The organism is Candidatus Pedobacter colombiensis (assembly GCA_029202485.1).
Classification (GTDB): domain Bacteria; phylum Bacteroidota; class Bacteroidia; order Sphingobacteriales; family Sphingobacteriaceae; genus Pedobacter; species Pedobacter colombiensis.
The window spans coordinates 3517960-3748645 of the sequence record CP119313.1 but is presented as its reverse complement, the minus strand read 5'-3'; the positions used below and the strand labels follow the sequence as shown (position 1 = coordinate 3748645).

177 protein-coding genes and 7 tRNA genes (2 of these 184 running past the window's edge) are annotated in these 230686 nt (G+C 39.6%); 138 read left to right on the top strand and 46 right to left on the bottom strand.

Annotated features, from left to right (window positions below):
- The 4 genes from P0Y49_15705 to P0Y49_15690 form a co-directional block, all read left to right on the top strand.
- Positions 1-21096, top strand: partial view of an Ig-like domain-containing protein gene (locus tag P0Y49_15705; protein WEK18236.1) — the 3' portion only. The gene continues 2475 nt to the left of window position 1, outside the view; 21096 of the gene's 23571 nt are visible here — the last part of the coding sequence; its start codon lies beyond the left edge, outside the window; the stop codon is at positions 21094-21096.
- 5 nt (positions 21097-21101) lie between these two features.
- Positions 21102-22517, top strand: coding sequence for a hypothetical protein (locus P0Y49_15700; protein WEK18235.1), 1416 nt, complete (start codon positions 21102-21104; stop codon positions 22515-22517).
- Between the two features lie 61 nt (positions 22518-22578).
- Complete coding sequence (locus P0Y49_15695) at positions 22579-23490, top strand: tail fiber domain-containing protein (GenBank protein ID WEK18234.1); 912 nt, start codon at positions 22579-22581, stop codon at positions 23488-23490.
- Positions 23491-23602: 112 nt separating this feature from the next.
- Positions 23603-24763, top strand: coding sequence for a helix-turn-helix domain-containing protein (locus tag P0Y49_15690; protein ID WEK18233.1), 1161 nt, complete (start codon positions 23603-23605; stop codon positions 24761-24763).
- A 20-nt stretch (positions 24764-24783) separates the two neighbouring features.
- Here P0Y49_15690 and P0Y49_15685 read toward each other — a convergent pair whose 3' ends face one another.
- From P0Y49_15685 to P0Y49_15665, 5 genes are all read right to left on the bottom strand, one after another.
- Positions 24784-25209, bottom strand: a complete 426-nt coding sequence (locus P0Y49_15685; GenBank protein WEK18232.1) for a GtrA family protein — start codon at positions 25207-25209, stop codon at positions 24784-24786.
- The gene (locus tag P0Y49_15680) at positions 25209-25934 is read right to left on the bottom strand and encodes a CDP-alcohol phosphatidyltransferase (protein ID WEK18231.1); all 726 of its coding nucleotides are present in this window, start codon (positions 25932-25934) and stop codon (positions 25209-25211) included. Before P0Y49_15680 ends, P0Y49_15685 begins: the two co-directional genes overlap by 1 nt.
- Positions 25935-26032: 98 nt before the next feature.
- Complete coding sequence (locus tag P0Y49_15675) at positions 26033-27223, bottom strand: metallophosphoesterase (GenBank protein WEK18230.1); 1191 nt, start codon at positions 27221-27223, stop codon at positions 26033-26035.
- Between the two features lie 85 nt (positions 27224-27308).
- Positions 27309-28145 carry a DNA damage-inducible protein D gene (gene dinD, locus P0Y49_15670; GenBank protein ID WEK18229.1) on the bottom strand — a complete coding sequence of 279 codons (837 nt, stop codon included), beginning with the start codon at positions 28143-28145 and terminating at the stop codon, positions 27309-27311.
- Positions 28146-28387: 242 nt separating this feature from the next.
- On the bottom strand, positions 28388-29086 hold the full coding sequence (locus P0Y49_15665) for an SMUG2 DNA glycosylase family protein (GenBank protein WEK18228.1): 699 nt from the start codon (positions 29084-29086) through the stop codon (positions 28388-28390).
- A 278-nt stretch (positions 29087-29364) separates the two neighbouring features.
- Between P0Y49_15665 and P0Y49_15660 the strand changes: the two genes are divergently transcribed.
- From P0Y49_15660 to P0Y49_15625, 8 genes are all read left to right on the top strand, one after another.
- Complete coding sequence (locus P0Y49_15660; protein ID WEK18227.1) at positions 29365-31458, top strand: HEPN domain-containing protein; 2094 nt, start codon at positions 29365-29367, stop codon at positions 31456-31458.
- Positions 31455-32240 carry a uroporphyrinogen-III C-methyltransferase gene (gene cobA, locus P0Y49_15655; protein WEK18226.1) on the top strand — a complete coding sequence of 262 codons (786 nt, stop codon included), beginning with the start codon at positions 31455-31457 and terminating at the stop codon, positions 32238-32240. Before P0Y49_15660 ends, cobA begins: the two co-directional genes overlap by 4 nt.
- 5 nt (positions 32241-32245) lie before the next feature.
- Positions 32246-33715 carry a TSUP family transporter gene (locus P0Y49_15650; GenBank protein ID WEK18225.1) on the top strand — a complete coding sequence of 490 codons (1470 nt, stop codon included), beginning with the start codon at positions 32246-32248 and terminating at the stop codon, positions 33713-33715.
- A gap of 2 nt (positions 33716-33717) precedes the next feature.
- A complete protein-coding gene (locus tag P0Y49_15645; protein ID WEK18224.1) occupies positions 33718-34422 on the top strand; it encodes a phosphoadenylyl-sulfate reductase in 705 nt (234 codons plus the stop codon).
- A gap of 12 nt (positions 34423-34434) precedes the next feature.
- Positions 34435-35340 (top strand): sulfate adenylyltransferase subunit CysD, encoded by a 906-nt coding sequence (gene cysD, locus P0Y49_15640; protein ID WEK18223.1) that lies wholly within the window; start codon positions 34435-34437, stop codon positions 35338-35340.
- The gene (locus tag P0Y49_15635) at positions 35340-36590 is read left to right on the top strand and encodes a GTP-binding protein (protein WEK18222.1); all 1251 of its coding nucleotides are present in this window, start codon (positions 35340-35342) and stop codon (positions 36588-36590) included. Before cysD ends, P0Y49_15635 begins: the two co-directional genes overlap by 1 nt.
- 85 nt (positions 36591-36675) lie before the next feature.
- A complete protein-coding gene (locus P0Y49_15630) occupies positions 36676-38082 on the top strand; it encodes a glycogen synthase (GenBank protein ID WEK18221.1) in 1407 nt (468 codons plus the stop codon).
- Positions 38083-38093: 11 nt separating this feature from the next.
- A complete protein-coding gene (locus P0Y49_15625) occupies positions 38094-39365 on the top strand; it encodes a glucose-1-phosphate adenylyltransferase (GenBank protein WEK18220.1) in 1272 nt (423 codons plus the stop codon).
- Positions 39366-39417: 52 nt separating this feature from the next.
- Here the strand turns inward: P0Y49_15625 and P0Y49_15620 are convergent, their stop codons facing one another.
- Entirely contained in the window at positions 39418-40776 is a 1359-nt protein-coding gene (locus P0Y49_15620; protein WEK18219.1) for an ATP-binding protein, read from the bottom strand.
- Positions 40773-42143, bottom strand: coding sequence for a sigma-54 dependent transcriptional regulator (locus P0Y49_15615; GenBank protein WEK18218.1), 1371 nt, complete (start codon positions 42141-42143; stop codon positions 40773-40775). Before P0Y49_15615 ends, P0Y49_15620 begins: the two co-directional genes overlap by 4 nt.
- Positions 42144-42312: 169 nt before the next feature.
- Between P0Y49_15615 and P0Y49_15610 the strand changes: the two genes are divergently transcribed.
- The 14 genes from P0Y49_15610 to P0Y49_15545 all read left to right on the top strand — a co-directional run bounded on the left by P0Y49_15610 (position 42313) and on the right by P0Y49_15545 (position 59630).
- Positions 42313-43557: an HlyD family efflux transporter periplasmic adaptor subunit gene (locus P0Y49_15610; protein ID WEK18217.1), complete on the top strand. Its 1245-nt coding sequence runs from the start codon at positions 42313-42315 to the stop codon at positions 43555-43557.
- Between the two features lie 16 nt (positions 43558-43573).
- Entirely contained in the window at positions 43574-44272 is a 699-nt protein-coding gene (locus P0Y49_15605; GenBank protein ID WEK18216.1) for an ABC transporter ATP-binding protein, read from the top strand.
- A 13-nt stretch (positions 44273-44285) separates the two neighbouring features.
- Positions 44286-46649 (top strand): ABC transporter permease, encoded by a 2364-nt coding sequence (locus P0Y49_15600; GenBank protein ID WEK18215.1) that lies wholly within the window; start codon positions 44286-44288, stop codon positions 46647-46649.
- A 3-nt stretch (positions 46650-46652) separates the two neighbouring features.
- Positions 46653-49043, top strand: a complete 2391-nt coding sequence (locus P0Y49_15595; protein ID WEK18214.1) for an ABC transporter permease — start codon at positions 46653-46655, stop codon at positions 49041-49043.
- 12 nt (positions 49044-49055) lie between these two features.
- On the top strand, positions 49056-51449 hold the full coding sequence (locus tag P0Y49_15590; protein WEK18213.1) for an ABC transporter permease: 2394 nt from the start codon (positions 49056-49058) through the stop codon (positions 51447-51449).
- A gap of 27 nt (positions 51450-51476) precedes the next feature.
- Positions 51477-52169 carry an ABC transporter ATP-binding protein gene (locus P0Y49_15585; protein WEK18212.1) on the top strand — a complete coding sequence of 231 codons (693 nt, stop codon included), beginning with the start codon at positions 51477-51479 and terminating at the stop codon, positions 52167-52169.
- A gap of 42 nt (positions 52170-52211) precedes the next feature.
- Positions 52212-53009: a helical backbone metal receptor gene (locus tag P0Y49_15580; GenBank protein ID WEK18211.1), complete on the top strand. Its 798-nt coding sequence runs from the start codon at positions 52212-52214 to the stop codon at positions 53007-53009.
- Positions 53010-53160: 151 nt separating this feature from the next.
- Positions 53161-53242 (top strand) — tRNA-Leu (locus P0Y49_15575).
- A gap of 181 nt (positions 53243-53423) precedes the next feature.
- Positions 53424-53786 (top strand): hypothetical protein, encoded by a 363-nt coding sequence (locus P0Y49_15570; GenBank protein WEK18210.1) that lies wholly within the window; start codon positions 53424-53426, stop codon positions 53784-53786.
- Positions 53749-54744: a transposase gene (locus P0Y49_15565; protein ID WEK18209.1), complete on the top strand. Its 996-nt coding sequence runs from the start codon at positions 53749-53751 to the stop codon at positions 54742-54744. The genes P0Y49_15570 and P0Y49_15565 overlap by 38 nt, the downstream gene beginning before the upstream one ends.
- 496 nt (positions 54745-55240) lie before the next feature.
- Positions 55241-56587, top strand: coding sequence for a trigger factor (tig, locus tag P0Y49_15560; protein ID WEK18208.1), 1347 nt, complete (start codon positions 55241-55243; stop codon positions 56585-56587).
- A gap of 179 nt (positions 56588-56766) precedes the next feature.
- Positions 56767-57459 carry an ATP-dependent Clp endopeptidase proteolytic subunit ClpP gene (clpP, locus tag P0Y49_15555; protein WEK18207.1) on the top strand — a complete coding sequence of 231 codons (693 nt, stop codon included), beginning with the start codon at positions 56767-56769 and terminating at the stop codon, positions 57457-57459.
- Positions 57460-57462: 3 nt separating this feature from the next.
- On the top strand, positions 57463-58704 hold the full coding sequence (gene clpX / locus P0Y49_15550; GenBank protein WEK18206.1) for an ATP-dependent Clp protease ATP-binding subunit ClpX: 1242 nt from the start codon (positions 57463-57465) through the stop codon (positions 58702-58704).
- Positions 58705-58766: 62 nt separating this feature from the next.
- Positions 58767-59630: an AMP nucleosidase gene (locus P0Y49_15545; protein ID WEK18205.1), complete on the top strand. Its 864-nt coding sequence runs from the start codon at positions 58767-58769 to the stop codon at positions 59628-59630.
- Here P0Y49_15545 and P0Y49_15540 read toward each other — a convergent pair.
- From P0Y49_15540 to sppA, 5 genes are read right to left on the bottom strand one after another with little or no spacing between them, the layout of a single operon-like run.
- Positions 59627-60130, bottom strand: a complete 504-nt coding sequence (locus tag P0Y49_15540) for a histidine phosphatase family protein (protein ID WEK18204.1) — start codon at positions 60128-60130, stop codon at positions 59627-59629. The genes P0Y49_15545 and P0Y49_15540 overlap by 4 nt on opposite strands.
- A complete protein-coding gene (locus P0Y49_15535; protein ID WEK18203.1) occupies positions 60123-61163 on the bottom strand; it encodes a glycosyltransferase family 9 protein in 1041 nt (346 codons plus the stop codon). The genes P0Y49_15540 and P0Y49_15535 overlap by 8 nt, the downstream gene beginning before the upstream one ends.
- The gene (locus P0Y49_15530) at positions 61160-61768 is read right to left on the bottom strand and encodes a DUF4254 domain-containing protein (GenBank protein WEK18202.1); all 609 of its coding nucleotides are present in this window, start codon (positions 61766-61768) and stop codon (positions 61160-61162) included. The genes P0Y49_15535 and P0Y49_15530 overlap by 4 nt, the downstream gene beginning before the upstream one ends.
- 19 nt (positions 61769-61787) lie before the next feature.
- On the bottom strand, positions 61788-63464 hold the full coding sequence (locus P0Y49_15525) for a helix-hairpin-helix domain-containing protein (protein WEK18201.1): 1677 nt from the start codon (positions 63462-63464) through the stop codon (positions 61788-61790).
- A 15-nt stretch (positions 63465-63479) separates the two neighbouring features.
- A complete protein-coding gene (sppA, locus tag P0Y49_15520) occupies positions 63480-65252 on the bottom strand; it encodes a signal peptide peptidase SppA (protein ID WEK18200.1) in 1773 nt (590 codons plus the stop codon).
- A 72-nt stretch (positions 65253-65324) separates the two neighbouring features.
- Between sppA and folK the strand changes: the two genes are divergently transcribed.
- Together folK and P0Y49_15510 are read left to right on the top strand one after the other, a co-directional pair.
- Entirely contained in the window at positions 65325-65819 is a 495-nt protein-coding gene (gene folK / locus P0Y49_15515) for a 2-amino-4-hydroxy-6-hydroxymethyldihydropteridine diphosphokinase (GenBank protein ID WEK18199.1), read from the top strand.
- A gap of 17 nt (positions 65820-65836) precedes the next feature.
- Entirely contained in the window at positions 65837-66217 is a 381-nt protein-coding gene (locus tag P0Y49_15510; protein WEK18198.1) for an Hpt domain-containing protein, read from the top strand.
- Between the two features lie 18 nt (positions 66218-66235).
- Here P0Y49_15510 and pssA read toward each other — a convergent pair whose 3' ends face one another.
- Entirely contained in the window at positions 66236-66916 is a 681-nt protein-coding gene (pssA, locus tag P0Y49_15505; GenBank protein WEK18197.1) for a CDP-diacylglycerol--serine O-phosphatidyltransferase, read from the bottom strand.
- Positions 66917-67069: 153 nt separating this feature from the next.
- Positions 67070-68905 (bottom strand): transcription termination factor Rho, encoded by a 1836-nt coding sequence (gene rho / locus P0Y49_15500; protein ID WEK18196.1) that lies wholly within the window; start codon positions 68903-68905, stop codon positions 67070-67072.
- Positions 68906-69256: 351 nt separating this feature from the next.
- On the opposite strand from rho, the gene pyrF reads away from it, so the two are divergent.
- Together pyrF and P0Y49_15490 are read left to right on the top strand one after the other, a co-directional pair.
- The gene (gene pyrF, locus P0Y49_15495; protein WEK18195.1) at positions 69257-70087 is read left to right on the top strand and encodes an orotidine-5'-phosphate decarboxylase; all 831 of its coding nucleotides are present in this window, start codon (positions 69257-69259) and stop codon (positions 70085-70087) included.
- Entirely contained in the window at positions 70084-70986 is a 903-nt protein-coding gene (locus P0Y49_15490) for an EamA family transporter (protein WEK18194.1), read from the top strand. The genes pyrF and P0Y49_15490 overlap by 4 nt, the downstream gene beginning before the upstream one ends.
- A gap of 551 nt (positions 70987-71537) precedes the next feature.
- On the opposite strand, the gene P0Y49_15485 is transcribed toward P0Y49_15490, so the two are convergent.
- Positions 71538-72230, bottom strand: a complete 693-nt coding sequence (locus P0Y49_15485) for a S24 family peptidase (protein ID WEK18193.1) — start codon at positions 72228-72230, stop codon at positions 71538-71540.
- Positions 72231-72333: 103 nt separating this feature from the next.
- On the opposite strand from P0Y49_15485, the gene P0Y49_15480 reads away from it, so the two are divergent.
- The 7 genes from P0Y49_15480 to P0Y49_15450 all read left to right on the top strand — a co-directional run bounded on the left by P0Y49_15480 (position 72334) and on the right by P0Y49_15450 (position 77045).
- A complete protein-coding gene (locus tag P0Y49_15480) occupies positions 72334-72543 on the top strand; it encodes a hypothetical protein (GenBank protein WEK18192.1) in 210 nt (69 codons plus the stop codon).
- A 3-nt stretch (positions 72544-72546) separates the two neighbouring features.
- Complete coding sequence (locus P0Y49_15475) at positions 72547-74625, top strand: hypothetical protein (protein WEK18191.1); 2079 nt, start codon at positions 72547-72549, stop codon at positions 74623-74625.
- Between the two features lie 16 nt (positions 74626-74641).
- Positions 74642-75385 (top strand): ATP-binding protein, encoded by a 744-nt coding sequence (locus tag P0Y49_15470; protein WEK18190.1) that lies wholly within the window; start codon positions 74642-74644, stop codon positions 75383-75385.
- Positions 75382-76026 (top strand): ATP-binding protein, encoded by a 645-nt coding sequence (locus P0Y49_15465; GenBank protein ID WEK18189.1) that lies wholly within the window; start codon positions 75382-75384, stop codon positions 76024-76026. The genes P0Y49_15470 and P0Y49_15465 overlap by 4 nt, the downstream gene beginning before the upstream one ends.
- Positions 76010-76456, top strand: a complete 447-nt coding sequence (locus P0Y49_15460) for a hypothetical protein (protein ID WEK18188.1) — start codon at positions 76010-76012, stop codon at positions 76454-76456. The genes P0Y49_15465 and P0Y49_15460 overlap by 17 nt, the downstream gene beginning before the upstream one ends.
- Positions 76449-76751 carry a helix-turn-helix domain-containing protein gene (locus P0Y49_15455; protein ID WEK18187.1) on the top strand — a complete coding sequence of 101 codons (303 nt, stop codon included), beginning with the start codon at positions 76449-76451 and terminating at the stop codon, positions 76749-76751. The genes P0Y49_15460 and P0Y49_15455 overlap by 8 nt, the downstream gene beginning before the upstream one ends.
- A gap of 90 nt (positions 76752-76841) precedes the next feature.
- Entirely contained in the window at positions 76842-77045 is a 204-nt protein-coding gene (locus P0Y49_15450; protein WEK18186.1) for a hypothetical protein, read from the top strand.
- Here the strand turns inward: P0Y49_15450 and P0Y49_15445 are convergent.
- The 3 genes from P0Y49_15445 to P0Y49_15435 are packed head-to-tail and all read right to left on the bottom strand — an operon-like array spanning position 77042 to position 79576.
- On the bottom strand, positions 77042-77578 hold the full coding sequence (locus P0Y49_15445; GenBank protein WEK18185.1) for a hypothetical protein: 537 nt from the start codon (positions 77576-77578) through the stop codon (positions 77042-77044). The genes P0Y49_15450 and P0Y49_15445 overlap by 4 nt on opposite strands.
- 31 nt (positions 77579-77609) lie before the next feature.
- Entirely contained in the window at positions 77610-79247 is a 1638-nt protein-coding gene (locus tag P0Y49_15440; GenBank protein ID WEK18184.1) for a hypothetical protein, read from the bottom strand.
- A 20-nt stretch (positions 79248-79267) separates the two neighbouring features.
- Positions 79268-79576 (bottom strand): hypothetical protein, encoded by a 309-nt coding sequence (locus P0Y49_15435; protein ID WEK18183.1) that lies wholly within the window; start codon positions 79574-79576, stop codon positions 79268-79270.
- A gap of 382 nt (positions 79577-79958) precedes the next feature.
- Here P0Y49_15435 and P0Y49_15430 point away from each other — a divergent pair, with 382 nt between their 5' ends.
- The 20 genes from P0Y49_15430 to P0Y49_15335 all read left to right on the top strand — a co-directional run bounded on the left by P0Y49_15430 (position 79959) and on the right by P0Y49_15335 (position 93163).
- Entirely contained in the window at positions 79959-80474 is a 516-nt protein-coding gene (locus tag P0Y49_15430; protein WEK18182.1) for a CHAP domain-containing protein, read from the top strand.
- 1 nt (position 80475) lies between these two features.
- Positions 80476-81009 carry a hypothetical protein gene (locus tag P0Y49_15425; GenBank protein ID WEK18181.1) on the top strand — a complete coding sequence of 178 codons (534 nt, stop codon included), beginning with the start codon at positions 80476-80478 and terminating at the stop codon, positions 81007-81009.
- A gap of 2 nt (positions 81010-81011) precedes the next feature.
- Positions 81012-82241 (top strand): DUF2586 family protein, encoded by a 1230-nt coding sequence (locus tag P0Y49_15420; protein ID WEK18180.1) that lies wholly within the window; start codon positions 81012-81014, stop codon positions 82239-82241.
- 1 nt (position 82242) lies between these two features.
- Complete coding sequence (locus P0Y49_15415) at positions 82243-82674, top strand: hypothetical protein (GenBank protein ID WEK18179.1); 432 nt, start codon at positions 82243-82245, stop codon at positions 82672-82674.
- Entirely contained in the window at positions 82674-83018 is a 345-nt protein-coding gene (locus tag P0Y49_15410) for a hypothetical protein (protein WEK18178.1), read from the top strand. The genes P0Y49_15415 and P0Y49_15410 overlap by 1 nt, the downstream gene beginning before the upstream one ends.
- A 23-nt stretch (positions 83019-83041) precedes the next feature.
- The gene (locus P0Y49_15405) at positions 83042-83218 is read left to right on the top strand and encodes a hypothetical protein (GenBank protein ID WEK18177.1); all 177 of its coding nucleotides are present in this window, start codon (positions 83042-83044) and stop codon (positions 83216-83218) included.
- A 3-nt stretch (positions 83219-83221) separates the two neighbouring features.
- Positions 83222-83830, top strand: coding sequence for a DUF6046 domain-containing protein (locus tag P0Y49_15400; protein ID WEK18176.1), 609 nt, complete (start codon positions 83222-83224; stop codon positions 83828-83830).
- Complete coding sequence (locus tag P0Y49_15395) at positions 83827-84126, top strand: hypothetical protein (protein WEK18175.1); 300 nt, start codon at positions 83827-83829, stop codon at positions 84124-84126. The genes P0Y49_15400 and P0Y49_15395 overlap by 4 nt, the downstream gene beginning before the upstream one ends.
- A complete protein-coding gene (locus P0Y49_15390) occupies positions 84127-86367 on the top strand; it encodes a hypothetical protein (protein ID WEK18174.1) in 2241 nt (746 codons plus the stop codon). It abuts the gene before it with no gap.
- A 32-nt stretch (positions 86368-86399) separates the two neighbouring features.
- On the top strand, positions 86400-87026 hold the full coding sequence (locus tag P0Y49_15385; GenBank protein WEK18173.1) for a hypothetical protein: 627 nt from the start codon (positions 86400-86402) through the stop codon (positions 87024-87026).
- Positions 87027-87035: 9 nt separating this feature from the next.
- Positions 87036-87404 carry a hypothetical protein gene (locus P0Y49_15380; protein ID WEK18172.1) on the top strand — a complete coding sequence of 123 codons (369 nt, stop codon included), beginning with the start codon at positions 87036-87038 and terminating at the stop codon, positions 87402-87404.
- Between the two features lie 4 nt (positions 87405-87408).
- On the top strand, positions 87409-88392 hold the full coding sequence (locus tag P0Y49_15375; protein ID WEK18171.1) for a hypothetical protein: 984 nt from the start codon (positions 87409-87411) through the stop codon (positions 88390-88392).
- Positions 88392-88844: a hypothetical protein gene (locus P0Y49_15370; GenBank protein WEK18170.1), complete on the top strand. Its 453-nt coding sequence runs from the start codon at positions 88392-88394 to the stop codon at positions 88842-88844. The genes P0Y49_15375 and P0Y49_15370 overlap by 1 nt, the downstream gene beginning before the upstream one ends.
- Entirely contained in the window at positions 88841-89059 is a 219-nt protein-coding gene (locus P0Y49_15365) for a hypothetical protein (protein ID WEK18169.1), read from the top strand. The genes P0Y49_15370 and P0Y49_15365 overlap by 4 nt, the downstream gene beginning before the upstream one ends.
- On the top strand, positions 89056-89364 hold the full coding sequence (locus tag P0Y49_15360; GenBank protein WEK18168.1) for a hypothetical protein: 309 nt from the start codon (positions 89056-89058) through the stop codon (positions 89362-89364). Before P0Y49_15365 ends, P0Y49_15360 begins: the two co-directional genes overlap by 4 nt.
- A complete protein-coding gene (locus P0Y49_15355) occupies positions 89364-90170 on the top strand; it encodes a hypothetical protein (protein WEK18167.1) in 807 nt (268 codons plus the stop codon). Before P0Y49_15360 ends, P0Y49_15355 begins: the two co-directional genes overlap by 1 nt.
- Entirely contained in the window at positions 90167-90649 is a 483-nt protein-coding gene (locus P0Y49_15350; GenBank protein WEK18166.1) for a hypothetical protein, read from the top strand. Before P0Y49_15355 ends, P0Y49_15350 begins: the two co-directional genes overlap by 4 nt.
- A 1-nt stretch (position 90650) precedes the next feature.
- Entirely contained in the window at positions 90651-91517 is an 867-nt protein-coding gene (locus P0Y49_15345; protein WEK18165.1) for a hypothetical protein, read from the top strand.
- Between the two features lie 142 nt (positions 91518-91659).
- Positions 91660-92940 (top strand): DUF2851 family protein, encoded by a 1281-nt coding sequence (locus P0Y49_15340; protein WEK18164.1) that lies wholly within the window; start codon positions 91660-91662, stop codon positions 92938-92940.
- Position 92941: 1 nt separating this feature from the next.
- Positions 92942-93163, top strand: coding sequence for a PspC domain-containing protein (locus P0Y49_15335; GenBank protein ID WEK18163.1), 222 nt, complete (start codon positions 92942-92944; stop codon positions 93161-93163).
- On the opposite strand, the gene P0Y49_15330 is transcribed toward P0Y49_15335, so the two are convergent.
- On the bottom strand, positions 93164-93808 hold the full coding sequence (locus tag P0Y49_15330) for an ankyrin repeat domain-containing protein (GenBank protein WEK18162.1): 645 nt from the start codon (positions 93806-93808) through the stop codon (positions 93164-93166).
- Positions 93809-93967: 159 nt separating this feature from the next.
- On the opposite strand from P0Y49_15330, the gene P0Y49_15325 reads away from it, so the two are divergent.
- From P0Y49_15325 to P0Y49_15300, 6 genes are all read left to right on the top strand, one after another.
- Complete coding sequence (locus P0Y49_15325) at positions 93968-96520, top strand: DNA translocase FtsK 4TM domain-containing protein (protein WEK18161.1); 2553 nt, start codon at positions 93968-93970, stop codon at positions 96518-96520.
- A gap of 17 nt (positions 96521-96537) precedes the next feature.
- Complete coding sequence (locus tag P0Y49_15320) at positions 96538-97188, top strand: outer membrane lipoprotein carrier protein LolA (protein WEK18160.1); 651 nt, start codon at positions 96538-96540, stop codon at positions 97186-97188.
- A 39-nt stretch (positions 97189-97227) separates the two neighbouring features.
- The gene (locus tag P0Y49_15315) at positions 97228-97992 is read left to right on the top strand and encodes an MBL fold metallo-hydrolase (protein WEK18159.1); all 765 of its coding nucleotides are present in this window, start codon (positions 97228-97230) and stop codon (positions 97990-97992) included.
- A 25-nt stretch (positions 97993-98017) separates the two neighbouring features.
- A tRNA-Leu gene (locus P0Y49_15310) sits at positions 98018-98101 on the top strand.
- Positions 98102-98317: 216 nt separating this feature from the next.
- Positions 98318-99487, top strand: a complete 1170-nt coding sequence (locus tag P0Y49_15305) for an ATP-binding protein (protein ID WEK18158.1) — start codon at positions 98318-98320, stop codon at positions 99485-99487.
- A 168-nt stretch (positions 99488-99655) separates the two neighbouring features.
- Positions 99656-99823 (top strand): hypothetical protein, encoded by a 168-nt coding sequence (locus P0Y49_15300; protein WEK18157.1) that lies wholly within the window; start codon positions 99656-99658, stop codon positions 99821-99823.
- 87 nt (positions 99824-99910) lie between these two features.
- Here P0Y49_15300 and P0Y49_15295 read toward each other — a convergent pair whose 3' ends face one another.
- Complete coding sequence (locus tag P0Y49_15295; protein ID WEK18156.1) at positions 99911-100330, bottom strand: hypothetical protein; 420 nt, start codon at positions 100328-100330, stop codon at positions 99911-99913.
- Between the two features lie 213 nt (positions 100331-100543).
- On the opposite strand from P0Y49_15295, the gene P0Y49_15290 reads away from it, so the two are divergent.
- Both P0Y49_15290 and P0Y49_15285 read left to right on the top strand, forming a co-directional pair.
- Entirely contained in the window at positions 100544-101401 is an 858-nt protein-coding gene (locus tag P0Y49_15290) for a DUF5694 domain-containing protein (GenBank protein WEK18155.1), read from the top strand.
- A 107-nt stretch (positions 101402-101508) separates the two neighbouring features.
- Positions 101509-102648, top strand: coding sequence for a hypothetical protein (locus P0Y49_15285; GenBank protein ID WEK18154.1), 1140 nt, complete (start codon positions 101509-101511; stop codon positions 102646-102648).
- A 63-nt stretch (positions 102649-102711) separates the two neighbouring features.
- Here P0Y49_15285 and P0Y49_15280 read toward each other — a convergent pair whose 3' ends face one another.
- A complete protein-coding gene (locus P0Y49_15280; GenBank protein WEK18153.1) occupies positions 102712-103794 on the bottom strand; it encodes a serine hydrolase in 1083 nt (360 codons plus the stop codon).
- A gap of 136 nt (positions 103795-103930) precedes the next feature.
- Between P0Y49_15280 and P0Y49_15275 the strand changes: the two genes are divergently transcribed.
- The 10 genes from P0Y49_15275 (at position 103931) to P0Y49_15230 (ending at position 135130) form a co-directional block, all read left to right on the top strand.
- Positions 103931-105232, top strand: a complete 1302-nt coding sequence (locus P0Y49_15275) for a TolC family protein (protein WEK18152.1) — start codon at positions 103931-103933, stop codon at positions 105230-105232.
- A gap of 28 nt (positions 105233-105260) precedes the next feature.
- On the top strand, positions 105261-106361 hold the full coding sequence (locus P0Y49_15270; GenBank protein ID WEK18151.1) for an efflux RND transporter periplasmic adaptor subunit: 1101 nt from the start codon (positions 105261-105263) through the stop codon (positions 106359-106361).
- Between the two features lie 25 nt (positions 106362-106386).
- Complete coding sequence (locus P0Y49_15265; GenBank protein WEK18150.1) at positions 106387-109533, top strand: CusA/CzcA family heavy metal efflux RND transporter; 3147 nt, start codon at positions 106387-106389, stop codon at positions 109531-109533.
- 516 nt (positions 109534-110049) lie between these two features.
- Positions 110050-114597 (top strand): hypothetical protein, encoded by a 4548-nt coding sequence (locus P0Y49_15260; GenBank protein ID WEK18149.1) that lies wholly within the window; start codon positions 110050-110052, stop codon positions 114595-114597.
- Between the two features lie 28 nt (positions 114598-114625).
- Entirely contained in the window at positions 114626-118033 is a 3408-nt protein-coding gene (locus P0Y49_15255) for a tail fiber domain-containing protein (protein WEK18148.1), read from the top strand.
- Between the two features lie 27 nt (positions 118034-118060).
- Positions 118061-131053 carry a hypothetical protein gene (locus P0Y49_15250; protein ID WEK18147.1) on the top strand — a complete coding sequence of 4331 codons (12993 nt, stop codon included), beginning with the start codon at positions 118061-118063 and terminating at the stop codon, positions 131051-131053.
- 46 nt (positions 131054-131099) lie between these two features.
- The gene (locus tag P0Y49_15245; protein WEK18146.1) at positions 131100-132539 is read left to right on the top strand and encodes a thioredoxin family protein; all 1440 of its coding nucleotides are present in this window, start codon (positions 131100-131102) and stop codon (positions 132537-132539) included.
- Between the two features lie 39 nt (positions 132540-132578).
- Complete coding sequence (locus tag P0Y49_15240) at positions 132579-133337, top strand: gliding motility-associated C-terminal domain-containing protein (GenBank protein WEK18145.1); 759 nt, start codon at positions 132579-132581, stop codon at positions 133335-133337.
- 22 nt (positions 133338-133359) lie between these two features.
- Positions 133360-134262, top strand: coding sequence for a PorP/SprF family type IX secretion system membrane protein (locus P0Y49_15235; GenBank protein WEK18144.1), 903 nt, complete (start codon positions 133360-133362; stop codon positions 134260-134262).
- A 25-nt stretch (positions 134263-134287) separates the two neighbouring features.
- Positions 134288-135130 carry an alpha/beta hydrolase-fold protein gene (locus P0Y49_15230; GenBank protein ID WEK18143.1) on the top strand — a complete coding sequence of 281 codons (843 nt, stop codon included), beginning with the start codon at positions 134288-134290 and terminating at the stop codon, positions 135128-135130.
- Between the two features lie 30 nt (positions 135131-135160).
- Here P0Y49_15230 and P0Y49_15225 read toward each other — a convergent pair whose 3' ends face one another.
- Entirely contained in the window at positions 135161-135664 is a 504-nt protein-coding gene (locus P0Y49_15225; GenBank protein WEK18142.1) for a hypothetical protein, read from the bottom strand.
- Between the two features lie 175 nt (positions 135665-135839).
- Between P0Y49_15225 and P0Y49_15220 the strand changes: the two genes are divergently transcribed.
- The 12 genes from P0Y49_15220 to P0Y49_15165 all read left to right on the top strand — a co-directional run bounded on the left by P0Y49_15220 (position 135840) and on the right by P0Y49_15165 (position 148343).
- Positions 135840-138068 (top strand): heavy metal translocating P-type ATPase, encoded by a 2229-nt coding sequence (locus P0Y49_15220; protein WEK18141.1) that lies wholly within the window; start codon positions 135840-135842, stop codon positions 138066-138068.
- Between the two features lie 18 nt (positions 138069-138086).
- Positions 138087-138299 (top strand): heavy-metal-associated domain-containing protein, encoded by a 213-nt coding sequence (locus tag P0Y49_15215; protein WEK18140.1) that lies wholly within the window; start codon positions 138087-138089, stop codon positions 138297-138299.
- 76 nt (positions 138300-138375) lie between these two features.
- Complete coding sequence (locus P0Y49_15210) at positions 138376-138774, top strand: hypothetical protein (GenBank protein WEK18139.1); 399 nt, start codon at positions 138376-138378, stop codon at positions 138772-138774.
- A 126-nt stretch (positions 138775-138900) separates the two neighbouring features.
- On the top strand, positions 138901-139266 hold the full coding sequence (locus tag P0Y49_15205; protein WEK18138.1) for a heavy-metal-associated domain-containing protein: 366 nt from the start codon (positions 138901-138903) through the stop codon (positions 139264-139266).
- A 40-nt stretch (positions 139267-139306) separates the two neighbouring features.
- The gene (locus P0Y49_15200) at positions 139307-140605 is read left to right on the top strand and encodes an efflux RND transporter permease subunit (protein WEK18137.1); all 1299 of its coding nucleotides are present in this window, start codon (positions 139307-139309) and stop codon (positions 140603-140605) included.
- Complete coding sequence (locus P0Y49_15195; GenBank protein WEK18136.1) at positions 140602-142539, top strand: efflux RND transporter permease subunit; 1938 nt, start codon at positions 140602-140604, stop codon at positions 142537-142539. The genes P0Y49_15200 and P0Y49_15195 overlap by 4 nt, the downstream gene beginning before the upstream one ends.
- Positions 142526-143779, top strand: a complete 1254-nt coding sequence (locus tag P0Y49_15190) for a TolC family protein (GenBank protein WEK18135.1) — start codon at positions 142526-142528, stop codon at positions 143777-143779. Before P0Y49_15195 ends, P0Y49_15190 begins: the two co-directional genes overlap by 14 nt.
- Positions 143757-145010, top strand: coding sequence for an efflux RND transporter periplasmic adaptor subunit (locus P0Y49_15185; protein WEK18134.1), 1254 nt, complete (start codon positions 143757-143759; stop codon positions 145008-145010). The genes P0Y49_15190 and P0Y49_15185 overlap by 23 nt, the downstream gene beginning before the upstream one ends.
- 24 nt (positions 145011-145034) lie before the next feature.
- The gene (locus P0Y49_15180; protein ID WEK18133.1) at positions 145035-146261 is read left to right on the top strand and encodes an efflux RND transporter periplasmic adaptor subunit; all 1227 of its coding nucleotides are present in this window, start codon (positions 145035-145037) and stop codon (positions 146259-146261) included.
- A gap of 24 nt (positions 146262-146285) precedes the next feature.
- The gene (locus P0Y49_15175) at positions 146286-146837 is read left to right on the top strand and encodes a DUF3347 domain-containing protein (protein WEK18132.1); all 552 of its coding nucleotides are present in this window, start codon (positions 146286-146288) and stop codon (positions 146835-146837) included.
- A gap of 57 nt (positions 146838-146894) precedes the next feature.
- Positions 146895-147326: a DUF2147 domain-containing protein gene (locus P0Y49_15170; protein ID WEK18131.1), complete on the top strand. Its 432-nt coding sequence runs from the start codon at positions 146895-146897 to the stop codon at positions 147324-147326.
- Complete coding sequence (locus P0Y49_15165) at positions 147327-148343, top strand: YCF48-related protein (GenBank protein WEK18130.1); 1017 nt, start codon at positions 147327-147329, stop codon at positions 148341-148343.
- Positions 148344-148603: 260 nt separating this feature from the next.
- On the opposite strand, the gene P0Y49_15160 is transcribed toward P0Y49_15165, so the two are convergent.
- A complete protein-coding gene (locus tag P0Y49_15160) occupies positions 148604-149611 on the bottom strand; it encodes a hypothetical protein (GenBank protein WEK18129.1) in 1008 nt (335 codons plus the stop codon).
- Positions 149612-149798: 187 nt separating this feature from the next.
- On the opposite strand from P0Y49_15160, the gene P0Y49_15155 reads away from it, so the two are divergent.
- On the top strand, positions 149799-150326 hold the full coding sequence (locus P0Y49_15155) for an O-acetyl-ADP-ribose deacetylase (GenBank protein WEK18128.1): 528 nt from the start codon (positions 149799-149801) through the stop codon (positions 150324-150326).
- Between the two features lie 27 nt (positions 150327-150353).
- Here P0Y49_15155 and P0Y49_15150 read toward each other — a convergent pair whose 3' ends face one another.
- Positions 150354-150740, bottom strand: a complete 387-nt coding sequence (locus tag P0Y49_15150; GenBank protein ID WEK18127.1) for a DUF1801 domain-containing protein — start codon at positions 150738-150740, stop codon at positions 150354-150356.
- Positions 150741-150813: 73 nt separating this feature from the next.
- Between P0Y49_15150 and P0Y49_15145 the strand changes: the two genes are divergently transcribed.
- The 6 genes from P0Y49_15145 to P0Y49_15120 are packed head-to-tail and all read left to right on the top strand — an operon-like array spanning position 150814 to position 156897.
- Positions 150814-152085 (top strand): TolC family protein, encoded by a 1272-nt coding sequence (locus P0Y49_15145; protein WEK18126.1) that lies wholly within the window; start codon positions 150814-150816, stop codon positions 152083-152085.
- Between the two features lie 18 nt (positions 152086-152103).
- The gene (locus tag P0Y49_15140; protein WEK18125.1) at positions 152104-153006 is read left to right on the top strand and encodes an HlyD family efflux transporter periplasmic adaptor subunit; all 903 of its coding nucleotides are present in this window, start codon (positions 152104-152106) and stop codon (positions 153004-153006) included.
- The gene (locus P0Y49_15135) at positions 153003-153923 is read left to right on the top strand and encodes an ABC transporter ATP-binding protein (GenBank protein WEK18124.1); all 921 of its coding nucleotides are present in this window, start codon (positions 153003-153005) and stop codon (positions 153921-153923) included. The genes P0Y49_15140 and P0Y49_15135 overlap by 4 nt, the downstream gene beginning before the upstream one ends.
- Before the next feature lies 1 nt (position 153924).
- Entirely contained in the window at positions 153925-154665 is a 741-nt protein-coding gene (locus P0Y49_15130) for an ABC transporter ATP-binding protein (protein ID WEK18123.1), read from the top strand.
- A 10-nt stretch (positions 154666-154675) separates the two neighbouring features.
- Entirely contained in the window at positions 154676-155782 is a 1107-nt protein-coding gene (locus P0Y49_15125) for an ABC transporter permease (protein ID WEK18122.1), read from the top strand.
- Entirely contained in the window at positions 155779-156897 is a 1119-nt protein-coding gene (locus tag P0Y49_15120) for an ABC transporter permease (protein WEK18121.1), read from the top strand. The genes P0Y49_15125 and P0Y49_15120 overlap by 4 nt, the downstream gene beginning before the upstream one ends.
- A 230-nt stretch (positions 156898-157127) precedes the next feature.
- Here the strand turns inward: P0Y49_15120 and P0Y49_15115 are convergent.
- Positions 157128-157201, bottom strand: a tRNA-Cys gene (locus P0Y49_15115).
- 254 nt (positions 157202-157455) lie between these two features.
- Between P0Y49_15115 and P0Y49_15110 the strand changes: the two genes are divergently transcribed.
- From P0Y49_15110 to P0Y49_15080, 7 genes are all read left to right on the top strand, one after another.
- Positions 157456-157968, top strand: coding sequence for a DinB family protein (locus tag P0Y49_15110; GenBank protein WEK18120.1), 513 nt, complete (start codon positions 157456-157458; stop codon positions 157966-157968).
- Between the two features lie 133 nt (positions 157969-158101).
- Positions 158102-161179, top strand: a complete 3078-nt coding sequence (locus P0Y49_15105; protein ID WEK18119.1) for an AsmA-like C-terminal region-containing protein — start codon at positions 158102-158104, stop codon at positions 161177-161179.
- Positions 161180-161205: 26 nt separating this feature from the next.
- Positions 161206-161697: a regulatory protein RecX gene (locus tag P0Y49_15100; protein ID WEK18118.1), complete on the top strand. Its 492-nt coding sequence runs from the start codon at positions 161206-161208 to the stop codon at positions 161695-161697.
- Positions 161698-161826: 129 nt separating this feature from the next.
- A tRNA-Gly gene (locus P0Y49_15095) sits at positions 161827-161899 on the top strand.
- 68 nt (positions 161900-161967) lie between these two features.
- Positions 161968-162052 (top strand) — tRNA-Leu (locus P0Y49_15090).
- Between the two features lie 35 nt (positions 162053-162087).
- Positions 162088-162160, top strand: a tRNA-Gly gene (locus tag P0Y49_15085).
- Positions 162161-162221: 61 nt separating this feature from the next.
- Positions 162222-162306 (top strand) — tRNA-Leu (locus P0Y49_15080).
- Positions 162307-162436: 130 nt separating this feature from the next.
- On the opposite strand, the gene P0Y49_15075 is transcribed toward P0Y49_15080, so the two are convergent.
- On the bottom strand, positions 162437-163432 hold the full coding sequence (locus tag P0Y49_15075; protein ID WEK18117.1) for a transposase: 996 nt from the start codon (positions 163430-163432) through the stop codon (positions 162437-162439).
- Complete coding sequence (locus P0Y49_15070; GenBank protein ID WEK18116.1) at positions 163395-163757, bottom strand: hypothetical protein; 363 nt, start codon at positions 163755-163757, stop codon at positions 163395-163397. The genes P0Y49_15075 and P0Y49_15070 overlap by 38 nt, the downstream gene beginning before the upstream one ends.
- 296 nt (positions 163758-164053) lie before the next feature.
- Between P0Y49_15070 and P0Y49_15065 the strand changes: the two genes are divergently transcribed.
- From P0Y49_15065 to arsC, 11 genes are all read left to right on the top strand, one after another.
- On the top strand, positions 164054-165181 hold the full coding sequence (locus tag P0Y49_15065) for a TlpA disulfide reductase family protein (protein WEK18115.1): 1128 nt from the start codon (positions 164054-164056) through the stop codon (positions 165179-165181).
- A 114-nt stretch (positions 165182-165295) separates the two neighbouring features.
- Positions 165296-166741 carry a Fe-S cluster assembly protein SufB gene (sufB, locus tag P0Y49_15060; GenBank protein WEK18114.1) on the top strand — a complete coding sequence of 482 codons (1446 nt, stop codon included), beginning with the start codon at positions 165296-165298 and terminating at the stop codon, positions 166739-166741.
- Positions 166742-166758: 17 nt separating this feature from the next.
- Positions 166759-167517: a Fe-S cluster assembly ATPase SufC gene (gene sufC, locus P0Y49_15055; GenBank protein WEK18113.1), complete on the top strand. Its 759-nt coding sequence runs from the start codon at positions 166759-166761 to the stop codon at positions 167515-167517.
- 23 nt (positions 167518-167540) lie between these two features.
- The gene (sufD, locus tag P0Y49_15050; GenBank protein ID WEK18112.1) at positions 167541-168839 is read left to right on the top strand and encodes a Fe-S cluster assembly protein SufD; all 1299 of its coding nucleotides are present in this window, start codon (positions 167541-167543) and stop codon (positions 168837-168839) included.
- A 1-nt stretch (position 168840) separates the two neighbouring features.
- The gene (locus P0Y49_15045; protein WEK18111.1) at positions 168841-170055 is read left to right on the top strand and encodes a cysteine desulfurase; all 1215 of its coding nucleotides are present in this window, start codon (positions 168841-168843) and stop codon (positions 170053-170055) included.
- Positions 170055-170495 carry a SufE family protein gene (locus P0Y49_15040; GenBank protein ID WEK18110.1) on the top strand — a complete coding sequence of 147 codons (441 nt, stop codon included), beginning with the start codon at positions 170055-170057 and terminating at the stop codon, positions 170493-170495. Before P0Y49_15045 ends, P0Y49_15040 begins: the two co-directional genes overlap by 1 nt.
- Before the next feature lie 6 nt (positions 170496-170501).
- Positions 170502-170816, top strand: a complete 315-nt coding sequence (locus tag P0Y49_15035) for an iron-sulfur cluster assembly protein (GenBank protein WEK18109.1) — start codon at positions 170502-170504, stop codon at positions 170814-170816.
- Between the two features lie 17 nt (positions 170817-170833).
- A complete protein-coding gene (locus tag P0Y49_15030; GenBank protein ID WEK18108.1) occupies positions 170834-171298 on the top strand; it encodes an Rrf2 family transcriptional regulator in 465 nt (154 codons plus the stop codon).
- Between the two features lie 304 nt (positions 171299-171602).
- Positions 171603-174056 (top strand): bifunctional UDP-N-acetylmuramoyl-tripeptide:D-alanyl-D-alanine ligase/alanine racemase, encoded by a 2454-nt coding sequence (locus P0Y49_15025; GenBank protein ID WEK18107.1) that lies wholly within the window; start codon positions 171603-171605, stop codon positions 174054-174056.
- 43 nt (positions 174057-174099) lie between these two features.
- Positions 174100-174693, top strand: coding sequence for a DUF502 domain-containing protein (locus tag P0Y49_15020; GenBank protein WEK18106.1), 594 nt, complete (start codon positions 174100-174102; stop codon positions 174691-174693).
- Between the two features lie 12 nt (positions 174694-174705).
- Positions 174706-175050, top strand: a complete 345-nt coding sequence (gene arsC, locus P0Y49_15015) for an arsenate reductase (glutaredoxin) (protein WEK18105.1) — start codon at positions 174706-174708, stop codon at positions 175048-175050.
- Between the two features lie 63 nt (positions 175051-175113).
- On the opposite strand, the gene P0Y49_15010 is transcribed toward arsC, so the two are convergent.
- Together P0Y49_15010 and P0Y49_15005 are read right to left on the bottom strand one after the other, a co-directional pair.
- Positions 175114-175821, bottom strand: coding sequence for a TIGR00730 family Rossman fold protein (locus P0Y49_15010; GenBank protein WEK18104.1), 708 nt, complete (start codon positions 175819-175821; stop codon positions 175114-175116).
- A gap of 9 nt (positions 175822-175830) precedes the next feature.
- Entirely contained in the window at positions 175831-177339 is a 1509-nt protein-coding gene (locus tag P0Y49_15005; protein WEK18103.1) for a sodium:solute symporter, read from the bottom strand.
- A gap of 69 nt (positions 177340-177408) precedes the next feature.
- Between P0Y49_15005 and recR the strand changes: the two genes are divergently transcribed.
- Both recR and P0Y49_14995 read left to right on the top strand, forming a co-directional pair.
- Positions 177409-178026: a recombination mediator RecR gene (gene recR / locus P0Y49_15000; protein ID WEK18102.1), complete on the top strand. Its 618-nt coding sequence runs from the start codon at positions 177409-177411 to the stop codon at positions 178024-178026.
- 4 nt (positions 178027-178030) lie between these two features.
- A complete protein-coding gene (locus tag P0Y49_14995) occupies positions 178031-178846 on the top strand; it encodes an SDR family oxidoreductase (protein ID WEK18101.1) in 816 nt (271 codons plus the stop codon).
- Positions 178847-178923: 77 nt separating this feature from the next.
- Here P0Y49_14995 and P0Y49_14990 read toward each other — a convergent pair whose 3' ends face one another.
- From P0Y49_14990 to P0Y49_14980, 3 genes are read right to left on the bottom strand one after another with little or no spacing between them, the layout of a single operon-like run.
- Complete coding sequence (locus tag P0Y49_14990; GenBank protein WEK18100.1) at positions 178924-180546, bottom strand: hypothetical protein; 1623 nt, start codon at positions 180544-180546, stop codon at positions 178924-178926.
- Positions 180547-180565: 19 nt separating this feature from the next.
- Positions 180566-181288, bottom strand: a complete 723-nt coding sequence (locus P0Y49_14985) for a hypothetical protein (protein WEK18099.1) — start codon at positions 181286-181288, stop codon at positions 180566-180568.
- A 33-nt stretch (positions 181289-181321) separates the two neighbouring features.
- On the bottom strand, positions 181322-181882 hold the full coding sequence (locus tag P0Y49_14980) for an outer membrane beta-barrel protein (GenBank protein ID WEK18098.1): 561 nt from the start codon (positions 181880-181882) through the stop codon (positions 181322-181324).
- Between the two features lie 363 nt (positions 181883-182245).
- On the opposite strand from P0Y49_14980, the gene trpD reads away from it, so the two are divergent.
- From trpD to trpA, 4 genes are read left to right on the top strand one after another with little or no spacing between them, the layout of a single operon-like run.
- On the top strand, positions 182246-183235 hold the full coding sequence (trpD, locus tag P0Y49_14975) for an anthranilate phosphoribosyltransferase (GenBank protein ID WEK18097.1): 990 nt from the start codon (positions 182246-182248) through the stop codon (positions 183233-183235).
- A gap of 35 nt (positions 183236-183270) precedes the next feature.
- The gene (locus P0Y49_14970) at positions 183271-183909 is read left to right on the top strand and encodes a phosphoribosylanthranilate isomerase (protein ID WEK18096.1); all 639 of its coding nucleotides are present in this window, start codon (positions 183271-183273) and stop codon (positions 183907-183909) included.
- The gene (trpB, locus tag P0Y49_14965) at positions 183906-185087 is read left to right on the top strand and encodes a tryptophan synthase subunit beta (GenBank protein WEK18095.1); all 1182 of its coding nucleotides are present in this window, start codon (positions 183906-183908) and stop codon (positions 185085-185087) included. Before P0Y49_14970 ends, trpB begins: the two co-directional genes overlap by 4 nt.
- A gap of 18 nt (positions 185088-185105) precedes the next feature.
- On the top strand, positions 185106-185873 hold the full coding sequence (trpA, locus tag P0Y49_14960) for a tryptophan synthase subunit alpha (GenBank protein WEK18094.1): 768 nt from the start codon (positions 185106-185108) through the stop codon (positions 185871-185873).
- Here the strand turns inward: trpA and nhaA are convergent.
- Both nhaA and P0Y49_14950 read right to left on the bottom strand, forming a co-directional pair.
- Complete coding sequence (gene nhaA / locus P0Y49_14955; protein WEK18093.1) at positions 185863-187047, bottom strand: Na+/H+ antiporter NhaA; 1185 nt, start codon at positions 187045-187047, stop codon at positions 185863-185865. The genes trpA and nhaA overlap by 11 nt on opposite strands.
- A 28-nt stretch (positions 187048-187075) precedes the next feature.
- Complete coding sequence (locus P0Y49_14950) at positions 187076-187696, bottom strand: L-threonylcarbamoyladenylate synthase (protein ID WEK18092.1); 621 nt, start codon at positions 187694-187696, stop codon at positions 187076-187078.
- A gap of 79 nt (positions 187697-187775) precedes the next feature.
- On the opposite strand from P0Y49_14950, the gene P0Y49_14945 reads away from it, so the two are divergent.
- Complete coding sequence (locus P0Y49_14945; protein WEK18091.1) at positions 187776-189443, top strand: FMN-binding glutamate synthase family protein; 1668 nt, start codon at positions 187776-187778, stop codon at positions 189441-189443.
- 72 nt (positions 189444-189515) lie between these two features.
- Here P0Y49_14945 and asnS read toward each other — a convergent pair whose 3' ends face one another.
- Entirely contained in the window at positions 189516-190964 is a 1449-nt protein-coding gene (asnS, locus tag P0Y49_14940; protein ID WEK18090.1) for an asparagine--tRNA ligase, read from the bottom strand.
- A gap of 1020 nt (positions 190965-191984) precedes the next feature.
- On the opposite strand from asnS, the gene ltrA reads away from it, so the two are divergent.
- A complete protein-coding gene (ltrA, locus tag P0Y49_14935) occupies positions 191985-193259 on the top strand; it encodes a group II intron reverse transcriptase/maturase (GenBank protein WEK18089.1) in 1275 nt (424 codons plus the stop codon).
- An 80-nt stretch (positions 193260-193339) separates the two neighbouring features.
- Here the strand turns inward: ltrA and P0Y49_14930 are convergent, their stop codons facing one another.
- A complete protein-coding gene (locus P0Y49_14930) occupies positions 193340-195799 on the bottom strand; it encodes a TonB-dependent receptor (GenBank protein WEK18088.1) in 2460 nt (819 codons plus the stop codon).
- A gap of 223 nt (positions 195800-196022) precedes the next feature.
- Positions 196023-197213, bottom strand: a complete 1191-nt coding sequence (gene sucC / locus P0Y49_14925) for an ADP-forming succinate--CoA ligase subunit beta (GenBank protein WEK18087.1) — start codon at positions 197211-197213, stop codon at positions 196023-196025.
- Positions 197214-197340: 127 nt separating this feature from the next.
- On the opposite strand from sucC, the gene P0Y49_14920 reads away from it, so the two are divergent.
- The 5 genes from P0Y49_14920 (at position 197341) to P0Y49_14900 (ending at position 201022) form a co-directional block, all read left to right on the top strand.
- A complete protein-coding gene (locus tag P0Y49_14920) occupies positions 197341-197991 on the top strand; it encodes an ABC transporter ATP-binding protein (GenBank protein ID WEK18086.1) in 651 nt (216 codons plus the stop codon).
- Positions 197988-198311 (top strand): hypothetical protein, encoded by a 324-nt coding sequence (locus tag P0Y49_14915; protein ID WEK18085.1) that lies wholly within the window; start codon positions 197988-197990, stop codon positions 198309-198311. The genes P0Y49_14920 and P0Y49_14915 overlap by 4 nt, the downstream gene beginning before the upstream one ends.
- Complete coding sequence (locus P0Y49_14910; protein WEK18084.1) at positions 198311-198919, top strand: HAD hydrolase-like protein; 609 nt, start codon at positions 198311-198313, stop codon at positions 198917-198919. The genes P0Y49_14915 and P0Y49_14910 overlap by 1 nt, the downstream gene beginning before the upstream one ends.
- 42 nt (positions 198920-198961) lie before the next feature.
- Positions 198962-200599, top strand: a complete 1638-nt coding sequence (locus tag P0Y49_14905; protein WEK18083.1) for a S41 family peptidase — start codon at positions 198962-198964, stop codon at positions 200597-200599.
- Positions 200600-200755: 156 nt separating this feature from the next.
- Positions 200756-201022, top strand: a complete 267-nt coding sequence (locus tag P0Y49_14900; protein WEK18082.1) for a hypothetical protein — start codon at positions 200756-200758, stop codon at positions 201020-201022.
- 3 nt (positions 201023-201025) lie between these two features.
- On the opposite strand, the gene P0Y49_14895 is transcribed toward P0Y49_14900, so the two are convergent.
- The gene (locus P0Y49_14895) at positions 201026-201994 is read right to left on the bottom strand and encodes a M28 family peptidase (protein ID WEK18081.1); all 969 of its coding nucleotides are present in this window, start codon (positions 201992-201994) and stop codon (positions 201026-201028) included.
- A gap of 125 nt (positions 201995-202119) precedes the next feature.
- Here P0Y49_14895 and P0Y49_14890 point away from each other — a divergent pair, with 125 nt between their 5' ends.
- Entirely contained in the window at positions 202120-203103 is a 984-nt protein-coding gene (locus P0Y49_14890; GenBank protein WEK18080.1) for an aldo/keto reductase, read from the top strand.
- A gap of 17 nt (positions 203104-203120) precedes the next feature.
- The gene (locus P0Y49_14885; protein WEK18079.1) at positions 203121-203741 is read left to right on the top strand and encodes a porin family protein; all 621 of its coding nucleotides are present in this window, start codon (positions 203121-203123) and stop codon (positions 203739-203741) included.
- 69 nt (positions 203742-203810) lie between these two features.
- Here the strand turns inward: P0Y49_14885 and P0Y49_14880 are convergent, their stop codons facing one another.
- The 5 genes from P0Y49_14880 to lpdA form a co-directional block, all read right to left on the bottom strand.
- Positions 203811-205259 (bottom strand): glyceraldehyde-3-phosphate dehydrogenase, encoded by a 1449-nt coding sequence (locus tag P0Y49_14880; protein WEK18078.1) that lies wholly within the window; start codon positions 205257-205259, stop codon positions 203811-203813.
- 135 nt (positions 205260-205394) lie between these two features.
- Positions 205395-206255 carry an RNA polymerase sigma factor RpoD/SigA gene (locus P0Y49_14875; protein ID WEK18077.1) on the bottom strand — a complete coding sequence of 287 codons (861 nt, stop codon included), beginning with the start codon at positions 206253-206255 and terminating at the stop codon, positions 205395-205397.
- A 308-nt stretch (positions 206256-206563) separates the two neighbouring features.
- Complete coding sequence (locus tag P0Y49_14870; protein WEK18076.1) at positions 206564-206893, bottom strand: YegP family protein; 330 nt, start codon at positions 206891-206893, stop codon at positions 206564-206566.
- 81 nt (positions 206894-206974) lie between these two features.
- Positions 206975-207814: an MBL fold metallo-hydrolase gene (locus P0Y49_14865; protein ID WEK18075.1), complete on the bottom strand. Its 840-nt coding sequence runs from the start codon at positions 207812-207814 to the stop codon at positions 206975-206977.
- A 191-nt stretch (positions 207815-208005) separates the two neighbouring features.
- Positions 208006-209394 (bottom strand): dihydrolipoyl dehydrogenase, encoded by a 1389-nt coding sequence (gene lpdA, locus P0Y49_14860; protein ID WEK18074.1) that lies wholly within the window; start codon positions 209392-209394, stop codon positions 208006-208008.
- A 327-nt stretch (positions 209395-209721) separates the two neighbouring features.
- On the opposite strand from lpdA, the gene P0Y49_14855 reads away from it, so the two are divergent.
- Entirely contained in the window at positions 209722-212298 is a 2577-nt protein-coding gene (locus P0Y49_14855) for a TonB-dependent receptor (protein WEK18073.1), read from the top strand.
- Between the two features lie 7 nt (positions 212299-212305).
- Entirely contained in the window at positions 212306-213430 is a 1125-nt protein-coding gene (locus P0Y49_14850; GenBank protein WEK18072.1) for a hypothetical protein, read from the top strand.
- A gap of 248 nt (positions 213431-213678) precedes the next feature.
- Here P0Y49_14850 and P0Y49_14845 read toward each other — a convergent pair whose 3' ends face one another.
- The gene (locus tag P0Y49_14845) at positions 213679-214239 is read right to left on the bottom strand and encodes an RNA polymerase sigma-70 factor (GenBank protein ID WEK18071.1); all 561 of its coding nucleotides are present in this window, start codon (positions 214237-214239) and stop codon (positions 213679-213681) included.
- A gap of 295 nt (positions 214240-214534) precedes the next feature.
- Here P0Y49_14845 and P0Y49_14840 point away from each other — a divergent pair, with 295 nt between their 5' ends.
- Complete coding sequence (locus P0Y49_14840; GenBank protein WEK18070.1) at positions 214535-214846, top strand: RNA-binding protein; 312 nt, start codon at positions 214535-214537, stop codon at positions 214844-214846.
- A 60-nt stretch (positions 214847-214906) separates the two neighbouring features.
- Here the strand turns inward: P0Y49_14840 and P0Y49_14835 are convergent, their stop codons facing one another.
- Positions 214907-216133: an ROK family protein gene (locus P0Y49_14835; protein ID WEK18069.1), complete on the bottom strand. Its 1227-nt coding sequence runs from the start codon at positions 216131-216133 to the stop codon at positions 214907-214909.
- 427 nt (positions 216134-216560) lie between these two features.
- Between P0Y49_14835 and P0Y49_14830 the strand changes: the two genes are divergently transcribed.
- Together P0Y49_14830 and P0Y49_14825 are read left to right on the top strand one after the other, a co-directional pair.
- A complete protein-coding gene (locus P0Y49_14830; protein WEK18068.1) occupies positions 216561-217367 on the top strand; it encodes an alpha/beta hydrolase family protein in 807 nt (268 codons plus the stop codon).
- Positions 217368-217406: 39 nt separating this feature from the next.
- A complete protein-coding gene (locus P0Y49_14825) occupies positions 217407-218600 on the top strand; it encodes a copper amine oxidase (protein ID WEK18067.1) in 1194 nt (397 codons plus the stop codon).
- Here P0Y49_14825 and P0Y49_14820 read toward each other — a convergent pair whose 3' ends face one another.
- Positions 218601-219821 (bottom strand): ROK family transcriptional regulator, encoded by a 1221-nt coding sequence (locus P0Y49_14820; GenBank protein ID WEK18066.1) that lies wholly within the window; start codon positions 219819-219821, stop codon positions 218601-218603.
- Positions 219822-219965: 144 nt separating this feature from the next.
- Here P0Y49_14820 and P0Y49_14815 point away from each other — a divergent pair, with 144 nt between their 5' ends.
- From P0Y49_14815 to P0Y49_14790, 6 genes are all read left to right on the top strand, one after another.
- Positions 219966-221855 (top strand): family 20 glycosylhydrolase, encoded by a 1890-nt coding sequence (locus P0Y49_14815; GenBank protein WEK18065.1) that lies wholly within the window; start codon positions 219966-219968, stop codon positions 221853-221855.
- 143 nt (positions 221856-221998) lie between these two features.
- Positions 221999-223015 carry a phosphodiester glycosidase family protein gene (locus tag P0Y49_14810; GenBank protein ID WEK18064.1) on the top strand — a complete coding sequence of 339 codons (1017 nt, stop codon included), beginning with the start codon at positions 221999-222001 and terminating at the stop codon, positions 223013-223015.
- A 38-nt stretch (positions 223016-223053) separates the two neighbouring features.
- Positions 223054-224931 carry an FAD-dependent oxidoreductase gene (locus P0Y49_14805; GenBank protein WEK18063.1) on the top strand — a complete coding sequence of 626 codons (1878 nt, stop codon included), beginning with the start codon at positions 223054-223056 and terminating at the stop codon, positions 224929-224931.
- Between the two features lie 34 nt (positions 224932-224965).
- Entirely contained in the window at positions 224966-228154 is a 3189-nt protein-coding gene (locus tag P0Y49_14800; GenBank protein ID WEK18062.1) for a TonB-dependent receptor, read from the top strand.
- Positions 228155-228165: 11 nt separating this feature from the next.
- On the top strand, positions 228166-229974 hold the full coding sequence (locus P0Y49_14795) for a RagB/SusD family nutrient uptake outer membrane protein (protein ID WEK18061.1): 1809 nt from the start codon (positions 228166-228168) through the stop codon (positions 229972-229974).
- 23 nt (positions 229975-229997) lie between these two features.
- Positions 229998-230686, top strand: partial view of a DUF5017 domain-containing protein gene (locus P0Y49_14790; GenBank protein WEK18060.1) — the 5' portion only. Its footprint extends 229 nt past the window's final position; only the first 689 of its 918 coding nucleotides appear in the window; the start codon lies at positions 229998-230000; its stop codon lies beyond the right edge, outside the window.

Sequence of the window (230686 nt, the reverse complement as noted above, 5' to 3'; positions counted from 1 at the left end):
GGCGGCGGGCTTTATGGGATTGGTACCATTACAGTCACCAACTCTATATTCAGTACAAACAGCATAACAGCAGCCCTGGTAACAACAGCTACATATGGTGGGGGGATGTACTTTAGTGGTACCGGAACTATTACCAACTGTACTTTCAGCAACAATACAACCAACTATACTGTTGCTGGTGCAACTACTTATGGAACCGGTTTATATGCCGCTCCTGCAGCATTCGGTATTTATAACAGTATTTTCTGGGGTAATAAACGTGGCAATGATGTGGCCGATCAGATTGGTGGAACGGTTACTAATCTGGCCTACAATTTGATTCAGGATGATTATAATTATGGGTCGAATACCATTATCGGTAGTCCGGAATTTGAAAATGCATTGGCGCATGATCTGCGTTTGAAAAACGGTTCTGTAGCCATCAATGCAGGAAGCAATGCCTATGTAGGAACAGCGAACGACTTGGCTGGAAATGCAAGGATCATCAATAATATCGTCGACCTAGGTGCCTATGAAAATACAAATGCAAGTGCCGGATCTCTGGCGATCCTGCCAGCTACTTTGCCGGTAGCCCGTAGGGGAGCAGCATACAGTCAGCAGCTTAGTACTTCTGAAACTTCAGGGGTGATTACCTGGGAACTTACCTATGGTACACCTCCATTGGGTATACTTTTCAACAAGCAAACCGGAGTACTAAGTGGCGTGCCTATGTATTCAGGTACTTATACGTTTGTGATTAAGGCCATACAGAATGGAGTAATGGCAACAAGGCAATACAATTTACAGGTAAACGATGGGGCGACCCGCTGGCATGTTAAAGCGAATGCCACTGGTGCCAATAATGGTGCCGACTGGACAAATGGATTAACAAGATTACAGTCTGCGTTGGGAATGGCGAAGGACGGCGACGAAATCTGGGTAGCCAAAGGAGTTTATTCGCCTGCCGCTCACGTTGATTCTACCTTCAACCTGGTCTCGGGTGTGAAATTATATGGTGGTTTTGCTGGAACGGAAACACTTCTTTCGCAACGTATTGCAGATGCCAATGGGAAATTTACCCTCAATAATACAGAGCTCAGTGGTGCCTCAATAAACAAGCACGTGGTCTCTAGTACTACACTAATGTCGGTGGAGACACTCTTGGATGGTTTTACAGTTTCGGGAGGAAACGCCACTGTTAATGCGATTTATGGTACCGGGATTTATAGTCTTGTGGCTGCGGTAAATGGAACCTATAAAAACCTGATCGTTAAAAATAATATAGGCGCTACGCTAGGAGCAGGAATGTACAATACAGCTATAGCGATCAAACTGGAAAATATTCTTTTTGAAGGGAACATGGCTACGCTTTCTACCAGGTATGGGGGAGGGCTTTATAATAATGGAGCAAATGCAATCATAAACAATGTGACCTTCCGTGGCAACCAGGCTATTCAGGGAGGAGGGATGTACAATAATAGTAACAATGTAACGACCAATAATGCCGTTTTTGAAAACAACAGTGTAACTACTATAGGAGGTGGTCTGGTAAATGCAGGTAGCAATTTTATCCTGAATAATGCCGTGTTTGAAAATAACACAGCGACGACAGCCGGTGGTGGATTTAATACTGCAGGTTCGGCTACGCTGACCGATGTCACCTTCCGTGGAAACAAAGCAACAACAACCGGTGCTGGGATTTCAGGTACAGGAACATTGACCATCGACCGTGGCTTGTTCATTAACAATATTGCAGTACAGAATGGAGGTGGTATCTTTATGAGTGGTACCGGTACAACTACCTTAACGAATGTGGCATTTAGCCGAAATGCTGTAACTTCTACAAGTACTTATTATGGCGGTGGTGTATATGCAGGGAGTACGACAACCAATATCGTTAATGGTACTTTTAGTAAAAATACGGTAGCCCGGACGGCCGTGAATAGTGGTGGTGGTTTATACCGTGCTGGGGGGACAGTAAATGTGACCAATAGCATTCTATGGGGGAATACCCAGGGAACCGGTTTGTCAGATCAGCTCAACACAGGAGTAACCTCTGTGGCCAATAGTACTGTTGAAGATGGTTATGCTACCGGATCGGCCATTCTTGTCGGTGATCCGCTGTTTACTGATCCTGCAAATGATAACCTGACCTTAAAAACGGGATCACTCGCTATAGATAAAGGGAATAATGCTGCTACCGCTACAAGTAAAGATCTTGATGGCAATCCAAGGATTTATAATTCGATTGTCGATCATGGTGCTTATGAAAATCAAGGTGGGGCTTCCCTGAAAATTACACCACTAACGCTTGGAACAATTACCAGGGGGACACTGGTAGATATTCAGTTGGTTGCTACCGGCGGAACAGCGCCTTATACCTGGAGCATCTTATCCGGAGATCTGCCACTTGGTTTATCGATCACTGCGAGTGGCCGGATTCAGGGACGGGTGATGAAAAGTACTCCAGGTGGTGATACTTTTGTGATTGCTGTAGCCGATGGTACACTCATTGGTAGTAAACAGTATACCATTGAAGCTGTTCCAGCACCAGCACGTTTCTATGTGAAAAAGGGTGCAACAGGAAAAGCAAATGGGATTAGCTGGACGGATGCCTTTACAGATCTGCTACCGACATTAAATTATGTAGTTGCAGGAGATGAAATCTGGGTGGCCAAGGGGACTTACCTGCCAGGAACTGGGACAGATGTCAACGGTACCTTTACCATGAAGTCGGGCGTAAAATGGTACGGTGGTTTTGCCGGAACAGAAAATGAATTAACGGAGCGGGTGGCAGATGCTAACAAATTATATGCGGTTAATGAAACCATTCTTTCAGGAAATAATAAAAGCTATCACGTAGTGACTAATCTGGAGCAATCTACAAAAGAAACTATCATAGATGGATTTAGTATTACGGGTGGTAGAACTGCAACAGGGTCGACTTCTATTGCTTATAGTGCTGCGGGTATTTATAATAATGCCGGTGAGGCAGTATTCAGGAACTTGTGGGTAAAGAACAATAATGCGGATAGATTTGGTGCTGGTATTTACAATAACGGCCCGTCTACCTTTGAAAACATCCGTATCGAGAAAAATATTGTTGCTGTTGGAGCAGGTTATGGGGGTGGTTTATACAACCTTAATGCCTTTGCGATTCTGCGTAACCTGACTTTCGTAGAAAATGAAGCGATATATGGCGGGGGTATGTTTAATACCGTTGCCAATCTGACTGCCGAAAACCTGACTTTTTTAAGAAATAAGGCTAGTACTGCCGGTGCCGGAATATACCATAACACTGGTATCCTCAACCTTAAAAAGAGCACATTTGAAGGGAATGCTGTAGTGGGAAATGGTGGTGGATTAATGACCACGACCGGCCTTAACGCAGAAGACCTGGTATTTAAGAATAATACAGCTACCACAACAGGTGCCGGTATAATGAGTGCAGGAACGTTAACCTTAAACAGGGTTTCTTTTATCGGCAATATATCTGGGCAACATGGTGCCGGGCTTTATAATTATGGAGCTTCAAGACTCGACAATGTCGTGTTCAGCCAGAACAAGATCACCACAAATTCTACGTCAGGCTATGGTGCAGGGATGTACAATTATGGCGGTGCATCAGTGCTCAGCAATACCTCCTTCAGTAACAACACTACGGCCTATATACATGCCACGACCAGTACCGGTGCCGGGTTTTATTTCCGTGCGGGTTCTACCGCTATTTACAACAGTATTTTCTGGGGTAACAAGAGAGGTAATAATATATCTGATCAGATTGGTGGCGCAGTAACTATTGCCAATAGTATTGTCGAAAATGGTTATGTCGGTGGAACAAATATTTCCATTGGAAATCCATTGTTTACAGATGCTGCAACAGATAACCTTAAAGTTAAAGGTGGGTCGCCAGCGATAGATGTGGGTGACAACGCAGCGAGCGGAACGTCACTTGATCTGGCCAATTTGCCAAGGATAGTCAATGGAATTGTCGACCTTGGTGCTTATGAAAATCAAGGTGGGGAAAGCCTTAGTATCCTGCCGACAACCTTACCTGGTTCGGTACGCGGTACCAATATAAATGTACAGTTTACAGCTACCGGTGGTGGTACATCGTTAACCTGGAGCGTTTCTTCAGGAACTTTACCTACAGGACTTAGCCTTAGTGCAGGTGGGCTTCTTTCTGGAAGAACAATGTACATTGGGAACTATACCTTTGTGGTTTCTGTTACCGATGGAGAGTTTGCCGGCGCAAAACAATATAACGTTGTGGTTACCGCAGGTGCAACCAATATTTATGTAAGCGAAGGCGCTACTACTGGACGTAAGGATGGCAGCAGCTGGCCAAATGCATTTACCGATTTGCAATTGGCATTGGGACAGGCAACAGCCGGAGATCAGATCTGGGTAGCCAAAGGGAATTATAGCCCCGGATTACTAGCTACCTCTACTTTTACCTTGAAGGAAAATGTAAAAATCTACGGTGGTTTTGCAGGTACAGAAGAAACCTTTGCAGCAAGAGATACCAGCCTAATACATACGATTCATAAAAGTATCCTCGACGGAAGTCAGGGGGTGGCCAGTTACCACGTAGTATCGAGTACTACGGCTGTTACTTCAGAAACCATCCTCGACGGATTTACCATTTCCGGAGGACGTACATTGACTACTACAAGTACCAGCTATCCAAGTGTACCCGACCTAGGTGCAAACTATTATGGCGCTGGTATTTATACCAGTCTTGGGCGACCAATATTTAATAATCTAATCATTACCAATAATACAGCTCTTTATGGTGGAGGGGCATTTGTCCTTTCGGGAGTAGCTACCTTTACCAATTCCAAAATTATCGCTAACAGCACCATTGGTAACCTCGGCCGCGGTGCGGGTATTTATAACCATACCGGTGGAATTACTGTTGATAAAGTGCTTTTTGAAGGGAATTTCATTACCGCAGGGTCTAATACTTATGGCGGGGCTATTTTCAATAGTGGTACCGCTTTGGTCAGCAATACTATTTTTAAAGATAACATTACCGGCGGTACAGGTTACGCTTATGGCGGGGCCATTTATAGTGGAACGACTTTGCCTGTTAAAATTTTCAATACCACTTTTATAGGAAATCAGGCACTCAATGGTGGTGCCGTATACATCAATTCAGGATCACCGGAATTTACCGATGTTACCTTTAAATCTAATCGTTCAAGGGCGCTTGGTGGTGCTGTTATCGCGGCAGGTTCTCCGGTCTTTGAACGTGTATATTTTATTGACAATGAATCTACGCAGCATGGTGGTGCATTACAAACCACCGGGACAGCCAAATTAAATAACGTAGTTTTTAGTCGCAACCGCATCGTTTCTTCAACTACTGCCGTTGCTTACGGTGGAGCAATGTATGCCGGTTCAACTGCTACATTGACCAATGTAACTTTTAGTAACAACAGCATCTCCCGTACCGCTGCAGGTGGGGGGGCTTTGTATCGTGCAGGTGGTACAGTTACCATCAGCAATAGCATCTTCTGGGGCAATAATCGTGCAGATGGTGTAGCCGATCAGATCCTGGGTGTAGTTACTATTGATAAAAGTATCGTTCAGGATGGTATTACCGGAGGTACCAATATTGCCATTGGCAATCCACTCTTTACCGATGCTGCAGCAGACAATCTTCGTTTAAAAGGGGGATCACCGGCTATTGATATGGGCGACAATACTAAGGTGATTGGGACCACTGATGTGGAAGGAAACCCGAGGATTTTCAATGATATAGTAGATATGGGTGCCTTTGAGAATCAAGGTACCGCCAGTCTGATCATCAGTCCGGCTACCCTTCAGGCTTATAACCGTGGAGATTTGCTGGAAGTACCACTTACTGTGTCTTCAGGAACAGGCAATCTGGTATGGAACATCACTTCCGGGGTGTTACCATCTGGACTTGGTCTGGATGCCAATGGTGTACTAAAAGGCAGGCCAATGGAAGCGGGAACATTTACCTTTGTGGTAGGTGTTACCGATGGGTCGCTTGTCGGTAGAAAACAATATACCATATTGGTGAATCCATCAGCAACACAGCTATTTGTGAATGTTGTTGCGGTATCTGGCAGAAATGATGGCAGTAGTTGGGAACATGGATTTACAGATTTGAAGGTCGCCATTGCGAAAGCACTTGCGGGTGATCAGATCTGGGTAGCCAAAGGAAGTTATAGTCCCGGAACACTGGCAACCAGCTGGTTCACCATGAAAGAGGGAGTGCAAGTATATGGAGGCTTCGCGGGGACAGAAACGAAACTTAGCGATAGAACGCTGTCGTTGATCCATACGGGTAACCAGACGATACTGGACGGTAGTGAGGGCCTGGCAAGCAGGCATGTTATATTTAACAATATTGCGCTAAGCAATACCACTGTGCTGGATGGGTTTACCATCAGCGGGGGGCAGGGGCTTGCCGGTACTGACTCTGATAACAACCGTGGCGCAGGGATTTACAACTACGGTTCTGTAAAAGCTATTTTCAGGAATCTGCGTGTCATCAATAACAAAGCAGAAAGAGGTGCCGGTATTTACAATATGGGAGCGGCCGTTTATGATAAGATCTTATTTGAAGGAAATGAAGCCAACTCTATAGGTGGTGGTTTCTTTAACCTGAGTGGCACAATAATGATGACAGATGTGACCTTCCGGGGAAACAGTGCGAAAGTCAACTCAGGAGGTCTTTCGCAAAGTGGTGGAATTGTGAATATCGATCGCGGATCATTTATTGCAAACACCGCAGGTCAACAGGGCGGCGGGATGTTCAACAGCTCCGGAACGGCAAATCTGACCAATGTCATCTTCAGCAGAAACGCAGTCACGACAGCAGGAGGTTATTATGGTGGTGGTATATATTCCGCCGCTACGACCAATCTGAACAATGTCACTTTCAGCGATAATAAGATTGCCTTTACAAATGCCACTACGATTGGTGGTGCCGGATTGTACCGCTCGGCAGGTACGGTAACCATAAACAATAGTATCTTCTGGGGAAATACCCGTGGAGGTAATGTTCCTGATCAGCTGACAGCTGCATTGAAAGTCAGCAACTCGATTGTTCAGGGCGGTTATCCAACAGGAATAAATATTCTGATCGGTGACCCACTATTTATCAATTCTGCGCTAGATGATTTGCAGTTGAAAGGTGGATCACCGGCAATTGATGCTGGTGATAATTCCAGTAATACATCAACCATAGACCTTGCGGGAAACCCAAGGATTATCAATGATATCATCGACATTGGTGCCTATGAAAGTTTGGGTGGCAATGGACTGAAAATTCAACCTTCAGTATTCCCTTCATCTGCACGTGGACTTGATCCTAACTTCCAGATGAGTGTTACTGGTGGTACTGGAGATTATACCTGGACGCTGCAGTCGGGCACATTGCCAACAGGTTTGATATTAACAGAGAATGGATTAATTACAGGAAGACCAACTGTATCTGGTACGTACATCTTTGTGGTCTCAGTTACCGATGGCACGCTGGTAGGTAGTAAGCAGTTTAATGCGGTGATTACCGATGGGCCATCGCGATTATATGTGAGACAAGCGGCGACAGGGAATAACAATGGTAGCAATTGGGTAAATGCTTTTACAGATTTACAGACGGCATTGACGCAAAGTAAGGCTGGAGATGAAATCTGGGTAGCTAAAGGCACCTATTATACCGGGTCTCTAGCCAGTTCTTATTTTACTTTAAAGGAAGGTGTCAAAATGTATGGTGGTTTTGCCGGAACAGAAGAACTCCTTACAACAAGAAATATAGATAACATACGTACCAGTAATGAAACCATTCTTGATGGTAGTCAGGGTACGGTTAGTCATCACGTAGTATATAACACTGCCGCACTAACTGCTGCAACTGTATTGGATGGCTTTAGTATCCAGGGAGGGAAGGCAGCCATCAATAGTAGCGGAGTCAGTTACTATGGAGGCGGTATTTACAATTCCGGTGGTGCTGCTGTTTTCCGTAATTTATGGATTAAAAATAATAGTGCAGCTTATGGTGGTGGTTTATACCATTCCGGAGATGCAGAATATACAGACATCATTTTTAGCAATAACCAGTCAAGGGGAACAAATGCCAGGGGGGCGGCGGTCTACAATGTAAGCGGCTTTAAGCTAACCAAAGGTGTTTTTCAAAATAATCAATTGGTAGATGGCGGTACCACTTATGGAGCAGCAATATTCAATTCCGGACCGTTGACGCTTAATGAGGTGAAGTTTGAGAATAACCTGCTCAGCAGTGGATATGGAGGTGCTATTTATTCCAACTCAAGCGCAATCATTAACATTAATAAGGCTGAATTTACAGGAAACAGGGCGACTACAGGTGGGGCGGTATACCAGGCAAATGGTACAGGGACCTTTACTGATGTACAGTTTAAGGACAATACGGCTACAGCTTCTGCCGGAGCATTATATGCTGCGGGAGTACTTAATATCAACAGGGTTTCCTTCATCAATAACTCTTCAGGACAACATGGTGGAGCATTATGGTCGGCAAGTACACTGAAAATTGACAATACTATTTTTAGCAGGAACAGTATAACTTCTACGTCAGGGTATTATGGGGGTGCTGTTTTTCTGAGTTCGGGAAATGCACTGATCAACAACACCAGTTTTAGTAACAACAGCATTGGCTATAAGGCCGCTTCCACTTTAAGTTATGGTGGCGCTTTATATCGGTCAGGTGGTACCACAACCATCAACAACAGTATTTTCTGGGGCAATAAACGTGGGAATGATATTCCTGACCAAGTGAATGCAGGCATTATTATTGCCACCTCCATCGTTCAGAATGACTATGTCGGGGGAACTGATATTAAAATCGGAGATCCGATGTTCGAAAATGCAGCTGGCGATAACCTGCACCTTAAAGGAGGTTCATTGGCAATTGATGCCGGTGAGAACAACTGGCAGATTTTTGATAAGGATTTGGCAGGTAATCCAAGGATCGTAAATGGAACGATCGATCTGGGTGCTTATGAGCAGGACGGCAATGGCAGGCTAATGATCAGCCCTGCAGTCATCAATTCTATTCCAAGAGGAACGGCTTTGAATCTGCAATTGGTTGCTACCGGAACTACATTACCAGTTAGTTGGAGTTTGCAAACAGGTAAATTACCTACTGGTGTTACTTTCTCAGCTGATGGGAAATTTAAAGGAGTACCTACAGTTGTGGGCACTTACACCTTTGTTATTGGTGCTACTGACGGGCAGATTCTGGGCAGCAAACAATACAGTATTACCGTGCAAAATGGTATTAGCCGTTTGTTTGTGAGCAGTGCTGCTAAGGGCGATAACAATGGAAGTAACTGGGCAAATGCATTTACAGATGTACAAGCGGCGTTGGAACTTGCCGGGGCGGGCGACGAAATCTGGGTAGCAAAAGGGACCTATTATTCTGGGCCACTGGCTACCTCAACCTTTAAATTAAAGGAAGGGGTAAAGTTGTATGGTGGTTTTGCAGGAACGGAAGCAGCGTTGGCAGATCGGAATATGGCCGACCTGCGTAGCCTGAATGAAACCATCCTGGATGGTAGTCAGGGGGTAGCCAGCTACCATGTCATAACTAATACACTGGCACTAACCTCGGCTACGATCCTCGATGGATTTAGTATCCAGGGTGGTAATGCAACCTTGGTGAGTGGTATCAATTATCAGGGGGGTGGTATTTATAACAACCTGGGTGCGGTTCAGTTCAGTAACCTGTGGATAAAGAACAATAACGGAACTTATGGTGGGGGTATTTACAATAATGGAGATGCAGTATATACAAACATCCTGTTTAGCAATAACCAGGCAAAAGGAACAAGTGCACGTGGTGCGGCAGTTTATAATGCAAAAGGCTTTAAGCTGAGCAAAGGGATATTTGAAAACAATAAAATTTTGGAGTCCAGCAGTTATCCGGGGTATGGAGCAGGTATCTTTACTACCGGGGTGTTGGATCTTTCTGAAGTAGAATTTAAAAACAACAGCATTCTTAATGGGCAGGGAGGAGCGATTTACAGTAACTCCAGTGCAGTGGTCAAAATCAATAAAGGAACTTTTACCGGAAACAAAGCGACAACCGGCGGAGCCTTGTTTATTGCCAGCGGAACTCAGGTGCTCGAAGAGGTTACTTTCACTGATAATACTGCAAGTTCATCTGGTGGGGCTATTTATGCCAGTGGTGTTTTGGTACTCAACCGTGCTTCTTTTATACATAACTCGGCAGTGCAACACGGTGGAGCCATCTGGTCCAACAGCAATCTGAAGATCGACAATAGTATTTTCAGTCGCAATGAGGTGACTTCAACGGCAGCTTATTACGGTGGTGCCATCTACATCAACTCTAATGATGTACTGATCAACAACTGTAGTTTTAGCAAAAATAATATCGGCTATGCCAAAGGTACCGTAACTTTGAGTTATGGTGGCGCACTGTACCGCAATTCTGGAACCGTAACCATACACAATAGTATTTTGTGGGGCAATACACGTACAGGTACTATTGCTGATCAGCTCAATACTGGGGTCATTGTGGGGAGTACCGTTGTGCAGGGGGATTATGCTACCGGTACAGATGTTAAAATTGGCGATCCTTTATTCATGGATGTAGCAGTAGACAACCTCCAGCTGCAGGGCGGCTCGTTGGCTATTGATGGTGGGGATAACAGCTGGCAGGCCTATGATAAGGACCTTGCCGGAAAAGCCAGGGTGGTTAATAATATTATCGACCTGGGCGCTTATGAAAATGAAAGTACAGAGAGACTTATGATCAATCCGGAAAGGATTGAAGCCATCACCAGGGGAACTTTCCTAAATCTTCCATTCAACTACACCGGAACCAGCCTACCGGTAACCTGGAGCCTTCAGGCAGGAAAACTTCCTCCGGGTGTATTACTGACAACTGATGGAAAGCTAACAGGTGTGCCAAATCTTATTGGTATCTATACTTTTGTGGTTGGTGCTACGGATGGAAACCTAAGTGGTAACCGGCAGTATAAATTAACGGTGCAGAATGGTACTGGCAGATTATATGTACGTCAGGCTGCTACGGGTGCTAACAATGGTAGTGATTGGACAAATGCCTTGAACGACCTGCAACCGGCATTGGAACTGGCCATGGCAGGAGATGAGATCTGGGTAGCCAAAGGAACTTATTACAGTGGTCCGCTGGCTGCATCAACCTTTAAGCTAAAAGAAGGTGTAAAGATGTACGGTGGATTTGCCGGAACAGAGACGACAATCGAAGCGCGGGATACTTTGAAAATCAGAACGGATAACGAAACTATTTTAGACGGTAGTCAGGGTGTTGCGAGTTATCACGTTGTGTATAATGCTATAGCTCTTACGAATGCAACTGTATTGGATGGTTTCAGTATACAAGGTGGTGGATCGGCGGTCAATACCTCAAACAACAGTATCAATTTTTATGGTGGAGGTATTTACAATTCACTGGGTACAGTAGTTTTTCGTAACCTATGGATCAAGAATAATTTAGGTGTGTATGGGGCTGGATTGTATCACAGTGGTGATGCTACCTATACTGATGTGATTTTTAGCAACAACAGATCTACCGGCTATTATGCACGTGGTTCTGCAGTATATAATGTGAGAGGATTCAAGCTGAACAAAGGGGTATTCGAAAACAACAGAATTATTGAGGGTTCGAGCTATCCCGGATATGGAGCGGCGATGTTTAGCACCGGACAGGCCGATCTGAATAACATCAGGTTTGAAAACAATACGTTAACCAATGGACAGGGTGGAGCCATTTATGTCAATTCGGGCGCAGTCACCAACCTGAGCAATGCCAGCTTCAGCGGAAGCAGGGCGACTACCGGAGGTGCTATATATTTTGCAAATGGTACAGCAAACCTGAAAAATATCATTTTTAAAGATAACGTCGCTACAGCTGCCGGTGGAGTGATTTATGCTTCGGGCGTTTTGAACATTGACCGGGCCTCATTCCAAAACAATACGTCGGGACAACATGGTGGTGCAATCTGGAGCAATGCTACATTGAATATCAGCAATACCACCTTTAGTCACAATAAAATCAGCAATACCTCTGCTTATTTAGGGGGTGCGGTATATATCTATACAGGAACAGCTACGCTGACCAATACTACCTTTAGTAAAAACAGTATCGGATATTATAAAACAGGAACAGTAAATTATGGTGGTGCATTGTATCGCAATTCGGGAACAGTGACATTAAACAACAGTATTCTTTGGGGAAATACCCGTGGAGAAGGAATGCCTGATCAGCTGAACCTGAACATTAAGGTAAACAATGTATTGATAAGCGGTGGTTACGCTACGGGGCTGAACATCATAGATGCGAACCCTGCTTTTGTGAATGCCGATGGTGATGACCTGGCACTTACTGGCTGCTCACCGGCAATCAATACAGGCGACAATAACCTGGCTCCTGCGGGAACTGTAGATAGGTTAGGTAATCCGAGAACCAAGGGAGAAGTGATTGATCTTGGGGCCATAGAATACCAGTCGGATGTGATCACTTTAAATCCCGCAACTATGCCGCAAATCCCACGTGGAGCTGTATTCAACCTGCAGTTGCAGGGAGTTGGCGGAACAGGTAGTTATACCTATAAGTTGGTTTCGGGCAAGCTTCCTGATGGATTGTCAATGGATGCTTCCGGACTCATTACTGGTAATCCTATTGTGATTGGTAAATATACTTTTGTGATCAATGTGACCGATGGAACCTTATGTGGCAACCGTGTTTACAATATGGATGTAGTAGCCGGTACAGGAGTGGTGCGTATCCTGGTTAATCAGGAGGCAACAGCTGGTCAGAACAATGGTAGCACCTGGGAGAATGCCTACCTTGATCTGCAGAATGCACTTAAGGTATCTCTTCCGGGAGATCAGATTTGGGTAGCCAAAGGAACTTATAGCTCAGGAACACTGGTAACTTCTTACTTCACCTTAAAAGAAGGTGTTAAAATTTACGGTGGTTTCGCGGCTACCGAGTCGACACTTGCCGAAAGGGATTCGCTGAAAATCAGAACGGATAACGAAACCATTCTGACGGGTAATAATATCAGCAGACACGTGGTGTATAATTATGCTGCCCTGACTGCGGCGACGGTGCTTGATGGATTTAGTATCAGCGGCGGACGGTCAGTGCCAACGGGTACAAGTACCGGGGAGGCCTATATCGGTGCCGGTATTTATAACAGGGTTGGAGCGGCAATATTCAACCACCTTTGGATCAAAAATAACTATTCCAATACTTATGGTGGCGGGATGTACAATGGCGGAATCGGAGTATTGAGCAACATCATTTTTGAGAACAATGGAACGGTGAATACTTCGGGTTCCTATCGTTACGGAGGTGGTTTATACAATGTAGGAGCGGCAACAATTCGCCAGCTCAAGTTCATCAACAATACAGCTGCTTATGGTGGAGGAATGTATCAGGCCTCAGCAACAGTAACCATCAATGACCTATTATTTAAAGACAATAAAGCTACACAGGGTGGTGGTTTTTACAGTTACTCGGGTAAGGTGACGTTGAATGATGCCACCTTTATCGGAAACACGGCAACGCAACATGGTGGTGGTTTATACCAATGGTCATCAACATTGACCGTCAATAATGCCACGTTCAGCCGTAATAAGGTAATTGGTACGGCTGCTTACTTCGGCGGTGCTTTTTACCAGTATACGGGAACCTCAACACTGGTTAACGTGACGATGAGTAACAACAGCATTGCCTTTGTGACTAGTGCAGTGACCAAATATGGTGGTGCTATCTATAGAAATGCAGGAACGTTAAATCTTTACAATAGTATCGTTTGGGGTAATCAGCGAGGCAATGGTGTGGTTGATGAACTTAACCTGAATGTCAAACCAGTGAACGCGCTGATTCGTGGTGGCTATGCGGCAGGAAAAGTGATCGTCGACAAAGATCCCTTGTTTAACTTAAGTAATGAAGATGATCTTTCGCTATCGGCTTGTTCTCCCGCCATCAATATGGGCGACAATTCTCTTTCTGCGGGTATCCTGAAAGATCTTGCCGGACAGCCGAGGATTAAAACGGAAATCGTGGATCTGGGGGCTTTTGAAAGTCAGCAGGATAGGATTAATGTGGGACCTGCAGTATTGCCTGAAGGTTTAAGAGGGGTAATCTATGAACACCAGATGGTTTCTTCAGGAGGGTCGGGAAGTTATACTTATGCAGTGAGTTATGGCGCATTGCCTGATGGCTTATTACTGAGCCCGTCTGGAAGGTTGACCGGAAGACCGATCAATGCGGGCTTGTATACCTTCAACATCACTGCTAGCGATGGTAACCTATGTGGAAACAGGCTATACACCTTTGAAGTGAAAATGGGTACTGGAAAGGTGCGGATCTATGTAAACCAAGCTGCTACCTCAGGGATGAACAATAGTGCGAGCTGGGAACATGCATTCCTGGACTTGCAAAAGGGGCTCAGCTCTGCAATGGCAGGAGACACGATCTTTGTGGCCAAAGGAACCTATGTACCCGGTTTGAAAGTGAATGACTACTTTACACTGAAAGAGGGCGTTAAAATATACGGTGGTTTCGCAGCTACAGAAAAGGGGCTTGCGGATAGGGATTCAACGGCTATTATGACTACGAATGAAACCATCCTTGATGGGGCAAACCGAAGTTATCACGTTGTGTTTAACAGGGCAGCCCTGACCGATGCCACGGTACTGGACGGGTTTACGATCAGCGGAGGTAAAACCGCCAATGCTACCAGTACTGCGGATGTCTACAATGGCGGAGGTATTTACAATGGGCTGGGAAAAGTTATCTTTAAAAACCTATGGGTTAAAAATAACTATGCCTATTATAGTGGAGGAGGAATCTTCAATAGTGGGGCCGCCACTTTTAGTAACATTACGCTTGAAAATAACACCGTAGTTCAGCTTGGTGGTGGACTTTACAACAATGCTGCAGCTACTTTTAAAGACATCAAATTCATCAATAATAAAGGTAGTCAGGGTGGAGGAATGTACCACATCAGCGCTGTGGTGGAGATGAAGGATGTGGTCTTTAAAAACAATACCGCAACCGCAACCGGAGGTGCATTCTATAATGCAACCAATGGAAAACCTAATGTCACAAGTGGATTGTTTGTGGGTAATACGGCCGCACAGCATGGCGGTGCCATTTATAATTACTCAGGTACTTTTAACTTGATTAATGGAGCCTTCAGCAGGAACAGAACTACGGTGAACGGTTACTATGGCGGTGCATATTACCATTATACAGGAACGACCAATATCATAAACTCGACCTTTAGCAACAATACTTCTGCCTATATCAATGCCTCTACGACCACCAAATATGGTGGCGCCTTATATCGTAATACCGGAACAGTGAATGTCGCCAATAGTATCTTCTGGGGTAATACACGTGCAAATGCAATTCCGGATCAGATGAATACTGGAATCATTGTATCCACCAGTACGGTACAAAACGGATATGTAACCGGAACAACCATATCGACGAAGGATCCTCAACTGGCAAATGCGGCTGCAGATGATCTTTCACTTGCACCTTGTTCTCCAGCAATCAATATGGGGGATAACATAAAGATTGCCGGAACGAATAAAGATCTTGCGGGCGAAGACAGGATCAAACATACAGTGGTTGATCTTGGTGCGTATGAGTTCCAGGGGGTATATCTTGAAAATGCAGAACAGGAGCTTCCGGCGGCCGACCAATGGACAACCTATACCCATCAGCTTCAGCTGGCGGAAAGTGGATCTTATACCTATTTCGTGAGTCAGGGTTTATTACCTGACGGCTTAAGTTTGAGTAGCTCCGGTTTGATTTCCGGTGAGCCGGCAGTGGCTGGAAATTACGAGTTTACCTTGGCTGTTCAGGGATCAGATGTTTGCGGCTCACTGAAAGTGAAGTTAAAAGTAAATCCGCGCGCTGCCTATATCATTGAAGTATTGAAACCTTACCCGGTTCCTGTTAAGAAAGATACAGGAACGCCTTTTGAACAGTTGAACCTGGTGACACAGGTAGAAGTCGTGATGAGTGATAATAGTCATGCTACGTTCCCTGTTACCTGGCAACCTGGTAACTATGATGGCAATTTAGAAGGTATTTATGAGCTAACTGGAACCTTAACTATTCCAAACCCAGATGTCAACAGAAACAACCTGACAGCAACGGCGAAGGTTGCAGTCATTACGCCAATATATTCATATATTATTGCTGTGGCGCCACTGCCTCCGGTAAAGGTATTATCGGGCACGCCATACAGCAATGTGCTGCCATTATTGCCTAAACAGGCACAGGTGACTTATGATGATGGCGTTACTAAAGAAATGTTGAACCTGACCTGGAAGCAGGGCAATTATAATTCTAAGGTGGGGGTATACCGCTTATATGCTACATTGGGTATTAAGGAGGAACATGCTAACCCTGCCGACTTTGAAGCGAATGTAGATGTATATGTACAACATAACATTATAGAAGTTGAGGATCTGGCAGATATCACAGTGGATCTAAATACACCTGCTGCTAGTCTGCCATTACCTGGTACCGTAAGGGTAACTTATCATGATCAGACTACTGGATTACTTAACGTGATCTGGGATAGGACGCCTTATGTGGCTAATAAAGGTGCAGAGTATGACCTGAAGGGAACAATCCAGTTGAATGACCTGGTTACCAATACGGGCTTGTTATTTGCCAACAATACAGTAATCATCCGTAAAAATATTGTCTCTATAGAGGGGCAGTATACGGCTAGTACGCCTTACGATACCCCATTTGATGAGGTGAAACTACCAGAAACAGTAAAGGTTAATTTTGATGATGGTACTCGGGATACCGTAGGGGTTGAATGGACACCGGGTACTTATAATCAGTTGCAAAGCGGTGATTATACGCTTACCGGCACCCTGCTCCACAATGAAAGTATCGACAATAAGAGCAACATCAAAGCGCAGATGATACTTACAGTGTTGCCAAAACCTAAGAACATTGTAAGTATTGCAGTGTTGGATACGGTGAAGGTGAGCTATGGCACATTGCTGAAAGCGATTCCAGAGCTGACTGCAGCGGTAAAGGTAACTTATGACGATGGGAGTAGTGGCACGCTGAACATGACCTGGGATACCGAAGGTTATGACCCACTGGTTCCTGAGGTTTACTCCTTTATTGGAGATCCGGTACTGATTCCGGGAGTGGTTAATAAAGACGTCAAAACAGCAGAATTAAACATACAGGTAGGCAACAAAAAAGTAATCGCCGTACAGAATCCGGTTGCAATCATCGTTAAATATGGAACACCGGTGGAAGATATTCCTTTCCCGGAAACTGTAAATGTGACCTATAATGACCAATCTGTAGGTACGGAAGGGGTGATCTGGAGTTCCGAAACTTATAATGAGCTGCTTCCTGGGGTGTATGTGTTTAAGGGAACCCTGGTTACAGGTGATGATATTGATAACCCGGACAACCTAATGGCAACTGTTAGCGTCACTGTTGGACCAAAACCACTTGAAGTGGTAAGTGTTGCAGCAAGTACTGTGCTTGTGCCTTTTGGTACCAGCTTTGCCAATGCACAACCGTTATTCCCTGCGCAGGTGAAGGTGACCTACGACAATGGAAGTACAGGTATGCTGAACGTTGTATGGGAGGAAGGCGATTACATTGCTGATATGCCTGATGTATATGAACTGAAAGGCACCTTGCAGCTCCCTGAGGATATTCTTAATCCGAATGATGTGGAGGCAATGTTAACTGTAACTGTAGGTAAGCACCTTATTGATACTTATACCCGTCCGGATTCTATAACGGTAGTTTTCGGTACAGCACCGGAAGCCTTGACTCTACCAGGACAGTTGAATGCACAGTTTGTAGACGGAGGTAATGATGACCTGAGTGTAGATTGGGATTTTGCTCCTTATAATGGAAATCTTGCGGGATCTTATGTGTTAAATGGAAGCTTTACAATGACTGATGAGGTGGAGAACCCTAAACAGGTAAACCCACAGATCGTGGTTACGGTATTGCCAAGGGAGAAAGAAATCGTTGCGCTAAAAGCAGATACCATCAATGTAGCATTTGGTACTCCATTGGAAAGCTTAAAGTTCCCTTTGATTAGCAAGGCCACATTGGATGATGGTACAGTGATCGATGTTGCTGTACAGGACACTTCATTCAAGTCACAGCTCTATAATGGTGATGCTACAGGTGAGTATCTTTTTGAAGGTGCCATTGTGGTGCCTCAGGGAATTTTAAATACCAATAACCTGATGCCAAAAGTTGTGGTGATCGTCGACAGAAAACAAATTGACAGTATAGAAACCCTGGGGGGAATCAGCGTAGATTACGATACTGAATTTGATGCGCTGACATTACCAGAAGCGATAAAGGTAACTTATAATGATGCCTCGGAGGAGTTGCTTTCTGTTTCCTGGGCTAAGGGTACTTATGATGGCAAAACAGCGGGGGTATATACCTTGCATGGGACGATGGTTATTCCTGACGATGCTGACAATCCGAAAGGACTACAACCTGTAATTACGGTGACAGTAGCAGAACGCATTAAAAAACTGCTTTCTATTACAAGAGATTCGGTTGAGGTGAGCTATGGGACGTTGCACACTGATATCTCTTTCCCAACTATGGTAAAAAGCTTGTTTGATGATGGTAGTACCATGAGTCTTACTGTTATCAAATGGGAGAATACAGACTATGATGCTACGAGCCCGGATTCGTATGAATTTGTGGCTGATGTCATCATGCCACCGCTGATTGAGAATCCGGATTCAATCAAGGCGGTAATTACCGTAAATGTGGCCCCGCGTTATATTATTAGTGTAACAGATCCAGTGGCTTTAACCGTTCCTTACGGTACAGCTTTTGGGACGTTGATGCTGCCGGAGACAGTTACGGTGACTTATAACAATAATGAACAGGATGACTTGTCGGTGAACTGGGATAGCAGTACTTATAATGGCATGGTTGCCGGTGATTACATACTTCCGGGTACAATAATTCTTGACTCGCCGGAAGAGAACAAAGACAATAAAACGACCACTATTAAAATAACGGTATTGCCAAAATTGTTGGCGCTCGATTCTGTACTGGTAAATACACCGCTACATTTACCGTTCGGCACTACACAAGAACAAGTCCTTGCAAAGTTAGGAACACAGCTTGATGCCATCTTTACGGATGGGACAACAGGTAAAGTTGCCGTTAGGTGGGAGTCGTCATTATTCAATGGAAATGATCCGGGGTCTTACAGCTTCACTGGTTTGCTCGATATGGAAGGGAAAGCTGAAAATCCTAAAGACATTACACCGAAGGTAGAAGTGATTATTGACAATAAAAATGTGATTGCTGTGGAGACGCTGGCTGATCTGATTGATGTATATGGCAAGCCTTTTTCTGCACTTGATTTGCCGGCAACCGTAATGGTGACTTATGACGATCAGACTACAGCCAACTTACCGGTACTGTGGAATGAAAGCGAGTATAATCCTGAATTGTTAACACCGCAAACCATTCATGGTGAGATAGAGCTGACTGATGATGTGAGTAATCATACAAACCTGCAGCCGCAGATTAAGGTGACGCTTTGGAAAGACGTATTTTCGGTAGCAAAGCTGGCACCGATCACTGTAAAGTATGGAACGCCATTTGCAAATCTAGGCTTACCTTCATCAATTGAAGTAACCTATAACGACGGGTCGAAAGCGCTGTTGAGTATCACCTGGGATCAGGCAGCTTATGCTGCAGCTACAATAGGGGAACTAAACCTTACAGGCGGATTAACCTTGTCGTCGAATACCTTTAATACCACTGATCAAGTTGCAAGTGTAAAGATCATTATTGAGAAGGCTACACAAACCATCACTTTTGCACCTGTGGGTAATAAGAATTATGGTGATGCACCATTCAAGCTAATCGCTACAGCTTCTTCAGGATTGCCAGTAACTTTTGAACTGTTGGATGGTAAGCTTGATCTTAACGGGGGTATGGCGACAATCGAAGGTGCCGGGGATGTTGTGTTGAAGGTTTTACAAGCAGGGGATGCCTTTTTTGCTCCTGCAGAAGCACAACAATCTTTTAAAATCAACAAGGCGATGCTAACGGTTTCGGGAGATACCTTAACAAGATATTTTGGCAAGGAGAATCCACCTTTCACCTATCATATGAAAGGATTTAAATATGAGGAAACGGATACGCTGGTTCGTGCTGATGCTACGTTGGAAGGGGAACCTGCTTTTAGTACAGCAGCAACGCTGAGCAGCCCTGCGGGAGATTATCCGGTAATGCTGAGTCTGGGTACACTGCAAGCGGATAACTATGAATTTACCTTCGAGCCTGGCTTATTGACTGTTAAGAATTTATACCATACGATCACTTTTGAGACGAGGGGTGGAACAACTATCGATCCAATAAAGATAGCAGATGAAGCTAAGCTCCCTATAGTAACGACCACAAAAGCAGGAATGATTTTTTATACCTGGTTTTGTGACGAGCATATGGAAACAGTTTTTAATTTTGACGGTGCAATCACGGAATCCATGACGCTTTATGCAGATTGGACGATCACATCATTGCCAGACTCCGGGGCACTTAGTATGCGTACTGTGGCAGACTATATGCTTGGATTAAATGAGCTGACTACGGTAGAACGTACGGCACCATTTTCACTGTCTCTGTTGAATGGTAAGAGTCACCTTCAGGGGAAGACTGCACCTTTCAAGCTGAGCGACTGGTATGGATATGGACCGCTGAAAAAGGCATTGTTGAATACAGGTATGGTAACTGCAAAAGATGAAACGGCAGTCAACATAGCGATAGCATTGCTTAATAATGGTGGAACGGCCTTAACAGGTAGCGGTATTTGCTGGAGTACAGTTGAACATCCAACCATTGCAGATACTAGGGTAAATGCCACCAATATCGACGACAGTCAGGTGTTAGTGGATGGCCTGATGGTAGGCGTAGATTATTACGTGAAGGCTTTTGCCATTAATCAGGCTGGAGTAAGCTATGGCAATGAACTGGTGTTCAGAATTAAAGAAGGTGGTTTAATAGAAATGATTAAGAAATAAAAGATATGCAAATCAAACAAAAATGGAGCAGCCATTTAATCAGGTTTATGGTGCTCGCTTTAAGTGCCTGGTGCTTTCATTCTACAGATGTTAAAGCCCAGTTTATCGGAAACCCACTGATTCCTAAGGAGGGGAAAGTGATTATTTATACAAATGATGCCAAAGGTGGGCATCATCAGGTAGCAACGGTTGCCGAGAGAAATAATATCAGTGCAGATAGGCGCCAGCCTGGAATGCTGTGTACCGTAATGGACGATGGTACCGGAAAGGCTAAAACTTTCCAGTTGATCTGTAAGGATTTGCCTGCAGAGCTGAACGATAACAATAACTGGATTGCCTTTTCACCGGGTACACCTGCGGCGGGTAATAACCTGATTTATGGTGCAGCGGTACCGGATGCCAGCACAGGAAAGGCCGGTGATTTCTTTATTCATACTGCAACACAAACTTTATATGGTCCTAAGCAGGCCGACAATAGTTGGCCGGTATTGTTGCTTCAGGGTATACCCTCAGGCTCGGCAGGGGGTGATTTGACCGGTACTTATCCAAATCCTTCAATTACAGAGAAAGCAGTGACCGTAGAAAAGATCAATCCGGGTACTGCTGATCAGGTATTGATGACAGATGCTGATGGCAAAGTGACTTGGGTAGATAAAGCTAACCTGGGAACAGGCGGTGGTGGTACTATTGGGAATTTTAATGGTAACCGCCCCATCACAGGAGATTATTATAAAAATGTAAATCCGGGTACTGATGACCTGGCCAAATGGATTGAGGCAGTATTTTATCCTTCGGTGGGGCCTTCGGCATCGCTTACTGCTACACCAAATGGTGTGAAGGAAATGGGACCGGCAGGTAGTACAACGGTTTCCCTGGCCTGGACCGCAACAAGGGCTGCTGCAACTGAAGAAATTACGGAGATTATCGTTAATGGGACCAATGTTTTTACAGGCTCACCTGCTGCCGGTGCTTCTGTTAATGGAACACAAAGTGCTTCAGCAACAAATAATGTGAAAACTACTTTTACGATGTCCGTAAAAACATCAGATAATAAAACGGCATCGTCCAGTGCATCCCTCGAGTTTCAGTGGAAACGCTATTGGGGTTTTGCTTCAGGTGGTGAAGATGGGGTCCCCTTTGCGCCAACAGATGCACAGATTCTTGCATTGTCCGGCAGTGAATTGGCTACCTCTGCTGTGGTGTCAAACAAATCTGCTGCGCCAAGTGGCAGACAGAAGCTTGTGATTGCCTATCCGGCTTCCTGGGGAGGGAGTAAGATCATTGTTGGTGTAAATGATTCTACAGGTGCCTTTGAGAAGACCACCCGGTCGTTTACCAATGCAGCTGGAGGAACAACATCCTATGTGATTTATGTGCAGAAGGACAATACAGCTGCAGGACTAACTTTTAGTGTCCAGTAGGCCAAGTTCCGTAATTTTTATTTTAAAAAAGAGACAGATGTTAAAAATAAAAGCATTTAAAATGAAAAATATCTATTCATTTTTAATAGTGATGGCGCTGGGTAGTCTGGCTGCATCGGCGCAAGTGAAAGTGATTGGTTCAGTAGAGCCCAATGACCTCACAGATAAATATCCCACACACAATGAGATTTATGGTAAGGGCGGTTTTCGCTCTGTAGCTGACCTCTCCGAACGTAATGGCATTACTCCGGCAAGAAGGAGTGTTGGGATGTTGGTGTACGTTATCTCAGAAGAAAAACTTTACCAGCTCAAGGGAGGTCTGGTAGATGCGAATTGGGCGGAGATTGCCTTTGGAGCAGGTAGTGGCAGTGGGGGTACTGGAGGCGTTGTGGCCATTGAAAAAGGCGGAACGGGTGCTGTTACTGCAGAGGATGCAAGGACAAACCTTGGGCTTGGAACTATGGCGATTCAGAACAAAGATGCAGTAGAGATTACCAAAGGTGCCATTGATGGAACATTGATTGGTGCTTTGACACCTGCAGAGGGTAAGTTCACCATTCTGGATGTAAATTCGGAACTGCGCGTGACTGGAAAGGTGATGGTTTCGGGAGATATTACTGCGACAGGAGATGTGACCGCCAATTCGGATGTGCGCCTAAAAAAGAATATCATGACTATTCCCCCGGTATCAGAGAGTTTAAGGAGACTGCATGCGGTATCTTATGACCGTAAAGATATGGACTTGCACCAGATTGGATTTATCGCGCAGAATGTTCAGGAATATTTTCCTTCCCTCATTCGCATTGATAACGATGCGAACAAAACACTATCGCTGAATTATCAGACGATGACAGTTCCTTTGCTGAAGGGTTGGCAGGAGCATGACGAAGAGATTAGCAATTTGAAAACGGAGGTAGAGTTGTTAAAGAAAGAACTGGCAGAATTGAAAGCGTTAATTAAGGGCGAGAAATAACCGTTCTAATTAAATAAGGTCAGATTGTTTTTATGCAAATCGCATGGCAACCCCTTTAAGAAAAAGTTTTGCTTTATTAGGTGAAACCTAATTTTTATATATAGTATTGTGTATGGCAAATCAAAACCTTGACTTTTCTTACTATCTGTCAATCTTTTGCTGTCTGCACCTGTGGTTACTTTGTTTATTTCTTGCATTCAAGAAAAATCGAAGCCAGGCAGATCAGATCCTGGCCATATTTCTGGTAGGCTTCTCTACACTTCATGTTCAGCACCTTGTTTTGCAGAAGGGATATTTGCAATACATCCCCTTTCTTGATCCGATTATGGGAATTGTACTGTCGGCGTTAGGCCCCTTATTTTATTTTTATGTCAGGGCGATGAGCGGTGAGCAGGATTTACTAAAAAAATCAAAACCGCACTGGTTGCTTTTAATCCCCTCCGTTTTAAATTTAGGTTTTCTGCTGGTTACCAAAAGGGCAGACCAACTCCATAATTTTTATTATCAAGATGAGAAGGGTGGAACACATTATACCTTGATTAACTTATTGCTGTTATTGGGCCTTACAGTCTATCTTTTGTTTTATTTGATTAGATCTATACAGGTATTGAATCATCATACTGAAAGCATTAAGGCAGCTTATTCCAATACCAGACGGTTGCAGCTTGGGTGGCTAAAGGACCTGATTATCTTATTGATGGTGTTTAGCTGCATTATTGCACCAATAACTATATTGATTGCAGACACAAAGATCAGCCAGCTGGCAGTAGCCTATTTTAGTACCTTTATTTATTTCATTATAGTTTATAAGTCGCTAAATTATTCTATCGTATTTTCTCGTATAGATTTGTCGGAGCCTTTAACCGTTCTGGTCACAAATGCGACAGCCTCTGTCGCAGAGCGATACCAAAAATCGACATTATCGAACGCTCAGGTAGAAGAATATGGTCATTCTGTTGAGATTTTCCTGATTTCGAGTAAATTACTCTATGATGAAGACCTGTCACTAAAACAAATGGCAGCGGCGCTTCAAATTTCTGCTCATGTGTTGTCAGAAGTGATTAATAGATATTACAATAAGAGCTTTTTCGATCTGGTCAACTCCTACAGAATTGAAGAAGCAAAAAAGCAGTTAAAGGATATAGAAAGGTTAAATATTACCATTGAAGGTATTGGTTATAATTGTGGGTTTGGATCAAAGACTACATTTTATAGAGCTTTTAAAAAACATACGGGGCATACGCCAACAACCTACACCGCACAAATGCAATAATATGGGACTATGGTAAGATCCTAATCTAATTGCTCCAATTGTTGGAGTACCGGAGCTTTTCTAAACACCCAATATTTTTGCAATACATAGTTGAAACCCAGGGAGACAATAATGTCGACCATAATTCTGGTTATTTTATAATCAAGATTTAACCAGTTGGTGAAAAGGTAAGTTCCCGATGATTTTAGGGTAATACTTCCCGCTACTACGAAAATAAATTTAGCAAGCTGATTACCAACCGGCGATTGGTTAGCCCCAAACGTCCAATATCGGTTTACAGAAAAGTTAGCCACTGCACCGATAATTCCGCCAATGGCGATGGATATGGTGTAATGGATATGCAGCAGTTCTGTGCAGAATACCATAACCGAGTAATCCAGTAATCCACCTGTGAATGCCGAAATCTGTGCTTTAGCAAATTCAAAAATGGACTTTTTTTTATTCATTAGGCAGCTTTCTTTTTAGCATTTTTCTCAATATTGTCCCTTATATCTCCAAGCTTTAACAGCTTGCGGGTATCCGCAATATTGATGATGAAAAGTGTAATACAAATCGCACTGGCAAAATATGCGATTAAGTTGCCAAATATAACCTCTAAGACAAATATTAAAGCCAATATAATACGAATCTCAGTAGGCCCAACTAGTCCGGAATCTATGCTATAAACATCTGTGATTTTGTATCTCAATTGAGAAATGATCATCGCCCAGCCATAAAGTACCACAAATACAAAAGCAATCAGTTCATAACTACTTTTTGCATATACCATATAGCCTAAGCCTATCAGCACAGTACTTACCCAGTCCATAATGATGTCAAGTGAAAAACCATACCATTTGCGTGGAATGTTGCGATAGTAGGCTATGCGACCATCCAATGAATCGCCAAACCAATTAATGATTAAGCCTAAAATACCAAGTAAAAGATAAGTCCTATCTATATAATTAGCGAGTATAAATCCGGTTAGCACCAATACCGAGCCAAATGTTCCGGTAAAAGTGAGCATATTTGAAGAAATATAATTGGGAACTCTGGTGACCAGAAAAGAAATGGTTTGCTGCTCCAGGCTATTTAAAATGTTCGTTCTCTTTCTATCCTGAAATACCCTTTTTAAATCATCGGTATCAGCAGACGCGATCAAAGTTTCTTCTCTCAATTTGTTTTCTTCCATTAAGGCCCTGTAGTATAATTATATTCTACAATACAAAAGTATAGAATTTAAACAATTCAACCCTTTTTTTATTAGAAAACAACCTTTCTATGATAAAATTATTTTCTGGATTTTTTAAGTTCTATCACTGTAATCTCTGGCCAGATACCAATACGTCCCGAAAAACCAAGAAAACCAAAGCCCCTGTTGATGTTCAGAAATCTACCATTTTCATTTGCAATACCGGCCCAATGTGCATATCTATACTTAACAGGACTCCATTTTATTCCAAATGCTTCAATTCCGAACTGCATCCCATGGGTATGCCCCGATAGGGTAAGGTCTATTTTTGAAGGTAGTTTTTTTACCTCTTCATCCCAATGGGTAGGATCATGTGAGAGGAGTATTTTAAAATCACCTTGGCTTACATTAGTTAATGCTTTATTAAGATCACCTCGTTGTCCAAAGCCAATACCCCAATTCTCTACACCGGCAAGGATAATTTGTTGACCATTTTTATTTAAAACAGCATGCTCATCCAGTAATAGTCTAAAACCCAATTCTTCATGGTATTTTTTTAGTTGCTGTAAATTGGCGCTTTTTTCACTTTCACTTTCCCACTTAATGTAGTCGCCATAGTCGTGGTTGCCAAGTATAGAAAATTGTCCAAATGGTGCTTTAATCTGCGAGAAATAACTGATCCAGGGCTTAATTTCTTCAGCCTTGTTGTTCACAAGATCACCAGTAAAGACGAATAGATCTGATCCCTGTGCTTTAATTAAATCGATTCCCCTTTGTACAGCTTTTGGGTTTTGGAAGCTCCCTGCATGTACATCAGAGATTTGGGTGATCGTAAACCCATCAAAATTCTCGGGAAGATCATCGAAAAACAAAGTATGTTTTATTACCCTGTAAGCGTATTTTCCTTTGATGATACCGTAAACAAAGATCAGGATAGTGAGTATAAAAAGAAATGCTGCAAATTCCACCCAGTACCCATTCCGCGGTTTACCTGCAAATAAACGATAAACATCTGCCGGTAATAGTATCAGAATAAAAATAAGTTCGGCAACAAATAGAACAAGAAAGGAGTGGGTAGCTATTTTAAAAAATATGTCCATACCATTGTCATGCATTCTTTGCATGGCATAAGCAAGGGACGCAGTTATCAGGATGATAAAAGTCCAGAAAATGGGTGTGATGTCTGGATTGGTACTGAGGGTATGAATGCCCGAAAGTACATAACTGTTCATCAAAAAGAATAGTATGGCGATTACCACAAAGGGCAATAAGTTCGTTTTTCGTCTCATTTAATTTAAAATTACAGCTTGGACAGCAAAGTGTTTGGCATGTTACATGAAATTACATTAGTATGAAAATACGAATAATTATGCCCTATTTTAATTTTTTAGCGTTCTTTAAAACTTGCTCATTGTCATTATTCAATTTACGTTGTACTTTCTTTACATCTTCAGCGGGAGGTAGTGTTTCAGGGTGTATTCCTCTTTCCACAAGCATTGCCCTTACTGCAGAGTTGTTATCAATATGTTCGTTTTCAATGGGAACGTGACCGATTAAATCTTTGTTCAAAACATTTAAACCGGTCATTTCTGCAGCAAGATCTTTTGCTTTAATACTTACTGTTGGTAAGAAATCTGCTAGAGGCCTTTTCTCCGGGATACCTAATTTTATTTTAAGTTGTTGAGTTGTAAGCAGAAATAAGGCCTCATCTCCTTTAGAACGTATAACTGCAAAACCGATGTGATCTATGCCGCGTTCAAATAATATTCCCGAAAGTTGTTTTTCAGTTTGACTTAACTTCTCTCTGGCCTTCATTCTTTCGTATTCCAGTAATCTTTGTTCAATTATTTCCTGTTTACGGGTTTGTACCGCAAAATAGGTCTGGGCGAAAGCAATCTGTGATTTTGAAGGATCTCCATTTTGGGCAATGAGATAGCAAGCATATCTGGTTAATGCAATATCTTCAACCTCTCGAACTGATCCGTTACCTAGACTGACCATTTTCCTGACATCAGGAAAATGGTCAGTTATCTCTTCCCCGGCATTTTTACAGGCTCCTTTTGCTTTTTGAATTACCTTATCAAAGTTTTCCCATTTACTATAACCTAGTATAGTTTGTAAGGATCTTGCACTCCAGCATTCAATTCCTTCGATCTCATATGCTGTAGATTCAAACTGTGTAAATAAATTACCTATTTCTTCTGTTTTCATATTTAATATTTTGGCGAACGTCGATAGGAAATTTTAAATAACAAAATTTATAATTAATTAATTTTGAATTTATTAAGAAATACTGTGTTGTTATTAGATTTTTTTGTGGATAAGGGCGGGTTTACCTTTTATGAAGAGATATTAGACCCCTTTGGTTGGATCTGCTGAAAAGGGCTAATAAATAGGCTGGAAAGTGCATAGATAAGCAATAGGATCATTTTCCTGACGTCAGGAAAATGATCCTATTGCTTAATAGATTCAAATGCAGATATGTATTTATCAATATAAAATTGCTTTTCGGAGTTTTTATACTGCATAATGAACCTGGGATGTTCGAGGGCGATGATCTTTTTGAAGAAATGATGCTCTTCGTTTAGCTTGCTTAGAAATTTTTCATTCTTACCTGTACCAAAGCAAAAACAAATGTCGGTATGAATACCTAGATCAATTAGTTGATGAATGCTATCAATCATAAAGTCTTTTACTGAGTTGATGAGCTCTTTACTGTCATAATAATTGTAATTCTTTTCTCTCCCATTGATGTCAATGGAAGTAAAGCCAAGAGGGCAAGGGGAGTTAATATAAAAGTCTCCGTAAAAGGCCTCAATACCACCATAAGCTTTGATCATCTCGTAGATAAAAACTGAGGAAGGTTCATGTGTTATTTTTCCTTCGTATGCAATGTGACACTTACTCATTAGCCTTTTGGGGTCTGTAAATGGAATGCCTGTTAAGCCGGCTCCAAGCCTGCTTGGATTAATACCTAAAATGAGATGCCTTGGCTTATTGTCATTATAGTATTTGCGGTAAAAGCTTTCAGTAATTCCCATCGTTTGCTCAAACTCTGTAAAAGGATTCATAATCCGAATGCCAGGTGGTAATGCTGAACCTGTATAATTTAAAAGTTTATTGAACCGGATAGCTTTATCTGCAAATGTCATCAGGTTAAAAATAGTAAATTTTACATTGATTCCTGTTTCTTTATCTAAGAATTATAAATTAATATGCTGGTAATTAGGTTTTTATATGTTATTTTAAGAAATATATACTACAATTCCTGTATACTTTATATATTTGCTTTATGAACAAGACTAACAACAGTACTATTTACCCGAACATGCACTGCATGTATAAGTAAAGTTATAGACTGTTGAGATATGATATTGAAGCTTCTCCGGTCCAACAGACAGAGGAGCTTTTTTTAAATAAGACCAAAAGTATGCAAAGTTTTAGGACAGAGTTAGAGAACCCTATCGTCGAAAAGGACATCATTGATCTTGAAAAAAAGATCAGGGAATTTCGTGAAGGTAAAATCCATGATGAGAAATTTAGAAGTCTGCGTTTAGCACGTGGGGTTTACGGACAAAGACAGCCTGGCGTACAAATGGTGCGTATTAAACTTCCATTTGGAAAGGTAACCTTTCAGCAATTGCTACGTATTTCTGATGTATCAGATGAGTATGCGAGTAGGAACTTGCACCTTACTACCCGTCAGGATATTCAGATTCACTATGTGAGCCTGGATAGAACGCCACAACTGTGGGAAGAATTACAACGTGACGATGTAACCATTCGAGAAGCATGTGGAAATACGGTCCGTAACGTAACTTCATCTCCCGATGCCGGCATCAACCCGAACGAGCCTTTTGACGTTTCTCCATATGCTCATGCCTTCTTTACTTACTTTTTACGTAACCCAATTTGTCAGGAAATGGGAAGGAAGATTAAATTTTCTTTTTCTTCTGATGAAAAGGATACTGCATTTAGTTACATCCATGATCTTGGTTTTATTCCTAAAATTAATGAACAGGGGGAACGTGGTTTTAAAGTCGTACTTGGTGGCGGTTTAGGTGCTCAACCTTTCTTAGCCGAATTGGTTCATGAGTTTCTGCATGAAGATCAGATCATTCCTTATGCTGAATCGGTATTAAGGGTGTTTGATCGTTATGGTGAAAGAACAAATAGAAATAAAGCCCGCTTAAAATATCTGGTACAGAAACTTGGATTAGAAGAGGTTTTGAGATTAATTGAAGAAGAACGTATTGCCAATAAATCAAAATCTTTTAAAATAGATCGTGATACTGTTCCGCAGCCACAAATACCTGCATTAGTTGAGTATCCGGTTTTGGATGAAGTAGTTAATACAATAGATTATAAACACTGGCGTGCAACAAATGTAAACGCACAAAAACAGGATGGTTTCTATGCCGTTTACATTAAAGTAACCAAAGGAGATATCCCAACAGAACAAGCACGTAAACTGGTTGAGGCCATCGCTCCATATGCAGCAGATGAGATTCGTATTACTCAAAACCAGGGGCTAATGCTCAAGTTTATAAGAGCAGGAGCATTGCCGGCTTTATATGTTGCACTTAAAGAATTGGGCTTTGCAAAACCAGGCTTTGATAGTGTTGGGGATGTGACAACCTGTCCGGGTACAGATACCTGTAACCTTGGTATTTCTAACAGTATGTCACTTTCAGTTGCTTTAGAGGATGTAATTTACAAAGAATATCCCGAGCTGATTTATGACAAAGATATCAAAATTAAAATCAGTGGCTGTATGAACTCATGTGGACAACACGGACTAGCTCATATTGGTTTTCATGGCAGTTCCGTAAAAGCCAGTGGTAAGGTTGTACCTGCAGTACAAGTGATGCTGGGTGGCGGTACAATTGGTGATGGTGCAGGAAGAGTAGCGGAGCGTGTAATTAAAGCGCCATCTAAACGTGCAACTGATGTACTGAGGACCTTATTGAACGACTTTGCAGCGAATGCAGAAAAAGAAGAAAGTTTCCATCAATATTATGATAGAAATGGTAAAGATTATTTTTACCAGATGTTGAAACCTTTGGCTGATTTGACCAATCTGAAAGATGAAGAGTTTGTAGATTGGGGTCATGAGGGAATATTTATACCAGCCATCGGTGTGGGTGAATGTGCCGGAGTGGTGATCGATTTAGTGGCTACTTTATTACTTGAGGCAGAGGAAAAACTAGGCTGGGCAAAGGCTTCTTTCGAAGCTGAAGCCTGGGCTGATGCTATATACCATACCTATGCTGTATTTGTAAGTGCCGCCAAAGCATTGTTACTGGATAAAGGTGTAAACAGCAGCACACAAATCGGTATCATCCGTGAGTTTGATAACCATTATGTAGCTACAGGGGAGGTGAAACTGGAAGGTTCATTTAATGATCTGGTGCTGCAAATTAACAAAAATGAACCAACTAAAGAATTTGCAACAGCTTACTTAAATACTGTTGATAAGTTCTATCAAGAAATGAAAGCTAAAAGAGAGGAGCAATTTCAATGATCACTCAAATTAACAATAGAGAGCCAAAAATAACACTTGTTGGTGCTGGTCCGGGTGATCCCGAATTAATTACCATGAGAGGTGCCAATGCGCTTAAAACAGCTAATGTTGTTTTATATGATGCTTTGGTAAACGAAGGCGTTTTAGATTATGCTAACCCTGAAGCCATTAAGGTATATGTGGGCAAAAGATCAGGAGAACATTCTTATGGTCAGGATGCCATCAACAAATTAATGGTTGATTATGCGCTTAACTATGGTCATGTGGTTCGCTTAAAAGGTGGAGATCCTTTTGTTTTTGGCCGAGGATATGAGGAGCTGGATTATGCAGCGGGATATAGCATCCCGGTTTCGGTAATCCCTGGATTATCAAGCTCTATCTCAGTACCCGGTTTGCAACAAATTCCGGTAACACACCGGGGTTTAAGTGAAAGTTTTTGGGTCGTTACAGGGACCACGGCTTCCGGACAGATTTCTAACGATTTGTATGAAGCCGCGCGCGCTAAAGCCACAGTAGTTGTATTAATGGGCTTGAGTAAGCTGAAAGAGATTGTCAAATTGTTCCAAAATGAAGGCAAGCATCAGTTACCGGTGGCGGCGATACAAAGTGGTTCAACCGAAAATGAGAAACTAGCCATTGGCATAGTGGATACAATTGTTGAACTGGTGGAAGAAAAAGGAATTAAGGCTCCGGCTTTACTTATTTTTGGTGAGGTAGTTTCCTTGCATCCCTCGTTTCAGCCCATCAAGGATTTTTATCAGGCACTTAAAGAAGAATTGTAATTTTTATGGAAGGCAACCAGTTATTTCCTGTCTTCATTAAATTGAACTCCATACATACACTATTGGTTGGTGCAGGACCTGTGGGCCTGGAGAAGTTAACAGCAATACTTGGCAATAGTCCAGATGCAAATGTAACTGTTATTGCGCTGGAGATTTTACCAGAGGTAAAGCAGCTTGCCGAAAAGCATGAGAGGGTTAGTATTTTAGAGCGAGAATTTAATGCTTCTGACCTTGAAGGTGTTGATTTGGTTATTGCAGCTACAAATAATGATGAACTCAATCATCAGATCAGGCTGGAAGGAGACAAGAAGAGTTTACTGGTCAACTTTGCCGATAAGCCCGACTTGTGTAATTTTTATCTGGGTTCTATTGTAAAAAAAGGTGATCTTAAAATAGCAATATCCACGAATGGAAAATCTCCTACCATTGCGAAAAGATTAAAGGAAGTGCTAAATGATAGTTTACCTGAAGAAATAAATGATACCCTGCAAAACATGCAGGCACTTAGAAATACCCTTAATGGAGATTTTGCTTCGAAAGTTAAAAAACTAAATGCCGTAACGTCTTCATTGGTTGATGGTAAAGCCGAAAGGACTACCAGGGCTAATTTGAAGTGGTTAGTCTGGTTGGCTATTGTATTTTCATTTGCTATAGTGGTGACTGTTTTTTGGCATAAGGAGCCCGAGTTTCAGACTTATATTAGCAACCTTAATCCGATGTTTTATTGGTTTTTAATTGGTGGATTTATTTTTGCAATGATTGATGGGGCCATAGGCATGTCGTACGGAGTAACCAGTACTTCATTTTCTTTGGCGATGGGAGTTCCCCCGGCTTCAGCCAGTATGGGTGTACATTTATCTGAGATTTTAAGTAATGGTATTGCCGGTTGGATGCATTATCGCTTCGGGAATGTGAACTGGAAATTGTTTAAACTACTATTGATACCCGGTATTATTGGTGCTGTAACTGGTGCCTATTTATTATCCTCATTAGAGCATTACAGCAATTACACCAAGCCAGTTGTTTCATTATACACATTAATACTGGGCTGCGTAATATTATCCAAAGCTTATCAGGCCAATCGTAAAAAAACTGCTCAAAATGGGAAGATAAAAAAGATCTCGTTGTTAGGCTTGTTTGGTGGTTTTATTGATGCTGTTGGTGGTGGTGGATGGGGTTCAATTGTATTGTCGAGCTTAATTGCAGGGGGAAGAAATGCCCGGTTCTCTTTAGGAACGGTAAAAATTACCCGCTTTTTTATTGCATTGATGAGCTCACTCACTTTTATTACCATGCTAAATGGGGCACATTGGGAAGCGGTAGCAGGTTTGGTTATTGGAAGTGCGTTGGCATCACCAATCGCTGCAAAAGTTTCTAATAAGATATCCGCTAAGACAATTATGGTTTCAGTGGGTATTCTTGTGGTTTTAGTAAGCCTGCGCAGTATCATCAATTTTATCCTAAAATTAGTTTAGTCATGAAGGAAAAATCAGCAGAAATAGCCGAAAAAATTAAGGATCTTGATCCGGTAGCTGCATTGCAATTTTTTGCAGCTCAATATCCGGGAAAAATTGTTTTTTCTACAAGTTTTGGATGGGAAGATCAGGTAATCACGCACATGATTTTCGCCAATGATATACCTATAGAGGTTTTTACACTGGAAACAGGTAGGTTATTTCCCGAAACATACTATGTGTGGAACCGTACTTTAGAAATTTATAATAAGCCCATTTTAGCTTATTTCCCAGACACTGAAGCCGTACAGGCGATGGTGAATAAAAAGGGGCCAAGCAGCTTTTATGAGTCTGTAGAAAACAGAAAGGAATGCTGCGGAATCCGCAAGTTAGAGCCTTTAAGGAGAGCATTAAAAGGCAATGATCTCTGGGTTACCGGGATCAGGGCGGAGCAATCCGTAAACCGACACGATATGTCGAATCTGGAATGGGATGAGCAAAATCAAATGATTAAATTTCATCCGATTTTCTTCTGGTCTCTGGATGAAGTAAAGGCATACATAAAAAAAAATAATATTGTTTACAACACATTACATGATAAGGGATTCCCAAGCATAGGCTGTGCGCCATGTACAAGGGCGGTTAGTGAGGGTGAGGATTTTAGAGCTGGCCGCTGGTGGTGGGAAGATCAATCAAAAAAAGAATGTGGTTTGCATGCCACAACGTAATTGCAACAGGATATGAGTAAGTATAATTTAGATTATTTAGACGAATTAGAGGCCGAGGCTATTCACATATTACGTGAGGTTGCAGGGCAATTTGAAAAACCGGCCTTACTGTTTTCAGGAGGTAAGGATTCCATTACATTGGTACGCTTGGCCGAAAAAGCTTTCAGACCGGGCAAGTTTCCTTTTCCACTAGTACACATAGATACCGGACATAACTTCGAAGAAACCATCATTTACCGTGATGAGATGGTGCAGAGGTTGGGCGAAAAATTAATTGTAGGTAGGGTTCAGGAATCCATTGATCAGGGAAAGGTAGTGGAGCAAACAGGAAAAAATGCTAGTAGAAATGCCCTGCAAACAGTTACCCTTTTAGATACCATCGCCCTACATGGTTTTGATGCATGTATTGGTGGTGCCAGAAGAGATGAAGAAAAAGCCCGTGCCAAAGAACGTATTTTTTCGGTAAGAGATGAATTTGGTCAGTGGGACCCTAAGCGTCAGCGTCCAGAGCTGTGGAACATTTATAATGGTAAGATTCATAAAGGCGAGAATGTAAGGGTATTTCCAATCAGTAACTGGACAGAACTTGATGTTTGGAACTATATCAAAAGAGAAAATATAGGTTTGCCTTCTATCTATTTTGCTCATTACAGAGATGTAATCACACGTAATGGACAACTAATGGCCGCTTCTCCGTTTTTAAACATGGATGAAGATGATGTTGTTGAACACAAAAAAGTGAGGTTCCGTACAGTTGGTGATATGAGTTGTACTGCTGCTGTTGAATCAAATGCTGATGAAATTGATGTGATCATTGAAGAAATCAGTGCATCAAAAATTAGTGAACGAGGGGCCCGCATGGACGATAAAGTTTCGGAAGCTGCTATGGAAGACCGCAAAAAGGGAGGATACTTTTAATGAATATACTTAAATTTTTTACAGCCGGTAGTGTTGATGATGGTAAAAGCACACTTATAGGAAGGTTGTTATACGATACAGATTCCATCCTGGCCGATCAGTTAGAAGCTTTACAGCAGTCTAACCGCAAAAATGATGATGGAACAATTGACCTGGCCATTTTAACCGATGGTTTAAGGGCTGAGCGTGAGCAGGGAATTACGATTGATGTGGCTTATAAATATTTTCAGACAGATAAACGCAAATTTATCATTGCTGATACCCCTGGCCACATACAATATACCCGTAACATGGTTACTGGTGCATCTACAGCTAGATTGGCGATCATTTTAATTGATGCTAGAAATGGAGTGGTCGAGCAGACTATCCGCCATTCGTACCTGGTGTCTTTATTGGGTATTGAGCATGTAGTGGTATGCTTAAATAAGATGGATATGGTTAGCTATAGTGAAACCGTATTTACAGCCATTACCGATAAATACAAAGCGTTAGCTGCTCAATTGAATTTAAAGGATGTAAACTTTATTCCCGTAAGTGCTTTAAAAGGTGACAATGTGGTAAATGAGTCTGAAAATATGGCTTGGTATCATGGTCGTAGTTTATTACATTTTTTGGAAACAGTTGATGTAGAGACAGGCGCTGAGTCTGATCTTGCTCGTATGCCGGTACAGTGGGTAGTGAGGCCACAGACAGATGAATTGCACGATTACAGAGGTTATGCGGGTCGAATTTTAAGTGGCGAATTTAATGTAAATGATAAGGTTACAGTTTTGCCATCGGGAAGCAGTTCTGTTATTGAAAGAATAGAAATATTTGATCAACAACCTGAGACAGCTTATGCAGGGCAGTCGGTAACACTTCATTTAAAAGATAATATTGATATCAGCAGGGGTGATGTATTGGTTAATGCCGATCATTTGCCGCAAAATGCTAAGCTCATAGAAGCTGATGTGTGTTGGATGGACGCAAGGCCACTTGATGAAAGTATTACTTATCTGTTGCAACACAATAGCAAGGTAACAAAGTGTAAAATCTCTGAAATTGTTTATAAAGTGGATATCAATACACTGGAAAAACAAGATGCTCATGATTTTAAATTGAACGATATAGGTAGGGTCGTGCTAAAAACTGCTGATGAGCTTGCGTTTGATTTGTATACCGATAACAAAGCCAATGGTGCGGCTATTTTGATCGATAGTAGGACCAATTTAACAGTAGCAGCTTTGATGTTCAGGGCTGTAGCAGATTAAAAAAATATAAATAATTTATTTACACTAAATATTTGCATTCCTTATTGTAATCGCTATTTTGAGGTGATTTTTAAAGCCTCAAAATATGGAGATTATACACCTTAGTGCCGAATGTTATCCTATAGCTAAAGTTGGTGGTTTAGGTGATGTTGTGGGTGCTTTGCCCAAGTATCAAAATAAGCTTGGGCATGTGGCTAAAGTCGTAATGCCTGCATATCACAATAAATTTATACAGGAGAATGAGTTTGAGGTAGTTTATGATGGCTGGGGTAAACTTGGCTTTCATAATTTTACCGTAAGGATTTTTAGAGAAAAGACCAATAAGCTCGGGTTTGATCTATATCTTGTTCACATTGAGGGCTTGTTAGATCGGGAAATGGTGTATGGTTATGATGATGATACAGAACGTTTCCTAGCTTATCAGATTGCCGTGCTCGACTGGATGGCGCAATGGGAACATCGCCCTGATGTGATCCATTGCCATGACCACCATACTGGATTGGTACCTTTTATGGTTGCTTATTGTCATCAGTTTAAAAACTTAAGTCATATTCCTACAGTACTGACCATCCACAATGCCCAATACCAGGGGCAGTTTGGCTGGGATAAGCTCCATTATATTCCAACTTTCGATTTATGGAAATCTGGAATGCTAGACTGGCGTGGAGCTATTAATCCATTGGCTTCGGCTATTAAATGCGCATGGCGGATAACAACAGTTTCACCAAGTTATTTGGATGAGATTAGCTTTAAAGCAAATGGACTGGAAGATTTGCTTGCTCAGGAACGTAGTAAATCGTTTGGTATCCTTAATGGAATTGACAATGAGGTATGGAATCCGAATACTGATCCTATGCTGGAGAAAAAATATACTCTTCGTACAGTAGATGCCGGGAAAAAGGCAAATAAGGAAGCCCTTTGTGCTGTTTTTAATCTTGATCCGGAAAAGCCCTTATTTACTTTTATTGGCCGATTGGTAGGTGAAAAAGGAGCTGATTTGCTTCCTGACATATTTTACAATGCTTTAATCACTTATAACGGAGAAATAAATGTGCTGGTTCTTGGATCTGGTGACCCCCAGGTAGAAGGCCGGTTATCACAGTTGAAAGCAGCATTTCCGGGAAATTACAATGCTTATATAGGGTATAATGAACAGCTGTCGCATCAGATTTATGCTGCCGCTGATTTTTTGCTTATGCCCAGTAGGGTAGAGCCTTGTGGTTTAAACCAAATGTATGCTTTAAGATATGGAACGATTCCCATTGTTAGAAGAATTGGGGGGTTAAAGGATACGGTTATTGATATAGGGGATGGTGGTTTTGGTATTTGTCATGATCAGAGTAGCGTTTGGGATGTTGGACATGCCATAGGTCGGGCTTATGACCTATATACCAGTACAAAAGATGTAAAAGAAATACGTAAGTTTATCATGCAGCTGGATCATTCATGGGATAAGGCAGCGCAACAATATATAGATCTGTACCAAATATAAAATGAAATACTATGACTGACAATGTATTGGGGGTAATCCTTGGCGGTGGTCAAGGTTCAAGACTGGCGCCATTAACGCAAACTCGTTCTAAACCAGCGGTGCCAATAGGAGGAAAATATCGTTTAGTAGATATCCCAATCTCTAATTGCCTGAACTCGGGCATACATAGGATGTTTGTTTTAACGCAATTCAATTCTGCATCCTTAAACAAACACATTAAAAATACATATCATTTTAGTTATTTTAGCTCTGCATTTGTTGATATCCTGGCTGCTGAGCAAACGCCTGATAATCCAACATGGTTTCAGGGAACGGCAGATGCAGTTAGGCAAACCATGCATCATTTGCTGAACCATGAGTTTGAATACGCACTGATTTTATCCGGTGATCAATTGTATCAGATGGATTTCAATAAGATGGTACAGGAACATGCCAGCAAGGGGGCTGAAGTTAGTATTGCTACAATTCCGGTAACGGCAAAAGATGCAACTGATTTTGGTATTTTAAAGGTAGATGAAAATAGCTTTATTACCTCTTTTATAGAAAAACCTGCTTTCGAACTACTGCCCGACTGGTCGTCCGATACAGGAGCAGAAATGCATGCAGAGGGCCGCGATTATCTTGCCTCAATGGGTATTTATATCTTCAACAGGGATTTACTGGTTAAAATTTTGTTAGATAATCCTGAGGAGAAGGATTTTGGTAAAGAGATCATCCCAAGGGCGATGGCACATAATAAAGTATTGAGTTTTCAGTACGAAGGCTATTGGACAGACATAGGAAATATATCTTCATTTTTTGAAGCCAATTTGGGTCTTACGGATGATATTCCTAAGTTCAACTTATTCGACAGTCACCATGGCATATTTACCCGCGCAAGGATGCTGCCTCCATCAAAAATATTGGGTACTACGTTGAACAAAACGATAATTGCTGAAGGCTGTATTTTACAAGCTGCAGAAATTAAGCATGCAGTGATTGGTATCCGGTCAAGAATAGGAATAGATACCGTTATAGAGAGTGTTTATGTGATGGGGAGTGATAGATATCAAACCCTACAAGAAATTGAAGAGGAGACTGCTAAAGAAAAGCCGTTGATTGGAATTGGTGATCGGTGTAAAATTGTGAATGCACTGATTGACAAGAATTGCAGGATCGGGAATGATGTGCAAATCATTGGTGGTGATCATTTGGCTGATGGCGATCATCCTTTGTATACGGTTAAAGATGGTATAGTTGTAGTCAAAAAAGGAGCGGTTATTCCAAATGGAACAGTGATTTAGATGACAAATAAGTTTATCGCCTGGTCAGGATGCATTCTCTGACCTGGCTTTTTTATTGGTAACGAAACACTAACGAAAATACGGTCTTTTCAAAAGGAATAGAATTGACCTCCAGGTTTCCTTGATGCATTTTCATAATGTTTCTGGTAATGGTAAGTCCGATACCAGACCCATTTTTTCTGGTGGTAAAGAAAGGTACAAAGATCTTTTCAATCAGCTCCGGATCAATTCCTTTACCATTGTCGCTCACTTCCAGGTAGAGTTTATTCTGATTCATTCGGTAGTTGATTTCGATAATCGGGTGTTCCACTCCTTCCAAAGCGTAAATACTATTTGTAACCAGATTGATCAATGCCTGTTCTACCAACTTCAAATCTATTTGAATGGTGATCTTGGACGAAGTTTGTTCTACTTTAAGGGTGATGTTTCTGCCGTTGGCAAAAGGCTGCATTAGCACTTTGATGTGTTGCAGTATTTCCCCTATAGTATGGTATTGCAGGTTTGGTGTTGGCAACTCTGCAATCAGACGGTAGTCTTTTACAAAATCCAGCAGTCCCTCAGACCGTCTTTTGATTGTCTTTATGGCCGGTTTTAAATCTTCAAGATCTTCATAGTTTAATGATTCTTTATCGGCGATCATACTGTTTACGGTGTCAGATAAAGAACTGATCGGCGTAATGGAATTTAGGATCTCATGAGAGATCACACCAATTAAGCGGTTCCAGGCTTCGGATTCCTTTTGCTCAATCTCGTCTTTGATGTTCTGGAAGGAAATGATGATGTAATCTGTCAAGTAGAGGTTTAAAGGAATTACTTCTGTAGACAGCTGGATCAGTTTTTCCTGAATCTTTAGCTCCATAAAGCGCTTCCCACCTTTACCTATACTTTCTATTTCTTTAGCAAACTGTGGACTATGCCGTGCCAGCCGATGCCAATATTTATACGCGGGTATGCCCAATAAACTGGTAGCTGCCTGGTTGAAAAATACAATTTCTGCCTGCCTGACATCCTCATTATCTTTCACTACAATCACACCTACCGGTACTTGTTCCAATATAGTTTTGATGAGTTGAAACATCGAGTCTTTTTCCAGCTGCATGTCCTTTTGGGCCTGAATGATGTCGTTGAAGGACTCATAAAGTTCCGGGAAACTACCTTTCGTTGCCTTATTCCTGAAGTTTAATGTGCTGTCCCGGGTTTTTACTGCCAGAATAAAGCGCTTGATGTCTTCCCTGATCTGATTGATGTAGAAATACAGGTTCATCAATGCGGCGATCAAAAGAATACTCAATCCCGAAATGGTAAACCAAAGTTCCGTGTTTTTGATCAAATGGTACAATAAAATGGCTAGGATGTTGATTAAAACCAATCGGCTAAGCAGGCGGAAGGTGAATCGGTTATAAAAGGTCATAGGTCAAACTTTTCTATGCGACGGTAAAGTGCCGCACGGGTGAGGCCCAGCTCCAGCGCTGCTCTGGAGATATTTCCTTTGTGTTTATCGATCGCTTTTTGAACCATGAGTTTTTCCATTTCCTCCAGACCCATTTCTGGTTGGATCACTGTACTTCCGCTAAATTTCTGTGGGCTCAACTGTAAATCCTGTGCAGAGATCTCCATTCCATCAGCCATAATTACCGCACGCTCGACAACGTGTTGCAGTTCACGCACATTTCCTGGCCAGTGATAGCCAAGTAAGAAGCTTTCTGCTTTTGGTTCAAACCTGGAAAGGTTTTTATGGTATTTGGTGCTGAAGCTATGTAAGAAATGGTTGGCCAATAGGGTAATATCTTCGCCGCGTTGCGCCAGGGCAGGTAATAAAAGTTCTACCGTATTGATGCGGAATAGTAAATCTTGTCGGAAGGTACCCTTGGCTACCATTTCATTTAAGGGCATATTGGTAGCTGTAATCAATCTTACATTTACTTTTCGTTCTTTACTTTCTCCAAGCCGGGTGACCGTTCTGTTTTGCAGCACACTCAATAGCTTTGCCTGTAGTGGCTGAGATAAATTACCAATCTCGTCTAGAAATATCGTTCCTCCATCGGCAAGCTCAAACCTGCCGGGTTTATCATCTTTTGCATCCGTAAAAGCTCCTTTTGCATAACCAAATAGTTCACTTTCAAAAAGATGCTCGTTGAGAGAGCCTAAGTCCACATGCATGAAGATTGCATTTTTCCTCAAAGAATGTTTGTGAATTTCGTAGGCGAATACTTGCTTTCCAGTTCCGTTTTCCCCCAGGATCAACACATTGGCATCTGTAGGAGCTACCTTTAATAAGGTGTTTTGCAGGTGTTTTATTGGAGCTGAATTTCCTATAATATGTTCAAATTGTCTGGCCTGATCCTTTTGAAGAGATGAATGGATCTTTTCCAGTTTTTTCACCTTTTTGTTGGATTGCCTTAATCGGGAGGCAGCAGATAGGGTGGCAAAAAGTTTTTCATTTTCCCAGGGTTTAAGGATAAAGTCAGTGGCTCCTTTTTTGATCGCCTGTACGGCGAGCTCCACATTTCCATAAGCAGTCATGAGGATGACCACATAATCCTTATCAATGGATAAGATGTGATCCAGCCAATACAATCCTTCACGGCCATCGCTGGTCCCTTTTTGATAGTTCATGTCTAGCAAAATGAGGTCTACTTCATTGCGGCTTAGCAATACATTGATTTCTTTAGGTGATTTGCAGGTGATCACCTTGCTGAAGTGTTGTTTTAGGAATAAACGGGCACTTAATAAGATATCGTCATCATCATCAATTACCAAAATATTTGCATCTATCATATATGGTATGAATTTAAGTTTTTTTGTCCGATGTTGTACAGCTACTGTCCGATTATGAACGGTTTTTAATCTGAATTTAACTTAAGTTGTTGATAGATAGCTGTGTATGGTTTTGTTTTTGGGTTGGCACAGCCTTAGCTTATGGCTAAGCAATAAGTGCAATACAAAAATGGATAAGATTATACAGAAAAAGCGGTTCAGTAAGAAAACAATATCAACTATTGTAGGTGCAGTTATTTTAGTTGGCCTGGTAGGCTACGGATATAGCTTGTCTCTAAATAAAATTTACAAAGCCGATGCAGAAAAGCTGACCGTCAACCAGGTAACTTTTGGAGATTTTGAAGACGTGGTATTGTTAAATGCCAGTGTGGTTCCTTTAACTTCGGTAATTTTGAGTTCGCCGGAAGGTGGTACTGTAGCAGAGATCTTTACAGAAAATGGAGCTTCGGTAGTAAAGGGGACGCCTTTATTGAGAATCGCCAATCCAAATGCTTTATCGAGTTATACTTCCAGCGAGACCAGTATTACCGAACAGATCAATCAATTGAGAAAGTTAAGATTGGATCTGGAGCAAAACCAACGGGTAATGGGGCAGGATATGATGGATATTGAAAACAGTTTGAGAACCGCAACTCGTAAGTATAAAATTGATAGTACTTTATTCAAGAAAAATGTAATCACCAGGGAGGAATTCAATACTTCTAATCAAGATTATGAATATTTTCAAGGAAGAAGAGAGATTTTGAGACAAGCAATTAAACAGGAAAATCAAGGTAGGGTGATGCAGTTGAAGCAAATTGATATCTCCATTGGAAGAATGAACGAAAGCCTGGAAACGATCAGACAAAATATAGAAAACATGACCATTAAGGCACCTGTGGCAGGTCGTCTCTCCTCTTACGATCCGGTCATAGGTAAGTCTTACGCTCCTAATGAAATGCTGGGTAAGATTGATGTGTTGCAAGGATATAAATTGCAAGCCAGTGTAGACGAATATTATGTGAACAGGGTAAAAGAAGGGCAAACGGCGACTGTAGAATTTAATGGAAATACCTATAAACTGCTGGTTAGGAAAGTGATTCCTGAAGTTACTGCCGGACAGTTTCAGGTGGAATTGGTGTTTGACGGTAAAGCCCCGGAAGACCTGAGAAGAGGTTTATCTATGCAGGTGAAATTGATCCTTTCGGATAACAGTAAATCATTGCTTATTGCACAGGGACAATTCTTCCAAAGTACCGGTGGTACCTGGGTGTTCGTTTTGAAAGACGGAAAAGCTACCAAAAGAAATGTTAAAATCGGACGTAAAAACCACAAGTATTATGAAGTACTGGAAGGATTGCAAAAAGGAGAAGAAGTGATTACCTCTTCCTACGACCAGTTTAATCAATACGATATTGTAGAAGTAAGCAAATAATCTGAAAAATATAGCCATGATAAAAATCGAAAACCTGGAAAAAGTTTATAAAACGGAAGAAATTGAAACCACAGCTCTAAATGGGATTAACCTGCAGGTCAGAGAAGGAGAGTTTGTTTCCATTATGGGACCATCTGGATGTGGCAAGTCTACCCTGCTAAATGTAATGGGCCTACTGGATAAACCGGAAAGTGGGAGTTACAAATTTATTGATACGGAATTGCTGAAACTAAATGATAAAGAGCGTTCCAACTTCAGGAAACGCAATATGGGGTTTGTGTTTCAGAACTTTAACCTGATCGATGAATTGACGGTTTTTGAAAACATTGAGTTACCATTGATTTATAACAAAGTGGTAGCACCAGAACGCAAGCGATTGGTAAATGAGATCATCGAAAGGATGAATATTGTAAACAGGAGTGGGCATTTTCCACAGCAGCTTTCCGGTGGTCAACAGCAGCGTGTGGCGGTGGCTAGAGCTTTAGTGACCAAGCCGAAACTGGTACTTGCCGATGAGCCTACTGGTAACCTGGACAGTTCTCATGGTAATGAAGTTATGGAATTGCTTTGCGAATTGAATGAAACAGGAACTACCATCGTGATGGTAACACACTCTTCTCATGACGCCAGTTTTTCTAATCGCATCATCAATCTAAAAGATGGTCATGTGATCTCAGAAAAAATAAATAAAACCCGTACTGAAGAACTAATTTAAAAAACAACCACTGATGTTTAGACTCAACCTTAAAATCGCAATGCGCAACCTTTGGAAGAACAAAGGTTATACGCTCATTAATGTGGGTGGCCTGGCTATTGGCTTGGCTAGCTGTATGCTTTTGTTATTGTATGTTGCGTACGAATGGAGTTATGATAAACATACCACAGGTTACGACCGCACTTATGTGGTGTATAGCAACCAGAAAAATGCAAATAGTGTGGTGAGTTTTGCCTGGACACCCGGTATCATGGCGGACAACCTAAGAGAGACTATACCAGAACTCAGCTATGTCACCCATTCTACCTACCCTTCTGAATTTTTGATTACAAACGAGGATAAGTCCTACAAGAAGAGAGGAATGTTTACGGATCCTTCTTTTCTTAAAATCTTTGATTATAAATTTATTAAAGGAAATAAGAATCAGGCCTTGAAATCTCCAAACGGCGTGATTCTCACCGAAAAAACAGCTAAACTTTTGTTTGGTAATGAAGAACCTTTGAATAAAACACTAAAACTTGCTGACACGGAGCTGTTAACCGTGGAAGGGGTAATAGAAGATGTACCAACAACGAGCAGCATTAAGTTTGACTACCTGATGTCCTGGGAACTTTACGAAAAGCTAAATACATGGACTAAAAATGCCGGTTGGGGAAGTAATTACTGCTTTACCGTACTACAATTAAAGGATAATAGTGCCTTTGAAAAGGTAAGCAAGGAGATTCATGGTATCTATGGAAGAAACCAAAAAGATAATGGTAACATCGCTATTATTCACCCACTTGCCAAATGGCATTTATATGATGAGTTTGAAAATGGGAAATCTGTTGGAGGTAAGATAGATATGCTCAGGATTTTCTTTATCCTCGCTTTTTGTATTTTACTGATTGCCTGTATTAATTTTATGAACCTTTCTACTGCCAGGTCTGAAAAAAGAGCAAAAGAGGTGGGCGTGAGAAAGGCGATTGGTGCCTCTAGAAAAACGCTGATTAGTCAGTTTATCATGGAATCAGTGCTGCTTGCTTTCTTAGGCATGGTTGTCGCTTTCATCCTTATAGAATTTAGTCTTCCTTATTTCAATAACTTACTCAATGTGACATTGACTATTAATTACACTGACTGGAAATTCTGGATGTTATTATTTGGGTTGACTCTTTTTACGGGTTTTATTGCTGGTAGTTATCCAGCCTTTTACTTGTCATCCTTTGATCCGGTTAAGGTTTTAAAAGGGTTTGGCAGAGCTGGCGGGGCTTCTTTGTCGATCAGGAAGGTGTTGGTAGTGTTTCAATTTGTATTTGCCTCCTGTTTAATTATTTGTACTGCTGTGATTTATCAACAACTAATTTTTATAAAGAATAAACCGATTGGTTATGATAAAAATGGATTGATAGAAATTCCAATTGAAGGAGTTTTGAAAGACAAGTCGAAAGCAGAGTTGTTTCGTGATAGGTTGTTGAAAAGCGGTGTAGCAAGTAAGGTCAGCACTTTTAGTCTGAGTTTGACGCAAGGTGGAAATAATACGACTTCTGTAAGCTGGCCGGGTAAAAATCCAAATGAAAATATCATGTTTAATTTTAGGTTTGCCTACGATGATTTTGTAGGAACCCTTGGAGGGAGTATGCTGGAGGGGAGGGATTTTTCCCGTTCATTCCATGATTCAACTGGTGTAGTGATCAATGAAGCTGGGGCGAAAGTAATGGGGCTTTTGAAACCTGTGGGTTCAGTGGTCAGCTGGAATGATGGTCAATACACGATAATTGGTGTGATGAAAGATTTCGTGATGGAATCTCCTTATAAAAGTACTTCGCCTATGATCATTGGAAAAGGAATTGACAAGGAAGGAGTAATAGCGATGCGCTTAAATCCGAACCAAAACCTTAGCAGAGCAATATCAGAAGTAGAAACCATGATGAAGGAGGTCAATCCGGATTATCCAGCCACCGTTACTTTTGTGAGCGATAGCTTTGAATCGAAGTTCAAAAATGAAAAATTAATGGGGATACTGGCCAATTGGTTTGGGGGCTTCGCTGTATTTATTTCCTGCCTGGGACTGCTGGGACTTAGTTTGTACATGGCCGAGCAACGTAAAAAAGAAATCAGTATCCGGAAAGTATTGGGAGCCGGAAGTCTGCATATCCTGACTTTACTAAATAAAGATTTTGTGAAACTGGTGCTCATTGCCAATCTAATCGCTTTCCCGGTAGCTTATATCGTTATTAATAAATGGCTTTCTAAATATGAGTTTCGTATAGGGATTTCCTTGATTCCTTTTGTACTTGCAATCGTCTTATCCTTATTGATTGCCTTGTTTACAGTAAGTATCCAGTCGATTAAAGTGGTCAAAGCAAATCCTGTTGATGCTCTTAAATACGAATAAACTATGTTCAGACTTAACCTTAAAATCGCCTTGCGGAACTTATGGAAATATAGGGGTTATACCGCTATAAATATTGGCGGACTAGCTATTGCTTTAGGGGCCTTTATTTTAGGGGCCATTTATGTACGCTTTGAAACCAGTTTCGATCATAATGTTCCTAATTATAAACAGATCTATCAGGTAGGGAGAATATTACCTGATCGTAAAACAACTTATACTTCCTTATCCCTGGCAAAGGCGATGAAAGACGCGATACCTGAGATTGAAAATGTAGGCAGAAGTAGGAGAACTGATTTTGAGTTTGCGGCCCATACGAACGATGCCCGTATATACTTAAAAGATGTGATGACTGTAGATTATAGTTTGGCTAAAATGTTTAATTTGGAGATAGAGGGAGGACTCGCTAAACCGAAAGAGGGTGCCCTGAATCTGTATATGTCGAAGGAACAGGTTAAGGCTATATTTCCAAAGAAAACTCCTGATTTTCCCGTTAGAGTGGGTATAGGACCAAAAAATGCAATGCAATATGGTGATGTTACAGGAATCGTGAGCCATAATTCTGCACATTCAAATTTAGCTTTCGATGCTTTAGTCATTACTGAAGATGCAGGTAAAGATCAGGAACCGAGCGCTCATAATTATTATACTTATATTTCAGTTAAAGGAGGAACTGATATGGAATTGCTAAAGCAAAAAGTGGATGCTATTTTCAAGGAAGAGCTGAAAAAGGAGGGGTTGAATACCAATAATCAGAAAGATGCTACTGAACTAAAAAAAGCAAATCAATCGGAAATCTTCTTGGATCCTTTAGATAACCTGCACTTACGACCTGTTGCAGGTAACAATACCAATTATAAAATTGTGATGTCATTGTCTGTACTCACCGTTTTTGTGATGGTAATTGCCTGTGTTAATTTCACTAACCTAACAATTGCCCAAACCAATAAGAGAGCAAAGGAAGTTGGTGTGAAAAAGGTATTGGGTGCATCCCGTCTTAGTTTGGTTTTTCAGTTTCTCATAGAAATATTGATGCAATGTATGGTTGCACTGGTGATCGCAGTAATTCTTGCAGAAATTTTTCTACCCATTTTCAATGATGTTTTTAGTGTCTCATTTTCATTATGGAAGGGTAACTATGAGTTGATCTGGCAACTTCCACTGGTGTTGTTGATCATTACTTTAATTTCCGGTGTTTACCCTGCATTAGTCTTGTCAGGCTTTAAACCGGTATCAGTATTAAAAGGAAATCTTCAAACCAGTTTTAAAACACTCTGGTTGAGGAATGCCTTATTGGTAATCCAATTTACGGTGGCTATTGTTTTCATGGCTGGATTACTGATTGTGAGTAGTCAGCTGAAATATATGCGGACAGAAGATACAGGTTTTAAAGCCGGACAGGTGGTTTACATAAAAAACATGGTCTGGTTTGACCGTGGTTATTTTGAAAACATGAAATCAAGAATCCTGAAAATTCCAGGTGTCAATTCTTTTACCGTGGCATCGGATGTTCCAGATGGTACTCGCCCTGGAAGAGTAGATTATGCGATGGACGGAAAGATGCTGGGAATGGACATCGTTCATGTGGATTTCGACTATTTTGAGACCCTGCAAATGAAGCTCAAAGAAGGCCGTTTTTTTTCAAAGAACTTTCCTGCAGATGCTGAAAATGGGATCGTGCTCAATGAAGCTGCGGCGGCTGCTTATGGCATCACACAGCCTGTAGGAAAAACGATTCGCGGGTGTGACCAGGATTATCGAATTGTAGGGGTGGTTAAAGATGCGAAAATGCAAGGTTTCGAAGCTGCCGTAGAACCTACGGTTTACACAGTTAAAAGTACTTGTGCAAACGGTAAAATGAAATTGATGATGAATATCGATCCTGATCATATGGCAGGAGCGTTGGCAACTTTAAAATCGGAATGGAAGGACCTGAATAAAATGGATGGAGACGATTTTAGGTACGAATTTATGGATGAATTGTATGGCCGCTTATTTGAAAAACAGGAACAGTTACAGTCGGTATTTTATGTCGCCGCAATGCTGACCATTTTCATCGCTATCATTGGTCTTTTTGCCTTCTCCGCCTTTACCATTAGCAGCAGAATTAAGGAAATTTCCATTAGAAAGGTATTAGGAGCAACAGATTTTAATATCCTCAGTTTGCTAAATTCTTTCTTTGTTAGAATGGTATTAATTGCCAATCTGATCGGCTGGCCAATTGCTTATATCGTTGCACAAAGGTGGCTGGAAAGCTTTGCGTATAGAATTGAACTCCCTGTTTTTCCATTTGTCCTTGCGGGATTGATTAGTATTTTTCTGACGGTATTAACTGTAAGTTTCCAGGCAAGAAATGCTATGAAGTTAAATCCAGTGGACGCTTTAAAATATGAATAATAATTACATTCTATGTTCAAACTCAACCTTAAAATCGCCTTGCGTAACCTTTGGAAATATAGAGGGTATACTGCTATAAATATAGCTGGACTTGCAATCGGACTCGCTAGCTGTTTGCTGATCTTTCTTTTTTTAAGATTTCAGACAAGTTTTGATAACAGTTATGAGAAACAGGATAGGATTTATCGGGTAGTTTCTTCCTGGACTTACCCTGATGGGGATTTTTTCTCCAATGGCGTACCTGTTCCGTTAGCACCAGCGTTAAGAAACGACTTTTCACAATTGGAGCAGGTTGCTGCGGTGCGTAGCAGCAGAGGGGTAGTTATAGTAAAGAATACCCCAGAGAACCCAGATGTTAAAAGAAAAAAAACGGTGTTTTATGTGGAACCACAATTCTTTGATATTTTTAATATAGAATGGTTGTCTGGAAAACCGGCGGTTGCCTTAGTTGGCCCTGGTATGATGGTGCTTTCTGAAAAGTTAGCCACACAATATTTTGGTTCCTGGAAAAATGCCCTTGGAAAAAGTATAAATTATAACCAGTCCAGTGACTTTAAAATTACTGGTGTTTATAAGGATTTTCCTCAAAACAGTGATTTTCCATTTCAAATGATTGCCTCTTATGCTTCTTTCCCTGAAAAGGATTCCAAGGCCTGGGGGCACGTAACCAACAGATCGGAATGTTATGTATTGCTAAAACCGGGAATTACACCACCTGATCTAGATCAGTCTTTACAAAAGTTCATTCAAAAAAATTATACCAATAATGGCCCCGGAAAAGAACAGCATATTTTTCAGCAAATGAATCAGGTGCACCATGATGAACGTTTTGGGAATTTCAGGGATACCACCATCTCCTATAAAGAGCTGCTCGGCTTAGGAGTGATTGGTGTTTTTCTATTGATTACAGCTTGTATCAATTTTATCAATCTGGCAACTGCACAGGCAATCAGCAGGTCTAAAGAAGTTGGGGTGCGCAAAGTGATGGGTAGCAGACGTAGTCAGCTGATCTGGCAGTTTCTTACTGAAACTGCACTGATTACCACAATTGCTTTGTTGTTGGCTTGCGTCATTACCGAGTTGGCGATTCCTGGCATGGAGGGATTGATGGATGATAAGTTTTCCTTCAGACTTTTTTCGGAGCCTGCCATTTTTATATTTATGTTACTGTTGCTCATATTGGTTAGTTTCTTAGCGGGACTTTATCCTGCCTTCATTATCTCCGGATTTAGTCCGGCATTGGCTATTAAGAATAAGATCAGTGCCGCAAACGTGGGAGGTTTAGGATTAAGGAAAATACTGGTCGTTTTGCAGTTTGCAATAACCGCCGTATTGATTATTGCGACATTGGTAGTAGTCAGACAAATGGAATTTGTGAGGGAAAGATCACTGGGGTTTGACCATCAATCAGTTGCAGTAATTGATATTCCTTTAGACAAATCAAACATTCCTAAGTTAAATGGATTTAGAGAGAAGGTAATGCAATTGCACGGGGTCAAAGAAAGCAGTTATTTCAGTGCTGCACCATTGTCTAATGGTAATAATGAAATCAATTTTTCTTATGATCATCGGGGAAAGGATGAAGAGTTTCAATTGAATGTTAAGGATGCAGATGAGCACTATCTGAAAACTTTTGACCTGCAACTTGTCGCCGGACGGGGATTGTCAAAAAGCGATACCCTAAAAGAATTTATGGTGAATGAAACGCTGTTGAAGCTGTTAAATGTATCGCGCCCGGAAGATGCAATTGGAAAAATGTTGAAAGTTTATGATATTGAAAAACCAATTGTTGGCGTACTCAAAGATTTCAATAACAAATCACTCAAAGAGGCAATTACTCCCGTAGCGATCTTTAGTAACATGAAAAATTACGGATCATTTGCCATGAAAGTTGAACCGAAAGAACTTAGTAAAACCATGAGTAGTGTGGAGCAATTGTGGAATGCGACTTTTCCTAATGATGTATATGATATTGAATTTATGGACCAAACCATTGAAAGTTTCTATAAAACAGAGCGGGTGATGGGCGTACTGTTTAAAGTGTTCGCAGGAGTGATCATTTTTATCTCATTTATTGGTTTATTTGGACTGGTATCTTTTATTGCTACCCAAAAAACCAGGGAAATAGCCATTAGAAAAGTTTTGGGCGCCTCTACAATGGAGCTGGTGAAAATGCTGAATCGTTCTTTCCTTTATATGGTACTCATTGCAAATCTGGTGGCCTGGCCACTTGCTTATATTTTTGCTTCTAAATGGCTGAATGGCTTTGCCTACAGGACCAATTTAAGCATCTGGCCTTTTATCCTGGCAATGACTTTGTCTGTATTGATTACGTTAATTACCGTGACTTTAAGGTCTTTGAAAGCTGCCAAAACGAATCCCATAGATGCCCTTAAATATGAATAATATATCAATTTTTATAATACGAATACGATGATCACACTTGAAAACATAGAGAAATACTACGCAAATAAAGGCGTTAAAAGTTATATACTTCGTCATGTGAGTACCCAAATTAAACAGGGAGAATTTGTTTCCATTATGGGACCTTCGGGCGCAGGAAAATCCACTTTATTGAATATTCTTGGAATGTTGGAAGAGCCAACTTATGGCAAATATGAATTTATGGGTGAAGATGTACTTTCTCTCAATGAACGCAAGCGCATAGAGCTTTACAGGAATCATATCGGCTTTGTATTCCAAGCGTATCATTTGATTGATGAGATGACCGTAGCAGAAAACATTGAAACCCCTTTGTTGTATAAAAAGTTAGGTGTAGCAGAGCGTAAAATTAGGGTAGCCGATGTTTTGGATCGTTTCAACATGGTCGCTAAAAAAGACTTATTTCCGAATCAGCTTTCTGGTGGGCAGCAACAATTGGTGGGCATTGCCAGAGCTTTAGTGGCGCAGCCTTCAATCATTTTAGCAGATGAACCCACCGGAAATTTACAATCCACACAGGCGCTTCAAATTATGGAGTTGTTTAAGAAATTAAATGAAGAAGAAAATATTACAATTGTTCAGGTGACACATTCGGAAGTAAATGCCGCTTATGGGAAACGTATTCTGCATTTATTGGATGGCGTGATCAAAGAAGATCTTGCGCTTGACCTCACAGCGCGTTGAAATACGAATAGGTTTTTAGGGAATGGGCCGTATCTTTGTATTATGCAACGTAGTTTTACAGATCAGTTGGGTAACACCATTCAATTTAATTATCCGCCAAAACGAATTATTTCCTTAGTTCCTTCTCAAACGGAGCTATTGTTTGATCTGGGCCTGGATAAGGAGGTGGTTGGTCTGACCAAATTCTGCATTCATCCTGTTGATAAATTTGCCGAACGTACAAAAGTAGGGGGTACTAAGAAGCTAAATATGGAACTGATACGTAGTTTAGCACCTGATCTGATTATTGGCAATAAAGAAGAGAATACACAGGCCCAGATAGAAGAGTTAATGGCCGAATTTCCAGTATGGATGAGTGATATTTATACATTGGAGGACGCTAAAAATACAATCCATCAAATAGGAGTCTTGGTGGATAGACAACCTGAGGCGGCTTATCTAAATTACCTGATCAATGCTGGATTTACTGATTTGCAGACGTTAGCTTTGCAGCATGGAATTAACAAAAAGGTAGCTTACCTGATCTGGAGGGAACCTTATATGCTAGCTGGTAAGGATACTTTTATTGATGATGTTTTAACTTTGAATGGACTACAAAATGTGGTTAAGCAGCGTCGGTATCCTGAATTTGAGCTAAAAGACCTTGTGGAATTAAAGCCAGATCTGATTTTTCTGTCTTCAGAACCTTATCCCTTTAAGGAAAAACATCTGGAAGAAATAAAGAGCTTGATTCCGGAAGCTAAAGTTATGCTTGTTGATGGAGAGATGTTTTCCTGGTATGGCAGTAGGTTGGTTAAAGCGGTTCAATACCTGTTTGAATTGCAAAAGGAAATACTGTGAAAGCTGGTTCTGGAGGCTGGATGAAAGAAGATGAAAATATTTTTGCTGTAAACCAGTTGGTTAACTGTTTTTTTTGAAAATAATTCAAAAACCTTTTTGACTTGTTAGAACAATATCTATCTTTGCAATCCCGAAAGGGGACATCCTAACTGCGGAAGTGGCGTAATTGGTAGCCGCACCAGACTTAGGATCTGGCGCTTCACGGCGTGGGGGTTCGAGTCCCTTCTTCCGCACAACGGTCAAAAACAGCCTGAAAAGGCTGTTTTTTTGTTTAAAAGGCTTTTTAAATTCAATTTTTTTGACTGTTTATTGTTGTAAATTTCTGGTATACAGTGTTTAATGTAATTTTGGGATCAAGCAAAAAAGTTGGGGAGGGATTAATTTTGTTTAGATTTGCATTAAACAGCAATTATATTGGATTCTACCCTGCTTTCATTAATACTACCAGAAGGTCTTAGCGACTATTTTGAATTCGACCGAGCTGCTACAATTGACGGTTCAACCTATATTTATTTGATAGAAAAGAACATTCATCCACAAGAGTTTTCTGGAGATCATCTTTTATCTAAAGGATTCTACGATGAGGCTTCCGTTCGAGACTTTCCTTTGCGTGGCAAACCTTGTTTTTTAAACCTTAAGCGTCGGAAATGGCTCAACACCCGAACAAGTAAGATCGTTTCCCGGGATTGGCAATTAGTTGCCGAAGGCACAAAGATGACTCAAGAGTTTGCCTTTTTTTTTGAAAGACTATTTGGATTCCACCCCAATAAGCTGTAAAAGTCTTGGCCATTTCTTTGGTGTTGACGGAAAGCGTCTGGAAGAGCAATATGCCCGCCATTTAAGTGATTTTAGCAGCTGGGATCAGGCGGAACACTCTGAGAATTGGCTGCTTTTTGCTAATAATATGGGGGAATATTTATCAATTGATGAAACTAGCCTTTCACAAGGAGAGCTCTATACAATACTGACTAATAAAGGGGCAAAAGGGAAGAAAGGTGCTTTGGTAGCAATTGTAAAGGGTACTGAAAGCGAGTCGATCATAAAGGTTCTTCACAGAATGAAGGAGCAGGTAAGGAAACAAGTAAAAGAAGTAACCCTTGATCTGGCTCCGACAATGACCAGAATAGTAAAAAGGAGTTTTCCAAAAGCAAAGCTTGTTTCAGATAGGTTCCATGTACAGCAATTGGCTAATGAAGGTGTCCAGGAAATCAGGATTAAACATAGATGGGATGCTATAGAACAGGAAAACAAAGAAATGGATCTAGCCAGAGAAGTAAAGAAGCCTTGGATTCCCGAACTTCTGGAAAATGGAGATACGATAAAACAGTTACTGGCTAGAAGTAGGTATTTGTTATTTAAAAAAGAAGTAAACTGGACTCCTTCACAAAATCACAGGGCAGAACTGTTATTTAAGCTATACCCAGATTTGCAGCAAGCGTATAAAGTCTCCCAGGAACTGTCTTCAATACTCAGCCATTCAAAAACTAAAATGATTGCCTTTAAAAAGTTAGCCTTATGGTATAACAAGATAGAAAAAATGGGTTATAAATCCTTCAATACCATATCAAGAACCGTTCAGAACAATTATGAAACAATATTAAACTACTTTGATAACAGATCCACTAATGCCTCCGCAGAATCTTTTAATGCGAAGATTAAAGCTTTTAGAACGCAATTTAGAGGGGTAAGAAATGTCAAATTTTTCCTATTCAGGTTATCAAAAATATATGCCTAATCCCTCCCCAACTTTTTTGCTTGATCCTAATTTTGGTTCATGAGGAATATGGGGCTTGTATGAATTTCCTATGAGTGTGGTCTGGCTCTGCATGACACCAAATTAAGAGTTGAACTTTTATTAGACGGTGCATTATTTCGTCTGCTTTTCTACTGCTATTCGACTGGTATTGGACTGGTATGGTACTGCTTTTACCAGTTTAAATACAATTTTAGAGTAATCTTATTTTAGCTTTTATAATTCATGAGTAATTAAGACTGATGTTAATTATTGCAGAAAGTATTCAATTGTTGAGTCTTTGGAGTGCTGAAGATCAGGTAGTGTATAGGTATAATATTTTAAATTATAAGCTTTGAAATCAACAAAAAAGCTTATATTTGCGCCCTCGAAAGGAAAATTTGAGCGGTAGATTGGAAGTTGATCTTCCACAGTAAACTTCCTCCGCAACACGGGGGATTTTTTGTATATAGACATTAATAATTATTGATTCAGAAAAATGAACATTACACAGGAAAAAATTAACGACTTAAACGCGGTTGTAAAAATTAAGATTGCGCCTGAAGATTATACTGAAAAGGTTGATAAATCTATAAAAGAGCAAGCTAAAAAAGCGACGCTTCCAGGTTTCCGTAAAGGAATGGTTCCTGCAGCCCACATTAAAAAGATGTACGGTAGAAGCATTCTTGTAGAAGAAATCAATAATTTGTTAAGTGAGACATTAAACAAACACCTTACTGATAATAAAGTAGAAATTCTTGGTCAGCCTTTACCTGTAATGGATGATTCTAAAGAATTTAAATGGGATTATACAGATGAGTTCGAATTTGATTATGAATTAGGACTTGCTCCTGCAATTGATGTAGCAATCACTTCTAAAGATAAGTTTACTCAATATGTTGTTAAAGCTGATGAAGAAACCCTTGCTGCGCGTATCAAAAATATCCGCAGAAGCTATGGCAAAATGACAAACCCTGAAGTTTCGGCAGAAGAGGATGTACTTTATGCCGAATTAGCACAACTTTCTGCAGATGGTTCAGTTTTTGAAGGTGGTATTACGCAAACAGGATCTATTCGTTTAGATCAGGTTACAGATAAAAAGATTTTAAAATCTTTAATCGGTTTAAAAAAGGATGATGTTGTAGAACTTGATGTTCAGAAAGCTTTTGATAAAAATGAGGTAATCATTGCCAAATTATTAAACATTAGCGAAGAAGATGCTAAGGATTTACAATCTAAATTCCAGGTAACGGTTAAAAACGTAAACCGTTTAGAGGAGGCTGATTTAAACCAGGAGTTCTTTGATAAAATATTTGGTGAAGGTGTAGTAACTGATGAGGCTGGTTTTACGGCCAAAATCACTGAAGAAATTGAAAGTATGTTTAAACAGGATGCTGATCGCAAACTGCAAAATGACATCTACACTAAACTGATCGAAAGCGTAAATATTGAATTGCCAGATGAGTTTTTACGCAAGTGGTTAAAAGCTACTAACGAAAAATTAACTGACGAGGAATTGGCTGAAGGTTATGATGATTTTGCTAAAAATCTGAAATGGACTTTAATCGAAAATAAATTGATTAAAGACAATAACATCGAAATTAAATATGAAGATGTTTTTCAGACTGCGAAACAACGTTTAGATGCGCAATTCAGAATGTATAGCCCAAGTCCAATGCCTGAAGATCAATTAGCGCAATACACAGCTACTTTCCTGAAAGAGAAAGATAACGCTAACCGTATTTTTGACGAAGTGAAAGCACTTAAGGTTTTTGAATACATTCAATCAGTTGCTACTTTAGACCAAAAAGAAATAGCTTATAATAAATTTATAGAGTTGAAATAAGTACTGTTTTTAAACGGTAAAGTTTTAATTTTTAATAGAATATAGATAAGGCGGCTTTATTTAAGGCCGCCTTGTTTATATAAAAGGAAACTCAAATTTTACAATACCACAATAAATTACCAAATTAGTTTTATTACTATTGGTGAATATAAAATTACAGGAGATAACAATTACAAATCATGAAGATAGATAAAGACGAATTTAGAAAATACGCAGTTAAACATCACCGCATTAATGGTTTAAATGTTGATCGTTTTATTGGTGCTACCAACAATTCACCTAAGAGCATGACTCCTTACATTATTGAGGAACGCCAGCTGAATGTTGCTCAAATGGATGTGTTTTCACGACTAATGATGGATCGTATCATCTTTTTAGGAGATGCGATTTATGATGGAAATGCAAATATTATTCAGGCGCAATTGTTGTTCTTACAATCTACAGATAACAACAGAGATATCCAGATTTATATCAACTCACCTGGTGGTTCGGTATATGCAGGTTTAGGTATCTATGATACTATGCAATATATCACGCCTGATGTAGCCACCATCTGTACAGGTATGGCAGCATCTATGGGAGCAGTATTGCTGGTTGCCGGTGCTAAAGGTAAACGTGCAGCATTACCACACTCACGTGTGATGATTCATCAACCGTCTGGTGGTGCACAAGGTGTAGCTTCAGATATGGAGATCAACCTGAGAGAGATGCTTAAATTGAAAAAAGAGTTATACGATATTATAGCAAACCACTCCGGACAATCGTACGAGTGGGTAGAGAAAGCTTCAGACCGTGATTACTGGATGAAAGCTGATGAAGCAAAAGGCTTCGGAATGATTGATGAAGTGCTAGGTGCTAGCAACAAAGACTAAAAGATGGCAAAACAAAGTAAAGAATCCCGTTGTTCTTTTTGTGGCTCAGGTAAGCAGGATACTTTAATGCTTATTGAGGGACTGGATGCATTTATCTGTGATAAATGCGTAGCCCAGGCCAATCAGCTACTGGTACAAGAACTAGGGAGTAAAAAATCGAAACCTTTAGACACTTCGATTACACTATTGAAACCACAGGAAATTAAGGCACATATTGATCAGTATGTTATTGGTCAGGATGATGCTAAGAAAGTACTTTCGGTAGCGGTGTATAATCACTATAAAAGATTAAGTCAGAAGGTTGATAAAGCAGATGAGGTGGAGATCGAAAAGTCTAACATCATGCTTGTAGGCGAAACCGGTACAGGTAAAACCTTATTGGCCAAGACTATTGCTAAGATATTGCATGTGCCTTTTTGCATTTGCGATGCAACAGTACTTACTGAGGCCGGCTATGTTGGTGAAGATGTTGAGAGTATTCTTACCCGTCTATTGCAGGCTGCCGATTATGATGTAGCTTCTGCAGAACGAGGAATTGTATACATTGATGAGGTGGATAAGGTTGCACGTAAGAGTGATAATCCTTCTATCACCCGTGATGTATCGGGAGAAGGCGTACAACAGGCGCTATTGAAGATTTTAGAGGGTACTGTAGTGAATGTGCCACCTCAAGGTGGTCGTAAACACCCGGATCAGAAAATGATCCCCGTGAATACCAACAACATCTTATTTATTTGCGGTGGTGCATTTGATGGTATTGAACGTAAGATTGCCAATAGGTTGCGTACGCAAGCTGTGGGGTATAAGGTCAAAAAAGAAGATGCTGAGCTTGATCTTAAAAATCTGTACAAATACATTACACCACAGGATTTAAAATCATTTGGTTTAATACCGGAATTGATTGGTCGTGTTCCTGTTTTAACACACCTGAATCCATTGGATAAACAAGCATTGCGTAATATTCTTACGGAACCTAAAAACTCTTTGTTCCGTCAGTATGTTAAACTGTTTGAACTGGAAAATGTGAAACTTTCATTTGATGATGAGGTATTAGATTTTATAGTTGATAAGGCTATGGAATATAAATTGGGCGCAAGGGGACTACGTTCTATTTGTGAAGCCATTATGTTGGATGCCATGTTTGAGATCCCCTCGGACACAAGTGTTAAGGAATTAAACATTACACTCGATTATGCGGTGGAAAAATTTGAAAAGGCCGACTTTAAGAAGTTAAAAGCTGCCTAGAAATTTAATCCCCGGTTTACCGGGGATTTTTTTTTATATTGTTATTTAGAAAGGAAGAATATATGAACGAAGAAAAAGATGTAAAGAAAGACGAACTACTATCAGAAAAGAAAAAAAGAGTAAAAGAAGTAGAATCACCTGTAAGAAAAGGTTTGAAATCTAAAGAAGAGATCGTAAGAAACTGGTTGCCGCGATATACCGGAAGACCACTGGAAGAATTTGGACAGTATATATTGCTGACGAACTTTAGCAAGTATGTGCAGATGTTCTCTGAATGGAATGACAATGCGCCAATAATGGGTATTGATAAACCTATGCAAAGTGTAACTGCCAATGGCATTACCATCATTAATTTTGGTATGGGAAGTCCGTTGGCTGCAACCATGATGGATCTGTTGACCGCTATCACTCCTAAGGCTGTATTGTTTTTGGGTAAGTGTGGTGGATTAAAGAAGAAGAATCAATTGGGAGATTTGATTTTGCCTATAGCTGCTATAAGAGGCGAGGGGACGTCGAATGACTATTTACCAGCAGAAGTACCAGCTCTACCTGCTTTTGCGCTCCAGAAGGCTATATCGACCACTATACGCGATCATTCCAGAGATTATTGGACAGGTACTTGTTATACCACCAACCGAAGGGTATGGGAGCACGATAAAAGCTTTAAAAAATACCTTAAAAGTTTAAGGGCGATGGCTGTGGATATGGAAACTGCAACTATTTTTACAACTGGTTTTGCAAATAAAATTCCAACTGGTGCCTTGTTATTGGTTTCAGACCAGCCGATGATTCCTGAAGGCGTTAAAACAGCAGAAAGCGATAGTAATGTTACTTCAACTTACGTGGAAACACACCTTAAAATAGGTATTGATTCGTTGAAACAGTTAATTAATAATGGACTTACGGTTAAGCATCTGCACTTCTAATCGTCGGTCAGGCTTTTAGGGTAATCAAACTGGAGGAGCTTACCGGTATGGTAGCTTACCAGTGCCCAATCGTCGACCTCAAATTCTATCAATACTGTCCCACAAGTTGGGATGTTATCGATATCCCCATCACTAAGGTAATTGGCCAAATCCGTGAATCCTGGATTGTGTCCGAAGACAGCGATATAGTCAAACTTATTGTTAAAGTTGTTGATCACTTTCAATAAAGTTTTGACATTCGCTTCGTAAATTGAGGGCTCCTCTTTTATTTGTTCTGTAGATTTTTTCCAGGCCTGAACAAAATGTTTGGCTGTAGTAATGGCTCTTAATGCCGGGCTACTTACTATTTGTTGTGGGACAAGGTCTTTTTGAAGTAGCCTTGCAGCCATTTCTGGTGCATTTCTGTGACCTCTTGGGTTCAAGGGTCTGTCAAAATCTGCAAGATGGGCATTTCCCCATTCCGATTTACCATGTCTAACTAATAGAAGTTTTTTAGCCATTACTGAGTTTGTTTAGTACACTGTTTATAACAACTGATTCCGATAAATTGTTCATGCAGGCAAAATCTCCTCTATAACAAGGGATGTTGCCATATATTGAGCAAGGCCTGCAGTAAAGGTCGATTTGCACAGCGTCATTCATAGATTGGCCATAGCCTAAGAAACCTGCATAAGGATGAGTAGCTCCCCACACAGAAACTACAGGGATGTTTTTTAATGAAGCCAGATGCATACCAGACGAATCCATGCTCAACATGATATCCAGGTTTGAAATGAGTTTCAGCTCATCCTCAAGTTTAATTTTTTTTACAACAGATGTAATATTTTCGTATTTTGCTTCCCATTGGGTAGCAATGCGTGCTTCTTCATCAGTACCTCCAAAGATAAAAAGCTGATGTCCGGCATCAGCGAGTGCCAGTAGTACTGTTTCCATTTTAAGTAATGGATAAACCTTTTGTTGATGCCGGGCAAAAGGACTTACGCCTATCCATTTTTTTGTTTTGGGAAGCCGGGCAAAAGGAAATGTTTCTCCTGGTAGCGCATCAGGAATGCTTTTTTCTAAAGAATTTTTAAGGACAAACGGAAAACCGAGCTCCTTGAATACATCGGCATAGCGGATTAAAGTAGGTTTAAGCTGTCTGAATAGCTTATTCTCTTTACGTGTTAGCTCCGCTTTTTCTTTTCGACCTTTGTCAAGCACTGCAACCTTCACTCCTGTAAGGGTAAAGAAGGTACATAATATTTTACTTCTTAAGTTATTATGCAGATCGGCAACGGCGGTTATCCGTTCCTTTCTAAGGGCAATAAATAGCTTAATCAGTCCCAGGAACCCTTTATGTTTTACTTTCGGATCAAAAGAGTAAAAACTTAGATTCGGAATGTCTTTAAAGAAAGGCTTAAATAAAGTACGGCTAACCATTAGTAATTCTGTATCAGGATAGTCCCGTATAAATTCTTTTAATACGGGAGCTGTCATGGCTACATCTCCCATTGCAGAGAAACGAATTACCAATATTTTATTTGCGCCTGTCATTCATTATTTGGGTTGTAAAGGACAGGGTTAAGGCTTGGGTCATTATACATTTTCATTTGCTTATAAACTTTCATGTATTTGGCGCCACTCTCAATGTCCTGTATCAATTCGTCTAAGCTATTAGAAAGATCAGTTTGTTGGTTTAACAGGATGTTAAGTTTTTGTGTACAAAGATTTTTGTGCTCTTCACCAGCGTCAGTACGTAAGGTTTCCTCTTTCATGTGGTAAACCTTTAAGGCCAGAATAGACAAGCGGTCTATCACCCAGGCAGGGCTTTCAGAGTTGATTTTTGCAGCCGTATCTGGTTTAATATTTTTGTATTCTTCCAAAAAATAACTGTCAATATACTCTACTACATCAGTACGTTCCTGATTTGATGCATCTATTCGTCTTTTCCATTGTAATCCTTCAACGGGGTTGATTTCGGGATTACGCACTACATCTTCCATGTGCCATTGAACAGTGTCTATCCAACATTTCAAATACAGTAAATGCTCAATAGAACTGATGCGATATGGATTTTTAATAGGTTGATCTATATTGTTATGGATGTGATAATCATTAATCGCCTCTCCGAATATTTTATTACAAAGCTTACTAATCATGGTTCAAAGGTAAGTATAACTATTTTTTATTACCGAAGTATTGAGAGATATCTTGCAATGAAAAAGCATTTAAACACTGTTTTGCAGTTAAGCCACCTTTTCTTCCAACCAATACACCATAATGCATATCATGAAATCCTTCTTTTCTATGCGCATCTGGATTTATGGAAAGTAACACACCTTTTTCAAGCGCGTAACGATGCCAGCGCCAGTCTAGATCTAACCTAAGCGGATTTGCATTGATTTCTATGACTACATTGTTTGCCGCACAGGCATCGATTATTTTGGCGTAATCAATTGGGTAGCCTTTTCGGCTCAGCAATAACCTGCCTGTTGGGTGCCCGAGGATAGTTGTATAGGGATTTTCAATCGCTGTAATTAGCCTTGAAGTTGCCTTTTCTTCATCCATTCTTAAAATACTATGTACAGAAGCAACTACAAAGTCGAAGGTTTTAAGGATGTCATCACTATAATCAAGTGAGCCATCATACAAGATGTCACTCTCTATGCCTTTAAATATGCGGAAAGGGGCGAGCTTTGCATTTAAAGCATCAATTTCCTGATGCTGTGCATAAATCCGCTGCTCGTTTAGTCCATTGGCATAAAAGGCAGATTTGGAGTGATCGCACATGCCCAGGTATGCTAATTTAAGCGTTTCCTTACAGTATATGGCCATTTCTTCAAGGGTATGCACACCATCACTCCAGGTAGAGTGGTTGTGTAAGGTTCCTTTCAAATCCGCATCAGTAATTAACAGTGGTAACCTATCCTCTTTAGCCAGTAAAATTTCGTCAAGACCTTCTCTTAGCTCCGGTGCTACAAAAGCCAATCCGGCTTTTTTGTAGATAGCCTGTTCATCCTCAAAAGGGCCGTCACCAGCAAGCGTTAATACGCTATGTACATGTTGTTCATTACCGGTAAGTTTAAACCAATTGAGGTAGAAATCATTTTTTTGAACAACGGTAAGCTTAATTTTTAAGCCCAATTCGTTGCTAGCCAGGTATGTTCCATCGGCTTGCATTTCAAACGCAATTGACTTAAATGCCGTTATCTTTTCCTGTATTTCTTCCGGGGTGTTGACACCTATAACCAGTTCAATTCCTTCGATAATTTCCAGACAGCGTCGATAATCGCCGGCTATGCCAAGTAAAGGATTGCCGGTAACTGTATTTAACCAGGCAGCAAGGTCGGCATATAGTTTATTGACCAGTCCTTCAACATGAGCATACAGGAATTTACCTTGCGCTGCCATTTTAAATTCAATGATCTTTTTAATCTCTTCCTGAGTTTTCAGTCCAAAACCTTTGGCTTCGATTAACCTGTTCTCATTACAGGCATAGTAAAGCTCTCCGATATTTTCAATACCAAGATCTTTCCAGATCACTACAATTTTTTTTGGTCCGATGCCCTTAATACCCAGCATTTCGACAATCCCTTCAGGTGTTTCGGTAAGGATAGCTTCTAGCTCGGCCATTGTTCCGGTTTCCAACAATTCCCACACCTTGGCAGATATACTTTTACCGAGCCCATCAATCTGGCCTATTTCTTCAAGGGTTTTACCTTGAATGGCATAAGGTAATTTATCTACCTTAAAAGCAGCATTGGCCACTGATTTAATTTTAAAAGGGTTCTCATTGTGAAGTTCCATCAATTGAGAAAGCAGGCGTAAGGTGCGGGCAATGGTTTTATTTTCCATTAAGAAAATGATTTTTTATTGTATTTTAAATTCAAACGGCATTCTGGCTTGTATTCCTGATTTGGATATTGCCGCTTTTATTTGTTGATAGATGACATAGTTGTCGCCAAGTTCTTGTTTGGTATAATAGGTTTTAACCTTGTCAGTAGTGTTTTCCATTAATGATCTGAAAGGATCCAGCTTTTCAGGATATTCAACCACACTATAGTCTTTTATTTTAGCCTTTTTAGCAGCAGAAACTATGGCATCATTGAAGCTACCCGTTCTATCAGCCAAACCAATCCTGACTGCATCAGTACCTATCCAAACTCTTCCACCTGCAATGCTATCGATATATGTTTTTGATCTTTTACGTCCATTTGCTACACGGGTAGTGAAGCTATCGTATACGCGGTTTACATCGTTTTGAACAATAAGTCTTTCACCGGCGGTCATTGGACGGTCCATACTCATGATGTCGGCGTATTTACCAGTTTTAACACCATCAAAAGTTATCCCTAGTTTTTCATTAAACAATTTCTGAAGATTTGGGATTACCCCAAATACGCCAATAGATCCGGTAATTGTATTTGGTTGTACAAAAATAGAGTCGGCCGCACAGCCAATATAATAGCCACCGGAAGCCGCAACGTCACCAAAAGAAGCGACTACCGGTTTAACCTTTTTGGTTAATACAATTTCTCTCCAAATCACATCTGAAGCTAAAGCACTGCCTCCAGGGGAGTTTACCCTTAAAACGACAGCTTTAATGCTGCTGTCTAAACGAGCCTTCCTGATGGTTCTTGAGATACGTTCAGAGCCGATTTTTGTATCGGATCCCTCACCACCAGTAATATCGCCATTAGCATAAATAACAGCAACTTTATTTTTAGCAGAATTGTCTGGCTCTTCAGCCACACTTCTTGCGTATTCATTAATGGTAACGGTAGTAAGGTTGCTTTTTTTATCTTTTTCACTAAGTGATTTCAGTTCATCAATGATTTCGTCTTTATATTTGAGGCCGTCAACCATTTTATAGGCAACTGCATCAGTAGGTCGCTGAATCTTGTAATCATCGGCAATTTGATGTAGTGTAGTCGTGCCAATGTTTCTGCTTTTGGAAATGCCCTCCAGAAAAGTTTCATACATGCCATTTAAATAAGCGGTTACCTGTTCACGGTTTTTATCACTCATTTTAGTCGTAAAGAAAGGCTCAACAGCGCTTTTATAATTCCCAACCCTTACAATTTGGGCTTCAATACCTAATTTATCAAGTGCGCCTTTAAAAAACATGGTTTCAGATTTAAGGCCTTTAAATTCCAATGCTCCTTCCGGATTTAAATAAACCTTATCTGCAACCGAAGCCAGGTAATAAGCACCCTGAGTATATACTTCGCTATAAGCGATGATTTTCTTTTTACTTGTTTTAAAATCAATCAAAGCATTTCTGATTTCAAGCATAGTAGCAAAGCCAGCTTTGGGCGAACTTACATTAATGTAAATGCACTTGATATTGTTGTCTGTCTTAGCCTCTTTCAGGGCATGTATGACATCATTAAAACCAATACTTTTATCTTTTTCCGTACCTACAACAGGCAGCCTGGAAAGCGGATCTTCGGCTGTGCGTTCTGTGATAGCCTGATCTAGGTTGAGGAATAGTACAGAATTACTGGCCACATTGACCTTCTCTTCCTTGAGCGAAGATTTTACAATACCAATAATTAGTACAATAAAAAAGATTAAAAACAGTGCCATTGAAATAATAACCCCAATGACTGTTGCGAAAACATATTTGAAAAATTCTCTCATGTGATAGGTAGATATTTAATTTGTAAAGATAAGTAAACGTTAATAAGTTTGTCGTTTTAATTAGGTCTTTATATGGAATTGGATAGTGAAGTTGTTTATTTGTTACTGGGAAGTAATCTGGGAGATCGGAATACACTGATAAATGATGCATTAGGAGAAATCGAACGTTATATTGGACCTGTTTCTCAAAAATCATCGATTTATGAAACTGCAGCCTGGGGTATTGAAGATCAGCCGGTTTTCTTAAATATTGCTGTAGGGGTTAAAACTAAGTTAAGTCCATTAGAGGTGCTTGAAAAGGCTTTGGAGATTGAGTCAGACCTTGGAAGGGTAAGACATCAAAAATGGGGTTCAAGATTGATTGATATTGATGTTATTTTTTATGGAAATCGAATTGTGGATATGGGGGAGAAGTTACAAATTCCACATCCTCAAATGCAGCACAGAAAATTTGTACTGGAGCCATTGGCTGAAATCGCTCCTGAATACATTCATCCGGTACTAAAGTTAAGTGTATTGGAAATATTAGAAAGATTAAGTGATAATTTGTCCGTATCAAAAGTATAATTTCGTTAGTTTTGTCTATGATGATAAACTTACAAAAAAATAAAGAGCCACTGGATCTTTCCTATTTGAGGGATATGTCTGGGGACAGCGCTGAATTTATCATAGAGATGATAGATATGTTTAAAATGCAAACTCCGCTATATATCGCTGACTTGGGGAAGGCGATTGAGGATAAGGATTGGCCTAGAGCATCTAATTGTGCACATAAAATAAAGCCAACATTTGCCTATGTAGGTCGCGAAGACGCTAAAGATCATATGCAAATGATGGAAAATAATGCGAGAGAGCTTAAAAATATAGAGGAATTGCCAGTTGCATTTCAGGAGATCAGCTCTTTTGTAGAGGTATTGTACGCTCAGCTTGAAGAGGCTAAGGCAGACCTTGAAAAGCAACTTTAAGTCGTTTTTAAGGCTTGTTTATGCAGTTGTACGCCTAAAATGAATAACCGAAAGACCGATATACAAAACAAGTATAAGTGGGACAGCTGCAAACTTTAACAAAGCAACAAGTAGCACGGATAAAATAAGGAATATGTATTTTATTTTATTTTGTTCCCAGCTTGTTGAACTAAATTTGAGTGAAAAAATCTTTATTTCACTTACCAATAACCAGCTTAGCAATACAATAAGTCCAACCAACAATGGCGCTGAGCCAATAAGTGAAGGATAATCCTTTTGTATAAATGGCAGAGATACAATAAAGAGGGTATTCATGGGGGTGTTTAAACCAATGAAGTCTTCCGTTTGTCGGGTATCAATGTTAAATTTAGCTAGCCTTAGCGCAGAAAATACGGTAATGATAAATCCAAAGTAAGGTAAATACGCTGAAGTGTAGTTGCTCTGACTTAACAATTGAAACATCACTACACCAGGTAAAAAACCAAAGCTTACCACGTCTGCTAAAGAATCCAGCTCTTTACCAATAGCTGATTTTACATGCAGCAAACGCGCTGCAAAGCCATCAAAAAAATCGAATATACCTGAAAGGATTACAAAGTAAGCGGCGATTTCAAGAGATCCGTGAAAGGCATAAACGATACCTATGCAACCCGAAAATAGGTTTGCGCAGGTAATTGCATTGGGAATGTGTTTTTTCATGTCAGGAGCAAGGATTAGAGAGCAAGGATAAAAGAACAAGGAATCAGGATAAAGGAACAAGGATGAAGGAACAAAGATCAAGGAATAAGGACTTTTAATTTCTGCTCCTAAATCTTTAATCTTTGCTCCTTCATCCTTGCTCCTTAATCCAGACTAGCTATTCATTGAAATTAGAAACTCTTCGTTAGACTTTGTGCCTTTTATCTGAGCCTGAACAAACTCCATTGCTTCCTGAGCATTCATGTCTGCCAAATGGTTACGTAAAATCCATACGCGTTGCAATGTATCTCTATCATGTAACAGATCGTCTCTACGTGTACTTGATGCCGTAATGTCGATAGCAGGGAAGATACGTTTGTTAGATAATTTACGGTCTAACTGAAGCTCCATGTTACCGGTACCTTTAAATTCTTCAAAGATCACCTCATCCATTTTAGAACCCGTATCCGTTAATGCTGTAGCAAGTATGGTTAATGAACCTCCTCTTTCAATGTTACGTGCAGCTCCGAAGAAACGTTTAGGTTTGTGTAATGCATTGGCATCAACACCTCCTGATAAGATTTTTCCGGAAGCAGGAGCAGTTGTGTTGTAAGCTCTTGCTAATCTGGTGATAGAGTCTAAAAGGATAACTACATCATGCCCGCATTCAACTAAACGTTTTGCTTTTTCAAGCACGATGTTGGCTATTTTAACATGACGTTCTGCTGGCTCATCAAAAGTAGATGCTATTACCTCAGCTCTTACACTTCTAGCCATATCCGTAACCTCTTCCGGACGCTCATCTATCAATAAAATGATAAGGTAAACTTCCGGGTGGTTTTTAGCAATCGCATTGGCAACCTCTTTTAGTAAATTGGTTTTACCGGTTTTAGGCTGTGCTACAATTAAACCACGCTGACCTTTACCAATCGGGGTAAACAGGTCGATGATGCGGGTAGAATAGTTATTGGTTTCCGTAAACAGGTTTAATCTTTCTGTTGGAAATAAAGGAGTTAAATAATCAAAAGGAACACGGTCCCTTACATCGGCAGGTAAGCGCCCATTAATGGTTTCAACTCTAACCAATGGGAAGTATTTTTCGCCTTCTTTTGGTGGACGGATGCTTCCTTTTACAGTATCACCTGTTTTTAATCCAAATAATTTTATCTGGGATTGTGATACGTAAATATCATCCGGTGAAGAAAGATAATTGTAATCTGCAGATCTTAAAAAGCCATAGCCATCTGGCATAATTTCCAATACACCTTCATTGGTAATGGTGTTATCGAAATCTAAATTAGAATAGCTGTTTTCGCTTTGTTTCTGCTGACCGATATTTCCTTGATTTTTAGGTCTGTTTTCTTGTGGCCTGTGTTTTTTATTGTGATCAGGATTTCCATGTGTAATGGTTTTTCCTTCAGTTGAAACTGCTGTTGATGGAGCTTCTTCTGTCTGAACGCTTGACCCTTCAACTACAGCCTGAAAAGGTTTGTCTTGTTTGTAACCTTCATTGGTAGTAGGTTGTGGATCAAATAAAGACGCTCTGTTAAAAGGTCTTTGCGTTTTTTCTTCTACTTCCTTAGACGAGATACGGATCCTTTTTCTTGCAGGTTTTTCTTCCTGAGCCTCTTTTTCATTTTGCTCAGTACTTTCAACATTTTCTACAGTCTCAATATTTTCATTAGGACTAACTTTTGCTGGTTGTTCTTTTACCGGACGTTCCTTCTTTGCGGCTGTTGCTGCTGGTGCATTTTCAATAGGCTCTGTAGTCGCATTTTCTTTAGCCGGATTGTTTTTTTGCGCGGTATCTTTAGCCGCCTTAGTTTTTGTTGCCTTTACAGGTGCTGCTTTAGGAGCAGCTTCGGCTTCTGCTTGTTGTTCTGTTATCTGGGCAATAATTTCAACAAGTTCAGCCTTACGCAATTCGTCAGCATTTAAAATGCCTTGATTTTTTGCTATCTCACGCAATTCTGCAGTGAGTTTTTCATTTAATTCTGTTTTATTAAACATTATATGGATGTAGAGAAATTTTTTAAATAGTAATTTTCATAAGTATTTAAGTTCATCATTTATGAAGCTATCAGGTGTTGTTTTTTATTGTTTTTGATGGGTGAACACATGAAGGAATCAGTCGAACAGCGCAGAAAATGCAATCATAAAAGGCTTTATAGAACAAATTTTTACAGAATTTTCCGGGATGGTCAGATAAACTTTAGAGAATTATGGTGCAATTGTATGTATTTGAAATCTAATCTCCAAGAAAAAGTTGAAAATGTTTGTAATAATTTCAATTAAAAGTTTTAGAAAGGGGCCTTAATCATCCTGAAAATTGACATCTTTGTATCCAAAATTTACCCCCTGATGAATAAGAAGCAACTATTTGAGCAAATTAAAACCAAGAAATCTTTTTTATGTGTTGGCCTTGATCCAGTAATGGAGAACCTTCCAAAACACTTGTTCAAATACGATAACCCGGTATTGGAGTTCAATAAACAAATTATTGATGCAACCAAAGATCTGTGTGTTGCCTATAAACCCAATACGGCTTTTTTTGAGTCTATGGGATTAAAGGGCTGGGAAACCTTAATCAAAACCTGGGAATATATTTCTAAAGACATCTTTACCATTGCGGATGCTAAAAGAGGTGACATCGGAAATACGTCAGCAATGTATGCAGATGCTTTTTTTAACCAGGAAAAATCAGGGATGAGCTTTGATGCCATCACTGTTGCTCCATATATGGGTAAAGATTCGGTTGGACCATTTTTAAACCATGCTGATAAATGGGTTATACTTTTAGCTTTAACGTCAAATGCAGGACATAGTGATTTTCAGTTGCATCAAACACCTGAAGGTAAGTTGTATGAAGAAGTGATCAGGATCTCTTCTCAATGGGCGAATAGCGAGCAGTTGATGTATGTGGTTGGTGCTACGAGAGGGGCTGAGTTTGAAAACATCAGAAGATTGGCACCTGACAACTTTTTACTGGTACCCGGTGTTGGGGCACAGGGCGGAAGTTTGGCTGAGGTTTGTAAGTATGGGTTAAATAGAGAATGCGGATTACTTGTAAACTCGGCAAGGTCCATTATCTATGCCAGTAATGGTGAGGATTTTGCAGAAAGAGCAAGAGAAGAAGCTTTAAAGTTACAACAGGAAATGGCAGAGATTCTTGAGTCTGCCGGTTTAGTATGACCAGAAAAATAGATTTAAAGCTGATTCTTGCTTTAACAGGGGTGGCTTTAATATGGGGCACAACTTATTTGGGTATCCGTGTAGCTGTTCGGACTATTCCACCGTGGTTTGTGGCTGCATTTAGACAAACTATTGCCTCCTCGATATTATTTATTATTCTGCTTCGTAAAAAAGAGCTTGCCTGGAAAGGTTGGTCTTATATGAGGCGGCAAATGTTATTGTCGGGGTTGATGATTGTAGTAGCCAACGGTATGACAACCGTGGCCGAACAAACAATCCCAAGTGGTCTTACTTCATTGTTAAATGCATTAACAACATTATTCGTATTCATTACCAGTGTAGCCGTAGGTTTGCAAAAACCTTCTTTAAAAGGGTTTTTAGGCGTGATAATAGGTTTCTTAGGCGTAGCATTTATATTTAGAGACGGATTGAATGAGCTGTTTGATCCGAACTATGAAACAGGCATTATGTTTTTGGGTTTTGCCATTACCGGATGGACCATAGGCACCATTTATATTAAAAAGAACAATCAAAAATCAGACAATATATTTCTTGATCTGTTTTACCAGTTTGCCTTTTCAGCGGTGGTTCAATTTATGTTGGCCTTTATTTTTTCTGACCAGATAGATGTGTCTAGCTGGAGCCCCAGTAGTATGCTTGCCGTAGTCTACCTTGCTGTATTTGGCTCGGTTATGGCTTTTTTCTGCTACCATTATGCTTTGAAAAAGGTTTCTGCTCCAGAGGTTTCTATCCTTACTTATTTCAATACCGTTATTGCCTTATTTCTTGGATGGTTAATTTTAGATGAAATCATAACAGTTGACATCTTAATTGCCACTGTACTTATTATCATCGGTGTATTTATTACAAACTATAAAGGCAAAAAACAAGCAGAGTAATTTGTGGTTGAATTAATTCTTTTATGCTGTATAACAGTCAAAACGAAAACGTCATCCTAAACTGACGTTTTTTTTGTTCTAACTTTTTCTATTTAAGTGTATTGAAGTGTTTAATATTCTTCAGTACCCCTAAATTTTACTGAAAACCAAATTTCATAAGACATTATAAGGTGATTCTTCTGTGTTGATCTTCCGTTGTGACTTTGTCGGCTTAGTTTCTATTGGTTTTGTTTAATTTGCTCTGATTAAACTGAATAGGCACACTTGTCAATCTCCCTGGGTTCTTAGTGTCGAATCTGTCAAACAGCTATAGGATTCGAATGAACTATTGGATAGTGAATTGGATAGTGCCTTGCTTAGTAAAAAGAATGTATTCGTGTTCCCGAAAATGGTTCTTTTTGTGCTGAAAAGTGCCTGTAGCCCCCCACAAAACTGTTAGATTGAAGAGAGTTGATGTTTTGTTTCTCTTTGATTTACAGTGTTTTGTGTTTGTTTCTGCTAAAAATAAATGTGCATGATTTATTTAGAGGAAGATCTCCGCTAAACTGAGTCTACATCATGGTATTGATGCGTATGCTCGCTTTGATTAATGCCATTGCTTTGACATGTTTCAAATGAAGATCTTTAGGCGCATGGTGTGCATTGTAACTGACCAGTCTGATGTATTGATCGCCTTTCTCAGATTTTTGAACGTATTTGACGACTGTAGCGTCGTCTCCATCAATATCAATGCTGAGTAAATACATTTCCCCATAATATATCCCATCTTCCAGTGAACTAACACGCTTGTAGATGGCTATATCGCCACTTTTTAATAGTGGATACATGCTATCTCCTTTGATATATAACGCACCGTCACTTTTTGGAAGATTGGGAATGGTAATGTAATCAATCACATTCTCCCTGGAGTCAAAAAGCTTGATTAAACTAGCAGCCGCGTTGGCGTCATATAGGGGGACTTGTTGTGTCTCCTGTCTTCTGTCTGTTCGTAAAACAAATTCATTTGTAGTTGATACCCCAGGAGAGCTTTCCGATCTTTTCATTGCACCTTCATTGTTAAACATCCAATCGAAATTAATTTCGAGCATGTTGCATAATTTAATAATGAACTCAACTTTTGGTATTATCTTATTTCTATAATTTCTTATGTTAGTTTCACTTGTATTCATTTCTGCAGCGAATTTAGAATTGTTGTTATCAAAAAACTCAATAGCTATTTCGTTGATCTTCTTTGTTATTTCCATTTTAATGAATTTAATTTCAAAACTTTATTCGAATTCGCTGTGATTTTCGAATAAAGTTTCGTTTTTTTGTAAAACTATTCACGAATATATGAACATTATGACGATGAAAAAGAAAATAATTAAATACCCAGAGAATTTACATCTGAAAGATTTTATATCACAATCTGGTATATCCATTAAACATTTGGCTAATGAAATTGGAATCAGCAGAGAAGTGCTGAGCAATACAGTTAATGGCCATTACAAAGGAGGAAATATTGTGCCTCAATTATTAATGAAACTTGGAATAACTGAGGATAGTGCCAAATCATAAGCTATGCAATTCTATAATAATACACTGTGTATATCTTATGGGGAGTTGGTTGGGAGGAGTGCTAAGCCCAACCTGGTTGGTGCAAACGCTTTTATAAGCAAATACGATTACATCAATCTGAGTAAAAGTGGAAAGCTGATTGCTGTCAGAAGGGGAGGTCGGGGAACTGAAGCGCTCTATGATTTTGAATCATTACCAATGCCTGTTAAGAATGCTGTTGCGCTAAAATACAAGGATATCCTTAAATCTGCTCAGCAAGAGCCTATTAAGCAACTGTTAGTGTCCGACTACAAGGCATTAGGTTTTTTTACGAATTATGTTTTACCCAATGGTACTCATTTGAAGGAGGATACAATCAGGGAATATGTAGCTACTGCTGTAGCACTAAATGCTATAGCATTTATCATCAGCGACACCAAGGCATGGCGCAAAGCTCTGGGGGGATCTTCGCATCAGTCTGGGGCTTTGAAAAACCTGATGCTTGTTTTCCAGAGCTTGCAGCCCAAATGGGGATGGAAATTGCCTGCTGGTGAACGTGCGCTACGGGATAAAATAAATAAGTATAAGCTGTCAGGCTATGAAAGTCTCATCAGCGCTAAGTTTTGCAACGTAAATGCAGCTAAAGTTTTTAAGGATGAACAGGAGGGAACCTTACGTAGACTGATGGCTTTAGCTCATAATTTCGATGATGTTCAGGTAATGAAGGTGTATAACATGACGGCTGAGGCTGCCGGTTGGAAAAAGATAAGCAGGACGACTGTTGCCAATAAACGTAATGAATGGAAGGTATACGTGGATGCCGGTTCAAGAGGTAAGGTTAACCACGATAATGTTCATGCGATGCAGGTGAAGAGAAGAGCTCCTAAAGCACCTCTACTGTACTGGACGATTGACGGTTGGGATGTTGAATTATTGTATCAGCAAACGTTGTTGAATAAGGATGGCCATGCGATAACTACATATCATAACCGCCTGACTGTTGTTGTTGTTCTTGATCCTTGTCAGAAGTATCCCATTGGATACGCAATAGGTACCCACGAAACACCTGCACTGATCCGCAAAGCGATCCGCAATGCAGTCAAACATACAGCAGAGCTATTTGGTGAACTGCATATGGTATACCAGCTACAGACCGACCGATATGGTAAAGGCGGATTGACACCCTTCTATGAGGCTGTATCGACTATTTATACTCCTGCACGTGCCAAAAATGCAAAAGCGAAGGTAATTGAGCCCTATTTCAAATATCTGAATAAAAACCATTGTCAATTGCAGAAGAACTGGTCAGGATTTGGTATGACCGCAAAGAAAGAACATCAGCCTAATATAGAGCTCCTTAACAAAACAAGACATAGCTTTCCTGATAGGGATGGGTGTACTGCACAAATCGAAGCAATGATCCGTGCTGAAAGAGCATTAAGAGCATCAGCGTATATCGATTCCTACAAAGTGCTGGGTGAAGATCAGCGATTGATATTGTCGAAAGCGGAATTCTTATATCGCCTTGGAGAAAGCTCGGGCTATACCAACAGGCTAAATGGAAATGGGATTACTTTTCAACTGGATAAGAGAAAGTATACGTACGATAGCTTCGATCCTGAATTCAGAAAAAAGAGGACCCAAGATTGGCAAATCCGATACGACCCCGATCAATTGGATATTGTGTTGGCAACGAGTGGGGATGGGTCATTGAGGTTTATGCTGACCGAAAAGTATGAACAGCCAATGGCACTTGCCGAACGGATCACAGGAGATCAGTCTGAACTGGATAAAATTAATAGGTATAACCGCGGATGGATAACGGATATCCTGGATACCCAAAGTGCGGACTATGCATCTATTGCTGAATTAATGGATCGGGTACCTGCTGCACAGGAGACGCTAGGGAAATTGCTTATTACAGACAGCAATGGTCAGCACAAAGATCATAAAAGTCAGGTTAGAATAGGGCAGAAGGCTGAGCGCTTATTAATCAGGCAGGAGCAAAAGGCTAAAAAAGATATTGCTGAAGTCCAGCTTAGAAAAAGAGAAGCTTATCTCAACTCGCGTGTAGATCTCAATGATTTTTTAACAAATAACTAAACAATTAAATAACGCTATGAAAGAAGTATTAAAACCACAAATTACTGAAACTATGGGAGCGTGGGAAATCAAACCAACCATCCAGCTTAAAGGGGTTCTGGCCAGCTTGTCTATGGCTAAGGATCACAGTCAAACTACTGTGATTATTGGTGAAACAGGCTCTGGTAAGACTTATAGCCTCAATGTTTTCAAAAATCGGTTTCCCTTAGAAGTATTCGCTGTTAAGGTCGGGTCTTCAGATAACTTGAGGGATCTTATCGCTAAAGTGCTGAAATCGTTAAAGATAAATTGCCCTAAAAGTACCAGCTCGGCAAGATTAGCCCAAATCGCCGGAAAATTAAAGGTTCTTAAAGGACAAGGGCTCCAACCCATACTTGTGTTTGATGAAGCTGAATACATGAAATACTCAGCATTATGTGCTTTCAAAGAGCTTTATGATGTGCTCCATCAGGATTGCGCACTCGTATTGATTGGTACCAATGAGCTCCTTACCAATCTGGATAAACTGTTGAAAAGTCATAAAGCAGGGATTGCCCAATTGTTCAGGCGGATACGGTTCAAAATTCAGGAACTACCCCTTATTGATAAGCGTTTCGAACAGTTTCTCGTGGAAACTGAGCCCTCTCTGAAAAAATGGCTTCAGCAAAACTGTAACAATTATGGAGAATTGCATGATGTGATGATTCCTGCGCTGGCCGAAGCAGAAAGATCAAATACACCGCTTAGTGTTGACCTTGTTAAAACAGTGCTTGGATTATGAAAAGAGGATTAACACCAACCGAACTTGATGCTATTAAATTTGAAGTGTATGATTTTGCCGGAGAGTGGATGGAAGCTTTTGATCAGCCGGAAATTACAGGCGTGTGGTTTATCTGGGGACATAGTGGGAATGGTAAAACAAGTTTTGTACTGAAGTTGATTAAATATCTGACTACCTTCAGAAAGAAAGTGATCTACAACAGCCTGGAGGAAGGTCGCAGAAAGACGATGCAGAATGCATTCCGGCGAGCGATGATGAAGGAAGTGACAGGAAGAGTGTTGTTGGTTCAGGAATCAATTGAGCAGTCGACAGTAAGATTGAAGAAAAGGGGGAGTGCCGATGTCCTTGTTATTGATAGTTTTCAATATGCGAATCTTTCTTTCAAACAGTACCTGGCATTTAAGCGTTTGCATCCAAATAAACTGATTATCATCATCAGTCAGGCCGAAGGTAAGATGCCTAAAGGACGCGCTGCAAAGGACGTGATGTTTGATGCAGATTTGAAGGTATGGGTTGAAGGACACAGGGCAATTTCTAAAGGACGTTATATTGGAATGAAAGGATATTATACCAATTGGATAAAGGGAGCTGCAAGGTATTGGGGACAGGGGGCTCTGGAGGAATATGAATACATTAATTAAAGCTGCACGATCTAAAGAAGACTTTTTTAAAGTCGGACAGGCGGAGTATATCTGCCAGTTGTTGAGCTGGAGCTCCGATCAGTATTGTAAACATCAATATGCAGAATATGAGTTTTTTATCGATCGGGCATGTAAAGGTCTGCCTAAGGCTGCAAATGCTCTCAGATATTCGAAGCAGTTTCGAACCTTTTACAACTACGAGTGGGAAGGTCGAAATGAGCGGGTATTTATCCCTTTTGCTGATAGCATTACGGAAGATCTTTTTGAGATTCAAGAAGATGGTATCGCTATCTATGAAGGGGTTGCCTATGGAGATTTCCTATTGTTGGATGAATATTCTGCCACGCATGCTGCACAACAGTTGTTTTACAATGAGGAATTTAACTCAAAGTATTGTCAAATCATCGATAAAATTCTACATCATGTATAATGCACTACATCCTGAAGAGATTATTCGTATAGTATGCCAGACCCTTGAAGTACCGGATATCACTAGTCCGTTAAGGGGTATAGAATTTACATATGCCCGTTTTATCGCTGTGCGGTTACTACTAAAGCATACGAGGTTGTCTTATGAGGAGATAGGCAGATTTCTGGACAGAGACAAAACAACCATTTACTGGGCAGAGGCACGAAGTAAAGAGCTGGTGAGAAATAAGGATAGCTACTTCATTTCAAAGTGGACATGGGTAAATGAAAAAATAGATAACTATAAACCGCTTTAAAGGAAGCCATGGATTCCATGGCTTCCTTTATTTGGTAACTCTTCTAAAAATAAAAATGATCACCCTTATTTTTGTGTAAAAGAATAACTTATGAGAGATCCAGAACTTAAAAAACAACGCGATACCCTTATTTATCAACGTTACTGCCAGTTGTGGGGAGAGCAGCAGCTTCGCGAAGAAGTCATTTGGCCGATCCTGACCAATGAATTTCATCTGACCGCCAGAACGATTTATCGGATCATCCTTGATCAAACGAAACAACCGGGATCATCGGCAAACAAGCTTCTTCCCTAAAGAAGAAAACTGTTTGTCCTTACGATCAGCTCCGGATCTGCCATCTCGTGTTGTTGGGTTTCGTCACTACTTACATCCAGTAACTCTGTCTGATAGTCCGTTATGGTTACAATCAGGCGATCATGATCCATATCCTCCTTCTCTGTAGTTCTGTTTAATGGGCTGAAGCCTACACCGGACAGCCCTTCCAAAGCCTTAAAGACGGCCTCATTAAACTCCATAAATTGAAGTCCCTCTTCCTGTGTCGTTGAACCCAGATGACTTTCTCCATTGTTTTCAAAAACCGTGTAAATTCGGATAACTCCTCTTCCTTTCTGGACCTTATAGGCTGCGGAAGTCCACCTGAATGTATGAAACCCAATGAAGATAGCCGGATATTTTATGTTGGATTCCTGAAGCGCCCTCAGTTGCTGACTATTGTATTTGTCGATCCATTTTACTGAAGGTAAAGCACCTGGAGTGCTATCGTCAAATGTCAATTGATCTTTTAGGTGATTGCTAATAAATCTGAATACCTTTCCTTTTATACTCATAATGTTAATGTTTTAAATGTGAATAATGTGTTTACTCGCCGCTAACTGCGATTTCTGAATCCCTGATCGATTTAATTAAGGCTTCTCTTATGAGGTTGCCGGCATCGCTAAATCCTTCTTTAATATTGGTGGTATTCATGTTCTCTATGCCTACCATTTTTTGGATGGTCACAGAAATGTTCCGAACGGATCTGGAGCCACCTACACTTTCATTTCGGGCTGCTGGTGCATTTGTTGCTTGAGATCGCCCTAATGGATTTGCTCTCCCCCCCGCAAAGGAATGGGCTGGGGCATTTAATTGGCTGCCATTGCCTTTTTGTGACGGCCTTTTTAACTCATTTTCTTTCTTTTTGGTCTGCTCATCTCTTTCCTTTTTCGCGCTATCTTCAAGACTCTTGTTAAATGCTTTTTTAAATATTCCTGAGATGCCACCTCCTTCAGTGATTTTCTTAATCCCATCCACTGACTGCTTAAAGCCTTGGGCGATAAGCGAGGGGTTAAAAGTCATTGCTCCTAATATGACCTTACCTAAGCCAATAAAAATTGGAACCAGTGAGCTTGCTATTTCACCGATGCCTGCTAAAACAGCTCTGAATGTTGCCGATTTCTGGTAAGCCATATAAATCCCTGCAGAAAGCAGGGCAATCGCAACGATGATTGCTCCGATAGGGTTGGCTGCCATGACCATATTTAAAGCGAGCCATGCCGCTGAAAGTCCTTCTGTGACTAGTGTGTTGATGATGAACGCTGCGGATGAAGCGCCCATCAGCCAGGTATTGAATGCGACCAGTCCGTTTAGCGTAAAAAATCCCGCTGCGCCTATGGCCAACCCAATGGCTAGTCCCTGAACGATAGTCTTGTTTTTTCCCATCCAATCAACTACATTTTTTAGCGGAGCGATTAATTTCGATACCAGACCAGCAACGATACTGAAGCCAGGGGCAAGACCCTCTCGTAATTTATCCGCTACACCGCCAATAGCCAGATATAAGCCACTCATGGTTTCCTGATAATCGCCGAATTCTCCTTTGGCTTCTCGTGCTGCAACTGCTGATCCGCCAAAGTTTTCGGACAGAACACCCAGGATTATTCCTTGCGCATCTGCAGTTTTTCCTGTTGCGACTAAGTTTGCGATGGTGTCTTCCTGAGTCTGGTTAAAGTTGACTCCTGCGGCTTTTAAAGCTTGTATTCCTTTGATCGGATTATGGAGTGCTTCTCCCACCAGCTTTGTTGCTCCATTTAGGTCGCCTTCTCCTCCTCCGGAAATGGCGGTAGCAAGATCCTGAATTGCAGGCATCGCTTCCATCATAACCTTTTCCTTAATGTTGCTAAAACCCAGAAGCAGGGCCTGCGCCTCTTGTGTTTGTGCAGAAGAGAATAGTGTGGTGTGCTGCAGTTTTTGGGCTTGTCCGACCAATGCGTCAATACTCAGGCCTGCAGAATTGTGGGTCGCTTTAAGAGAATTTTGTAATTGGGTGTTGGCAACTTTGTATGTATCGAATGCTTTGATTCCGGTAGCCACCATGTTGTCAAGTTCCGGGAGTTCAAACCCGATCGACTTTAGCAAGCTAAAACTCTCCTTAATGTTTTTTAATTCGATTTGTGCCGACTTAATTCCTGCTTTAAATTTTTCGTCGTTGAGACTTAGTGTAATATCTAATCCAGCCATATGTTTTAATTGTTTTTTTGTTAGGGGTTGTTCGCTGCCATTTTTGCCGTGAACTTTGCTAATTGGGTTTGCAGTGATTTAATTTCAAGTGACAGGCTGTGCTTTTCTTCAAAAGCCGCATAATACTTTTCTCTCCATTCTTTCACTTCTGCCTGAAGGTCCTTTACCCGATCGTTGTTTTCATTCACATTTGCCTGTAGCTGTTGTACAAGCATCATCAGTGATTTCAACTCGTCTTTTTTAGAGAGGAAAAAGTGCTCCCAGATTTTTATGATTGATCCTCCACCCAATGCTGCTGCAATGAGTCCTGCGTAATTTGATAGTTCCATCTTATTGTTTTTTCTCCATACTGTTTGTCTGTTTTTTTCTTTAACACTCCTCTGAATAAAGTGTGTTTTCTGAATTTCCTGAGACAAAAGTGCCCTCAAAACCTGCCTTTTTATAATGCAAATTCTTTGCATGGTACAGATCCTGACCATGAAGGTTATGATGCTTTCCAACATGGGAAAACACGTTTGTTTTAGGGCTTTTTTGAGCGGACTTTTGGATTATGATTTAAGCGAACGGAGATCTGAGGCGGTAAAATCGGGAGCAGATAGCTGGTGAAAAAGAGCTGCAAAAACGCAAGCCAGGTTGGGTCAACTTTGAGATCAGACCAGCATTTGTATTCCTCGATAAACACGCTGATGTAACAGTTTAAAAAAAGATAAGATGACAAAAACAGAGAAGATAATTCAAGTTGCAAGCCGCTATGTTGGCTATCTGGAGATCAGAAGTAATGCCGGATTTTACGATGCTGCTTTTGAAGCAAAAATGAAGTCGGCCGGTTGGTATCGTGGGGCGCCATGGTGTGCTTTTTTTGCGAAAAGTGTATTTGCCGAAGTGTATGCTGAGGATAAGAGAACAGCCCCGATAATCAGGAATACTTTTACCGGAGGAGTGATCGACACACTAAAGCGGGTAAAGGCAGAAGGAACTTTTGCAACGGGACCGGAACCTAAGGTGGGCGCACTGGTGATGTGGCGTATGGGGAAAACCTCAAGTGGGCACGCAGGAATCGTGATCAGTGTTGATAAAGCAAACAATACCATGCAGACCATCGAGGGAAATACCAATGCCAGCGGAAGCAGGGAAGGTGATTGTGTGGCTAAAAAGCTGAGGACCATTCACAGAGACTTTAGAAGCGATGGACTAAATGTTGAAGGTTACATCTATCCACTTGACTAGCATGAGGGTGCTTACAAGAAAGAAGCTGATGGTGCTCGGCTTGGGTGTAACAACGCTGGGTATCCTGTCCTGCAGATCTGTACAACCTGTTGTCAGCAGTGTATTGAAAACCGATAGCCTTATAACCACCTATAAACAGGAGTCACTACTGATCAAAGGGGCAAAGGTCGAAGAGCGATTGGACCTGGACAGCCTGATATTGGTTGCCAGGTCGGTACGTGCAGCGTATCTCAAAGATTCTGTGCTGGCCGTTCGTGAAGGAAGGGAGGTTGTAAGAACAATGTCAACCGCCATTCGTGAATTCACTGATCCATCGACGAAGGCGGCACTGAGTTATTGGATTGATGAGTATGGCCGACTCAATATTGGCTGTGAGAGTAAGGATCAAACCATTCAATTGCTGATCGCGCAGGTGAAACAACTGCAAAAAGAAATTACCACAGCCCAGAAAATAGAGTACAAAACTCCATGGTATAACTACTTAATAATCTTAACGCTGCTTGCAGCACTACTTTTAACAATTATAAAAAAATAATTATGGCACGTGATGGAATATCTATCAAATTATTAAACGGTGGCCTCGGTCGCCGTCAACCAACGGAAGATGCAGTATTCGGCTTTGTCAGTACGGGTATGAGTACGGAAACGCTTGAATGGGGAAAGGTTTATCAACTAAAAGGAACGAGGGATGCAAAGCTTTTGGGCTTGGATGAGGAATACGATAAGGATAATAACTCCTTGCTTTATCATCACATCCAACGCTTCTTCATGCGAAATCCAAATGCGGAACTGCATATTTTGTTGGCTCCTTCAGGAGCGAGTATGCAAGAGATGGTGGATAAGGACATGCCTTATGGACAGAAGCTTCTTAAAGAAGCTGGAGGTAGAATTAAAGTGCTATTTGTAGCGGACAGTATGGGGAATCTGGGTTCAAGTCCTCTATCGACTACGATTGCAACGGCTCAGGATCTCCACGATTTTGAATTCAGTAAATTCAGGTATGTGGATATCGTATTGGAGGGACGCAGAGTGGGACCAGATCGAGGGCCAATGGGGGAGCCAATGGGAGGGCTGATGATTGAGGATTTAAGAGCTCTTACTGCACCCAATGTCTCTGTCGTGATCGCTCAAGATCCTTCAGCAACAGCTATTGATCCAAATTATGCCGCTGTAGGCGATTTTTGTGGTCACCTTTCTGCTATTGCCGTTTCTCAAAATGTGGGTGAGCAGATTGCAGAATTTAACATGGTTGATGTGGCAAATGATGCCTTTGTCTCTGCAAATGTCAGCTCGGGTATACCGGTAAGTTCATTGACGGATGATGATCTGGATAGCCTTGATGACTATGGTTACATCTTCCTTGCACCGGTATCGGGTTTACCAGGTCTCTACTGGAATGATAGTCATACCTGCACGTTGATTTCTGATGATTACGCGTTCATTGAGCGTAACAGGGTGATCAATAAAGCAATCCGTTTGGTAAGAACAGCTTTGTTGCCGAAAGTAAAAGGTCGCGTAAAGGTGGATGCTGTTACAGGCAAGATTCTTCCTGAAGAACGCAAGGCTCTAGAGAATACCATTTCTTCTTCTTTAGATGTACTGGTAGAAAATGGAGATCTCAGTGGAGGCGTAGATGCATACATTGATCCGGATCAGAACATTCTTCAGACCGACGAAATTACCACAGAAATCACCTTTGTACCGGTAGCAATCGGTAGAAAATTAACCCTTTCAATTGGCTTTAAAAATCCACTAAAATCTAATTAATATGAATGTAAAGATTAACGGGAAACAATATTCCTGGGCAGATGTACGAGTGAACGTACTTGGACGAACATTACAAGGTATCTCAGAGATCGACTATGACGATCAGGAGGATGTAACCTCGGTAAAAGGCGCCGGCAAATATCCGCTGGGCTACACACAGGGAAATTACAAAGCTTCAGCAAAAATGACGCTTTGGATGACTGAGGTGGAAGCTTTATCTCAATCGCTGCCGGAAGGAAAAAGACTTCAGGACATCCCTCCATTCGATGTGACAGTGGTTTATCTGGATGATGAAACAGGCAATCTGGTTACTCATGTGTTGAAAAGCTGCAAGATTACCAAAAGATCTCAAAAAGCCGGAAATGGCAATGCTGAAGCAATTGCAGTTCCTTTGGAATTGTATGTGACCACCATTAACTGGAATAAAAAATAATGGCGACTGAAACAAAAACACTGAAGTTATTACCGGGTGGTATTACTCAGGCACAATTTGATGCCTGGAAAAGCAGCGGCTTAGTGGTCAATGAAATTCAGGTAGTGGTGGCAGGGGATGATGTAGCTACCTGCTACATTACCAAACCACGCCGCGATCATGTGGCGGTAGCAATGAGCTTGTATGCAAAGGACAAAATCCTGGAATGTGGCGAGTTCATTCTGAATAATGCCTGGTTGGGTGGCGATTTGCGCTGCAAGACTGATGAGGATATCGCTATGGCTGCGGCTTTACAGGCTTCAGGAACCATTAAGTTCTTAGAGGCGAGCATAAAAAAGCACTAAGCGACGCTCCGGCAATCTCCGATGTGCCAGGTGAGGATCTGATTTTAAAGATCAATTCACTCATCTGGTATCATCTCAAAATCAATCCTGGTCAGTTGAACGACCAGGATTATTTTGAAGCCTGGAGATGGCTGCAATGGGCAATGAGCTTTGAAAGTAAACGGTATTCACTAAAAGACGGAGAAACTTTAGAATTATAAGATATGGCATCAGTTAGTTTTTATTTGCCAAAGTTATTTCAAACGCAGTTTGGAATACAAAGTACATCCTTTGCTGTGGAGGGAATGGGAGAGGGGGCGCCTACACAGTCGCAGGTGATGTCTCCCATCGGTACACCTGTGTATGAAATTATTCAGATACAGGCAGAGCAATTTAGTTATTACGATATGCAGCAGAAGCGCAAACGTGATGATGGGGTAGTTCCGCAATACACGTTTCCCTATGAGCTGTTGCTGGATGTGTCGCAGGCAAAAAAAATTGTAAGCACGGAGGTGGTAGGACGTAACGGATCGGTACTGGAGTATATCGGTCTGGGGGATTATCAGATTAACATACAGGGATTCATCATCAATTACAATGCAGACGAATATCCGGATCGTCAGGTTGCCGAAATGAAAAGGATCCTCGACATCCCCAGATCATTGAAGGTATCCAGCTTATACCTAAACAGGTTGGGGATCGACCGGATGGCCATTAAGGAATATAGTTTTCCTGTGCTGGAAGGGCATATTCAGGTTCAGCCTTTTAAAATAGCTGCAGTGAGTGATCTTCCTTATGAATTGGATCTGATAGAAAGAAAGCTTTTAAAATGAGAAAGGTAACAGTAATAGTGGGACAAAATATTATGGATATCGCGATGCAGGAGTACGGAGATGCGGATGCCATTGTCGAGTTGTGCGATATGAACAATCTGGAGCTTGATGACGATGTGTATGCCGGACAGGTGCTCTTGCTTAGAGATTTGACGGAATCTGATGAGGTGGCCAGATATTATAAGAGCAAAAGCATGATGGTGAGTAGTACGTTGTCAATGGTTACAGAAGAGGTAATTGCTACCGGCTCAGAAGAAATAATAGTAATGAATAATGATAGTTTAATTGGTATTTAGATGGCGTTTGAGTTAAAAAAAATATGGCAGTTAATCCAGGGTACAAGTCTGCGCGACGAGTATGAGATTCCTGTCAGCGAGGGACAGGGAACCGGCGACACCAAAAAGTACAATATCAGCCAGCTGAAGGCTCATATCTGGTCTTTTGTACAACAGCAGATCAGTTTGGTTACTCAGGGGCCACAAGGGCCGACGGGTACAGCGGGGCAGCAAGGTCAGCCTGGTACTGCTGGAGCTAAAGGTGATAAAGGTGATCGTGGGGAGGCAGGACTAAAAGGAGATACCGGTCCTCAGGGCCCTGTTGGGATCCAAGGCCCTAAAGGTGATAAAGGGGACAATGGTAATGCCGGCGAGCAGGGTATTCAGGGAGTGCCTGGTGAACAAGGTATTCAGGGACTTCAAGGGGAACGTGGTATTCAAGGCATCAAAGGTGATTTTGGTGGAGTGAATATGGAGAAGATTGAGATTACGGAGTATAATCCCCTTGGTTTAACCATTGATTTTACAGAGAACAACAGGCAGGAACTTTTTGGCTTTTATCCTACTGTGGAGATCTGGGAGAAAGACGGAGATGGGGTAGAATATTTCAACGGCGTATATTCTTATAAGAAGGACTATATGGATGAAAAGATAACTTCTATCACGGTGGGCGGTGTCTCTCCAGGTCAGTACATGTTGTTGAAGTCCGGGCCGGATGTTGTCGGAAAAACTTCTGGAAATGATGTAAATGGATATTATGAGATTGTTCCAATGAGTAATTCACAGGATATAATTACGTTTGATATGACCATTAACAACAGACTAGAGAGATTTGGTCTTTATCCACACATTGAATCATTTTCCTTTCAACCGGGTGAACAAAGTGAGGCCTCAGAATGGACTGGATATAGCAGGGAATTAGCTGAGGATGGGACTTTGAAATCTATAAATATATTAGGAAGGCTCAGAAATGGGTATACGGTAATTAAATCCTCTCCTGCTCTAGTGGTTCCTCCTTCATCAACAAACGAAGGACATTACGAGATGATTCCATTTTCTTTTAGTTTGGATACGTCCTTGATCATTGACTTTACGATTAATGACAGGCAGAAGTTGTTTGGAAGGTTTCCTGACATAGAGATGTGGGTGATAATAGGTGGAGGTGACTATTCGCTTTCGTCAACTAATATTCATAAAACAGTAGTTAATGGTTTAATTACCAAACTAACTGTGGACATGGCTTTTAGGGAAGGGTATGTTCTCTTGAAATCTGGATCTGGTCCATTAGTTCTTCCTCCGGTAAATATAGAGGGAGATTATGAGGTCTTTCATTATGAAGAAAATACGGATCCTATTGAAATAGACTTTAAAGAAAATAATCGACAGAACAGATTTGGTCTTTATCCATATATAGAATGCTGGGAGCATAATGATGGTTCATTTGCTCGTATGCTATCTATTCCTGAGAAAACAATTGTCGATGGTAAGATTGATAAAGTTTTTGTGTGGCACAGCTCTTCTGCTGGGCATATTTTGATCAAATCGACTCCGGCATTGTCTCCTATAGTACCAACTGAGGCGACTGAGAATATGGAAGTTATTCCCTTTATATATAATACGGATGGAGTACCTGTGAAGATTGATTTTAATCAGAACAACAGACGAGAATTATTCGGATTGTATCCAGATGTACAGGTAGTTTATATCGACGAAAAAAATATTTATCATCAATTTCCTGACGGCGAATTTCATTCTGTCAATAGCTTCGGATATAATAAATGTATAAAGGATGGGGTGATTAATTATCTAGCAGTCTATGTGGGGGATTATAGGATGAATGGAGTAATTGTGTTAAAAGCTAGTCGTTCTCAAGGAACTTCTGGGCCCGTGGTTGAATCTTCAATCGATATCCCTGTGAATTCAAATTATACAATTGGATCTATAGGCTCAAACACTTTCATCACTGTCCCTGATAATAATGATGCAATCGTGCGAACCTTGACATTTCCCGACCCATCCTTAAACGCAGGGAAATCCATGACCTTTTTTCTGAAAGCTGAGCCTGGTGGTGGTACAAATTTATGGAGTATCCGAACGGCCTCTGCGGGGAATATTGTGGATGCGAACATGAACGTTTTTGCCAATGGTTTTCGTTCCGCATCAAGCCCGGATGGCTTAGAAGATTTAAACAATAAGTTCTTTGTTTTTCAAAGCAATGGACACCATTGGATCGCCACGAATAACAGGTATGTTCCTGTTTAGGTATTAATGAGTTACTATAAAATTTTATAAAAATGCAGAAATATATTTATACGCTTTTAGCAGTCCTGTTTGTGTTCAAACTGGCTGCTCAGGAGGTCGCGCCTCCATTTGACGCTAATTTCAAACAGCTGACTACTTCGCAATTTTATCTTCACCTGCCGGATTCTACGATCTGGCAGTATAAAGGGATTAATTATGGATGGGCAAGGTTGGCACGCTATAAAGAGGTAGATCAATTGTTGAATAACGCTGCTCAGAATTTTTCGTGTACGGCATTTACCATTCCAATGAATTCAGATTATACGTTTGGTGCTATTGGTCCTAACAATCTGGTAAATGTTCCTGTAAATACAGATACTTTGTTGCGGACTTTGACGTTTCCCGACCCAACGGTTAATGTTGGTAAGGTAATCAACTTTATTTATAAGGCTAGAAACTCAACTATCACAAATAACTGGAACCTTTCGGTGTCTGGAAATCATCAGGTTTTGGATTTGGAGGGTAGGATCTTTATTCGTGGGTTTAGGGCTGCGGATTACGGAGCTTATATAATGGAAACAGTGCAACAGTACCTGACTTTTCAAAGTGATGGCGAAAATTGGATTTGTATTAATAAGTATGCACTTTATCTATTTTCCGAATTATATCCGGATCATTAAACATATTTTATGGAAAAGTTCAGCCATTTACTACTGGGAAACACTGATCTACCCACATTTTTTGCGGCCATGATCATTGCCTTAATCGGGACTGTCCTCTCTCTAAGAATAAAAGCCAGAAAGCGGAATAAATTGAGTAAGCATACCCCCTTTAAGTTTTCATGGAGATTTCTGCTTCAGGACAACCTGCTGAAGTTGCTGGCAAGTTTACTTCCGGTGTTTATCGCATTACGGTTTTCATCGGAGTTTTTTGGACAGGACATGACCATGGGCTTTGCTTTTCTCATCGGTCTTGGTAGTGATACGATTTTAAGCAGACTGGAGAAATTACAGGAGATGGCCAGGTTGTCCATCTCTGATAAACAGATAAATAAATAAGAAGATGCTAAACCTTTCATTAAACATACAAATTACAACGCCTAAAGATGCTTATACATTAATGTTCGACTCCGTTGCATCTGTAGAAATTGAAAGTTCCTGGAAAAACCTGACAGATACAGCCAGGATCACCCTGCCCCGGCATATTCGGTTGAAGAATAGTGTTTATAACGATATCAATGATATTATTGTCAGGGGCTCCAGGGTGGAGATTAATCTTGGTTATGATGGTAGTCTGAAGCGAGAATTTACCGGTTATGTGAGTAGGGTGGATGCTAAAACGCCTTTTTCCATCGAATGTGCAGATGAAATGTGGAACCTGAAGCAAACAACATTCAGTCAGGCCTGGAGAAAAGTGACCTTAAAAGAGTTGATTTCGTTCATCTATAAAGGGAAAAGTAAAGTTGTGGATCGTGATCTGGGCAGTTATAGGATCGTTAATTCAAGTGCGGCAAAGGTGCTTGAAGATCTTAAAGAACAGCAGGGGATCTATAGCTTTTTTAGATACGATGAATCATTAAATGATGTTGTCTTGAATGTCGGACTTGGTCCATACGCATTGTCTACCAGTGATAAGGTTATTTATAACCTGAATAAAAATGTGGTAGATAACAGCTTGACCTACCGCATGTCTGAAGATGTGAAAATTGGGGTTACAGCAACTTCCGTTCAAAGCGATAATAGCAAGGTAGAGGTGAAGGTCGGAGACAAGGACGGCGATAATCGAACGTTGAAATGTCCGGTAAATCTTAATCATTCATCAGTCACAGATTTGGCTAAAACTTTCCTTGACCAGCTTAAGGTGGCAGGTTATAAAGGATCGCTCACCGGATTTGGAAATCCTATTGTAAAGCATGGTGATATCATACGGGTGGAAGATAATATGTTTCCGGAGCGAACGGGTTTATACTTCGCAGATACCGTAAAAGTGAATTTTGGAAGCTCCGGTTTCCGAAGGAATGTAGAATTAGGATATAAAGCAGGGTAATGAAGGATCTGATAAAAGAAATAACAAAAGGAGCATTTTTATCTGCGGTGGTTGGAATTGTGAAGTCAGTCGATTTGGATAATTTCACCTGCGATGTGGAAACGCTGACCGAAGGAGAAGTGCTGGATGTTAGGTTAAGGGCTTCGGTGGATCAGCAAAAAAATGGTAGCACGCTCATTCCTAAAATTGGAAGTTCAGTGATCCTGGCGCCAATTGACAATAACAGAACGCAATACTATGTCGCGATGTTTAGCGAAGTGGATGAGCTTTCCATACAGATCCAGGGCCAGGTATTTCAAATGGCTAAAGGTGGTATGAGCCTGAAGAACGATAAAGAAGATCTTAAGGGTATCCTGACCAGCTTTTGTGAGGAGATGCTGAAGATCTATGCCCCTAAAAATGTACCGGGAATTAATAATCTAAAAATACGTATTAAAAATCTACTAAAATGAGCTTAAATAAGAAACAACTGGTTCAGGACCTGACCAATATGTATGAGCATACGATGGGTTCAAATGCAGATGAGCTGACAGCTAAAGATGATTTTATCAACGCCCTGGCTACGGCGATTGATACTTATGTGAAGTCCGCAACGATAAAGTATACAGGTGGTCTGGCTGCTCCTAATGGTCCGGTTTCGGGAACCTTTAATCATACGATAGAATGAGTTATGTAAGTGATATCATGTTGTCCTCAACAAATGATTTGTTAGTGGAGAATGGGGATTTCTCGGTAGGCTATTCCGACGATCAGCACATCATGCTGGTGTTGATGAACTCCCCGGGGCAGCTCAGGCACGAGCCGCTGATCGGTATCGGTATAGATCGCTATAAAAACAGCCGTCTTGATCACATTACCATCATGAAGTTAAAGCAGGAAATCCGACTGCAACTACAGCTGGATGGCTTCGACGCCTCAACAATAGAAACAATAATTAACGACCAGGAGATAACCGTAAATGCAGAACGATAATGGCAAGAGAAACAGATATTATTTATAATGAAGCCCTGTTGGTAAAACAGGCACAACCGGAATTGGAACAACTGAATAGTCCGAGTTCCACAGCAATCTGGAGCAACTGGCTCATGGTCTTCGCTCGTATTATTCACCTCTTTGAAGTCAAAATGGATCTTTTTAAAGCTGAAGTTCAGGAGATCATTGATAACAATCAATATGGAACTTTGTATTGGTGGGCATTGCGCACAAAGGAATATCAGCATGGCGAATTGCTGCAGTTCCTGAACAATCACTACGTATATCCCGCTATTGATGTAGCCAAACAGATTGTCGGTTTGGTTTCGATCACCGATGAACGTGGGATTGTGAAAATCAAGGCTGCAAAGATTGTGGCTAATCAGCCAATGGAACTCAGTGCCCAGGAAGCACAGGGATTGCTTTCTTATTGTCAGCAAATTCGGCCTGCGGGAACCCGTATCGCTGTAGAAAGTTTACCTGCTGATTTGATGAAGGTCAGCCTAAATATCTATTATAATGCACAGATTGATCTGGATAATCTGATTCCAAATGTAGAAGCTGCTTTTGTCAACTACATCAATACGCTTGAATTTGATGCCGTATTTTACGTAAACAAAATGATTGATGCACTTCAACAGGTTCCAGGTGTGACCAAGGAACAGGTGGAAGTGATCAACATTGCGGCTAAGCAAGGTACCGATCCTTATACTTCTTTTACTTCAAAATATCAGGCAAGTTCGGGGTATTTTAAAATAGATCCGGATTTTCCATTATCGGCCACTTTTAATTATATCGCAGGATGAGGTATTCTTTTAATATTAACAGGTTAACAGACCTGCTGCTGGCGAAGATGTTTCATAAACCGCTTCATCTGATCTGGCTAAAAACAGCATTGTCACCGCTAAGCACAACGTATGCTGCATTTATGTCGTACAGGAGTAATAAACTTGCTGTGGCAACCATTAACAGCTCTGTAAATAGACTTACAAAAGCGCTGAACGATCGTTTTGAAGTAACTGATATCTATTTGGTTCATCAGCTCGATTACGTGGACGGTGCTTATGAATACTTATCTACGGATACGCATTATGAGGAATTTGACTACCTCTCCGGAGAGTTTAACAATCAGCAGGATTACGATTTCTTTTCCAATGAGTATGTGCCGGATGTTGATTTTGTGGTGAGAGTCCCAGTTGCGTTATCGCTCAAAGTAAATGAAATCAAGGCATTTATCTTAAAATATACCATGGCCGGTCGCCGATTTACTATAGAATTATATTAATATGAAAGAGCTTTTAAAAATACAAGGCGGTTATCCGCGTCAGATGGATTACCTGATCAATATGCAAAATGAATTGTTTATGATGAACAATTCAATGCTTGCTGGTTTAGGAATTGACTTAGCACTGTCGGGCTGCGAAGTGACCGATCACGGTAATGGTACTTTGAGTATTGCTGCCGGTGTAGTTTACATTTCCGGTGAGGTATTGCGCTTTGATGGCGCCTCCAATTTATCCGATTATGCGACTAAGACCTTAGTGAAAGGAGCTTTTGTGGCTTCCGATCCTAAAATTTTTGCAGATCAACAATCTAAAAATGTGTACAGGGAGGCTAAAGCTATTGTAGGAGCCCGATCGTCCATGCTTCAGCTACAGATAAAAAACACAAACTTGTATAACATTAAAGATTATATCAGTGATACAATAGCAGCGGTGGATGTCAAGGGGGCGATCAGACAGATCTACGATTTTGATGGAACCTTTATGGCTAGTTTTGATGCTTCAGGCTTAGGAATAACACCAAGATGGGACGGATGGGCGTTGATGAATGGTAACAATGGGACTAAAGACGCTCAGGGGCGTTCTTTAATTGGAGTTGGTAGGTATTTTGATTCTGTTACTGGTCTCCAAACAAATTATACTATCGGAGAATTAGGGGGAGAAAAAACACATAAACTTACAGTTGCTGAAATGCCAAATCATGATCATACAATGGAATCCGGAAGCGTTAGTTCAGGCGGAGCGGGTGCTTACCAGGGATATAACGGAGGGGGAAGCGGAGGAGCTAGGACAAGGCCGTCTGGTGGAGGTCAGCCGCATAACAACATGCAACCATACTTGGCTGTCTATATTGTTGTAAAGATTCGTTAAACTTTAAACGCGCTGAATTATCTAGCGCGTTTTTTTTCTTTTGGAAGTTTGGTTTTTAACTTTTTTATTTTTCGTTTTTGCTCTTATAAAAGAACTGCCGTTTTTGTGGTTCAATTAATTTTTTTGCGTTAAATTCTCGGAGATGGATTTTTCTGAGCATTTTTTACACTTTATATGGCAGTTTAGGCTGCTTAATTCGGCTAAACTTTACTGTGAAGACGGAGAGGAATTACAGGTATTACATCCTGGTATTTTAAATAAACACGCTGGACCCGATTTTAGCGGAGCTAAACTGGTTATTGATGGGTTGAATTGGGTCGGTGATGTAGAGATTCACCTCAAATCTTCCGATTGGCTTGCCCATGGTCACCAACACAATCCTGCTTACAATTCCGTTGTCCTTCATGTGGTTTATCAATATGATAGTCCAATTTATCGGACAAACGGCAGTTTGGTACCTGTGCTTGTGCTTAAAAATCTTTTTTCTGACCATCTATTTGCTAATTATAGTGAACTCATCGCTACGGTAAATCCTTTCCCTTGCCAAAAACATATTGCAGATGTGGATCGGATTGTAGTAGATGCTTTTTTATCCAGAGTAATGATAGAGCGATTTGAACAAAAATCGGAAGAGGTATTTAAGAAGCTCAGTCAAAACAGAGGAGACTGGGAACAGACGTTTTACTATTTTCTGGCCAGAAACTTTGGTTTTAAAGTAAATGCAGTCCCATTTGAATTACTTGCCGATGCTTTACCACATCATCTTTTTTCTAAATATAAAGACAATGCTCTGCAAATAGCAGCGCTTATATTTGGACAGGCAGGATTTTTGGAACAACCATTTATTGAAGTCTATCCAAGACAACTACAAAAGGAATATGCCTTTTTGAGGAAGAAGCATAGTTTAACCCATATTGAGTCTGCTTTATGGAAGTTTTTGAGAATGCGGCCACAGAATTTCCCTACGATTAGATTGGCGCAGTTTGCTGCATTAATTCTAAAATCCAATCATCTATTTTCAAAAATATTAAAAGCAGGTTCTGTGGCCGAAATGCAGGTGCTTTTTAGTGAGTTGCCTGTAAATGAATATTGGCGAACTCATTACCATTTCAATAAAAATACCGGGAAGGTCATTGTTCAGCCGGGGCTACAGTTCGTTCATAACATCATTATCAATACCGTTTGCCTGTTTTTATTCTCTTATGGGAAGTATACGGATCAACCTGAACTGGTAGACAGAGCGATTGATTTTCTGGAGCGCATTCCTTCGGAAAGCAATGCTATTGTAAATCAATATGTAAGCGCAGGGGTTATAGCAGACCGCGCTTTTACATCCCAGGCTTTACTTCAGTTAAATAAATTCTATTGTAGTCAGAAAAAATGCCTAAATTGTGCTATAGGAATTAAAATCTTAAAAAAATAACATGTTCCAGCGGATCATTACTTTTATTGAAAAGCAGAGTTTTGGGGTATGTACCTATCTTGCAGAGCGGTTAAGTATATCCATCAGTAAAATCAGATTGTTTTTTATCTATTCTTCTTTTTTGGCTGTCGGCTTTCCGATCGTGTTTTATATACTTGCCGCATTGGTATTGGATGTAAGGCATTATATTAAAAAGATCAGGACGCGGATCTGGGATGTTTAGTTAAACTTTAAGGATTTCTGCAATTTCATGGAAGCCCTTTTCCTTTGCAAGATCGGAGGGTAATTTACCACCTTCCATTCTCATGTCAACTTCTGCGGAGTGCTCTAACAACAATATGATCAATTCAATATCCCCTAATTGTGCTGCGGCATGAAGTGGTGTAAAACCTGCCTGTTGAGCTACGTTTACATTTGCTCCGGCATTGATTAATATTTTAGTGATGTTGAGGTTTCCCGAAGCTACTGCAGAGTGAATTGGAAAAACATTATAACCATTGTTGGCAGGTATATTTGCATCTGCACCTCTAGATATCAGGAGTTTGGTTATCTCTTCATTGCCAAAATAGGCAGCCAGGCCTAATGGCGTAAAGCCATCTTTAGAAAAGGCGTTCACCGTATTGGGATTACGTTCTGTTATGAATGCCGTTTCTTCGAGTTTGCCCAGAGCGCAGGCTTCAAACAGGTTGATTTGATTAGCGAAATTAGCTATTAAGGCAGCAATTTCAGGTTTTTTGTAATAGCAGGCCAGCAAAATGGGAGACATACCATGACTGGTGTCTTTAGTAGCAAGGGTAGGGGTTTCGGTTAAAAGATCAAAAATATCCTGTCTACTTCCCGTTTCGATTAATGTCTCTAGATCCGTCATTTCTAATGTTAAATTTCGGTTAAAAATGGTTAAATAATTTAATATAGGCAAATAGGGCGCTGGTTGTAAATAAAAAGTTTTTTTAGCAATGTTTATAATAACTTAGCACATACAACTATATGTTTTATATTTGTTAATTATTAAAATCAGTAATTAAAGATGTCGGTAAGGGGAAACCAGTTTAAGTCAAATTCATTTAAAAATGAGCCTGCGGAGAAGCAAAGCTCGAGATCATCCACTACCAGACCATTTAAAGAAAGAGTAGAGATTTTACCTCGTTTTAATTTTCAGGACGGTAGATTGTTTAAGATCATCGGACTGGTATTCTTAATTTTGTCACTCTATTTTCTCATTGCCTTTACGTCTTATTTGTTTACCTGGCAAGAAGATTATAGTTATGTAATAGACGCAAATGGAGGTTGGAGTAATCTTTTTAAAACAACTGAAGAGCTTCAGCAGGTAAATATAGCGCCAGTTGTACAAAATTGGTTGGGTAAAGTGGGTGCATTGTTATCGCATCAGTTTATTTACAAATGGTTCGGATTGGCGTCTTTTCTATTTGTATTTGTATTTTTTGTTATCGGTTATCGTCTGCTGTTTAAGGTTAAAATCTTCTCTATTGAAAAAACATTGGGATACAGCTTATTCTTTTTACTGTTCCTATCTTTAACATTTGGTTTTGGCCATGCTTTTGTTTCCAATACACCTCATTATGTGGAGGGCGAATTTGGTTACTGGACTAATAAATTGTTGGTCGCGCAAATTGGGATTGCCGGAGTAGGTGGGCTTATTGCTTTTTTAGCTTTAACTATATTGATCATTGCTTATAACATTGATTTTAAAATTCCGGAACGTAAAAAGAAGGAAGCTGTTGTTATACCTGATGCGCCGGAAGATTTTGAGCTGGAAAGTGAGGTACGTTCGGAACCTGTTGAGTTTAATTTGAATGACAAGTTGGGGAATCAGCGTAAACGCGAACAAAATATTGTAATTACTCCGTCCAGATTTGAAGAAAAGGAGGAAGAAGAAGAGATTGTTCCGGTATTTACTCCTGCGGTAAACGTGATGGCAGCACCGATAGAACTTAGTCCAACAGTAGAAACTACGCCTATACCAGAAAGCCCTAAAGCTGAGCCAGAGCTAACCATAGAGAAAACGGAAGAAGAGAAAAAATCGGATGAATTGGTAGCGCAGTTTGGTAACTATGATCCAACGCTGGATTTATCAAGCTATAAATATCCGCATCTTGATCTTTTAGAAAATTATGGTTCTAATAAAATCTCTGTAAATGCTGAGGAGCTTGAAGCCAATAAGAATAAAATTGTAGAGACGCTGAATCATTATAATATAGAGATTGATAAGATTAAAGCAACCATCGGACCAACCGTAACGCTTTATGAGATTATACCGGCTCCAGGTGTGCGGATCTCTAAAATCAAAAATCTTGAAGATGATATTGCCTTAAGTTTGGCTGCTTTGGGTATCCGTATCATTGCTCCGATGCCGGGTAAGGGGACTATTGGTATTGAGGTACCTAATATGCATCCTGAAATGGTTTCTATGCGCAGTATTCTGGCAACGGAAAAGTTTCAGCAAACAACTATGGATCTTCCTATTGCTATGGGTAAAACCATTTCAAACGAGGTCTATATTGGCGATTTATCGAAAATGCCCCATTTATTGGTAGCGGGAGCAACCGGGCAGGGTAAATCTGTTGGTATCAACTCTATTTTAGTCTCTTTGCTGTATAAAAAGCATCCTTCGCAACTTAAACTTGTATTGGTTGATCCTAAAAAGGTAGAGTTGACTTTATTTAATAAAATAGAGCGTCATTTTTTGGCCAAGTTGCCTGGTGAGGCGGATGCTATTATTACGGATACTAAAAAAGTAATCAATACCCTAAATTCACTATGTATAGAAATGGATCAGCGTTATGATCTGTTGAAAGATGCGCAGGTAAGGAATTTAAAGGAATACAACGAAAAATTCGTTAAACGTAAACTGAACCCTAACAACTCGCATAGGTTCTTACCTTACATCGTTTTGATTGTAGATGAGTTCGCAGATTTGATGATGACGGCGGGTAAAGAGGTGGAGCAGCCAATAGCCCGTTTAGCACAGTTGGCCCGTGCGGTAGGTATTCATTTGGTTTTAGCTACGCAACGTCCTTCAGTGAATATCATTACGGGTACGATTAAGGCGAACTTTCCGGCCAGATTGGCGTTTAGGGTATTGTCTAAAATCGACTCCAGAACAATTCTGGACAGTGGTGGTGCTGATCAGCTGATTGGTCGTGGGGATATGCTTTTATCTACTGGTAATGATCTGATCAGGTTGCAGTGTGCGTTTGTGGATACTCCAGAAGTGGATCGTATCTCTGAGTTTATTGGAAATCAGAGAGGATATCCTGAGGCTTATCAGTTGCCTGAATATATTGATGAAGCCGCTGAAAATGCTAAAATGGATTTTGATATATCTGATAGAGATTCTATGTTTGAGGATGCAGCGCGGTTAATTGTGATGCACCAGCAAGGTTCTACTTCATTAATCCAAAGAAAATTAAAACTGGGTTACAATAGGGCGGGCAGGATCATTGATCAATTGGAAGCTGCGGGAGTGGTAGGCCCATTTGAAGGTAGTAAGGCACGCGAGGTGTTGATACCTGATGATTATGCATTGGAACAGTTTTTGGATAACCTGGATAAAGATTAATATTTAATAGAAATAGGATGAAAAAAATTGTGTTGTTGTTGATTGCAGCAGTGGGATATATACATGAAGTAAGCGCGCAGACGGATGCCAAAGCTAAAATTATATTGAACGAAGTAAGTAAAAAATATCGTTCTTATGATGTGGTAAAGGCTGATTTTACATTGATAATCAACAATCAGCAAGCTAATGCTAAGGATACTCAGGAAGGTACTTTATATGTAAAAGCCAATGCGAATAAATACAAGGTTAATATGACCACGCAGGATATGATTAGCGATGGCAAAACTCTTTGGACCTATTTGAAAGAAGAAAAAGAAGTTCAGGTAACGAATGTAAACCATAGTGATGATGCGCTGAATCCGGCAAAAATATTTACCATTTATGAAAAGGGCTTTAAGTATTTATATACCGGAGATAATAAGATAGGTACCAAGGTTTACCAGATGATCGACCTGACTCCGACTGACATCAACAAATCGTACTTTAAAATACGTTTAAGCATAGATAAGGCTGCTAAGCAAATTGCCAGCGCACTTATTCTGGAGAAAAATGGAAACAGGTATACTTATAACGTGAAAACTTTCGTAGCCAATGTAAAAGTGCCTGAATCGACTTTTACTTTTGACGCGAAGAAATATCCTGGTGTAGAGGTTGTAGACCTAAGGTAATTTATTTAAGTTTGATTACATGCTTGCAACAAATATATTTTGAAGGTTACATTTTTAGGTACGGGCACATCGCAGGGTATTCCTGTTATTACCTGCAATTGTGCAGTTTGCCAATCAGCAGATCATAGGGATAAACGCTTAAGGGTTTCGGTATTGTTAGAAACCGGGGATAAGACCATTGTGATCGATAGTGGTCCTGATTTCAGGTATCAAATGCTCCGTGCGGGAGTGAAAGATCTTGATGCGATATTGTTTACTCATGAGCATAAAGATCATCTGGCTGGCCTTGATGACATTCGACCGTTCAATTACCTATTAAAAAAGCATATCGATATTTATGCAACGGAACGGGTACAACATGCGCTAAAAAAGGAATTCTCCTATATTTTTTCAGATATTCGTTATCCCGGATTACCACAGATAGAGCTACACACCATTACTGATGAAACTTTTTATGTTGGTCATACAGCCATTGTTCCACTCAATATTATGCATTATAAATTGCCTATTCTAGGATTTAGGATAGGGGACTTTACTTATATTACCGATGCAAAGACCATTGCTGAGGATACTTTAGAAAAAATAAAAGGAACTCGAATTCTTGTAGTGAATGCTTTGCAAAGAGAACAACATATTTCGCATTTTACTTTAGATGAGGCGATTGAGTTTTCGCAAAAGATAGGCGCAGAGACTACTTACTTTACGCATATCAGTCATAATTTAGGACTTCATGCAGTTGTGGAAAAAGATTTACCTGCAAATATAAAATTAGCCTATGATGGGTTGACGATATTATCTGAATAAATCTATATTTGCACAATAAATACCTACCCGGGTGGTGAAATTGGTAGACGCGCCAGCTTGAGGGGCTGGTGCTGGCAACGGCGTGGCAGTTCGAATCTGCTCTCGGGTACGAATTTTAACACTGTATTAGTATGGTGTTAAAAATTTTAAAAACTACTAAAGGTTGCAGATTCATATCTGCAGCTTTTTTTTTGCTTAAATATTATTTACTACTATTCTGTTGTTGTAAAATATTAAATGGATAATAGTACGGTTTCACATAATCTTCCGAGTAATATTCAAATTAAATTTGAATATTACTCGGAAGATTATGTACTTTTGATCTATGATCGAACGTAGAATACAAGAAGAATTGGTTTTATTGCTTAGGACATTTCCAGCAGTCGCTCTACTAGGTCCAAGGCAAGTAGGGAAAACCACACTCACCCGTGAGCTATTAAAAAGCAGTCTACAACAAGTAATATACTTCGATCTTGAAAATGACGATGACATTGCGCGTATGGAGAATCCTGCGTTCTTGTTTGAACAATATAAAGATGCTTGTATAGTCCTTGATGAAATTCAACGCGTGCCGGATCTATTCCGACAATTAAGACCTATCATAGATCAACACAGAGTAGCAGGAAGATTTATACTTACTGGTTCTGCATCACCAGCATTAGTGAAAGGGGTTTCTGAATCTTTAGCAGGGCGTATTGCTTTTGCTGAAATGTCTCCAATAAATTTATTGGAGGCAATTGATAGTGGTATTTCTCAAGAGCAGCATTGGTTTAGGGGAGGATTTCCGAACGCATTAACAAGTGCTAACAATCAGCAGTTTTCACTATGGGCAGAAAACTTTATCAGGGCATATATAGAACGTGATCTTAACCTTCTTTTTGGAGTTAACCTTTCTGAGGTACTTATTCGTAATTTTTGGTATATGCTAGCTGCAAATACAGGGAGTATTTGGACTGCAGAAAATTATGCCCGGGCATTGGGAGTGAGCAGCACAACAATAAAGAGATATCTGGATTTCATGGAAGGTGCTTTCATGGTTAGACAATTACCTGCATGGTACATTAATGTTGGAAAACGTGTGGTAAAAGCACCAAAAGTTTATATTCGGGACAGTGGCTTACTACATCAGTTAAACCGCATCAAAAGTAGTGCAGAGCTTCCGTTAAACCTGATTGTCGGTGCTTCCTGGGAAAGCTATGTTGTCGAGCAGATCTATCAGTTGAAACCCAAACATCTGGAGATGTATTATTACCGTACGCAACATGGGGCCGAATGTGATGTGATATTGGTAGACGGACTTAAACCAGTAGTTGCCATTGAAATTAAATATGCAACAGTTCCTTCTCTTTCTAAGGGTTTTTATAATGTATTGGATGATTTGCAGGTGGAAAAGGCATTTGTAATTACGCCTGGCGAAAAGCAGTATGCTTTGGATGAAAAAACGACAGTTAGCGGACTGCAATTTTTCTTGAAAAATATTTTAAGTGAACTGTGATTTGATGGTTCATTTTAATAAGTTCGAACTTTAATGTAGTTCGAGGAATCTTCTTTTCATCTTAAAATTCTTGCTCTGGCTCCCTTGTCCATAAGGGCTCAATCCCGTGAGAAATAACAGTAGATATAATAGATAAGTTTTCATATTGTTTCTGTTCACTAGTGGGATATGTTCCAGCTTGTAGGACATTTCTTGATAAATATCAAGTGTGGCGACATGATATATGGCTGTCAGCCCTACGATTATGAAGATGGTGCCCTGGTTTTCGTGGCTCCTGGACAGGTTTATGGTATAGATAGCAATGGAATAGCTTTTAAACATCAACAGCGCAGTTAGGAAAAGAGTTACAGATAGCGTTTATTTGGGTAGGATATTGCCGATGTAAAGCAGATAGTGGGAGTGGAAAACTTCAAGGTTTGTTTGTTAATAAATAAGTACTGCTTTTCCGTTCTCACATCTTATTTCTTTTGGTGGGTTAAGCAAAGTACAATCTGATACAATCCCCCATTTCTTATTGAATTTCTCTGATTCGGCAGTGTAGAAGTTAACTTTTTTTATAAAGTCATTTGTGTCTATTTTAGTGGAGTAACTGATATAGTCTGATGGACCGCCACAGGCCTTTGCACCTATTGGCATGAATTTCCATTCTTTAGCATCTTCACAGCTCACTTTTTTTGACAGCTCTATGATTTCATTCTTTAATTTTATAAGATTAGCCTGCTCGACCTCTTTAGATGAATTAGCAGGATTGTCAAGTCCCGCCTTACAGCCTGAGATTAAGAAAAATGCCATTAAAGCAAAAATCATCAGGGTTAGATATGGTTTCGTTTTAAAATTATTCATAATATCAAAGTTGTTATCTTCAAATAATGAATTTACAATAAAAATATTACAGGTAAAGAAAAAACCAATTTGGTATTTGCTGGGAATTAAAGATATATAGGATTTATATTTTTAAGAAAAATACTCTTGTGTCTATGCAACGTTTCTTTAAATCGGGTGTCATATGAACAAACCTTCTATTTTGGAGGATTACTCATATTTAAAACGTTGTTCATGAAAAAACGAATCATCCTATTTTTCTCTTTCCTGGTGCTTCATCTTTCGGCCTTTGCCCAAACGAAAAAAATCAATGTTTACCTGTTGGGTACTTTTCACTTCAATCAAGTTGACACTTTAACTTACGATGTTAATGATGAAAAGCATCAGGAAAGCATTAAACAACTTGCAACTAAGGTAGTGAACTTAAAGCCTGATAAGGTTTTTGTGGAGAGGATGCCCGAATGGGAGTATAAAAATAAGATGGATAGCTCGTACCAGGAATATAGAAAGGGAAATTTAAGAAAGCTAAGAAATGAAATTTGGCAAGTTGGTGCTCGCATTGCAGTTGCGCTCAACCACCCGCATATCTTTCAATGTGATCATCCCGGAATGTACGGTGTTTATTATCAGAAGTTAGTTAACTATGCAAAGGCTCACAATGAGCAGGATAAGCTGGCAAAGAAAAATGGGTTGGGAATGACCATACCTTTAACAACGCTAATGAAAAGTGATTCTGTTCGTAAATCGGTCGACTTATTGGAATACCTACGCTGGCTTAATTCAGCCAGAGTGCAACAGACCTCTCATGCGCATTACATTAATGTTTATCCGCAAATTGGCAATACCAATGTCTTTAGTAATGAATCTGATTATTTTTTAGGGGCCGATTTAACCATCGATTGGTACCGCAGAAACATCTTAATTTATTCAAAAATCCTTGCCCAGTTAGACTATAAAGAAAATGCCATATTCCTAATCATTGGCAATGATCATATTTCTATCATTAAACAACTCTTTAAAGACAATCCTTATTTCAATGTGGTAGAGACGGAGAAATGGCTTGGTCGGACCAAAGTAAAAGAAAAGGGATAGTGCTTTAGCTACTTCGAACCTTGCTATTATTAAAACTGCTATGTCTGGCGATTTTTTACTATTTTTCAGATTTGTTGTGGCTTAAATTAGTACTAAATTTTACACTGATGAAAGTACATATTACATTTCCGCTGGCTATTTACTCCTTCTTGTTTTTTACTTTTAAAACAGCTAGCGCACAGCATTTCATTTTTTACATTAATAACCATACTTCAAAAAATCTTATTCTGGAAAATAATCAGGTAGATCATGGTGATATAGGGCATAGTAAGGTGCCTGATCATATACCGCCCTCTGATAATGGACAATATATAGGTCTTTTCAATTCTCCCTACTGTGGTGTGGAGGGGACCATAAAGTATAAATTACAAGGGGCCTATGATACCAGTCTTATTCTATATTATGACAATCCATTTATCGGCTCAGCCAGCTATAGTGTGAGTGCTATTACTCCATTTAAATATACCATTAATTCATGGAACAATGATCAGAAGATACTTACTATAGATTTAACTGAGGGAGCTCCTAAAATACCACCAGTACCAATTAGCTACAGCACTAATGGGGTTATCAGCGGAAGTATTTATTGGAAAAAGTCAGAAATTGATCATCCTGATATATTCCCATATTACAGGGCTTTTACGATGAAGGCGTATTGCCCACTTCAGTTTACTACGAATGAGTTTGATAATAGTGCTATTAAAGGAGCTTATAATGGTCAGGATGGTTATTTTCTCGGCTCAAAACCCGTGGGTACAATTTTATATACCATTGATAACAGCGATCAGGAGTACTGTAAATTGAATTATACAGCTAGTCAAATTCCTGTAGGAGTGCCTGTATCCTTTGATATTGTTGCAGCTTATGATCCCATCAAATGGATTCCAGGGCCAGGTAAGCCAGCTCAGCCTGATAAAACTTATACCTTTATTGTAAGTACATTTTCTACTGGTAAAACAGCAGTTTGTACTTTAAATAATGGCTACTTAAAAGCTGAAGGAGTTGATTTTGTCTGTACTGGGGATTGGTTAAAGGTTGATGCAAATGGAAAAGTTGTTGGTAGTGATGGCTTTTTAGCAAAAATCGCAAACCGTAAGAATTCACATATACTTCCAGGGGGTATGCTTTCTATAAATCAAGTCAATAAAGCTATAAAAACTAATCAGGTCATTATGAAAACAGGAGTGACTAAAGATGCGACTGTGATTAAACAAGGACAAATCATTACACCAAAGGCGACTAATTAATCTATGAGTGGTTAAAATACCTTTTACTTGGACAGGGCAAGCAACAAAAGTACATAAGGTAGATTAAATGGTATCCAGAAGCTTTTTTAGTTCCTCATACCGCTGCTGTTTCCCTTTATTTTTCAGGTAGAAAGTAACCAGAAAAGCGGCATAACCTTTCGTGTTGTCCACTACAGGATAACTGCCGAATAGCCCGGGGCTAGTCACTGATCCTGAAGTTATCCATTCCCCGTAGCCGTAACCTGGTGCCCCTGCTTCGGCGGGAGAGTAGGCAATCTTCACGTCTGGAGTAATGCGATTGATTTGCATTTCCTTGATGCTGCTTTCACTGAGTAGCCGTTTACCCTTAAATGTGCCTTTATTCAAAATCATGACCAGAAAGTTAAGGTAATCTTCAGCAGTACTGTAAGCGCCGCCTGCAGGTAGGGAAACTTTGTTGTGGCCAAAGTCAGTGTTTTTCATATCCAATGGTTTTGCAATCCGTTCTGCGAAAAGCTGCTCAAAGCTTTCCCCGCTAATCTTTTCGATTACTGCACCAGCCAGCTGCAGACCAACATTGCTGTAATTAAATACTTTTCCAGGAACACCTTCCATAGGAAGTGTTGCGATCTTTGCTACAGCCTCATCCATACTACTGATGTCTTTCATATCTTGCAGACTTTCTCTCAATCCGGGGGCCTTGATCCCGGTTGTATGAGAAAGACATTCGCTAAGAGTAATGCCGCCTTTGCCATTTTTTGATAGGACAGGCAAGTATTTTCCGATGGTATCTGTAGTCTTAAGTTTTCCCTCATCTACAAAGGTCATAACTAATGCAGCACTGAGCCATTTACTGCAGCTTGCAATTTGTACCCGGGTATTTACCGTATAATCCTGCAAGTCTGCCGTTTTTCCTTGTTTTCGGGCTATCATCCTTGAAGTAACCTTTTGGCCCACGCTCATGCTGTTTGCAGAACCTGTATAAACCACCTTTCCATTCTTATAGACCATAAGTACTGCACGGCCACCCATATCCGGCGTGTTTTCGTTAAGCCAGGAGTCTAATTTTTGAGAAGTGGTTTGCGCATTTAAGCATAAGCCGAAACATACAAGAACAAGCGTAAAAGAAGACTTCAATAAATAAGTAAAAGTTCTTGTCAATTTCATGATTAAATATCTAATATAAAGCAAGTGTTTAACTTAATACACAAATATATAACAGTCAAAACGAAAACGTCATCATGGAAAATACGTTTTTTTTGTGCAAGTATTTTTTTATATATTTAGTTTAAATACTATGTGTATGCGTTTAAAGTTGTTACTGCTTTGCTTCATGTATATTGCTATAGTTCATCCTGTACAGTCCCAAGGACTACCCGCAGATACCCTTAAACTCACTTTAAACGAGGCCGAGAATCAGTTTTTAAAAAATAACCTGGCATTGATGATCCAGCATTATAATATTGATAATGCAAAGGCGCAGGTCATAACCGCCAGATTGTTCCAAAATCCTCAGCTCGACCTCAGCAGCGTTTTGTACAATCCGGTTACTAAAAAGATACTGGACCTAAGCCAGAGTGATTCCATCCCTTCTCATAATGGTGAGTATACCATTGGTATTTCCCAGCTTTTTCTAACAGCCGGGAAAAGGAACAAGAACATCCAATTGGCCAAAGTAGGAGTAGAACAGGCTACCTATCAGTTTTTTGATCTGCTAAGAACCTTAAGGTATACACTGAGGAACGACTTTTACAGTATTTACTTTCAGCAGCAATCTGAAAAAGTGTATAATCAGGAAATAAATGCTTTAGAGAAGATTTTGGTCGCTTTTGATGAGCAGTATAAAAGGGGGTATATTTCAGAAAAGGAAGTATTACGCATCCAGTCTTTATTATATTCTTTAAAGGCCGAATACACTGCATTGCAATCCAGCATAGAGAGCACAAATGCTGAATTTAAAATGCTGATCAAGGCGTCACCCACTTCGGAGGTGGTGGCGCTCTATAATTATGACTTATATGGACAGCCGGTCTTAACCTCGGTACCTTATCAGAAATTGCTTGATTCTGCCAATCTGAACCGCAGCGATTTAAAAATTGCTCAGGCAAATATGGCTTACAATGCTGTGAATTTAAAAGTGCAGCAAGCACTGGCCATCCCGGATATTACGGTAAGTGGTAATTTTGATAAATTAGGGAGTTACATCCCAAATTATACCAGCATTGGGCTGTCATTCTCACTTCCGTTTTTCAATCGTAATCAGGGGGGCATCCGTCAGGCAAGAGTAGCTATTGAACAAGGTAAAATGCAGTATCAGCAACAGCAAAACCAGGTGGAAAGTGATGTGGCAAGCAATTATAAAATTGCCTTAAAACTAGAGCTGTTTTGCAATAGTCTTAGCCCTAAATTTAAACAGGATTATACGCATTTAGTGCAGGAAGTACTTAAAAACTATATCTCCAGAAACATTGGTTTACTGGATTTTTTAAGTTATTATGATGATTTTAAGAACAATAGTTTGCTGCTGAACAATGCACTGCTTAACCGGGTTACTTCGCTGGAGAAGTTAAATTATGTAACCGGGACCCCGTTCTTTAACAAATAAATAAACACTACCTATATAAATACGCCCTATGGATACAAGATACATTAAGACTAACAGCGGCTCCGTTCTGGTTCTTGGATTGCTTATGGTTCTTTTGGCTTGCAGATCGAAAGAAGCACCGGAAGAAAGGAAAAAGTATATTGTGCCTGATTCTTTAATGAAAACCCTTTTAATTGATACCGTTAAGACTGGGGATTTAACTTATGCAATTAAATTTAATGGCATTGTTGATTTTAATACGGATAAGGTATCTAATATCTTTCCGATGATTAGTGGAAATGTACAAAATATTAATGTTCAGCCAGGTGATTTTGTGAGGACTGGGCAGGTGTTGGGTATGATAAAGAGTGCAGAGATTGCTAATTACAATGCCTTATTGATTAATACTGAAGCTAATGTCCGTCTGACAAAAAAACAGTTGGATCAGCAAAAAAGCTTTTTTAGCAGTGGGCTGTCTTCACAGGTAGAGGTAACCAATGCTGAAGTAAATTACGAGCAGGCGCTAGCCGCAAAAACGGCTGCAGAAAAAGTGCTTAGCATTAATGGTGACAATAAAAATGGCGAGTATTTTATAAAGTCACCACTCAATGGTTTTATTGTTCAAAAAAATGTAACCAATGGAATGGCTATCCGGACAGATAATGGCATGAGCATGTTTACCATTTCTGACCTAAAGAATGTTTGGGTGCAGGCCAATGTTTATGAGGCCAATATAGGCAAGGTACATGAAGGGGACCCCGTTGAGGTCACCACAATATCTTATCCCGACAGGATTTTTAAAGGCAAAGTAAATAAGCTCATGAATGTGCTTGACCCTACAACCAAGGTGATGAAAATGAGGGTGGTACTGGATAATCCGGATTATGCTTTGAAGCCACAAATGTTTGCTACCATATCTATTATTATCAGGGATCATAAACAAGCGATTACTATTGCCAGCACTGCGCTAATCTATGATCATAGTCAATACTATGTGGTGGTACTTAAAGGTAATAAGGATGTTGAGCTCCGGCCGGTTGATGTAATTAGTATCAATGGAACGAAAGCTTACCTTAAAAGCGGGGTTTCTTCCGGAGAGCGCCTGATTGCATCACAGGCACTGCTTATTTACGGTTCTTTAAATAGTTAAATGATCCACTTCTAACCGCTGGTACATGAATAAGTTTCTTAAAGGAATAATCGGGTTCTCACTAAAAAACAAGTTTTTTATTTTGGTTCTTGCTGCCCTACTGGTTATAAGTGGAGTAATCACTTTTATGAACATGCCCATAGAAGCCTTCCCAGATGTAACCAATACTGAAATTGATATCATTGCACAGTGGCCGGGGCAAAGTGCAGAGGAAGTAGAAAAATTAGTGACCATCCCTATAGAGATTGCTTTGAACCCAGTACAAAAAAAAGTAAGTCTGCGCTCTACTACGATATTTGGGCTGAGTTACGTAAAAGTAATTTTTGATGACCAGGTAAAGGATCCGGAAGCAAGACAGCAAATTATGAACCTGTTGGGAAATGCGACTTTACCTCCTGGAGTTGTTCCCTCAGTGCAGCCCCCAACTGGTCCAACGGGTGAAATCTTTCGGTATACCTTGAAAAGCTCGGTGAGGGATGTTAGGGAGCTTAAAACCATGCAGGATTGGGTCATTGACAGAAGACTGAGGGCCATCCCCGGAATTGGCGATATTAACAGCTTTGGAGGAAAAACCAAAACCTACGAAATTACAGTTGATCCGGGAAAACTGGCCACATTGGGCATTACCCCATTAGATGTTTTTGCTGCTGTCCAAAAAACCAATATCAACATTGGGGGCGACATGATCATTCAAAACAATCAGGCTTTTGCGGTAAGAGGAATCGGGTTATTGAATGATATTGAGGAAATCAGGAACATCATTATTTCCAATAATAGTGGCGTGCCTATTTTGGTTAAAGATGTAGCCAATGTGGCTATATCTAATCTGCCCAGACTTGGATGGGTGGGTAGGAGTGATGCGGTTACAGATAAGAATGGTAAAAGAAGGGTTTTGGACGAGGCGGATGCGGTAGAAGCGATTGTGGTAATGCGGAAGGGCGAAAACCCGACAGAAGTGGTTACTGCGCTTAAAAAAGAAATCGATAAGCTGAATAATGATATACTTCCGGCGGATACTAAAATTGTTCCATATTATGATCGTACAGATCTGGTAGATTATGCCACCCATACGGTGCTTCATAATTTAACTGAGGGAATTCTTTTGGTTACTTTATTGGTGTCTTTGTTTATGTTTAACTGGCGCACCACCTTAATTGTTTCCATCATTATTCCCATTGCACTGCTGTTTGCATTTATTTGTTTGCATTTGTTGGGGATGTCTGCAAACTTGCTTTCGCTGGGTGCGGTTGATTTTGGGATTATTATTGACGGAGCTGTGGTGATGGTAGAAGGTCTGTTTGTGATTTTGGACCATAAGGGCCGTGTGATGGGGATGGAGCGGTTTAATAAAATGATCAAGCTGGGCATTATTAAAAATGAAGGTGCAGTACTTGGAAAAGCTATCTTTTTTGCCAAGCTCATTATCATCACTGGTTTACTGCCCATATTTGCATTTCAAAAAGTAGAAGGCAAAATGTTTTCACCTTTGGCCTATACGCTCGGTTTTGCATTGCTGGGCGCGTTAATTACTTCGCTGACCTTAGTGCCTGTATTGATCAGGTTATTGCTGAACAAGAATGTACATGAAAAACATAATCCTTTTGTGCACCACCTTACAGGCTTTATGATCAATGGTTTTACCAGGGCTTATAAAAACAAAGAAGTGGTGGTTACTGTATCATTGATTTGTATGGCTATTGGTTTGTATTCATTTAAATTTTTAGGGAGCGAGTTTCTACCTGAATTAAATGAGGGTGCGATCTGGCTTCGGGTTCAGTTGCCTTACAGTGTATCGCTTGAAAAATCTGTTGAAACGGCAAAGGAGGTTCGAAGCATACTGATGACTTTCCCGCAGGTAAAATGCGTGGTATCGCAAACGGGGCGGCCAGATGATGGTACAGATGTAACTGGTTTTTATAATAATGAATTTGATGTATTGATGTATCCCCCCGGTGATTGGAAACCACATATTACAAATGAAGAGCTGGTTAGCCAGATGAACAAAAAGTTGTCAAACCTACCGGGGGTCGATCTTAATTTTTCCCAGCCAATTATGGACAATGTGGAAGAGGCTGTATCAGGGGTCAAAGGTTCCATTGTTGTTAAAATATATGGAGATTCGCTGGACTACATGGAACATAAAGCGGATGAGGTGTACCAGGTACTGAAAAAGGTAAGGGGAATTGAAGATTTGGGGGTAATGAGGAGTATTGGTTTGCCTGAGCTGGATATCGATCTGGACCAGCAAAAAATGGCCCAATATGGTGTAGCTACGGCAGATGCGAACTCCGTAATCTCTATGGCTATTGGGGGGCAAGCTGCTTCTACCCTATATGAAGGCGTAAAAACATTTGACATCAGGATCCGTTTTCCGGAAGCATTCAGAAAAACGCCTGATGATATCGGGAATCTTTTGGTGCCCACTCAAAGTGGCTCAAAAGTTCCAATCAAAGAGATTGCTTCAATCAAGCAAAAAACAGGCCCATGTTTAATTTTTAGGGATGAGAACCAGCGTTTCGCTACGCTTAAGTTTTCTATCCGCGGGCGGGATATGGGCAGCACAATTGCGGAAGCACAGCAGAAAGTGAATGCATTGGTATCTGTTAAAAAGGGATACCATATGGCCTGGCAAGGTGATTTTGAGAATCAGCAAAGAGCGGAGAAGCGGCTGACCCAGGTGGTTCCGATCAGTTTAGCGCTTATATTTTTATTGCTGTTTGTAATGTTTGGCAATATCAAAGATGCGGCCCTGGTTTTTTTAAACGTGCCATTTGCCATAGTAGGGGGATTGTTGGCTTTGCATATTACAGGTACCAATTTTAGTATTTCTGCGGGTATTGGATTTATCGCACTTTTTGGGATTTGTATTCAGGATGGGGTGTTGCTGATTACAATATTTAAGCATAACCTGGACAGGTTTAAAGGCGTGAACGGATCTTTGTATTCAGCCATTAAATTGGGTGTAAATTCAAGGATAAGACCCGTAATGATGACGGCAATGATGGCCGCGATAGGTCTGTTTCCGGCTGCTATTTCACACGGTATTGGCTCAGAGAGTTCAAGGCCTTTGGCAAGGGTGGTGATTGGGGGTATTCTCTGCGCTATGATATTTAGCCTTTGGGTTTTTCCGTTAATTTTTGGCTGGGCGTACAGAAAAACTGACCAACATTGAAGACCAAAAATATTTTGCCATAACTCTTTTGTTCTCTTCTATTTCGCAGCAGATTCTTAAAGTATGATTTCATTTAATTTTGATTAACGATGTGTAGTTTAAAAGATTGATTGTTAATGTATTAGGTGAGTTTTGTTGCTTTTGTTCACAATTATTTTACTTTTTATTCAAGAATATTCCATTATTGAATGGTAACTTCGCTGTTAATTTGTGCAATTAAGGCTTGCCTATGGGCCTAATAAAGCAAATAATTTGTCCCAACAATATTGTTTAAATAATGTTTTCAAATATGAAAAATCATCATCAACGCTACTTATATAGGCTTAATCCGCTATCTGGAACTATATATAAGTTTTTTCCCGGTTGAAAGACGCTTGAATTGCTTCATTTTTAGTTTTTTATGTGCCTTTTAAACATTGGCGGCTAAGTCGTTTAATTTTAAGGAAAACTCTCTCGTGTTTCAGTTTCCGCTCCAATTTAAGTATAGAATAACCCCATCTAAATTAGAATAACTTCATGAATACAACAGCTAAGCATTTTGCCATATTTATCGGATTGCTATTTGCATTTAGCGCAAAAGCCCAGGTTGGAATAGGTACGAGTACTCCAGATGCGAGTGCTCAACTAGAAATCCTTTCTACATCTAAAGGTTTGCTCATCCCAAGAATGTCATCTACACAGCGTAATGATATCAATAGTCCTGCTAATGGTTTATTGATTTATCAGACAAATGATACTCCTGGTTTTTATTATTATAGTAATGGACAATGGCAAAAGTTAGTCAATAAAAGTGAGCTTAGTTCTGGTGGGAATGGCACGAGTGGAAATACGATATTAAGCGGTAACGGAGTACCTTCGGCTGCAGTTGGAAATAATGGAGATTTTTATCTGGATCTAACAAAGACCATCTTATTCGGGCCAAAGGTGTCGGGAAACTGGCCTTCATCCGGAACCGTATTAATCGGGCCAAAAGGAGATCCTGCATCACCTGGAGATTTAAGTCTGAGTTTTGATGCAGCCTATAATCTAGCTATTAAAGGCGGAAATTCGGTAAGTCTTAGCGACCTTAATCAATCTTTGAGTCTTGCCGGAACAATATTGTCTATTTCAGGACCAAGAAATAGTCATGTAGATCTTGCCGGATTACTCGGTAGTGGCGGCGGCGGTGGAACCGGTGGTATTACTACCGTTCAACATGATGCGACCTTAATTGGTAGTGGGATACTATCAAACCCCCTAGGGCTTTCAACTACGGGTGTAATACCTGGAAGATATACTTCTGCAAACATTACAGTAGATGCAAACGGACGAATTACAGATGTAACAAACGGAACCGGCGGTGGCGGTGGTACAGGTAATGGTAGTGTAACTTCTGTGACTGTTAGGTCATTAAATGGATTTACAGGCACTGTGGCAAATCCAACAACTACTCCGGATATTACCTTGGGTACCTCACTTTTAGGTATTTTAAAGGGAGAGGCAGGGGCACTTAAAGTTGCTACAACTACAGGTGCCGGTGATATTGTGATGTCAGATGGACCTATTATAAATAATCCTATCCTTACAGGTACTGTTACAGGCAATATTTCAGGAACAGCAACTAATGTTACGGGTATAGTTGCTATTGCCAATGGTGGTACCGGCGCCGATAACGCTACGGATGCTAAAATAAATTTAGGTCTTGGTAATATAGATAATACAAAAGACATTGATAAACCAGTAAGTACGGCTACTCAAGCAGCATTGAATGGTAAAGAAGATAAGGTAAATAAAAGTACAGATATCGTTGCAGATGCTACTTCAGATGTAAAATATCCAACTGTAAATGCAATTAAAACGTATGTCGATTCAAAAGCGGGTGTTGTAGATGCAACAACTACGGTTAAGGGAAGGGTCATGCTATCGGGTGACCTTGGTGGGACTGCTGATGCTCCAACAGTGAAAACAGTAGGAGGGGCACTTGCAAGTGGTATAAAGACAGGTGTTGACCTTGCGAATGCAGCGACCGCTCAAAACATAACAGGAACCATTGTGAAGAGAGATGGGCTTGGCAATATAGAGGTGGGTGCAGTAACAGGTAATTTAAATGGAAATGCAACTACAGCAACTACAGCAGGTTCTGTTAGCGGAACAGTGATGGTGCCTAATGGTGGAACCGGAATCACTTCTTATACACCTGGAAACTTCATCAACGCCTTAGATGCGACTACCCTACAGGAAAGAACACCTGCACAGGTTAAAGAGGCTTTGGGACTTGATCAGGTAAGTAATACTTCTGATGCTGCAAAGCCTATAAGCACGGCAACGCAGGCTGCTTTAGATTTGAAAGAGGATAAGGCTAATAAAATTACAGATGGTACTTTTTCTGCAAATTCGGATACCAACTATCCGTCGGAAAAAGCGACAAAAACTTATGTAGATAAAAAAGTAAACGATGCTGTTATCGGAGCGGGCGGCGTACCGGATGCAACAACTACTATCATTGGTAAAATACAGCTTGCAGGAGATTTGTCGGGGGTTGCTTCCGCACCAACAGTACCGGGACTGGCTACGAAAGAACCATTAATTACGAACCTGCAGGCAGTAAGAGGTGGTACGGGTATGACTAGCTATACAGCTGGAAGCTTTATTAGTGCGGCAACAAGTACTACTTTACAGCAAAGAACACCAGCTCAAGTTAAAGCAGATTTGGGCTTGGATAATGTAAGTAATGTTAGTGATTTACTAAAACCAATTAGTACTGCAACACAGGCCGAGTTAGACAAGAAGATAAATCTTACAGAAAAAGCAGCAGTGAATGGTGTTGCCACTTTAGATGGTACGGGGAAAATTCCGGTATCACAAATTCCTGCGCTATCCTTTGCTTCAGTTAATGTTTTTAATGATCAAGCTTCTATGTTGGCTTTAGCTGGTGCACAGATAGGTAGTACAGTTATCAGAACTGATATTAGTAAGAGTTTTGTTTTAGGTGCTACTCCGGCTTCTGTTCTGGCTAACTGGAAAGAAATTTTAACGCCAACGGGTACCGGAGTACAAACGGTAAACGGAGCGGCCGGACCTGATGTGGTATTGACTAAGACAAATATAGGACTGGGTAATGTTGACAATACCAGTGATGCAGGTAAGCCTATCAGTACGGCTACAGCTACAGCCTTATTAGCTAAAGAAGATAAAACAAATAAAAGTACGGATGTCAGTACTGATGGCAGCTCAGATACCAAATACCCTTCTGTAAAAGCGGTTAAGACATATGTAGATGGATTGGTGGCAAGTGGAGCACCTGATGCAACTACTACCGGAAAAGGTATTGTAAAATTGGCTGGAGATCTGGGTGGAACAGCTGCTTTACCTACAGTATTAATGGTTGGCGGTTCTACTGCAACTAACATTAATGCAGGGGTGATCCTTGCGAATGCGGCTACTGCTGTAAACACACCAAATACGATTGTAAAGAGAGACGCTTCAGGTAATTTTAAAGTTGGAACAATTACCGGAGACCTAATTGGAAATGCATCAACTGCAACTTCGTTAAGTGGAACAGTTGGCGTGGCAAACGGTGGTACAGGATTGAACACTTTAACTCCTGGTAGTTATTTATATGCCGCTACATCGACATCAATTGGACAAAAAACGCCAGCACAGGTAAAAACTGATTTAGCGCTTAATAATGTAGACAATACAAGTGATGCTGCGAAGCCAATCAGTACACTTACACAAAATGCACTGGACCTAAAGCAGAATATTGCCAATATAAGTAATAACATTACTGCTGATGCGAGTTCTACAACAAAGTATCCCTCGGTAAAGGCTATGAAAGATTATGCTGATGGTATGGTATCTGGAGGTGGCTCACCTGCTACTACAATTTCAAAGGGTATTGTAATGCTAGCCGGTGATTTAAGTAATACTGCTGATGTACCAAGGGTAGCTACAGTAGGAGGTTCTACTGCTGCTGAGATTAATACGGCAACGGTGGCAGCTAATTCTGCAACAAGCTCCCCAACAGCTAATACGATTGTTAAAAGAGATGCTTCTGGTAATTTCTCAGCGATGGCTATTACTGCCGGAACTTTTAATGGTGCCTTAACGGGTAATGTAACAGGTACAGCAACTGGTCTTGCCGGTGTCACTACAAATGGAATTTTGGTTCGGACTTCTGCCAGTGCAACTACATCACGATCTATTGCAGGTACAACAAATGAGATTACGGTTACTAATGCAGATGGCGTGGCAGGTAATCCTACTTTAGCATTAGCTAACTCGGGTGTTACTGCAGGAAGTTATACTTCAGCCAATGTTACAGTTGATGCGAAGGGAAGAATTACAGCAGTTGCAAATGGAACAGGTGGCGGTGGAGCTGTGGCAACTGATTTAGGGTATACTTCTTCAGCAGCTAATGGTGTGATAACTTCTAAAGCAGGTTCATTGGTTGGAAATTCTGCTACTATTCCTGCAGCTACATCAACTACTGCAGGGGTAATGGTTGCAGGCGATAAGGCCAAGCTGGATAAATATCCAACGGTTGCTGCTGCTGACGCAACAAAGGTATTAACTGCGGATGCCGATGGAACTGCTAAATGGGCTACCCCGGCAGCTGGCGGTGGCGGTGGTGGAGCTTTTAAAAGTTACTACCCATCTGGAAATTCTCGTGTGGTAATAACTGCGATTGGCGATGGAGTAACGGTTACAATGAGTGATGGACCGATTGCGGGAACAATGAAATTTACACTTAATATACCTCTGGGAGTGACTATTATTAAAGCGAAGTTTAATATTGATAATCCGCTTTTTGGCAAAACGCCTGCAGATAATGGTCCACAAGTGTACTTCGATATCAAAGATGAAAATATTCCAGATGCGGCTGTATCAGACCTTACATACTATCCAATACCTATTTTTTATTTTGTAAAAAGGGACATAGGATTACCTGCCAATTATATTCATATGGGGTCACCTTCAACTCCTAATGCAGTTTCGCTTGAATCTTTTGGGAATAAGATGATTACCTTTAAGCCGGCTACAGGAAGTGCCAATAAGATTTACACGTTGGTTATAAGTTTCTAGTATATTTTTATTGTGAAGAAGTATTAAAATGAAAATAAATAAGCATATTCTTGTAACCTGTGTTTTAGCTTTGGTCTCTTTTACCGGGATAGCTCAATCTAAACTGAATGGGAGGTTTTATATAACTGGGGCCTCAGAGGTTCCTTCGACTCCTAATTCAAATTATTCTATTGAGGGTACTTTTACCGATCTGCTTTATGTATATTATGCCACCGATATTCTACCTGGGGATGTCATTGCTGATTTTTCGGGATTAACTTATAGAATTGATAAAATAACAGCGCTCAAAGGCAACTCTATTACTGTGGATGTTACTTATCTTACAGGTGCTTCAAATGAGTATGCTACTTACCCTACTTCTTATGCTATGGGGACGCTTTTTCGACCAACGCCAAATGGCTATTCACAATTAACAAATGATTCTGAGTATATTAACGAAGGTTTAAAAGTATCAATACTAAATTCTACGATTAATAGTATCGATAAAGATATCCGTGGTTTCAAATCCGGTACAGAAGCTGATATTCCTGCTACTCCAAAAACCGGCGATTTGTTCTACAATGTTACAGAAAAAAAATTATACGCTTACACAGCCGATGGATGGGTTCCAGTTGGTGGAGGAGTAATAGCCAGTGGTACAACTGCTGAATTCCCGAATCCTTCAAAGAGCGGAGAGATGTTCCTTAATAAGGACGACAATAAAACTTATATATATAATGGTGCTTTATGGTTAGAACTTTCGACCAATGGATCCACTCCAAGCGCCAATATTAATCCTGATCCTACTAAGGTAAGTGTTAAAGAGGGCGACCTGTTCTATAACATATCAGACCACAAATTGTATGTATATAATGGTACAGTTTGGATGGCGATAAATAATCTGTTGCGTAACGGTCAGATTTTCGTTGGTAATGCTTCCAATACACCTGTGTCTGTCGCTTTAACAGGAGATGCAACCATTACCAATACCGGTAAACTCACGATCCAGCCGTTAGCAATTACTGATGGGAAACTGGATAAGACAAACATTCCTTTGAGTGGCTTTGGTATTCCTCTGGATAATGTATCGATGGGAGATGAGGTTACAAATTTTAAGATCATTAATCTTGCCAACCCCTCTGCCAACTCTGATGCGGCGACAAAAGGTTACGTAGATGCATTGGTGTCTGCCCCTGGTTCTATGGTTTTAACCAACAATAACTTTTTGGTTGGTAACAGTTCTAACAAAGCGATAGGGGTATTGAAAAGTCTTATTCCTATTAGTGGCTTCGATAAAGCTGGAGCTAATGTATCAATGGGGGGCGGAACACTAGCAACCAACTTCAAGATTACGAACATGGCTGACCCTACTTTAGCACAGGACGCTGCAACGAAGGCTTATGTTGATGGCAGGCAAGTTAACGCTGCGAATATTCTATTGCCGACAGGAAATTTTCTGGTAGGTGATGTTGGAGGAAAAGCTGTTGCTACGGCGAAAAATACAATTTCAATAACCGGTTTTGCTGCGCCTACCGCGGATATTGCTGTAGGAGGTTTTAAGATCACTGGACTTGCAAATCCGGTAGATGCCCAGGATGCTGCGACCAAAAATTATATTGATACCAAAACCTTTGATCCCTCTACCATTAATCTGGCTAAAGACCTTTTTATGATTGGTGATGCAACTGGAAAAGCTACGGGTATCGCAAAAAATACCATCTCATTGACTGGATTCAAAGATCCTACTGCTGACATTTCGCTGGCAGGTTTTTTATTGACAAACATAGGCGAGCCATTGGTAGAAACAGATGCTGCAAATAAAAAGTATGTGGATGGTCTTTTTAGTACGCCTTCATCCATACTTGCGTTGCCTGCCGGAAACCTGTTTGTTGGTAACAGCGCAGGAAAAGCAACAGCTACGCCGAAAATTCAGGTGCCGTTGAGCGGTTTTGGTAAAGCTACAGAGAATGTGAACATGGGTGATGCGGTAAACCAATTCAATATTAGTTTCCTGAAAGATCCGATTTTTGATCAGGATGCAGCCACTAAGAATTATGTGGACAGTAAGCTATCAACACCTGGAGTATTGACATTATCGACAGATCATATTTTTGTCGGAGACGCTTTAAATAAAGCAACAGGTGTACTTAAAAGTGCCGTGCCGCTAAGTGATTTCGGCGCTGCAACAGCAGATGTTGTGTTGGGCGACGGAACAACTAATTTTAAAATCACCAGTCTTGCTGATCCTGCTTCTGATCAGGATGCTGCAACGAAAAAATATGTAGATTCAAAATCTTCAAAAACACCAACCGGTCCAACAGCACCCGATACGGCAACTGCAAAACCGGGTGATATTTTTTACAATACTACTGACAACCGTTTGTATGTTTACAATGGTACCAGCTGGGTACCTGTTGATAATAAGCTTTCTGATGGGCACCTATTTGTTGGAAGTCCTGCAGGTATTGCAGTTTCTACACCTAAAAATGTTGTTCCTTTAAGTGGTTTTGGTTCCGCCCAAGGTGATGTAGCAATGGGTAATTTCAAGCTGATCAACCTTGCTGAGCCAACAGCAGATCAAGATGCAGCTACTAAAAAATATGTAGATGCTAAAACAGTGAAGATGCCTACGGGGCCAACAGCACCTGATACGGCAACAGCAAAACCAGGTGACACCTATTACAATACAGCAGACAACCACTTGTATGTGTACAATGGCACTGAATGGGTAGTGATGGACAATAAATTGGCTACCGGTGAACTTTATGTTGGTAACGCTCAAGGAATCGCAGAATCTACAGCTAAAAACAAAGTTCCATTAAGTGGCTTTGATAACGCAAAAGCAGATGTTGCTTTGGGGGATGGAATAAACAATTTTAAAATTGTAAATCTGGCCGAGCCAACCGCAGATCAAGATGCGGCGACTAAAAAATATGTAGATGCAGGCGTCACTGCGGCAGCAGCTGCGGGTAAAGATAATTTGGGTAACCATACAGCCGCAGAAAATATTAAACTTTCTGTATTCTCGATCAGCAATAATGGCGCGAATGGTCAGGGCTTAACTTTCGATACTCAGGGAAATGCAAGCTTCGGACAAGACCTAACCATCAACGGAAACTTGTATACGCCATCAGATAGAAATCTGAAAACGCATATCGAAACCTTAACTACCGTTCTGCAAAAAATAAACCAGATCAGGGGAGTAAGCTTCGAATATAAAGATCAAACTAAATACGCAACAGGTGTAAAAATAGGAGTGATTGCTCAAGAACTTCAAAAGGTATATCCGGAAATGGTCACCAAAGGTAAAGATGGCTTTTTAAAAGTAGACTATACCCAACTTACAGGTATGTTGATCCAGGCGGTAAAAGAGCAACAAAAAGAAATTGATGCATTAAAAATCCGTATGGATAAGCAGCAGGAACAGATTAATAGTATCCTCAAAAAAATGCAGTAACTATTGATAAAAGGGGCAAGCACAATTTTGAAGCTACAATTTCCTATTTTAAGACTTTTTTTTCTCTTATTCTTTACCGGAATTTGTACGGCTTCGGGACAAGATTTTTTTAGGGTCATTGGCGGTATTCCACATCTTCCGTCAGTAGACCCTACAACTGTTTTATCACCTGCCCAGGGGATGCTAATTTATAATACCACCGATCAGCAACCAATGATTTATGGTGGTGCCAGTTGGGAGACTTTGTGCAGTAGCAATGTCAATACCCAAACTGTTAAAGATTATTTAGAAGTAAAAACAGGAATTCCCTACCTCTCTTCCTTAAATGATAAACCTGTAGGCCCTATACTATCGGGCGGTATTTATTTTTCGAAGACAGAAAATACCATGATGGTATACAATGGTAACGAATGGACATCGGTGGCCAAACTAAATGGGAAAGGTAATTTCACGACAAATAGTGATTTCTCCACAAATAGAGGGCTTCAAATTTCCAGACTTCCGGTACTTAGCAGTAATCCAATACCATTGGGTTTATCTGTCGGGGCGATATATATCAATTCGGTGTCTAAAGTTATCCGTTACTATGATGGTATAGTATGGAAAGACATCAGTTGTCTACCTGTCATTTCAACTATTTCTCCGAGTAAAATTACCAATACCTCAGCGCAAAGTGGTGCCGATATTAAAAGTAATGGTGGCTCTACAATTACTATACAAGGAATATGTTGGGGTACTTCTCCAAACCCGGATATTACATTAAGTACTAAAACTGAGAACCAGGTTTTCGGTAGCGATATTGGTCTTTTTCCAGGCATCATATCGGGACTAAAAGCAAATACGATATATCATGTTCGTGCTTATGCAATCAATGGCTCAGGGATTGTTTATGGTGAAGATTTGACGTTCACCAGTGCCCTGGCCTCCAAACCAACGATCATCACATTGGAGGTATCTGATTTTACTCCGGTTAGCGCCAATAGTGGGGGATACATCAGTAGCGATGGTGGTGCTCCAATTACAGCCAGGGGAATTACCTGGAGTGTAGTTGGCGATCCAATAGATGATCCCAAAGCAACTACTACTTCAGACGGATCCGGTGTAGGTACTTTCCCAAGTAAGTTGACAGATCTTTTAAGAAACACAACCTATTATGTGCGAGCCTATGCCGTAAATGTGATGGGTAAAGCCTATGGTAATCTGATCATATTTACAACGCCGAGTGCTACAGCCCCGGTGTTAAGCTCACCCAACATCAGAATTGTCGACATTACGGATGTTTCGGCAGTGAGCGAAGTGACCATCATCAACAATGGTGGTGAAGTGGTTACCGAACGTGGAATGAGCTGGAGTACAGACAGGGTAAACATTGTATATGGCCCATCAACCCAGGTTAATGCTACAGATATTGGAACCTATGTCTGCAATATTACTGATCTTAAACCCGGCACACTTTATTATGTAAGGGCTTATGCTAAAAATATCATTGGTACCAGCTATAGTAGTGAATCCAGTTTTATTACTACTTCCTTACCAACATTAACTACTATAAAACCTTATAATTATGATGCCGCCAGTCACCGCGACGGGTGGTTTTCAGGTTATAATGGTACTATTGCCTTAAGTGGTGGAGACATTACCAGTAATGGAGTTTCATTGATCACCAAACGCGGGATTTGCTGGAGTACTGATCCAAATCCAACAACGGATTTAACCACCAGGACAGAACTAAATGTTAGCGGAAGTGGTACCGGTACTTTTTATAGCTATCTCACTTCTCTAATTCCTGGAACGACCTATTATGTCCGTGCCTATGCCATCAATAGCATGGGAACCGCTTATGGGGATGAAATGACTTTTAAAACACCACAGATACCTGATTTAATTACTAAGCCTGCGACAGACATTAACAGCGTATCATTTAAGAGTGGTGGCGATATCATTGACAATGGGCGTATGCCTATCGTGAGTCAGGGGCTATGTTGGGATACCGAAAATAACCCCAGCATTGATGGTCAGCATACGACTGACGGAAGTAGTGGACAAAGTTTTACTTCGCTACTTAAGAACCTAATGGGAAGCACTACCTATTACATCTGTGCTTATGCAACCAATTATGTAGGTACAAATTATGGCGAAGTTCTGGAAGTGACCATGGCGGCCCCCATAAAACCCAGCATTATAACTGCAGAAGTAGCCGGTACAGCAGGAACAGCTACTACCGGAGGTGGTGATGTAACCAGTAATGGCGGAGCCAATATTACTTCAAGAGGGGTAGTGTGGAGCCTTACACCTAACTTTATCCCAGGTCTTTCAACCCCGAATAAATCACAAGTAACCGGGGGAACAGGTAGGTTTAACAGCCCAATTACAGGGCTGTCGCCAAACAAAACTTACTATGTGAGGGCTTATGCCGTAAACAGTACAGGAGTAGAATTTGGAAACGAAGTAACTTTTAAAACTTATACCATTCCTTCTTTGATGACCACACCTGTTAGCAGCATATCAGGTTTCGCTGCAGTGAGTGGGGGTGATATTTTTAGTGATGGCGGCGATAAGGTGACAAGTAGTGGAATTATATGGAGTACGGCTCCAAACCCAACTACAGACTTGCCTACAAAAACACGCGGTGGAACAGGGATTGGTAGTTTTATCCATAACATTACCGGGTTATTGGGAAATACAACCTATTATGTGCGTGCCTATGCAACCAACAATGCCGGTACAGCTTATGGGAATGAACATAGCTTTACTACCGGTCCACCGGTACTTCCTGAAGTACAAACGGCCGAGGCTACAGAAGTTACCGGAGAAAGTGCTGTTAGTGGAGGATTATTAATTACTAATGGTGGAGCCTTATTGTCCAAATCCGGTATAATTTGGGATACAGTTTCAGGGTTTACACCAAACCAGGCAACACTTAATAAAACAGTTCAATATGGACAAGGTAATTTTACAAGTGTCGTAGCTGGTTTAACTCCGGGTACGACTTATTATGTTCGTGCCTATGTCGAAAATTCCGTAGGTCTGGTATATGGCAAGGAAATCGTTTTTAAAACGGCTAGTCTGGCTGTATTGACTACGCTTGTACCAATTCCATCTTCAATTACAAGTACTTCGGTAACAAGTGGAGGAAGTATCATCAGTAATGGGGGATCATATATCCGGAGCAATGGTGTTTGCTGGAGCACTAGAGAAAACCCTTCCTTAACAGATAAATATGTCGTTTCAGGATCAGGTAGTGGTAATTTTACCTCAAAAATAACAGACCTGCTGGGCTCTACCACCTATTATGTAAGGGCTTTCGCAACAAATTTTGCAGGTACAGCTTACGGGCAACAGGAAAGCTTTACTACAGCTCCGCCAGTGCCATCTGCTATCACTACCCTTAAAGTAACAGACATCACCGCTACTACAGCAAATAGTGGCGGTGATATTACCAGCAATGGTGGTGCATTGGTCAGCACAAGAGGACTGGTATGGAGTACCAATCAAGGTTTTGATCCGGCAACAATTACAAAAGATAAAACTGCGGAAACGGGTTATGAAAAGGGAATTTTTTATAGTCAGATGAAAGGTTTAACGCCTGGTACAACTTATTATGTTCGTGCCTATGCAGTAAGTATTGCCGGTACTTCCTATGGCGAAGAGCTGAGTTTTATAACACCGAATCTGGCCATTATTGTAACCAACTCACCGGGTCTGGTCACCAATACAACGGCAGTTATGGGGGGTACAGTAACAGACTCCGGCGGTTCTCCGGTAACTGCAAGAGGTGTGGTCTGGAGTACAGTGGATAACTTTGATCCTAACTCTTCTACAATAGATAAAACATATAATGGCGGTGGCGTTGGTAGCTTCAGCACGACGCTAAAAGATTTAATTCCGGATACGAGATATTATGTAAGGGCATATGCGGTAACGATTGCTGGTACTTCATTTGGTCAACAGGTGGGCATTACAACTTATTCGCCAACATTACCGGTATTGACTACAGTTGTTCCAAATAGAATTACAGGAATCACTGCTTATAGTGGGGGTAATATTGAAGATGAAGGTGGTGTAACTGCCGAAACACGTGGTATTTACTGGAGTCCGGTACCTAATTTTAGTTTGACTGCCACTTCAACAAAAATGACTACGCAGACAGGTGTAGGAAAGGGCGTTTTTGCCAGTCAAATGACAGGATTGACTACGGGTACTACTTACTATGTGCGGGCTTATGCCAGCAATCGCGTAGGAACAGCTTATGGGGAAGAACTTAGTTTTATTACCCAAACTACGCCTACTTTAACCACCATCAATATCACAGCCAATACTGGAATTACGGCGATGAGTGGTGGGGTGATCAGCAGTAATGGCTCAGCAGATGTATTTACACAAGGAGTATGTTGGAGTACCAACCCTAATCCGACTGTGGGACTGGCAACAAAAACCAGTGACCCGGGATCAGGAGTGTTTACCAGTAAGCTGATTGGATTAAAACCAGTAACAAAATATTATGTAAGGGCTTACGCAACAAATGCTATAGGTACTTCTTATGGAAATGAGATCAGCTTTACCACGGCACCAATTGTTGCTACTTTAACTACCAGCGATGCGGTAATTACTTCCAATACTACAGCTAGTACTGGTGGTACCATTAGCAATGATGGTGGAGCTGCAATTACAGAACGTGGTATTGTGTTCAGTAGTAAACCAAACTTTAACCCGGTAGTTGATGCTGTAGTAAGAACATCAGACGGGCAGGGACTTGGAACGTTTATCAGTGAACTTTATGATCTGGTAAAAAGCAGGACCTACTATTTCCGTGCTTATGCAGTGAATAGCGCGGGTACTGCCTATGGAAATCAATTAACAATAGCAATATTTGCTACTTCACCAATCCTGGTTACGAACAAAGTAACTGAGATAAAAGGAACTACAGCTACCAGCGGCGGAGAAATCACGACTGACGGTGGTGCTGAGGTAACCAAAAGAGGAATTTGCTGGAGTACGCAACAAAATCCTACAATCAACTTGTCTACTAAAACAAGTGATGTTGATTTAGGAGACGGTAAATTTACCAGTCACATGACCGGTTTATTGCCAAATACGCTTTACTATGTGCGGGCTTATGCAATCAACGGAATAGGTGTTGCTTATGGTCTTGAAGAATCATTTATTACCCTTGCACTTCCAACATTAACGGCAACAGATCCTGTAACTAAGATCAGAGCAACAACTGCAACCAGTGGTGGTGAAATTACTGACGATGGACGTACACCAATCATCAACCGTGGAATTGTATGGAGTACTTACAGCAATCCCACAATCTCTTTGGGAACAAAAACGGTAGATAATGTTACACAAGGGATAGGCAGCTTCACGGCCAACATGACCGGTTTATTGCCTAACACCACCTATTATGTGCGTGCTTATGCAACCAATGGTGTAGGGGTTAACTATGGTAGTGAAACGATGTTTAAAACCAATGTGGTTACACTTCCATCATTAACGACTTCTGCAGTTACCGAAATAGAGGGGTACTCTGCTAAAGGAGGAGGTGAAGTTATTGATGATGGTGGAATGCCGGTAGTAACCAGGGGAGTGGTGTGGAGTACCAATCCTGCACCAACAATTGCCATGCCTACCAAAATCGTTAATGGTACGGCAGGTGTTGGCACATTTGAGAATGTCTTTGCCGGATTAATTCCGGGTACAACTTATTATGTTCGTGCTTTTGCTACCAATAGCATCGGGACAGCCTACGGAAATGAGGTGAGTTTCAGTTCTTCTGCTGTTGTACCTTCGATGAGCAATGTGACGATTGCCAATGCAAAATTGAACACTGCTGATGGAAAAGCCAACCTGGTATTTGATGGAGGATCTGCTGTCACAGATATGGGATTGGCATGGAATACTGTTGACACTATTCCTGTTGCACCGGCCAATCATGTTTCTGTTGGCAGTACCGGTACTGTAGTATCGGCAACAATTCCGGATTTACTGCCGGCTACTAAATATTTTGTTTGGGCCTATGGAACAAACGCTATCGGAACAGGGTATAGTCTGAAATCAGTTACTTTCAGTACGCCGGATCTCCCTAAGATTACGACTACAAAAGTAACCGCGATTACCCAAAGTACAGCCAATTCAGGTGGTTCAGGCATTAGTGATGGTGGTATTCTAATTACCATGAAAGGAATTTGTTGGAGTACAGCAGAAAATCCGACAATAGACCTGATTACAAAAACTGAACAAGGAACAGGAATAGCTGCGTTTGCAAGTAGCATGACCGGTTTAACAAAAGGTACAACGTATTACGTAAGGGCGTATGCTACAAATGCGATGGGAACTAGCTATGGTAATCAGGAAATTTTTAAAACTATTGATATTCCGGCTCTTAAAACAGTTGTAGCTACCGATATTTTAAGTGTTTCGGCAAATAGTGGCGGTGAGATTATTAATGATGGTGGAGCGGCCATTACCGTAAAAGGTATAGTTTGGGACACGAAAGAAAACCCTGAAATCACCCTAATCACTAAAACCAGCAATGGTACAGGTACAGGCAATTACATTAGCAAAATTGCCCCTTTAACCAAGTCTACCAAATACTATTATAGAGCTTATGCAACAAATAGTATAGGTACAGCTTATGGTCAACAAGAAGAATTAACCACACTGGCGGAGCTTCCGGTTGTATCTGTAGTAACGATGTCTGACATGACCTTGGTTTCTGCAAAAGGTACTGCAGAAATTACTTCAGATGGCGGAGCAGAAGTGACCATCAGAGGACTGGTTTGGAATACAACAGGAGATCCATCTCTTGATAATGGAACTTTGATGCCAAAAGGGGCAGGACCGGGAATCTTTAACGATACCATAGAAGGTTTGATGGAAGGACCGACTTATTATGTTCGTGCTTATGCTACAAATTCAATGGGGACTGCATACAGTCCTACAGTGACCAGCTTTAAAGTTTGTTTGCCAACATTTACTGTATCACACATCGCAGGATTGAATGGTGCGCCTGTTACAAAAACGGTAACGTATAATTCTGTAAGTACCAATATTTCGGGAGCAGCAAGATGCTGGATTACCCAAAACCTTGGTGCAGATCAGGTTGCTACTTCAGCTACAGATGCAACAGAGGCATCATCAGGATGGTACTGGCAGTTCAATAAATTGCAAGGTTATAAAATGGAAGGTACTACACGTACGCCAGGCACAACATGGAACACAAGTATCAGTGAGAATAGCAATTGGACTCCTGCTAACGATCCATGTGTGCAGTTGCTGGGGGGTGGATGGAGAATGCCTACTACTACAGAATGGACAAATGCAAAGGCTGCCCCGCAAAGCTGGCTCAACATTAAGGATGCATACAACTCAGTACTAAAATTACATACCGCTGGTTTCTTTAGCTATACCAGTGAGTTTGTGCGTCGCGGAACAGAAGGTTATTTTTGGTCAAGTACACAAGCCAGTTCTGGTAACGGAGGGACTTTATATTTTACAAATACAGGTGGTGCGATGACTTCGTTTGAGAAAGCTTACGCGTGGTCAGTACGTTGTCTAAGAGATGAAATCATCAAAACAACTCCTTCTGTAAGTGATGTTGTTGTTCCGGCAGTGACAATGAAAGATACCAGTGCTGAAGGTATTGCTATGGTTACCCCTGATGGTGGCGCACCAGTTACGGCAAAAGGACTGGTATGGAACACAACAGGTAACCCAACACTGGCTGATAATGTGATTCCTTCAGGATCTGGTATTGGTGCAATTGCAGGTACCTTAACAGGATTGGAAGAAGGTCCTACTTATTATGTAAAGGCTTATGCTACAAACAGTGAAGGAACCAGCTATAGTGTTGCAGCAACCAGCTTTAAAATATGTAAATCATTTACCGTAATCCATAAAGCGGGGTTAAACGGTGCACCCGTAACCAAAACAGTTACCTATGGATCAATCAACACCATGTTCTCGGGGGCGGCTAAATGTTGGATCACTCAAAATCTTGGAGCAGATAAACAGGCAACTGCTATAAATGATAATTCCGAAGCTGCAGGAGGCTGGTACTGGCAGTATAATAGAATTCAGGGCTTTAAGCATGATGGTGTCACAAGAACGCCAAATGATGCATGGACCCCTTGGATTACGAGTATCAGTGAAAACTTAAATTGGTTACCGGCAAATGATCCATGTACCCAGTTGTTAGGTGGCGGATGGCGGATTCCGACGACAACGGAATGGAACAAAGCAGCTGCGGCTCCTCAAAGTTGGACAACTTCGGCATTAGCTTTTGCTTCTGACTTGAAACTACATGCTGCGGGATATTTGTCAGGTGGAAACCTTACTTCGAGAGGGACCTACAACGGTTATTGGACAAGTGATCAATACAATTCAAGTAATGGAGGCCTGATGTATAATGGCACTGGTGTATCTTATACGGATAAAGCCAATGCTTTCCCTTTACGCTGTCTGAGGGATGCAGTTGTAAAAAGTGTACCTTCTGTAAGTAATGTGTCCGTACCTGTTTCGGGAATGACTGTCGGCACAGCCGAAGGATCGGCTACAATTACTTATGATGGTGGTGCAGCCGTAACCACTAGAGGATTGGTATGGAACACCACCGGTGATCCTACTACCGATGATCATATGATTAGTCTTGGAAGTGGAACAGGAGACCTTACCGGCGTGATGACTGGTTTGGTAGAGGGTCCGACCTATTATGTTCGTGCTTTTGCGACCAGTAGTCAAGGCACCGGCTATAGTCCCAAAGTAACAAGTTTTAAGATCTGTAATCCTTTCACGGTAATTCATGAAGCCGGACTGAACGGAGCTCCTGTAACTAAGACTGTCACTTATAAAGCCGTAAGCAGTAGTGTTTCGGGTGCACCAAGATGTTGGATTACTCAAAATCTTGGATCTGACAAGCAGGCAACTGCAGTTACTGATGCAACAGAAGCGGCTTCAGGATGGTACTGGCAGTTTAACAAAAGTAAGGGCTTTAAACACGATGGAACGGTAAGGACGCCAAATGATGCCTGGACTCCATGGATTACTAGTATCAGTGAAAGCATAAATTGGTTACCGGCAAATGATCCATGTGTGCTGCTTCTGGGCGGCGGATGGCGTATGCCAACTTCAACAGAGTGGACGGCCGTTGCAGCACCTCCACAATTTTGGAAAAGCCCGACCAATGCTTATGATTCTGAATTGAAATTGCATTCGGCAGGATATCTTTCAACAGCCGGTGCCCTTACCAATAGGGGTACATATCATGGATATTGGGCCAGCACTTCGTATAATTCATCCAATGGAATGTTTATGTATAATGGTTCGGGGGCAACCTATGTTGATAAAGCCAATGCATTTCCGATACGTTGTCTGAGGGATTCTATTGTTAAAAATATGCCTTCTGTAAGTAATGTTACTGTGCTTGTTGCTGATATGACAGTAAGTACGGCCAAAGGTACCGCAATGGTAACCAATGATGGTGGAACGAAGGTAATGGCAAAAGGCTTAGTTTGGAATAGAACAGGGACACCAACGTTATCAGATCAGGTGGTCAATACAGGAGATGGAACAGGAACGATCAGTGGTATTTTGGAACAGCTTGTAGAGGGGCCAACTTATTATGTTCGTGCTTTTGCAACCAATAGTCAAGGAACAGCTTACAGTACATTGGTCACAAGTTTTAAAATTTGTAATCCTTTCACCGTAATTCATAAAGCAGGACTCAATGGGGCTCCTGTGAATAAAACGGTTACTTATAAAACAGTGAATACTAGTGTTTCCGGTGCAGCAAGATGCTGGATCACTCAAAATCTGGGCTCAGATCAACAGGCAACTGCCGTGTCTGATGCAACAGAAGCGGCTTCTGGCTGGTACTGGCAGTTTAACAGAAGTCAGGGTTTCAAACATGATGGAACTGTAAGGACACCAAATGATGCCTGGACTTCATGGATTACCAGTATTAGTGAAAGTGTAAATTGGGATGCCGCAAATGATCCATGTACACAATTATTGGGGGCAGGCTGGCGCATCCCAACATCAACAGAATGGGCTGCAGTAGCAGCGCCTCCACAATTTTGGAAAAACCCAACCAATGCGTTTGATTCTGAATTGAAATTGCATTCGGCAGGGTATCTTTCAACAGCTGGTGCTCTTACCAATAGGGGTACATATCATGGATATTGGGCCAGCACTTCGTATAATTCATCCAATGGAATGTTTATGTATAATGGTTCGGGGGCAACCTATGTTGATAAAGCCAATGCATTTCCGATACGTTGTCTGAGGGATTCTATTGTGAAAAAAATGCCATCAGTAAGTAATGTAACTGTACCTGTTGCAGAGATGACTGCCAATAGTGCTGATGGATCAGCAACGATAACAAATGATGGTGGGGCAGATGTGACAGCACGTGGTTTGGTTTGGAATACAACCGGAATGCCTACACTTGATGATCAGGTGATCTATATTGGTAAAGGAACGGGGGACATCAAAGGAACTTTATCAAACCTTATCGAAGGTCCAACTTATTATGTTCGTGCTTTTGCAACCAATAGCCAAGGAACAGCTTACAGTACATTGGTCACAAGTTTTAAAATTTGTAATCCTTTCACCGTAATTCATAAAGCAGGGCTCAATGGAGCTCCTGTAGACAAAATGGTTACTTATAAAACAGTAAGCAGCAATGTTTCTGGTGCAGCGAGATGTTGGATTACGCAAAACCTGGGCTCAGATCAGCAGGCAATTTCTGTTTCTGATGCAACAGAAGCGGCTTCTGGCTGGTACTGGCAGTTTAACAGAAGTCAGGGTTTTAAACATGATGGAACTATAAGGACACCAAATGATGCCTGGACTTCATGGATTACCAGCATCAGTGAAAACTTAAGTTGGGATGCTGCAAATGATCCATGTACTCTGTTATTAGGCGGAGGCTGGAGAATGCCAACTTCAACAGAATGGACAAAGGCTGCAGCTCCGCCGCAATATTGGACAAGTCCTACAAGTGCCTACGCTTCAGAACTGAAGATGCATTCTGCCGGGTATATTTCAGCCGCAGGTGCAGTTTATCAGAGGGGACAGAATAGTAGCTATTGGAGCAGTACTTCTTACAACTCGACTAATGGATGGTATTTGTATAACGGAGGTACGGTAAGCTATATAGATAAAGCAGCTGCTTTACCTTTGCGATGCCTTAGAGATGTGATTGTGAAAAGAGTGCCATCAGTAAGTAATGTAACAACACCTGTTGCAGAAATGACCGCCAATAGTGCGGAGGGATCAGCAATGATAACAAATGACGGAGGGGCAGATGTGACAGCACGTGGTTTGGTTTGGAATACAACAGGAACGCCTACACTTGATGATCAGGTAGTTCAAATTGGTAAAGGAACAGGAGATATCAAGGGTACTTTGAAAAATCTTATAGAAGGACCTACTTATTATGTCCGTGCTTTTGCAACCAATAGCGAAGGAACGGCTTACAGTACATTGGTAACAAGTTTCAAAATATGTAATCCTTTTACGATTATTCACAAAGCAGGCCTGAATGGAGCTCCTGTGGATAAAACCGTTACTTATAAAACAGTGACTAGCAATGTCTCTGGTGCAGCGAGATGTTGGATTACGCAAAATTTGGGTGCTGATCAGGAAGCATCAGCTGTTGACGATGGGACCGAAGCTGCCTCCGGTTGGTACTGGCAGTTTAACAGAAGCCAAGGCTATAAATATGATGGAACCGTAAGAACTCCAAATCCGGCCTGGACTTCATGGATTACCAGTATTAGTGAAAATATAAGTTGGGGGGGAGCAAATGATCCATGCACCCTGTTATTAGGTGGGGGTTGGCGCATGCCAACTTCAGCAGAATGGACAAAGGCCGCAGCTCCACCACAATATTGGAGAAATTCTGCTCATGCTTATGCTTCAGAATTGAAGATACACTCTGCCGGGTATATTTCAGCCGCAGGTACAATTTATCAGAGGGGACAGAATAGTAGCTATTGGAGCAGTACTTCTTACAACTCGACTAATGGATGGTATTTGTATAATGGAGGTACGGTAAGCTATATAGATAAAGCAGCTGCTTTACCTTTGCGATGCCTTAGAGATGAGATTGAGAAAACGATTCCTTCAGTGAGTAATATGATACTTCCTACCGATAAGATGACAGCTACCACTGTCGAAGCAACTGCAACGGTAGCACTTAATGGAAATAGCCTGGTAACAGCAAGAGGATTTGTTTGGAATACTTCAGGTAGTCCAACCCTTTCAGATCAGAAACTTTCTTTAGGAATGGGGACAGGGATCATCACAGGTGTACTTACAGGTTTAATGGAAGGACCTTCTTATTATGTACGCGCTTATGCAACCAATAGTGAAGGTACGGCTTATAGTCCTGTTGAAAGTACCTTTAAGATATGTAGACCTTTAACGGTAAGCCATACACAAGGTGTTAATGGTGCTCCGGTGAGTAAGGTGGTAACTTATGGTACCATCAGTAGTGCAATTTCAGGTGCTGCAAAATGCTGGATTACTCAAAACCTGGGGGCTAGTCAGCAGGCTGAGTCTGTAAATGATGCTTCTGAAGCTTCATGCGGTTGGTATTTTCAGTTTAACCGCTCACAAGGATATAAATATGACGCCGGATTGAGAACTCCAGATCAGGCACTAAAGCCTTATGTAGGATCTATTAGTGAGAGCATAAGCTGGTCTGAGGTGAATGATCCTTGTGCACTATTATTGGGAGCAGGTTGGCGCATTCCAACTTCAGCTGAATGGACAAAGGCCGTAGCTCCACCACAATATTGGACAAGTCCTGCAAATGCTTATGCTTCTGAACTGAAAATACATACGGCTGGATACCTTTCAGCAGCAGGTGCAATTTACCAGAGGGGACAAAACAGCAGCTATTGGACCAGTATTCATTACAATTCTACTAATGGATGGTATTTATATAATGGAGGTACGATAAGTTATATAGATAAGGCGGCAGCTTTACCGATTCGCTGCCTTAAAGATTAACAACAGGTAATGATAAAATTGAATAGAAATTAAAATATATATAGAGATGATAGGTAAACGATTAAAGCATATGCTTCTCCCCGCTGTTTTCGTAGGGGTATTAAGTTTAAATGCAAGTGGGCAGACTAAAGACATCAGCTTGAAAATACATTTGTCGGGCGTAGCAAAAAGCAAAATCTCTTTGCTTTCTCTCGCCGGCACATCTATAAAAACTATAGTAGAAAATCCGGCTATAAATGATGGTGGAACAGCTGTGCTGAACATTCCTAAAGATCAGTTGCCGGGAGAGTTTGTTTTACGTTTTGACTACCAGGAAAAGGAGAGCAGCAATCCTTACCCTGCTGAAAAACGCATTTTTGTAAACAATCAAAATCTAGAACTTTGGGCTCGTCCTAAAGCTTTGAATCATCCGGATAGTACCTATTTCCAAAAGGGAGAAATAGAGAATACGGTCATCACAGCTTTTACTATCGATAACGCAAAAAGAAGAGAGCAGTTGGGCTTGTTGCAGAATTTTTTAATGAACTACGACCAACCTCAATCAAAGTTCTTTTTAATGGGAACTGAAGAATATGAAAGCAGACGTTTGACCTATAACAAGTGGATTGCTGCACAAACCTTGCAACATAAAAACACTTTTGCAAGCAGTGGTTTTGTTTTTCAGCACATCACTTCAATTGTCTGGAAGGGGACTGAGAAAGACAGGGTGAATAGTGTTATCGAAAATTATTTTGAGGGTATGGATTTTAAAAATCCAATGATCATCAGAACTACCGAGATCAAAGAATGGATGAATAAGTACGTAAATATTTATGGAGCTATGGCAACCACAATTGAGCTCCGTGATTCCTTGTTTACGCTTGCCGGTAAGCGAGCTATAGAAAAGGCACGTTTGGGTCACCCATTGGTGTATGGCTGGATGGTAGATTATTTTTATAATGGCTTTGAAAGCTTTAACATGACTGCGGGTATAAAAATGTTGGAGCCTTACCTGAATGATCCACTTTGTTTAACCAATCATAGAAAAGCTATTGAGCAAAGATTGAAAGGTATGGAAACTTTAGTAGTAGGTTCTATAGCACCTGATTTTAGCTGGAAACAGGCTTCAGGGAGTACCATTCAGTTTCATCAATTTAAAACCGAAGCAAAATATAAATTGGTTTTGTTTTGGTCGGCCGATTGCCAGCATTGCAAAGATTTGATGGAAAAATTACATCCTTGGTACCAAGATGCTACAAAAAGAGAAATGTTGGATATCTTCGCCATTAGTTTAGACGAAACTGAAACGGAAATTCCGGCATGGGAAAAGGCGAAGTTGAATCTTCCGGCATTTAAGCATAAACGAGCAGCACAAGGAATCAGAAGCCCGGAAGCAGCGGCATACTTTGTATTGTCAACTCCAACAATGGTATTGGTAGATGCGAAGACCAATAAAATTGTAGCTTTACCTGAGACTGTTGCTCAGCTGGAAGCAGAAATGAAATAGTTTATAAGAATGAGAATTAAAATATTACAATTAGGAAAAATGAAACAACTTATTGCATCTATTGCTATTGGATTTCTGCTGTTGATCTGTCCTGATTTAAAGGCTCAGCTAAAGATAGGGTCTGAAGGACTTTTTATTCAAACTGGAACAGTGTTCTATACCGAAGGGTTAACACTGGTTCCCTCCAATGATTGGGGGATGAATAATCTGATGATTAGTAAACAAGAGCAAACAGTGATCTGGCCCAAGTTCAATAGCATCCAGCGACTGTACAGGTTCAGCAGAGCGGCGGCCTTCTCGGGGGAGCTTGCATTGAATTATGAGGATATAGAACTCAATGGAAATGAGGGTAAAAATCTGGTCCTGGCTTATTCGAAAATAACGAGCAATAACTATAAGGATTATACACTGGTTAAAGAAAGTGTAGCTAATCCGGCCGAGAGATATGTTGGTCAGCTTTTTACCGATAAGATTACTTTGTCAGATTTAACGGCAGTAACTATGGAATCTCTAGGAAAGGAAGCTTATTCAGATTTGATCGCTAATAATATGATTACACCAAATGGTGATGGCGTAAATGATACCTGGGTAGTTAAAAATATCCATTTGTATCCTAACAACGAGTTGAAAATTTATGATCGTGAAGGAAGGCTCGTTTTCAATATGATCGGTTACGACAATTCATGGGGTGGTCTGTTTAATGGAAATCCTTTGCCGGAAGACAGTTATTACTATGTCCTGTACTTTGATTCAGGAAAATTTAGAAGGTCAGGGTTTATCTCCATAGTAAGGGAATAATAATAAAATGAAAGAATTGAGCATGAAAAATATAGTTATTAAGGCGTTCTTTATTGCGGGAGGTATTTTAGGCACAATAGCAGTTGCGCTTCCGGCTGCGGCACAAATCAGACCACTGGGAACACAGTATTATGAAAATCAATACATGAGTAATCCTGCCTTTGCCGGGATGGAGGAAGGTTTGAATGTGAACCTTAGCTACCGCAATCAATGGCGAACCATTGAAGGTTCTCCTGTAACAATGGCTGCAAGTGGTGACTACAGGCGAGATAAAGTGGGGATGGGGCTTATCGTGTATAGTGATAAAGCCGGGCTGATTGGTCGTACTCGGGTAATGGCTAGTTATGCTTATCACCTGTCATTAAATGGAGATAACAAGAACTTACATTTTGGGCTTTCATTGGGGATGATGAAAGAAAGTTTGGATAATAACAAGATTGTTGCTGAACCGGATGATGTTTTGGCTCAGCGTTTTAATCAACGCAAGCCCTATATTGATGGTGATTTCGGTATTGCTTATACCAATGATAGATTTACCATACAAGGAGCATTGCCCAACTTGTCTAAATTTTTGAAGAAAGATGAGCTGAATATGATAGATGGATCTACCTATTTTGCTGCGATGTCTTACAAAATCGGAACTGCTTTGGATGTGGTATCCATAGAACCTAAAATCAGTTTCAGGGGAGCCAAAGACATTGAAGGTATTTGGGATGTGGGTACAAACCTGAAGCTTGAAAACAACATTCTTTCTTTTATGGGTATGTTTCGCAGTGATAAAAGTTCAGTTTTTGGTGTAGGTGTAAATTATGATAAATATTTTATACAGTGCTTTTATACCAGTCAGCTGGCTGGAGATCGTATGCGTACCGGCGGAGATTTTGAGGTGAACTTAAAAATTAACCTGTTCAAGCAGCAAAAGTAAAATTTAAAAATCAAATTATATCCTGATGAAAATTAAATTACTTACATGCTTACTCTGCGTTTTCGCTTTGGGAGCTATCGCACAAATTAAAAGTAAACCCAAAGAATTTGTTTTAGGTTATGTTGATCGTCTTCATTCTGAAATATTAAAAGAAGACCGGATTATCAATATTTACCTTCCTGAAGGTTATGATAAAGACACAAAATATCCGGTAATTTATTTGCTGGATGGCTCGTCAGATGAAGATTTTATCCACGTTGTTGGCATTGTTCAGTTTAATACATTCCCCTGGATCGCAAGAATTCCGAAGTCCATCGTCATTGGTATTGCCAATACAAACCGTAAACGCGATTTTACTTCTCCGGCTACACAGCCAGGTGATCAAAAAATAATACCAAATAATGGTGGCTCTGCTAATTTTATCGCCTTTCTGGAAAAGGAATTGCAACCTTATGTCGAGAAAAAATATAAAACAGATGGTTTTAAAACCATTATTGGACAGTCATTGGGTGGACTATTAGCTACGGAGATTTTATTTAAAAAACCGACACTTTTTAATAATTATATCATCATTAGCCCTAGCCTTTGGTGGAATGATGGAGCTTTGTTAAAGGTAAAGCCTTCAATTTTAGAGGAAGATTATCATAAGCCAACTAACATCTATATAGGCGTAGGGAAAGAAGGTTCTTTGGACGGTTCAAACAAACACATCATGGAAGAGGATGCGAAATTGTTGTATGAAAAAATTAAGCAGGGTCAATCAAAAAGCGTAAAAGTGCATTTCGATTATTTACCTGAAGAGGACCATGCAACGGTTACCCATCAGGCTATTTTTAACGCCTTTCGCATTTTATATCCTAAAAAATAGCTTGTTTAAAAAGGATTTTAACTGAATTTCTTAATCACTTTCTGCATACATTGGGAGTTGGTTTGTGGGGCTATTTAGTAATTGCTCAACCAATAATGAAAAAGCATCATCTGCATATTCCTTTATAGTGCAAAGTCTGATTAAAATATTTACAGCATAGTCTTTCGTGATTACAGAGCCACTATCAGCCGCTACAATAATTTTTGCAAGGGATGCATAAATTACGCCTGGGTTTTCGAGTGTTATGGTATGAAGTGCAGTCATTGCTCCCCATTGAAGACGATTATTTTTGTTGTCAAGTAATGAAATAAAGTCTGCGGCATAGCCGACGATTAATGCTGGTTTTAGTTCTCCAATTTCATAGAGTACTTTAATGCAATCGTTTTGAATGTCCTTGTTTTTATTTTTTAGATTTTCTACAAGTTCTTTTACCGCATGAGGATTGTTGTCAGTTACAATTTGTCTTGCGAGCTCCTGATTGGGGACTTCGTCTTTGCGATTGAGGGAAGAAGCTAACTTATTAATAATGGTCATTGGTTTTTCTTTGCATCAAGTTTAAGTATTTCTTTTTATTAATGGCCTTTCTGTCTTCGCATTTGACTAAGTTTTGGTTAAGGAAACAAAATTCTGTAAACTTATCTCTGAATCCTGTAAATTAATCAGGCTGTTGTCAACTTACCTTTGTATAGTTAATTAAACAAAGCAAGTTATGAACAACAATATAGAAACAATTTCGATGCCGGTGCTTGGGATGACCTGTGCAGCCTGTGCTGTGAGTGTTGAATCTATAATAGGCGCCCAACCCGGAGTTGATAAAGCCGAGGTGAACTATGCCACTCAATCTGTAAAGGTTATTTATCATCCCGAAGCAGTACAACCTGGAGCGTTACAAAAAGCAGTTCAATCCGGTGGTTACGACCTGATCGTTGAACAGGAAGGCGCTAAGGAATTACAGGAAGAAGCACAGAAAAATAATTATGAAGCTTTAAAAAAGCGGATGATCTATTCATCAATATTAGCCATCCCCGTAGTCATTATTGGAATGTTCTTTATGGATCTGCCTAATGGTAATTATTACATGATGGCTTTAACCACACCAATATTGTTCCTTTTTGGGAAGAGCTTTTTTATCAATGCCTGGAAACAAGCTAAATTTGGAAAAGCCAATATGGATACCCTGGTGGCTTTAAGTACAGGTATCGCTTATCTTTTTAGTGTTTTTAATACTTTCAATCCGGAGTTTTGGCACAACAGAGGTTTACATCCACACGTATATTTTGAAGCAGCGGCCGTAGTGATTGTTTTCATTATGCTAGGTAAGCTATTAGAAGAAAAAGCAAAGTCTAATACTTCTTCAGCAATCAAAAAACTGATGGGCTTGCAACCGAAAACGGTAATTTTGATCACCGAACATGGTGAAAAGGAAATTGCAGTCGCAGATGTAAACCCCAATGATCAACTGCTGGTACGCTCTGGTGAGAAGATCCCGGTAGATGGTGAAGTGTACGAGGGAAGTTCTTTTGTCGACGAGAGTATGATTACCGGTGAACCTGTCGCGGTGCCTAAACAAGCGGGTGATAAGGTTTTTGCCGGTACCATTAACCAAAAAGGAAGTTTTAAATTTAAAGCGGAAAAGGTAGGAGGCGAGACCATGCTTGCCCAGATTATTAAACTGGTTCAGGATGCGCAAGGCTCTAAAGCTCCGGTGCAAAAACTGGTAGATAAAATTGCCAGCATATTTGTTCCCATTGTTATTTTAATTGCCATTATTAGTTTAGGTGCATGGCTGCTGTTTGGTGGAGAACATGCCTTTACTCAAGGGCTCCTTGCCATGGTTACCGTATTGGTGATTGCCTGCCCTTGTGCGTTGGGTTTGGCAACGCCTACGGCAATCATGGTAGGTATTGGCAAAGGTGCAGAGAATGGTATCTTAATTAAAGATGCAGAAGCACTGGAATTGGGCTATAAAGTAAATGCCGTGATTCTGGATAAAACAGGGACCATTACAGAAGGTAAACCAGAAGTAACTCATGTGGAGTGGGCCATTGAACTGCCTAAATATAAATTGCAATTGCAGGAAATATTAATCGCTTTAGAACAGGCATCAGAACATCCATTGGCAGAGGCAATAGTCCGTAACCTAAAAAAGGAGGGCGTAAAAGGTGCTGCGGTAAATGGTTTTGAAAGTTTGACTGGTAAAGGTGTAATGGCGGTATTTGAAGGTGAAAAGTATTGGGCGGGAAGCCATAAAATCCTTACGGAGTTAAATGTACAAGTTTCAGAAGCATTACAAAATAGAGTTAATGAACTTCAGCAATTGGCACAAACGGTGATTTATTTTACCAATGCAACACAGGTGTTGGCCATTGTGTCTATTGCAGATCAGATTAAAGCGGGTTCAGCCAAAGCGGTTGCAGCCTTAAAAAATGCAGGCATTGAGGTGTATATGCTTACGGGAGATAATCAGCAAACAGCTGCTTCGGTAGCAAGACAAGCTGGGATAGCTCATTTTCAGGCCGAGGTATTGCCTTCTGATAAATCAGACTTTGTGAAGCAGTTACAGGCGCAGGGAAAAGTTGTAGCAATGATTGGCGATGGAATTAATGACAGTCAGGCATTGGCACAGGCTGATGTTTCCATTGCTATGGGCAAAGGATCTGATATTGCCATTGATGTGGCAAAAATTACGTTGGTATCTTCCGATTTGCAGCAAGTGCCAAAAGCACTGCGTTTATCAAAGCTAACCGTAAAAACCATTCGTCAGAACTTGTTCTGGGCATTTATTTATAACATGATTGGGATTCCAATTGCTGCAGGCTTGCTTTATCCATTTAATGGGTTCTTATTGAATCCAATGATCGCCGGAGCTGCGATGGCATTAAGTTCTGTATCGGTAGTCAGCAACAGTTTGCGTTTAAAATTCGCAAAACTTATATAATCATAAATCAATAAAATCATGGAAACATTAAAATTCAAAACAAATATCAAATGCGGAGGATGTATAGCAACGGTAACTCCTTTCCTTAACGAGCTTCCTCAGATCTCTAAATGGGAGGTAAATACTGATAATCCTGAAAAGATACTTACTGTAGAAACAAATGATCAGCTAGCTGCCGAAACAGTAGTAAATACGCTTCAGAAAGCTGGCTATATCGCTACAGAATTGTAATAATCTTAACACGATGTAAAAAAAGAACGGAATTCTATAAAAATATCTCCGTTCTTTTTTCAATCTTTGATTTGTAATGAAAAGAATACTGCTTACCATATTTGCCATTTTTTACCTGGGGGTTTCCAGTGGGGCAACTATGCACTTTCATTATTGTATGGGCGAGCTGGTAAGCTGGAGCCTGGCTAAGGAATCTAAAAAAGTATGTGATTTCTGCGGAATGCCTAAGTCCGTTTCTAAAAAGAAGTCATGCTGCAAGGATGTAGAACAACAGGTTAAAGCTGAAAAGTCTCAGAAAGCCAGTCAAACGGTTTATAAGTTTGAACAACTTTCAGCAGCAATCATCCAACCCGAGTTATACACCAATTATCAGGCACCTATACCTGTAAAAATTACCAGGGAGGCATTAAGTAATGCACCACCTGATGGACAAGCACTGCCTGTCTACCTAAAAAACTGTACCTACAGAATATAATACCCTCTTTCTTTTGTTGTTGCATCTCTGTGCAACATAGAGCTGCCTTTAAGCTGATTTTTCAGACGCTAATGCGCATTGCTTTCAACCCAATTTATTTAACAATTTTCTTTAAAACCAATTAAGATGAAATCATTAAGAGTTCTTTCGGTAGTCGCATTGACTTTCCTTGGTAGTGCTGTATTTGCACAATCTAAAACAGAAAAAATCAAAGTATCTGGTAACTGCAGTATGTGCAAAAAAAAGATCGAAACTGCACTTAAAGTACCAGGTGTAAGTACCGCTGACTGGGATAAAACCACAAAAGTGCTTACAGTAAGTTATGATGCCAGCAAAATTACGAACGATCAGGTTCAACAAAAAGTAGCAGCAGCTGGATATGATACCCCTAAGTTCAAAGCCACAAAAGAGGCTTATGAAAAACTGGATGATTGCTGCCAGTACGATCGCGATAGCATAGGGAAGAGTCCTGCTAAAGCAAAAACACACTAACAAAAGAAAGAGGGTTATTATAAAAAGAGCGTCATTATAAATGGTACATAAAATTATAGAATGGTCGATGCGCAATAGGTTTATTGTGCTGGTGCTTTCTGCCGGGTTATTTGTATGGGGGATATTTTCCGTACAAAAGAACCCGATAGATGCCATCCCCGACCTATCAGAAAACCAGGTGATCGTATTTACAGAATGGATGGGCAGATCACCACAGCTGATAGAAGATCAGGTGACCTACCCGCTGGTAACCAACCTGCAGGGCATCCCTAAAATTAAATATGTAAGGGGCTCATCCATGTTCGGCATGAGTTTCATTTATGTGATCTTTGAAGATGATGTAGATGTATACTGGGCGCGTGAGCGCGTAATGGAGCGGATTAGTACCATATCCAAAACTTTACCTGAAGGTGTGGCCCCGCAATTGGGTCCCGACGGAACCGGAGTGGGTCATGTACTCTGGTATACGCTGGATGCGCCGGATATGGATCTTGGCGAGCAGCGTGCCATACAAGACTGGTATGTAAAGTTTGCCTTGCAAAATGTACCGGGGGTAAGTGAGATTGCCTCTTTTGGCGGCTTCCAGAAACAATATCAGATCTCCATAGATCCGAACAAACTGCTGTATTATAAACTCAGTGTGCCGCAGGTAATTGCTGCGGTTAGGAGTAATAACAACGAATCGGGGGGACGAAAGTTCGAAATGAGTGATATGGGGTATATCATTAAGACTTCCGGTTACCTCAAATCATTGGAAGAGATTTCCAATATCCCTGTAAAAAACCAGAATGGTACACCAATAAAGATATCCGATTTGGCTACAGTGCAAATGACCGGAGAAACCCGCCTGGGCATATTTGATCAGGATGGTAAAGGTGAACGTGCCGGTGGTATTGTTGTGATGCGCTATGGCGAGAATGCTGCTGAGGTGATAGATAGGGTAAAAGCCAAAATGAAAGAAGTTTCAAAAGGCCTACCTAAGGGGGTGAAGTTTGATATTGTTTATGATAGAGGCGAGCTCATTAAAGAATCAATAGATTCCATAAAGAACACGTTGATTGAAGAGATGGTTGTAGTATCGCTCATCGTAATTGTCTTCCTGTTTCACTGGCGTAGTGCATTGAGCATCATTATACAAATACCGATTACCATTGCTGCCAGCTTTATTCTGCTCAATGCATTTGATATCTCATCAAACATTATGTCGCTCACCGGTATTGCACTGGCGATCGGGGTAATTGTGGATAATGGGATTATCATGAGTGAAAATGCCTACAAACATTTGGCAGAACGATACGAATTGTGGGAAAAGGATCAAAATAAAACGACAACATCATGATCGAGTGGTTTAAAAATATATTTAAAAAATCTCCGGATTGGATTAGTGAAGAAGATCGTCTTGCGGTGATCACCAAATCCAGTAAGCAGGTTTCAAGAGGAGTGTTCTTTGCAACAGTCATCATCATTACCTCTTTTTTACCGGTATTTATGTTAACCGGACAGGAAGGTAAATTATTCCATCCGCTAGCCTACACCAAAACATTCATCATGATTGTAGATGCTTTGCTGGTGATTACACTGGCCCCTGTACTGATCTCCTTTTTTATGAAGGGAAAGTTTAAACCGGATAGTGCGAACCCGGTAAATAGGGTGTTGGAAAAGGTGTATGAACCAGTTATCAGAACGGTACTGAAATGGAGAAAAACAACCATTGCCATTAATATCATTGCCTTGCTAATTACCATTCCTTTGCTTAAAAATTTAGGTACAGAGTTTATACCTCCGCTTGATGAGCAAAGTATTTTGTTTATGCCGGTAACGCTTCCTGATGTATCTAATGCCGAAGCAAAGCGAATTTTGCAGGTGCAGGACAAGATCATTAAGTCGGTGCCCGAAGTAGATAAGGTTTTAGGGAAAGCGGGTAGGGCCAATACGGCTACTGATAATTCGCCGATCAGTATGATCGAAACGATCATTACGTTAAAGCCAAAAAGCGAATGGCGTAAAGGCATCACCAAAAAGGACATTGTAACCGAATTGGATGCCAAATTACAAATTCCGGGAGTAGTAAATGGCTGGACACAACCCATTATTAACCGCATCAATATGCTGGCTACCGGAATCCGTACCGATGTAGGAATAAAGGTATTTGGCCAGAATCTGGATACCGTTGCTAAGGTCTCAGAAAAAGTTAAAGCGGCGTTGGAAGGTACGCCGGGGGTAAGTGACTTGTTTGTTGAGCCCATTACCGGTGGAAAATATCTTTCTATTGATATAAAAAGAGCTGAGCTGGCACGCTATGGCTTAAACGTAGATGATGTAAATCAGGTGGTAGAAAGTGCCTTGGGTGGAGCAACTATTGGGAATACCATTGAAGGCAGACAACGTTTCTCTATCAGTGTACGTTTGGCACAGGAATATCGCAATAGTGTAGAACGTATTCAGCGTATCCCTATCCAATCAGCCACTTTTGGTGAAGTGCCACTATCGGCAGTAGCTGATGTGAAATTTGAAGATGGTCCGCCGATGATCAGTTCTGACAATGCTATTTTGCGTGGTGCAGTTATGTTTAATGTGCGTGACCGGGACCTAGGTAGTACCGTTAAGGAGGCAATGGAGACGTTGAACAAGGAAAAGGGTGTCCTTCCTGAAGGGTACTTTCTGGAATGGAGCGGTCAGTACGAAAACCTGATCCGTGGTAAACAAACGCTGATGTGGATCGCACCGGTTGTTTTAGTCATCATTTTCTTCTCCCTATACTTTGCTTTCCGCTCGGTGAGAGAAGCCTTTTTAAGTCTGATTACCGTTCCCTTTGCCTTAATCGGTGGAGCTTACATGATTTATTTCTGGGGTGTAAACCTTTCTATAGGTGTCGCAGTAGGCTTTATTGCCCTGTTTGGGATTGCCGTAGAAACGGGTATAGTAATGGTGATTTATCTGAACGATGCCATGCAGCAGCTAATCAAATTAAAAGGAAACTCAAGTGAAACGATCACTAAAGAGGATTTGAGAGCATATGTGATTTATGGTGCAGCGAAAAGATTAAGACCGAAACTGATGACCGTTTGTGTGTCGTTATTTGGACTTGTGCCTGTGTTATGGGCAACAGGAGTAGGAGTGGATGTGATGCAGCCGATCGTGTTGCCTATGATAGGTGGGGTACTAACCTCTTCTACACACATTCTGCTGGTTACCCCGCTGATCTTTTTAATGTCCAAAGAATATGAATTGAGGAAATATGGAAAATTGGAGGTGCACGATGTACATCATTAAAAGAATATTAGCCGTATTGTTGCTACTGCCATTTTGTGCAGTGGCACAGCAACAAAGTCCGGTGCTTACACTGGATACAGTCTTGCAAAGAATAGATAAAAATAACCTTTTGCTACAGTCTTACGGTTTAAAAGCGGAAAGTTACAAGCATACCGCCAAAGCCGCAACGGCCTGGATGGCACCAATGGTAGGGGTGGGTACTTTTATGACTCCTTATCCCGGCCAAGTGGTGATGGACGATAGAGATAAGGGATCGTTAATGTTGCAGCTGGAGCAAGACATCCCTAACCCGGTAAAGTTAAATGCGAATAAACGATATATAGAATCGAAAAGTAAGGTCGAAAATGAAACACGTGGTGTGACTTTAAACGAATACAAAGCACAGGCTAAGCGCTTGTATTTCGGCTGGTTGGTTGCACAACAAAAGATTGGTGTATTGGAGCAAAACCAGAAGATCATGGAAACCATGAAAAAGATTGAAGAGATCAGATATCCTTACAACCAGTCGAAATTGGGTAGTGTTTACAAAACTTCTGCCAAGCTGGAAGAAAATCGCAATATGATCAGAATGCAGGAGGGGGATATTGCCAGAGCCCGTGCCTGGTTAAACAGCCTGATGAATATGCAGGGGAATGCCATTTTTGCTATTGATACAGCTTATAAACCCAGTTTTGTGCCGGCTCCTTCCATTGATACAGCTAGTCTGGCTATGGCTAGAAATGATATTAAGAAAATGGACTACAGCATACAATCTATGCAGCTGAATATTGAGGCGATGAAAAAACAGAGCCGGCCTGATTTTAAACTAAGGTTCGATCACATGTCGCCCTTAACTAAAATGATGCCTAAAGCCTATAGTGTGATGGGCATGGTCAGCATTCCAATTGCACCGTGGTCTTCAAAAATGTATAAATCGGAAGTAAAAGGTATGGAGTATGAAGTGGAGGCTATGGGGAAAGAGAAAGCAGCCATGTTACAGGAAACTCAAGGAATGTTGTATGGTATGCAGTTTGAAATTCAGTCTATGCAAAAGCGGATTGAGGCTATGGAAGATAAAATCATTCCCAGCCTGAAAAAAACACTGGATGTTAACTTTTTAAGTTACCGTGAGAATAAGATGGAGTTACCCGAGGTTATTGATTCCTGGGAAGCACTTACGATGATGCAGACCAATGTATTGGACGAGAAACTGAAACTTTATTTAATGATTGCCGATTATGAGAAAGAACTATATCGTTAAGCATGTTGAGGGCGTTAAGCTGCGTGCTTACATCCTTACTGCGGTGTTGATGATCGGTGTACTGATGATGAAGGCTTGCAATGGGAATAAAGACAATAAGCATAGTGCGCACGAAGACCCGGGTGCTGTGAATATTGATAGTAACCTTTCTCATTTACTAAAACCTTCAAATGAGCAGGTGGTATCTACTTTGCCTGTAATTAAGGCAAACTATGGTACTAAAATATTTACGGAAGAGGCACAGGGGATCATCAATTATGATACCCGTAATGAAAATAGTGTAGCCAGTCGTGTAAGCGGAAGAATAGAGCGCTTACTCATTAAATATAATTATCAGCCGGTTAAAAAAGGGCAGTTGATTATGGAAGTTTACTCTCCGGATCTGGCTGCGGCACAACAGGAATTGTTGTTTTTGAAAAGATCAGAAAACGATCCTACTTTGTTGGACAAAGCAAAACAACGTTTAATCCTGTTGGGAATGAGTGTTTCAGGAGTTAATCAGGTGTTAAAAACAGGGAAAGTGAATTATCGTATTCCGGTATATAGCAATGTAGAAGGTTATATTCTTGAAAAATCTGCAGCTGCTACATCTACAGCTTTACCCTCGGTTTCGGCATCGGCTGCTGGTGGCGACGGGATGGGTGGAATGAGTGTAGCTTCATCTGGTTCTACGGCTGTGTCTGCAGCTGCTGCAGTGCCGGTAAATGAACCGGTAATGTTGCGGGAAGGACAATATGTAAACGCTGGTCAGTCGCTTTTTACCATTTATAATGCCGACAGACTGGTTGCTGAATTTTCTTTCAAGCCCTCTTTAGCGTCACAGGTTAAGAAGGGGGATAAATTTGTGTTTTATAAAACAGCTGATAAAAGCACTATTCAAACTGCTGCTATTGGCATGATCCAACCGGTATTTAAAGATGGGGAGAACTTTACCATTGCGAGGGTATACCTTAATAAACCCAATTTTAGAGTTGGGGAGTTACTTACCGCCAGAATCCCTGTGTTGCTTTCTGCATCATGGTGGTTGCCGGAATCTGCTGTGTTATCGCTGGGGAATAAGACCGTACTTTTTAAAAAAGAAGGTAATGTCTTCGTTCCTAAGTCAGTAAAGGCCGGAAGTACCATAGCTGGAATGGTGCAGATTAAAGAAGACATCAGTAATTGGGAGGTAAGTCAAAATGCAGCTTACCTGGTAGATAGTGAAAGCTTCATAAAAGAGCAATTAAAATGATTGTAAACGAAGTAGTTTAAAGAAATGGAACGGAAATTATTTATAAAGGGGATGGCGCTGATGATCTTACTTCCATCGGTATTTATTGCTGCCTGCAGCAATGAGAAAAAGCCGGAAGCAGAGGCTGTGAAAGAAAAACAACAAACTTTTACCTGTCCGATGCACCCGCAAATCATTAGGCATGAGATGGGTACCTGTCCCATTTGTGGGATGGACCTGGTACCTATTGAAATGAATAGCAATGATAAAGCGCTAAAAGTGGACGAGAAACGTCAGGCACTGGCGAATATTACCACAATAATGATTGGTGAAAATACCTTGTCTGGAGCGAAACAGTTGAACGGAAGGCTAGTCGTTAATCCGGAACAAAGCAGTTATATCTCTAGTCGCATTGCAGGTAGGGTAGAGCAATTATATATTAGGGAAACGGGTGTTAAGGTAAGTAAGGGACAACCTTTGTACAAGCTGTACTCGGAGCAATTGGCTACTTTACAACAGGAATATCTGATGGCAGTAGCTCAGGAGAAGCAGTTTCAAGGTGATAAAATAGAACGCCAGATCGTGGCCTCTGCCAAACAAAAGTTGTTGTTGTATGGACAATCAGAAAATCAGGTGCAGCAGTTGGTGAAAACACAGAAAAAGGATTCTTATGTCGTGTTTTATGCACCTGAAAGCGGTGTGGTAGCCGAATTGTCGGTAACCCAGGGACAATATGTAGCTGAGGGTAGCCCGATATTAAGACTAGAGGGCTATGGACAATTATGGGTTGAAGCTGATGTTTATCCTAACGAGGCCACGAAAATTAAACAGGGTCAGAAAGTAAGGGTTGTTGTGGCAGGTTGGGAAGGTCAACCGCAAGAAATGACCATTAGTTTTATTACACCTTCCTTGCAGTCGAGTACTCAGCTTACTCAAATCAGGGGAAGCATTTCTAATCCCGGAAATCAATGGCAACCTGGTTTGCAGGTCAATGTCTTTCTTCCTTCAGGAAATAAAAGCAATGTGCTGACACTACCGGTAGATGCCGTGATCAGGGATGGAAAAGGAATGCATGTGTGGGTTAAAAGTGGAAAAGACAGCTTTGAACCGCGACTGGTAAAAACGGGAACTGAAAATGATAATCAGGTAGAAATCGCTGAAGGTTTGAAAAATGGAGATCAGGTGGTGGTGACCGGAGCATACCTTTTGTATAGTGAATATATCCTTAAAAAAGGAAAGAATCCTGTTGAAGGGCTTAAATTAAAATCTTAAATATTAATCATAAAAAACACAAAGATGAGAACAGTAACCAATTTCGTAATTACATTGGCCGCGGTAACGCTATTCGCAGCGTGTGGAAATACACAAAAACCTATGGAAGCAGACCCTCATGCAGGACATAATCATGCTCCCGGTGTCCCGGTTGAAAAAGCTGTAGCAGGTGTAAGCTTAAAGGATGATAAATTAAATGCGGTATACCAACATTATATTCATCTGACTACTGCACTTGTAAATGGTGATATAGCAGAAGTAAAAGTTGCCGCAAATGCTATTGAATTGGGTTCAAGGGAATTGAGTAATGGTAGTACATTAACCGCATTAGCAGCTAAAATAGGTGTTGCTAAAGATATAGACGCTCAAAGAATCGTGTTTTCGGATCTCAGCAAGGATTTCATAGCAAGAGTAAAAGTTTCAGGCTTGAATTCGGGTGAGTTGTATGTAGAATACTGTCCAATGGCTCTAAATGATAAAGGAGCATCCTGGTTAAGCAATCAAAAGGATATCAAAAATCCTTATTTTGGTGAAAGCATGTTAAACTGCGGCGAAGTAAAAGAGACGATCAAATAATTTTTTCTGATTATATGCTTCATTTAGTATCTTTAGGAAAACACTAATCATATACCTATGAAGCATTTAACTTTTATATTGCTGTTTACAGCAATTTCTTTCGCGGGCCTTGCCCAGAACAAAGATGCCATTGTTGGAACATGGATTAACCCTTTAGGTGAGGGGCATATCGAGATTACCAAAAAAGGTGATAAATACTTCGGTAAGATTGTTTGGCTAAAAGATCCCAAAGGTGAAAAAGGTGAGACTAAAACAGATGTGAAAAATCCGGATGAGAATTTAAGGTCTAAGCCTATTATTGGTTTGGAGATTTTAAAGAACTTTGTTTACGAAGACGGTAAGTGGACTGGTGGTACCATTTATGATCCAAAATCCGGTAAGACTTATAAGTCTAATATTGCTCTGAAAGGTAATGATGAGCTACACCTGAGGGGTTATATTGGTATTTCATTGATTGGTAGAACGGAAGTCTGGAAGAGAGCAAAATAGATGAAATACCTAATTTACTGGCTGGCTTTTTTACCATTTATCAGCTTTGCACAAACCTATAAGTTGATGCCCTTAACAACGGGCACTAACACGAGTATAAGAGGAATGTCTGCCGTTTCTGATGATGTTGCATGGGTAAGTGGAAGCAATGGATATATAGGTAAAACTATTGATGGGGGTAAAACGTGGCAGTGGACACAGCCTGCCGGATATGAAAAGCTAGACTTTAGAGATATTGAGGCTTTTGACCAACAGAAGGCCATCGTTGTAAATGCTGGTTCTCCTGCCTATGTTTTGTTGACCATTGATGGTGGTAAAACATGGACAGAACATTATAAAAACTTGGATTCTGCTATATTTTTAGATGGAATGGATTTCTGGGATGCAAAAAATGGGATCATCTTTGGTGATCCCATTTTGCATAAAATGCAATTGCTGCGTACAAAGGATGGCGGACAGAGCTGGAATGATATTTCGGCAAATCTGACGTTTGATATGGCTATAGGGGAAGCTGGCTTTGCTGCCAGCGGAACAACTATTAAGGCATTACCTGGTGGTAGAACCTGGATTGCTACCGGTGGCGCAGTGGCTAATATTTATTTCTCTGATGATTATGCTTATACGTGGAAACGGTTTCAGTGCCCGATTATCCAAGGTGAATCTAGTACCGGAACTTTCGCAATGGCATTTTATGACAAAAATAAAGGTGTAGTCGTTGGTGGCAATTATCTGAAAGATAAAGAGAACTCAAATAATGTTTTACTTACTGCGGATGGTGGGAAGACATGGAAAAAGCCGGTTATACCGGTTAGTGGTTATCGATCCGGTGTAACTTATCTAAATGCTAAAGTCTTATTGGCAACGGGTAGCTCTGGCACTGATATTTCGCAAGATGGCGGATTGAAATGGTACAACATTTCTGATCAGGGCTTTAATGTGGTGCAAAAATCTAAACGAGGTAATTTGGTATTACTAGCCGGAAACAAAGGCTGTATTTTTAAGGTCGTTTCTCCATAAGTTCAACTAATTTTTAGTGTGATTAGGGTAACCTGGATTTTATCTGGATTAGGATAGGGTTTGCTTATTTGTCTCTTATTCGTTGGAGTGTTAACTAATAATTAACGGATATTGAACGGCTTGATTCGTTTAGTATCCGTTCAGTATCCGTCCAATATCCGTTCAATGTCCGTTCACATAGCGTTAGCAATTAGGTAGTAGTATTATAGTTGATTACTCTATTTGTTAGATTGTTTAATTGTTTTGATGATTTATTTCTTTTATTTAATTTTTGAATTATTGATTGACGAAATCTGTTGCAGCATATGTTGCTGTTTTTTGGCTTCTATTTCTTTGCGTACATTTTTAACAAATGACATGGTTACATTGGCGATATCTGCCGTTTGCTTATTTGTTAAACCTAATTTTACGATTAGATTTTCGACAACTTCTTCCATGCCCTCTTGAATATGAATTATTTTTATAGCTTCCATAATGCCCATAGTAATTTTTCCTCCCGTTATTTTTGTAAGTTCTTGCTGAAATTTATTATTTAATTGTTGATTTTGAATGGGAATGAATTTATCCATAAAATACAGAAACTTTCTTATCCCATCCGTATCTAATTTTTTACTACTTACCAGTGTGCGCATTATTTTTGTGCGTATAATATCAAGATTATCTTCTTCTATTTTCTCAACACTTGCTAAAGCTTCTTGCTGAGCGATAAGTATAACCAATGCAAATGGACTTCTCATGTTGAGCAGGTCATCTTCACTATGATCAAAAATCTGATAAACTTTGTATTTAAAAGTTAGCTCTGTTCCTAGCATACTGGTTTTATGTTCATTAAGCTGTACCTGACCTTTTGGGCCTGTAAATATTGCCAAAGACACAATTGGCATCTCATATTTGTCGGATAAACGATAATTATATTGATAGACCCGTTTTGGAAAATTTTTATTGACTATTTTTTGAATTTCTAAATGCAGGAGAAACCATTCTGAGTTTTTATCAAGTAAAAATACTTTTATTAAAACATCTGCCTCGCGACTGCCTCCTTTTCTACTTAACTGGGGGTGAATTTCATGTAGCTCTTTGTTTAGGCTTTCAAAACCCCTCGCCATATCAAATCTTTTATCAGCATCTTCATAAAAAAAGCGAAGCACATCTGCAAAGTGATCCTCGATAGCTCCCTTTAATAAGATGTCATTCTTTTTCCGATGTTTTAAAGCAGCCTTATTTTTTCCTTTAAGAACAGGTAGAGTCTCATTGGTTTCTTCTTGCATACTACATAGCTCAGTAAGTCAAAGATCTATAGATTTTTTAATATAAAAAATAAATATCATTTAAATATTTGTAATTAAATTTGTATTGGTTTTTATTTCTAATTAAGAAAATAAGTGCAATGTGCTTTTTTTGTTTGCTATTGAGTTGGTTGTAATAAAAATAGTACCTTAGGAACTATAGGGTATCATGAATGACATATTAAATAGAATAAGGATAGTTAAAGGTGACATCACCAGGATACCTGTTGATGCAATAGTAAATGCGGCAAACTCTTCTTTAATGGGAGGTGGTGGAGTAGATGGCGCCATACACCGTGCTGGTGGTTCCGCTATACTTGATGACTGCAGAAAAATTGTTGCAAGGCAAGGTGGTTGCAAAATTGGGGCAGCTGTGATTACAAGTGCGGGTAAGTTGCCTGCTAAATATGTAATTCATACAGTTGGACCAGTTTATAATTCAGGCAATGGTAAGGCGGCTGAGTTACTGGCTTCTTGTTATCAGGAATGCTTAAAGCTTGCTGTAGCTAATCAATGTAAGACAATAACATTTCCTAATATCAGTACAGGTATTTATGGATACCCAAAAGCCGAAGCTGCAGTAATTGCTGTGGACACTGTTAAAGCTTTCTTAGCTAAACATAACGAAATAGAAGAAGTAATTTTTGTCTGTTTTGATGAAGAGAATTACAACTTGATCAAGAAAGAGGTCGGTTGAAGTTAATTGAAATTGAAGGTACGTTTTTCAAGGCTTTTCAACCATTGTTAACCATTGTTTAATAACCGTTTGGAGATCACCTTTTTTATCATGTATTTCCTTCATCGTTTTAAATGGAATGACCTTTCTGGTATCGGAAAATTTACCTTCCAGAAGTCCTGTCTGATCATCTATACTAGCACCGGTGGGGAATACTAATAATACCTGATCTTTTTTGTGAAGGTTGAGTACTACAATATCTCTTTTGTAGGTTTTGGGATCAAAAGGTTTCATTTCACCTGTGTAATAAAATGAAGGAGAATTCCATTTAATCTGTTCTCCTATTTCTTTATGTGTTGCAAGGATCAGTTGCCTTAATTCTTCTACCAGATTTTTTAAGGGATGATCCAGATTTTGTAGATATTCGGATACCATAACTTCTTTATCTCTTAATTATTATTGCTAAATTTAATTAACCTCCTACTGTATTATAAATATCCTTAATTTAATGCTAGAAATGAAATCCTTATGTTTTGCTATTCTCATTTGTTTTGTATGTTATCAAACGAATGCCCAAAATAAGGAGCAACTATCTATTGAAGAGTGCTATAAGTTGGCGCGGCAAAATTACCCATTGATCCAACAGGCAGAATTGATTCAGAAAACTGCAGCCTATTCTATAGAGAATGCTGGAAAGGGGTATTTACCACAATTCAATATTAGCGGTCAGGCCAGTTATCAGTCTGATGTTACCAAAATTCCAATTCAGATCCCCGGGATAAATATCCCTATATTGAGTAAAGACCAATACCGTTTAAGTGCAGAGGGGACACAGGTATTGTTTGATGGCGGTACAATCAAGCAGCAAAAGTCTGAAATAGCCAGTAATGCAGTTGTTGAAAGCCAGCAGCTGGAAGTGGAGCTCTATAAGTTGAAAGACAGGATTAACCAGTTGTTTTTTGGAATACTATTGATCAATGCACAGTTGAAACAAAATGAGTTCCTTAAAAGGGATATTCAATTGGGAATTGATAAAACAAAGGCTACAATAGCAAATGGAGCGGCATTTAAAAGTAGTCTCGACATGCTAAAAGCAGAACTGCTTAAAGTAGCACAACAAGGTACCGAACTAAGGTATACCCGAAAGGGCTATATTGATGTGCTTGGATTATTTATCCATCAACCGTTTACTGAAGAAGTGAATTTGGTAACGCCGGTAAAACCGGTTATTCAGTCTGAAATTCGCAGACCTGAACTTGGCTTATATGATAGTCAACGTAAAAGTATGGATGTAAAAAAGCAAGGTATTTCTATAAGAAACTTGCCTAAGTTTAATTTGTTTTTACAGGGTGGTGTTGGCCGACCTGCTTTAAATATGCTGGATAATTCTGTAGAACCTTTTGCTATTGGTGGACTAAGAATGAGTTGGCTGCTGTCAGGATTTTATACGAGTAAACGGGAGAAGGCAATTATTGCCATCAATATAAAAGAGATTGATATTCAAAGTGAAAATTTCCTGTTGAATACCCGGTTTACATTGAAACAGCAAGATGCCGAAATTGATAAGCAGACTAATCTGTTGACTACTGATGATGAAATTATCGCGCTGCGGACAAGTGTAAAGAAGACATCGGCTGCACAATTGGAATATGGAGTGATCAATACGAGTGATTATTTGCGTGAAGTAAATGCAGAAGATCAGGCCCGGCAAAGTAAGATACTGCATGAAATACAATTGTTGATGGCGCAGTACAATAAACAAACCACATTAGGTAACTAGTTATATTAATAAAGAACCATGAAGAAAATATCATTTGCAGCGATTACGATCTTGTTTCTGATCTCGTGTGGCAATAAAGAACAAGCTTATGATGCATCGGGTACATTTGAAGCTGTCGAGACTATTGTTTCTGCCGAGGCAACTGGAGTGATTAAAGCACTGAATTTGGAAGAAGGTCAGGTGTTAAAGGCTGGAGAAACTGTAGGGTATATTGATAGCACTCAACTTTACTTAAAAAAGAAGCAGCTGGAAGCTCAGATTACTGCTGTTTTGGTTAAGAAACCTGATGTTGCTGCACAGGTAGCCGCTTATCAGGAGCAATTGAAGCAAGCACTTAGAGAACAGCGACGGATTACTAATATGTTGAAATCAGATGCGGCCACACCAAAACAATTGGATGATGCAAATGCGCAGGTTGCGATTATTAAAAAGCAAATAGCCGCTCAGGAATCGACCCTGGGTATTACATCGGCTGGTTTAAATAAAGAAACCTTACCACTGGACGCACAAATTGAACAGTTGAATGATCAGCTTTCAAAAAGTAAGATTGTAAATGAGGTAGAGGGCACGGTGTTGACCAAGTATGCGGAGGTTAATGAAATGGCTATAACTGGTAAACCTTTATATAAAATTAGCGACTTGTCGTCAATTATTTTGCGGGCATATATTACAGGCAATCAATTGCCATCTGTTAAACTGGGGCAAAAGGTTGAGGTTTTGGTAGACGATGCAAATGGAAAATATAAAACCTATGATGGGACGATTGAATGGGTTAGTGATAAGGCCGAATTTACACCTAAAACGATTCAGACGAAAGATGAAAGAGCCAATTTGGTTTATGCGATAAAAATAAAAGTAAAAAACGACGGTTATCTTAAGATTGGTATGTATGGGGAGATCCGTTTAGCTGGTAAAATATGAACGGCCCTTTTGCTATTTCTGTTGAAGGGTTGACTAAAACCTACGGTAAAGAACAGTTGGTTGCGGTAGATCAGGTTTCATTTGAGGTAAATAGGGGGGAGTTGTTTGGTTTGATTGGTCCCGATGGTGCCGGTAAAACCAGCATTTTTAGAATGCTGACAACTTTGTTGCTTGCCGAAAAAGGAACAGCAAGTGTGGAAGGCTATGATGTGGTGAAAGAGTATAAACAGATTAGAAAGATAATTGGTTATATGCCGGGTAGGTTTTCGCTTTATCAGGATCTTTCCATTGAAGAGAACTTAAATTTCTTTGCTGCTGTTTTTGGAACCAGTCTCGAGGAGAATCATCATTTGATTGAGGACATCTATGTTCAAATTGAACCATTTAAAAAAAGAAGGGCAGGGCAGTTATCGGGTGGGATGAAACAAAAGCTGGCTTTGTGTTGTGCACTCATTCATCAACCGAGGGTATTGTTTCTGGATGAGCCCACGACCGGGGTAGATCCGGTATCAAGAAAGGAGTTTTGGGAAATGCTGGAGCGGTTAAAAGCAAAGGGGATTACCATTATGGTCTCTACACCCTACATGGATGAAGCTGCTTTGTGCGACCGTATAGCCTTAATTCATCATGGTCAAATATTGTCTATCCATACGCCTAAAGATATGGTAATGCATTATCCTGATCAATTGTATGCGATTAAGGCTGGACAAATGCATGAGTTGATTAATGCACTTAGAAAATATCCGGAAGTACTGGATTGTTATGCTTTTGGAGAATATGCGCATGTTTCTTTTAAAAGGACTTTTGAGGATGAGCAATTACATGCTTACCTTAAATCCATGGGATTAAACAATGTGGAGGTAAAGCCAATACAAGCTACTATTGAGGATTATTTTATCAAATTATTGAAAAATTAGGATGGAAGAGATAGTGATCAAAACGGAAAAGTTGACCAAGCGCTTTGGTGATTTTATTGCTGCCAACGAAATTACTTTTGAGGTAGAAAAGGGCGAGATATTTGGATTTTTAGGAGCTAATGGAGCTGGGAAAACTACGGCCATGCGCATGCTTTGCGGCCTTTCTATACCGAGCTCTGGAAGTGCTACCATAGCGGGTTTTGATGTGTACAGGCAAACTGAGGATATTAAAAGAAATATTGGCTACATGAGTCAGAAATTCTCTTTATATGAAGATTTGACTGTGTTGGAAAATATCAGGTTTTTTGGTGGCATTTATGGTTTGAGTGATAAAGTCCTAAAAAATAAGAGTGAAGAATTGGTGGAGCAGTTGGGCTTGCAAAATGAAGCTAAGAAACTCGTTTCCGCTTTGCCGCTTGGATGGAGACAGAAGCTTTCATTTTCTGTTGCGGTTTTGCATGAACCTAAGATTGTGTTTCTGGATGAACCTACAGGTGGAGTAGATCCGGTGACGAGGAGGCAGTTTTGGGATTTGATTTATGAAGCCTCTGCTAGGGGTATAACTGCATTTGTGACCACACATTATATGGATGAAGCTGATTATTGTAATCGGGTATCCATTATGGTTGACGGGAAGATTGCCGCATTGGATCATCCTGCAAATTTAAAAAAACAGTTTAAAACGGACTCAATGGATGATGTCTTTTATCAACTGGCTAGGGGAGCAAAGCGTAGCGATTAAGTAAAAGAGGATGAAACAGTTTATCAATTTTGTAAGGAAAGAATTTTATCATGTATGGCGGGACAAGAAAACCTTGCTCATTTTATTTGGTATGCCTGTTGTTCAGATTCTTATTTTTGGGTTTGCATTAACCAATGAGGTGAAAAATTCGAAGATCATTGTCATGGATCAGGCTAAAGATCTTGCTTCGAAACAAATAATTGCTAAACTTTCGGCAAGCCGCTATTTTGATGTTGAGCGTTCGGTAATGGATAGTAAGCAAATGGAAGCTGCTTTTAGAAAGGGGAAAATTAAAATGGCTATTGTTTTTCCTGCCGGTTTTAATGAAACATTGCTTCACCAGGGTAAGGCTCAGATTCAGGTTTTAGCAGATGCGTCCGACCCAAATACCGCTACTACACTTAGTAACTACGCACTTTCTATTATTCAGGATTATCAAAGTTCGGTTGACCAGACTAATGCCGTTCCTTATACCATTGTGCCTGTGGTCAGGATGCTGTATAATCCTCAGCTAAAAGGAGCGCCTAATTTTGTTCCAGGTGTGATGGCTTTGGTTTTGATGCTGGTGTGTGTTATGATGACAGCGATATCTATTGTTAGGGAAAAGGAAACGGGAACGATGGAGGTTTTGCTGGTTTCACCTTTTCAACCGATTCTTGTTATACTTTCAAAGGCAGTTCCTTATTTGATATTGTCGCTCATTAATGTTGCCTCTATTTTGCTGTTGAGCGTGTATGTATTGGATTTGCCGGTTAATGGAAGTGTGGCATTGCTTTTTGCTGAAAGCACTTTGTTTATCATAACCTGTCTTAGTCTTGGCATCTTTATTTCGATTAAAGCGAATACGCAGCAATTGGCCATGCTGATCTCTTTGATGGGCATGTTTCTGCCAACCGTGCTTTTTAGTGGTTTCATGTTCCCTATAGAAAATATGCCATATCCGTTGCAGTTGATTTCGAATGTTGTTCCTGCAAAATGGTTCTACCTGATTGTGAAAGCCATTATGATTAAAGGGTTGGGCTTTGGCGCAATTTGGAAGGAAACACTGATCCTGGGGGGCATCACCGTTGTGTTATTGGCTGTAAGTTTAAAAAGTTTTAAAATCCGACTGGCATGAGAACGATCAGATTTCTACTGGAAAAGGAGTTTAGACAGATTTTTAGAAACAAGGCTATTCTGGCTATGATTATGGTGATGCCGATAATTCAGTTGCTTATCTTGCCGCTTGCTGCCAACTACGAGGTAAAAAACATCAATCTTTCAGTAGTTGATCATGATCATTCTGATTATTCCCGAAAACTGATTTCAAAGGTGACGGCTTCGGGATATTTTAAACTTACCGGGTATAATGCATCTTTTAAGGAAGGACTAAAGCTTATTGAAGCAGATCGGGCAGATTTGATTCTGGAAATACCCTATGGCTTTGAGCGCAATCTGGTTCGTGAAGGCGGGCAGCAGTTGTTTATTGCTGTGAATGCAATTAATGGTGTAAAGGCAAATTTGGGTGGGGCGTATCTGGGTAGTATTATCAGGGATTACAATAGTGAAATAAGGCTTCAATTACAGCCAACTTCAATTGATACAACTCCGGCAGTTATTGAAGTAACCACATCTAATTTGTTTAATCCATTAATGGAATATCATTTTTTTATGGTGCCAGGTATCCTTGCTACACTTATGACGATGGTTGGTGGTTTTCTTACTGCTTTAAATATTGTAAAGGAAAAGGAATTTGGTACCATTGAACAGATCAATGTAACCCCAATCAAAAAGCATCATTTTATATTGGGTAAGTTAATTCCTTTTTGGTTACTTGGAAATGTTGTTTTTACACTAGGACTATTGGTGGCCAGATTAGTTTATGGTATCGTTCCTGTGGGTAACTTATTGGTTTTGTATAGTTTTGCTTCTGTTTTTCTGTTGGCTATTTTGGGTTTTGGCTTGCTGATCTCTACTTTTTGCGATACCCAGCAGCAAGCCATGTTTGTGATGTTTTTCTTTATGATGATTTTTATTTTGATGGGCGGATTGTTTACCTCTATCGATAGCATGCCGGATTGGGCCAGGTTCATTACAAAGTTTAATCCTGTTAGCTATTTAATTGAAGTGATGCGGATGGTTATCCTCAAAGGAAGCGGTTTTAAAGATATATTGCCCCAAATAGGCATTATGGCTATATTCGCATTGGTGTTCAATACCTGGGCAGTATTGAATTATAAAAAAAGGAGTTAACCCATTCACGGTTTACTTTTATAAAATAAAATATTTTTTATACGACATACAATAAATCAAATATTTGGGCGTCTATATATTTGAGAGCGTTAATTTAGATAGCGGGGATACGGTGGATTGCTGTATCCCCGTTTCTTTTTTACAAAAAAAGCCAGGTCATCCAACCTGGCTCTTTAAACAAAACTTAGATCTAACCAAACATCTAAATGCAGTCAATATAGAAATTGTACTGGACGTCAAGGGCGGATTCGAACCGCCGTCAAAGGTTTTGCAGACCCTTACCTAACCACTCGGCCACATGACTACATGTTCATCGTTTAAGCGATTACTGATGCAAATATATATAAAGTCTACAAAATTACTAGACTTTATTTTGATATATTGAGTTTTGTTTTTTAAGTTGTTGAAAATCAGTTTGATTAATTTATTTTATGTTTTGGATAAGTGCGGTTTGATGTACAGAAGATTTGTAGATGTCGCGATTACCCCCTTAATTTTATATACATGAATAGATAAACAAATAGATGTGAATTATGTTAATTACTAAATTATAAAATTATGGAAGCTTATAAAATTATGGAAACTAAGACCGCGAGTACCAGAATAGAAGGATTGCTTACCTTGTTTGATATGCAAACTGCCTTTTTTAAACGTGCAATTGATGAGGTCACAGATAAAGACATGCATAATCGTTTAAATACTAAAGCAAATCATATGGCCTGGCTCACTGGATCTCTTGTGCAGCAACGGTACATGATGACATCTGAAACGCATCCGGGGCTTAAGCAAACGGGAGAAGAGCTGTTTAAAGATCATAAGGGGATTCAGGATGACGCCACTTATCCAACTAATTCGGAATACATTAAAGATTGGGAAAAAATTACGCCGATAGCAAGGGAAGCACTGGTTAATATTCCGGATGCAAAATTAGATAGTGAGATAGATATGGGAGGAATGAAAATGAGCTATTATGAGTTGATTTCCTTTACGATATATAGAGAAGCAAGTATTATAGGACAGCTTGCGTTATGGCGCAGGTTATTGGGATATCCGGCATTGAAGTACGATTAGTGAAACTTTTAGTGACCCCTTGTTGCTTAATTTAATTATGGCAAATGTGCCGTAATTGAATTAAGTGACAGTGTTTTAGTTAAATAAAAAATTATCTTTGCATCTGCTGCAAGGATTTAAATTTTTTATAAAATTGAAAAGAGTTTTAAAGATTACAGGGATAACTTTCGTTACGCTATTCCTACTGTTGTTTGTTGGTCCATATTTGTTTCCGGAGACCATTTCTAAAGAAGTACAAAAAGCAATTAATAAAAATATAAAGGGTGAGGTGAAATTTGAAAGCACTAGTCTTTCCTTTTTTAAGCATTTTCCATCTTTAACACTCAGCTTAAATCAGTTTATGCTGAAAGGAGCTGCACCATTTGAGCAGGATACTTTGTTATATTGTAAAGAGTTATCATTTGGCGTTAATCTGAGTACCATATTTTCATCACAGATCAGGATAGACAAAGTATTTTTAAATGAGTCTGTCATTAACATTAAGGTGGATGAAAAAGGAAATGCGAATTACAATGTTTATGAAAGCACTGGTAAAACGACTGCTAAGCAGGATACAGGTAGCACAGCCATAAAAATTGAAAGCATATTTATCAATAAAAGCAAGCTTACCTATCAGGATCAATCCGTACCGATGCTGATCAGTGCCAATGGATTAAACTATTCAGGAAAAGGAGATTTGAGTAAAGCTATTTTTGATCTGACGAGCCAGGCCCAAATTGAATCATTGGATGTTTATTATAATCATGAGCCTTATTTGCTGAATAAAAAGATAAATGCCCGATTGGTAACTAAGGTTAATACCAATTCGTTAGACTTGATGTTTGATGAAAATGATTTGAAAATCAACTCATTGCCCATTCATTTTGTTGGACGTTTTTCTTTTATAGAAGACGGTTATGATATTAACTTTAGGACGAAAGCTAAAGAAACTGATCTGCATAATATTTTTACGGTTATGCCTCCAGCTATTGCCGAGCGCCTGGAACGGACAAATATGAAAGGTTATGCTGAGATAAAGGCTTCTTTAATAGGGAAATATCTGGCTGCTAAGAAGATCATGCCTACCTTATCTTTTAATTTAAAAATACGTGATGGTGAAATCGCTAATCCAAAGGCACCTGAACCTATTAGTAAACTATATTTAAATCTTCAAACGAAGTTGCCATCTTTAAATACGGATAGTTTATACATCAATATGGATAGTCTTTACTTCAATATAGGGAAGGATTATTTGGGGGCTACCGTAAATTTAAGAGGACTAAAAACGCCGGAAGTATATGTACAAAGTCGCGCAAATATAGATTTAGAGAAATGGGCTAAGATTTTTGAGCTGGATCAGCTAAAGGGGCGGTTCGCTATGGATTTTCATGCTGAAGGAACCTATACTAAAAAGGTAGTACATAGTGGACTTAGAAAAGTCGACACAGTAATTGCGACTATACCTAAGTTTAAGCTGGTGAGTTCATTAAAAGACGGTTATTTCAAGCATGCTTTAGTGGCCTCGCCTATAGATAAGATCAGTTTTAACATCAATGGTACAAATACAGATGGTGATTATAAGCATACAGAGCTCGAACTTACCAACCTGAATATACAGGCATTATCTAACTACATCCGGGGATTTGCGAAGTTGCGGACTTCCGGTAATACACCAATTGATGTAGAACTAAATGGTTTGCTGAATTTTGCTGAGATCAAGGAGTTTTATCCTTTAAAGGATCTTGAGTTGAGTGGTAAGCTAAATCTGAATGTGAAGAGCAAGGGTGGATATAACAAAGCGAAAAAGAAGTTCCCTGTAACAGAAGCTGCCATTTTATTAAATAATGGCCGAATTAAAACAGCACATTTTGACCAGGCATTGGAAAAGATCTCTGTTGATGGAATACTAACCAACAGAGACGGTACTTTAAAGAATACAATTATGAACATTAAGCCTGTTTCTTTTGAAATGGGTGGACAGCCATTTGAGTTGAAGGCAGCAGTACAGAATCTGGAAAATGTAAAGTATAAAATTACTTCAAAAGGAAGTATTGATATCGGTAAAATGTATCGTCTATTTGCTGTAAAGGGCTATGATGTGAAGGGCTCTATATTTACGGATGTATCTTTTAGTGGGTTGCAAAGTGATGCTACCGCGGGTAGATATCATAAGCTGGACAATAAGGGTAAGGTGATTGTTAAAGAAATGACGTTTAATTCAGATCTTTTTCCGAAATCGTTTCTGGTAAACAAAGGCGTATTCTCATTTAACCAGGATAAGATGAAGTTTGAGCAATTTAAAGGAAGCTATGGTAAGTCTGATTTCAGTATGGAAGGTTTTCTGGGTAATGTGGTTAACTATGTACTTTCGGATAAATCAAAGTTGACTGGTAATTTTAATCTGAAAAGCGGGAAGCTATTTGCTGACGAATTTATGGCTTACCATGATGGAGGTAGTACAGCAACTAAAGGAAGTGCTGCAACGGGTGTAATCATCATCCCTGATAATTTAAATGTTTCTGTAACTGCAAATGCAGGTTCGGTATATTATAATGGATTGGAAGTCAAGAATGCCACAGGAAGTTTGGTGTTGAACAATGGTACACTGAACTTAAACCAAGCTGCATTTAATTTGGTTGATGCAGCCGTAACTATGGATGCTAAGTATAAAAGCTTAACTCCTATGTCGGCCAGTTTTGATTATCGTGTGCTTGCTAAGGAGTTTGACATTGCAAAGGCTTATAAGGAAATTAAACTGTTCCGGGATTTAGCTACTTCAGCATCAAAGGTTAAAGGAGTTGTGGGGTTGGATTATCAGTTATCCGGTAAGTTAGATGCCAATATGATGCCTGTTTATCCTTCTTTAAAAGGTGGAGGTGTTCTTTCTGTTAAGAAGGTTAGCTTAATGGGCTTTAAATTCATGAATGCGGTTAGTCAAGCTACTAAAAGAGATAGTTTAAGTAATCAAGATGTTTCGGAGGTACAGATTAAGAGTACGATAGCGAATAACATCATTAACATCGAAAGATTTAAAATGCGTGTTGCAGGTTTTAGACCACGTTTTGAAGGTCAGGTAAGTTTTGATGGACGTTTAAATATGAGTGGCAGGTTAGGATTGCCGCCATTTGGATTGTTTGGCATTCCATTGAGTATTACAGGAACGCAGGACAAACCTAAAGTTGCATTAAAACGCAATAAAGAGGGTAAGCTGGAAGAGACTGCAGCAGAATAAAGGTTTTAGTGTTTCTACGAAGCATCATGATAGACGGTCAGGAAAAAAAGCAGATTAAACTGGATAAGAAAACAGCTTTGGCAAAAGCCGAGCATTATTGTGCTTACCAGGAGCGTGCGCAGCAGGAGATTCGAGACAAGTTATATGAGTGGGGATTATGGTCTGATGATGTTGAAGAATTGATCTCGGAACTTATACAAACCAATTTTCTAAACGAAGAGCGCTTTACGGATGCTTATGTTTCGGGTAAGTTTAAGATAAAGGGTTGGGGAAAGATTAAAATAAAGCAGGGCTTAAAACTAAAAAGGATACCAGATAAAATGATTTTGCGTGCATTGAACGCAATTGATTACGATGATTATTTAAATACTATTTTGGTCACTGCACAGAAAAAAGCTCCATTAATTAAGGAAAAAGATGTTTTTAAACGGAAGTATAAATTGATTAGTTATCTAATGAGCAAAGGATTTGAAAGAGATTTAATAATTGAGGTATTGAAGGCCAGTGAGTTAGTTTAGGAGCCGTTTTTTTTATTAAAAATTACTTGGAGGTAAAATAAAAGTCTTTATATTTGCAATCCCAAACGGAAACAAGGTAAGTAATTATCTAAATCTAAAAGGGAAGATATCGGATGATATCAAGCAAATGCGAAAGTAGCTCAGTTGGTAGAGCACGACCTTGCCAAGGTCGGGGTCGCGAGTTCGAATCTCGTCTTTCGCTCTAAATATCTTCAGTACCAGGAAGGTGTTTAAAAAATTAATCTTATCAATGTTTTTGATAACGATTATGCTCAGATGGTGGAACTGGTAGACACGCAGGACTTAAAATCCTGTGACCTTAAAAGTCGTGCGGGTTCGATTCCCGCTCTGAGTACAAAAGACTACATGATGTAGCAAAACAATACCAATGCGAAAGTAGCTCAGTTGGTAGAGCACGACCTTGCCAAGGTCGGGGTCGCGAGTTCGAATCTCGTCTTTCGCTCTAAAGCCTTCTTCAAAGAAGGCTTTTATTTTAAATGCTAAATCCCAGGGATATGGGGTATGCTCAGATGGTGGAACTGGTAGACACGCAGGACTTAAAATCCTGTGACCTTAAAAGTCGTGCGGGTTCGATTCCCGCTCTGAGTACAAGAGTCAAATCGAAACATATAAAACCCTGCAATCTAACGATTAGCAGGGTTTTTATTTTTAGGGGAAATGTGACTAAGTTCTTTTTTACTATGTTTTTCACGGATCAAGCAAAAAAGTTGGGGAGGGATTAGGCATATATTTTTGATAACCTGAATAGGAAAAATTTGACATTTCTTACCCCTCTAAATTGCGTTCTAAAAGCTTTAATCTTCGCATTAAAAGATTCTGCGGAGGCATTAGTGGATCTGTTATCAAAGTAGTTTAATATTGTTTCATAATTGTTCTGAACGGTTCTTGATATGGTATTGAAGGATTTATAACCCATTTTTTCTATCTTGTTATACCATAAGGCTAACTTTTTAAAGGCAATCATTTTAGTTTTTGAATGGCTGAGTATTGAAGACAGTTCCTGGGAGACTTTATACGCTTGCTGCAAATCTGGGTATAGCTTAAATAACAGTTCTGCCCTGTGATTTTGTGAAGGAGTCCAGTTTACTTCTTTTTTAAATAACAAATACCTACTTCTAGCCAGTAACTGTTTTATCGTATCTCCATTTTCCAGAAGTTCGGGAATCCAAGGCTTCTTTACTTCTCTGGCTAGATCCATTTCTTTGTTTTCCTGTTCTATAGCATCCCATCTATGTTTAATCCTGATTTCCTGGACACCTTCATTAGCCAATTGCTGTACATGGAACCTATCTGAAACAAGCTTTGCTTTTGGAAAACTCCTTTTTACTATTCTGGTCATTGTCGGAGCCAGATCAAGGGTTACTTCTTTTACTTGTTTCCTTACCTGCTCCTTCATTCTGTGAAGAACCTTTATGATCGACTCGCTTTCAGTACCCTTTACAATTGCTACCAAAGCACCTTTCTTCCCTTTTGCCCCTTTATTAGTCAGTATTGTATAGAGCTCTCCTTGTGAAAGGCTAGTTTCATCAATTGATAAATATTCCCCCATATTATTAGCAAAAAGCAGCCAATTCTCAGAGTGTTCCGCCTGATCCCAGCTGCTAAAATCACTTAAATGGCGGGCATATTGCTCTTCCAGACGCTTTCCGTCAACACCAAAGAAATGGCCAAGACTTTTACAGCTTATTGGGGTGGAATCCAAATAGTCTTTCAAAAAAAAAGGCAAACTCTTGAGTCATCTTTGTGCCTTCGGCAACTAATTGCCAATCCCGGGAAACGATCTTACTTGTTCGGGTGTTGAGCCATTTCCGACGCTTAAGGTTTAAAAAACAAGGTTTGCCACGCAAAGGAAAGTCTCGAACGGAAGCCTCATCGTAGAATCCTTTAGATAAAAGATGATCTCCAGAAAACTCTTGTGGATGAATGTTCTTTTCTATCAAATAAATATAGGTTGAACCGTCAATTGTAGCAGCTCGGTCGAATTCAAAATAGTCGCTAAGACCTTCTGGTAGTATTAATGAAAGCAGGGTAGAATCCAATATAATTGCTGTTTAATGCAAATCTAAACAAAATTAATCCCTCCCCAACTTTTTTGCTTGATCCAGTACTATCCGGGTGGTAAAAGGGCTGAGAAAAATCTAAAAAAATTATTCCATACTGATTTTCAAAAAAGAAAGCTTGCTCGTGATTTTTCAGTTTTCATATTTTCGAGCTTCTGTTTTGGATTTTCTACCTAAATGATTGGGATTTTAATCGCTGATGAGTATAGAAAGTCGTAATTTGGATTTGTGTAAATTGGAAAATAGGTTTACGATAACATTCATTTTACTTATTTATGATGAAAAGAAATAGATATTCGATATTAGTGATTACACTGTTATTTATACTTTTTCAAGTGGAATCGCAAGCCCAATCTAATAAGTTTATCATCAAAGGGTTGGTAGATACAGTCGCCAATGCAACTTATTTTGTTACTTATAAACACAATGGAACTTTAATACGTGACACTATCTCTTTGGATTCGCGAAGCAAATTTAAATATGTAGGAACAATAACTGAACCGACCATCTTTAGTTTGAATATTAAAAATACAATTAATCCACTACTTATTGGCGACCGAGACATTTACACTTTTTGGGTCGAACCCGGAAAGACCATCTCCTTTGAAGGGAAAACAGGCTGGTTAGTTCAAGGAGCAAGAGGTTTAGTTACCAGCCCTAAAAAATTTCATCTCGAAAATTCAGAAATGGAAGTCACTGAAAGCAATTATAAAAAGGACTATCTGGCGGCATCCAGTGCATGGGAGAACCGTATGGGACAGTCACTTACTGAGAAAGAGAGAATGCATCTGGCGGACAGCGTTAGAACTGATTTCATTCATCGACATCCGGATAATTATTATTCCCTGTATTTGCTCAGTAATATGCTAAGCTTTCCAAAGCCTGATTATGCATTAATTGAAAAAATGCTAAAGAAGCTCTCGCGTAAAGTAACGAGTACCTATTTGAGAAAAGAAACTGATGAACGCATCAGCGTAGCTAAGTTCATTGGTAAAGTAATGCCTGATTTTGTACAGGCTGATACCCTGTCAAGACCAGTGAAATTATCTAGCTTTAGAGGTAAGTATGTATTAGTTGATTTTTGGGCAAGCTGGTGTGGCCCTTGCAGAAATGAGAATCCATATTTGGTAGAAGCTTATAAAAAATATGCATCACAGGGTTTTAATATCCTAAGTGTTTCTCTAGATAAGTCTAAAGAGGATTGGCTGAAAGCAATCCACAAAGATCAATTGAGCTGGACTCATGTTTCGGATCTGAAAGAATGGGATAATGCAGTAGCCAAACTTTTTTTTATCCATGCTATTCCTGATAATTTCCTACTGGATCCTAATGGTGTAATCATTGCCAGAAATCTGAGGGGCAAGGAGCTTTTACAAAAACTAAAAAACATATTCAATGATTAGCGCGTTTTATAATCACCTGTAAACCTTACATTTCTCTGTTTATACTCTTTTGTATAAACAATCAAAAGGGGGTATCTTTGTGTTATATTCTAGTGTTTCAAAAAATAACTGAGGATGAAAGAGAAACAAGATCCCCTGGAGCAAGCCGTATCGAATGATTATAAATACGGATTTGTGACAGATATAGATACCGATGCGATTCCTAAAGGCCTTAATGAGGATGTGATCCGACTAATTTCCCATAAAAAGAATGAACCGGAATGGATGCTCGAATGGCGACTTAAGGCCTATGCTTATTGGTTAAAAATAGAAGAGCCTGATTGGGCCAATGTTAAATATCCGGCAATCGATTATCAAGATATCATTTATTATGCTGCCCCAAAGCCGAAAAAGCAATTAAATAGTTTGGATGAAGTAGATCCAGAGCTGTTAAGCACCTTCGAAAAGCTGGGTATTTCTTTAAGTGAGCAAAAGCGCTTAAGTGGTGTAGCTGTAGATGTGGTGATGGATAGCGTTTCTATCGCTACCTCCTTTAAAGAGCAGTTGGCTGAAATAGGTGTTATCTTTTGTTCCATTAGTGAGGCGATACAGCTGCATCCGGAGCTGGTAAAAAAGCACCTTGGATCGGTGGTACCCATGACTGATAATTATTTTGCTGCTTTAAATTCAGCTGTATTTACCGATGGATCTTTTTGCTATATTCCTAAAGGAGTACGCTGTCCAATGGAGTTATCCACCTATTTCCGCATCAATACAGAAAATGCAGGTCAGTTTGAACGTACTTTAATTGTAGCGGAAGATGAAAGCTATGTGAGTTATCTCGAAGGCTGTACAGCGCCAATGCGCGATGAAAATCAGTTGCATGCGGCTGTTGTGGAATTGATAGCTATGGAGAAGGCTGAAATTAAATATTCAACAGTTCAGAACTGGTATCCGGGCGACAAAGAAGGAAAAGGCGGTATTTATAATTTTGTAACCAAAAGAGGGATATGTAAAGGAAACTATTCAAAAATCTCCTGGACACAAGTAGAAACGGGGTCGGCCATCACCTGGAAATACCCAAGTGTAATTTTAAAGGGCGATCATTCTATTGGGGAGTTTTATTCAGTAGCCTTTACAAACAATCACCAGCAAGCTGATACAGGTACTAAGATGACGCATCTGGGAAAAAATACCAGAAGTAGAATTGTAGCTAAAGGGATTTCTGCAGGGCATAGTCAGAATAGTTATCGAGGTTTGGTGAGGGCTAGTAAGCAGGCACTTAATGCTCGTAATTATTCGCAATGCGACTCTTTACTGTTAGGCGATAAATGTGGAGCACATACTTTCCCTTATATAGAAGTAAAAAACAAAACTGCAATTGTAGAACATGAAGCTACAACCTCAAAAATAGGAGAAGATCAACTGTTTTATTGCAGACAAAGAGGTATTGATCCTGAAGCTGCTGTGGCATTGATTGTAAATGGATTTGCTAAAGAAGTTATGAACCAGCTGCCTATGGAGTTTGCTATAGAAGCACAAAAACTGCTTACCATTAGCATGGAAGGTAGTGTAGGCTAAATAAAAATTATAAGAATATGTTGTCAATTAAAAATATACACGCAAACGTAGAAGGTAAGGAAATATTAAAGGGGATTAACCTGGAAATAAAAGCCGGAGAAGTACATGCGATTATGGGGCCAAATGGCTCTGGTAAAAGTACACTCGCTTCTGTTTTGGCTGGTAGAGAGCAATATGAGGTGACAGAGGGTGAGGTAAGCTTTTTAGATAAAAATTTACTGGAACTTACGCCTGAAGATAGGGCTCGTGAAGGATTATTTCTTGCGTTTCAATATCCTGTTGAAATACCAGGAGTAAGCACCACTAATTTTATTAAAGCTGCGGTAAATGAAAAACGAAAATATCATGGACTGGAACCATTTGATTCAGTTTCTTTTTTAAAGATCATGAAAGAGAAAATGAAGCTGGTAGAAATTGATCAGTCGTTATTGAGCCGTTCTATCAACGAAGGCTTTTCTGGTGGTGAAAAGAAACGGAACGAGATTTTTCAGATGGCCATGCTTGAGCCTAAGTTAGCTATCCTTGATGAAACGGATTCAGGTCTGGATATTGATGCCCTTCGTATTGTAGCCAAGGGTATCAATAAATTGCATAGTCCGGAAAGAGCGGCATTGGTGATTACCCATTATCAGCGTTTACTGGATTATATTCAACCTGATTTTGTTCATGTATTGTACAATGGCCGAATCGTGAAATCTGGCACCAAGGAACTGGCGCTAGAACTGGAAGAAAAGGGCTACGATTTTATTACTGAAGGAGTTGATTTAAATGCGTAATAGCAAGTCTAAAGCATTATACAATGATTGATTTAACTTATTTAAACGACCGGTTTGAACACTTACAGCAAGCAAGTGCTGATGATGGCATTGCTGCGGTTAGAAAAAATAGCTTCGACAGCTTTAATAAAACCGGTTTGCCCACTTTTCGTACCGAAGATTGGAAATATACAAGCATCAGCAATCTGTTTGATGAAACTTATGCGCCAGCCGGGCATACGCTTACACTAGCCGATCTGGATGCTTTACGCATGCCGGGACATCATAAAGCCAATGAATTGGTGTTTGTAAATGGCCGTTTTGATGCTGCACTTTCCAGCATCCTTTCTACAGATGAGGAGATGACTGTTTTACCGTTAAAAGATGCGGCAAAAGGTAAATACAAAGATTTGGTGGCTCGCTATTTAAACAAAAGCAGCGAATACATGAAAGATGGGGTTCATGCCCTGAATGGAGCTTTTATTGAGGAAGGTGTCTTTGTACACATCCACAACGGTAAAACACCTCAGCATCAGTTGTATGTATATCATATCTTAGATGGCAGGAATCATCCTATAATGGCGCAGCCACGGGGCTTAATTCATGTTGATGAAAATAGTAAGTTACAGTTGACTGAGACCTATACAACCCTGGGATCATCCGATAGTTTTTGCAATGGCGTTTTAGAGGTTGTTGTTGAGCAAAATGCTTATGTTGAGTATTATAAAATACAAAATGATGTAAGCAATGCCAGTCAGGTAAGCACTACTCATATTACACAGATTGGACGCAGTTACGTCCATACAGTAACCATAACATTAAATGGAGGTGTTGTGCGTAACAACATGAACCTGGTGCTTGATGCTGCGGGTAACGAAACACATTTGTATGGACTTTACCTGTTAAAAGGTAAGACCCATGCTGATAACCATACGATGATAGACAATAAACAACCAAATTGTTTTAGTAATCAATTGTATAAGGGTATTGCTGATGATTTTTCGACTGCTGTATTTAATGGTAAAATTACGGTGCAGCCCGATGCCCAGAAGACGAATTCATTTCAATCCAATAAGAACATCCTGTTATCAGATAACGCAACGATAAATACCAAACCACAGCTTGAAATCTTTGCAGATGATGTGAAATGTTCACATGGTTGTACTGTAGGTCAGCTTGATGAGGAAGCATTATTTTATTTAAGGGCCAGGGGGATTCCTAAGGAGAAAGCTGAAGTATTGTTATTGCAAGCTTACGCGGCAGATATCCTGATTCATATAAAGCCTATGGCGATACGTGCTTATGTAGAAAAACTGATTTACGAACACTTATCTATTGTATGACATGAGGATAGCAGAATTAAGAAAGCAGTTTCCCATTTTGGCCAGAATGGTAAAAGGTAAACCACTGGTTTACTTTGATAATGCGGCGACTTCGCAAAAACCACAAAGTGTGATTGATGCATTGAGCCATTATTATTCGCACTATAATGCCAATATACACCGGGGTATTCATACATTGGCAGAAGAAGCTACATTAGCCTATGAAACTACACGTTTTGCTGTACAAGAATTTATAGGGGCAGCCTCTGCTGAAGAAATCATTTTTACCAGGGGAACTACAGAGTCCATCAACCTGGTGGCTTATACCTGGGGTAGACAAAATATTAATGAAGGTGATGAAATCATCATTTCGGGGATGGAGCATCATTCCAATATTGTACCCTGGCAAATCCTCTGCGAAGAAAAAAAGGCTGTTTTAAAAGTAATTCCTGTAAAAGATAACGGGGAGCTTGCCATGGGTGTTTATGAGGAATTGTTAAGTAGCAAGACCAAACTGGTGTCCATTGTACAGGTGTCTAATTCTTTGGGTACAGTAAACCCAGTTAAGGAAATGATTGCAGCAGCGCATCTTGTCGGCGCTAAAGTATTGGTGGATGGGGCGCAATCTGCTGTCCATCTTGATATAGATGTGCAGGATATGGATTGCGATTTTTTTGCCTTTTCAGGCCATAAAGTGTATGGACCAACAGGTGTAGGTGCTTTGTATGGCAAAAAGGAGCTGCTGGAAAGTATGCCTGTTTTTCAAGGCGGCGGAGAAATGATTAAAGAGGTCACCTTTGAGAAGACCACATATAATGACCTGCCTTATAAATATGAGGCTGGTACTCCGAATATTGCGGACACCATTGCCTTAAAAACAGCTTTAGACTTTATTAAGGGTGTCGGGAAAGATCAGATCAGAAAGCACGAAGCAGATCTGCTTGCTTATGCAACGGCACAGTTAGCGGCTATTCCCGGGCTTGAAATTATCGGAAATGCCCCTCATAAAGTAAGTCTGGTTTCTTTTGTGATTGAAGGGGTGCATCCACAGGATATTGGTGTATTGCTTGATCATATGGGGATAGCAGTTAGAACAGGTCATCATTGTACACAGCCGCTAATGAAACGTTTTGGTATTCCCGGTACAGTAAGAGCCTCCTTTGCATTATATAATCGGAAAGAGGAAATAGATGTGCTGGTTGCCGGTATACATAAGGCTTTAAAAATGTTATTGTAATGGAAGTGAAGTCAATTGCTGAAATTGAAAAGGAAATTGTAGACGATTTTGCCTTGTTTGATAACTGGGAGGATAAGTACGAATACATCATTGATCTGGGTAAAAAATTAGACCTACTTGACGATAAATATAAGATCGAAGAAAACAAAATTAAAGGGTGTCAGTCTACCGTTTGGCTTGCTGCTTCATATCAGGATGGTGCGGTGATTTTTAAAGCTGATAGTGATGCTATTATTGTTAAAGGTTTAATCAGTATGCTGATCAAAGTGTTGTCTGGACATAGTCCTGAAGATATATTGGAGGCCAAAATGGATTTCATTGCTGAAATAGGGATGATGACACATCTGGCACAGACACGTTCTAATGGCCTGCTGGCTATGATTAAACAGATAAAAAATTATGCGCTTGCCTATAAAATGATGCAGGACACTAATAAATAACAGATCATGGATAAGGAAGAATTAAAACAGAAAGTTATTGATTGTTTGCAGACCATATATGATCCGGAAATACCAGTCAGCATATATGAACTTGGCTTAATCTACGAAACGGAGATCATGGGCCCATTAAATAATGTACAAATTGTGATGACACTTACTGCACCCGGTTGTCCTGCGGCCCAAATTATCCCTCAGGAGGTAGAACAGAAAGTGAAAGAGATTGAAGGGGTTAATGAGGTTACTGTTACCGTAACCTGGGATCCGCCATGGAACAGGGACATGATGTCAGAAACTGCCCGGCTAGAATTAGGGATGATGTAATTAAAGATTTAAAGAAAATGAAGATTACTGCACAAGAGGAATATGGGCTAAGGATTTTACTTCGTATTGCAAGACATGATCAAAAGGAGGGGATTAGTATTCCTGCTATAAGTGAATGGGAGGGGATATCTCCGGCCTATGTGGCCAAGCTTACACGTACTTTGCGTATTGCCGGTTATATCAATAGTACTCCGGGTTATAAAGGCGGTTATGTATTGGCTCGTCCTGCCGCTGAAGTTAACATTAATCAGGTAATGAAAGTTTTGGGGGGTGCATTGTTTAGCAAGAAATTTTGTGAAGATTACCCAGGCGCATTAAAGCTATGTACAAATTCTGTCGATTGCTCTATACGATCTCTATGGCAAATGATTCAGCTTACAGTTGATCAGCTGTTGGATAAGGTTACTTTACAGGATTTGATTAGTCCGGAGCAGGAATCTAGCGTCTTGCTTGAGTCTATTTTACATCAGCATGCTTCGTAAATTATGGGCAGAATATGGTGTAAAAAAAAAAGGCGCCCTGACGATTAAATCAGGACACCATTAACGCTCTCAATGTAAATTTAAGTAACACAATTTAAATGGGCCAACTTTTTACCCCGTTTTTTTTGTTCCTTTTGTTCAGAATGAATTGCAACTGAGCTAAAAGTATTACAGCATTATTAGAATGGCCTTTTTCCTGTCAAAAAATGAACAACAATTATTTTTATATTATAAATTAAACAGCGCTGGGCCATAAAAATTATAAAAAGTATGAAGTACTGTAGCATAAGTTTAATTTTGTCGGATGAGTAATTCCCTTTATACAATTAATCATATTGCAGAGATACTGAACATTGCATCTTTTAAAAAAGCACAGGATTCGGTAATCAGGAAACTGGTAATTGACAGCAGGACGGTGATAGATCCGGATGGCTCCTTATTTTTTGCTTTGAGTGGTAAAAGAGATGGTCATAAATACCTGGTTGATGCTTATGCCAATGGCATTCGTAGTTTTGTAATCAGTGATGCCAAATATGCTGCGCTGTATCCGGATGCAAATATTTTGTTGGTCAAAGATGTGTTGCTTGCCTTGCAAACGCTTGCGAAATACAATCGTAAACAATATGATTTAGAGGTGCTGGGGATAACAGGCAGTAACGGTAAAACCATTGTTAAAGAATGGTTATACCAGTTGCTGGCTGCCGATTTCAATATTATAAGAAGTCCAAAGAGTTTTAACTCTCAGATCGGTGTGCCACTTTCAGTCTGGGAAATAGGTGTTGATCATACCTTGGGTATTTTTGAGGCTGGAATATCAAAGCGTAATGAAATGGATACGCTTGCAGAGATCATACAGCCCACAATAGGTATTCTGACAAATATCGGCGAAGCACATGCCGAAGGTTTCTCTTCACAAAGCGAAAAACTGCATGAGAAACTTAAATTGTTTAAGGACACAGCATTGTTTATTTATGCTCCTGAATATACGGACGGCATTCATAAAAATGATTTACCCGGACAGCAACAATTTTCCTGGAGCTTTAAAGAGAAGGCAGATCTGCAAATATTATTTATTGAACCCATTGATGGGCGAAATTACATTAGGGCAAAGTTTAAAGGAAATGAAATAGAATGTTTGATCCCATTTAGTGATAGAGCCTCTGTCGAAAATGGCATCATTTGCTGGGCAATCTTACTGGCGCTTGGCTATACACCTGAGGAAGCAGATGGACGTCTGGAAAAATTAAGCAGGGTAAGTATGCGGTTGGAATTGAAAAATGGCATTAATAATTGTTCTATAATAGATGATTCTTATAGTGCGGACATTTCATCCCTTGCCATTGCCCTGGACTTTTTAAATATTCAGAATCAACATCCTAAAAGAACCCTGGTCTTATCTGATATTTCCGAAACGGGTAAAAATAATGAAGTCCTTTACACCGAAATTGCTGCACTTTTAAAGCAAAAGGATGTAGATCGGTTAATTGGTATCGGGCCACATATTACAGCATCAGCTGCTTTATTTGATATTGAAACAACTTTTTTCGAAAATACACAAGGGTTTATAGAAAGCTTTCCCGCTATGCATTTTAGCAATGAAACCATTTTGGTAAAAGGAGCAAGGAAGTTTGAGTTTGAACGAATCAGTAAGTTGATTGCCCAAAAAGTACATGACACGGTGATGGAAATAGACCTGAATGCACTGGCAGGTAACTTGCAGTTTTATCGCAGTAAGCTGGAACCAGGCGTTAAGGTAATGGCTATGGTTAAGGCCTTTTCTTATGGCAGTGGGAGTTTCGAAATTGCAAATTTGCTGCAATATCATAAAGTAGATTATCTGGCTGTTGCATATACTGATGAGGGGATCTCATTGAGAAAAGCAGGGATAAAAATGCCAATCATGGTCATGAGCCCTGAACCTTCGGCCTTTGATGCAATTGTTCGTTTTAAGCTCGAACCAGAATTGTATAATTTAGAGATCCTAAAAAGTTTCATCAGTTTCCTACCTGAGTTTGATTATCCCGTTCATTTAAAAATTGATACAGGAATGCATCGTCTTGGTTTTGAAGAGCCGGATTTGCCAGAACTTTTAAAAATATTAAGTGAAACTAAAAAGGTAAAAGTAGCGTCTGTGTTTTCACACCTGGTGGGAAGTGAAGAGGAGACACATGATGAGTTTACCAGGCACCAGATTGCATTGTTTAAGTCTGTTGTTAATGTGATCGACAATGCGCTTGGTTATAAGTTTATTAAACACATTTCCAATACTTCCGGGATTTCGCGCCATCCTGATGTGCAGATGGATATGGTTAGAATCGGAATTGGCCTGTATGGTTTTGATGGAGGATTAAAAAACAATAAGGGTTTGCAGACAGTGGCTGTGCTAAAAACAACGATTACTCAAATTAAGCATATTAAACCTAATGAAACGGTAGGCTATGGTCGTAGGGGACTGTTACCTGAGGGTGGTACAATTGCTACTGTAAAAATTGGTTATGCTGATGGCTATAGCCGCGCATTTGGCAATGGCGTAGGTAGTATGCTGATTAAAGGAAAGTTGGTCCCAACTGTCGGAGTAATCTGTATGGATATGTGTATGTTGAATGTAACAGGGCTGGATGTGAAAACAGGAGATGAGGTGATTGTATTTAATGATCAGTTAACTATTGCCAGATTGGCTGAGCAAATCGGGACAATTCCTTATGAGATATTGACCAATGTTTCTCAGCGGGTGAAACGTGTGTATTTTTACGAATAGACTTGTTGCACGTGTTTTTAAAGTTTTTATCTAAGTTTGCATTATGAATAGAATTGGCAGGGCGCTACTGAATTATCTGATTAAAGGATTGTTAATTGTACTCCCTATAGCATTAAGTATTTTTATTGTAATCTGGGCTGTAACGACGATAGATAGCTGGTTAAATGTAAATAATATCCTGGGTGTTGACCCTAACACAGGAGCAAGCAGAAATATACCTGGCCTGGGGCTTGCGCTTGTCGTTTCATTAATATTGTTGGCGGGTATTTTTGTAACGTATTTCGTTACCGAGCCTATGTATAACTGGTTTCAACGTCTACTGGATAAGATACCTCTTTTAAAGTTTATTTACTCCTCCATAAAAGATCTTACGGAGGCTTTTGTAGGAGATGAAAAGAAGTTTAATAATCCGGTTTTGGTAGAAGTAGAAGGCGATTTAAAGCGAATTGGTTTTCTTACGCAAAGTGATTTGAAATCTATTAATCTGCCGGGAGAATCGATTGTATACTTTCCGTTTTCTTATTCGTTTGCCGGGCAAGTGTACATCGTGAAACATGAAAAAATAAAACCATTAAATATGAGTGCTGCTGATGCCATGAAATTGGTGGTGTCTGGTGGTGTTAGCCATTTTGGGTAAAAGAAAAAGGATATGATTAAAATTTATCACAATAACAGATGTAGTAAAAGCAGGTGTGCTTTGGCAATTTTAGAAGAAAGTGGTGAGGAGTTTGAAATTGTAAACTACCTGGAAACCGCACCAACTGCAGAGGAGTTACGTTCTATTATTAGTAAGCTTGGCATTAGAGCACATGAGTTGGTTCGTAAAACAGAACCGATTTATAAAGAGAAATATAAGGGGAAAGCGCTTTCTGATGAAGAATGGATTGCTGCAATGGTCATAAATCCTATCTTAATAGAACGGCCAATATTAGTCTCTGGTGATAGGGCTGTAATAGCAAGACCTACTGAAAAAATCAATGAAATTTTAGGATAAATAATAAAAAGATCAAATGTTGGCTTGCAACATTTGATCTTTTTGAATAGTAATATTAAATCACTAGAAATTCGGTTTCAGTACATACTTTTCATAGAACCTGAAGATGTGCTCAGCAGCTTCTTCAGCAGTATCAACAAGCCTGAAAAGGTTTAAATCTTCAGCATGGATATTGTGTTCTTTCTGTAACATGGTGCCTTTAATCCATTCAATTAAACCGCTCCAGTATTCCTTTCCAACCAATACAATTGGGAAACGTGCAACTTTGCCGGTTTGAATCAAAGTAATGGCTTCAAATAACTCATCCATTGTGCCCATTCCACCAGGTAATACAATAAAGCCCTGAGAGTACTTCATAAACATTACCTTTCTGATAAAGAAGTAGTCGAATTCCAGAAGTTTATTGTGGTCAATGTATTTGTTATGGAACTGCTCAAAAGGCAATTCAATGTTTAATCCTACAGATTTACCACCATTCATGTGGGCACCTTTGTTTCCGGCTTCCATAATACCGGGACCACCGCCGGTAATCACACCATATCCACGTTCAGTTAATAGCCTGCCACATTCAACAGCTATTTCATAGTATTTATTCGTCTCTGCGGTTCTTGCAGATCCAAAGATGGATACACATGGGCCTATTTTAGCCAGCTTCTCAAAGCCGTCAACAAATTCGGCCATTATTTTAAAGATCTGCCAGGAGTCAGTAACTTTTATTTCCTGCCAGTTTTTATTTTCGAAAGCGCTTCTAATTTTCTCTTCACTTGTCATACATGTATTTTAAAATTTTGTTTGCTGATCAGTTTTTTTGCTGATCAATAGTAATCCTATAAAAGTGATTAATCCATTTACCAGGATTAATTCAACACTGAATTGATAGCCACCCAATAATTGGGCCGAGTATTCATTTAGCAAATAACAAATTGCCGGTGATATTATACATATAAAAGGAACTAATTTGTCGTGTAATCCACGTTTTTTTACAAAAAGCCCAAAACTATAAAGTCCTAACAGCGGACCATAGGTATAAGATGCTACTCTAAAAATTCCATTAACAACGGATTGGTCATTAAGGGCGTTAAATATAACGATGACCAGGAACATTAGCAATGAAAAAGTAACGTGTACAATATGACGTTTGCGCACAGCTGCTGCAGAGTTACCATTGTCACCTTTATCCATGTGTAGGAAATCTACGCAGAAAGAGGTGGTTAATGCAGTTAAAGCAGAGTCTGTAGTAGCAAAAGTAGCTGCTGTTAAACCAAGCATAAATACAATTCCCGGAATAAGGGCAAGATGGTTGAAAGCGATCTCAGGGAATAAAAAGTCGGTTCGAGGTTTACCAGTAATATAATCTGTAGGGATTGCTATACCATTTTTTGTAGCATATATGTATAGTAAAGCACCGACACTTAAGAAGAAGATGTTTAAAACAACAAATACTCCGGTAAAGGTAAACATGTTCTTTTGGGCTTCACCTATAGTTTTCATACTCAGGTTTTTTTGCATCAGATCCTGATCCAATCCGGTCATGGCAATGGTTACAAATATTCCTCCAAGCAGCTGTTTGCTGAAATGGAATTTACTGGTCAGGAAGTCTTCATAGAAGAAGATCTTAGAATAACCACTGTTTTTGATGGTCTCAAAAGCTTCTGGTATATTCATGTGCAGACTGCTGCATACAAAATAAATGGTCAGGAAAACAGACAATACCAGAAAGAAGGTTTGTAAGGTATCGGTGATGATAATGGTTTTTAATCCACCTTTAAAGGTATACGACCAGATCAGTCCCAGGGATATCAATACCGTAACCCAGAAAGGAACGCCATAACTGTCGAATATAAACCGTTGTAATACAATAACTACCAGGTACAAACGGAAGGCAGAGCCTATGGTACGACTGATCAAAAAGATAGAGGCTGCAGTTTTATAACTGTAATACCCCAATCTTTTCTCTATATAGCCATAAATAGAGGTCAGATTCATCCGGTAATAAAGCGGGAGTAGGACCGTGGCTATGATAATGAAGCCGATTGCATTGCCGAGCACAAATTGAAAATATTGAAACTGATTGCCTGCGGGTGAACCAACTTCACCGGGAACGGAGATAAATGTTACACCGGATAATGCGGTGCCTATCATTCCAAAAGCGACCAGATACCATTTGGAGTTTCTGTTTGCAATAAAAAAGGTAGCGTTATCAGACGATTTTTTTGAAGTTGCAAACGCAATAATGATTAAAATCAGAAAGTAACCAATTAAAAAAGACAAAAGTATAGCTGGACTCATATTATGTTTTTAGCAGCTAAATGTAAGAAACCATCATGAGTTTACACAGATAAAATATAAATTTGTACCATGAACTTTTCTTCCAAGCTGCTTGAAGACGCTGTTAATGAATTTTCTAAGCTACCAGGTGTTGGACAAAAAACGGCACTGAGATTGGTATTACATCTTCTGAATAAGGAACAGGAAGAGGTTGAGCATTTCGGAAACTCAGTAATACGGCTTAGAAAAGAAATCAAACACTGTGGTGTGTGTCACAATATTTCAGATCATAGCATTTGCGACATCTGTACTGCCAGTAAAAGGGATAAAGATGTAATTTGCGTGGTAGAGGATACCAGAGATGTAATGGCTGTGGAGAATACCGGTCAGTATTTTGGTGTTTACCATGTGCTAGGTGGGCTAATCTCACCTATGGATGGCATAGGCCCATCTGATCTGTTTATCGACTCTTTGGTTCAGCGCGTGGCAACAACTCCTGTAAAAGAGGTTATCTTAGCCCTAAGTGCTACAATGGAAGGAGATACAACACTCTTTTACTTATATAAAAGACTTAAGGATTTTCAGATTCCAATAACTACTATTGCCAAAGGAATTGCTTTTGGTGGTGAGCTGGAGTATGCTGATGAGATTACGCTAGGAAGGTCAATCGTTACCCGGGTACCTTATCAGAACTCATTAATTAAATAATCGTATGGATTTTAAGAATAAAGTAATTATAGTTACCGGTGCGTCATCGGGTATTGGTAAAGCTTGTGCAGAAGAGTTTGCAAAACGCGGGGCTAACCTGGTACTGGCGGCCAGACAATATGTAACACTTTGCGAAATTACAGCCGATCTGGAAAAGCGGTATGGTATAAAAGCGATCGCTGTCCAAACAGATGTGAGCAAAGAAGAAGATTGTAAACTACTGATCAAACAAGCTTTAATTACATTTAATAGAATTGATATGTTGATCAATAATGCAGGCTTATCAATGCGTGCATTATTTAATGAACTCGATCTGTCAGTATTGAAAAACCTAATGGATGTGAATTTCTGGGGTACGGTGTATTGTACTAAATACGCTTTGCCGGAAATACTGAAAGCAAAAGGAAGCATTGTTGGTGTGTCTTCCATAGCAGGCTATCGTGGTTTGCCCGGTCGTACCGGATATTCCGCTTCAAAATTTGCAATGAATGGGTTTATGGAGTCTTTGCGGACAGAGTTACTAAAAACAGGTGTCCACGTGATGGTGGCATGTCCGGGCTTTACAGCTTCTAACATTCGGGTTACTGCTTTGGCTAAAGATGGGGCATCGCATGGAGAAACGAGCATGGAAGAGGGCAAGATGATGAGTGCCGATACCGTCGCTCACACTATTGCCAATGGGATTGCTGCCCGTAAGCGCACATTGATCATGACGGGACAAGGAAAGCTGACCGTTTGGATCAATAAATTGTTGCCCGAATTGGCTGATAAGCTGGTTTTTAATCATTTTACCAAAGAGAAAAACGCATTGATTAAATAGGGTAGGGAGGAAAAGGAAAACTACACGAAGGTAGTCGCGTAGTTTTCCGGTATGAATAAAGTAGCTACATAAATAAACTAGTTATCCATTAAGTATTTTCCAATCCATATTTTTTTATAATCCTCATCATGACCAAGATAGAATCGGTTTTTAGTTTTTTCATCAAAAATGTAGGATTGAAATTTATATAACAGAAATTTACCCGAATCACCCAAGACCTTGAAATCTGAAATATTACCTGCTGTTAAATTAATATTTGCAATACGGGGAAAATATTGTGGAATGATTGATGCTTTTCCATTGAAAGCGTCAATAAAAGAATCATAACCTTTTGAACCTTTTACTTCCAATAATTCCCAGAATGCCGTTTTGCCATCAGCACTAAAGAAAAACTTCTGCCGGCTCTGAAACATTTCACTTTTCTTATCATCATTGATCTTTTCAACAGCATATTGTGCTTTTAATGCGCCATTAGCATCAAAATGCAGACATACGATATCGTAATAATAATGTTGTATCGTATTACCACCATTTATAATTTTCTTGTCTTCCAATTGCCCGGTTACCAGGTATTCCCCTCCAGGAGTAACTGTAAAGTTTTGAATGACGAGTTTTTTGCCATTATAAGGGGTAGCGCGCTTTTGTGAAGGCGGTGTTTTTACCATTGCTTTAAAAGTGTTTATAGGAGTAGTGCTGGCAAAAGCAAGTTGTCCTTTGTCGATTTTAAGTAGATGAAAATTGGCAAAATCCTGGTTATAAATTTTCTTTTCATATTTGTCCATCAGAAAATTGGAGGAGGTTGTATATCCCGGATTACCAATTGGAGCGTAGTTTTCAAATACCGAATTATAAGCCTCAGCTTTTTTAGGTGAAGCAGCGCAAAAGTATAATGCACCATTAGCTTCCTGATAATCCATAACGGCCATTGCCTGTGCAGGAGCGGTGAATATTGAATTATAGATCACATCACCTTTGGGAGAAAATTCTATATAAACATACTTAGATAAATCTCCTGTTCCCTTATCAGGAGCAAGTAAAGAGAATACATTACCAGATTGAAGTTTTCCGGAAAAAACCAATGAATAATTACCATTTACCGGAAAGGGAGTTTCTTTCAGGTTTAGCTGATCATCTACATATAAGGCCAGAAACTGGTCTTTTTCGTTTTTCTTATCCGTTTCGGCAGAAGCTATGATAAATATGCTACCATCATCTTCATTTTGGTAATCTGCAAATCCTCTGTATTTGCCCTCACTGTTCTTAGGCTTTACAACTTCTTTGGATAATCGTTTACCCCACTTGTACTTTTGTTGTCCGTAATCCCATATTTTTTCCCATTCTTCTTTTTGCAATGTAAGTTTCATACTCAATACATTAAATGAATTACTTCCACCTACAAAAGCTGAGATACTGCTAACTACCTGATTTCCCTTTTTTTCTTTATCAGCTTTGTCGGGTGTAATGCCCTTAAAATTAAGATTCTGATCAAAACTGTAATTTTCATAGCTTACCTGATCACTTTTTTTATCTGTTTTCATTTTATAGGTGAATATCAGGTTGCCATCTTGGGCAATTTGACTTAAATCAAGCATTCCTTTCGAAGCATCTTTTGAAAGATCATGAGTTACTTCTTTTGAATTTTGAGCTATTAAATTATTGCAAAATAATATGGCAATAATTAAAAGAAATTTGTGTTTCATTTTGTTAGAATAATGAGGTTTAAAATGTTCTTTTACCTTTTACTGTGACTTTTTTACCATCATTATCAGTAAATGATCCATTTAATTCATCGCCAGAAAGTAAGCAAATGATATTCCCGTCTTCAACAAGATTGTTGTTGGAGTCAATTGTGCCGGATATAGGATTGGAGGTGGTGCTTCCTGTAGTTCTGGATGATCCTTTGAACTTGCGGAGTGTTCTTGATAGCACAATATTAAATGTTCCTGTTTCTGGTTTGGTTGTCGAGTAAGTTCCTTCAAAGCATTCTATCAAATTGGTAGAGGTTTCTTTAATCAAGTTAAAAGAGGTATTAGGATGGCCTGGAATAGATGAAGTGCTGATCACTGGAGTGGTGCCCGTAGCGTCGACTGAAAAAGTTATACTAACATCTGCGGTTCCCAGTTTGCCGGTAAAAGCAGAGGTATAAGCTTGTCCGGCAGTCCAGGCTACAGTAGATGTCAGATTGGCTGTGACGCCATCAAGTACCAATATTGCAGTTATGGTAGTACCTGTATTGGCAATGTTAAATTTGATGGTCCCTGTTGAACCAATGACAACGCCTTTATAAATCCCCTTATTGGTGGCATCATTTGCCGCAAGTGCTTCTGGGGTTGTCATGCAGGTACTGCATGTGTAAGCAGGTTCTTTTTCTTGAGATTTTTTCTTGCAAGATAGCGTACATAGTACAGCTATCAGGGCCATAAAGTAGATTGACTTTTTCATGTTGATTTATTTTTAATTTAAAATGGATTAGTCTTATTTTTTCCCTCCTCCAAAGAAGAAACCAATTTTAGCCGCAAAGTATCCTGCGTTCCCTCCAATGATGTTGTATTCGGCTGACATCCTAAAGTGGCCAGTTTCAAAACCCGCACGTGGAAAGAAACCAAACTCTGATGCACCAGGGATGGTTGTGAAATTGCTACCAGTTGAGGAATCAATATCTACTGATGACGATTTGTAAAACCCGAGGCCGGCACCTGCAAATGGCCTGAAGCCGGTGTTACTGAAATAATACTCGCCGGTAGCACAGTAGGATGTTAATACCGATACTTTTACTTTTTCATCATTGGTTCCTGGATTGGTTAAATGCCCCAGTCCGGCACCTTCAAATCTAACTCCTACTGATAATGCATCTGATAAGCGATAATGGGGTTCTACTGTAAATGTAGCTCCAGCCTTTGTGCCACCGCTTTCTCCACCTTTTGGTATAGCATAACCAAGGCCTATGTCTACCTTTACTTTTTTGTAATTCTGAGCATTTGCACTTATTACAATTGATGTAACGAATGTTAGGGCTAATAGTAACTTTTTCTTCATTTTTTTAGTTTGTTTGGTGAATTAATTAGCGGTAAAAGTATTGCCTGTAAATGGATCGAAAGTCTCACTTTATAAAGTGGGACAACAAGTTTTATGCAATAGAAGAGGTTTGTGTGTCGCAAAGGACTTAGGGCAAGAATTTTATGTTTTTTTTAAGAAACATTTGCTCCTTTGCAAAAACAATTCCATATTTGCTTTAATGATACTAACAAACGGACTTAATAACTGGTGGTGGCACAACGCAAATGCGTAGTGTAACCCTGTATTGAACGTTTTTATTTTATATAATAATATTTGAGGGTTGCTTTAAGGCAACCTTTTTTGTTTTACAACCTTTTTAAACTTCGTTTTAGAAGTCATATTATGAAGAAGATACTTAATCACCTGTTTGAAAACAAGACCTTTAGCAGAGCCGAAGCGCAAAGGATTTTAACGGCTATCGCAATGGGGGAGTTTAATACTTCGCAAATCGCTGCATTCATTACGGCTTATGGTATGCGTAATATTACCGTTGAAGAGTTGCAGGGCTTTAGGGATGCAATGCTTGATTTGTGTATAAAATTAGATTTTTCTGATTTTGAGCTGGTAGATCTTTGTGGTACTGGTGGCGATGGCAAGGATACCTTTAACATTTCTACTCTGGCCTCATTTGTTACAGCGGGAGCCGGGTATAAAGTAGCTAAACATGGTAATTATGGAGTGTCATCTGGCTGCGGATCATCTAATGTGATGGAATACCTGGGGTATTCGTTTACCAATAATCAGGATGTGTTAAAAAGAAGTCTCGATCAGGCCGGTATTTGTTTCATTCATGCTCCTTTATTTAATCCGGCAATGAAAACTGTTGCACCTATCCGTAAAGAACTTGGTGTAAAAACGTTTTTCAATATGCTGGGGCCAATGGTTAATCCGGCGCAACCCAAAAATCAGATTGTAGGTGTTTTTAGCCTGGAGCTTGCACGTTTATACGCTTATTTATATCAGGATACAGATAAAAACTATACCATATTACATGCTGTTAATGGTTTTGATGAGGTTTCTTTAACCTGCGATATCAAAACTTTCAGCAAAAAAGGAGAGGCGCTGATAAAAGTAGCTGATCTGGGTTTTGAGCAGATCACTGAAGATCGCATAAAAGGGGGAGATACGGTTGAGTCATCCGCTGAGATATTCATGAATGTGTTGAATGGTAAAGGTACTGATGAACAGAATAGCGTGGTGTTATGTAACGCTGCCCTGGCCATACAGACCATAGATGATACTAAAACTTTTGGAGATTGCTTTTATGAAGCCGAAGCTTCTTTGATGGGAGAAAAGGCAATGGATAGCTTTAAAAAACTAACAGGAAGATAAACTACCTTTTAATAAGGGTATTAAATGTAAACCAAATGGATGTTAAACTGAAAGTATGCGGAATGAGATTGCCTGACAACATACAGGCTGTTGCCTCTTTGCAACCCGATTATTTAGGCTTTATCTTTTATAGAGGGTCTAAACGTTTTGTGGATGGTTTAACTCCTTCCTTTGTTAAAAATTTACCCGCAGGTATCAGGCGCACAGGTGTTTTTGTAAATGAAGAACTGGATAGGGTTGCTCAGCTGTCGGTTTTGTATGGGTTAAATGCTGTTCAGCTACATGGGCAAGAGCCTGTAAAATATTGCATTGCCTTAAAAGGGCTGCTTGCAGATGCCGGTACAGTGTTGATAAAAGCATTTGGCGTGGATGAGCAATTTGATTTAGATATCCTAAATGCCTATGCAAATGTAGCCGATTACTTTTTGTTTGATACGCAAACCCCGGATCATGGTGGCTCGGGTAAAGTTTTTAACTGGTCGCTTCTGGAAAAATATAAGCTAAATAAGCCTTATTTTTTAAGTGGAGGCATAGGTCTGGATAGTATTGAGCAGTTGAAACAAATAAATGATTCCCGTTTGTATGCCGTTGACATCAACAGCAGATTTGAGCTGGCACCGGGTTTAAAGGATATAGATAAATTGAACGATTTTAAGCATAAACTAACAATATGAGTTATTTTGTAAATGATAAAGGTTATTATGGAGATTTTGGTGGAGCATATATCCCCGAAATGCTTTATCCCAATGTAGAAGAGCTGAGACAGAATTACCTTAAAATAATTGGCGATGAATCCTTCCAAAAGGAATTTCATCAGCTACTTAAAGATTATGTTGGCCGACCTTCTCCTTTGTATCTGGCTAACCGCCTGTCGAAAAAATACAATGCCAATATTTTTCTGAAAAGAGAGGATTTGAATCATACCGGTGCGCATAAGATTAACAATACCATTGGACAGATCCTATTGGCTGAACGCCTTGGTAAAAAACGCATTATTGCCGAAACAGGTGCAGGTCAGCATGGCGTAGCTACTGCGACGGTATGTGCTTTAAGAGGTTTAGAGTGCGTAGTCTATATGGGAGAGGTGGATATTCAACGTCAGGCTCCTAATGTAGCCAGGATGAAAATGCTAGGAGCAAAAGTGGTACCGGCAACTTCAGGTAGTAAAACTTTAAAGGATGCGACTAATGAGGCCATGCGCGACTGGATCAACAACCCTGTTGATACCCATTATATCATTGGATCGGTAGTTGGACCACATCCTTATCCTGATATGGTGGCCATCTTTCAATCTATTATCTCTGAAGAAACCAGGAAGCAATTGATTGAACAAACAGGAAATGATCAGCCTGACTATGTACTGGCTTGCGTTGGCGGTGGTAGTAATGCAATGGGGATGTTTTACCATTTTATTGATGATGAAAAGGTAAAGCTGATTGCTGTTGAAGCTGGTGGTAAAGGCGTAGATACCGGTTTCTCGGCTGCAACAACATTCTTAGGTAAAGAAGGTGTATTGCATGGAAGCAGAAGTATTTTGATGCAGACAGCCGATGGACAGGTGGTAGAGCCTCATTCTGTGTCGGCTGGATTAGACTACCCTGGTATCGGCCCTCAACATGCACATTTGTTTAAAACAGGTCGTGGACAATATGTATCTATCACAGATGATGAAGCGTTACAGGCTGGTTTGTTACTTACTCAAATGGAGGGAATTATTCCTGCAATTGAGAGCGCACACGCGTTGGCTTACCTGGAGAAGATGACCTTCACCGGAAAAGAAAATGTAGTCGTTTGTCTGTCGGGAAGAGGAGATAAGGATATGGATACTTATATGAAGTACTTTAATTTATAATTGAATAGCTAAAAAGTAATGAGCAGAATAAAGGAACTTTTTCAGAACAAAAAGAACATATTATCAATATACTATACGGCGGGTTATCCGGGATTAAACGATACGTTACAGATAGCAGAAGCATTGGAGCAGTCTGGGGCCGACCTTTTAGAGATCGGATTTCCCTATTCTGATCCGGTTGCTGATGGGCCAACCATTCAGGCCAGTAGCAAACAATCATTAGACCAGGGAATGGCCTTGAAACTGTTGTTTGAGCAACTTAAAGATCTTCGCAAAAAGGTAAGTATTCCTGTTTTACTGATGGGATATGTAAATCCTGTTTTGCAATTTGGCGTAGAGAATTTTTGTAAAGCTTGTGTGGAAGTAGGAGTAGATGGTTGCATTGTGCCCGATCTACCTATGGTAGAATATGAAGAATTATATCAAACGATATTTGAGGAAAATGGTTTGAGTAACATCTTTTTAGTTACCCCTCAAACTTCGCCGGATCGTATCCATAAAATTGATAGATTAAGCAATGGCTTTATTTACCTACTATCTTCTTCCGCTACTACAGGTCAGCATCTGCAAGTGTCAGAAAGTACAGAGAACTATTTCTCCAGAATTGCCGATATGAAGTTAAATAACCCAACGATGATCGGTTTTGGAATCAACAGCAAAGCAACCTTTGATAAGGCTTGTCAGTATGCCAATGGTGCAATTATAGGTAGCGCCTTTGTTAAAGCACTTGATGCAAATGATTTAAACGGCAGCATCAAAACTTTTATGCAAAAATTTAAGCAATAACTTCTGCTTTCTTTTTAGGAATAGATTTTAAAAAGATAAACCCAATGAGGCCTGATATTACAGAAGCACAAAGCACTGCAAACTTAGCTTCTGTAATATGAAGCTCATCACTAAAAGATAATAAGGAAATAAAAATGGACATGGTAAAGCCGATGCCGGCCAGCATACCTAACCCTATAATATGTTTCCAGCCAGATCTGCTAGGTAGACTGCCAAGTTTAAGTTTTACGGCTATCCATGAGAATAGCGTCACCCCTACGGTTTTGCCCATAAACAAGCCGATAATAATACCCAGACCAAGTGGGGATGCAAGTCCGCTGATCATCTCCTTTTGAAAGGTGATATTGGTATTGGCTAATGCGAAAACAGGCATGATAAAATAATTTACAGGTCCGTTAAGCAAATGCTCCAACTTTTCGAGCGGCGATTCCACGTTGGTTTTATTTGTTGGAATGGTTAAGGCTAGAAGTACCCCTGCAATGGTAGCATGTATACCTGAGTGGTGAATAAAATACCATAGAAATATGCCGGGTATAATGTAAAAATAGAGTTGTTTAATATTAAAAAAATTAAAGGCTAGTAATAGGGCAAAAACTCCACCGGCCATCAGCAGATAATCAAAATGAACTTGATTGGTGTAAAATACAGCAATTACTAAAATAGCGCCAAGGTCGTCTACAATAGCCAAAGCTGCTAAAAATACTTTTAAAGAAGTAGGTACGCTTTTGCCAAGCATGGATATAATAGCTAGTGCAAAAGCAATGTCTGTAGCCATAGGAATACCCCAGCCCGAAGCGGTAGAATGTCCTTTGTTGAGCATGAAATAAATGAAAGCGGGGACCAGCATTCCGCCTAAAGCAGCTACTACAGGTAGAGATGCTTTTTTTATAGAAGAAAGTTCGCCTTCCACCATTTCCCTTTTAATCTCAAGTCCTACCAATAAAAAGAATATGGCCATTAAGGCATCATTTATCCAGGCTGATACACTAAATGTAAAAGCTTGTGTACCGAAGGTAAAACCTAAGTCTGTAGCCAATAATGTAGAAAACGCTGAGGCATATGATGAATTGGCAATAAATAGAGAAACAGCTACGCAAACAAGTAATATAACCCCACCAATTTGACCAGAACGAAAGAAGTCTTTAAAAGCTTGTAGATTTAATGATTTAGCCATACGGATAAATATAACTATTTGAATGAAATTATAGAAGGCTGTTGAGATCTCCTTTTCCTTCACGGATAATCTCAAAATCACCCGAGGTACAGTCTACAACAGTAGATGCTTCATTGTCACCATATCCGCCATCGATTACGATATCTACTAAATCCTCGTATTTTTCATGGATCAACTCTGGGTCTGTCGAGTACTCAATTACCTCATCATCATCACGGATAGAGGTAGAAAGAATAGGGTTTCCCAATTGCCTTACAATCTCCTGTGCAATCTCATTGTCGGGCACCCTTATACCTACAGTTTTTTTATTAGAACTAAGTAGTTTTGGTACATTGTTGTTTGCATTGAAAATAAATGTAAACGGACCAGGAAGCGCCTTTTTAAGCACTCTGAAAGTTGCAGTATCAATAGGTTTGATGTAATCAGAAATGTGTCTCAGATCAGAACATATAAAAGAAAAATTTGCCTTTTCAGGTTTAATCCCTCTTATCCTGCATATTTTCTCAATAGCCTTTTGATTGGTGATGTCGCAACCTAAACCATACACAGTATCAGTAGGATAGATGATTAATCCTCCCTTTTTTAAGACCTCAACAACTTGTTCTATTGCTTTAGGATTTGGGTTCTCAGGATAGATTTTGATAAACATATGTAAAATTACACAAATCTTAGGCCGAAATTGGATTATTATTGGTCAATTTGCAGGTTATTTAGTATAATTGATAAGTATGAGAAAAGCATTTATCGCAATTGCGGCATTTTTAGTAGCGTTAACTGTGATGTTGGGATTAACTTATCCACCGCTATGGTGGATCGCCATTTTTACCGGTCCGGTTGTTTTGTTAGGTATTTATGATCTATATCAGCCTAAACATAGTATTGTAAGGAATTATCCTGTTTTAGGTAGATTAAGGTATTTGATGGAGGATCTCAGACCTAAAGTTTATCAGTATTTTGTAGAGAGTGATACCAATGGTAAACCTTTCAGTCGTTTAAATCGCTCCCTGATTTATCAAAGGGCCAAAATGGAAAATGATACCATACCTTTTGGAACGCAATTAGATGTGTATGAGAATGGCTATGAATGGTTGAGCCATAGTATTTCAGCTATCAGTCACCACGAACTGAATTCAGATCCGCGTGTATTGGTTGGTGGACCGGCTTGTTTAAAGCCTTATTCTGCCAGTATCTATAACATTTCGGCTATGAGCTTTGGTTCATTAAGTCAGAATGCGATCATGGCCCTAAACGGAGGTGCTAAGCTGGGTAACTTTGCACACAATACAGGTGAAGGTGGAATAAGTGATTATCATGCCAGTCCAGGTGGAGATTTGATTTGGCAGATTGGAACCGGATATTTCGGTTGCCGTCACCACGATGGGACTTTTAACCCTGATGCTTTTGCCGAACGTGCTCAAGGCGATCAGGTTAAAATGGTTGAAATTAAGCTTTCACAAGGTGCTAAGCCTGGCCATGGTGGGATATTGCCTGGCCGTAAGGTTACACCCGAAATTGCAAGAATCAGGTTGGTAAAAGAAGGGTTGGATGTAATTTCTCCTCCAGGCCATTCTGCTTTTAAAACTCCAATTGAGTTGTTGGGTTTTGTAAAACAGCTTCGTGAACTATCGGGAGGGAAGCCTGTTGGTATAAAATTGTGTATCGGACGTAGAAGTGAGTTTTTTGCGATTTGTAAGGCAATGGTAGAAACTGGTATCTATGTAGATTTTATTACTGTGGATGGTGGTGAAGGTGGTACCGGTGCTTCTCCACAAGAGTTTTCAAATGCTGTAGGTATGCCTTTGCGAGAGGCTGTAGCTTTTGTGTTTGACGTGCTTACAGGATTTAACCTAAAACAGCATATTAAAATAATAGCCTCGGGTAAAGTGGCTTCAGGATTTGATCTGGTTAAAAATATTGCCCTTGGTGCTGATTTATGTAATTCTGCAAGAGGGATGATGTTTGCATTAGGATGTATACAGGCATTGGAATGTAACAGTAATACTTGTCCAACAGGTGTTGCAACTCAAGATCCTAGTTTAATGAAAGGTCTGGTTGTGGAGGATAAAAAAGTGAGGGTATTTAACTTCCACAGGCTCACCGTAGCTAGCGCAGTTGAATTGCTAGGTGCAGCAGGTTTACATCATCCTTATCAGCTTACAAGGGCTTATGTTAATCGTAGGATAGCTCCAAACGTAATGCAGTCATATATGGAGAGTTTTCCTTATATACCGGAAGGTAGTTTGTTGCAAACACCTTATCCGTTAAGGTTTGAATTAGGTATGGCATTGAGTACTTCATCAAGTTTTGTACCTACAGATTATAAGGTGTCTCTTATTGATTATACACATGCAAACTCTTATTCAGACAGTTTGGATGAAGGTAAAAGTAAGCCTTAAAATCTTCTTTATAAAGAAAAATGCCCTGAGCTAATATTTAGTTCAGGGCATTTTTGTTATGAGTATTAGATGTTAAAATTCTGCGTTTTTTGGGAAACGAGGGAAAGCAATTACATCTCTGATATTGGTCATACCGGTTACAAATAGCACAAGTCTTTCAAAGCCCAATCCAAAGCCTGAGTGTGGGGCTGAACCAAAGCGTCTGGTGTCTAAAAACCACCACAACTCTTCGTGAGGGATATTTAGTTCTTCCATTCTTTGGGTCAATTTGTCCAGGCGTTCTTCTCTTTGCGAGCCACCTATCATTTCGCCGATTCCAGGGAAAAGAATGTCCATTGCGGCCACTGTTTTTCTGCCTTGAGCATCAGGCTCATTCTGACGCATGTAGAACGATTTAATATCTGCAGGGTAGTCGGTTAAGATTACCGGTTTTTTGAAATGTTTTTCTACCAGATAGCGTTCGTGTTCTGACTGTAAATCTGCTCCCCATTCATCAATAAGATACTTGAATTGTTTCTTTTGATTAGGTTTTGAAGATTTTAAGATAGCAATTGCTTCTGTATAGGTTAAACGTTCAAAATCATTGTCCAGGCAGAAGTTTAATTTCTCAATCAGTGACAATTCGCTACGCTCATTTTGAGGTTTTGTTTTCTCTTCTTCCAGCAAGCGGTTGTTTAAGAAGTCAATTTCTTCTTTGCAGTTTTTTAGTGCATAGCTGATGACATATTTCATCATGTCTTCTGCCAGTTGCATGTTGTCTTCAAGGTCAGCAAAAGCAACCTCTGGTTCAATCATCCAAAATTCGGCAAGGTGACGGGTAGTATTTGAGTTTTCAGCTCTAAAAGTAGGACCGAATGTGTAAATCTGTCCAAATGCCATTGCTGCTAACTCCCCTTCAAGTTGTCCTGATACGGTTAGATTAGCAGAACGCGCAAAGAAATCTTCTGAATAGTCAACCTGACCATCTTCAGTGCGTGGAGGTTTGTCAAGATCTAATGTTGTTACCTTAAACATTTCGCCTGCCCCCTCAGCATCAGATGCTGTGATGATTGGTGTATGCATATATACAAAACCTCTTTCATTATAAAATTGGTGTATGGCAAATGCTAAAGCATGACGTACTTTAAATACTGCATTAAATGTGTTGGTGCGGAAACGTAAATGTGCAATTTCCCTTAAAAACTCTAAGCTGTGCTTTTTTGGTTGTAATGGGAATTTTTCAGGGTCGCTATCGCCCAGTATTTCAATAGAATCAGCTTTGATGTCTACTCTTTGTCCTTTTCCTGCAGATTCAACGATTGTACCTTTTACTGCTATCGCAGCACCGGTTGTGATGCGTTTTAGCAGTGCTTCAGGTGTATTATTAAAATCAACAACGATTTGGATGTTTCCCATGCAGGAACCATCATTTATAGCAATGAACTGATTGTTACGGAAAGTTCGTACCCAACCCATAACGGTTACTTCTCTGTTAAACTCTTCTGTCTCGAGCAGACTTTTTACTTTTTCTCTGTGTATCATGATTTTATTATGGAGAATGTCAAAAATAAGGAAAATCATGAATAAATAACAGCTTAATATTTTAAGTCGTTATTTTTAGGTGTTTTTTTATTTTAAGTGTGTGTTTTGTTTGTTTTTTGTGTTTTGTTGTGGTGTTTTTTGATTTATTTTATATTATTTTTTGATTTTTTATATTTTATGTCTGTGTTTTTGTTGTTTTTGGTTGTTTTATTTGTTTTTTGTAATGGTTTTTGTAGATTTTTTGTTTTGTTTTGATGGTTTTGTTGATTTTTATTGGTGTTTTTGTTTGTTTTTGCTTTTGTGTTTTGTGTTATTTATAAATAATGTTGATTTTTATTTGTTTTGTTGCTTGTTTTTATAAAATATGTCTATATTTGTAATGCTCGTTTAATTTATATTTGGTTAGAGAGGCCTACATCTGGATGGATGTAGGCCTCTTCTTTGTGCGCCGGGCATGGCGATCAACTCTAGGGTGTAAGTCCCGAGCCCACTTTGCAGTAGGAAGGGTTAGCCAATAGCAAGGGTGTCGCGGGTGACTGCGAATCTGAAGGAAGCTGGTGGCAAATATGGGGGCCTACGTACAGAAACTGTATATAAGGCGGGTTGATGTGGGTGATGTTGCAAAACAAACAGAAGCCCTATGCTGCACAGAACATCAACACGTAAATACAGAGGTCACATCCATAGAAAGTTGACCGCCTTACCCCGGGAGATCTGTCTATAGACTGTCAAAGGTATGCGCGAGTACCGGCGAAGAAACAATAATCAGAATAACAATGGTTACTTGGGATAGGCAGAAGTCAGCAGAAGTCGTAGTACTGTTTTTTTTTAACAGGAAGGACTGAATGTTAGAATGGCAAAGGAATCAAAACGTTTATGGCGAAACGTTCACAACTGAAACACGTAAGAGAACTGCCTGCGGGAGTATAGGCCGGAAGCTGAAAGTAAAACGCAGGAGGAGTTGAGTCTAGCTATGCAACTAATGAGCACAATGCCTGGAATTAGTTTTTTTTTAGTAGTATGCTTGAAGAAATATTAGACATCCGAAATGTACAAAAAGCCTTTCGGCAGGTTACTACCAATAAGGGTGCTGGGGGTATTGATGGTATGCAGACCGATGAACTTCGTGACTACCTCAATATCCACTGGCAAGCATTAAAGAGTGATATTTTAGCGGGTAATTATCGACCACAATCTGTACTTAAGGTAGAAATACCCAAAACGGGCGGTGGAACGAGAATTTTGGGCATCCCAACGGTAATCGACAGGCTGTTGCAACAGGCGATCTCTCAATGGTTGAGTCCTAAGTACGAGGGCGATTTTTCAGCAAACAGTTATGGGTTTCGCCCGGGTCGCAGTGCACATCAGGCGGTATTTCAGGGGCAGGTAAACCTCAATGCGGGTTATACCTGGGTTGTAGAAGTGGACTTGGAAAAGTTCTTTGATACGGTCAACCACGACAAGCTTATGAGCCTGTTATGGGTTAAGATCAAGGATAGGGGGACCTTAAAGCTTATTCGTGCTTACCTAAGTGGCGGTATGATGGATAATGGACTGGTTAGCCCCAGAAGAGAGGGTACGCCGCAAGGTAGTCCTTTGAGCCCTTTATTATCAAACATTATTCTGAATGAGCTAGATCAAATTCTGGAAGACCGGGGCCACCGTTTTGTACGTTACGCAGATGACTGTAGTATTTATGTGCGGAGCAGAAAATCGGCCTTCCGTGTTATGGCGGTTATGACAGGCTATTTGGAAGATAAGTTGAAACTCAAGGTCAACCGGGAGAAGAGCAAAGTAAGCCGACCATCTGGTAGCACGCTTTTAGGCTTTTCCTTTTATGGCTCCAAACAAGGATGGCAGATCCGGGTTGCGTCCAAATCTCTGAAAACGATAAAACAGAAGATAAGGGAACAAACCCAACGGAACCATTCGATTGCTACTAGTGAACGAATTTATAGACTAGAAAAGGTCATACGGGGCTGGGTAAATTACTTTTCTATAGCCAAAGCCAAAAATCAGTTACTTAGATTAGACGAAATGGTCCGTGTAAGGTTAAGAATGATCATTTGGAAACAGTGGAAGAAAGTATATACCCGTATTGGGAACCTAATTAAGTTGGGTATTTCAAGGGACAAAGCTTATGAATGGGCAAACAGTCGAAAATCTTATTGCAGAATTGCTCACAGCCCAATACTATGTCGGGTGCTAGACAATGCATACTTTACAAAGCTAAAGTATACGGGCTTTACCAACTACTATTACTGGAAAACTGAATACCAGAAGAAATTATTCTAACAAACCGCCGTATGCCGAACGGCACGTACGGTGGTGTAGGAGGACAGATAGCTAAATAATAGCTATCTTCCTACCTAATTTTAGCCTCCAGATTTAACTCTTTTTTCTTCCGTTTCCGAACTACTTGAACGCTTAGATGCGGCTTTAATATCATTACTCCCAAATCGGTAAGTGCAGGATAAGCGAAATATCCGGCTTTCCCACCTTTCTTTAATTATATATTGTTGAGAAGGCAGTGCGCTGGTGATTTTATTTCCCTCTGTTTTAAATATATCATTGACCGCTAGTTTAATGTCCATTTTTTTGTCCATTATAGATTTTTTAATCCCTAAGTCTACACTATATTGAGGATCTAATAATAAAGTTCCGGAAACCTGCTTAGATTGATAATAACCTGAAAATTCTATATTGGTAGTTGGGGTTAAAGTAATAGTTTGTGTTGTATTTAGGCGAAAGGCGACCCTTCCACTCTCGTAGGAGCTACCTAGTAAATCTGGAGTTTTAAATTTATTATAATACCCATTTAGATTATTGCTGCTGTTCCACCAGGTGGTGATTTTTATAGGGTAAGTTAAGTTTACATTGTATGAATCTTGAGTTGCCAGGTTTTGGTAGGAGATAAAGATGGTTTTCTTAGCTGTGTCGGTTAATAGTACATTAGAAATTACATCTGTAGTGCGGCTGTAACCAAATGTGATGTTTAAATTCTTTTTGTAATTGTAAGACACCTCAAAAGAATTAGTGTACTGGGGTTTTAAAAAAGGATTTCCAAAGCGGTATGAGTATAGATCAAGGTAATAAACAAATGGGTTAAGGGATTCATAATCTGGCCTGTCAATTCGTCTGCTATAAGAAAAGCCTATGTCCTGATCTTTAGAAAGTGTCTGGGTGATAAAAACACTTGGAAATAGATTGATGTAATGTCTGTTTACAACCTTGTTGTTACTAATTGAATTTCCTTTTGAATTGGTTTGCTCAGCCCTAAGTCCGAATTGTACAGCTGTCGTTTTAAATTTTGTATTCAGACTGCTGTAAACAGCATTTATATTTTCATCATAAAGAAATTGGTTACTTCGGTTGCTATCATTTATCCAATTGTTGTGTTCAAAGTTTTCGAATATGAAGTTGTTATCTGTTTTTACAAAACTGGATTTTAAGCCAGCTTCCAGTTTCATCTCTTTATTGATAGGGTAGGTGTAGTCGGCTTTTGTTGCTTTGATATTTGTTTTGGTAGGAGTTGCGTTTCTGAATAGGTAATCAGGTTTTAGTATTTGTCCTTGTGCGTCAAAATACTGATTGTTAAAATTATTGTTTTGCCTACCCATGTAATTTGAATAATCGGCATCGATGCTGATCTCCTGTCCCAGGGTGTCAATTGTTCCTTTGTAATTCAGGTTGTAAGAGATGCCTGTATATTTGAAATCGTTTGGATTTCTTGCTACCACAGAGGAATCTGTTTTTAAAGGTTGGTTGCCAATTAAGGTTAGTACTTCTGACTCATTTTTACCGTCGCTTTTATAACCATTAAATGAAAAACCAATTGTGTTTTTATCATTGATGAAATAATCAATTCCACCTTTATAATTGATGTTGTTTCTGAATCTTAAATTGTAGTTGGTTTGATCAAAATAGGTTTTGTTAACTGAAGTGTTATTGGTTCGTGTAATATCGGTGCCGCTATATCTCTTGTTTCTTCCATAATAGAAGTTTCCAAAAATGTTAAATTTCTTCTCCCGATGATTTAGGGCTAGTCCACCATTTGCTTTATAATATTTGCCATATCCAACGCCGGCATCTATAGAGCCGTTGGTACCATAGTTCCGGTTCTTTTTTAGCTTGATGTTTATGATTCCTGAATTGCCAGCAGCATCGTATTTTGCCGAAGGATTGGTAATCAGTTCAATAGATTGAATGGCATTTCCTTCTGTAGTGCGCAATAGGTTAGCTAGTTGTTCGGATGATAGGTAAGTAGGCTTGCCATCAAGCATAACGTTTACCCCTTGTTTGCCTCTTTGACTAATCTTTCCGTCTTTATCAACAGTTATACCCGGTAGCTTTTCCAGAATGTCAAGTGCAGAATTACCGGCAGTTAGGGTGCTGTTTTCTACATTGATTACGGTTTTATCAACCATTCGCTCTATTAATGGTTTTTGTCTCACAATTTCAACACCTTTAAGTTGTCTGCTATCTTGACTTAATTGTGTTGCATCAAGCTTATAGGATTGTTTTATTGCTGTAATAGTATAAGGCCCTTTGTATGTTTTTTTGTAGCCAACCACATAAATAGCGATCAGATAAGTGCCTTGTTTGATATTTGTTAAAAGATAGTCGCCGCTATCGTTGCTAAGTGTTCCTTTCACTATTGTCGAGTCTTTAGCATTTAACAAGCTAATAGAAGCATAAGGAAATGCATTTTGTTTTTCATCCAATACTTTACCGGTTATTTCGCCTGTGTGGTTAATTTCTTGTGCATTAACATTACTTATAGAGATAAGAATGGTGGGTAAAATAATAGATAAAAAGAGTTTAATCGTTTTCATAACTAGCTGATTTGTTTTTTCTGATGTCTTTATCTGACATTATTAAGACGTAGTTAGCCTGAATACGTTGCAGCTGTTACAGGAAAATAGACAAACGTTAATAAATGAACGACGACCTGGCTCATTACTTCTATGAAATTAAAGGTGGTGTCACAACTATTTTTGAGACAAAAAAAAAGCTGCCTCTTGTGGAAGCAGCTTTTTGATATAATTAGTTTATGGCTTATGCCAATACTTTAGTTACTAAGTCAGACGCATCTTGTAATGCAATAGCAGAATATACTTTCAATCCCGACTCATCGATCAGTTTTTTAGCTTCCTCAGCATTTGTACCTTGTAAGCGGCAGATAATTGGAACCGGAACATTACCGATTTCATTATAAGCATCAATAACGCCTTGTGCAACACGGTCACAACGTACAATACCACCAAAAATATTAATTAAGATAGCTTTTACGTTAGGGTCTTTAAGGATGATGTTGAAACCAGCTTTTACAGTTTGTGCATTAGCAGTTCCACCTACATCAAGGAAGTTAGCAGGTTCACCACCAGCAATTTTAATGATATCCATAGTTGCCATAGCTAAACCAGCACCGTTAACCATACAACCAACGTTACCGTCAAGTTTTACATAGTTAAGGTTTGATTCACTAGCCTCTACGTCAGTAGGATCTTCTTCCAGTTTATCGCGCATTGCTGCATAATCAGGATGACGGAACAAAGCATTCTCGTCTAAATCTACTTTAGCATCAACAGCAATGATTTTATCATCAGATGTTTTTAATACAGGGTTAATTTCAAACATAGCAGAATCAGTACTGTCGTAAGCTTTGTAAAGTGCAGTAACAAATTTCACCATTTCTTTAAAAGCAGCACCACTTAAGCCTAGATTGAAAGCAATTTTACGTGCCTGAAATGCTTGTAAACCAACTTTAGGATCAATCTCTTCTTTGTAGATCAAGTGTGGAGTGTGCTCAGCAACCTCTTCAATGTCCATTCCACCTTCGGTAGAGTACATGATGATGTTTCTTCCGTTAGAACGGTTTAACAACACACTAATATAAAATTCTTTGGTTTCCGAAGCTCCTGGATAATAAACATCCTGTGCAACTAAAATTTTGTTAACCTTCTTTCCTTCAGGACCGGTTTGTGGGGTTACCAATTGCATACCTAATATAGCGGTAGCTCTTTCTTTAACCTCATCAAGGTTTTTGGCTAATTTTACGCCACCACCTTTACCGCGTCCACCAGCGTGGATTTGAGCTTTAATTACAACCCAGTCAGAATTGTAATCGGTTTTCATTTTTTTAGCAGCTTCTACAGCCTGCTCTACCGTGTCGGCTACTATACCTTCTTGTACGGCTACTCCAAAACTTTTAAGTATTTCTTTACCTTGATATTCGTGGATATTCATTATGCTGAAAAAATTTGTTCAAATCTACAACTTCCTATTGGTTTTAAAAACTTATTCTGATGATAATGCGATAATTTATCTTGTATCACCTGTCTCATATCTCATATCTTTAGTAGATTTGCAATCTATGCTAAAAGCCACGGGTATAAAAAAAGCTTACGGAAACCTGCCTATATTAAAAGGTGTGGATTTTGAAGTGTCAAAAGGTGAAATTGTAAGTATTATTGGTGCCTCAGGAGCAGGTAAAAGTACGCTTCTGCATATTCTGGGTACTTTAGATAAGCCCGATCATGGAGAAGTAGAATTGAAAGGAACAAAAGTGAGCCACCTTTCCGGTGAGTTGCTCAGTGTTTTTCGCAACCGTAATATTGGCTTTGTATTTCAGTTTCATCACTTGTTACCGGAGTTCACAGCACTTGAAAATATTTGCATCCCAGCCTTTATTGCTAAAACCGGGAAGAAAGAGGCAGAGCAACGTGCTATGGATTTGCTTGAGCTGTTAGGCTTAAGAGATAGGGCAGGTCATAAGCCAAACCAAATGTCGGGTGGTGAGCAACAACGTATTGCAGTAGCCAGGGCGCTGATCAATAATCCGGCTATTATCCTTGCTGATGAGCCTTCGGGTAATTTAGATTCAGCAAATGCCAATGCGCTGCACGAGTTCTTTATCACGCTTCGTGATAACTTCCAACAAACATTTGTTATTGTTACCCACAATGAAGACCTGGCAGAAATAAGTGACCGGGTTGTAACCATGAAAGATGGCTTAATTATATGAGGATATTAATTACGGGCGGGAAGTCGGCCCAGGCTTTAAAACAAGCTAAACAGTTTACTTCAGGCAGTATCATACTCGCTGATTATGGTGATATGCCTAGTTTTTCGTCAGCAACCTATAAATTTCTTTCCCTTGGAGAACGGAATGACGATATCATTGCGCATAACTTATTGAACCATTGTTTAAATGAAGGTGCTGATGCAGTATTGGCTTTGAATGATTTTGAAATGGAAGAATTATTGAAGTCAAGTGTGTTATTTAAGGAGTTTAATATAGATATCCTTACAGCAACTGATACAAACAAACCGACAGCACTATAATGATTTTTGAAAAATACTTACAAGAAAAAGATTCCTTTATTTTCGAATTAGATAACGTAATCTTTCCTGAAAAAGACTACTTCCTTCAAGTGTATTACCTTTTTGCACAGTTCATGGAGTATGGGGAGCAGCTTAATGCAGCGGAACTCCTTAAGTATATGCAGGAAATCTATGTTGATGAAGGGGCTGATCATGTTTTTGCCAAAACAGCGGAAAAATTCAATATACCTGAGAAATACAAGGTTAATTTTGATATGCTGTTGCTTAGTGTGCGCTTGCCGCTTAAATTATTGATATATAATGAAGTGCTGAGCTTTTTACAGTCTATCGTTTTAGAACGTAAGCAAATATTTCTATTGGTAAGTGGGAATCCGGGTATGCAGCTCAATAAAATTAAACAAACAGAGTGGAATGGGCTTGAAAAATACCTTACTGTATTTTTTACAGAAGAGTTTGAGCCAGAACAAGATGCGCTGAAATTGATTATAGAAAAACAAGAGTTAAAAAAAGATACGGTATTGTTAATTGGCAATTCCAAATTTGCAAAAAACAGCGCTTTGAAGTGTAAAATAGAATATTTGATTGTGAATGAACTATTTAAGGTGTAATTGCGTTTATAATTATCTGTACATTTACTTAAAATATTTGAAATGAAATTCATCTTCAGGTCTGGGAAATCTAATTTCCTTTTAGCGTTGCTCATAATTGTGTCCATTGGGGCATGTAAAAAATCGAAAGTAGAGCCTGAATCAACGGCTCCTGTGCCGGTAACCGTAGGGCCAAATACTAAGCAAACACCAACAACTGATAGAACACAGCTTACTAACGATTCATTGTTTCTGTATGCTCAACAGGTATATTATTGGAATGATGCATTGCCTTCTTATGATAATTTTACGCCCAGAACTTACGGGAGTGACATCAATGGCGAATTATTTGCAATCACGAGATTTAAAATAGATCCGGCTACCAATAAACCATACGAATATAGGCCATCAAATCCTGGCGTACCAAAATATTCATATATACAAGATATTACCAATAAAAATCCTGTTGCAGTTTTGCCCAATGAACAGGCATCTGTAGATTTAGAAGGGAATGGAAATGATGTTGGTATTTTTGCTGTAAGTGCAGTTGGTATCAACAGCACCACATATCGGCTCTATATTCTTGCGGTCGACAAAGGCTCTCCTGCAGATGATTTCGGTCTGACAAGGGGAGCGTACATCACAAAAATAAATAATACAACGATTGGTGTTACTGCTAATTTTGATTCAGATAGAACTGTGATCAATTCCACTATTTATGGAAGTCCAAATAGCATCACTATTGAAGGAGTTAAAACAAATGGAGCTACATTTGCAACAACACTCAATAAGAAGTCTTATAAAAGCAACCCGATATTTAAGACAAACGTATTAACTGTAGGTGCAAAGAAGATCGGTTATCTGGCTTACGCACGCTTTTCAAATGAGTCCAATTCATTCTCTGTTTTAGAGTCTGCTTTTGCCGATTTTTCTTCACAAGGGGTCACAGATTTAGTGGTTGATTTGCGCTATAATGGAGGTGGATATGTAAATACCGCTGAAGAGCTGGTTAATCTTATTGCTCCATCATCCGCAACGGGAGTGATGTATAAAGAGTATTACAATTCAACAATGCAGAATGGTCAGGCTACAATTTTGAAAAACCAACTTCTATTAGATGCAAATAATAAGGTGCAATATAGAAATGGCAGGATGTTAAATTATTTTGATGATGTAGATTACACATTAGCTAAAAACTCCCATTCATTTAGTAAAAAAGGAAGCTTGAACTCGATTAATAATATTGTATTTATAGTTAGCGGGAATACAGCTTCAGCAAGTGAGTTGGTTATCAATAGCCTGAAACCAAAAATGAATGTGAAGTTGGTAGGTACACAGACCTATGGTAAACCAGTAGGCTTTTTTCCAGTACTTATTCAAAATAAATATGATGTTTACTTCTCTATGTTCGAAACCAAGAACTCGTTAGACCAGGGTGGATACTATAGTGGAATGGTGCCTGATGTGGTTAATGATAAGGATTATGGTGATTATGATTTTGGTAATCCATCCGAAGGTTTATTGTCAGCAGCTATAGATGTTCTCGTGCCAAAAACGCCCACCGTTGGTGTAGTTTCCAGAGACAGGGTAATGAGTGTATCTGCGGACGGATTAGGTGTTGGAATCAAATCTATGGTTGGAGAATTTAATCAAAATAAAGAGTTTGTAGGTATGATTGAAACAAGGCTTAAAAATAAATAGCAAAAATAAAGCACTGTTAATCTGGAGCCCTGTTTCTGTATCAGAAATTTTATTGATACAATTGTGTAAATAGCTTTGAAGTATGGCTCTTTTTTTGTTTTATTGTGTATTAATAGATAAAAAGCACGTTTAGTTAAGATTTTAGCCAATATTATTATGTTAGGGGAATTAATAGAGAAAGAAGCGATAGACATCAGTCAAATCATCCATGCTGATCAAAATCATACCGAAGAATTAAGAGATAAATTAAATGCTGCCCAGAGATTGGGGAATGAGTTTAAATCGAAAGCAGACATTACATTCAATACCAAAGAAGGACCAAAAACAGTTTCAACAACAGTTTGGTCAGTTACTGAAAATTATCTTCAATTAAAAAATGGAATACATATTCCATTGACTAGCTTAATAGCTATAGATTTTTAGGTCTTATTGTTTTCTTATTTGCAGATTCTGGTGAAACAGTTTTTGTATATCACGTTCTTTATCGATGTTGTTAATGATCTCTAGAATAGAGTTGCTGGCATCGATAAAGAACGTTTTATTTATATTCTGATATTTATCACTTGCCTTGTGGTAATCCTTATGATCTTCAACACCAAAATAAATAAACGGAATATTCTTATCGTTAAAAGCTGAATGGTCGCTCTGATTGGTCCAGTCGTCATGTCCCAATTTAGGATCATCATGACCGAATAATATTTTCGGTTTAGGGTTAGAAGTATAGAAGTAATTTTTTAAGGAAGGATATTTAAAGGTACCACAGGCATAAAGTTCTCCTTTATCACTGCGACTGATCATATCCAAATTGATGTTGAGTATGATTTTATCCAGTTCTACCGGCGGGTTGGCAACAAATGCCCTGGCTCCCTGTAAACCCATTTCTTCTGCATCAAAAGCAGCGAAAATTAATGTATGATGGGGTTTATGCGCTTTATAATAAGCCGCATATTTTAACAGTGCAGCAACACCGGAGGCATTGTCGTCGGCACCATTGTAAATCTGATTGTTAATGATTCCTAAATGGTCATAGTGCGCCGAAATGACAATCACCTGATCGCTTTTACTTTGACCTTCAATATAGCCAACCATGTTTTTTCCATGAATGACAGCGGTGCTGTTCGTTGAAAAAGAAAAAGGTTGTTCATAACCATGTAACTGAGGGAATGATGATAAGCCTATTGTCTTAAATCTTTCGGCCAGATAAGCTCTTGCCATTTCAGCTCCTTTTGTGCCGGTTTTACGCCCCTCGTAGCTGTCAGAAGATAGAATCTCTACATCCTTTAACAATTGTTTGTCTACAGGGTTAATACCCGTGTTTTTTACAGTACCACAGCTCAACAACAATCCTAATGATATCAGCAGGCAAGTATTCATATAAAAAGTCTTCAACATCATATAAAGGTAATTATAGTTACTGATATACTAACAATCCTTTTTTTGTAAAAACTTAAATTTAGTCCTGCTGTTTTAAGGTTATCCCACTAATTTGGGAGCTGTTATTAATCATAAAACAATTTAAAATGGAATACAGGCATTTAGGAAAATCAGGCTTGCAGGTAAGTGCATTGTCTTTAGGTAGCTGGCTTACTTTCGGGCATCAGATTAGCGATAAAACTGCAGACGAGCTGATGGGGATAGCTTATGATGCCGGAGTTAACTTCTTCGACAATGCAGAAGGATATGCCGCGGGTAAATCGGAAATTGTGATGGGAAGAATATTAAAAGCTCACAAATGGGAGCGTGAATCTTTTGTGCTTTCCAGCAAAGTTTTTTTTGGAACTGAAAATAAGGGAGCTAATAGAGTAGGACTATCCCGTAAACATGTTATCGAAGCGTGTAATGGTGCTTTGTCGAGGTTACAGGTTGATTATCTGGATCTTTATTTCTGTCATCGTCCGGATAGAAACACACCTATCGAAGAAACGGTATGGGCAATGAATACGCTTTTGCAGCAAGGTAAAATCCTTTATTGGGGGACATCAGAGTGGAATGCCTCAGAGATTATGGAAGCTATTAGGGTAGCTAAGCAATACAACCTTATTGGCCCAACTATGGAGCAACCTCAATACAATTTAATGGAGCGTAATAAGCTCGAAAACGAGTACCTTTTGCTGTTTAAAGAATATGGATTGGGTACTACCATTTGGTCGCCATTGGCTTCAGGCTTGCTGTCGGGTAAGTATACAACTAAAAAAACGAAGGATACCCGTTTGGAGCTGAAAGGTATGGAATGGTTAAAGGATGCAGTGTTGAATGAAGAAAAGTTAAAGAAAGCAGAGCAGTTGCAAACACTGGCTGATGCGCTCGATGTGTCCCTGGCTAAACTTTCTTTGGCATGGTGCCTTAAAAATCCACACGTAAGTTCTGTTATTTTAGGTGCTTCAAAAATAGAACAGTTAGAAGAAAATTTAACCGCGTTAGAGGTGCTACCATTGCTCAGCAATGAAGTAATGGACCGCATAGAAGAGATTGTACAAACTAAGCCGAAAGTAATACAGTTTTAACATGAAAATTGAAAGCCATGAACAGATTATTCATACTGGGATTAGGATTAATGCTTAGCAGTATAGCCTTCCAGGCGAAAGCACAGGTGCCTGCAAATGACCAGACAGGATTTGGTATCAGGGCCGGTGTCAACCTAATGAATATGCATTCGGTAACGTTTGGATTGCAGGATTATAATACCAATGCAGAAGTAGGGTTTCAGGTGGGGGTATATGGAGATTTGGCAATAGCTAGAAACGTTACTTTCCTTCCAGAGATTTACTATATCCAGAAGAATGCCAAATTTCAAGAAACTGCATCCAGCAAAGTTAATATGAAGTTTTCCTATCTGGAGGTTCCTGTATTGATTGGCTACAAACCTGTACCCGATTTAACATTGTTTGTTGGCCCGGAAGTTTCATTTCTACTGTCACAGAAAACCACATTAAGTACAAATGGAGTGCAGGTTAGTGATGATACCAGTCTCAAAAACTACCGCAAATTTATTGCCGGTGGGGCTGCAGGTTTAGGTTACAGCATTACCCCAAATATCAATGTAAATGCAAGGTATTCGATAGATTTTCAAAAGGCGCTTACAGAAGGGGCTCTTAACTTTAAAAATAAGGGCTTTCTCTTATCATTGGGCTATACTTTTTAAGCTGTTAGAGCATAAAAAATGCCATAGAGGTTAATTCTATGGCATTTTATGCTTAATTAAAATGAATGTTTAATAATAAGTAAGTCTAATTACTCCAGCCATTTTCTTAGCCAAACGGATCACTTGTCTGGTGTAACCATATTCATTGTCATACCAGGCGTAAAGTACAATAGATTTATTGTCTTTGGCAATGATGGTTGCAGGGCCATCAATAATAGAAGCGTGACTATTACCAATTAAATCTGTACTTACCAATTCATTAGAGATTGAATATTCAATCTGCTCAGATAAATTGCCAAATAAAGATGCTTGTTTCAAAATATCTGCAACTTCCTCTTTAGAGGTTACTCTGTTTAAAGATAAGTTCAGTATGGCAAGCGATACGTTAGGTGTAGGAACGCGCACTGCATTTCCTGTTAATTTACCACCTAAGTGCGGAATTACCTTAGCTACAGCTTTATCTGCACCCGTTTCAGTAATTACCAGGTTTAGCGCTGCCGAGCGACCTCTACGATATTTTTTATGGTAATTGTCCAGTAAATTCTGGTCATTTGTATAAGAATGTACCGTTTCGATATGCCCTTTTTCAATGCCAAATGCATCATCCACTATTTTTAGTACAGGTACAATGGCATTTGTGGTACAAGAAGCATTTGATAAAATATTTTCTTTTTTGAAATCAATTTCAACGTCATTGATACCTGTAACCACATTAGGAATGTCACCTTTAGCAGGGGCTGTAAGCAAAACTTTGCTGATCCCCTTAGATTTTAAGTGTCTGCTTAAGCCTTCACGGTCGCGGTAAATACCTGTGTTATCTATTAAAAGTGCATCCTTAATATCGTAAGCTGTATAATCTACTGATTCTGGTGAATCGGCCTGGATAAAATAAATGGTCTGTCCATTGACGATTAAAGCTTTGTTTTCAAAATCTTCAACGATAGTGCCATTAAAAGGGCCATGGATAGAATCCGTCCGCAACAATTCACCTCTTTTAATCAATTCTTCGTCGCTATAACTACGGGTTACAATTGCCCTTAAGCGTAGCTGTTCTCCTTTACCGGCTTGCAAGATGAGCTCGCGTGCAGCAATTCTGCCAATACGTCCGAAACCAAATAAAACTACATCTTTGGCTTTTAAGCTGATTTTGTCTTTGCCGATGTGTTTGCTTAATTTGTCGACCACAAAATCATAAATAGAAGGGTAGTTGTTATTGTCTTCCAGCCATTCTGAAGCCAGTCGGCCAATATCCACCCTTGAAGGAGCCAGGTTGCATTTAGCAATAGCAGTGGCCAACTCTAAAGTTTCGTAAATGCTGATGTCTTTTCCACTTACTTCTTTTGCATACTGGTGATGCGCAAGGATCTCGCTGCTACCTACATCAAATAAAGGTTTCCGGAATAATACCAGTTCAACAGATCTGTCGAACCATAGCTGGCCCACAATATTGATCAATTCAATTGCTTTCTTTTCTTTTTCAATCCAGTTTTGGAACTCGGATTGGTACTTCTTTAACATGTCAGGAAATTTTGGTTAGAATGCCACAAAAGTAAAAAAGATTGAGTGAGTACCCAACCTTTTTTATGTTATAATTTGAATGTTTTTTAGGAAGCATATAAGGCTTTTTAGTTGTATCACCTTACCGTTTATATATTATCCTAAGTATGATTTTAATATTTTACTTCTTGAAGTATGACGTAGTCGTTGCAAAGCTTTATCTTTAATCTGACGAACACGTTCGCGGGTCAGGTTAAACTTCTCACCAATTTCTTCTAATGATAATGGGTGATTTGTGCTTAAACCAAAGAATAAAACAATGATCTCACGTTCACGCTCAGTCAAAGTAGACAAAGAACGTTTAATCTCTTCCGAAAGCGACTCGTTAATTAAACTACTGTCAGTATTTGGCTCATGGTTTTCTAATACATCCAGCAAAGTATTTTCTTCACCTTGCACAAAAGGAGCATCCATAGATACATGACGACCTGAGTTACTTAAGGTGTCAGAGATTTTATCAACGGTAGTCTCTAAAATATCTGCCAATTCTTCAGGAGAAGGTTCACGCTCATACTCTTGCTCTAATTTTGAGAATGCTTTACTGATTTTGCTTAAAGAGCCAACCTGGTTCAATGGTAAACGTACAATACGGCTTTGCTCAGCAATAGCCTGTAAAATTGATTGACGAATCCACCAAACAGCATATGATATAAATTTGAAACCTTTAGTTTCATCAAAACGCTTAGCTGCTTTAATTAAGCCCAGGTTACCTTCGTTAATTAAATCTCCTAATGTCAAACCCTGATTTTGATATTGTTTCGCAACTGAAACCACAAAACGTAAGTTGGTTTTTGTTAAGCGTTCTAATGCAGCCTGATCTCCCTCCCGTATCTTCCTTGCTAATATTACTTCTTCTTCTGCTGTGATTAAATCCACTTTACCAATCTCGTGAAGGTATTTGTCTAATGATTGACTTTCGCGATTGGTAATTGATTGCGTGATTTTGAGTTGTCTCATTTATATGTTTTGGTACCCGTTATTTGTTTTGAATGTGCAAAAGTAAGCATTTTAAGGCGTTTTTAAAACATAAATTCCTGAAAATGTTACACTTTACACCAGTAAATTGAATAATAATTATACAGCAAAAATTATTCCAAAATCCAATTGTCAGTGTTTTATTCTTGTTAACTTACATACCGTAAAATTGTAGTTTGCAATGCTGTGCATTGATTGATAATTATATACCAACAAGTTATACTGAGAATATTTACTAAAAGAGACTGTACGAACCTGGCACAGTCTCTTAAGCTGTATGGAATGGGCTATTAGCTTAAATCTAAAACTTCGGCTTCAGGCGCATTCTTTTTGACAGATTCAATACCGTTCTCACGGTTTGCTTCACTTTCGTACATTTCGCTGCTTCCAATAACTTGACCATTGCTGGCTTTTAAATTGAAATAGGGTTTGTCGTTAGTTGAAATTTTTCTTTCGAATTTACTATCATCCTTTGAGTTTCTTTTAACCGATTCTATGCCATTCTGGCAAGCACCTTTACTTGTATAGCCTTCGCTTGTTAAAATAACCTGACCATTAGCTGCTTTTAGATTAAACTGAAACTCTCCGTTTTTTCTTGTCGTGATTTCAAATTTGCCCATAATTTTTCTTTATTAGTTTTTACTTAGGTTGACTTTACTAACCGATTTATGAAAAACAAATATTAAAGAAAAAAGATTTTGCTAAATGCTATTTAAATCAAAAGTGCGGTCAAGCCTGATGCCTTTTTCAGTTTCCTGTAAGGTGCAGCACTCATTAATCGGGTCATGTTCCAGATATAAAATGTATTTTTTGTCAATAGCCTCCTGTAAGAAAGCCTTTTTTTCCTTCAGCGTTTGCAAAGGAAACATGTCATAAGCCATTACATAAGGTAGGGGAATATGCCCAACCGAAGGCAAAAGATCAGCCATATAAACTATAGTCTTGTCTTTATACTGTATCTGCGGCAGCATCATGGCATCGGTATGTCCATAAGCGAATCGAATATTTATGCCCTTATGAAATTCTACCCCATCTTTATCCGGAATAAATCTAAGCTGTCCACTTTCCTGTATCGGTAAAATGTTCTCTCTTAAAAATGAAGCTTTCTCTCTTTCATTAGGATTTACTGCCCAATCCCAATGCTGGGCATTGCTCCAGTAAAAAGCATTTTTAAATGCCGGGCGAAGTCTATCACCTATTCTTACAATTGAACCTCCACAATGGTCAAAATGCAGGTGTGTTAAAAACACATCCGTAATGTCATCTTTACTAAATCCTTTTGCAGCTAATGATTTATCCAGGGTGTCGTCACCATGCAAATAATAATGTCCAAAAAACTTCTCATCTTGCTTATCCCCAATTCCATTATCGACTAATATCAACCTGTCACCATCCTCAATCAGCAAGCAACGCATCGCCCAGGTGCATAGATTATTGGCGTCAGCGGGATTGCTACGTTGCCATATCGTTTTAGGTACTACGCCAAACATAGCGCCACCATCCAATTTAAACAGACCCGTGTTTATTGTATGTAAATTCATGTTTTTGGATTAAAGATTAAGGAGCAAGGGTTAAGGAGCAAGGAATCAAGAACAAGGAGTAATGATAAAGGAGCAAGGATTAAGGAACAAGGAGCAAGGATTAATGAACAAAGATAAAAAGAAAAGGAGCAAAGATTTGAACATTTAGTCCTTAATCTTGGCTCCTTTATCCTTATTCAATATAAGCTAAATTACAAGTGAATCACTTCGCCATAAGCATCAGCAGCAGCTTCCATAATAGCTTCGCTCATTGTAGGGTGCGGGTGTACTGATTTAATCATTTCATGACCGGTAGTTTCCAGTTTGCGGGCAACTACAATCTCAGCAATCATTTCTGTAACATTGGCTCCAATCATATGTGCGCCTAATAACTCACCATATTTAGCGTCGAATATCAGTTTTACAAAACCATCTTTTGCACCGGCAGCACTGGCCTTACCTGAAGCTGAGAAAGGAAATTTTCCAATCTTTAACTCGTAACCTGCAGCTTTGGCGGCTTTCTCTGTATAGCCTACAGAAGCAATTTCCGGACTGCAATAGGTACATCCAGGGATGTTGTTATAATCTAAAGGCTCAGGTTTATGACCTGCAATTTTCTCAACGCAGATAATACCTTCAGCAGATGCAACGTGCGCAAGCGCTTGTCCACCAACGATGTCACCAATTGCATAATAACCTTTTACCGAAGTATTGTAAAATTCGTCAACTACAACTTTACCTTTTTCAGTTTTAATACCTGTTTCTTCTAAACCAATGTTCTCAATGTTTGCAACAACACCGGCAGCAGAAAGCACGATGTCGCACTCTAAAGTTTGCATACCAGAAGCGGTTTTAACCTGAACTTTACAGCCTGTACCACTTGTGTCAACAGATTCAACACTTGAAGAAGTCATGACCTCAATACCAGCCTTTTTGAAGCTGCGTAACAATTGCTTCGATACATCTTCATCTTCAACCGGAACTACATTGTCCATAAATTCTACTACAGTAACTTTAGTACCTAATGTAGCATAGAAATAAGCAAACTCAACACCAATTGCACCAGAACCTACAACAACCATTGATTTTGGTTGTTCAGGCAATACCATTGCTTGTCTGTAGCCGATCACCTTTTTGCCATCCTGTTTAAGGTTAGGTAATTCTCTTGATCTACCACCAGTTGCTAGTATAATACTGGTTGCAGTATATTCTTTCTGAGAACCGTCGGCAGATTTAACCTCTACTTTATTACCTGGTTTAGCTTTTCCGGTACCCATGATCACATCAATCTTGTTCTTTTTCATTAAGAATTGAACACCTTTACTCATGCCATCAGCAACACCACGACTGCGCTTTATAACGGCAGCAAAATCTGCTTCAGCTTCAGCAGTCTTAATGCCATATTCAGCAGCATGGTTGATATATTCAAATACCTGAGCGCTTTTTAACAATGCTTTGGTAGGTATACAGCCCCAGTTAAGGCATATCCCACCTAAAGATTCGCGTTCAACTACCGCAGTTTTTAAACCCAACTGAGAAGCTCTTATTGCAGCCACATATCCACCTGGACCGCTGCCTATTACTATTAGATCGTAGTTCATATCTTTGATAAAGGAATTTAACTTAGTAAAGCGCCAAAATTAAAAAAAAATGTTCATTAAATGTGCGTTACTATATTTCGATTACGTGATTTGTTGATGAAGTTTATGTTTAGCGCTTAAATCTAAATCGTATTCTTATATTGAATCGATATAAATAACTGGTAAACCGTTAGTTATATATTTAACTTATATGTTAATTGTTGAAAAGTACTCGCATTCTTAATAATTATTTAACATTGAAAGTTGAAATGCCTGCATAATAAATATTTAACTTTGCAGCCGATATTCTGATATATCACCGGAGAAAATTAAAAAAAACAAAAAAGTATGAAGAAATCTTTACTAGCTTTCACGTTTCTACTACAATTTCTTGCGATCAGCGTTTACGCGCAGCAAACAATTAAAGGAAGGGTGATTGATTCATTGACAAATGAAACACTGCCAGGGGCTTCAATTGGTTTTAAAGGAACTAAAAATTTTACGTCAACTTCTTTAGATGGAACTTTTAGTCTTACAAAACAAGAAGGTTCAAATGTTTTGGTTGTTTCCTTTATGGGATATAACTCAAAAGAAGTAATCATTAAGGGCAGCAAGGCAAATCTTGGAGATATAAAAATCTCTCCAAACTCTAATTTAATGTCTGAAGTTGCAATCATTGGCTCTAACATTGCAATTGATAGAAAAACACCTGTAGCTGTATCTACGGTAAATGCTATTGAAATTTCAGAAAAGGGTAGTAACCAGGAGTTTCCTGAATTGTTAAATTCCACGCCAGGTATTCAAGCGACAAAGCAAGGTGGTGGTTTTGGAGATTCAAGAGTTAGCATTCGTGGTTTTAGCACCAATAACATGGCTATTATGGTGAATGGTATTCCTATCAATGATATGGAGAATGGATCTGTTTACTGGTCTAACTGGGCTGGTTTAAGAGATGTGACTTCTTCTATGCAGGTTCAGAGAGGGTTAGGGGCTACAAAACTAGTTGTTCCTTCTCTTGGTGGTACTGTTAACATCATTACCAAAAGTACAGACAGTGAAAAAGGTGGCTCTATTTCTCAAACTATAGGAAATGATGGTTTCTTAAAAACTGCCCTTTACATTTCTACAGGGATGAATGATAAAGGCTGGTCTTTTTCGGCTCAAGGTTCACGTAGCTCAGGTAATATGTATGCAGAAGGACTTCAGTTTACCGGCTACAATTACTTCTTCAATATTTCTAAAAGATTTAATGACCACCATATGCTATCCCTTACAGGAATGGGGGCACCACAGTGGCACGGACAAAGGTCAACTAAACAGTCTATCCTGGATTATGAAAATGCACCACAAGGTATTAAGTTCAATGCAGACTGGGGTGTAAAATATGGACAAGTTGTTAATGTAAGAAATAACTACTTTAACAAACCGATTGTCTCTTTAAATGATTATTGGACTATTGATGAAACGTCTAGTTTATCTACTGTATTGTATGCCTCGCATGGTGCTGGTGGTGGTGGTTCAAGTCTTACGACTTCCCCATATACTATACCTAGAGTTGGTGGATATGCTTATGCACCGTATGATTTAGACGCAGTGGTTGCTGCAAATAAAGCTACTCCAGATGGAGCTGCATTAGCTTATTTATATAATTCCGTAAACAATCACAACTGGGTTGGTGCGATAAGTACTTATAATAAAAAATTCAGCAATTATTTCAATTTTACCGGTGGTCTTGATTTAAGGTATTATGAAGGTCTTCACTATGTGGAAATTGCAGACCCACTAGGTGCCGACTATGTAACCTATGCTTGGAGAGGTATTAACGCTAATACTACTTACCGTGGAGATATTAACAATCCGAATCCAATTTTAAGAACTGGTGATAAGTTTGAATATAACTATAATAGCAAGATCCTTTGGGAAGGTGTATCAGGACAAGTTGAATATTCAAAGGATAATGTAACGGCTTTTGTTTCCCTGGCTGCATCTAATACATCTTTCAAGAGGATTGACTTTTTTAACTATACACCAGATGATCCTAATAGAGTATCGCCATATAAGAACTTTTTAGGTTATCAGGCAAAAGGTGGTTCTAACTATAATATTGATGACCACAGTAATGTGTTTGCTAATATTGGTTATTTAGAAAAAGCACCAATTTTTACTAACGTGTTCCTTGACTATAAGAACTATATCAATCCAGATGCTAAAAGTGAAAAGTTATTCAGTTACGAATTGGGTTATGGATATAGAAGTAAAACGCTTACTGCAAATATCAACTTGTACCGGACTACTTATAGAGACCGTGCAAGAGCAGTTAATCAAACCGCACAGGATGGAACAATATATACATTTAACCTAACCGGTGTAAATGAGTTGCACCAGGGTGTAGAAGTTGATTTCAGATATAAGCCAATTTCTGCTGTGAGCTTACGTGGTATGTTATCTGTGGGTGACTGGAAGTATTTAAACAATATTGGTCCTGTGACTGTAAATGCAGAAAACGGAAGTACTGCTACTCCGCCAAGTATTAGTAAAATATATTTGAAAGGATTGAAAGTTGGTAACCAGGCTCAAACCACGGCAGCTCTAGGATTAGATGTGGATGTATTACCGGAATTAAGGCTTGGTGCTGATTTTAACTATTATTCAAACTATTATGCAGATTTTAATTTCTACAGCTATACCAAAGAAGGTGCGAAACCTTGGAAATTACCTGATTATGGCTTGCTTAACTTGAATGCAGTAATTAAGTTTAAAATTGCAGGTTTAAATTCTGCTGTATATGCAAACGTAAACAACGTATTGAATACGAAATATGTTGCTGATGCATATGATGCTGCTGGTACAAGTACTGCAGCAGGATCTACTGTATTTTACGGATTTGGAAGAACCTGGACTACTGGTTTGAAAATTAATTTCTAAAATTAAGATGATGAAAAATTATATATATATTATTCTGGCATTTGTTGCGATGGCATTTGCTGCTTGTAACCCGATGAAGGATACAATTGATGAAATTACCGCCAATGCAGGTGCAACTAAAACCTTAAATATTACGACTACTGCAACTTATGAAACCGTTGCAGCTGCTAATACAGGTATTGCGGTTATGTTAAACAAGACATACCCACAGATGACCAATGGCGCCTTGGCAAATGTAACTTATAGCTACAAAACTAATACAGTAAAACCAGTAGACAGTGTTTATGCTAATGTTACGTATACAGTTACAGACGCTGATTACCTAGCTACAAATGGTAATGCAAACAAAAATTTCACCTCCGCAAAGGTTTTAGAGTTTTTAGAGTCTAAGTACCCTCAGGCAAGTACGCCACTTAATAAATTGGTTATTTTGACCTATACATTCTTTCTTTCTAATGTAACCACTGGGACACTGGTTACTGAAGCATATTTGTTGCAGTCAATTGGTTGGCAAAAAATTTATTTGGTTTCAAATGCGCAGTATACTTCTGTTGGAAGAGGGACAAACAATATGTTTCTTTCAGGTGATGCGGCTAATTTGGCTGGTTATTTTAATATTTTCTTAAAAGCTGATCCAACAGTAATGTTAACAGCTAAAGTTGGTGATAAAATTAATATTAGCTACAGGGTTTTTCAATCTACCACCGTTTCTTATCAAAGGGTGTATGTTTTAACATACGACGGGGTGAATTGGTTGCCTAACACTACACTTGGTTTCCTTAAACAAAATGGACAATGGATTCCGGATCCAACCATTTATTACACTATGATTACAACTGATTATACGAACCTTAATCTGCCTGGTGTAACTTATACTTTTGGTACTGCAGCAAACAGAGGAAATGCTGCTCAATACAGAAGTATTAATGTTAGTGCTACAAACGGTACGCAATGGACAACCGCAGAAATTCAGGCTATGTTGATTTATACTTTAAACCTGAGGTTTCCTAATGCAGTTGCTAATCCGGAGATTCCTTATGTCATCACTTATTATTCCTACAATGGAAAATACACTTACGTGCCTGTGAAATTCTTTAAAACAGATACTGGATTTGTTTTAGCAAATCCTTAATCATAAAATCTTTACAGTTTTGTAAACCCTGCTTCACTCATTTGAAGCAGGGTTTTTCAGTATAGGACAGTATAGGACAAGGTGTAGGACAGTATGTATTTGGTTAAGCGTTGAGTAAGCATTGGATAAGGGTTGGTTAAGCCTTGGAATACCCCCTTGCTTAACCAACCCTTATTCAATACTTGTCCAATGATTGCGCTAATCATACCAGATTGTCTTATATTGATAGTTTACTCTTAATAATACATTTATGACCTTATGAGCTTTCTTCTTAATACTTTAAGCCCGTTGTTAATTTGTTTGGAAACATTGTTTTCATTGGTGTTTAGTTTTGCTGCGATCTCCTTATAAGTAAGTTGTTTTTTTCTGCTCAACTCAAATATCTGTCTCATTTTAGGCGGTAGAGCTGCAATTTCCTTATTGATATGTGCACTACATTCCTTTTCTCTAACTCTCGCATCTGTTCCGGTTCCTCTGCCGGTGGCCATAAGTCCCTTTAATGATTGGATGTATTTGGCTTCTACCTGCTGATGGAGGTAAAGATCTAATATGCGGTTCTTCATTAAGGTATATAAGTATCCGGTAAGGTTTGTTGGGATTAGGTGTGTCTCCCTCTTTATCCAGATCTTGGCGAAAATTTCTTGTAATATATCTTTTGCAAGATCTTCATCTTTTAGCTTTTTTCTAGCCTGGACAAATAGTACCTGAAAATACCTGTTGTATATTTCTGTATAAGCGTTATGATCTGATGCCTGCAATAGCTTAATTAATTTTGCATCAGATAGAATTTTGTAGTTGAAATCTAGCATACTTCAAGCTCCTTTCTAATGGATAAGTTAAAGTTGAAATTTTTAATTTGGCTCATGGTTTTATGTGGTTATGTTTTCCAGGAAAATAATTAAGTATGTGTTTTTGTTAATTCAAATATAATTAAAACAACTAAAAGTATTATTTATTTCTATAAAATTAATATTATGAGATTTGATCTAAGATGTTGACTCTATTGCCAATATTTTGATGGAGCTTGAAGAGTTGTTGTCAACCATTTTGAAATTGTGCGGTAGCGATATAATCTTTACTTTTATGGCATAAATTTCAGTTATCATGGTTAAAATTTTTGTTGGGGGACTTAAGCCTGACGTTTCTGAATTAGATCTCGTAATGTTTATAAGTCTCCATGCTCAGGTAAGCACGATAAAAGTTGTGCGTGATAAAGTAACCAAGAGGTGTAAAGGCTATGCTTTTTTGGAGATGGCTAATCAGGCAGAGGCAGAGAAAGCTGTTTTGGTATTAAATGGAGAAACTTATAAAGGGCAGGTGCTTAATATTAAAATCGCTGAAGAACTTGCTCCAGCACCTAAAGCTTATGTGAAAACAAATAAACCTGGCGATAAGAAACGACCAAGACTAAGCTAGGGGTAAAATGGGAGTAGTGAGGGGTAATTAAGGATCAACTACCCCGATAAAGTAAAGTTATTAAGATAGGGATAGTAATCGGTTGCGTACCAAAAGACATGCTCCGATAATTCCCGCACGCTCGCCTAGCTTAGACATTTTTAAAATTGTATCCTGATTAACGAGGCTTAACGAATATTTGTTAATGGCACTCTTTATAGGGAGTCTGATGTATTCTTCTGTAGCTGCAAGACTTCCTCCAAGTATCACCAGTTCCGGATTAAATAAGTTGATGAGTAAAGCTATACCACGACCAAGGTTTTCGCCTATTTTAGCAATCAGCTCTATGGCTAGCACGTCATCGTGATTGGCCGCGCTGATGATGTCTTCCATTTTTAAATCTTCAGGACTTAGGTTGTTTTGGGTTAAAATGGATGAAGAGCCTTCCTGTAATCGTTCTTTAAACATGCGAGTAAGCGCCCATCCCGAAGCCTCAGTTTCTAAACAGCCTTTTTTACCACAGTGACAGATGATTTCGTTGTTGAACAATGGGATATGACCAAATTCACCTGAATAGCCTGATTTACCGTAGTAAAGTTGTCCATTTATCAGAATACCTAACCCTATGCCATAATCGAGGTTTAGGAATAGCACATTTTTTTCTCCGTTAACTACTCCTGCAGAGAATTCTCCGTAGGCCATTGATTTGGAATCGTTTTCCAGGAAAATACGAATACCTATTTTCGATTCAAGGATTTTGGTTAATGGTTCTTCATTGAAATAAAAGAAACTGTAGCTATAGCCGGTAGTGTAGTTGATCCTTCCAGATAAGTTGATGCCTATACCTAATATCTTTTCTCTTGGTGTACTTAGTTCTTTGATGAAATCATTGATCAGGTTACACAATGCTTCGAGCGATTCCTTATTGTTGTCTAGTTTGTAAGGAAGTTTTTCAGAAACCTTGATTAGATTTTTCTGTAGGTCGGATAGGCCAATGTTAATGTGGTTCTGTTTAATGTCTACCCCTATAAAAAAAGCGGATTCGGGTACTAATCCATATAAATTAGGTTTACGTCCTCCAGTAGAATCTATTTTCCCATAATCTTTAATCAGGCCATCCTGTATCAAATCACCTAATAATGCGGTAATTTTTGGAGCACTTAGATTCAGTTCTTTGCATAAATCTGCAATCGTTGCATTACCTATATTGGCAAAGTAACTGATTACGCTTTTTTTTAGGCTAACATTTTTGTATGCAACACCGGTTATATTCTCGCTATTTAATTCTTCAAAAAAAGTTTTCCCCATCTTATTTTACAAGTTTTTTCTCTGTCTGTTTGGTGTCTGAATAGTATGATTGCTGCAAATTAATGCTATTTTATTTATAATCAACACAAACTTACTTTGTTCTGTATAAAATATAAAAATGAGTTAATTTATTGAGAATTGATATTTTATGATGTTAATGGTGTTAAATTTTTAAGTTGTTATTTTATTTAATAAAATGATGTAACTAAATATTGCTTTGTGATAAATTATAATAAATAAATATAAGTTGTTAAAATATATCTATATTGACCTGCGATTTAAGGTGATTTGATTTGGAGTTTATGTGCTTACTATTTGTGAGTTGAAAATTATTAATAAATAGAATCGTGTTGTTGGATTGAATAATTTGTTTGAAGTTAGCGCCTTGCGCATCTTTATAATAAAAATTAAAATATAAATAAGAACTATGAATCAATTAAAAGGATTGTTGTTGCTGACTTTGGTATTTTTATTTCTGTCGGTAAGGGGACAGGACACGATGGTACTTAAGTCTAAGAGCTTAAAAACGGACGATAGTGTGCTGGTTTATAAACCGGCTGTTTATAATGTGAAATCTAAATACCCGGTTGTTTACTTATTGCATGGACATTCAGCTAATTTTAGAACCTGGGCCAGGTTAGCTAACCTGCAAAGGTTGGCAGATACTTATAATTTTATTGTGGTTTGTCCGGATGGCTTAAAGAAAAGCTGGTACATGAATTCTCCTCAGCCGGATAGTGTGCAGTACGAGGATTTCTTTATGAAGGAGTTGATGCCAAAAATAAACAGTGTCTATAAGACTAATAAGGAAAAGATTTTTATTACTGGTAATAGCATGGGCGGTTTTGGGGCTATGTATCTTTTTCTAAAACATCCTGATGTTTTTTTAAGTGCAGGCAGTACTTCCGGAGTGCTTAATTTAAGGCATTCAGGTTTTAAAAAAACAACGATTGCTTATTTGTTAGGACCATACTCGGAAGAAAATAAAGCTTTTGATGAATTTTCTCCGGTAAATAGGCTGGAAAGTATTAAGGATTTAAAAAAGACGCTGATTTTTGATTGCGGTACTGAGGATTATCTGTATGGCGCTAATAATCAATTCAGAAAAAAATGTGATGAATTGAAAATTAAAGCGACTTATATCGCTCAGCCGGGTGCACATACGGGGCCGTACTGGTCTAAAAGCATTGAGGCTCATTTTAGCTTTTTCTCAGGATTGGCCAATAAAGGCTAATGTTATTGTTTGACACATACACACACACAAATTAGAAATATGGAATACAAAAACTTAAAAATTGCTTTAGGTCTGGTGCTCGTTTGCAGTACAATGCATTTAAGTGCACAGACTATTAATCGCGAGGATGCGGAGAGTTTGTTGAAGGCAAAACAAGGGAATGTTGTTTTGATGAAGGATTTCTTTACCGTTAAACCGGTAGATATCAAATACAATAAAGTGGTTTTGCCTGGTCCTCAGTTTATCATTTCTGATGATCCCGAATACATTAGGATGCCCGAAGCTATTGCGTTAAAAGAGGCTGTGCAGCCGGGTGCAGTTAGGTTGTATGTATATAATGTAAATGGTGTAAAGGAACCGGTAAAGATCGATCGTAAAATTACTGCCGTTATAAAAAATACGGGTAAACAGAAGATGCATATTCGTATGTTAAAATATTCTTCGCAAAAGCCAAGTGCTAATTACTTCCAGATTGGTAAACAGGGATTGGCTGATTATTTTGCTTCCAATGGCGATGAAAAGATTCGTGTGGTTGAGCCTGGCGAAGCAATTGCGGTAGATGAGCAGTTGGAACGTAATGTAGTAAAATATGATGAGCTGTCTCATGGTTTTTATGATTTTGTGATCGATCAACCCGGGGAGATTAATATTATTCAGACCGATGTTAAGACTCCTGGTCCCGTGGCATTGAAGAAAATAAAAACGGTGATCCCTACAGGACATAAAAATGCAGGTCGTGGTTTGTTTGGTGTAAGTAATTATAAGGTTACTGGTGTCGATGTATTGGATACTAAAAACGGAGTGGCTGAAATTGTTGTAGCTGATGGGATAAAAGATCCATGGGTGCTGGGTGTTGAAGGTACAAGTGGTAAAGAGTCTACTTTGGCGGGAAATTACGGTGTAATGTACAATATAGAGTTGAAGTGGAAAAGTACTGATGGTAAAGGTTTGGCGCTGGTTACCTGGAACTCGCGTTCTGCTGATAACAAATGGTGTAATGGCATGGCGGCGACGATGGTTGTTAGTAAAGGAAAGTTTAATGAGGGAATTATTCAATTGCCAAATGATAGATTGGTAACTAAGACTGCACCGGAAGCAATATTAGTGCAGGTATTCCCACCCGCGAAAAATGGCGAAGAACAAGTGATTAAGTTGACTTACTCTCCGCCGGGTGCTTCATGTCTTCCAACGCCATTGGTGTTTATTCCAGTGGATATGGATACTTTGAAATAATTAAATAGAATATTCTAAAAGTCTTTTTCTTACCAGGAGGCAGGCGCCCATAACGCCTGCTTCTTCACCAAGTTTTGATAGTTTTAATTGGGTGTCGCTATTTACAAGGCTTAGGGAGTATTTGTTTACTGCGCTCTTTATGGGTAAATGTAAATGTTCGCCGGTTAAGGCTAATGCTCCGCCCAGAATAACAAGTTCAGGGTTGTAAATATTGATGAGAAGGGCTATTCCCCGACCAAGTTTTTCACCTATTTTGGCGAGCAGTTCAATAGAAAGTACATCGTCGTTGTTTGCTGCATTGATGATATCCTGCATTTGTATGTTGTCGCTTATGCCTTTATTTAAGGAACTGGATGAGCCCGTGGTTAGCTTTTCTTTAAACATAGCTATTAATGCTCTGCCTGAAGCTTCAGTTTCCAGACATCCTTTTTTTCCACATTGGCAGATGATCTCGTTATTGAACAATGGGATGTGGCCGATTTCTCCTGCGAAACCAGATTTTCCATAATACAATTCGTTATTGATCATTACGCCCATTCCAAGGCCGTAATCTAAATTTAAAAACAAGACATTTTTTTCTTCCTTTACTACGCCGCAGTTAAATTCACCGTAAGCCATTGCTCTGGAATCGTTTTCAAGAAAAGTTTTTAAATTGAGTTCGGTTTCAAGTAATTTACTTAAAGGGTCTTCATTGAAATGGAAAAAGCTGTAGCTATAGCCTGTCGAGTAGTTGATCCTTCCGGAAAGGTTTAGTCCAAGGCCAAGTATTTTATCTTTTGAAATCGCAGATTCTTTAATGAAGCTTTTAATTAACTCGCAAAGTGATGCAAGTGATTCGGCGGTGTTGTTTAAATTGTAAGGAACATCTTTTGAGATTTTGATTAGTTTTTTTTGCAAATCTATCAGTCCGATATTGATGTGGTTATGTTTTACGTCTACACCAAGGAAAAAGCCTGAATCGGGGGCTAGCCCGTAAATGTTTGGTCTTCTTCCCCCTGTAGATCCTACTTTGCCGAAATCTTTTACCAGTCCACCTGTAATAAGTTCAGTAATTAGAGTGGTTACTTTTGGAACACTCAGATTCGTTTCTTTGCAGAGTTCTGCAATGGTTGCATTGCCGGCATCTGCAAAATAAGAGATGATCTTTTTTCTGATATGTATGTTTTTATAAGCAACTCCGGTTAGGATATCACTGTTCTCGTCGAAAAAATCGGTTTTCATATTTTTGGTAATTGTGGTGATTAAAAGTCTACAATATAATCTTATTAAATAATATTAATAAATATCATCAATTTGTATCAAAAACTTATAGATTTACACAAAGTTAAATAAAAACACCCAGCTTATCCGCATATCGTAATTCAGATGATTAAAATTGTACTCAAATTAATTGGCAAAGTCATATTTGTTCTTGGCCCCGTTGTGCTTTGTCTTACCTGCAGTGCTCAGGATAAAGTCTTTAATCTTATTCCGCAACCCACTCATTTAGAGAAAGGTGAGGGCGCTTTTATTTTGAAAGCGAATACCGCAATTGTTCCAGCAAGTGTAAGTGATAAGGGTTTGGCTGAGTTGTTGGCATTGAGGTTAAAATCGCTGACAGGTTATGATTTGAAAGTAGCTGGTACTTCTGCTAATAGTAATGTGATCAGGTTTGTGTCCGATGCAAATGTAAAAGGAGGTAAGGAAGCTTATCAGCTGGAGGTTACCAGTAAAGCAGTGGTTATTAAAGCTAATCAACCTGAAGGTTGGTTTTATGCAATGCAAACTTTAGTGCAGCTTTTGCCGCTTAAAGCAGAGCGAGCTGGAGTTAATTTAGGTACTAGAATTCCGGCAGTTAAAATAGAGGATGCTCCACGCTTTCAGTGGCGCGGATTAATGGTAGATGTGAGTCGCCATTTCTTTTCTAAAGAAGTGATAAAGAGATATATCTTGCAAATGTCTAAATATAAAATGAATGTACTGCATTTGCATTTGACTGACAATCAAGGGTGGAGGGTAGAGATTAAAAGCTTGCCAAAGCTGACTGAAGTAGGTGCCTGGAGGGTGCCTCGTAAAGGATATTGGCGGAATCAGAAGGCTCCGGAACCTGGTGAGCAGGCTACGGATGGAGGATTTTATACACAGGATGATATCAGGGAATTGGTGGCTTACGGGCAGCAGTATTTTGTAGAGTTGGTGCCGGAAATTGATGTTCCGGGTCATAGTTTGGCATTAATTGCTGCTTATCCGGAACTTTCCTGTACTAAAAAAAGTCAACAGGTGTTGGCGGGTGATCCATGGAATGCTTCACGTACTAATGTGGTTTGTGCGGGTAATGATTCTGTTTTTGTCTTTTTAGAAAAGGTTATTGGTGAATTGGCAGGATTGTTTCCCTCGAAATATATACATATTGGTGGGGATGAGGTTTCCAGAGCTTATTGGGACAAGTGTCCGGTATGTCAGCAAAGGATTAAAGATGAGCATTTAAAAAGTTCAGAAGAACTACAATCATATTTTCTTAAACGTGTTTCTAAAATTGTGCTTTCGAAGGGTAAAAAGCCTTTGGGCTGGTATGAAAACCTACCTGGTGGTCTTCCTGATGAAATGGCTGTGATGAGTTGGAAGGATGATAAAGGAGGTATCCTATCATCTAAGAAAGGACAGCAGGTGGTGATGACCCCTGCAGCTTATACTTATCTGGATTTTTATCAAGGAGATCAATACCTGGAAAATGCAATTTTTACTGTAAACAGGTTGAATACTACCTTTTTATTTGATCCATTGCCCAAAGGTATTGAGGAGAAAAACGTGATGGGTGGGCAAGGTAGTTTGTGGACTGAACAGGTGCCTAATGAACGGAAATTACAGTTTATGACTTGGCCAAGGGCGTTTGCTTTGAGTGAAACACTATGGAGTGGGGCTGGTAAAAGTAGCTGGACTGATTTCATTAGCCGTGTGGAGTCGCATTTACCTATGTTGGATAGAGATACGGTTAATTATTCAAGATATTTTTACGACGCAGTAGTTTCGGGTGTTCGGGGGGCAGATAAAGCTCTTTTAGTGAATTTGACAACTGAAATTGAGGGGCTTAAGATCTATTATTCTTTTGATGATACAGATCCGGATCCTTATTATCCGGTTTATGCAGGGCGGCCTTTGGATATTCCTAAAGGAGCACAGAATATACGGGTGGTTACCTATAGAAATGGTATTCAGGTAGGTAGATTGATGAGAATCCCTATTGCTGAATTGGAAAGAAGAACCCCTGCAAAGTAAAGCAAGTTGGTTGCTTGGTGGGCTATTCTTTTATTTAAAACAATAATGGTTTTGGGTACTTTTAAAAATATTTTAATAAAACTAAGGAATTGTTTTTAATTTATTTAATAAAGTTGCTATATTTACTGAATAACCAAACCATTATGAACATAAAACTAAACCTTGCTATTATTCTTGTATCGGCGGGAGCTTTTTTGTCTTCCTGTAGTAAATCTAAAGAGGGGAAATTTCATCCTGATAAACCTTTGGTTGACTCAACACCTTTGGTTACCTTATCGTCCAGTTGGAAAAAGGCGATCTATTTAATGGATAACTTTCCTAATGGAATACAGATTTATGTGAATACAACCCCGATTAATGGGAAATCAATTTCAGCATATGCGGTTATTTTTGATCCAAAAGCTGATTTAGAGTTGAAGCCGGTAATGGCTGCTTCGGAGAAAACAGTAACAAGTTTTTATAATAATGAACCGGGAACTAAGTATGCTTCGATAAACGGTGGTTTTTTTGGTAGTCCAAATAATTCATATAGTCTGGTGATGTACAATACTGTGGTAAGTGCCGTTAATATTAAGTCCTTGACACGCGTTTATAATTCAGTTAATACAACTTACTATCCAACCAGAGCTGCATTTGGTATTTCTGCTGCAGGTGTGCCTGATGTAACCTGGATTTACCATGTGGGGACAGGAGATGGAACTATATTTTCTTATTCTTCTCCTGCTTTAAATCAGTTGAATACTGCACCTTTGCCTGTGCCGACAGCTATATTGCCAACTGTTGGTAAGGTATGGGATGTTAAATCTGCAATCGGTGGATCTCCAATGTTAATTAAAGATGATAAAATAAATATAACAGATGCTGAAGAGTTGATTGTAATAGATAATACTTCTTCGCGTGCGCGTTCGGCTATAGGTTATACTAAAAATAACAAGATTATTATATTAGCCGTCGAAGGTGGGAATACTGCTGCGGGTATTCCGGGGGTAAACCTGGCAGAGCTTGCACAGATGATGAAAGATATGGGATGTGTGGGTGCTATAAACCTTGATGGTGGTGGCTCTACCGCTTTAACTGTAAATGGAAAACAGACTGTTAAACCTTCGGACGGGTCTGAAAGAAAGGTCGTGACTGCATTGATCGTTAAAGAAAAACTCTAATGACTTAAATTTTATAGAACAAATTACTTACTGTTAAAATGATTGGATCAGGATTTATGAGGGGATTTTTATTTGCTTTTTTATTCTTTTTTGCAACGATTTCTGTTTCGGCTAAAGAATACGAGACACAGTTGTTGGTGATAGGTGGCGGTGCAAGTGGGACTACCGCTGCTATACAGGCATCAAGAATGGGGGTGAAAACTCTAGTTATTGAAGAAACAGAGTGGTTGGGGGGAATGTTAACCGCTGCCGGTGTAGCTGCTATTGATGGTAATCACCAGATGCCTTCGGGTTTATGGGGGGAGTTTAGACAAAAACTGTATGATTATTATGGTGGACCGAAAGCTGTGGAGACTGGATGGGTGAGCAACACCTTGTTTGAACCCTCAATAGGAAATAAAAAACTCAAGGAATTAGCCATAAATCCTAATCTAACCATTTGGTATAAAACAGAATGGAAGAACATTACCCGTAAGGGGAATAAATGGGAGGTAGAAACCTATGTAAAAGGAAAACGTACGATTGTAACGGCTGATTTGATTATTGATGCTACTGAGTTAGGGGATGTGATGGGTTTTCTGAAAATCCCATATCGTGTGGGGATGGATAGCAGATTTGATACCGGTGAATCTTTTGCTCCTGAAAAGGCAAATGACATCATCCAGGATTTAACTTATGTAGTAGTACTTAAGGATTATGGTAAGGATGCTGATAAAACGATTGCTAAACCTGCAGGTTATGATCCAAAGGAATTTGAGTGCTGCTGTGACATTACCGATCCTTCGGCTGATGCCCATCATCAACGTGCTATAGATTGTAACCAGATGATCACTTATGGTAAACTTCCAAATAACAAGTACATGATCAACTGGCCTAAATGTGGAAACGACATTTATCTGAACATTATTGAACTCAGTAAAAAGGATAGAGCCGCTGCCCTTAAAGAAGCTAAACTGCACAGTTTAAGGTTTGTTTATCACCTGCAAACAAAGCTTGGATTTAAGCATTTAGGTATTGCTGATGATGAATTTCCTACCTCCGATAAATTGCCTATGATTGCTTATCACCGGGAGGCAAGACGATTGGATGGTAAGGTAACATTAACTGTTAATGATGTAACTGCTCCCTATCAGCAAAAGTCTAATTTATACCGTACTGGTATTGCTATTGGTGATTATCCGATTGATCATCATCATTTGAAAAATCCGAATGCTCCACAGATAGATTTTATAAAAATCAAAGTGCCTTCCTATAATATACCATTAGGTTCATTGATTCCTAAAACTGCAGATGGAATTATTGTTGCCGAAAAAAGTGTCAGCGTAACCAATATTGTTGCCGGTGCCAGTAGGTTACAACCGGTGGTATTGACGATTGGTCAGGCAGCGGGTGCATTGGCAGCTGTAGCTATTAAAAATAATTTACAGCCAGCTCAGGTAAATATCCGTGAGGTACAATCTGCTTTATTGGAAAGTAAGGCTTATATCATGCCTTTTATAGACGTGAAACCTGAAGATAAAAACTTTGTAGTGATGCAAAAGATTGGTGCTACGGGAATTTTAAAAGGAACAGGTATCCCTTACAAATGGGCTAACCAAACCTGGTTTTACCCGGAGCAGCCAATTAATGAATATACCTTGATTGAAGGATTTAAATCTTTTTATCCGGTAATAGCTGATCAGTTCCCTTCAGGAAAACTGGTAAATGCAGCTTTTGCTGCAAAGTTATTGTCATCGGTTTCAAAAAAGGAAATAACCCTTGCTGAGATTTCGAAAGTGATAAACGAAGGTGTTGCTAAACAAGAGGTAAATGGAGAAACTGTTTTATCAAGACGAGCGCTTACTGTTTTGATAGATCATTTCTTAAATCCATTTGCTCAGGAAATCGATTTTAATGGATTAACTAAACTCAAATAAACTTAACGTATTATAAATCTAACCAATTAACAGTATGCAACAAATTTTTACTAGAAAGAAGGAATGGCTCTTCAGTGGGATAAGCCTTATCCTTTTTATGTGCATTTCTATGACGTCGCTGGCGCAGGTCCGAACGGTTACCGGTATTGTGACCGATTTGCAAGGCGATCCGCTTGTCGGGGTGATCATTCAATTAAAAGGCACTAAAACAACGACTAATAGTTCTGCAAATGGAAGTTTTTCGATTAAAGTGCCGGAAGGCCGTCAAACACTTGTATTCAGGTATATTGGTTTTGAAGACAAAGAAGCCATTGTTAACCAGAATACTACTGTTAAAGTCGCTTTAAGAGAGTCTGTATCTCAATTGAATGATGTGGTGGTAATAGGCTATGGTACTGCCACGAGGAAAGATTTAACCGGATCGGTTGGAACGGTAAGTATCGCAGATATGCAAAAAGCTCCGGTAAAATCATTCGATGAGGCTTTGGCAGGTCGTGTTGCTGGGGTTCAGGTGATTTCCAGCGAGGGGCAACCAGGTTCGCCAATTGAAATCAATATCAGAGGTAATAACTCGATCACACAATCAAACTACCCATTGGTGGTTATTGATGGTTTCCCAATGGAAGACCCGAACAATGCTGTGGTAAATCCATTAAATACATTGGATCCGAATGAGATTGAGTCGATCGATATCCTTAAAGATGCTTCTGCAACCGCAATTTATGGAGCCAGAGGTGCAAATGGGGTGGTGATGGTAACAACTAAGAGAGGAAAGTTAGGCGAGCCGGTAATTACCTATAATGGTTATTTTGGTTTACAGGAGAATAATAAAAGGATGAAGTTGTTAAATCCTTATGAATTTGTGAAACTACAAAACGAGATAGATCCTATAAGAACAAAGACGCTTTATTTTAAAGACGGCCGAAACCAGGAAAGCTATAGAAACCTTAATGGTATAAATTGGGAAGATCAGGTAACTCATGTTGCACCAATGCAAAATCATTATTTATCATTGGCAGGTGGAACCCAAAAAACTAAATATAATATTTCCTTATCGCATGTTGGTCAGGATGGAATTATCATCAATTCCGGATTTAAACGTACGCAAGGGAAAATCGCCATTGATCAGGAAGTATCTAACAAACTTAAAGTAGGAGCGAATGTTACTTACGCTGACTTAAAACGTTATGGTGTACCAACATCAACAGGTAACTACAGCAATGAATTAAATATGTTGTTTAGTGTATGGTCATTCAGACCAGTAGCTGTTGATCCTAACCTCAATCTGATTGATGAACCTATTGATCCTGAAGTAGAACAAAATTATAACTCTACTTTTAATCCGGTATTGACTGCGAGAAATGAGCTCCGTGAGAACTTCTCGACCAGCTTTACCGCTAATGGATATCTGGAATATACCATCATAAAAGAGTTGAAATTCAAATCAATCGCTTCATTTAACAGGGGGATAAGAAGAGATGATGTGTTTAATGGGGCATTCTCCAGAAGTGCTGTCATTGGTAACTATGGCATTAATGGAAGTCAGACGCATTTCAATTCAAATGGCTGGCAAAATGCCAATACTTTGACTTATGCCAAAAGATTCAATAAATCGCATTATTTTGATATGATGGCAGGCTGGTCTTTAGAGTCGAATTCAAATGCTGCTTTTGGGGCTACCGGGATATTGATACCTAATGAGGCTTTAGGCTTAAGTGGTATTGATGAAGGCGATCCACTGAGTATCACTTCTGTAACTTCTAAGTCGACCATGGCGGCATTTATAAGTAGAGCCAATTATAAGTTGTTAGACAGATATGTATTTACCGCTACTTTCAGGGCCGACGGATCGTCCAGGTTTATTGGAGATAACAAATGGGCATATTTCCCTTCAGCTGGTTTTGCATGGCAAATTAATAATGAGCCTTTTGCAAAAGACATCAAATACTTGTCTAACGCTAAGTTTAGAACATCATGGGGTAAAACCGGAAATAATGGTGTGTCAAACTTTGCTGTTTATCCAAGTATTGCTTATGTAAATACTGATGCTACTAATCCTTTAAATTCAAATCCGGGTTATATGTTCGGCAATGTTTATAATAAAGGGGTAGTATATACAGGTTTAGGAAATCCCTTATTAAGATGGGAAACTACTGAGCAAGTTAACGCAGGTTTAGATCTGGGCTTCTTTAAGGAACGTTTAACATTTGGGTTGGACTTATATTATAAAAAGACATACGACTTATTGCTCAATGCAGTAATGCCTCCAGTTAGTGGATACAGCAGAGCTATTAAAAATATTGGATCTACTCAAAACAAAGGTTTAGAGATTACATTAGGAGGAACGCCTGTCCAAACCAGAGACTTTTCATGGAATGCTTCATTTAATATCGCATTCAATCAAAATAAAATCCTTGGCTTGAGTGAAAATCAGCTGATGATTGTTACAGCTCAAAATTGGGGCGATGACTGGAAAAATATTCCAGGTTATGTAGCTAAAATAGGTAGCCCGATTGCTCAGTTCTATGGCTTAATATATGATGGTGTATATGGTTATGATGATTTTATTAAAGTAGGTAATACCTATACCTTAAAGGAAAATATTCCGGCACATGGTGGTGCCAGAGCTAACATAAAACCAGGTGATATAAAGTACAAAGACTTAGATGGTGATCTTCAGATTACTGAAAATGATAAAACCGTAATTGGAAGTCCTTACGCTAAACATACAGGCGGTTTTAACAATAACTTTAGCTACAAAGGATTTGATCTGAACGTATTTTTCCAATGGTCTTATGGTAATGATATTATCAATGCCAACAGAATCATGTTCGAGTCATCTTACAAATATGGTTACAATCAGTTTGCAACTTATGCAGACAGATGGACGCCAGAAAATACAAGTTCTAATATACCAGGTGTAGCTGCTGGTAGTGGAGGTTCTCTAAAAGCCTACTCAACAAGAATTATTGAAGATGGATCTTTCCTTAGATTAAAAACGGTATCACTTGGTTATAAATTACCAACAGATCTTTTGAAAAGAACAAACGTGATAAAATCAGCTAGGGTTTATTTAGCAGCACAAAATCTTTACACGTGGACAAATTATTCAGGTTATGATCCAGAAGTTTCTGTAAGAAACAGTGCTCTAACACCAGGGTTTGATTACTCTGCTTATCCTAGAGCACGTACAATTACTTTCGGAATCAACAGTACTTTTTAAAAATATAAGTTATGAAACGCATATTATATAGCATAGCGATATTAGGAATGGCATTAACTTCATCATCATGTAAGAAGTTTCTGAACCCATCACCGACAGATTTTTCAGCACCAAAGGATTTCTTTAGAAACGAAGCAGAGGTAAATGGAGCCTTAACAGGTATTTATGATGTACTTGGTAAGTCGGCCACTTATGGCAGGTATATGTTCTATGAAATGGATGTGGCTGATGACAGCTTTATTAACCTTTCTAATTGGACACAGGATTTAGGCTTATACAATTATAGCCCATCAGATACTAAATTAACGGACAGCTGGACAGCTTTATACAATGGAATCAACAGAGCGAATATGTTGATTGAAAATATAGATAAAGCAGTAATGGATAAGGAAAAGAAGAAGATTGCCCTTGGTGAAGCGATCTTTTTGAGAGCGTATTATCATTTCATTCTAACCAATAATTGGGGTAATGTACCTTTAAAAACGGCCTCCACTAAATCAGGTTTTGAAGTGAATTATAAAAATTCTCCATATAAAGTAAATTACGACTTTATTGTAAGTGAAATGGAAAAAGCGGCTGATATGGTTGCTCCGCATCGTACTTATACTTACGGAAGTAGAGTTACGCAGTCAGTAGTTTGGGGAATACTGGCAAGAGTAAACCTTAAAATGGCAGGTGCACCATTAAGGGATGTTAGCCGTTATGCCGAAGTCATTAAATGGGCTCAGAAAGTGAAGCAGGCAGGTCATACATTAAACCCAAACTATAAGCAGGTATTCATTAATATGTCTGAGAAAAAATATGATCTTAACGAAGTCATCTGGGAAGTTGAGTTTGGTAAAAGAAATGGCACTCAGGTTGAAGAAGGATCTGTGGGTGTAATTAATGGTATTGCTGCCAATGAAAACATAGGCTATAGTTATGGTGCTAAGCATGTTACGAATAATTTTTACAACTCTTTTGATTCGGACGATCTAAGAAGAGACTGGAATATCAATACATTTTCTTATAGTGCTGATGTTGAAGGTGGTAAAGTGGCTTATTCGCCAACACAATTATACAACCGTGGGGATGCTAAATGGAGACGTGAATATGAAAATACAGCACCTAAGTTTAATGGAACATCAACAATTAATTTTCCAATTTTACGCTATTCAGATGTATTGTTGATGCTTGCGGAAGCAGAGAACGAAGTGAATGGAGTGACCTCTATTGCTGTTGATGCAGTAAATGAAGTGAAACGTCGGGCACATGGAAAACTAATGGCTGGTGAAGTAGTTAAGTCGGTTACCATTACCAATGGTGGCGCTTATACTAAAGCACCTACTGCAGTTTTTTCTGGTGGAGGCGGCGGATTTGGTGCTACGGCTACTGTAGTGGTGTCAGGTGGTAAAATCTCAGGAGTTTATATGATTAGCAGTGGTTCTGGTTATACTTCGGCTCCGGTAATTACCTTAGTAGGTGGAGAAGGAGCTGGAGGTGCAATTTTAACGCCAGTGATCAGTAAAAATGCGACCAATAATTATGACCTTACTGCGGCAGAAAAGGATTCGCCAGATAATTTAAGAACAGCAATCAGAAAAGAAAGATCATTGGAATTGTGTTTTGAAGGTTTAAGACGTTTTGATTTAGTGAGATGGGGGCAGTTTTATTCGGCAATGAAAAATTATGAAATTGAAATCGCGAATACTAAGCCGGCTACTGGTTATGATCATGCAATAAAGGCTGCGAAAAATGTTTCTGAAAGGGATACTTTATTTGCTATTCCTGCTGCAGAGCTTAATTCTAATAGAGATATCAATCAAAATAAAGGGTGGTAATTATAATTCATAAACCAAATATCATGAATAAATTAAAATATATTTTAGGCGTTTTATTATTGCCTGTTATGGTTGCCTGTCAGAAATCTGAACCTGAAAAACCAACCTTTAATGTAAATACAGCAAAACAAGAATATAAAGTAGGCGAAATTGTAACATTTTCTATAAGTGGTTATGCTGACCTGATCTCTTTCTATTCAGGTGAGCCGGGGAAAGAGTATCGCTTTAAAGATAGAATTGAGTCGGAAGATTCTAAATTAAAATTAAGAATATCTACGCAAGCACTTTATGGTAGTCAAACCAATAACCTGACGTTTTGGTATTCCACAAACTTCAATGATACTTATACTGTAGAGGGCTTAAAGGCGGCAACCTGGAAAGAAATTACCAATAGGGTTAAATTAAGTACTTATACAGGTGGATCCGTAGGGCCAATTGAACAGGATTCTGAAGTAGATATATCAGATCTTCCGGTTTCAAATACACCTATCTATTTTGCCTTTAAATATGAGGGTTGGGAAAGTGCTACAGCTGCTTTGGGAGGTAAAACATGGAGGATTCACGGTTTCGATTTATATAATATTGCAACGGATGGCAGACGCACAGATATTGCTACAGCAAAGTCTCCGCAATGGATTGCTATAGATGTTGTAAATCCAGTAAATAAATGGACTTTTCAAAATGTTGCACCATTCATGATTTTTGCTCCAAA

Excerpts from the sequence above, each read along its gene's own strand:
- P0Y49_15340 (WEK18164.1), top strand. The coding sequence starts at position 91,660 with ATGGATTTTTCTGAGCATTTTTTACACTTTATATGGCAGTTTAGGCTG.
- P0Y49_15155 (WEK18128.1), top strand. The coding sequence starts at position 149,799 with ATGAATGACATATTAAATAGAATAAGGATAGTTAAAGGTGACATCACC.
- P0Y49_15230 (WEK18143.1), top strand. The coding sequence starts at position 134,288 with ATGAAAATTAAATTACTTACATGCTTACTCTGCGTTTTCGCTTTGGGA.
- P0Y49_15255 (WEK18148.1), top strand. The coding sequence starts at position 114,626 with ATGAAAATAAATAAGCATATTCTTGTAACCTGTGTTTTAGCTTTGGTC.
- recR (WEK18102.1), top strand. The coding sequence starts at position 177,409 with ATGAACTTTTCTTCCAAGCTGCTTGAAGACGCTGTTAATGAATTTTCT.
- P0Y49_15005 (WEK18103.1), bottom strand. The coding sequence starts at position 177,339 with ATGAGTCCAGCTATACTTTTGTCTTTTTTAATTGGTTACTTTCTGATT.
- P0Y49_15170 (WEK18131.1), top strand. The coding sequence starts at position 146,895 with ATGAAGCATTTAACTTTTATATTGCTGTTTACAGCAATTTCTTTCGCG.
- pyrF (WEK18195.1), top strand. The coding sequence starts at position 69,257 with ATGAATAAGAAGCAACTATTTGAGCAAATTAAAACCAAGAAATCTTTT.
- P0Y49_14840 (WEK18070.1), top strand. The coding sequence starts at position 214,535 with ATGGTTAAAATTTTTGTTGGGGGACTTAAGCCTGACGTTTCTGAATTA.
- P0Y49_15040 (WEK18110.1), top strand. The coding sequence starts at position 170,055 with ATGGAAGTGAAGTCAATTGCTGAAATTGAAAAGGAAATTGTAGACGAT.
- P0Y49_15600 (WEK18215.1), top strand. The coding sequence starts at position 44,286 with ATGTTTAGACTCAACCTTAAAATCGCAATGCGCAACCTTTGGAAGAAC.
- P0Y49_15385 (WEK18173.1), top strand. The coding sequence starts at position 86,400 with ATGCAGAAATATATTTATACGCTTTTAGCAGTCCTGTTTGTGTTCAAA.
- P0Y49_15100 (WEK18118.1), top strand. The coding sequence starts at position 161,206 with ATGATAGACGGTCAGGAAAAAAAGCAGATTAAACTGGATAAGAAAACA.
- P0Y49_15300 (WEK18157.1), top strand. The coding sequence starts at position 99,656 with ATGTTCCAGCTTGTAGGACATTTCTTGATAAATATCAAGTGTGGCGAC.
- P0Y49_14865 (WEK18075.1), bottom strand. The coding sequence starts at position 207,814 with ATGAATTTACATACAATAAACACGGGTCTGTTTAAATTGGATGGTGGC.
- P0Y49_15355 (WEK18167.1), top strand. The coding sequence starts at position 89,364 with ATGGCAAGAGAAACAGATATTATTTATAATGAAGCCCTGTTGGTAAAA.
- P0Y49_15440 (WEK18184.1), bottom strand. The coding sequence starts at position 79,247 with ATGGCTGGATTAGATATTACACTAAGTCTCAACGACGAAAAATTTAAA.
- P0Y49_15135 (WEK18124.1), top strand. The coding sequence starts at position 153,003 with ATGAACGGCCCTTTTGCTATTTCTGTTGAAGGGTTGACTAAAACCTAC.
- P0Y49_14855 (WEK18073.1), top strand. The coding sequence starts at position 209,722 with ATGAAGAAATCTTTACTAGCTTTCACGTTTCTACTACAATTTCTTGCG.
- P0Y49_15435 (WEK18183.1), bottom strand. The coding sequence starts at position 79,576 with ATGGAACTATCAAATTACGCAGGACTCATTGCAGCAGCATTGGGTGGA.
- cobA (WEK18226.1), top strand. The coding sequence starts at position 31,455 with ATGATCACTCAAATTAACAATAGAGAGCCAAAAATAACACTTGTTGGT.
- lpdA (WEK18074.1), bottom strand. The coding sequence starts at position 209,394 with ATGAACTACGATCTAATAGTAATAGGCAGCGGTCCAGGTGGATATGTG.
- P0Y49_14845 (WEK18071.1), bottom strand. The coding sequence starts at position 214,239 with ATGCTAGATTTCAACTACAAAATTCTATCTGATGCAAAATTAATTAAG.
- P0Y49_15410 (WEK18178.1), top strand. The coding sequence starts at position 82,674 with ATGGCGACTGAAACAAAAACACTGAAGTTATTACCGGGTGGTATTACT.
- P0Y49_14825 (WEK18067.1), top strand. The coding sequence starts at position 217,407 with ATGGAATACAAAAACTTAAAAATTGCTTTAGGTCTGGTGCTCGTTTGC.
- P0Y49_15290 (WEK18155.1), top strand. The coding sequence starts at position 100,544 with ATGAAAAAACGAATCATCCTATTTTTCTCTTTCCTGGTGCTTCATCTT.
- P0Y49_14810 (WEK18064.1), top strand. The coding sequence starts at position 221,999 with ATGAACATAAAACTAAACCTTGCTATTATTCTTGTATCGGCGGGAGCT.
- P0Y49_15235 (WEK18144.1), top strand. The coding sequence starts at position 133,360 with ATGAAAAATATAGTTATTAAGGCGTTCTTTATTGCGGGAGGTATTTTA.
- P0Y49_14950 (WEK18092.1), bottom strand. The coding sequence starts at position 187,696 with ATGTTTATCAAAATCTATCCTGAGAACCCAAATCCTAAAGCAATAGAA.
- P0Y49_15680 (WEK18231.1), bottom strand. The coding sequence starts at position 25,934 with ATGGAAGAAAACAAATTGAGAGAAGAAACTTTGATCGCGTCTGCTGAT.
- P0Y49_15010 (WEK18104.1), bottom strand. The coding sequence starts at position 175,821 with ATGACAAGTGAAGAGAAAATTAGAAGCGCTTTCGAAAATAAAAACTGG.
- P0Y49_15295 (WEK18156.1), bottom strand. The coding sequence starts at position 100,330 with ATGAATAATTTTAAAACGAAACCATATCTAACCCTGATGATTTTTGCT.
- P0Y49_15200 (WEK18137.1), top strand. The coding sequence starts at position 139,307 with ATGGTACATAAAATTATAGAATGGTCGATGCGCAATAGGTTTATTGTG.
- P0Y49_15345 (WEK18165.1), top strand. The coding sequence starts at position 90,651 with ATGAAAGAGCTTTTAAAAATACAAGGCGGTTATCCGCGTCAGATGGAT.
- P0Y49_15645 (WEK18224.1), top strand. The coding sequence starts at position 33,718 with ATGAAGGAAAAATCAGCAGAAATAGCCGAAAAAATTAAGGATCTTGAT.
- P0Y49_14815 (WEK18065.1), top strand. The coding sequence starts at position 219,966 with ATGATTAAAATTGTACTCAAATTAATTGGCAAAGTCATATTTGTTCTT.
- P0Y49_15195 (WEK18136.1), top strand. The coding sequence starts at position 140,602 with ATGATCGAGTGGTTTAAAAATATATTTAAAAAATCTCCGGATTGGATT.
- P0Y49_15165 (WEK18130.1), top strand. The coding sequence starts at position 147,327 with ATGAAATACCTAATTTACTGGCTGGCTTTTTTACCATTTATCAGCTTT.
- P0Y49_15205 (WEK18138.1), top strand. The coding sequence starts at position 138,901 with ATGAAATCATTAAGAGTTCTTTCGGTAGTCGCATTGACTTTCCTTGGT.
- P0Y49_15580 (WEK18211.1), top strand. The coding sequence starts at position 52,212 with ATGCAACGTAGTTTTACAGATCAGTTGGGTAACACCATTCAATTTAAT.
- P0Y49_15215 (WEK18140.1), top strand. The coding sequence starts at position 138,087 with ATGGAAACATTAAAATTCAAAACAAATATCAAATGCGGAGGATGTATA.
- P0Y49_15245 (WEK18146.1), top strand. The coding sequence starts at position 131,100 with ATGATAGGTAAACGATTAAAGCATATGCTTCTCCCCGCTGTTTTCGTA.
- P0Y49_14830 (WEK18068.1), top strand. The coding sequence starts at position 216,561 with ATGAATCAATTAAAAGGATTGTTGTTGCTGACTTTGGTATTTTTATTT.
- P0Y49_15160 (WEK18129.1), bottom strand. The coding sequence starts at position 149,611 with ATGCAAGAAGAAACCAATGAGACTCTACCTGTTCTTAAAGGAAAAAAT.
- P0Y49_14985 (WEK18099.1), bottom strand. The coding sequence starts at position 181,288 with ATGAAAAAGTCAATCTACTTTATGGCCCTGATAGCTGTACTATGTACG.
- P0Y49_15225 (WEK18142.1), bottom strand. The coding sequence starts at position 135,664 with ATGACCATTATTAATAAGTTAGCTTCTTCCCTCAATCGCAAAGACGAA.
- P0Y49_15280 (WEK18153.1), bottom strand. The coding sequence starts at position 103,794 with ATGAAATTGACAAGAACTTTTACTTATTTATTGAAGTCTTCTTTTACG.
- P0Y49_15585 (WEK18212.1), top strand. The coding sequence starts at position 51,477 with ATGATCACACTTGAAAACATAGAGAAATACTACGCAAATAAAGGCGTT.
- P0Y49_14850 (WEK18072.1), top strand. The coding sequence starts at position 212,306 with ATGATGAAAAATTATATATATATTATTCTGGCATTTGTTGCGATGGCA.
- P0Y49_15360 (WEK18168.1), top strand. The coding sequence starts at position 89,056 with ATGAGTTATGTAAGTGATATCATGTTGTCCTCAACAAATGATTTGTTA.
- P0Y49_15210 (WEK18139.1), top strand. The coding sequence starts at position 138,376 with ATGAAAAGAATACTGCTTACCATATTTGCCATTTTTTACCTGGGGGTT.
- P0Y49_14820 (WEK18066.1), bottom strand. The coding sequence starts at position 219,821 with ATGAAAACCGATTTTTTCGACGAGAACAGTGATATCCTAACCGGAGTT.
- P0Y49_15700 (WEK18235.1), top strand. The coding sequence starts at position 21,102 with ATGCAAATCAAACAAAAATGGAGCAGCCATTTAATCAGGTTTATGGTG.
- sppA (WEK18200.1), bottom strand. The coding sequence starts at position 65,252 with ATGAGAGAATTTTTCAAATATGTTTTCGCAACAGTCATTGGGGTTATT.
- P0Y49_14900 (WEK18082.1), top strand. The coding sequence starts at position 200,756 with ATGTTAGGGGAATTAATAGAGAAAGAAGCGATAGACATCAGTCAAATC.
- P0Y49_15305 (WEK18158.1), top strand. The coding sequence starts at position 98,318 with ATGATCGAACGTAGAATACAAGAAGAATTGGTTTTATTGCTTAGGACA.
- P0Y49_14980 (WEK18098.1), bottom strand. The coding sequence starts at position 181,882 with ATGAAGAAAAAGTTACTATTAGCCCTAACATTCGTTACATCAATTGTA.
- P0Y49_15595 (WEK18214.1), top strand. The coding sequence starts at position 46,653 with ATGTTCAGACTTAACCTTAAAATCGCCTTGCGGAACTTATGGAAATAT.
- P0Y49_15240 (WEK18145.1), top strand. The coding sequence starts at position 132,579 with ATGAAACAACTTATTGCATCTATTGCTATTGGATTTCTGCTGTTGATC.
- arsC (WEK18105.1), top strand. The coding sequence starts at position 174,706 with ATGATTAAAATTTATCACAATAACAGATGTAGTAAAAGCAGGTGTGCT.
- P0Y49_15425 (WEK18181.1), top strand. The coding sequence starts at position 80,476 with ATGAGGGTGCTTACAAGAAAGAAGCTGATGGTGCTCGGCTTGGGTGTA.
- P0Y49_15460 (WEK18188.1), top strand. The coding sequence starts at position 76,010 with ATGAATACATTAATTAAAGCTGCACGATCTAAAGAAGACTTTTTTAAA.
- P0Y49_15625 (WEK18220.1), top strand. The coding sequence starts at position 38,094 with ATGACTGACAATGTATTGGGGGTAATCCTTGGCGGTGGTCAAGGTTCA.
- P0Y49_15615 (WEK18218.1), bottom strand. The coding sequence starts at position 42,143 with ATGATAGATGCAAATATTTTGGTAATTGATGATGATGACGATATCTTA.
- P0Y49_14805 (WEK18063.1), top strand. The coding sequence starts at position 223,054 with ATGATTGGATCAGGATTTATGAGGGGATTTTTATTTGCTTTTTTATTC.
- P0Y49_15365 (WEK18169.1), top strand. The coding sequence starts at position 88,841 with ATGAGCTTAAATAAGAAACAACTGGTTCAGGACCTGACCAATATGTAT.
- pssA (WEK18197.1), bottom strand. The coding sequence starts at position 66,916 with ATGAAAAAACACATTCCCAATGCAATTACCTGCGCAAACCTATTTTCG.
- P0Y49_15690 (WEK18233.1), top strand. The coding sequence starts at position 23,603 with ATGGCAAATCAAAACCTTGACTTTTCTTACTATCTGTCAATCTTTTGC.
- folK (WEK18199.1), top strand. The coding sequence starts at position 65,325 with ATGGAATTGGATAGTGAAGTTGTTTATTTGTTACTGGGAAGTAATCTG.
- trpD (WEK18097.1), top strand. The coding sequence starts at position 182,246 with ATGAAGAAGATACTTAATCACCTGTTTGAAAACAAGACCTTTAGCAGA.
- P0Y49_15180 (WEK18133.1), top strand. The coding sequence starts at position 145,035 with ATGGAACGGAAATTATTTATAAAGGGGATGGCGCTGATGATCTTACTT.
- P0Y49_14895 (WEK18081.1), bottom strand. The coding sequence starts at position 201,994 with ATGATGTTGAAGACTTTTTATATGAATACTTGCCTGCTGATATCATTA.
- P0Y49_15130 (WEK18123.1), top strand. The coding sequence starts at position 153,925 with ATGGAAGAGATAGTGATCAAAACGGAAAAGTTGACCAAGCGCTTTGGT.
- P0Y49_14890 (WEK18080.1), top strand. The coding sequence starts at position 202,120 with ATGGAATACAGGCATTTAGGAAAATCAGGCTTGCAGGTAAGTGCATTG.
- P0Y49_15530 (WEK18202.1), bottom strand. The coding sequence starts at position 61,768 with ATGATTAGTAAGCTTTGTAATAAAATATTCGGAGAGGCGATTAATGAT.
- P0Y49_15270 (WEK18151.1), top strand. The coding sequence starts at position 105,261 with ATGGATACAAGATACATTAAGACTAACAGCGGCTCCGTTCTGGTTCTT.
- P0Y49_15455 (WEK18187.1), top strand. The coding sequence starts at position 76,449 with ATGTATAATGCACTACATCCTGAAGAGATTATTCGTATAGTATGCCAG.
- P0Y49_14870 (WEK18076.1), bottom strand. The coding sequence starts at position 206,893 with ATGGGCAAATTTGAAATCACGACAAGAAAAAACGGAGAGTTTCAGTTT.
- dinD (WEK18229.1), bottom strand. The coding sequence starts at position 28,145 with ATGAAAACAGAAGAAATAGGTAATTTATTTACACAGTTTGAATCTACA.
- P0Y49_14930 (WEK18088.1), bottom strand. The coding sequence starts at position 195,799 with ATGAAAACGATTAAACTCTTTTTATCTATTATTTTACCCACCATTCTT.
- P0Y49_15610 (WEK18217.1), top strand. The coding sequence starts at position 42,313 with ATGGATAAGATTATACAGAAAAAGCGGTTCAGTAAGAAAACAATATCA.
- P0Y49_15260 (WEK18149.1), top strand. The coding sequence starts at position 110,050 with ATGAATACAACAGCTAAGCATTTTGCCATATTTATCGGATTGCTATTT.
- P0Y49_15470 (WEK18190.1), top strand. The coding sequence starts at position 74,642 with ATGAAAGAAGTATTAAAACCACAAATTACTGAAACTATGGGAGCGTGG.
- P0Y49_15390 (WEK18174.1), top strand. The coding sequence starts at position 84,127 with ATGGCGTTTGAGTTAAAAAAAATATGGCAGTTAATCCAGGGTACAAGT.
- P0Y49_15150 (WEK18127.1), bottom strand. The coding sequence starts at position 150,740 with ATGGTATCCGAATATCTACAAAATCTGGATCATCCCTTAAAAAATCTG.
- clpP (WEK18207.1), top strand. The coding sequence starts at position 56,767 with ATGAAGATAGATAAAGACGAATTTAGAAAATACGCAGTTAAACATCAC.
- P0Y49_14885 (WEK18079.1), top strand. The coding sequence starts at position 203,121 with ATGAACAGATTATTCATACTGGGATTAGGATTAATGCTTAGCAGTATA.
- P0Y49_14880 (WEK18078.1), bottom strand. The coding sequence starts at position 205,259 with ATGTTAAAGAAGTACCAATCCGAGTTCCAAAACTGGATTGAAAAAGAA.
- P0Y49_15350 (WEK18166.1), top strand. The coding sequence starts at position 90,167 with ATGAGGTATTCTTTTAATATTAACAGGTTAACAGACCTGCTGCTGGCG.
- P0Y49_15220 (WEK18141.1), top strand. The coding sequence starts at position 135,840 with ATGAACAACAATATAGAAACAATTTCGATGCCGGTGCTTGGGATGACC.
- P0Y49_15465 (WEK18189.1), top strand. The coding sequence starts at position 75,382 with ATGAAAAGAGGATTAACACCAACCGAACTTGATGCTATTAAATTTGAA.
- sufB (WEK18114.1), top strand. The coding sequence starts at position 165,296 with ATGAAAGAGAAACAAGATCCCCTGGAGCAAGCCGTATCGAATGATTAT.
- P0Y49_14970 (WEK18096.1), top strand. The coding sequence starts at position 183,271 with ATGGATGTTAAACTGAAAGTATGCGGAATGAGATTGCCTGACAACATA.
- sucC (WEK18087.1), bottom strand. The coding sequence starts at position 197,213 with ATGAATATCCACGAATATCAAGGTAAAGAAATACTTAAAAGTTTTGGA.
- P0Y49_14910 (WEK18084.1), top strand. The coding sequence starts at position 198,311 with ATGATTTTTGAAAAATACTTACAAGAAAAAGATTCCTTTATTTTCGAA.
- P0Y49_15535 (WEK18203.1), bottom strand. The coding sequence starts at position 61,163 with ATGACAGGCGCAAATAAAATATTGGTAATTCGTTTCTCTGCAATGGGA.
- clpX (WEK18206.1), top strand. The coding sequence starts at position 57,463 with ATGGCAAAACAAAGTAAAGAATCCCGTTGTTCTTTTTGTGGCTCAGGT.
- P0Y49_15540 (WEK18204.1), bottom strand. The coding sequence starts at position 60,130 with ATGGCTAAAAAACTTCTATTAGTTAGACATGGTAAATCGGAATGGGGA.
- P0Y49_14795 (WEK18061.1), top strand. The coding sequence starts at position 228,166 with ATGAAACGCATATTATATAGCATAGCGATATTAGGAATGGCATTAACT.
- P0Y49_15475 (WEK18191.1), top strand. The coding sequence starts at position 72,547 with ATGCAATTCTATAATAATACACTGTGTATATCTTATGGGGAGTTGGTT.
- trpB (WEK18095.1), top strand. The coding sequence starts at position 183,906 with ATGAGTTATTTTGTAAATGATAAAGGTTATTATGGAGATTTTGGTGGA.
- P0Y49_15420 (WEK18180.1), top strand. The coding sequence starts at position 81,012 with ATGGCACGTGATGGAATATCTATCAAATTATTAAACGGTGGCCTCGGT.
- P0Y49_15320 (WEK18160.1), top strand. The coding sequence starts at position 96,538 with ATGAAAAAAATTGTGTTGTTGTTGATTGCAGCAGTGGGATATATACAT.
- P0Y49_15635 (WEK18222.1), top strand. The coding sequence starts at position 35,340 with ATGAATATACTTAAATTTTTTACAGCCGGTAGTGTTGATGATGGTAAA.
- P0Y49_15395 (WEK18175.1), top strand. The coding sequence starts at position 83,827 with ATGAGAAAGGTAACAGTAATAGTGGGACAAAATATTATGGATATCGCG.
- P0Y49_15685 (WEK18232.1), bottom strand. The coding sequence starts at position 25,209 with ATGAATAAAAAAAAGTCCATTTTTGAATTTGCTAAAGCACAGATTTCG.
- P0Y49_15065 (WEK18115.1), top strand. The coding sequence starts at position 164,054 with ATGATGAAAAGAAATAGATATTCGATATTAGTGATTACACTGTTATTT.
- nhaA (WEK18093.1), bottom strand. The coding sequence starts at position 187,047 with ATGGCTAAATCATTAAATCTACAAGCTTTTAAAGACTTCTTTCGTTCT.
- P0Y49_15485 (WEK18193.1), bottom strand. The coding sequence starts at position 72,230 with ATGGAAATAACAAAGAAGATCAACGAAATAGCTATTGAGTTTTTTGAT.
- P0Y49_15450 (WEK18186.1), top strand. The coding sequence starts at position 76,842 with ATGAGAGATCCAGAACTTAAAAAACAACGCGATACCCTTATTTATCAA.
- P0Y49_15590 (WEK18213.1), top strand. The coding sequence starts at position 49,056 with ATGTTCAAACTCAACCTTAAAATCGCCTTGCGTAACCTTTGGAAATAT.
- P0Y49_15630 (WEK18221.1), top strand. The coding sequence starts at position 36,676 with ATGGAGATTATACACCTTAGTGCCGAATGTTATCCTATAGCTAAAGTT.
- trpA (WEK18094.1), top strand. The coding sequence starts at position 185,106 with ATGAGCAGAATAAAGGAACTTTTTCAGAACAAAAAGAACATATTATCA.
- P0Y49_14800 (WEK18062.1), top strand. The coding sequence starts at position 224,966 with ATGCAACAAATTTTTACTAGAAAGAAGGAATGGCTCTTCAGTGGGATA.
- P0Y49_15175 (WEK18132.1), top strand. The coding sequence starts at position 146,286 with ATGAGAACAGTAACCAATTTCGTAATTACATTGGCCGCGGTAACGCTA.
- P0Y49_15415 (WEK18179.1), top strand. The coding sequence starts at position 82,243 with ATGAATGTAAAGATTAACGGGAAACAATATTCCTGGGCAGATGTACGA.
- rho (WEK18196.1), bottom strand. The coding sequence starts at position 68,905 with ATGTTTAATAAAACAGAATTAAATGAAAAACTCACTGCAGAATTGCGT.
- P0Y49_15675 (WEK18230.1), bottom strand. The coding sequence starts at position 27,223 with ATGAGACGAAAAACGAACTTATTGCCCTTTGTGGTAATCGCCATACTA.
- P0Y49_14875 (WEK18077.1), bottom strand. The coding sequence starts at position 206,255 with ATGAGACAACTCAAAATCACGCAATCAATTACCAATCGCGAAAGTCAA.
- P0Y49_15400 (WEK18176.1), top strand. The coding sequence starts at position 83,222 with ATGGCATCAGTTAGTTTTTATTTGCCAAAGTTATTTCAAACGCAGTTT.
- ltrA (WEK18089.1), top strand. The coding sequence starts at position 191,985 with ATGCTTGAAGAAATATTAGACATCCGAAATGTACAAAAAGCCTTTCGG.
- sufD (WEK18112.1), top strand. The coding sequence starts at position 167,541 with ATGATTGATTTAACTTATTTAAACGACCGGTTTGAACACTTACAGCAA.
- P0Y49_15525 (WEK18201.1), bottom strand. The coding sequence starts at position 63,464 with ATGGAAAATAAAACCATTGCCCGCACCTTACGCCTGCTTTCTCAATTG.
- P0Y49_14990 (WEK18100.1), bottom strand. The coding sequence starts at position 180,546 with ATGAAACACAAATTTCTTTTAATTATTGCCATATTATTTTGCAATAAT.
- P0Y49_15285 (WEK18154.1), top strand. The coding sequence starts at position 101,509 with ATGAAAGTACATATTACATTTCCGCTGGCTATTTACTCCTTCTTGTTT.
- P0Y49_15110 (WEK18120.1), top strand. The coding sequence starts at position 157,456 with ATGGAAGCTTATAAAATTATGGAAACTAAGACCGCGAGTACCAGAATA.
- P0Y49_15445 (WEK18185.1), bottom strand. The coding sequence starts at position 77,578 with ATGAGTATAAAAGGAAAGGTATTCAGATTTATTAGCAATCACCTAAAA.
- P0Y49_15145 (WEK18126.1), top strand. The coding sequence starts at position 150,814 with ATGCTAGAAATGAAATCCTTATGTTTTGCTATTCTCATTTGTTTTGTA.
- P0Y49_15695 (WEK18234.1), top strand. The coding sequence starts at position 22,579 with ATGAAAAATATCTATTCATTTTTAATAGTGATGGCGCTGGGTAGTCTG.
- P0Y49_15030 (WEK18108.1), top strand. The coding sequence starts at position 170,834 with ATGAAGATTACTGCACAAGAGGAATATGGGCTAAGGATTTTACTTCGT.
- P0Y49_15480 (WEK18192.1), top strand. The coding sequence starts at position 72,334 with ATGAAAAAGAAAATAATTAAATACCCAGAGAATTTACATCTGAAAGAT.
- P0Y49_15275 (WEK18152.1), top strand. The coding sequence starts at position 103,931 with ATGCGTTTAAAGTTGTTACTGCTTTGCTTCATGTATATTGCTATAGTT.
- P0Y49_15335 (WEK18163.1), top strand. The coding sequence starts at position 92,942 with ATGTTCCAGCGGATCATTACTTTTATTGAAAAGCAGAGTTTTGGGGTA.
- P0Y49_15120 (WEK18121.1), top strand. The coding sequence starts at position 155,779 with ATGAGAACGATCAGATTTCTACTGGAAAAGGAGTTTAGACAGATTTTT.
- P0Y49_15325 (WEK18161.1), top strand. The coding sequence starts at position 93,968 with ATGTCGGTAAGGGGAAACCAGTTTAAGTCAAATTCATTTAAAAATGAG.
- P0Y49_14915 (WEK18085.1), top strand. The coding sequence starts at position 197,988 with ATGAGGATATTAATTACGGGCGGGAAGTCGGCCCAGGCTTTAAAACAA.
- P0Y49_15140 (WEK18125.1), top strand. The coding sequence starts at position 152,104 with ATGAAGAAAATATCATTTGCAGCGATTACGATCTTGTTTCTGATCTCG.
- P0Y49_15490 (WEK18194.1), top strand. The coding sequence starts at position 70,084 with ATGACCAGAAAAATAGATTTAAAGCTGATTCTTGCTTTAACAGGGGTG.
- P0Y49_15605 (WEK18216.1), top strand. The coding sequence starts at position 43,574 with ATGATAAAAATCGAAAACCTGGAAAAAGTTTATAAAACGGAAGAAATT.
- P0Y49_14920 (WEK18086.1), top strand. The coding sequence starts at position 197,341 with ATGCTAAAAGCCACGGGTATAAAAAAAGCTTACGGAAACCTGCCTATA.
- P0Y49_15620 (WEK18219.1), bottom strand. The coding sequence starts at position 40,776 with ATGACCTTTTATAACCGATTCACCTTCCGCCTGCTTAGCCGATTGGTT.
- P0Y49_15380 (WEK18172.1), top strand. The coding sequence starts at position 87,036 with ATGGAAAAGTTCAGCCATTTACTACTGGGAAACACTGATCTACCCACA.
- P0Y49_14995 (WEK18101.1), top strand. The coding sequence starts at position 178,031 with ATGGATTTTAAGAATAAAGTAATTATAGTTACCGGTGCGTCATCGGGT.
- P0Y49_14905 (WEK18083.1), top strand. The coding sequence starts at position 198,962 with ATGAAATTCATCTTCAGGTCTGGGAAATCTAATTTCCTTTTAGCGTTG.
- P0Y49_15650 (WEK18225.1), top strand. The coding sequence starts at position 32,246 with ATGGAAGGCAACCAGTTATTTCCTGTCTTCATTAAATTGAACTCCATA.
- P0Y49_15125 (WEK18122.1), top strand. The coding sequence starts at position 154,676 with ATGAAACAGTTTATCAATTTTGTAAGGAAAGAATTTTATCATGTATGG.
- P0Y49_15265 (WEK18150.1), top strand. The coding sequence starts at position 106,387 with ATGAATAAGTTTCTTAAAGGAATAATCGGGTTCTCACTAAAAAACAAG.
- P0Y49_15375 (WEK18171.1), top strand. The coding sequence starts at position 87,409 with ATGCTAAACCTTTCATTAAACATACAAATTACAACGCCTAAAGATGCT.
- P0Y49_15370 (WEK18170.1), top strand. The coding sequence starts at position 88,392 with ATGAAGGATCTGATAAAAGAAATAACAAAAGGAGCATTTTTATCTGCG.
- P0Y49_15430 (WEK18182.1), top strand. The coding sequence starts at position 79,959 with ATGACAAAAACAGAGAAGATAATTCAAGTTGCAAGCCGCTATGTTGGC.
- P0Y49_15025 (WEK18107.1), top strand. The coding sequence starts at position 171,603 with ATGAGTAATTCCCTTTATACAATTAATCATATTGCAGAGATACTGAAC.
- P0Y49_15020 (WEK18106.1), top strand. The coding sequence starts at position 174,100 with ATGAATAGAATTGGCAGGGCGCTACTGAATTATCTGATTAAAGGATTG.
- P0Y49_15045 (WEK18111.1), top strand. The coding sequence starts at position 168,841 with ATGAGGATAGCAGAATTAAGAAAGCAGTTTCCCATTTTGGCCAGAATG.
- P0Y49_15510 (WEK18198.1), top strand. The coding sequence starts at position 65,837 with ATGATGATAAACTTACAAAAAAATAAAGAGCCACTGGATCTTTCCTAT.
- P0Y49_15190 (WEK18135.1), top strand. The coding sequence starts at position 142,526 with ATGTACATCATTAAAAGAATATTAGCCGTATTGTTGCTACTGCCATTT.
- P0Y49_15185 (WEK18134.1), top strand. The coding sequence starts at position 143,757 with ATGAGAAAGAACTATATCGTTAAGCATGTTGAGGGCGTTAAGCTGCGT.
- P0Y49_15665 (WEK18228.1), bottom strand. The coding sequence starts at position 29,086 with ATGACATTTGCAGATAAAGCTATCCGGTTCAATAAACTTTTAAATTAT.
- P0Y49_14835 (WEK18069.1), bottom strand. The coding sequence starts at position 216,133 with ATGGGGAAAACTTTTTTTGAAGAATTAAATAGCGAGAATATAACCGGT.
- sufC (WEK18113.1), top strand. The coding sequence starts at position 166,759 with ATGTTGTCAATTAAAAATATACACGCAAACGTAGAAGGTAAGGAAATA.
- P0Y49_15660 (WEK18227.1), top strand. The coding sequence starts at position 29,365 with ATGCAAAGTTTTAGGACAGAGTTAGAGAACCCTATCGTCGAAAAGGAC.
- P0Y49_14945 (WEK18091.1), top strand. The coding sequence starts at position 187,776 with ATGAGAAAAGCATTTATCGCAATTGCGGCATTTTTAGTAGCGTTAACT.
- P0Y49_15545 (WEK18205.1), top strand. The coding sequence starts at position 58,767 with ATGAACGAAGAAAAAGATGTAAAGAAAGACGAACTACTATCAGAAAAG.
- P0Y49_15035 (WEK18109.1), top strand. The coding sequence starts at position 170,502 with ATGGATAAGGAAGAATTAAAACAGAAAGTTATTGATTGTTTGCAGACC.
- P0Y49_15330 (WEK18162.1), bottom strand. The coding sequence starts at position 93,808 with ATGACGGATCTAGAGACATTAATCGAAACGGGAAGTAGACAGGATATT.
- cysD (WEK18223.1), top strand. The coding sequence starts at position 34,435 with ATGAGTAAGTATAATTTAGATTATTTAGACGAATTAGAGGCCGAGGCT.
- asnS (WEK18090.1), bottom strand. The coding sequence starts at position 190,964 with ATGATACACAGAGAAAAAGTAAAAAGTCTGCTCGAGACAGAAGAGTTT.
- tig (WEK18208.1), top strand. The coding sequence starts at position 55,241 with ATGAACATTACACAGGAAAAAATTAACGACTTAAACGCGGTTGTAAAA.